The sequence below is a fragment of the Streptomyces sp. NPDC004134 genome (assembly GCF_042874195.1).
GTDB lineage: Bacteria > Actinomycetota > Actinomycetes > Streptomycetales > Streptomycetaceae > Streptomyces.
This window is the reverse complement of record NZ_JBIAMS010000021.1, coordinates 1-165,090: the sequence shown is the minus strand read 5'-3', so window position 1 is coordinate 165,090 and position 165,090 is coordinate 1. Positions and strand designations below refer to the sequence as shown.

Below are 165,090 nucleotides of genomic sequence, written 5' to 3'. Positions count from 1 at the left end.
GCTTCGTCGCCCGGGAGATCTACCACCACCTACCCCACACGACCCACACCACTAAACCGCTCCCACAAACCACTTGACGATCCATAGGAGCTTCATCGCCGGCTCACTGGACCGGGTACGGGGGTGCGGTGTCGGGGGTACGGGCTGCGCGTGGTGGCCGGGGACGGGGCGGAGGCCGGGGACGGGGCAGGGGCTGGGGCCGGGGCCGGGGACGGGGGTGCGGGGACGGGGTGGGGCGGGGGCGTGTGCGGCTGCGGCTACGTGGGGTTGGGAGCATTGGGCCCCCCGCCGTGCGCTCCCGGCCGTTCGCCTGAGCACCGGCCTACGGATTCACCGGTGATCGCCCGGGGCAATCGGCCCCCGGGCCCTCGTCGCCAGTCCGCACCCCTCGGGGTGCACGTCGCTGAGCAAAACTCGGCTCCGGTGGGTGATTTGGTCAGTTTTGGGCGGGGTGTTGCTCGGAGTTTGTGCCGATAGTGCGCACTCGTGCGGCCGGGGCGGTCTCTGGCCCGCCTGCGGGTGGGTGTCTGCGTGTGGTGGGGCGAAAGTCGGCTCTCGGGGGCCCGTTCGGGGTGAATCAGGGGGTGTTGCCGCGAGTTACGGCCCTGTTCTTCCGCTGAGCACGGCGTAGTTCGGGGTGTTGTTGCGCCCCGCCTGCCGGGCTCATTCGGCAGGCGGGGCGTCTCCCGGGGGTGGTCGTGAGTACCGTCGCCCTCGGGGCTCAGTGGGGATGCCGGCGGATGAGGACGTTCGCGTCGCTTACCGCCGACAAGTCGCCCTTCGCGCGTGCCGTCCTTCGGCTCGCCGCCAGTTCCGCGCACCGGTCGCAGCCCGGGGCCGGGGCGGCGTCCGGGGGAGGGAACGCCTCCGGCAGGTGGATCGGGGCGGACATCGTGGTGCGGTGCGCGGCGGGTGTGGCCGCCGGGACATCCCCCGCCGGGTGCCGCCGCGGTGCGTTTCCCGCGGTACGGGGCCGGTCGTCGTCCGCGTTCACAGGCGCCCCCTCCGTAACACCGCGGCGCTGATCCGCCCGTGGCCCGGCTCCAGGTCGTTCTCGCCTGCCGTGGTGACGCAGTGGCCGCCTGCCCGGTGCACCGCCAGACGCAGGACCGCCCTGTCCGCGCGGTCCCAACTGATGCGGTCCCACGTGTCCACCAGACACAGCGCCGGGCCGGCGGCCTGGCGCATGGCGTAGGTGAGCATCCCCCACTGCGCCCGCTGCCAGGCGCACAGCGCCTGGTCCCCGCGGTCCACCCACTCCCCGGCCACCACCCAGCCCCGCTCGGCCGCGTAGCGTCGGCATCGCGCTATGCGCTCGTCCAGGGCCGCCGTCGTCGGTGTGGCGTGCCGGTCGTAGATGAACGCCAGCGCGGGCCGGGGCGGGCGGGTGTCGGGTGTCTCCATCACGCTCACCTGTCGTCGGTGATCAGGTCGTCACCGAAGGTAGGTCCGGACGGAGAGGGACAGGGGCAGGAATCCTGCCCCTCGCATGCCCGTTCGCTACGCGGCCAGGAGCCCGGCCTTCGTCGCGAGTGAGGCTGCGCGCCTCCTGCGCGCAGGGCTCTTGGCCTCGGACTCCTCAAGGATGATCCGCCGGGCGTACCCGTTGTAGCGGATCGTGTCGGGAGCCGCGGCGTTGGCCTTCTCCAGCGTCGCCAGGGCGACGTCCGGCTGGCCGTCGAGCTGATAGCCGCGGGCCTCCTCGATACGGTGCCGGGCACGTCGGGGGTGGCTGGGGATGACGGCGGCGTCGGCGCGCGCCGCTTGCCGTACGGACTCGCCCCCGGCGTGCAGTTCCACGGCCACCGTGACCGCGTGCGCGCCCATGATGGCCGGCCCGAAGCTGGTGACGGCGTGGTAGTAACCGGGGGGCAGCCGTACGGCCTTGTCGTGTGCGTCGTCCCAGTGCGCCCACGCCGTGCCGGATGCGCCCCGGCGGGCGGCGGTGTAGCCGAGCTCGAAGTCGAGCGCGCCGGCGATGGCCAGCACGCGGTCGTCGGCGTCGGGCAGCAGCGGGCGGAGGTAGTCGACGGCCGCGCGGTTGACTTCGTCGGCGGCGTCGAAGTCCCGCGGACCGGCGTCGCGGTGGGCCTGGGTGAGCAGCCAGGCGGCGGTGCCGATGGCGTGCGGGTCCTCGCTCTCCTGGGCGGCGACCATGCCGCGGTCGGCGACGCGCCAGAGCAGCGAGCTGTCGGGCTGGTAGGCGAGGAAGAACTGCGACAGCGCGTACGTCTCGGCGAGCAGCGACTGCGCGCGACGGCGCTGCTCGGAGGTCTGGGCCTGCCTCGTGGCCAGATGCGCGTCCAGAATCAGGTCGGGCAGCAGTGCGCCGATGACCTCGCGGTGGTTGGGGGCGGAATGCCGGGCCTGCCACGCACGGTCAAGGCGGGCCCGCAGGTGCGGGAGGCTCGGGGCCTCGCGGTCGCCGGGCAGCGGGAAGCGGTTGATGGCGTCGCGGACCGCGGGGAGCTTGGCGTGTCCTGGGCCGATGAACATGGCGACGCTCATGGACTGGTCGCCGGTGAGCTCGGCGAGATCGCGTACGCGCAGCACCTCGGCGATCCGCAGGATCATGGGCAGCTTCGGCAACTGGAGCTTCCCGGTCTCCACTTGCTTCACCCACGACGGCGACTTGCCGAGCAGCCCGCCCAGGACGGGCCGGCTGATGCCGCGGCGCTCGCGCAGGATCTGCATCCGCTGGCCGAACGCGAGTGGTTCCGTGAGCGGGTCGGGAGCAGCGTCCGATGACGTCACGGCCTTACCTCTTCTCTGCGGCTCGACACTGCCAGGGTAGGAGGCGGGGCCGGTTCTGTGTGCGGTCGGCCGCAAACAGTGTGTTACGGAGCGCGTGCGGAAACTCCGGCCGCGACGCGTCTGCCGCCCCTCCTCGGAACTCCTCAGGAAGCCGGGGCCGTGACGAAGTCGATCAGCTCCTCCACGCGGCCCAGCAGTGCCGGTTCCAGGTCGCGGTACGTCCTCACCGACTCCAGGATGCGGCGCCACGCCGCGCCCGTGTCCGGGGGCCAGCCCAGTTCGCGGCAGATGCCCGTCTTCCAGTCCTCGCCCCGCGGGATCCTCGGCCAGGCCGCGATGCCCACCGACGCGGGCTTGACCGCCTCCCAGATGTCCACGTACGGGTGACCGACCACCAGCGCGTGGGTGCTCGTCACCGACTCCGCGATGCGCCACTCCTTCGTGCCCGGGACCAGGTGGTCCACCAGCACCCCCAGGCGCGCGTCCGGGCCGGGGGCGAAGGCGGAGACCACCGACGGGAGGTCGTCCACGCCCTCCAGGTACTCGACCACCACGCCCTCGACCCGCAGGTCGTGGCCCCAGACGCGCTCCACCAGCTCCGCGTCGTGGCGGCCCTCCACGTAGATGCGGCCCGCGCGGGCCACGCGCGCGGTGTGGTCCCGTACGGCGATCGAGCCCGAGGCCGAGAGGAGGGGGCCCGCGGGGCGGGTACGGCCCGGGCGTACCAGCGTGACCACCTTGCCGTCGATCATGAAGCCCCGCGGCGTCAGCGGGAACACCCGGTGCTTGCCGAAGCGGTCCTCCAGGGTGACCGTCGGGCCCTCCGCGGTCTTCTCCGTGCGGATGACCGCGCCGCAGAAGCCCGTCGCCACCTCCTCCACCACCAGATCGGGCTCGGCCTCCACCTCGGGGGCCGGCTGCTGCGGCTTCTTCCAGGGGGGCGTGAGATCGGTGTCGTAACGGCGCACGGGAGTGAGGTTACGACAAGCGCCCCGCCAGCTCGTCGCGTTGGGCCCGTACGAAGTCCGCCCCCACCGCCGCCCCGTGGCCCGGGACGTACACCGCCCCGGAACCGCCCAGCTCCAGCAGCCGGTCCAGCGCCGCGGGCCACCGCGAGGGGTCCGCGTCCCGGCCCACCGACGGCGGCCCCGACTCCTCGACCAGGTCGCCGCAGAAGACGACGGCCGGGCGGCCCGGGACGTACACCGCCATGTCGTGCGGCGAGTGCGCGGCGCCCAGCTCGACCAGCAGCACTTCCCGGCCGCCCCCGAGGTCCAGCGGGTACGTGCCGGAGACCGCGTGCCGCGGGGCGACCAGGACGTCGGCGGCCTCCGCCGCCTCGTCGCGGTTCAGCCCGTGGCGTACGGCGTCCGCGCGCAGCTCGTCCGCGCCGGGGCCGCGCAGGTGCGCGGCCATGCCCGCCGGGCCGTAGACCTCGGCACCGGCGAAGGCCGCGGTGCCGAGCACGTGGTCGAAGTGCGGATGCGTGAGCGCGATACGGGTCACGGGGCGGCCGAAGCGGTCGCGTACGGCCCGGCGCAGCTCCGCGCCCTCCCGCAGCGACGCGCCCGTGTCCACGAGCAGCACGCCTTCCGCGGATCCCACCGCGCCCGCCGTGGCGTCCCAGCGGGGCAGCCGGCACCGCAGGACGTCCGGGGCCAGCTCTTCCCAACCGCCACCCATACCCCGACGCTATAACGTGACCGGCCGCCTTGCCCGGGCTCCCCTACCCGGCCGTACACTGGCCCCGAACCCTGGCACTCCCCGCCGTCGAGTGCCAGCGGCGGGACGACCGGACGGGACCCGAGTGTGGAGGTGGGCAGCATGCTCAGCGAGCGCCGGCTCGAAGTGCTGCGCGCCATCGTCCAGGACTACGTGGGCACGGAGGAGCCGGTCGGCTCCAAGGCGCTCACCGAGCGGCATCACCTGGGTGTCTCCCCGGCGACGGTGCGTAACGACATGGCCGCCCTGGAGGACGAGGGGTACATCGCCCAGCCGCACACCAGCGCCGGCCGCATCCCCACCGACAAGGGCTACCGGCTGTTCGTCGACAAGCTCGCCGACGTCAAGCCGCTGAGCTCGCCCGAGCGGCGGGCGATCCAGAACTTCCTGTCCGGCGCCGTCGACCTCGACGACGTCGTGGGACGCACGGTGCGGCTGCTGGCGCAGTTGACCCGGCAGGTGGCGGTGGTGCAGTACCCGTCGCTGACCCGTTCGACCGTGCGCCACGTCGAGCTGCTCCAACTCGCCCCCGCGCGCGTGATGCTCGTGCTCATCACCGACACCGGCCGGGTCGAGCAGCGCGTGATCGACTGCCCGGCGCCGTTCAGCGAGGACTCCCTCGCCGATCTGCGCGCCCGGCTCAACAGCCGCGTCGTCGGCCGCCGGTTCGCCGACGTGCCGCGGCTGGTGGCCGATCTGGCGGAGCCCTTCCCCGCGGACGACCGGGGCACGGTGCAGACCGTGCTGTCGGTGCTGCTGGAGACGCTGGTGGAGGAGACGGAGGAGCGGCTGATGATCGGCGGCACCGCCAACCTCACCCGCTTCGACCACGACTTCCCGCTCACCATCCGGCCGGTGCTGGAGGCGCTGGAGGAGCAGGTGGTGCTCCTGCGGCTGCTCGGCGAGGCGAAGGAACCGGGCGTGATGGTGCGCATCGGCCATGAAAACGACCACGAGGGGCTCACCTCCACCTCGGTCGTCTCCGTCGGATACGGTTCAGGCGGCGACACCGGCGAAGCCGTCGCCAAGCTCGGCGTGGTCGGACCTACCCGCATGGACTACCCCGGAACGATGGGAGCGGTACGCGCAGTGGCACGGTACGTCGGACAGATCCTGGCGGAGTCATAAGTGGCCACGGACTACTACGCGGTCCTCGGCGTCGGACGTGACGCGTCGCAGGAGGAGATCAAGAAGGCGTTCCGCAGACTCGCCCGCGAGCTGCATCCGGACGTGAACCCGGATCCGAAGACCCAGGAGCGGTTCAAGGAGATCAACGCCGCCTACGAGGTGCTGTCGGATCCGCAGAAGAAGCAGATCTACGACCTCGGCGGCGACCCGCTGTCGCAGAACGGCGCCGCGGCCGGCGGCTTCGGCGCCGGCGGCTTCGGCAACCTCTCCGACATCATGGACGCCTTCTTCGGCCAGGCGGGCCAGCGCGGCCCGCGCTCGCGCACGCGGCGCGGCCAGGACGCCATGATCCGGCTCGAAATCGAGCTGGAGGAGGCGGCGTTCGGCGCCACCAAGGAGATCCAGGTCGACACCGCGGTGGTCTGCGGCACCTGCAACGGCGAGGGCGCGGCGCCCGGCACGTCGGCGCAGACGTGCGACATGTGCCGCGGCCGCGGCGAGGTCTCGCAGGTCACCCGCTCCTTCCTGGGCCAGGTCATGACCTCCAGGCCCTGCCCCCAGTGCCAGGGCTTCGGCACGGTCGTGCCCACGCCGTGCCCCGAGTGCGCGGGCGACGGCCGGGTGCGCTCACGGCGTACGCTCACGGTGAAGATCCCCGCGGGCGTCGACACCGGCACCCGCATCCAGCACGCCGGCGAGGGCGAGGTCGGCCCGGGCGGCGGCCCCGCGGGCGACCTGTACGTGGAGATCCGCGAGCTGCCGCACCCGATCTTCCAGCGCCGCGGCGACGACCTGCACTGCACGGTGACGATCCCGATGACGGCGGCCTCACTGGGCACGAAGGTCAATCTGGAGACCCTCGACGGCCTGGAAGAGGTCGACATCCGCCCCGGTACGCAGTCGGGGCAGTCGATTCCGCTGCACCAGCGCGGTGTCACGCATCTGCGCGGCGGCGGCCGGGGCGACCTGGTCGTGCACGTGGAGGTCGAGACGCCGCAGAAGCTGGACCCGGACCAGGAGCGGCTCCTTCGCCAACTCGCCCAGTTGCGCGGCGAGGAGCGCCCCCAGGGCCACTTCAAACCGGGCCAGCAGGGGCTGTTCTCGCGGCTGAAGGACGCCTGGAGCGGCCGCTAGCTCCCCGGCCGGGGGGCTCGCCGGGCCGCCGCCGTGCGGCCCGTGCGACGGGTGTTGCGGGTGGGACGCCAGTCGTCCCCAGGTGCGTGAAGACGTGCGGATTCCAAGATCCGGCGCGGGCCGCCGGCGTCCGACCTGCATGACAGGATTGAGCCATGCCCACCGAGCTGAACGATCTGTTCACCTTCCCGATCGTGCAGGCGCCCATGGCCGGTGGCGCATCCTGCCCGCAGCTCGCCGCCGGGGTGCTGGAGGGCGGCGGCCTGGGGTTCCTCGCCGCCGGGTACAAGACGCCCGAGGCGATGTACGAGGAGATCCGCCAACTGCGGGCCGTCACCGACCGGCCCTTCGGCGTCAACCTGTTCATGCCCCAGCCCCCCTCGCCGCCCGACCCCGCCCAGATCGAGGCGTACGCCGAGCAGTTGGCCGGCGAGGTCGAGTGGTACGGCACGGCGCTGGGCGACGCCGAGGCGGGCACGGACGACGCCTTCGACGCCAAGGTGGCGATACTCCTGGACGAGCCGGTGGCGCTGGTGTCGTTCACCTTCGGCTGCCCCAAGGCGGCCGTGCTCGACGCCTTCGCCCGCGCCGGGACGTACACCGTCGTCACCGTCACCAACGTCGTCGAGGCGCGCCGCGCGCAGGCCGCCGGGGCGGACGCCGTGTGCGTGCAGGGCGTCGAGGCCGGCGGCCACCAGGGCGGCTTCCGCAACGACCCGCGGGACGACGACGTGGGCCGCGGGCTGCTCACGCTGCTCGCCGAGGTGCTGGAGGCCGTCGACGTGCCCGTGATCGCCGCCGGCGGGCTGATGCGCGGCGGGCAGATCGCCGCGGTGCTCTCCGCGGGCGCCGCCGCCGCGCAGCTCGGCACCGCGTTCCTGGTCTGCCCCGAGTCGGGCGCCAACGCGCTGCACAAGCGGGCCGTCACCGGCGGGGTGTTCACGCGTACGGAGCTGACCCGCGCCTTCTCCGGCCGCCCCGCCCGCGGGCTGGTCAACCGCTTCGTACGCGAGCACGGCCCGTACGCCCCCGCCGCCTACCCCCAGATCCACCACCTGACCTCCCCGCTGCGCGCCGCCGCCGCCCGCGTCGGCGACCCGCAGGGCATGGCGCTGTGGGCCGGCCAGGGCTACCGGCTGGCGCGGGAACTGCCCGCCGCGGAGCTGGTGGAGGTGCTGGCCCGGGAGCTGGCCGACGCGCTCAGCGGGACGACGAAGCCCGCCGGCGACGTCTCGGGCGGCCTGCTGTGACCGCCCCCGTGTTCGTCGCAGGACCCGACGTGCTGGACGCCGCCCGCCCCGGCGCGGTGCTGGCGCTGACCGGACCCGAGGGGCGGCACGCGGTGTCCGTACGGCGGCTGCGGGCCGGCGAGGACGTCGTGCTCACCGACGGCGCGGGGCGCGGCGCGTACGGCACCGTGGCCGGCGCGGAGGGCCCCGACCGGCTGCTGGTGACCTGCGCCGAGGTGCGCGAGGAGCCGGCGCCGCGCCCGCGGCTGACCGTCGTGCAGGCGCTGCCGAAGGGCGACCGCGGCGAGCTGGCCGTCGAGACCATGACCGAGACCGGCGTGGACGCGGTGGTGCCGTGGACGGCGGCCCGCTGCGTGACCCAGTGGCGCGCGGAGCGCGGGAGGAAGTCCCTGGCCAAGTGGCGCGCCACCGCCCGCGAGGCGGGCAAGCAGGCCCGCCGGCTGCGCTTCCCCGAGGTCGCGGAACCGCACTCGACGAAGGAGCTGCTGCCGCTGCTCGCGGGCGCGGCGTTCACGGCCGTGCTGCACGAGGAGGGCGCCGCGCCGCTGGCCGCCGCCGCGCTGCCGGCGGAGGGCGAGATCGTGCTGGTGGTCGGCCCGGAGGGCGGGATCGCGCCGGAGGAGCTGGCCGCGTTCGAGGGCGCGGGCGCGCGGGCGTACCGGCTGGGGCCGAGCGTGCTGCGTACGTCCACGGCGGGCACGGCGGCGGGCGCGGTGGTGCTGGCCGCGACCGGGCGGTGGTCCTGAGCGGGCGGAATGAGGCATTCCGTACGCGGGTTCCGTACCCCCGTCCGCACGCCCGTTCCCCGCGCTCCGTCCGTACGCCCGGATCCCGACGTTCCGTACGCCGGAACCCGGGGGTTTCCCGCGGTGTTCAGAGTTACGTCCCGATTCGTTCCAGCCCCCGACGGGGCGGGTACAGGACGAAGGTCACACCGCACCGCAAAGCGGTGGTCAGTACCGCCTCCGCATGATGGGATGATCGACGTGACTCAGCCTGCTTACCTGCGATTCCCGCACCTGCACGGCGACTTGATCACCTTCACGGCGGAGGACGACGTCTGGGCCGCGCCCCTCGACGGCGGCCGGGCCTGGCGGGTGAGCGCCGACAACATGCCGGTGGACCATCCGCGCATAGCCCCCGACGGCACGCGCGTCGCCTGGACCTCCACCCGTGACGGCGCCCCCGAGGTCCTCACCGCGCCCGTCGACGGCGGCGCGCCCGTCCGCCTGACGTACTGGGGCAGCGGCAAGACCTCGGTACGCGGCTGGACGCCCGACGGCGACGTGCTGGCGCTGACCACCCACGGCCAGTACTCGCTGCGCCGCACCTGGGCGCGCGCCGTGCCGCCCGGCGGCGGCCCCGCGCACACGCTGCCGTTCGGACCCGTCGGCAACGTCGCGTACGGGCCCGAGGGCCGCGTCGCGCTGCTCACCGCGGGCATGGGCCGGGAGGCCGCGTACTGGAAGCGCTACCGCGGCGGCACCGCGGGCCGGCTGTGGCTGCGCACCGCGGCCGACGCGGAGTTCATCCGCCCCGCCGAACTGGACGCCGTCCTCGGCAACGCCGAGTACCCGCTGTGGGCCGGCGGGCGGCTGGCGTTCCTCTCCGACCACGAGGGCACCGGCGCGCTGTACTCCGCCGACACCGACGCCCCCGACGCGTACGCCGTGCTGCGCCGCCACACCCCCCTCGGCGGCTTCTACGCCCGCCACGCCGCCACCGACGGCACCCGCGTCGTCTACGCCGCCGCCGGCGAACTCTGGCTCCTCGACGGGCTCGACGAGGGCACCGAGCCCCGCCGCCTCGACATCCGCCTCGGCGGCCAGCGCACCGACCTGCGCCCCCGCCCGCTGCGCGCCCGCCACAACCTCGGCACCGCCCGCCCCGACCACACCGGCCGCGGCAGCGCCGTCGAGATCCGCGGCACCCTGCACTGGGTGACCCACCGCGAGGGCCCCGCCCGCGCGCTGGCCGCGGAGCCGGGCGTACGGGCCCGGATGCCGCGGGTCTTCCGCGCCGAGGGCGCCGAGCACGTCGTGTTCGTCACCGACGCCGAGGGCGAGGACGCGCTGGAGTTCGCCCCCGCCGCCGGCCGCGACGCCGGCGCCACGCCCCGCCGCGTCGCCGCGGGGCGCCTGGGCCGGGTCACCGGGCTGGCCGTCGCGCCGGACGGCAGCCGCGTCGCCGTCGCCTCGCACGACGGCCGGGTGCTGCTCGTCGAGCGCGCCTCCGGCGACGTACGCGAGGTCGACACCAGTGCGTACGGCGACGCCGGCGGGCTGGTGTTCTCGCCCGACTCCGCCTGGCTGGCCTGGTCCCACCCCGGCCCCGGCGAGCTGCGGCAGTTGCGGCTCGCGACCACCGACGGGCTCGCCGTCGCCGAGGCCACGCCGCTGCGCTTCCGCGACTACTCCCCGGCGTTCACCGCGGACGGCAAGCACCTGGCGTTCCTCTCCGAGCGGGCCTTCGACCCGGTCTACGACAGCCACGTCTTCGACCTGTCGTTCCCGTACGCCTGCCGCCCCCACCTGATCACGCTGGCCGCCGAGACCCCCTCGCCGTTCGGCCCGCAGCGGCACGGCAGGCCCCCCGAGCGCGGCACCTCCGACGACGGCGACGACGCCGGCTCGGGCTCCGGCGACACCCCGCCGGTCACCCGCATCGACCTCGACGGCCTCGCGGACCGCATCCTGCCCTTCCCCGTCGAGGCCGCCCGCTACTCGGCGCTGCGCGCCGCGGAGGGCGGCCTGCTCTGGCTCGTCCACCCGCTGCGCGGCGTGCTGGGCACCGACGCCGCGGGCCCCGAGGACGACGGGCCCACCACCCGGCTGGAGCGCTACGACCTCGGCAAGCAGCGCGTCGAGGAACTCGCCGACGACGCCGAGGGCTTCACCGTCACCGGCGACGGCACCCGGATCCTGCTGCGCACCGAGGGCAAGCTGAAGGTCGTCCCCGCCGACCGCAAGGCCAGCCACGTCGACGACGGCGACGGTGACAACGTCACCGTCGACCTCACGCGCGTACGGCAGTTGCTCGACCCGGCCGCGGAGTGGCGGCAGATGTACGCGGAGGCCGGCCGGCTGATGCGCGACCACTTCTGGCGCGCCGACCTCGGCGGGGTCGACTGGGACGGCGTGCTGGAGCGCTACCGGCCGGTGCTGGAGCGCGTCGCCACCCACGACGACCTGGTCGACCTGCTGTGGGAGGTGCAGGGCGAGCTGGGCACGTCCCACGCGTACGTCATCCCCCCGGGCGGCGGCGCGCCCGCGGGCGCCCCGGAGCGGCGGCAGGGGCTCCTCGGCGCCGACATCACCCGCGGGGACGACGGCAGTTGGCGCGTCGAGCGGATCCTGCCGTCCGAGACCTCCGACCCGCACGCCCGCTCCCCGCTGGCCGCACCCGGCGCCGCGGTCCGCCCCGGCGACGCGATCGTGGCCGTCGACGGCCGGCCCGTCGACCCGCAGGCCGGGCCCGCGCCGCTGCTGGTGGGCGCGGCCGGCAAGCCGGTCGAGCTGAGCGTGCTGCCCGCCGACGGCGGCGACGTGCGCTACGCGGTGATCGTCCCCACCGGCGACGAGGAACCGCTGCGCTATCACGCCTGGGTCGCGGGACGGCGCGCGTACGTGCGCGAAGCCTCCGGCGGCCGCCTCGGCTACCTCCACGTACCCGACATGCAGGGCCCCGGCTGGGCGCAGCTCCACCGCGACCTGCGGGTCGAAGTCGCCCGCGAGGGCCTGGTGGTCGACGTGCGCGACAACCGCGGCGGGCACACCTCGCAGCTCGTCGTGGAGAAGCTGGCGCGGCGCGTCGTCGGCTGGGACGCGGGCCGCGGCATCCGGCCCGTCAGCTATCCGATGGACGCGCCGCGCGGTCCCGTGGTCGCGGTGGCCAACGAGTTCTCCGGCTCGGACGGCGACATCGTCAGCGCCGCGATCAGGGCGCTGGGCATCGGGCCGCTCGTCGGGCGGCGCACCTGGGGCGGGGTCGTCGGCATCGACAGCCGCTACCGGCTGGTCGACGGCACGCTGGTGACGCAGCCGAAGTACGCCATCTGGCTGGAAGGGCCCGGCTGGGGCGTGGAGAACCACGGCGTGGAGCCGGACGTGGACGTCCAGCTCACGCCGGAGGACTGGGCGCAGGGGCGCGACCCGCAGTTGGAGACGGCGGTGCGGCTGGCGCTCGAGGAGCTGGAGCGCAGCCCGGCGGCGGTGCCGCCGGAGGTGCCGGGTGCGGTACGGGACGCGCCGGAGGCGGCGTCCGCCGACCCGGCGTCCGCGGAGTCCCCGGCGGGGGAGTAGCGGCAGGGCACGGGTACGGGCCGCGGGGTACCATGCGGCCCGTACCGCCCGACTCGTACGAAGGAGGCCGGGAACATGGCCGGGGAGCCGCAGGCAGACTGCCTGTTCTGCAAGATCACCGCGGGCGAGGTGCCCGCGACCGTCGTCCGCGAGACCGCGACGACGATCGCCTTCCGCGACATCAACCCGCAGGCGCCCACGCACGTCCTCGTCATCCCCAAGGCCCACTACCCGGACGCCGCCGCCCTCGCCGCCGCGGACCCGCGGCTCCTCGCCGACGTGCTGCGCGAGACCGCCGAGGTCGCCGCCGAGGACAAGATCGACGCCACCGGCTACCGCGTCGTGTTCAACACCGGCGCGGGCGCCGGCCAGACCGTCTTCCACGCGCACGCCCACGTGCTCGGGGGCCGCGGCCTGAACTGGCCGCCCGGGTAGCGCGGGCCGCCCGCACGTGGCCGCCCGCGAACTCGTCGTCCTCGGCACCGCCAGCCAGGTCCCCACCCGCCAGCGCAACCACAACGGCTACGTGCTGCGCTGGGACGGCGACGCCCTCCTCTTCGACCCCGGCGAGGGCACCCAGCGCCAGATGCTGCGCGCCGGCGTGGCCGCGTACGGGCTGACCCGCGTCTGCGTCACCCACTTCCACGGCGACCACTGCCTGGGCCTGCCCGGCGTCATCCAGCGCATCAACCTGGACCGCGTCCCGCACCCCGTGACGGTGCACTTCCCGGCGAGCGGGGGGCACTTCTTCGAGCGGCTGCGGTACGCGAGCGCGTACCGGGAGACCGCGCGGATCGAGGCGGGGCCCGTCGAGGGCGACGGCGTGATCGCCACCACGCCCGCGTACACGCTTCAGGCACGCCGGCTGCACCACCCCGTGGACGCGTACGGCTACCGCCTCGTCGAGCCGGACGGCCGCAGGATGCTCCCCGAGCTGCTCGCGCGGGCCGGGATCGCGGGGCCCGACATCTCGCGGCTGCAGCGCGAGGGCGTGCTGCGGGGCGTCCGGCTGGAGGAGGTCTCGGCGCCGCGCCGGGGGCAGCGGGTCGCGTTCATCATGGACACCGGTCTGTGCGAGGGGGTGTACGCGCTGGCGGAGGAGGCGGACCTGCTGGTCATCGAGTCGACGTTCCTGGGCGCGGAGACCGCGCTGGCCATCGAGTACGGGCATCTGACGGCGGCCCAGGCGGCGGGGGTGGCGATCGCGGCGGGCGTACGGCACCTGGTGCTGACGCACTTCTCGCAGCGCTATCCGGACCCGGCGGACTTCGCGCGGGAGGCGCGCGAGGCAGGGTACGCGGGGCCGCTGACGGTGGCGACGGACCTGGGCAGGGTGGCGGTGCCGGCGCGGCGCTGAGGGCGGCGGTACGGGCGCGGAGGGCCGTTGTCAGTGGGCTGAGGCAGACTGAAAACAGTCGGACAAGTGTTCCGTTCTCGGTGCGGAGGCCCGGTGTGGAAGGAGGCGCTCACGTGACCACCCATCCGTCCGCTTCAGCCGACTCTGCCGTCTCTGCCGTTTCTGCCGTTTCAGCCGGGGCGGCCGGTTCGGCTCTGCCGGTCGTGGACCCGCTCGAGCATGTGCGCGGCCCCGGCGACCCGGCCGTCGACGTCTACCTGACGGGGACGGTCTTCCTCGACATCGTGTTCACCGGCCTGGACAGCGCCCCCGTCCGTGGCACGGAGTCCTGGGCCCGCGGCATGGGCTCCAGCCCCGGCGGGGTGGCGAACATGGCGACGGCCCTGGCCCGCCTCGGCCTGCGCACGTCGCTGTCGGCCGCCTTCGGCGACGACGTGTACGGGGACCACTGCCAGGAGGCCCTGGCGGGCGAGGGCGTCGACGTGTCCCTGTCCCGCACCTGCCGCGGCTGGCACTCGCCGGTCACCGTCTCCATGGCGTACGACGGCGAGCGCACCATGGTCTCCCACGGCCACGAGGCGCCGCCGCCCGACGAGCCCCCGCGCTGCCCGCCGCCGAGCCGCGCCTGCGTCGCCTCCCTCGACCCCGGCCGCCGGCAGCCGTGGATCGAGCAGGCCGCGCTGCACGGCAGCCGCGTCTTCGCCGACGTCGGCTGGGACGACACCGGGCGCTGGAACCTGGCGGAGATACCGGAGCTGGCCCACTGCGAGGCGTTCCTGCCGAACGCGGTGGAGGCCATGCGCTACACCGGCACGGACTCGCCGCGCGCGGCGGCCCACGCGCTCGCGGAGCACGTGCCGCTGGTCGTCGTCACGATGGGCGCCGAGGGGGCGTACGCGGTCGACGGGCGTACGGGCGAGAGCGCCGAGGTGCCGGCGATATCGGTGGCGGCCCTGGACACCACCGGCGCCGGGGACGTCTTCGTCGCCGGCTTCGTCACCACGTCGCTCGCGGGCTACCCGCTGCCCGACCGGCTGGCGCTCGCCGGGCTGACGGCGGCGCTGTCGGTGCAGGAGTTCGGCGGCTCCCAGTCGGCCCCGGGCTGGACCGAGGTGGCGGCCTGGTGGGAGCAGATACGCACGGTCGACGAGCAGGACCCCCAGGCCCTCGCCCGCTACGCGTTCCTGGACGGCATCACGCCGTGCGCCCCCCGGCACTGGCCGCTGCGCCGGGCGGTCCCGACGATCGGCTTCCGCCCGGAGCCGAAGGACGTCTAGCGGACGGCGGCCGTACGGCCCGGGGAGCGCGGGCGGACGTGCCGTCCGCACGGCCCGGGGGAGTGCGGGTGGACGTACCGGCGGTGCGGCCCCGGTGAGTTGACGGACGTGCCGGCCGTACGGGGCCCGCCCGCGGGCCGGTGCGGTCCGTGCCGGTCAGGCCCGGGTCGTGCCGCGCAGTTCCCCGTCCGGGGCGGCCAGCAGCAGCGGGGTGCCCGGGCCGCCGAGGTCGCGTACGGCCGCGAGGTCCGCGTCCGCGGGGGCCGCCGCCTCGGTGACGACCGCAGCCGCCTCCAGCGAGGTGGCGCCGCTGGCGACGGCCATCGCCACCGCGGTCTGCAGCGCGGTCAGCCGCAGCGAGTCCAGCGCCACGGTGCCCGCGACGTAGGTGCGGCCGGTCTCGTCCCGTACGGCCGCGCCCTCCGGCACGGCGTTGCGCGCACGCGTGCTCCGGGCCAGCGTGATGATCTTGCGGTCCTCGGGATCCAGCGCGCTGCTCTCACTCATACCCCGGAGCATACGAACCCCCCGCGACCGCCGCCCAGGCGACCACCCCCGCGGCGCGGCCCGCGGCCGTCAGCCCGCGACCCGCCGCGGGGCCTCCTCGCGGCCCTCCGGGCCGGTCAGCCGGCGGAGCTTCGCCGCCGTCTCCGTCCCCTCCGCCGCGTTGTGCAGGACGATCGTCAGGTCCGGGCGGGCCGGCAACTGCAGATGCGTGCTCTCCAGGAACAGCGGGCCCACCAGGGGATGGTCGACCTCCTTCGCCGTCTGCCCGGCCGCCGCCACGTCCACGTGCCGCCACAGCTCGCGGAACTCCTCGCTCCGCTCCGCCAGTTCGTCGACGACCAGCCGGAAGCCCTCGTCGTCCGGCCGCTCCGCCATCGCCGCCCGGTACTCCGCGACCACGATCGGCGCCGTCTGCTCCCAGCGCACCGAACGGGACCGGTACACAGGGTCGGTGAAGAAGTTGACCAGGCAGTTCTCGGACGCCTCCGGGTGCATCCCGAAGACCATGGCCGCCGCGCCGTTGTGCGCGATCACGTTCCAGTACACGTCCATGATGTGCCCCGGCAGCGGCATCCAACTGTCGATGACCCGCCGCAGCCCGTCGCACAGGTAGTCCGTGTCGTACGCCGACGTCCGCACCGGCGGGTTCAGCCCCGCCAGCATGTACAGGTGCCGCCGCTCCACGTCGCTCAGCCGCAGCACCCGCGCCACCGCGTCCAGCACCTGCGGCGAGACCGTGATGTCCCGCCCCTGCTCCAGCCACTGGTACCAGGAAGCGCCCACCCCGGCCAGCACCGCGACCTCCTCGCGCCGCAGCCCCGGCGTCCGGCGCCGCGCGCCGCCGTCCGGCAGCCCCGCCTCTGCGGGGCTCACCCGCGCCCTGCGGGACCTCAGGAACGCGCGCAGCTCCCGGTGCCTGCCCGACCTCATGCCGCCCGCGGACGGCGTCGCGGTCGCAGCCATCCATCCCCTCCGCCCGTACGTGGTGGTGCGGCCACCAGGATAAACAGCCGCTCCCCAGCCAACCGCGGCCCGCCGGACGCTGTTCCCATGCCCACCGACAACCCGCCCCCGACCCCGGCCGCCGACGACCGGACGGCCCCTTCCGGCGCGGCCGGTCCGGCCCCGGCCGCCGACGGCAAGACGGCCGCCCCCGCCGCGCGCCGCCGCGCACCAGGCACCACCGGCAGCAACACCGGCGCCACCCCCGTCCGGTTCACCGGCCGGGCCCGGCTGGTGCTCCTCGTCCTGTGCGCCTCGCAGTTCATGGTCGCGCTCGACTTCTCCATCCTCAACGTCGCCCTCCCCGAACTCGGCGCCGACCTCGGCCTCGGCCAGGCGATCCTGCAGTGGGCCGTCACCGCCTTCGCCCTGCCCACCGGCGGCTTCCTGCTGCTCTTCGGCCGCATCGGCGACCTCTTCGGCCGCCGCCGGCTCTTCCTCACCGGCCTCGTCGTCTTCACCGTCTCGTCCGTCCTGGCCACGTTCGCCTGGGACGCCGCGTCGTTCCTCGCCGGCCGGGCCCTCCAGGGCCTCGGTGCCGCCGCCCTCGTCCCCACCGGCATGGCCCTGCTCACCACCGGCTTCCCCGAGGGCCCGCAGCGCTCCCGGGCGCTGAGCATCATGGGCAGCATCATGGCGCTCGGCTTCACCGCCGGAATGCTGCTGGGCGGCGTCCTCACCGAGGCGTTCGGCTGGCGCTCCACCATGGCCGTGCTCTCCGTCGCCGGTGCCGCCGTGCTGGCCGTGGCGCCCGGCGTGCTCACCGAGAGCCGCCCCGACCGCCGTCCCCGCCTGGACGTACCCGGCGCGGTCACCGTCACCGGCGGCCTCCTCGCGGTGATCTACGCCCTGTCCACCGCCGCGGAACACGGCTTCGGCCGCCCGGACGTGCCCCTCACCCTCGTCGCCGGCGCCACGCTGCTCGCCGCGTTCGGCGTGATCGAGTCCAGGACCGCGGAGCCGCTGGTCTCCCTGCCGCTGCTGCGCCGTCCGACGGTGGCCTGGGGCGCGCTCGGCGGCTTCGCGACGTACTCGATGATGAGTTCCTTCATCTTCCTCGGCACCCTCTACCTCCAGCAGATCCGCGGCGTCAGCGCCCTCGGCACCGGGCTCGTCTTCGGTCTCCTGGGCCTGACCGCCGCCCTCGGCGGCACCGTCGCGCCCCGGCTGGTCGCCCGCTGGGGCGCCCACCGCACGCTCCAGGCGGGGCTGCTCGTGCAGGGCCTGACCACCGCGCCGGTGGTGTTCGTCGGCGAATCGCCGGCGGGCGTATGGCTGGTCACCGTCTGCGGTGCGGTCGCGGGCTTCTGCCACCTCTGCGCGGTCGTCGCGTACGGCCTGACGGTGACCTCAGGCGTGCCCGACGAGCAGCAGGGCCTGGCCACCGGCATCGTCACCAGCGCCCAGCAGATCGCCATGACCACGGGCATCCCGCTACTCAGCGCGCTGGCGGCCAGCCGCGGCGGGCTGCTCGACGGCCTGCGGCTCGGCCTGGCGGCGGACGCGGCGGTGCTGGTCGCGGTGGCGCTGCTGACGACGGCGGGCCTGCGGGGCGGCACCCGGAGGGCGGCCTGACGGTGCCCCGCCCACGCCCCCTCGTCCTGCGCCCCGCTGTCCTACGCCCCCTTGCCCTGCGCCCCCTCGTCCTGCTCCACCGGCACCTCCCGCACCGGTTCCACCAGCACCGTCACGATCTTGTTCCGCCGCCCGGCGGGAGACTCCGCCGTCAGCCGCAGCGCCCGCAGCCCCGGGTCGGAACCGTCGTGCGTCACGTCGACCTCCGCCGTCGCCCCCGCGATCGGCACCCGGCCCAACTGCTTGGCCAGCAGCCCGCCGACGGTCTCCACGTCCTCGTCGTCCAGCTCCAGGTCGTACAGCTCGCCCAGGTCGCCGATGTCCAGCCGGGCCGTGACGCGGAAGCGGCCCTCGCCCAGCTCCGCCGCAGGCGGCAGCTCCCGGTCGTACTCGTCGGTGATCTCGCCGACGATCTCCTCCAGGATGTCCTCGATCGTCACGATCCCGGCCGTCGACCCGTACTCGTCGATGACGACCGCCACGTGGATCCGCTGCTGCTGCATCTCCCGCAGCATGTCCGCGGCCTTCTTCGTGTCCGGTACGAACGCCGCCGGCCGCATCGCCGTCGACACCAGCTCCGACTCGGCCTCCCGGCTGATGTGCACCTTGCGCGCCAGATCCTTCAGGTACACCACGCCGACGACGTCGTCCTCGCTCTCACCGGTCACCGGGATCCGCGAGAAACCGGAGCGCAGCGCGAGCGTCAGCGCCTGCCGGAGCGTCTTGTACCGCTCGATGGTCACCACGTCGGTCCGCGGCACCATCACCTCGCGCACCAGGGTGTCGCCGAGTTCGAAGACGGAGTGGACCATGCGCCGCTCCTCGTCCTCGATCAGCGACTCCTTCTCCGCCAGGTCCACCATCGCGCGCAGCTCCGCCTCCGAGGCGAACGGCCCCTGGCGGAAACCCCTGCCCGGCGTCAGCGCGTTGCCGAGCAGGATCAGCAGCCGCGGCACCGGGCCCATGATCCGGGCCAGCGGCAGCAGCACGTACGCGGAGGCCGTCGCGGTCGCCACCGGGTGCTGGCGCCCGATGGTGCGCGGCGAGACGCCGATCGCGACGTACGAGACGAGGACCATCGCGGCGATCGCGACCGTCAACGCCTCCCAGGTGCGGTCGAAATGCCGCAGCGAGGCGTACGTGACGAGCGCGCCCGCGGCCATCTCGCAGCCGACCCGCACCAGCAGCGCCACGTTCAGATAGCGCACCGGGTCGGACGTCACCGCCAGCAGCTTCGCGGAGCCGCGCCGCCCGGCCCGTACCGCGTCCTCGGCGGCGATCCGCGTCGTCCGCGCCAGCGCCGTCTCGGCGCACGACGCGAGCCAGCCGACCCCCACGAGCAGGACCGCCGCGGCGATCAGCCGGGCGGTCATCGCTCGGTGGGCGCCGGCGAAGGACCGGTCACGCCGCGCTCGGCGCGCCAGCCGTCGACGATCGCCTTCTGCAGACCGAACATCTCGGCCTTCTCCGCGGGCTCCTCGTGCTCGTAGCCGAGGAGGTGCAGCACCCCGTGCACCGTGAGCAACTGCAGCTCCTCGTCCATGGAATGCCCGGTCGGCGCCGCGGCACCCTGCGTGCGGGCGACCTCGGGACAGAGCACGATGTCGCCGAGGAGGCCCTGCACGGGCTCTTCGTCGTCCTTGGCGGGCGGACGCAGCTCGTCCATGGGGAACGACATCACGTCCGTCGGCCCCGGCTCGTCCATCCACTGCACGTGCAACTGCTCCATCGCGGCGGGGTCGACGAGGATGACCGACAGCTCGGACAGCGGGTGGATCCGCATCCGCGCCAGCGCGTAGCGCGCGGCCCCGAGCACGGCCTCCTCGTCGGCCTCGACCCCGGATTCGTTGTTGACCTCGACGGACACGGGTCTAGGCCCTGCCGTTCCTGTCGTCGCCGTTCCTGACGTCGTACTTGTCGTACGCCTCGACGATCCGGCTCACCAGCTTGTGCCGTACGACGTCCTTGCTGGTCAGCGTCGAGAAGTGCACGTCCTGAACCTCGCCCAGGATCCCCTGCACCTGCCGCAGCCCGCTCTTCGTCCCGCCCGGCAGGTCGACCTGGGTGACGTCACCGGTGACGACGATCTTGGAGTTGAACCCCAGCCGGGTCAGGAACATCTTCATCTGCTCGGGATTCGTGTTCTGCGCCTCGTCGAGGATGATGAAAGCGTCATTCAGGCTGCGGCCGCGCATGTAGGCGAGCGGGGCCACCTCGATCGTGCCCGCGGCCATCAGGCGCGGGATCGAGTCCGGGTCCAGCATGTCGTGCAGCGCGTCGTACAGCGGGCGCAGGTACGGGTCGATCTTCTCGTACAGCGTGCCCGGCAGGAAGCCGAGGCGCTCGCCTGCCTCGACCGCGGGGCGGGTCAGGATGATGCGGTTGACCTGCTTGGACTGCAGGGCCTGGACCGCCTTGGCCATGGCGAGGTACGTCTTGCCGGTGCCCGCGGGGCCGATGCCGAAGACGATGGTGTGCTTGTCGATGGCGTCGACGTAGCGCTTCTGGTTCAGCGTCTTCGGGCGGATCGTCTTGCCGCGGTTCGACAGGATGTTCTGCGTCAGGACCTCGGAGGGGGCGGCGTGGCCGCCGGCCTCGTCGTCGCGGTCGGATTTGAGCATGGCGATCGTCCGCTCCACCGCGTCCTCCGTCATGGGGGCTCCGGTGCGCAGGACGAGCAGCATCTCGTCGAAGAGGCGCTGCACGAGGGTGACTTCCTCGGACGCGCCTACAGCGCTGACCTCGTTGCCCCGCACGTGGATGTCGGTGCTGGGGAACGCCTTCTCGATGACCCGCAGGAGGGAGTCTCCGGAGCCCAGCACGGTCACCATGGGGTGCTTCGCGGGGATGGTGATGTGGGCGCGGGCCTGCCCCTCTTCGGGGGTGCGGCTTACGGGTGTCTGTGTCATGGGCCGGCCCTCGGGCCTGAATCTCATCCCACTTCTTCGCTCGCGGAACTGTGAGGAGGGCCCGCCGGACGGACCACGCCCGGGGCCCCGACGCCTGCTCCACACGCAGGCCCTGACGCCATCGTAACGGGGGGAGGTGCGGCTGTGGCCAGTGAGTTTCGAGGACGGTACGCCAGACGTGTGGGAGAGGTGCGGGTGCCTGCTCACGGGCTACCGCGGTACCGCGGTAGCCCGTGAGCGGCGGGGCGCCGTTACGCCGGCAGCGGAGCCCCCGGCGGCTCGGGCGGGACGTCGGGGGCGGGGCGGGCGGCGTCGGCCTGCGGTTCCGGGGGAGCGGGGTGGGGGGTGTCGTCGGGTACGGGGCCGGGTACGGGGCCGGGGCCGGGGGCCGGGTCGTGGCCGGTGGAGAGGCGGTCCCGGGGCTCGGGTTCGGGCGGCTGGTCGGCGGGCTGATCGGTGGGTCGGTCGCCGGTTCGGTCGGCGGGTCGGTCTGCGGGCGGGGGCGGGAGGGTCTGGGCGCGCACGTACGCTTCGAGCGCGCGCGAGAGGTCGATCGGCATGGCGAACTCCGGCTTGCCGCTGGCGTGCTGACGTGGGGGGTACGGGCAGCGGGGCAGGCGTGCGTCCGTACGCGAACGGGCCCGCCGCGCGGGCCCTGTCAGCAGCGCAGTACGGCGTACCGCCCCCGGGCGGCGGCGAGCACCGCGGCCTCCGGGGCGTACGGGCACCACGGGGGGCCGGTCTTCCCGGCGTCCTGTGCGATCCGGGGTGCGGGCCAGGCGGCGGCCGCGACGCGGCCGGCGTGGTCGGTGCGCCCGGCCTTCGCCGGCCGGGGCCCGCGCCTGGCGAGGGCGGGCGCGGGGCCGGTGTCCTCGCCGGGGGCCGCTTCGCCCGCGGCTCCGGCGGCCCCGGCCGCCCCGGGGGCGGCGGAGGACGTGGAGTAGCCGTCCGCGGCGCTCGCGCGCTCGACCGCTCCGCCGGGCACCAGGAGCACCCCGAGGAGCAGCGCGAGCAGGGCGCGCAGGGCGAGCCCGCGGACGAGCGCGGCACGGACGATCACGACTTCAGGTAACCACGGTGCTACGTTCCGTACAGTCCATCCTGAGGGTGATGTTCCGCGCGCCGCCGCGCCCTCCGTCCGGCGCCCGCGCCGCCCGCCAAGACCCCACACGCGCGGCGCACGCCCGCGCCCCGGACCAGCGCGCCCGCACCCCCGCGCCCCGGCCACACACGTGCCTCACGCTCACGCCGGCCGCGACGTCTGCGACGTCCAGGTGTGCTCCCTCGTGCCCTCCCGGGCCCTGCCGCCCTGCCGGACCGGTCCCGGTACCGGTCCGCCGCCCGCGGCGACCGGTGCCTCCCGGAACGCCGCCGCGAACTCCGCGACCTCCCGGCGCCCGTCGGCCGTCCGCCACAGCAGCGCGAGCTCGCACGGCGCCAGCCCCCGCACCGGCACCGACACCACGTCCGGGCGCGGGTACAGCCGGGCGTTGCCCTCCGCCAGCAGCACCACGCCCAGGCCCGCGCCCACCGCCTCGAACACCTCCTCCGGCGACGACGCCTCCAGCGCCACCACCGGCTCCCGCCCGCCCCGCTCCGCCGTGCCCAGCCAGAAGTCGCGCAGCACGCCCGCCGACCGCGGCAGCGCCACGAACGGCTCGTCGAGCAGCTCGGCGAAGTCCACCGACGCCCGGTCCGCGAACCGGTGTCCCAGCGGCAGCGCCACCCAGCGCTCCTCCCGGGCGAGGACCTTCGCCGTCAGCTCCCTGCCCACCCCCGGCACCGGCAGCCAGCAGAACGCCGCGTCCGCGCCCCCGCCCGCCAGCCCCGCGGTGGGGTCCTCCCAGTTGACCAGCCGCAGCGAGATCCGCCAGCCCCGCTCCCGGAACCGGCCCAGCACCTCACGCTGCAGGTCACGCCCCACCGCCGTCTGCATGCCCACCGCCAGCGACTCCGCGGGCCCGGCCGTGCGCGCGGCCCGTACCGCCTCCGCCCAGCCCGCCGTCAGCTCCCGCACCGCCGGCAGCAGCGCCGCGCCCTGCGGGGTGAGCGCGATCGTCCGCGCTCCCCGCTCGAAGAGGGGGAAGCCGAGCTGCCGCTCCAGCGCCCGGATCTGCTTGGAGAGCGCGGGCTGCGAGACGTACAGCCGCTCGGCGGCGCGGGTGAAGCTCAGCTCTTCCGCGACCGCCGCGAAGTAGCGCAGATCGCGTACGTGGACGTCCATAGCCACCGGTTATAGCCATAGGTCTTGGACGCCGCCACGCAATTCCGCGGAGGCTGCGGGCATGACCACTGCTTCACACACCGTCCCCACCCGCACTCTCGGCACCCTGGAGTCCCCCGCCATCGGCTACGGCGCGATGGTGCTCTCGCCCGGCGTCTACGGCGAGACCGACGACGACCGCGGCGTCGCCGCGCTGCACGCCGCCCTCGACGCGGGCGCCACGCACGTCGACAGCTCCGACGGCTACGGCCCCGACGGCCACAACGAGCGCCTGATCGGCCGGGCCCTCGCCGGCCGGCGCGACGAGGTGGTGGTGGCGACGAAGTTCGGGCTGAGCCTGCCCGAGGGCGTCGAGGGCCGCGCGCACCCCGTCAGCTACGCCTTCGGCAACCTCACCGTCAACGCCGAGCCGCGGTACGTGCGCGGCTACGCCGAGCGTTCGCTGCGCAACCTGGACACCGACCGCATCGACCTCTACTACGTGCACTTCCCCGACCCGGCGGTGCCGATCGAGGACACGGCGGGCGCGATGGCCGAGCTGGTCGCCGAGGGCAAGGTGCGCCACCTGGGCCTGTCCAACGTCACCGCGGACCAGTTGCGCCGCGCGCACGCCGTGCACCCGGTCGCGGCGGTGCAGGCGCAGTGGTCGATGTGGACGCCGGTCGACCCGGAGCTGCACGCGGCGGCGCGGGAGCTGGGCGTGGGCGTCGTCGCCTGGGGGCCGCTGGGTACGGGCTTCCTCACCGGCTCCGTGACGGACGTCGCGGAGAGCGACTTCCGCCGCAACATCGGCGCCTTCGACGCGGCGAACCTCAAGGCCAACCACGACCGCTTCGCGCCGCTGCGCGCCGTGGCCGCCGACGTGGGGCTGACCCCGGGGCAGCTCGCGCTGGCGTGGCTGCTGCACCAGGACGACCACGTCGTGCCCATCCCCGGCAGCCGGACCCCGGCGCACATCGAGGAGAACGTGGCGGCCGCGCACGTCGAACTGCACCCCGACACCCTGGCGCGGATCGACAAGGTCCTCGCCGGGCTGGCCCCGGAGGGCGGGGCGCGGCTGCTGGGCGCGTGACCCCCGCCGCGGCCCGCGGCCGGCGCGTGACCCCCGCCGCGGCCCGCGGCCGGCGCGTGGCGCCCGCGCGGGCCGCGGCGGCCCGGGTCGGCCCGCCGCCGCTCCGGTCCCGCCACTCCGGCCCGCGGCCGCCGGGACCGGAGCGGCGGCGGACGCCGGGCGGCGGTCGGGGAGAATACTCCCCATGACCACCCCTGACACCGGGCACCGCTCCGGCTTCGCCTGCTTCGTCGGCCGGCCCAACGCCGGCAAGTCGACCCTCACCAACGCGCTGGTCGGCCAGAAGGTGGCCATCACCTCCAGCCGGCCGCAGACGACCCGGCACACCGTGCGCGGCATCGTGCACCGCCCCGACGCGCAGCTCGTGCTCGTCGACACCCCCGGCTACCACAAGCCGCGCACGCTGCTGGGCCAGCGGCTCAACGACGCGGTGCGCGCCACCTGGGCCGAGGTCGACGTGATCGGCTTCTGCGCGCCCGCGGACGAGAAGATCGGCCCGGGCGACCGGTACATCGCCGGCGAGCTGGCCGCCCTGCGGCGTACCCCCAAGGTCGCCGTCGTCACCAAGACCGACCTGGCCGACTCCGACACGGTCGCCGCGCAGCTCGTGGCGGTGGACCGGATGGCGAAGGACCTGGGCTTCGAGTGGGCCGAGGTGGTGCCGGTCTCGGCGGTCGAGGGCAAGCAGGTCGGCCTGCTCGCGGACCTGCTGGTGCCGCTGCTGCCGGAGGGCCCGGAGCTGTACCCGGACGGGGAGCTGACCGACGAGCCGGAGCAGGTGATGGTCGCCGAGCTGATCCGGGAGGCGGCCCTGGAGGGCGTACGGGACGAGCTGCCGCACTCGATCGCGGTGGTGGTCGACGAGATGGAGCCGCGCGAGGACCGCCCGGCGGACCGGCCGCTGCTGGACATCCACGCCAACCTGTTCATCGAGCGGGACAGCCAGAAGGGGATCGTCATCGGGCCGAAGGGCAAGCGGCTGAAGGAGATCGGCACCAAGGCCCGCGGCCACATCGAGGCGCTGCTGGGCACGCCGGTGTATCTCGACATCCACGTGAAGGTCGCCAAGGACTGGCAGCGGGACCCGAAGAAGCTGCGCCGGCTGGGCTTCTGAGCCGGGGGAGTGCGGACGGAGGGCGGGCGGCGGTACGCGGGGGCGCGTAGAGGCGCACGGGTCCCGCGCGCCCCTTACGACGGCGTACGCGCCGACGTCAGCAGCCGCTCGACGTCCGAGGCCGGCAGCAGCAGCGCGTCGCCGACGACGACGAGCGTCTCCCACTCCGGCGGCGTGTACGCCCCGTCCGCGAGCGCGATGCGCGCGCCGCTCAGCAGGATCGACTCCCTTCCGGCGGACACCAGGTGGGGCGCCAGCGGCGCCAGCGTCTCGCGCAGCTCCGCCTCGAAGTTCCGCTGCTCCGGCGGCAGGTCGGCGCACAGGTCGGGCATCCGGCCCGAGTCGGCCTCGATGGCCGCCAGCAGCGTCAGCAACTGCTCCTCGGTGCAGTCGTCGTAGCCCGCGGTGCGCACGGCGGTGACCGCGGTGCAGCGGACGGCGGAGGAGGAGGTGCCGCCGGCGTGCAGGACGGCGAGCGCGACGGCGTGGGTGGCGTCGCGCAGCAGCAGCGCGAAGCGCGTCGAGGTGGGCTCGGCCAGGGACGTGAGGCCGAAGTGGCCGCCGCAGCCGGCGCATTCGACGACGGGTCCCGCGGTGCCGCGCGGCAGCACGGGCACGCCGAGGACGGTGAACCGCCGTCTGCCGCTGCGCCGGCGGTAGTTGCGGTCGCCGCCGCAGCCGGGGCAGAAGAACTCACCGTCCGACTCGGTGTGCCAGGACGTCCGCACGCCGGCGAACCGGCGGAGGATATGCGTCACGTCGACCTCCATCACGCTTCGGCAACGCTGCCGCGCTGACGTGATGCTAACCACACCGGCCGACATCGTCAGCCCTCGTGCACGTCAAGGCGGTGCGAACGAGCCGCGCCCCGCGCCCCGTCCGCGGTCGGACGGCGCGCGGGGCGCTCGGTGCTCCGGGGTGCCGCGGCGGTCAGCGGGCGGCGCGGTTGACCGCGGAGACGACGGCCTTCAGCGACGCGCGGGTGGTGTTGGCGTCGATGCCGATGCCCCACAGCACCTTGCCGTCGACGGCGACCTCGATGTACGAGGCGGCCTGCGCGCTGGCGCCCTCGCTCATCGTGTGCTCCTGGTAGTCCAGGAGCCGCGCGTCGATGCCGACGCCCTGGAGGGCGTGGAAGAACGCGGAGATGGGACCGTTGCCGGTGCCGACGAGGGTGGTCTCCGCGCCGTCGACGTCGGCCTGGACGGTGAGGGTGTCGACGCCGTCGCGGTCGGTGGTGGTCTGCCCGCCGCGGAGCTGGATGCGGCCCCAGGCGTTGCCGGGGTTGGGCAGGTACTCGTCGCGGAAGACGTCCCAGATCTGCGCGGGGGTGACCTCGCCGCCCTCGGCGTCGGTCTTGGTCTGGATGATGCGGGAGAACTCCACCTGCATGCGCCGCGGCAGGTCGAGGCTGTGGTCGTGCTGGAGCACGTACGCCACGCCGCCCTTGCCGGACTGGGAGTTGACGCGGATGACGGCCTCGTAGGAGCGGCCGACGTCCTTGGGGTCGATGGGCAGGTACGGCACCGCCCAGGCCATCTCCCCGACGGGCTTGCCGGCCTGCGCGGCCTTGGCGTCCATCGCCTCGAAGCCCTTCTTGATGGCGTCCTGGTGGGAGCCGGAGAAGGCGGTGTAGACGAGGTCGCCGACGTAGGGGTGGCGGGGGTGGACGCCCATCTGGTTGCAGTACTCGTAGGTGCGCCGGATCTCGTCGATCCCGGAGAAGTCGATCATCGGGTCGACGCCCTGGGAGAAGAGGTTCATGCCCAGGGTGACCAGGTCGACGTTGCCGGTCCGCTCGCCCTGCCCGAACAGGCAGCCCTCGACGCGGTCGGCGCCCGCCATGAGCGCCAGCTCGGCGGCGGCGACGGCGGTGCCGCGGTCGTTGTGCGGGTGGACGGACAGGCAGACGTGCTCGCGGCGGGACAGGTTCCGCGACATCCACTCGAAGCGGTCGGCGTGCGTGGAGGGCGTGGAGCGCTCGACGGTGGCCGGCAGGTTGAGGATGATCTCGCGGCCGTCCTCGGGCTGCCAGACGTCCATGACGCCCTCGCAGACCTCCAGCGCGAAGTCCAGTTCGGTGTCGGTGAAGATCTCCGGGCTGTACTGGTAGCCGAAGGCGGTGCGGTCGTCGAGCATCTTCTCGGCGTACTCCACGACCAGCCGGGTGCCGTCGACGGCGATCTGCCTCACCGCGTCGCGCGAGCCGCGGAAGACGACCTCGCGCCAGACGGGCGCGGTGGCGTTGTACAGGTGGACGGTGGCGCGGTGGGCGCCCTTCAGCGACGCCACGGTGCGCTCGATCAGCTCTTCGCGGGCCTGGGTCAGGACGGAGATCGTCACGTCCTCGGGGATGGCGCCGTCCTCGATGATGGAGCGGACGAAGTCGAAGTCCGTCTGCCCGGAGGAGGGGAAGCCGACCTCGATCTCCTTGTAGCCCATGCGTACCAGGAGGTCGAACATGGCGCGTTTCCGCGCCGGCGACATGGGGTCGATCAGGGCCTGGTTGCCGTCGCGCAGGTCGGTGGAGAGCCACCGGGGCGCGCGGGTGACGCGGTTGCCCGGCCAGGTGCGGTCGGGGATGTCGACGGCGTCGTACGGGCGGTAGCGGTGCACGGGCATGCCGGAGGGCTGCTGGCGCACGGTGGCGGCGGTGACGGGCGTGCCGCGGCCGACGGCGTTACCGGGGTGGGACATGGTGGCGTGGGCTCCTTCGCGCGAGCTGGTCGTCGACCGACGGGTGGCAGCACCGGACTCCGCGGGGAGGGGGTCGGTCTACGACAGCAGACCCTCGCCGCGGCGGCTAAGAAGAAGCAGCCCGTATCGCACGATGCCGACCAATGTAGCCCAGCCGCGGCGGCGCCGGGCGATCAGTATCACGATGCGAGACCCCGCGCCGAGCCCGCGGCGGCCCCCGCCACCCGAAATCGCGAAGAACCCGCTGCGGGGAGTGACAAGCCGGTTACCCAGTGACACATTGCGGGTATGGACGCATCCTCACGCACCCCCGTGTTCTGCACGATCGTGCCGCCCCACATGCTGGACAAGCTGGCCCGTACGGACAACCCGGCGGTGTCGGCGCGCGCCCGCCGCACCCTGGAGCGCGACGCGCTGCAGCGCACCCGCCGCCGCATCACCACCGTGCGCGGCGCCGCCGCCCCGACGGCCGCCCGCCGGGCGCAGGACGACGCGAAGCCGAAGCGGACGGTCTACGACGCCGGGCAGACCCAGGACCTGCCGGGCACGGAAGTCCGCAAGGAGGGCGGGGCGGCGGTCGACGACGCCACCGTCAACCGCGCCTACGACGGCCTCGGCGCCACCTTCGACCTGTTCCTCAGCGGCTTCGCCCGCGACTCCATCGACGGCGCCGGACTGCCGCTGAACGCGAGCGTCCACTACGGCGAGGACTACGGCAACGCCTTCTGGGACGGCGAGCAGATGGTCTTCGGCGACGGCGACGGCGAGGTGTTCCTCGACTTCACCCTCGCCGTCGACGTCATCGGCCACGAGCTGACGCACGGCGTCACCCAGTACACGGCGAACCTGGAGTACTTCGGCCAGTCCGGGGCGCTCAACGAGTCGGTCTCCGACGTCTTCGGCTCCCTCATCAAGCAGTACGTCCTGGGCCAGGGCGCCGCCGACGCCGACTGGCTCATCGGCGCCGAGCTGCTGGCCCCCGGGGTGACCGGGGAGGCGCTGCGCTCGATGAAGGCCCCCGGCACCGCCTACGACGACGACGTCCTCGGCAAGGACCCGCAGCCGGCGACGATGGCCGACTACGTCGACACCTCCACCGACAACGGAGGCGTCCACATCAACTCCGGCATCCCCAACCACGCCTTCTACCTGCTGGCCACCGACCTCGGCGGCAACGCCTGGGAGCGCGCGGGCCGCATCTGGTACGACGTGCTGACCGGCGGCGGCCTCACCACCACCGCCGACTTCGCCGCGTTCGCCGCCGCCACCGTCGCCGCCGCCGAGGCCCGCTACGGCGACGGCGCGGAGCGCACCGCGGTGCTCTCGGCGTGGTCGCAGGTCGGGGTGGACACCGACGCGGAGGCCACGGTGCCGCGGCAGACCCCGGCGCGGGAGGGTGCGGCGCCGCAGGCGGGGTAGGCGTGGGGGCATGCGCATCACCGTCACCCGCACCGGGGGCTTCGCGGGCCTGACCCGCGAGGCGACCCTGGACACGGCCGGCCGCGCGGACGCGGCCGGCCTGGAGGCGCTGGCAGGACGGGTGCTCGCGGAGGCCGGTGCGGCCCCGCCGGCGGGCGTACCGGACGGCTTCGCGTACCGCGTCACGGCCGGCGGCCGCACCGTGCACTTCGCCGACCCGAAGCTGACCGAGGCGCAACGGGCGCTGGTGCGGACGGTGCTGAAGGAGGGTGCGTAGTACTCCCCGGGGAGCAACGGCGGCCGAAGGCCACCCCGTGCAGTAGGCGAGGTTTGGCACCCGGGAGCGAAGCCCGTGCCGGATCGCCGGGGGAAGCTGGGCGCAGTCCAGTTGCTTCCCGGAGGGAGAGCCCGCCATGGGCGCCGTATCCGCACCACCAGAAGCGCCGCCAGGCCCCGCGACGAGACGGGGGCGCCGCTGGCTGCCCTGGGCCGTGCTCGGCCTGTGGGTCGCGATCCTCGCCCTGGCCATGCCGTTCGGCAGCAAGCTCGGCGACGTCAGCCGCGACCGCGCCGTCGACTACCTGCCCGGCAGCGCCGACTCCACCCAGGTGTCGCAGATAGCCGAGGACATGCCCGGCGGCGACACCCTCGACGGCATCCTCGTCTACCAGCGCGACGGCGGCATCACCGCCGCCGACCGCGAACTGGCCGCCGGGCACGCCGGCGCCGTCGCCGACCGGTTCGAGCTGGCGAAGGACGGCACGCCGCAGGCCGTGCCCGCCGAGGACGGCAGCACGCTGATGCTGCCGTTCTCCGTCGTCGGACTGCCCGACGAGGATGCCCAAACGGCGGCCGTCGAGGAGATCCGCGAGGAGGTCGTCGCGGATCCCCCCGAGGGCCTGTCCGTCGAACTCGGCGGCCCCGCCGGCATCCAGACCGACTCCGAGGCGGTCTACGAAGAGGTCGACGGCACCCTGATGTACGCCACGGCGGGCATCGTGACGATCCTGCTGATCCTCACCTACCGCAGCCCGTTCCTGTGGCTGCTGCCGCTGGTCTGCGTGGGCGTCGCGTCGATGAGCGCGATGGCCGTCGTCTACGGCCTCATCCAGGCGTTCGACCTGACGGTCAACTCGATGAGCTCCGCGGTGATGACGGTGCTCATCTTCGGCGCGGGCACCGACTACGCGCTGCTGCTCGTGGCCCGGTACCGCGAGGAGCTGCGCCGCACCACCGACCCGCAGGAAGCGATGCTGACGGCCGTACGCAACTGCGGCCCGGCGATCCTCGCCTCCTCCGGCACGGTCGCGGCGGGCCTGATCTGCCTGCTGGCCGCGGACCTCAACTCCAGCGCGGGCCTCGGCCCGGTCGGCGCGGTCGGCGTGGTGTGCGCGCTCGCGGTCATGACGACGCTGCTGCCGGCGCTGATGGTCCTCTTCGGCCGCCGCATCTTCTGGCCGCTTGTCCCCGCCTACGGCAGCGAGCCCAAGCGGCGCGGCTTCTTCGACCGGATGGGCTCCTCGGTGGGCCGCCGCCCGGCGGCGATCCTCGTGGGCGGCGTGGTGCTGCTGGGCGCGCTGGCGCTCGGCGCGTTCAACCTGCCGGGCAACCTCAAGCAGGAGGACGCCTTCACCGACAAGCCCGAGTCGATCACCGCGATGGAGAAGCTGAAGGACGCCTATCCCGAGCAGAGCGCCCAGGCGATCGTCGTCGTCGCCAAGGACGCGGGCGCGGACGCGGCGCTGTCGGCGGCCGAGGGCGTCGAGGGCGTCGCCTCCGCGGAGCTGGCGCGCTCCGGCAACGGGTTCAGCGAGATCACCGTCTACGCCGCCGACCCGCCGCAGTCCGCGGGGGAGGACCGTACGATCGCGGACCTGCGCTCCGAACTGGGCGCCGTCGACGGCGCCGATGCCCTGGTGGGCGGGCCCAGCGCCGAGGCGCTGGACCTGGCGGAGGCCAACGCCGGCGACCGCAAGCTCGTCATCCCGCTCACCCTGGCGGCCGTCCTGGTCATCCTCGTCGTGCTGCTGCGCAGCCTGGTGGCGCCGCTGGTGCTGACCGTCGCCGTGGTGGCGTCGTGGGGCGCGGCGATGGGCATCGGCGGCCTGATCTTCGAGCCGGTCATGGGCTATCCGGGCATCGGCGGCGAACTGGCGCTGCTGACCTTCGTCTTCGGGGTGGCGCTGGGTGTCGATTACGGCATCTTCCTGCTGCACCGGATGCGCGAGGAGGCCATGAACGGCGCCGACACCCGCACCGCGGCGCTCACGGCGCTGCGCCGCACCGGCGGCGTGATCGCCTCGGCGGGGCTGGTGCTGGCGGCGACGTTCGCGGCGCTGGCGACGATGCCGATGGTGATGATGTTCGAGCTGGGTTTCGTCGTCGCGGTCGGCGTGCTGCTGGACACGTTCCTGGTGCGCACCTACCTGGTGACGTCCGCGAGCTGGCTGCTGGGCAAGAAGATCTGGTGGCCGGGACCGCTGTCGAAGCGCGAGGAGGCCCCGCCGCCCGATCCCGGCGAGGTGCAGGAGCCGGAACCGGCGGGCGCGGGCGCGGCGCGCTAGCACCAGCCGGCCAGGGCCGTACGCACCGTACGGCCCCCCGCCCCGGCCGGGCGGCGGTCCCGCGGGATCGCCGCCCGGCCGGGCCCGGCCGTTTCCGCGCCCGGCGGGTGCGCGGGAACGGCCCGCCCGTACCGAGGAGTTTCGCCTGAGGAGACGTAGGCGAGGATGGTGGTCATGCAGTCAGCGAGGACCCGGCTGAGCGGGCTGAAGAAGCCGACGCGCCGGGACGTTCTGTTCACCGCGCTCGTCGGCGTCGTCGTCGCGTGCCTGGCGCTGTTCGGCGGCGTCGAGGAATCCGCGCACCGGCCGGACGCCTTCGGCTGGGTGCTGCTGCTCGTCATGGTGGCGGTGCTGGCCTGGCGCCGCCACTACCCGATGGCCGTCTTCCTCGTCTGCGTCCTCCCCGAGGCGCCGTACCACATCCTCGACAACGTCCACAGCGCGCCGACGCCGACGATGATGGTCGCCGTCTACTCCCTGGCCGTCGCCGGACCCCGGCTGCGGACGCTGCTGATCACCTGCGGGCTCGTCGTCCTGGCCGTCACCATGCTGACGCTGCGCAACGCCGACCAGGGCGCGGAACTGCTGCGCACCTCCGGCTGGGTCATGTCGGTGGCGCTGCTCGGCGAGGCGGTGCGGGTGCACCGCAACTACGTCGGCGCCATCGTCGAGCGCGCGGAACGCGCCGAGCGCACCCGGGAGGAGACCGCCGCCCGCCGGGTCGCCGAGGAGCGGCTGCGCATCGCCCAGGACCTGCACGACCTGCTGGCGCACAGCATCACCCTCATCGGCGTGCAGACGTCGGTGGCCGCGCACCTGCTGGTCGCCGACCCCGGCCGGCTGGACCGGGCGGCGCTGGCCGACGCCCTCGACGGCATCGCCGGCACCTGCCGCGACTCGCGTGCGGAACTGCGCACCACGCTGCAGGTGCTGCGCGGCGGCGACGCCGTGGACGGCACCCGGCCGCCGCCGGGCCTGGCAGGTCTTGACGACCTGGCGGCGGCGGCGCGCTCCGGCGGCGCCGAGGTGCGCCTGGACGTCGCCGACGCGGCCCGCGACGTGCCGCGGGGGGTGGGGGCGGCGGCGTACCGGATCGTGCAGCAGTCGCTGACCAACGCCGTGCAGCACGCCGGGTCCGCGGTGCACGTGCGGGTCGCCGTCACGTACGACGAGGGGGCGGGCGAGTTGCGTATCGCCGTCGTCGACGACGGGCCCGCCCATCCGGCGAAGGCGCCCGCCGCGCCGCCCGCGGCCGCGGGCGCGGGGCCCGGTGCGCGTCCCGGCTACGGCATCGTCGGCATGCGCGAGCGGGCCCGCAGCGTCGGCGGCACCCTTCAGGCGGCCCGCCGCACGGACGCCGCGGGCTTCGCGGTCACCGCCGTGCTGCCGTGCGCACCGGCGGGACCCGAGGGCGTCGAGACCGTGGAAGCGGACCCCCCGGCAGCGGCGGCACCCGCGGATCCCGCAGCACCCGCCGCATCCGCCGCGCCCGCGGACCAGGCGGCCCCCGCCGACCGGCCCGGGGCCCGTACCGCCTTCACCGACAGGAGCCGCACCGCATGACCGCGCAGCCCATCCGCGTCCTGCTCGCCGACGACCAGACCCTGGTGCGCAAGGCGTTCGCCATGCTCGTCGACTCCGCCGCCGACATGGAGGTCGTCGGCGAGGCGGGCAACGGCCGCGAGGCCGTGGCGCTGACCCGCAGCGAGCGCGTCGACCTGGTGGTGATGGACCTGCGGATGCCGGAGCTCGACGGCATCGAGGCGACCCGGCTCATCGCCGCGGACGAGGACCTGGCGGGCGTCCGGGTCCTGGTCCTCACCACCTACGACACCGACGAGCACATCATGGCCGCGCTGCGCGCCGGCGCCTCCGGCTTCCTCGTCAAGGACACCCAGCCGGCGGCGCTGCTGGAGGCCATCCGCACGGTCGCCGCCGGCGACGCGCTGCTCTCGCCCGGCCCCACGGCCCGCCTCATCGAGCGCCTGGTGCGGCTGCCGGAGGCGCCGCAGCCGGCGGCGACGCAGCACGGCGGGGCGGCGCTCGGCGCCCTGTCGGAGCGCGAGCGGCAGGTGCTGGTGCTGGTGGCGCGCGGGCTGAACAACACCGAGATCGCCGAGTCGCTGGCGCTGTCGCCGCTGACGGCCAAGACCCATGTGAGCCGGATCATGGGCAAGGTCGGCGCCCGCGACCGGGCGCAGTTGGTGGTCATCGGCTACGAATCGGGGCTCATCACTCCGGGATCTTCCTCATCTTCCGGATGAACCTCCCGTATCACACGTAGGATGTCCCTCCTTGTGCGTACGATACCGCCATGCCCCAGGAGCTGAAGCACCCCCAGCCGCGTTCGGACCGCAGGAAGCGCATGGGCGGCCAGATCCAGCGCGAGATCATGCAGCTCATCCTCGACCGGAAGCTGCGCCCCGGCGCGGTACTGCCCACCGAGACCGAGCTGATGGACGACCTGGGGGTGAGCCGCAACTCGGTGCGCGAGGCGCTCAAGGCGCTGCAGGCCCTCGACATCGTCGAGATCCGCCACGGCTACGGAACCTACGTCGGCGAGGCGTCGCTCACGCCGCTCGCCGACGGGCTGACCTTCCGCACTCTGGTGCAGCTCGGCGGTGACGACGCGCACGCCCTCACCGAGATCCTCCAGGTCCGCGAAATACTCGAAGAGGGCCTGATCAGCCGGGTGGTGGAGAACATCCCCGAGGCCGACCTCGACGCGCTGGACACCATCGTCGCGCGCATGGAGACCCGCGCCGGGCAGGGCGAGGTCTTCCCCGAGGAGGACCGCGAGTTCCACGAGGTCCTCTACCGCTCGATAGGCAACACCCTGGTCCCGCAGCTCCTCGGCGCGTTCTGGAACGTCTTCCACCGCGTCGCCGGCGCCCGCGGCTGGGCCGACGACCCCTCGCCGCTGGGCACCGCCCGCCGCCACAAGGAGATCGTCGCCGCGCTGCGGGCCCGCGACCGCGAGCAGGTACGGGCCGCGATGACCACCCACTTCCGCGGCATCGAGGCGCGCGCCGGGAAGGCGATGCGCGGCGTCGGGTGAGCGGCGCAGGCATGAGCAGAAGGTGAACTGCGGGTAGCTGCGGACGGACCCTTGACCGTACGGGGGGCTGCCTTTACGTTACGCCGGTGGACATCCCACGTCCTACGTAGGACATGGGGCATCCACCGCTGTCGGCGTTCACCCCGACCTGCCCGACGTGCCTCCACGTGCCCGACGTACCCCGACGAAAGCGAGACGCACCATGCAGCCACGCCTCGCACCTGCCGCAGACCGCGCCCGCCGAAGAAGCCCCCGCCGCGCCACCGCCCTCGCGGCGTGCGCCGCGGTCCTCGGCGCCGGCCTGACCGCACTCGCCCCCCACGCCAGCGCACAAGACCCCGCAAAGACGGCAGCAGCATCCGAGTTCAGCCAGGAAGTGCTCTTCCAGGGCGGCACCGGCGGCTACTTCTGCTACCGCATCCCCGCCGTCGTCGAAGCCGCCGACGGCACCCTCCTCGCCTTCGCCGAAGGCCGCGTCGCCAGTTGCGCCGACAAAGGCGACATAGACATCGTCCTGCGCCGCTCCACCGACGGCGGCGCCACCTGGACCGCCCCCCAGGTCGTCCTCGCCGGCGACGGCGACACCCGCGGCAACCCCGCCCCCGTCGTCGACCGCGAAACCGGCCGCATCTCCCTCCTCAGCACCCACAACCCCGGCGCCGACGACACCGTCCGCACCCCCTACCTCCAGCACTCCACCGACAACGGCCGCACCTGGAGCGCCGCCCGCAACATGGCCGCCGAACTCTCCAGACCCGCATGGGACCGCTGGTACGCCACCGGACCCGGCCACGGCCTCCAGCTCACCACCGGCGACCACGCCGGACGCCTCCTCGTCGGCGGCAACCACCAGGGCCTCGACGGCCGCCAGGGCGCCCACCTCCTCTACAGCGACGACGGCGGCACCACCTGGCAACTCGGCGCCGACGACACCCGCGCCGTCCAGCCACCCGACGTCAAACCCCAGGAACTCAGCCTCTTCGAACGCCGCGACGGCTCCGTCTACGCCGCCGCCCGCGACGAACGCGGCACCGACCCCGGCAACCGCGCCGCCGCCGTCAGCAGCGACGGCGGCACCACCTTCGACGCCCCCTTCACCACCACCCCCGACCTCGTCAGCCCCGTCGTCCAGGGCGCCACCCTCCGCCACGGCGACCAGATCCTCGCCTCCCTGCCCGCCCACCCCGCCGACCGCAAGGTCATGTCCGTACGCGCCTCCCGCGACGACGGCGCCACCTGGGAACCCTGGCAGCAGGGCCGCGTCATCCACTGGGGCCCCACCGCCTACTCCGACATGGTCGGACTCGGCGGCGACCGCGTCGGCCTCCTCTACGAAGCCGGCGCCGCAAGCCCGTACGAGACGATCCGCTGGGCCCGCTTCAACGACGCCTTCCTCGACCAGCCCAACGACGACCCGCCGCAGCCCCCCGCCCCCGCCCCCGGCGCGACCACCCCCGACGTCTCCGGCAGCGGCAACACCGCCTACGTCCGCGGCAGCTCCCACCTGCGCCCCGGACAGTTCGGCCAGTCCCTCTACCTCGACAACGCCGCCCCCCACGTCGACGCCCGCGTCGAAGTCCCCTGGAACGACTCCCTCGACGTCGGCGACGGCGACTTCACCTGGACCGGCTGGTTCAAGTACGGCCGCACCAACGGCGCCCACGCGATCATGTGGGCCTACGGAGTCGGCGGCAACGCCCCCTCCATCTGGCTGCGCGCGGAACCCGAACAGAACCGCATCATCGCCCGCATGCAGATGGAACAGGCCGCCGTCAGCGTCCAGACCACCGGCGCGTACAACGACAACGCCTTCCACTTCGTCACCCTGCAGCGCGCCGGCGGAAAACTCACCCTCAGCGTCGACGGCACCTCCTACGCCGCCGACGCCCCGCCCGGCTCACCCACCGCAGGCAGCGAATTCGGCATCGGCGGCATCGACATCGGCCAGCGCCTCGACGGCGCCAACCGCTTCCACGGCTACCTCGACGACATGCGCGTCTACGACCGCGCCCTCAACCGCGGCGAGCTGACCGCCATCCGCAAGGACAACGCCCCCGCCCCCCGAGGCCAGCAGCTCCGCCTCCCCCTCGACACCGTCAACCCGCAGTAACACCGCGGCCACGCCGGCCCGGGCAGCCACAGCCCGGGCCGGCCCCCCGCCGCCACCCCCCGCCCGCACCGCGCCGGGCACGAACCCCGCCACGTAGGCAAGAATGGGGCCCATGACCCTGTTCCGCGACGACGGCATCGTGCTGCGCACCCAGAAACTGGGGGAAGCGGACCGGATCATCTCCCTCCTCACCCGCGGCCACGGCCGCGTCCGCGCCGTCGCCCGCGGCGTCAGGCGCACCAAGTCGAAATTCGGCGCCCGCCTCGAACCCTTCAGCCACGTCGACGTCCAGTTCTTCGCCCGCGGCGGCGACCTCGTCGGCCGCGGCCTGCCCATGTGCACCCAGACCGAGACCATCGCCCCCTACGGCGCCCCCATAGCCGCCGACTACGGCCGCTACACCGCCGGCACCGCCATGCTGGAGACCGCGGAACGCTTCACCGACCAGGAAGGCGAACCTGCCACCCAGCAGTACCTGCTCCTCGTCGGCGCCCTGCGCACCCTCGCCGGCGGCACCCACGCCCCCCAGCTCGTCCTCGACGCCTACCTGCTGCGCTCCCTCGCCGTCAACGGCTACGCCCCCAGCTTCGGCGACTGCGCCCGCTGCGGCCTCGACGGCCCCAACAGGTTCTTCTCCGTCAACGCGGGGGGAGTGCTGTGCGGCGATTGCCGCGTGCCCGGTAGCGTCGTACCGTCACCCGAGGTACTTGCGCTGCTCGGCGCACTCCTGACCGGCGACTGGCACACCGCCGACCGCTGTGGAGCACATCACGTCAAAGAAGGCAGCGGCCTCGTCGCGGCCTATCTGCACTGGCACCTGGAGCGGGGCCTGCGCTCGCTGCGCCACGTCGAAAGGTAGCCGGGCGGAACCGCCCGCCATGAGACGGGCCCCGGGCGGGCAGAAGCCGGGCAGCACAGAGAAAACGGACGGGAACGACACCGCCCACGCCGAGGAACGGGAGAGCACGGCACATGGCACGACGAGGGATCCGCGGCACGTCCCTGACGCGGCACCGCCGCTCCTACCAGCCCCCCGAGCCGCACCCCTCCGGCGCCCGCGCGCCGAAGCTGCCCGGCGAGCTGGTCCCCGGCCACGTCGCGATCGTCATGGACGGCAACGGCCGCTGGGCCAAGGAACGCGGCCTGCCCCGCACCGAAGGCCACAAAGTCGGCGAAGCCGTCGTCCTCGACGTCGTCAAAGGCTGCCTCGAACTCGGAGTGAAGAACCTCTCCGTCTACGCCTTCTCCACCGAGAACTGGAAGCGCTCACCCGACGAAGTGCGCTTCCTCATGAACTTCAACCGCGACGTCATCCACCGCCGCCGCAGCGAACTCGACGCCATGGGCGTACGCATCCGCTGGGCCGGCCGCATGCCCAAACTGTGGAAGAGCGTCGTCCAGGAACTCCAGGTCGCCGAAGAACAGACCACCGACAACGACGCCATGACCCTCTACATGTGCGTCAACTACGGCGGCCGCGCCGAAATCGCCGACGCCGCCGCCGGCATCGCCCGCGACGTCGCCGCCGGCCGCCTCGACCCCAAGAAGGTCAGCGAACGCACCTTCGCGAAATACCTCTACCACCCCGACATGCCCGACGTGGACCTGTTCATCCGGCCCTCCGGCGAGCGGCGCACCTCCAACTACCTGATCTGGCAGAGCGTCTACGCCGAAATGGTCTTCCAGGACATCCTGTGGCCCGACTTCGACCGCCGCGACCTGTGGCGCGCCTGCGTCGAGTACGCCTCCCGCGACCGCCGCTTCGGCGGCGCCATCCCCAACGACACCGGCAACGGCTTCGACACCGGCTTCGACACCGGCTTCGACACCGGCTCCGACACCGGCTCCGACACCGGCAACGAGGCACACAGCCGCTGACACCCCCGCCAGGCGCCCGGCAGGCCGGGCCCGCACCACAGGCCCTACGGACCCGGGCGGTGCGCCCGCCCCGCGGGCCACCGCGCGCACGGCGCGCGGCACGCCCGCAGCGCCCCCGTCAGCCCCGCGCCTGCGCCGCGCACTCCGCGCACGTACCGAAGACCTCCACGGTGTGCGCCACGTCCACGAACCCGTGCTCCGACGCGATCGACTCCGCCCAGCGCTCCACCGCGGGACCGTCGACCTCCACCGCCTTCCCGCACACCCGGCACACCAGATGGTGATGGTGCTCACCGGTGCTGCACCGGCGGTACACCGCCTCACCCTCCGTCGTCCGCAGCACGTCCACATCGCCGGCATCCGCCAGCGACTGCAGCGTCCGGTACACCGTCGTCAGCCCCACCGACTCGCCGCGATGCCGCAGCATGTCGTGCAGCTCCTGGGCGCTGCGGAACTCGTCGACCTCCGCCAGCGCCGCGGCCACCGCCGCCCGCTGACGCGTCGACCGGCCGCGTACCGGGGGACCTGCGGTCGTCACCCTTGCCTCCTGCTGCTCGCTCGAAGCCCTGTCCGCCCCACGAGCCGCCATTGTGCCAGCAGCACCCCCGGAAACGGACACAGCCGCCGCAGCCGCCGTCATCGCGCCCCACCTCCTACCCGCTCACCAGCCCCCTCGCCGCTCCCGTCACCCGGCCCCGCCGCGACCGGCATCCCCGCCTTGGCCGCCGCCGCACCACCCGACCGCGACCGCCACCGCGCCAACGGCACCGCCAACGCCGTGACCAGCAAAAACAGCCCGAGCGCAAACAGTACGATCGTCGCCCCCGGCGGCACGTCCACGTAGTACGAGAACACCGTCCCCGACAGCGTCGTCACCACCCCCATCGCCACCGCCAGCGCCAGCGTCGCCGCGAACGCGCGCGTCGCCTGCTGCGCCGCCGCCACCGGAATCACCATCAGCGCACTCACCAGCAGCAGCCCCACGACCCGCATCGCCACCGTCACCGTCACCGCCGCCGTCACCGCCAGCAGCAGGTTCAGCGACCGCACCGGCAGCCCCGTGACCTTCGCGAACTCCTCGTCCTGGCAGATCGCGAAGAACTGCCTGCGCAACCCCAGCGTCACCAGCAGCACGAACACCGACAGCCACAGGATCGCCGTCACATCGGAATCCGACACCGTCGTCACCGAACCGAACAGATACGTCGTCAGGTTCGCCGTCGACCCGTTCGGCGCCAGATTGATCAGCAGCACACCGCCCGCCATGCCCCCGTAGAAGAGCATCGCCAGCGCCAGATCACCGCGCGTGTGCCCGTACGAGCGGATCAGCTCCATCGCCACCGCGCCCGCCGCCGCCACCAGCACCGCCGTCCACACCGGGCTCGTGTTCAGCAAAAAACCCAGCGCCACCCCCGTCAGCGCCACATGCCCGATACCGTCACCCATGATCGCCTGCCGGCGCTGCACCAGATAGATGCCCACCGCCGGCGCCGCGATCCCCACCAGCAGCGCCGCCAGCAGCGCCCGCTGCATGAACGGCGGCTCCAGGAACTCCAGCATCATGTCAGCAGCCCCGTCCTGTCCGCCGCGGCCGGCTCACCCGCACCGCCCGGGTGCGGATGGCACGCCAGATCGTGCACCTGCGCCGCCGCGTCCGCCTCCCCGCGCCCGTACTCCCGCACCACCAGACCGTCACCCAGCACGACCGTACGGTCGATCAGCGGCTGCAGCGGCCCCAGCTCGTGCAGCACCAGCAACACCGACGCACCACCCGCCACCTGGCCGGCCAGCGCCTCCGCCAGAATCCGCTGGCTCGGCAGATCCACCCCGCCCAGCGGCTCGTCCATGATCAGCAACTCCGGCTCCGCCGCCAGCGCCCGCGCGATCAGCACCCGCTGGTGCTGCCCGCCGGACAAACGATTCACCGACTCCTTCGCCCGGTCCGCGAGACCCACCACCTCGAGCGCCCCGTCCACCGCCGCCCGGTCCGCCCGCCCCAGCGGCCGCAGCCGCGACCGCGAAAGCCGCCCCGACGACACCACCTCCCGCACCGACGCCGGCACCCCCGAGGCCGCCGTCGAACGCTGCGGCACATACCCGATCCGCCGCCACGCACGGAACCGCCCCAGCGGCGTCCCGAACAACTCCAGCTCACCCGACGTCAGCGGCACCCGGCCCACCACGGCCCGCACCGTCGTCGACTTCCCCGAACCGTTCGCCCCCAGCAGCGCCACCACCTCGCCGCGGCCCACCGCCAGATCCACCCCGCCCAGCACCGCGCGCCCGCCCAGCGACGCGTGCCCACCGCGCAGACTCACCACCGGCTCCACGCCCGCTCCCTCCGCCGAGACCCCGCTCACTTCGCCCCCAGCGCCTTCTGCAGCGCCCCGAGGTTCGCCTCCATGATCTCGAAGTAGCCGTCACCCCTGGACTTGTCCGTCACGCCCTCGATCGGGTCGAGCACATCCGTCTCCAGACCCAGGTCACCCGCGAGAGTGCGCGCCGTCTCGTCGCTGACCAGCGTCTCGAAGAACACCGTCGTCACCCCGTCGTCCGCCGCGATGTCCTGCAACTGCTGCATCCGCGCCGCGCTCGGCTCCGACTCCGGGCTCAGCCCCTTGATCGACTCCTGCACCAGGCCGTAGCGGTCGGCGAGGTAGCCGAACGCGGCGTGCGTCGTGACGAACGTGTCCGTACGCCGGCCCTCCAGCCCCGCGGCGAACTTCCCGTCCAACCGCCGCAGCCGGTCCGCCAGCTCCGCGGCGTTCTTCTCGTACGCCTTCGCGTGGTCCGGGTCCGCCTCCGCCATCGCCTCGCCGACGCCCTCCGCGACCTCCGCGTACCGCACCGGATCCAGCCAGATGTGCGGATCGGCGCCGTCCTCGCCGCCGTGGTCGTGCCCCTCGTGGCCGCCGTCGGCCCCCTCCTCCGCGTGGCCCCCGTCCTCCTCCGCGTGGCCGTCGCCCTCTTCCCCGCCGTGCTTCTCCAGCGACGTGAACTCCGACGCCTCCACGACATGCTCCGCGCCCGACTGCTCGATGGCCTCGTCCACCGCCGGCTGCATGTCCTTCAGATAGACGATCAGCCCCGCGTCCGCCAGATCCCCCGTCTGCCGCGGGCTCAGCTCCAGATCGTGCGGCTCCGTCCCCGGCTTCGTCAGCGTCGAGACCTCCGCGTTCCCGCCGCCTATCTCCTCGGCCAGGAACTGCATCGGATAGAACGACGCCGTCACCCGCAGCCTGCCGTCCTCCGTCGTGGTGCCCGAAGCCCCGTCGCCGCAGGCGGACAGGGCCAGCAGCGCGGCCGCGGACAGCGCCGCGGCGGCGGCGGGGGTGAGACCGGATATGGACCGGCGGGAAGCTCTCATGACACTCATTTTCATCAAAGATGGAAACGATTGTCAAAAATATTTACGGGCGGTACCCTCCGGCCCACCCCGAGCCCCGCCCCCGGCCCCCCGGCAGCCACCCCGCAGCCACCCCGCAATGGCCTGCGACCACCCGCACCCCCGCCCCGCCCGCCCCCCGATTTGAAACCAAGGGCACCGCCGCCGGTAACCTGGAGCACCGCTTCGTCGTCGTAATGAAGAGAGCACCGTGGCCGCCGACAAGATCGACACCATCGTCAGCCTGAGCAAGCGCCGTGGCTTCGTCTACCCGTGCAGCGAGATCTACGGCGGCCAGCGCGCCGCCTGGGACTACGGCCCCCTCGGCGTAGAGCTCAAGGAGAACATCAAGCGCCAGTGGTGGCGCTCCATGGTCACCTCCCGCGACGACGTCGTCGGCCTCGACTCCTCCGTCATCCTCGCCCGCGAGGTCTGGGAAGCATCCGGCCACGTCGCCACCTTCACCGACCCCCTCACCGAATGCACCTCCTGCCACAAGCGCTACCGCGCCGACCACCTCGAAGAGACCTACGAAGCCAAGCACGGCCACCCCCCCACCGGCGGCCTCGCCGACATCAACTGCCCCCACTGCGGCAACAAGGGCGGCTTCACCGAACCCAAGCAGTTCTCCGGCCTCCTCTCCACCCACCTCGGCCCCACCCAGGACGCCGGCTCCGAGACCTTCCTGCGCCCCGAAACCGCCCAGGGCATCTTCACCAACTTCATGCAGGTCCAGACCTCCTCCCGGAAGAAGCCCCCCTTCGGCATCGCCCAGACGGGGAAGTCCTTCCGCAACGAGATCACCCCGGGCAACTTCATCTTCCGCACCCGCGAGTTCGAGCAGATGGAGATGGAATTCTTCGTCAAGCCCGGCGAAGACGAGACCTGGCACGAGTACTGGATGCAGCAGCGCTGGAACTGGTACACCGGCCTCGGCATGCAGGAAGCCAACCTCCGCTGGTTCGAGCACCCCAAGGACAAGCTCTCCCACTACTCCAAGCGCACCGTCGACATCGAATACCGCTTCGACTTCGCCGGCAGCCAGTGGGGCGAACTCGAAGGCATCGCCAACCGCACCGACTTCGACCTCAAGGCCCACTCCGCCGCCTCCGGCCAGGACCTCTCCTTCTTCGACCAGGAAGCCGGCGAACGCTGGACCCCCTTCGTCATCGAACCCGCCGCTGGCGTCGGCCGCACCATGCTCGCCTTCATGCTCGACGCCTACGTCGAAGACGAAGCCCCCAACGCCAAGGGCAAGATGGAAAAGCGCACCGTCATGCGCCTCGACCCCCGCCTCGCCCCCGTCAAGGCCGCAGTCCTCCCCCTCTCCCGCAACCCCGAACTCTCCCCCAAGGCCAAGGGCCTCGCCGCCGACCTCCGCGGCCACTGGAACATCGAGTTCGACGACGCCGGCGCCATCGGCCGCCGCTACCGCCGCCAGGACGAAATCGGCACCCCCTACTGCATCACCGTCGACTTCGACACCCTCGACGACAACGCCGTCACCGTCCGCGAACGCGACACCATGAAGCAGGAACGCGTCTCCCTCGACCAGGTCGGCACCTACCTCGGCGGCCGCCTCCTCGGCTGCTGACCCACCCGCCACACCACGACGGCGCCCCCCGGCCGGGGGGCGCCGTCGCCGTATACGCGAACCGCACGGAAAACCCCCGGCAAGCTGCGGCACGCGAGCCCCTTGCTGCACACTGAGCCCCACCGCCAGGCCAGAAGGAGCCACGCACAGCACGAACAAGCAGCAGCAGGAGGCGCGCCATGCACGCGAGGGCCACCAGCCGGGTCACCGCCACCGACCCCGACGGCCACGAACACACCGTCCACGTCACCGGCGCCGGCGCCCGGCGCACACTCCGCTGCGAAAGCTGCGACTGGACCAGAGCCGCCCAGTTCCTGCCCTGGCTCAAAGCAGAAGAACACCTCGCCGAAGCACACGAAGCCGCCGCCGGAACCGGAACCGGAACCGGAACCAACGACGGCACGGCGCCCGCCTCAGAGACGTAGCCCCCGCCCAGAGACGGCAGTTCCCGCCTCAGGGACGCAGGCCCCGCACCACCACATCCACCACCAGCGCGAACTCCGCCGCCACCCCCGGCTCCTCCCAGTCCGGCGCGAACGCCGGATCATGGAACCGGCGCGTCGCATCGAACACCGCCCGCGCCACCCCCTCCACCGAACGCCGCGCCGCCTGCGCCACCGCCGCCGACTCCGCATCCCCCGCCGCCACGGCCGGCGGCACCGACAACACCCCCTGACGCACCCCGTCCTCCAGGATCAGCGTCAACTGCCCCGTCAGCTCCGCGATATGCCGCGTCACCACACCCGCCACCGTCGCCGAACCCGCCGAACCCGCCGCGGCACCCGCCGAACCCGCCGAACCCGCCGCGGCACCCGCCGCCGGACCCGTACGAGCCACAGAGCCGCTGTCGCCGATCAGCGCCATATACGTCGCGAACATCTCCGGATCGTCATGCGCCTTGTGCCGCTTCGCGTCGAACAACTCCGCCAGCCACCGCCGCAACCGCACATCCGCGGGACCCTCCGCCGCCGCGACCTTCTCCAGCGCCGCCGACGTCCGGTCCAGCCACCGCGCCGCCACCGCCGCATGCAGCGCCGCCTTGCTCGGAAAATGCCGGTACACCGAGCCGTGACTCACCCCCAGCACCCGCGCCACGTCCACCACCGTCGCCTTCGCCGGGCCATAGCGGCGCAGCACCTCCTCCGTGGCTTCGAGGATGTGCTCGGGGGTCAGGGTCTCGGACGGCATCGGCGCTCTCCGGCTCTCGGGCTCTCCCGACTGGCGTCGGCTCTGCTACCAGCTTCGCAGCCACCGCCGACAACGACACACCCGCCGCCGGGAGCCGCCCCGCCCGGCGGCGGCCGCACGCGCCGGGGCGGGGGGGCGGGGACCCGGGGCAGGCGCGGCGGCACCCCGCTACGCGCCGCCCGTACCGCTCGCCCGCTCGCTGTCCAGCATCGCCATCTGCTCCGGCGCGTACCGCTCGCCCGCCGCCGCGCCCACCGGCACCGCCTCCTCGATCGCGGCCAGATCCGCCGCGTCCAGCACCACGTCCAGCGCGCCGAGGGACTCCGCGAGCCGGTCGCGGCGCCGGGCCCCGACGAGCGGCACGATGTCATCGCCGCGGCCCAGCACCCAGGCGATGGCGATCTGCGCGACCGTCACCCCCTTGCCGTCCGCGACCCGCCGCAGCGCGTCGACGAGCGCCAGGTTCCGGCCGACGTTCTCCTCGGCGAACCGCGGGGAGTGCGCCCGGAAGTCCTGCGCGCCCAGGCCGCGCACGCTCTCGCGCGTCATGTGCCCGCTGATCAGGCCGCGGGAGAGCACGCCGTACGCGGTGACGGAGACCCCCAGCTCGCGGCAGACCGGCAGGATCTCATCCTCGATGCCGCGGGAGATCAGCGAGTACTCGATCTGGAGATCGGCGACCGGCGCGGTGGCGGCGGCCCGGCGCACGGTCTCCGCGCCGACCTCGGAGAGCCCGACGTGCCGCACGTGGCCGGCGTCGATCAGCTCCTGCACGGCGCCGACGGTCTCCTCGACGGGCATGTCGGGGTCGAGGCGGGCGAGCCGGTAGACGTCGATGTGGTCGGTGCCGAGGCGCTGCAGCGAGTACGCGGCGAAGTTCTTCACCGCGGCGGGCCGGCCGTCGTAGCCGAGGAAGCCGCCGGAGGGGTCGCGCAGGGCGCCGAACTTGACGCTGACGACGGCCTGGTCACGGCTGCCGGGGCGGGCGGCGAAGGCGTCGCGGATCAGCAGCTCGTTGTGGCCCATGCCGTAGAAGTCGCCGGTGTCGAGGAGGGTTACGCCGGCGTCGAGGGCGGCGTGGATGGTGGCGATGGACTCCTTGCGGTCGACGGGCCCGTAGAGCGCGGACATGCCCATGCAGCCGAGGCCGAGGGCGGAGACGCGGGGGCCGGTGGTGCCGAGGGGGCGAGTCGGGATCGAAGTCATGCCGACAAGTATGGAATGACAGATGACAGATGTCAAAATCTGTCAGCGCTATATTCTCACGTGAGCCGGAACACCGCCGTCCCCGCCGCCGTTGACCCCACAGTCCGAGACCAAGGAGTAGCCCATGCGTCGAGTTCGCCCCGCGTCGTTCGGCGCCGAGCCGGCTGGTGCCCGGCTGGCGCGGATTCTCAACTCGCCGAACTACGACCCGGAGGCCGGCGCCTTCCGCAACCCCGTCCCGGCCGGCATCGGCCCGCAGCCCGGCACCGGTTCCCGCGGCGAGATGTTCCGCGCCCTGCTCCGCCGCGACGGCCGCAAGCCCGCGGGCCTCATCCCCGTGCAGCGTCCCGACCTGTCCGCCCCGCCCGCCGGCGGGCTGCGCCTGACCTGGCTCGGCCACGCCACCGTCCTCGCCGAGATCGACGGCCGCCGCGTCCTCTTCGACCCGGTCTTCGGCGAGCGCTGTTCGCCGTTCTCCTTCGCCGGCCCGCGCCGCTTCCACCGCGTGCCGCTGCCGCTCGGCGAACTCGGCCCGCTCGACGCGGTCGTCATCTCCCACGACCACTACGACCACCTCGACATGTCGACCGTCCGCGAACTCCGCAAGGCCGTCGCCCCCGACGTGCTCTTCGCCGTTCCCCTCGGCGTCGGCGCGCACCTGGAGCGCTGGGGCGTGCCGCAGGACCGCATCGCGGAACTGGACTGGAACGAGTCCACCGAGGCCGCGGGCCTGACCCTCACCGCGACGCCCGCCCGCCACTTCTGCGGCCGCGGCATCCGCAACAAGCAGCGCACGCTGTGGGCTTCCTGGTCCGTCCGCGGCCCGGAGCACCGGGTGTTCCACAGCGGCGACACCGGCTACTTCCCGGGCTTCGCCGCCATCGGCGCGGAACACGGCCCGTTCGACGCGGCGATGGTGCAGATCGGCGCGTACAGCGAGTACTGGCCGGACATCCACATGACCCCGGAGGAGGGCGTGCGGGCCCATCTCGACCTGCGCGGCGGGGTGCTGCTGCCGATCCACTGGGGCACCTTCAACCTCGCCCCGCACCGCTGGGAGGAGCCCGCGGAGCGCACCGCCGCCGCGGCGGCGGCAGCGGACGTCCGCGCGGCGATCCCCCGCCCGGGCGAGCCCTTCGAGCCGTCGGCGCCGGTGCTGCCGACGGCCCCGTGGTGGCAGGAGATCGCCGCCCCGGAGCGCACCCCGCAGCCGGGCGGCGGCCGTCAGGCCCCGGCGAAGCCGAGCCCGGCGACGGAGCGGTAGGGGGGAGCGGGCGCGGGGTGGCGGGGTGCCGGACCCGTGCGGCTAGGGCCCGGTTGTGGGCGGGGGCTGGTGGGTTGCCGGGTGGGCGGTCAGGGGCATCTTCTGGCCCTCTTCGTGGGCCTCGGCGAAGGCTTTGCGGCCCAGGGCTGTCGTGGCGCGGGCCGTGATGCGGTCGACGTCGCCCCGTTCCGCCGTGGGCAGGGGGGCGCCGGCCGCCGTGCGGAGGGCGGCGGCGGTGCCGAGGAGGCGGGCGGCGGGCAGGTGGTTGCCGGTGAGCGTCTCGACTCCCGCCAGCCCTTCCAGCGCCAGCGCCGCGGCCCGCGGGTCCTCCGATTCGAGCGCGGCGGCCAGCCCTTCGCGCTGGAGGGCGCGCGCCTCTTCGGCGTCGCCGCGCTCCTCGGCGATGAAGCCCAGCTCCGCCGCGATCAGCGCCACCGCGCGCGGTGCCGCCGAGCAGTCGAGTCCGCGCCACCACGTCAGCCAGGGGCGCAGGTGCCCCTCGGCGGCCTCGGGCCGGCCGGCTCTGCGGGCGACCATGCCGAGGCCGATCTCGGCGAACTCCTCGCCGACCGGGTCGAAGTGCGCGACGGCCAGCGCCATGGCCCGCTCGTGCAGCCGCCGTGACCCGGCCAGGTCGCCGGTGAGCATCGTGATCCGCGCGAGTCCGGTGAGCCGGTACGACTGCTGGGCCCACAGGCCGAGTTCCTCCGCGCGGCGGGCGTCGTCGCGGTGCAGGCGCGCGGCGCGCGCGTAGTCGCCGGTGATCTCGGCGTGTTCGGCCATGGCCTCGCCGGCTTCGAGCCGGCCCCAGTCCTCGCCGAGTGCGTCGAAGATGCGGGCGGCGGTCGCGGAGTGCCGTGCGAGCGCGGTCAGTTCGCCGCGGAAGAGGGCGACGGTCGCCTGTACGACGAGCGCGGCGGCTTCGCCCCAGCGGTCCCCGCGGGTACGGGACTCGCCCAGCGCCCGGTCGGCCAACACCGCGGCGCGGGGGATGGTCCCGTAGTTGGCCTCGGCGAAGGCGAGGAACCACACCGCGCGGGTGTCGGCGTCGCCCGCCGGGGACGCCGGTGCGGTGGGCGCGGGCACGTCCGGGTCCGGGGTGAGGGGTCCCCCGGGGCGGGCCGCGAGTCCGGTTCCGGTTGCGGTGGGTGGTGCGTACGGGCTGCCGGTGCCCGGGGGTTCATGTGCCCACTGCGGCAGGCTGCCGCCGGTGGCGCCGGGGCGCGTGGGGAGGGGGGCGGTGTGGTCGCCGGTGGTGGCCGGCTGCGGGGCGGGGGCGCCGCCGTCGTGCGTTTCCCCCGGTGCGTGCTCCCCGGTGATCCGGGTCCCGCCGCTGCGCGGGGGGCGGGCCGTGGCGTCGTGGAGGGCGAAGCCGGCGTGCCAGGCGGCGGCGGTGGCGAGCGGCGCGGCGGCGCGCGCCGCCCCGCCGCCCTGGGTGTCGCCGCCGCCGGGTGCGTTCCCCGTCGTCCCGCCGTCCGCCGCCGTCGTCCTTGCCGCCTCCAGTGCGCGTGTCAGCGCTCTCGTGCCTTCGCGGTGGCGGCCGCGCAGGAACCAGTACCAGGCCAGGGCGTTCGCCAGGCGCAGCGCCAGGGCCGTGGCGCCCGTCGTGGTGGCGGTGTCGAGGGCGCGGCGCAGGTTGGCCGCTTCGGCGTCGAGGACGGTGAGCCAGCGGGCCTGGGTGCGGGTGTGGAGGTGGGGTGCGGCGCGTTCGGCGAGGTCGGTGTAGTGGGTGGCGTGGTGGCGTAGCGCGCGGGGGTGTTCGCCCGCGGCGGTCAGTTCTTCCAGGGCGTAGGCGGCGACCGATTCCAGCAGCCCGTAGCGGGGGCCTTCGGGCGCGGGGGTGGTGACGACGAGGGAGCGGTCGACGAGGCGGGCGAGGAGGTCGGCGACGTCGGCGGGGTCGATGTCCGTGCCGGCGCAGACGGCTTCGGCGGCGGGCAGGGTGGTGCCGGCGGCGAAGACGGAGAGCCGGCGCAGGACGGCCTGTTCCGCGGGGGTGAGGAGTTCCCAGCTCCAGGCGATCGTCGCGCGGAGGGTGCGCTGCCGTTCGGGCGCGTCCCTGCGGGTGCCGGCGGCGGCGAGGACGCGGAACCTGTCGTCGAGGCGTTCGGCGAGGTGGTGGACGCCGAGGGCGCGGACGCGGGTGGCGGCGAGTTCGAGGGCGAGGGGGATGCCGTCGAGGCGGCGGCAGATGGCGGCGACGGCGGCGGCGTTGCCGGGGTCGAGCCGGAATCCGGGGGCCGCGGCGGCGGCGCGGGCGAGGAAGAGCCGTACGGCGCTGGATTCGTGCAGGCACTCGGCGGCGGGGGCGGCGCTGGGGGTGGGGGTGCCGGCGGCGGTGGTGTGTGCGGGCGGGGTGCCGGGGTGGGGCAGGTCGAGCGGCGGTACGGCGTAGAGGGTTTCGCCGGCGATGGCCAACTGCTCCTGGCTGGTGGCGAGGATCCGCAGGCCGGGCGCGGCGCGCAGGAGGCGGGCGGCGAGGGGGGCGACGGCCTCGACGAGGTGTTCGCAGTTGTCGAGGACGAGGAGGAGGCGTTTGGCGCGTACGGCGTCGGCGAGGACGTCGTGGGTGGGGCGGCCTTCGGTGTCGTGGACGCCGAGGGCCTGGGCGATGACGTCGGCGGGGTCGTCGTGGCAGCGGCGGCCGGCGAGTTCGGCGAGCCACACGCCGTCGGGGAAGTCGCCGGGGAGTCCTGCGGGGGCGTCGGTGAGGGCCTGGGCGGCGGCTTCGAGGGCGAGCCGGGTCTTGCCGACGCCGCCGGGGCCGGTGAGGGTGACGAGGCGTTCGGTGTGGAGGAGTTTGCGTACGTCGGTGAGTTCGCGGCTGCGGCCGATGAGTTCGGTGACGGGCGCGGGGAGGTTGGACGGCGGCGGGCCGGGGTCGGGGAGTGGGAGGCTGCCGGGGGCGGTGTTCGCGGTACCGGGTGCCGGGGCTGCTGCGCCGGCTGCCGCATCCGGGCTTGCCTTGCCCGCATCCGCCGTGCCCGGCGGCTGCGTGTCTGTGCCTGCTGTCCTCGTGTCCGCCGCCGCCGTGCCGTGCCGCGCCGTCCGCTCGCCCCGCCCGCGCGGCCCCGTCAGCAGCGCGGGGTCCTGCGCGAGGATCGCGCGTTGCAGTGCGGCCACTTCCGGGCCGGGTTCCAGACCCAGTTCGCGGGCCAGGTGCCGGCGCAGGTCGCCGTATGCGGCGAGGGCTTCGCTCTGCCTGCCCGCCCGGTACAGCGCCGTCATGTGTGCGGCGCGGAGCCGTTCGCGTAGCGGATGGCGGTCCACGAGGTCGGCGAGTTCGGCGGCGAGCGGGCCGTGCTCGCCGAGGGCGAGCCGGGCGTGGGCCAGTTCCTCGACGGCGGTGAGCCGGGTCTCTTCCAGCCGGGCGGCTTCGGCGCGGGCGAAGTCCTGGTCGGCGACGTCCTCGTAGGCGCCGCCGCGCCACAGCGCGAGGGCTTCGCGCAGTCCCGCCGCCCGTGTCCGGGGGTCTTCGGTCGTACGGGCCCGGGCGAGGAGGGCCGCGAAGCGGCCGGCGTCGACGGATTCGGGGGGTGCGGCGAGGCGGTAGCCGCCGTGTTCGCGGACGACCAGGTCGCGGCCGCCGGGTTCGGCGGCGGCGAGGGCGCGGCGCAACTGCCAGACGCGGGTCTGGAGCGTCGCGGCCGGGTTCGCGGGGCGGCTGCCGGGCGGCCAGAGGTCCTCGGCGAGGCGGCCGGCGGAGACGGTGCGGCCCTCGTGCAGCAGCAGGTCGGCGAGGAGCGCGCGGACCTTGCGCTCGGCGACCTTGACCGGTTCGCCGGCGTCCGTCCACACCGCCAGTGGACCGAGGACCCCGTATCGCATGCCTCAACGGTACGCAGCGGCTCTGACATCCGGCGTGGCCGTGCCGGGGCCGTCACCCGGTGTGCGAGGCGGGCCGCTCCCGGGGCGCCGGGCGCCGGCCGAGAGCGGATCTGGAGTGGACCGAGAGTGGCGGGTCGCACAGTCGGGTCCGTAGCACCGAGGGACGTGTCCGATCGGTTCGGACCGGCGGCTTCGTCTCGCACCGACTGCGCCGCCCGGATCGTGCCGACCGCATCGGCCGCGTCCTCCGGACGAGCCCCCCGACCACCTCGAAGGGATTCCCGTGAACACCGACCTCACCCCCGGCACCGACGCCGCCGGCGCCCCGGATCCAGGCGGTACGGGCCCCACCGGCTCCGGCGGGCGCGCGGGGCCGCGCGCGTGGGCCGGGCTCGCGGTGCTGGCCCTGCCCACCCTCCTGCTGGCCCTGGACGTCTCCGTGCTGCACTTGGCGGTGCCGCATCTGGCGGCGGATCTGCGGCCCGGCAACACGCAGATGCTGTGGATCATCGACATCTACGGCTTCATGATCGCCGGTTTCCTGGTGACCATGGGCACCCTGGGCGACCGTGTCGGCCGCCGCCGGCTGCTGCTGATCGGTGCCGCCGCTTTCGGTGCCGCGTCCGTCGCCGCCGCGTACGCGCCGAGTGCGGAGGCGCTGATCGCCGCCCGGCTGCTGCTGGGCGTGGCAGGTGCCACGCTGATGCCGTCGACGCTCTCCCTGATCAGCAATCTCTTCCCCGATCCGCGGCAGCGGGGTCTGGCGTTCGCGATCTGGGCGGCGATGTTCTCCCTGGGCGTCGCGCTGGGGCCGGTGCTGGGCGGCGCGATGCTGGAGTACTTCTGGTGGGGTTCGGCGTTCCTGCTGGGCATCCCGGTGATGGTGCTGCTGCTGGTGGCGGGGCCGGTGCTGCTGCCGGAGTCGCGGGATCCGGACGCGGGCCGGGTGGATGCGGCGAGTGTGGTGCTGTCGCTGGTGACGATGCTGCCGCTGACGTACGCGATCAAGGAGCTGGCGCACGGTCTCGCGGTGCTGCCGCTGCTGGCCGCGGCCGTGGGGGCGGCGGCGGGGGCGCTGTTCGTGCGCAGGCAGCGGGGGTTGGCCGACCCGCTGCTGGATCTGGGGCTGTTCGCCGACCGGTCGTTCCGCAGCGCGCTGCTGATCATTCTGGTGGCGACGGTCGCGGTCAGCGGCACGTACCTGTTCGTGACGCAGTACTTGCAGATGGTGGAGGGCCAGTCGGCGCTGCGGGCGGGGTTGTGGCTGCTGCCGCCGGCGGGGGTGCTGATCGCGGCTTCCGTGACGGCACCGGTGTTCGCGCGGCGGTTCGGTCCCGGGGCCGTGATGGGCGCGGGGCTGGTGTCGTCGGCGGTGGGGTTCCTGCTGCTGTCGCGGGTCGGGCCGGGTGACGCGGGGTCGATCGCGCTGATCGTCGTGGCGTACGGGCTGGTGAACTCCGGTATCGGTCCTGTGCTGGCGCTGGGCACCGAGTTGGTGGTGGGTTCCGCGCCGCCGGAGAAGGCGGGGGCGGCGTCGGCGATCAGCGAGACGAGTTCGGAGCTGGGGGTGGCGCTGGGCGTCGCGGTGCTGGGGAGCGTGGGCACGGCGGTGTACCGGTCGGATGCCGGCGGCGGGGTGCCGGAGGGCACGCCGGAGGCGGCGGCGGAGACGGCGCGGGACACCCTGGCGGGCGCGGTGGCGGTGGCGGAGGAGCTGCCGGGGCAGCGGGGCGCGGAGTTGCTGGGCGCGGCGCGGGAGGCGTTCGCGGGCGGTCTCGCGGCGGTGGGCGTGATCAGCGGGCTGCTTGCGCTGTCGGTGGCGGTGCTGGCGTTCACGGCGCTACGGGGCGCGGGGCCCGCCGGAGGCGCGGACGGGGTGGGAGGCGAGGGCGCCGCCGGAGACGCAGACAGGGCCGGAGGCGCGGACGGGGCCGGAGGCGAAGGCGGGGTCCGGGGCGTAGGCGGGTCCGGTGCCGGGGACTTGGCCCGCGCCGAGGTCGCGGCGGGAGCCGGGGACGGGGGCGCGGGGAAGTGAGCCGGGGGCGTACGGGGGCGTACCCCGCCCCCGTACCGCCGCGTACTCCACGCCCCGGCCGGCGCATCCGACTCCGTTGTCACCCGGGCCCGTTAGGCTGCCTTCCGAAGCATGGACACAGTGCGCGCATCGGACACGGTGCGCGCACCGAGCGGCAGAGGGCGGCTGTGGGGGAGAGCGAAGCGGGGTCCGGCCGGCGGCTCGCCGGGCGGTATCGCGTGGTGGGGCAGCTCGGCCGGGGCGGCATGGGCACGGTGTGGCGTGCCGTGGACGAGGTCCTGGGCCGCGAGGTCGCGGTGAAGGAACTGCGGGCGTTCGGCGAGGGAGCGGCGCATGACGCGGGCGAGCTGCGGTTAAGGATGCAGCGGGAGGCGCGGGCCGCGGCCCGTGTCGACCATCCGGGCGTGATCGCCGTGCACGACGTCACGGAGCACGAGGGCCGGCCGCTGATCGTCATGGAGCTGGTCGAAGGACCGTCCCTGGACGACGTCATCCGCGAACGGGGCGTGCTCGACCCCGCGGAGGCCGCCGGTATCGGCGCGAAGGTCGTCGACGCGCTGGCCGCCGCCCACCGGGCCGGCGTCCTGCACCGCGACGTCAAGCCGGCGAACATCCTGCTGGCCCGCAGCGGCCGCGTCGTCCTCACCGACTTCGGCATCGCCGCGATGGACGACCCGGGCGACGACGGCTCGACGCGGCTGACCGCCCCCGGCGAGATGGTCGGCTCCATCGACTACCTGTCGCCGGAGCGCGCCCGCGGCGACCTGCCGGGGCCGCCGTCGGACGTCTGGTCCCTGGGCGCGACGCTGTACGCGGCGGTGGAGGGCATGTCGCCGTTCCGCCGCTCCTCCACGTGGTCGACGATCAGCGCGATCGTCGTGGACCCGCTGCCGGAGCCGCAGCGTGCGGGCCCGCTGACCGGTGCGCTGCGGGAGTTGATGGACAAGGACCCGGACCGCCGCGCGGACGCGCTCCGCGCGGGCCGGCTGCTGGCGGCGGTGGCGGCGGGGGAGCCGCTGCCGGACCCGGCGGAGACGATGCGCCTGGGCGGCCCGATCACCGCGGGCGGCGGCGGCACGGGCGGCTCCGGCGGCGGTGCGGGCGGCTCCGGCGGCGGTGCCGGGGCGGGCGGGTTCGGGCCCGCGCCGGAGTCTCACACCCCGTCGATGCCGCCGGAGGCCCTGAACGCCGCGGCGGCGGGCTTCGCGGCGTCAGCCCCGTACGGCCAGGGCGGCGGGCAGGGGCAGTTCACCCCGTACGGGCAGACCCCTCCCGGCTCGGCGGAGACCTCCCCCGGGCGGCAACGGCCGCGGCGCCGCAGCCCCTTGGTGCTGGCCGGCGCGGCGGTCGCGGTGGCGGCCGTGGCGGCAGCGGCGTTCACGGTGCCGGGGTGGCTGGGCTCCGACGACGGCGACGATACGAACGCCGCGGGCGGGGACCGTAGTTCGAGCGCCCCGGCCGAGGACGGCAAGCAGCGGGGCGACATGAAGCCGGCCGAGGAGAAGGAGGACGGCAAGGAGTCCACCTCCCCGTCCCCGAGCCCCTCCGTGGCCGGTACCTCGCACTCGACCGAAACCCCCGGCAAGACCACCGACCCCACGCCCAAGCCGTCGCGCCCCGACGCGACGTCGGCGAAGCCGACGAGCGGACCGACGACCTCGGCACCGCCCGCGGACCCGTGGAACTCCTGCACGTACTACTCGGGCACCGCCCTCACGCAGAACGGCGACTCCGGCGAACGCGTGGTACAGGTCCAGTGCATCCTCCACGCCCGCGGCTACGACCTCGGCCCGGACGGCGTCGACGGGGTGTTCGGCCCGAAGACGGAGGCGGCGGTGAAGAAGTTCCAGGGCGACGAGGGCTTGTCGGTCGACGGCCAGGTGGGCCCCGACACGTGGGGTGCGCTGCGGGGGTGAGCTCGGGCTAGAACTCGTCGTCCTTCACGGCGGCGAGGAACGCGGTCCAACCTGCGGTGCTGAAGAGGAGCTTGGGCCCTTCGGGGTCCTTGCTGTCACGGACGGGGACGGTGTCCACGACACCGTCCCCGACCTCGATGCATTCGCCGCCTTCGCCGTTGCTGTACGACGACTTGCGCCAGGTGATCATCGTCTCCCGTAGTCCTCCGCCACCGATTCCAGCATCTCCAGGGACGCCATCGGTGACAGAGCAGCGGCCCTGATCAGATCGTAGGACGCCTGGTACTGGGCGACCAAGGCCGGATCGTCGATCAGGTTGCCCCTGTGCGCGCCTTCCTCATAGACCATCGGCGGACCTTCGGCGAACTTCATGATTCGCGCCATGCCGTTCATGAAGCCCTGTGCCGCCTCCGTGAAGGGGAGAACTTGAACCACGATGCGACGAGTACGGATCAGCCGGGCGATGTGGCGAAGCTGCTGCGCCGTGACCTCGGGTCCTCCGAACGCTGTGCGGAGCACTGGCTCGTGGAGAATCGTCCAGAGCTTCGGCAGCTCCGGGTTCTGCAATAGGCGCTGGCGTTCCAGGCGGGCCTGTACGTGCTTCTCGATCACGTCATCGGGCATGAAGGGCGCAGTTGCCAGGCTCAGGGCCCGGGCGTAGTCCCGCGTCTGAAGCAGGCCCGGGACCAGTAGTGGGGCGTGGTCGTACAGGTGCGTCGCGACCGTCTCCAGGTCTGCCGCGTCCGTGAAGTAGTCCGGATACGAACTCCGCCGCGCCAACAGGCAGAGCCGTTGCAGGTGTTCCCCCGTCCCGAAGAGGTCGTCCAGCAGCTTGGAGATCTCCTCCTGCGGCAGTCGCACGCAGCTCTCGAAGTGCGCGATGTACGCCGGTGAGCAGAACACCCGCTCGCTGAGCCGTTCTTGTGAGAATCCGGCATCTTCGCGCAGTCGGCGCAACTCCGCTCCGTAGAACGTGCGTGGAGAGTCGTAGGGATCCGGCCGTCGTGTCTGTCTCATGTGACTGAAGGTAGTGGCTCATGTGCCGTACGAAGTCGATACATGCGCGGTTGTAGGACCGCCGGTACCCTGCCGCCAGCGACGTAAGACCTCAGGGGGACGAACATGGGCGATCTGTGCGTGGACTACGAGCGCCTTCAGGTGATCGAGCGTGATCTCGGCATCGTGAAGCGGGAGTTCGAGAGCTGCGAGGATCATCAGGATCAATTGCGCGGAATATGGGGATCCGGCACGGTCGCGGATGCGATGGAGGATTTCACCACCAACTGGGACCGGCACCGCAAAGAGGTGCTGCAGTCCGTGAAGTCCGTCGGCGAGATGGCGAGCAGCGTCCATCAGTCGTTCTTGAAGACGGACAAGAAGCTCGAGCAGGAATGCAAGGGTGAGTGACGGACATGGCCCGCCCCACCGACTGGCAGCCGCTCGCCGACTCCGATCCCGTACCGGGGAACGTCGAGGACATCCGGGATGAGGCTGCCCGGCTGAAGAAGATCGGCGAGACGATCGAGTCGCAGGTCGGCAAACTGCGCGACATCGGCAAGGACGGCGCCCTGAAGGGCAAGTACGCCGACAAGCTGCGCAGTGCCGCCACCGATCTGGCCGGGAAGATGGAGAAGACCTCCGGGCGGTACAAGGAGGTCGCCGGGCATCTGTCCTCATGGGCGGGTGATCTGGACGAGGCGCAGAAAGCGGCCGAGCGGGCGCTGACGAAGGCGCAGAGTGCCGCCGGGACGATGTCGCAGAACAAGCCGCCGGACCAGGCGTCCTCGCCGGACGCGCCGAAGCCCACCGACGACGAGAAGGAAGCGGAGAAGCGGCGGGAGAAGGCGTACGGCGCGGCCGAGGGGGAGTTGGAAGAGGCGCGCCGGATGCTGGGGCGGGCGACGTCAGCGCGGGACAGCGACGCCGATACCGCGGCCGGGCGGATCAAGAAGTCCATCGACGACGATGTCAAGGACAGTTGGTGGGACAACGTCAAGGACTTCGTCGACAAGTACGCGGACATCATCAAAATCATCATCGACGTCATCAGTTGGATCGCCACCGCGGTGGCGATCATCTCGCTGTTCATCCCGGGCCTGAACGTGGTGGCGTTCCTGCTGATCGCGGGGTTGCTGGTGGTCGGGGGCAGAGCCCTGCTCGCGGCCACGGGCAACGCGAGCTGGATGGACGTGCTGGTCGACTCCATCGGGCTGCTGACCATGGGGCTGGGCCGCGCCGGCATGGCCGCCCTGAAGGGCACCAACGCGCTGGCGAAGACGGCGGCGACCGGGGCCCGTTCGCAGCAGGTGGCGCAGAACCTCGCCAGGTCGTCCTCGCAGCGGCAGGCGCTGGGCCGGGTGCTCAGCAGCCGTACGGCGAGTCCCGCGGCGAAGCGCGCGGCCCGCGCGCAGATCGACGCGCTGAAGGCGCAGGCGCGGCGGCAGGCGACGAGCGTGCCGCAGAACCTGCCCTCTGTGGGGCGCCTGGGCAAGATCCTCAACATGGGCGACAGCGAGGGCCTGTCCATGATGCGCAACATCGGGCGGATCTCGGACCGCTTCCCCGGCCTGGTCAGCGGCGGTACGGCGGCGAAGGCGGGGGCAGCTTACTCGGCCTCTCTGGGCGCTGCCTGGGGCGGTACGATCGTCGACCTCGGCGACAAGGCGTTCGGCAGCAGCGACATGCTGCCCTTCAAGCCGTTCAACGACTCGTACAACGACTGGAAGGGCGACACCTGGAAGGCGCCGATCGGCTCGACGTGGTGAGGCAGCCGGCGCCGTAACGCCCGGAGGCCGGGCACCCGACGTGAAGAGGAGCCATGGTCTTCCTGCCCCGCCGCACCACCCCGTCCGCGCGGGGGCGCGCCGACGGGCCGCTGCTGGTGGCCGCGCGCGCCGCGGTGCTGGTGCCGTTGGCGGCGGGGGCGGTGCTCGTCGCGCTGGCGGCCCTCTTCGACGGCACGGCCGGCGTGCTGGCCTGGGTCGAGCGGGGGCTGCTGGGCGCGGCGGTCGCGGTGCTGGTGTGGTCGGTGGTCACGGCGGCGGTACGGAACGTGGGCGACGGCGAGCTGGAGGTCACCGCCGTCTTCGGGTCGGTGCTGCTGATGATCGCCGCGTACTTCACGGGGCCGGTGGCGCTGGTCGCGGTGCCGGGGGTGGCGCTGGTGACGGGGGTGGTGTCCGCGGTGCGTACGGACCGGGCGGAGCGGCGGCGCAGGCGGGAGCGGCGGGAGCGGGACGCGCGGGTGCGGGCGCACCATGCGGAGAAGAAGCGGCGTAAGAGGGAGAGCGGGGGAGCAGGCGGTGGCTGAGCAGGCGGGACGGATCGACTACGTCAAACGGCCGGGGCGGCCGGAGCGGCCGGAGCCCGCGGACCGGCCGGAGCCCGCGGACCGGCCGGAGCCCGCGGAGCGGGCCGAGGGGCCGGCGCGTACGGAGCGGGCGGAGGGCGCCGGGCGTACGGAACGGCCTGTGCCCCCGGAGGTTGCGGACCGGCCCGGGCGCGCCGCGCGTGCGGACCGTACGGACACGTCCGTAGCGGACCGGGACGAGGGCGCCGCCGTCGGCTACACCCTGGTGCTGCCGCCCAACTGGTCCCGCATACCCCTGCGCCACGGCACGGACGAGGCGATCATGGGGATCGTCGACGATGCCGTCGCCGACCTCCCCGACGACATGCCGCGCGACCGGATACCCGAGGTGCGCATGGAGCTGGTACGGCGGCTGCGCAAGGCCGCCGCCGACGCCCGCAAGAGCGGCGGCCTCGACCTCTACCTCCCCGTACAGCAGATGCACGGGGTGACGATCGCCGCCTCGTTCGTCGTCTCCGAGATCACCCTCGCCACGGGCGCCGACCCGTCGCTGATCCTCGCCCGGCTGCTCGCCGACGCGGAGAAGTCGCAGCCCACGGCCGTCGACGGGTCCGTCGGCTACCGCAACGAGCGGGTCGCGCGCGGCTCCGGCGACGAGGGCGGCGAGTACGCTTCGCGGCGCGTCGACTACGTGCTGGCGGTCCCCGAGGACGACACCCGGTGGGTGACGGTGGGGTTCAGCACGCTCGCGGACGGCGACCCGAAGGGGCAGTTCGCGGACGTGCTGGTGGAGCTGTTCGACGCCGTGATGACCACCTTCCGCTGGACGAGGAGCAGCCGGTGAGCTGGATCGAGGTCGACTACGACGACGCCAAGTGGCTGTGGGTGCCGCAGCAGTGGGAGGGCATGCCGTGGCCCGGGCCCGCGGAGTGGGCGGAGGCGTTCGCCGAGGCGTGGTGGATCCTCGCGGACGTCGAGCCGGGCGACGAGGAGGAGGTGGCGCGGCTGCGGGACGCGCTGCTGGAGTTCGCGACCCGCGCGGGCACGGCCTTCCCCGGCCAGGATCTGTACCTGTATATGCCGGACCCGCGGCAGGCGCCGGTGCCGCTGGCGGTGTGGGGGCTGGCGACGGCGGGGGATCGCAACGACCGGCTGCGGGAGCTGATGCGGTCGATGGACGCGGAGGCGGTGGAGGCGCCGATCGTGGAGCTGTTCCGCCACCCGCACCTGGGCAACGGGCTGCGGGCCATGCGCTACTTCACCGACCCGGCGGACGGCACGCTCGGCTGCTCGCTGAATTACGCGTTCCGCTCCGAGCCGCACGGCGTGGACGTCCTGGTCCGGGCGCTCGGCTCCGACGTGGGGCGGCTCGCGGCGGCGGCGCAGGACATGGACGAGCTGGCGCTGGCGGTACGGGTCAGGCGGGACGAGGACCGCTGACGGGACCCGCTGACGGGACCCGCTGAGGGGACGCGCTGAGGGGACCCGCTGAGGACCCGCTGAGGACCCGCTGAGGACCCGCTGGGGGACCGCTGAGGGACCGCTGACGCGCCGCTGCTCAGGGGGCGCGGCCACGGTCGTACGCGGCCCCGCCCGCGGTGAGGGACAATAGAGGGTCCGTCCCCGTCCCCGTACGCAACGAGGTAGCCCGCCCCATGTCCGAGCTGCAGATCGGCCCGCACACCGTCTCCCCGCCCGTGGTGCTCGCACCCATGGCGGGGATCACGAACGCGCCGTTCCGCACGCTGTGCCGGGAGTTCTCCGGCGGCCGCGGCCTGTTCGTCAGCGAGATGATCACGACGCGGGCGCTGGTGGAGCGGGACGCCAAGACGATGCGGCTCGTCCACTTCGACGGCACGGAGAAGCCGCGGTCGATCCAGCTCTACGGGGTGGACCCGGTGTACACCGGGCGCGCCGCCCGCATGATCGCCGACGAGGACCTCGCCGACCACGTCGACCTCAACTTCGGCTGCCCCGTACCGAAGGTGACCCGCAAGGGCGGCGGCTCGGCGCTCCCGTACAAGCGGAACCTGCTGCGGGCGATCGTCCGCGAGGCGGTGGCCGGCGCGGGGGACCTGCCGGTGACGATGAAGATGCGCAAGGGCATCGACGACGACCACCTGACGTACCTGGACGCGGGCCGGATCGCCGTCGAGGAGGGCGTGACGGCGATCGCCCTGCACGGCCGCACTGCCGCGCAGCACTACGGCGGCACCGCGGACTGGGACGCGATCGCCCGGCTGAAGGAGCACGTGCCGGAGATCCCGGTGCTGGGCAACGGGGACATCTGGTCGGCGGCCGACGCGCTGCGGATGGTGCGCGAGACGGGGTGCGACGGGGTGGTGGTCGGGCGCGGCTGCCTGGGGCGGCCGTGGCTCTTCGGCGACCTGGTGGCGGCGTTCGACGGGTCGTCCGCCGGGTACGCGCGGCCGGCGCTGAAGGAGGTCGCGGGGGTGATGCTGCGGCACGCGGAGTTGCTGGGGCAGTGGCTCGGCGACGAGCGGCGGGGCGTGATCGACTTCCGCAAGCACGTGCCGTGGTACACGAAGGGCTTCGCGGTCGGCAAGGAGCTGCGCCACCGGATGGCGATGGCGGGCACGCTGGCGGAGCTGGACGACCTGCTGGGCACCCTGGACCTGGACCAGCCGTGGCCGGAGGGCGCGGAGGGCCCGCGGGGGCGCACGGCGGGGCGGAACAAGGTGGTGCTGCCGGAGGGCTGGCTGGCGGACCCGTACGAGTGCGCGCAGATCGACGCGGCGGCGGAACTGGACACGTCGGGCGGCTGACGCGGGGGGCGTCCCCGCTCCCGCCCCTTCCCGAACCCGGTGGGCTCCGCCCCGGGCCCCGGCGCCCGGCGGCGTTGTCGTGCGCGAGTCGTACGCGACGAAAGCGGACCACCGCGGACCGGGACATGACGGGGCGGCGCTCCGGCTCCCGGCCCATGCGCGTCTCCCGCGCGACGTGGGCGGCCTGGCGGCCGCCCGGCGCCCGGTCCGGCACCCGCCGGGTGCGATGCGCCCCCGGCGCTCCACGCCCGCGCCCCCCGTCGCTAGCCTCGGAGCGGTGGATACGACCCATCGGCCCGCCGCGCGGGTCATCTGCCTCGACGCCGCCCGGCGCATACTGCTGCTGCGCTGGCGCGATCCCTTCGACGGTGCCCTGATCTGGGAGCCGCCCGGCGGCGGCATCGAGCCGGACGAGACGCCGCTGGCCGCCGCGCGGCGCGAACTCGCCGAGGAGACCGGCCTCGACCCCGCCGCGGTCGAGGACCGCGGCGTGCCCGTCGCGCGCGACTTCCACTGGAAGGGCACGCACTTCGTGGGCACCGAGCACTTCTTCCTCGCCCGCTACGCCGACGACCGGCCCCCGCTGCGCCGCACCGGCCTCCTCCCCGACGAGCAGGTCACCCTCGCCGGCCACGCCTGGATCGCCTGGTCCGACGTCCCCGCCCTCCCGGACCCGCTCGAACCTCCGCACCTGGGGGCCGTCCTCGCCGACCTCGCCCCGGACGGCCCCTGGCACGGCGCCGCGGGCGGCTAGCCCGTTTCCTCCGGATCGCAGGACGAGTCCAGGGGTTGTCCCGGTCAAGTCATACGTATAACGTGAGGCTCGCCAGTCTTCGGCTGGTCTTCCTGACATGCCACCGTACGGAGAGGGGGTCCCGATGAACGCACCCCACGGACCCGTCAGCGGTGCGCGACGCCGGACTGCGCGTCACGGCCCATGCCGGCGAAGCCGCGGGGCCGGACAGCGTGCGCGCCGCCCTCGACGCGCTGCACCCCGACCGCATCGGCCACGGCGTCCGCGCCGCCGAGGACCCGCGGCTCATGGAGCGGCTGGCCGACGCAGGCGTCACCCTCGAAGTGGCCCTCACCAGCAACGTCCAGACCCGGGCCGCCGCCAGCCTGCGCGAGCACCCCGTCAGGCGGCTCATCGGGGCCGGGGTCGCCGTGTCGCTGAACACGGACAACCCGACTCCCAGCGCCACCGGCGTAGCGGCCGAATACCGGCGGGCGGCGACCGAGGTCGGGTTGTCGGCGGCGGAGTTGCGGCGCATCGCCCGCGACTCCGCGGCGGCGGCGTTCACCGAGGCCGGCCGGCAGACGGCCGCAGCCACCGGCGGGTGAACCCCCCCGGGGGCGGCGCGACGGTCCGTCGCCGGAGGGGGGAAGTCCTCAACCGCTGACCGGGCCACGGCCCCGAACCCGGATGGCCCCTGTCCTGACGTGGGTCCCGCTGGTGAACGAGGCCCCGGGTCCGCGACCCGGGGCCTCGCCCTGAAGGGCTGCGGGGCCGACGCCGGGCGGCCCCGTCGATGTCCCGTAAGACCTGGTCAAGCAGGCAGGCAACCCGATCGAGCCCCGGGGTCGCAGATCCTCTTCACCACGGGCCCTAGCGGCGTACGCGGTGGTGGAGGTAGACGACGCCGGAGTCGAAGGTGCGGGTCTCCAGCAGTTCGAGGTCCACCTGGCGCTCGATCCGGGCGAAGAACGGGGTGCCGCCGCCGAGCAGCACCGGGTTCACCCTGATCCGGTACTCGTCGATCAGCCCCAACTCCGCCGCCTCCGCGGCGAGCGTCGCGCCGCCGATGGCGATGTCCCCCTCACCCGGCTCCTCCCGCAGCCGCGCGATCTCCTCGGCCAGCCCCCCGGACGCCAGCCGCGCGTTGCCCTCGACCTCAGTCAGCGTGTGGGAGAACACGACCTTGGGCAGCGGGTTCCACAACGTGGTCCACTTCCGCTCGTCCTCGCCGAGGGAGGGGTCCTGCGCGGCGGTCTCCCAGTACAGCATCGTCTCGTAGAGCCGCCGGCCCATGAGATGGACGCCGACGTCCTGGATCTCCTCGATGGAGAAGCGGAAGACCTCCTGACTGGGCGCCCCCCAGTCGATGCCGCCGTCGGGTCCGGTGACGAAGCCGTCGAGAGACACAGCCATCGAGTACGTCACGCTGCGCATCGCACATCCTCCTCGGTAAGGGATTCGACGGTAAGACCGGAACACCCCCCGGAACTCATCGCGACGCGCGGGAGGGCCGCGGCAGGCTCGAAGCCCCTTGCTGAGATCCCGGTGCCGTGTACGGGGACCGGTCCCCGCCCGGTTCTGACAGCGTGGCCCGGATTCCGGAGCCCGGGCGGGTCATCCCTTCAACCACAGTGAGGCCCTGTGAGACGAATACATCGTGCGCTACTGGTGGGGCTGTTAGCCCTCGGAGTCTCGGCTACGTACCAGCCGGTCGCGTCGGCCGAGGCGGGACCCCGATTGGCGGTGACGGGAGTCGTGGCCGGCACCGACGACGGCAACGTCGCCGCCAACACCCTCGACGACGATCTGAGCACCCGCTGGTCCGCCGAGGGCGAGGGGGTGTGGATCCGCTACGACCTCGGCTCGGCGCAGACGATCGGCTCGGCGTCGATCGCCTGGCACCAGGGCGACACCAGAAAGAGCACCTTCGACGTCGAGGTGTCCGGCGACGGATCGTCGTGGACGACGGTCCTGTCACGGAAGACCAGCAGCGGGACCACGCTCCAGCCGCAGAGCTACGACTTCGCCGACACCTCCGCGCGGTATCTGCGCATCGTCGGCCACGGCAACACCACCAACGACTGGACCAGCATCACCGAGACGGCCCTCTACGGAGCCGACGGCGGCGGCGATTCCTGTGACTACCCGGCCGACGTGCTGGACCTGACGAACTGGTACATCGGGCTGCCGGTCGGCGAGGAAGAGTCGCCGACCAACGTCTACCAGCCGGAACTCGCCACGTACGCGAACGACCCCTGGTTCACCGCCACCCCGGACTGCGACGCCGTCCGGTTCCGCGCCGCCGTCAACGGGGTCACCACCAGCGGCTCCAGCTACCCCCGCTCGGAGCTGCGCGAGATGACGGACTCGGGGGAGACCAAGGCGAGCTGGTCGTCGACCTCCGGCACGCACACGATGGTGATCGACCAGGCCATCACGGACCTTCCCGAGGACAAGCCGCACGTCGTGGCCGGGCAGATCCACGACGCCGACGACGACGTCTCGGTCTTCCGCCTGGAAGGCAGCAAGCTCTACGTCACCTCTCCCGAGGACAGCAATCACAAGCTGGTGACCGATGACTACGAACTGGGCACGCCGTTCGAGGCGAAGTTCGTGGTCAGTGACGGCGAGATCAAGGCGTACTACAACGGCGTCCTGCAGACCACGCTCTCCGAGGACTTCGACGGCGCCTACTTCAAGGCGGGCGCGTACACCCAGGCCAACTGCGAACGCTCCTCGCCGTGCAGCGACGACAACTACGGCCAGGTCGAGATCTACGGGCTGAGCGTCACCCACGACGACGGTCAGGAAACCGAGGACCCGACACAGGCGGCCGAGCGCTACGGCTGGGGTGAACCGCTGCCGGTCTCCGACGAGTTCGACTACACGGGACCGGTCGACCCGCAGAAGTGGGACGTACCGTCGGGCACCGTCGGCGGCACCGCCCAGTGCTGGGAAGGGCACGCCGGGAACGGCCGCCGGTGCGGGAAGAACAGCACCGTCGCCGACGGAATACTCAGCATGCGCGGTGAGGCGAACGGCGACACGGGATGGATCAGGCAGAACCGCGACATGCAGTACGGCCGCTGGGAGATCCGCTCACGCTCGCGGAACACCGGCTCCTCCGGCGGGCTCTACCATCCCCTGCACCTGATCTGGCCCACCGCCGGCGACCGCCTCAAGAACGGCGAGTACGACTGGGTCGAGTACTCGAACCCCGACGCGCAGTGTCTCTCGGCGTTCCTGCACTATCCGGAGAGCCCGTCGGACGAGAAGGAATACCGCGAGCTCTGCCCCGTGGACATGACGGAGTGGCACAATTTCGCGTTCGAGTGGACGCCGGACGAGCTGGTCGGCTATGTCGACGGTGCCGAATGGTTCCGGCTGGCGGACGGCGCGAACTCCGACCGCGGGGACATCCAGAAGATGCCGCTGGGGAACCTCACCATTCAGCTCGACAACTTCACCGGCGACAGCGGTCTGCGCCCGGCGGTGTTCGAGGTCGACTGGGTAAGGACGTATCCCCTCACGCCGCAGGGGGGCTCGCCGGGTGCCCCGGTGACGGTCACGGGAGTCTCGGCGAGCACCGACGACGGCAACGTGCCCGCCAACACCCTCGACGACGATCTGACCACCCGCTGGTCCGCCCAGGGCGACGGGGTGTGGATCCGCTACGACCTCGGCTCATCGCAGACCGTCGGCTCGGCGTCGATCGCCTGGCACCAGGGCAACACGAGGAAGAACACCTTCGACGTCGAGGTGTCCGACGACGGATCGACGTGGAGACCGGTACTGACAGGGGAAACCAGCAGCGGGACCACACTCCAGCCGCAGAACCACGACTTCGCCGGCACCACCGCCCGGTATCTGCGCATCGTCGGCCACGGCAACACCACCAACGACTGGACCAGCATCACCGAGACGACCGTCCACGGGGCCGACGGCGGCGATCCCGGTGATCCCGGTCCCGGCCGTACCGTCGAGGTCGCCGACTCGGACCAGTTGCGGGAAGCGATGGGGGACGCGCGGGCCGGTGACCGTATCGTCCTCGCGGACGGCCAGTACACCATCGGCAAGATGAGCGGGAAGAACGGGACCGCCGACGAGCCCGTCACCGTCGTCGCGGAGAACCGCGGTCAGGCGGTGGTCGCGGACGGGCAGTTGGAGGTGGCCGACTCCTCGTACGTCACCTTCGAAGGTCTGAAGTGGACGAACAGCGACACGCTGAAGATCACCGGCTCGAACAATGTGCGTCTGACCCGCAACCACTTCCGGCCGACGGAGGAATCCTCGCTGAAGTGGGTGATCATCCAGGGTGCGAACAGCCACCACAACCGGATCGATCACAACCTCTTCGAGGAAAAGCACCAACTGGGAAACTTCATCACCATCGACGGCTCCGCGACCCAGCAGTCGCAGCACGATCTCATCGACAACAACCACTTCCGCGACATCGGCCCGCGTGCGGCGAACGAGATGGAAGCCATCCGGGTCGGCTGGAGCAAGATATCCCGGTCGAGCGGATTCACCGTCATCGAGTCGAATCTCTTCGAGGACTGCGACGGTGATCCGGAGATCGTCTCCGTGAAGAGCAACGACAACGTCGTCCGCCACAACACGTTCCGCACCTCGCAGGGCGTGCTGTCCCAGCGGCACGGGAACCGCGGCTCCTTCCACGGCAACTTCTTCCTCGGGGAGGGGAAGGCGGGAACCGGGGGAATCCGGCTCTACGGCCAGGACCACAAGATCTACAACAACTACTTCGAGGGCCTGACCGGCACCGGCCACGACGCCGCGCTCCAGATCGACGGCGGCGACGTCGACACCTCGGGCGCGCTGAACGCGCACTGGCGCGTCTACCGGGCGAGCGTCGTGAACAACACCTTCGTGAACAACGTGTCGAACATCGAGGTCGGCGCCAACTACCGGCTCGCGCCGGTCGACTCGGTCGTCGCCGACAACGTGGTCACGGGAGGCAGCGGCAAGCTGTTCAACGAACTCAAGGCGCCGGTGGACATGACCTACGCCGGCAACATCGCGTGGCCGACCGGATCGGCGACCATCGGCGTCACCGTGCCCTCCGGCGCCGTCAGGGCGGTCGATCCGCTGCTGGCCCCCGACGGGCCGGTGCACCGGATCGGCGCCGGAAGCCCGGCGATCGACGCCGGCACCGGCGGCCACGCGTTCGTGACCGACGACATGGACGGTCAGGCCCGCACCGGCGCCGTCGACGCCGGAGCCGACGAGCGGTCGTCGTCCGCCGTCACGCGGGCCCCCCTCACCGCGGCCGACGTCGGCCCGAGCGCCGCGTAGGACGCGCACCACGACCGGTGGCGGCCGAGTCGCCACCGGTCGTTCCCGCGTCCCGGACGATCCGCTCCGGCACGGCCGCCGCTCCCCTCCCGACTCCAAGGAGACGCACGTGAACGACGACCTGAACGCCCCGATGCCTCCCCCGGGCCCACGCCCGTCCCCCCGGGCGCGTACCGCACCAGGGAAAGGCGCACGGGGGAGACGCCTGCCGACCGCCGCGCTGTGCGCGTGCACCCTGCTCGGCCCGCTCACGCTGCTCGCCCCGGCGGCATCGGCGGCATCGGCGTCCCCGGGGTCCCCGGCGGCCCCGGCGGCGACGCTGCCCGTCACCGCGGCGACGGCCAGTGCCCACGACGGCAACGGGCCGGCCAACGCGATCGACGGCGACCTCTCCACCCGGTGGTCCGGTGCCGGTGACGGGGTCTGGATCCGTTTCGACCTCGGCTCGGTCACCACGGTCGACTCGGTAGCGCTGGCCTGGTACGTCGGGGACAGCCGGAGGACGACCTTCGACGTCCAGCTCTCCGAGGACGGCTCGGCATGGTCGACCGTGCTGTCCCGGGAGACCAGCAGCGGCACCACACGCAGCCTGGAGACGTACGACTTCGCCGACGGGTCCGCCCGCTACGTACGGATCGTCGGGCACGGCAACGACTCCTCCGACTCGGCCAAGTGGACGAGCATCACGGAGGCGGCCGTGTCCGGGGAGCCCGGCGGTGATCCGCAGCCCCCCGGCCAGTCCCTCGGCGTCGGCGGGGTGGCGACTCCGCCCGGGGCGATCCTCGTTCCGGGCCGGGATTCCAGGCTGGAGATCGACTCCGGCGGCACCTCGGCCGCGCCCAAGGTCTACGACTGCCAGGGCAACACCATCCGCGGCGGCATCCTGATCGAGGCCGACCACGTGGTCGTCCAGAACTGCCGGGTGGACGCCGAGCAGCAGTACGGCATCTACTCGGACGACAGCACCAACGTGACCATCCAGAACAACGACATCAAGGGCGTCGAGGGCCCCGGCGACCTGAACGCCATCACCTTCTTCGGCAACCGGCACAAGATCCTCTACAACACCGCCGTCGACTTCGTGACCGGCGACCCGGGTGACAGCCACACCGACTTCATCCAGACCTGGGTGTCGAGCTCGCACCCCATCGCGAGCGACGACGTGCAGATACGCGGCAACAAGGCCGTCGGCCCGGCCAACCCGGACCGCGAGAACGGCGTGCCGAGCATCCACCAGTGGCTGATGGCCGAGGACTACGGCCGCGGCGGGAACTCCGGCGGCAACACCGACGGCATGAGGAACTGGATCGTCGCGGACAACGAGATGGGCGACAGTTGGAACCAGGCCGTCAAGCTGGACGGCCCGGACGACGTGTCGATCACCCGCAACGAGTTCGCGGGCTCCTCGACCCGGGTCATGGAGGTCACCTCGGCCTCGACCGGCGTGAAGTTCTACGGCGACAACCACGTCGGCCCGGACTACGGTTCCGTCGGCATGACGATCACCCCGGGCGAAGGACCCGCCTGACGATCACGGCCCTCACGACGGCGAACCCCCCGTCGGGTTCTCCGCCGTCGTGAGGGCGCTGAGCAGGGCCAGGGGAGTGGCCGCCGCCCAGGACTGCGGGGAGCAGGCGTGCGGGAACGGGACCGGGGTGGGCTGGGTGGCGCGGGGGTAGCCGGCGGTGGCCTCCGGAAGGCGGCCCGCGGTGCGGGCCGCCAGGTCGGTGAGCGCCCTCGCCACGGTGCGGGCCTCCTCGTGGAGGCCGTAGCGGGCCAGGCCCAGGGCCAGGATCGCGTTGTCGTGCGGCCAGACGCTGCCGCGGTGGTACGCCATCGGGTGGTACGCCCCCTGCCCCGCGGCCACGGTCCGTACCCCCCAGCCCGAGAAGAAGTCCGGCTCCAGCAGCCGCCGCCCCACCCGCCCCGCCCGGTCGGTATCCAGCAGCCCGGACCACAGCAGGTGCCCCGCGTCGGAGGCCAGGGCGTCGGCGGGGCGGCCCGCGCCGTCGAGGGCCAGGGCGGGGAAGTCCTGCGCGGAGAGCCAGAAGTCGGTGAGGAAGCGGGCGCGGAGGTCTGCCGCGGCGGCGGTGAGGCGGTCGGCGAGCCGCTGGTCGGCCCAGGCGGTGGTGGCGAGGCGGGCGGTGTGGACGAGGGCGGCGTAGGCGTAGCCCTGGGGGGCGGCGGGCGCGAGGGCGCCGGTGATACGGGTGCCGTCGGCGGTGCACAGGGCGCCAGGGGAGTCGCGCCAGCTCTGGTTCGCCGGGGCGGTGCCCGGGCCGGCGTCGTCGGTACGGTGGCGCAGGTAGCCGGAGTCGCCGAGGCCGCCGTCGCGGAACATCCACTCCACCGCTGCGCGGGCCTGCGGCTCCAGGCGGCGGGCCGGCTTGTCGTCGCCGGTGTGCTCGGTGAGCGCGCCGAGGAGGACGAGGAACAGCGGGGTGGTGTCGACGGCCCCGTAGTAGCGCCCGTACGGCACCTGCCCGAAGTGGGCCAGCTCGCCGTGGCGCACCTCGTGCACGATCTTCCCCGGCTCGCCGTCCGCCTCCCCGGCCTGGGTCGCGGCGAGCGCGAGCAGCGTGGCGCGGGCGAGCGCGGGGCGGTGGCGGAGCGCGAACAGCGACGTCACGAGCGCGTGCCTGCCGACGAGCGCCAGGTACCACGGCACTCCGGCCGCCGGCACCCGCACCTCCTCGCCGCCGGGTCCCGCGGCGGGGATGAGAAGCCCGTCGAGGTCGGCGAGGCCCTGCTCGGCGGCCCGGGCGAGGCCGGGCCAGGGGGCGGCTTCCGCGGGGGGCGGGGCCGCGCCGACTGCCGTCTCCGCGGCCCTGGTTCGCTCGGTTCCCGCGGTTTCCTCGGTGCCCGCAGCGCCCTCGGTGCCCGCGGCGCCGGCACCGGCGCCCGCCGCCGGTCCCGGGCCCGCTCCGGGCCAGGCTGCGGCACGGAGTGTCAGCTCCATGGTCTCGTGCGGCTCCAGTTTCAGGTGCCACACCAGGCGTCGTGCGCCACTCCCGGTCTCCTCCACCGCATCCGGCGGCGGCTCCGCCGTGACCGTGGTCCCGGCCTGCCAGCCGCCGCGGCGGTAGCGGAACTCCACGCCCGCCGGCAGCACCTCCCGGGTCCGTACCGCGTGCGGCTTGCCGTAGACGCGGTGGTCGGCTCGTAACTCGAACTGGTCGGCGAAGTCCGCGTCCACCGTCAGCGCGAGCCACAGCTTCTCCGGCTCCGCGCGGTTGCAGGTGACGCGCAGGACGTCGACCAGCGCGCCGCCCTCGACGCGCTGCTCGCGGAAGACCGTGTGCGGGGGCGGCTCGTCGCGGCCCGTGGGCGGGACGAGGACCGCCGCGTCCTGCTCCGCGACCAGCAGCGTCGGGACCGCGCCGTCCACCGTCAACTGCCAGCGGCTCAGATGCCGGGTGTCCCCGAGGAAGAAGCCGTCCGGCTGCGTGCCGCGGGCGCCGGTGACGTCCCCGGCGCGGGTCACCGCGGCGAACGCCCCGCCGTGGAAGAGAAGACGGTGTTCCGGGCCGCTCATGCGAGCGCCTCCCTCGGCGAGGTGTCATCGCGTCATCGCGCTGTTAAGTCTGGTTGGCACGCAAAACTAGCGCGCGGCTGTCGGGTCGACAAGCAGAACCGGGGGCGCACGTACGCACGTTGCGGGAGCATGGCCCGCCCGCCTCCGGCTCCGGCCGGGCCGGCCCGCGTTTCGCGCACCCCGCTGTCCACATCGTGAGATTCCACGCGCTCGATCGCGTGATTCTCCCCACGCTTGATACATCTTGCGCTCAAACGAGCGCTCAAATGTGGGCGTCATCTCTCGTATGCGCGGCACTGAGTGCCACCCGCATTCCTTCACCCCTCGAATCCACCAACGCGTTCCGTAACGCGGATGACCCGCCCCGGCTTGCCGATGCGCGCCCGTCCGGGATCGTCGTTAAGAGAAGTGAAGAAGGGGCGCTGCTCCCGGTCGCCAACAGGATCCCAGGTGTGAGGGCCGAACCCCCTCGTGATCGTCTACGCCTCATCCCCGGGAGCCTTCGATCTGGGTATGTTCCTCGCCGTCAGGGCAGCTCCCCGCCAGGGGTCCCACACGAGGAGTCGATCCCGTGCCGGAAACGAAGCCGGATAAGAAGAAGGCAGCGAAGAAGTCCCCGGGGAAACGGGCCGTCTCCGCCGCCTCCGCCAAGGCCGCCGCGGTCAAGTTCGTCTACGACTTCCACGAGGGCAACAAGGACCTCAAGGACCTCCTCGGCGGCAAGGGCGCCAACCTCGCCGAGATGACGAACCTCGGCCTGCCCGTCCCGCCGGGCTTCACCATCACCACCGACGCCTGCAAGGTCTACCTCGCCAGCGGCGCCGAGCCCCCCGCCCTGCGCGACGAGGTCAGCGCCCACCTCGACGCCCTCGAACGGCGCATGGGCAAGAAGCTCGGCCAGGCCGACGACCCGCTGCTGGTCTCCGTACGCTCCGGCGCCAAGTTCTCCATGCCCGGAATGATGGACACCGTCCTCAACATCGGCCTCTCCGACGCCTGCCTGCCGGGACTCGCCGCCCAGGCCGGCGACGAGCGGTTCGCCTGGGACTCGTACCGCCGCCTCATCCAGATGTTCGGCAACACCGTGCAGGGCATCGACGGCGAGCTGTTCGAGACCGCCATCGAGGACGCCAGGCGCGCCAAGGGCGTCGCCACCGACGTGGAGCTGGACGCCGCCGACCTCGAAGCCCTCGTCGGCACCTTCAAGGACATCGTCGCCCGGGAGACCGGCCGGCCCTTCCCGCAGGACCCGCGCGAGCAGATGGACCTCGCCGTACGGGCCGTCTTCGAGAGCTGGAACGGCGAGCGCGCCAAGCTCTACCGCCGCCAGGAGCGCATCGCGGGCGACCTCGGCACCGCCGTCAACATCTGCTCCATGGTCTTCGGCAACCTCGGCCCCGACTCCGGCACCGGCGTCGCCTTCACCCGCGACCCCGCCAGCGGCCAGCAGGGCGTCTACGGCGACTACCTGCAGAACGCGCAGGGCGAGGACGTCGTGGCCGGCATCCGCAACACCGTGCCGCTCGCCAAGCTCCAGGACCTCGACGAGAAGTCCTACGACGAGCTGATGCGGATCATGGAGACGCTGGAGACGCACTACCGCGACCTGTGCGACATCGAGTTCACCATCGAGCGCGGCAAGCTGTGGATGCTCCAGACGCGGGTCGGCAAGCGCACCGCGGCGGCGGCGTTCCGCATCGCCGTGCAGCTCGTGGACCAGGGGCTGATCACCGAGGCCGAGGCGCTGCAGCGTGTCAACGGGGCGCAGTTGGCGCAGCTCATGTTCCCGAGGTTCGACAACGGCCACAAGGGCGACCTGCTCGCCCGCGGCATCGCCGCCTCGCCGGGCGCCGCCGTCGGCAAGGCGGTCTTCGACTCGTACACGGCCGTGAAGTGGTCGCGCTCCGGCGAGAAGGTCATCCTCATCCGCCGCGAGACCAACCCCGACGACCTCGACGGCATGATCGCCGCCGAGGGCATCCTCACCTCCCGCGGCGGCAAGACCTCGCACGCGGCCGTCGTCGCCCGCGGCATGGGCAAGACGTGCGTGTGCGGCGCGGAGGAGCTGGAGGTCGACACCAAGCGGCGGCAACTGACCGCGCCCGGCGGCGAGGTCATCGACGAGGGCGACGTCGTGTCCATCGACGGCTCCAGCGGCAAGGTCTACCGCGGCCGGGTGCCGGTCGTGCCGTCGCCGGTCGTGGAGTACTTCGAGGGCCGCATGCACGCGGGCGCCGAGGACGCCGACGAACTCGTCGTCGCCGTGCACCGCCTCATGTCGTACGCCGACCGCATCCGCCGGCTGCGCGTCCGGGCCAACGCCGACAACTTCGACGACGCCGCCCGTGCCCGCCGCTTCGGCGCACAGGGCATCGGGCTGTGCCGCACCGAGCACATGTTCCTCGGCGAGCGGCGCGAGCTGGTCGAGCGGCTGATCCTCGCCGACACCGAGGAGGAGCGCGACGCGGCGCTGAAGGAGCTGCTGCCGCACCAGCAGCGGGACTTCGTGCAGCTCTTCGAGGTGATGGACGGGCTGCCGGTGACGGTGCGGCTGCTCGACCCGCCGCTGCACGAGTTCCTGCCGGACATCACGGAGCTGTCGGTACGGGTCGCGCTCGCCGAGTCGCGCAAGGACCACAACGAGAACGACCTGCGCCTCCTCCAGGCCGTCCACCGGCTGCACGAGCAGAACCCGATGCTGGGCCTGCGCGGCGTGCGTCTCGGGCTGGTGATCCCGGGGCTGTTCACGATGCAGGTGCGGGCCATCGCGGAGGCGGCGGCGCAGCGCCTGGAGGCGAAGGGCGACCCGCGGGCGGAGATCATGATCCCGCTGGTGGGCACGGTGCAGGAGCTGGAGCTGGTACGCGACGAGGCCGAAACCGTCATCGCCGAGGTGGAGGCCGCCCGGGGCATGGAGCTGAAGCTGTCGCTGGGCACGATGATCGAGCTGCCGCGGGCCGCGCTGACGGCGGGCCAGATCGCGGAGTCGGCGGACTTCTTCTCCTTCGGCACCAACGACCTGACGCAGACCGTGTGGGGCTTCTCGCGGGACGACGTGGAGGCGAGCTTCTTCACCGCGTACCTGGAGAAGGGCATCTTCGGCGTCTCCCCGTTCGAGACGATCGACAAGGACGGCGTGGGCGCGCTGGTCCGCGACGCGGCGAAGGCGGGGCGGGCGACGCGCCCCGACCTGAAGCTGGGCGTGTGCGGCGAGCACGGCGGCGACCCGGAGTCGGTGCACTTCTTCCACGACGTGGGTCTCGACTACGTCTCGTGCAGCCCCTTCCGTATCCCGGTGGCCCGGCTGGAGGCGGCGCGGGCGGCGGCGCACGCGGCGGCGACCGGGACGCAGAACCGGGCCGCGCAGAACCGGGCCGCGCAGAACGGGACTTCCCCGAACGGCGGGACGCCGGCCGGCACGAAGCCCGGCGGGAAGCCGCAACCGGCCGCCTGAACCCCCGGCCACCGTCGGCGTTGCCCTGACCCTCACCCGACGGCAGACCGGTCCCCAGAGGGGCGGCGCCCGTGCGGGGGCGCCGCCCCTCGATCCTGGTTCAGGCGAGCCATTCCCGGTAGTGGGTGGGGGCGATGCGGGCTTCGGGTGGGGGGAGGAGGGCTTCGCCGGGGGCTGCGGCGAACATGCCGGCGGTGTCGTCGGTGACGACCGCGCGGCCGTCGGGGCGGGCGGTCAGGGTGATCCGGCCGAGTTCGTCCAGGGGGAAGACGTCCGGGCCCGCGATGTCGCGGATGCCGTTCAGCGGCGTGCCCGCGGCGACCTCGGCGACCGCGTCGGAGACGTCCTGGGCGGCGATCGGCTGGACCGGGGTGGAGGGGAGGCGGACGGTGTCGCCCTCGGTGGTCATGGCCAGGGTCGGCGCCATGAACTCCATGAACTGGGTGGCCCGGACGATGGAGTACGGGATCGGGCCGGCCCTGAGGATGTCCTCCTGCAAGGACTTGGCCCGGTAGTAGTCCAGGCCGGGCACCAGGTCGACGCCGACGATCGACAGGATCACGGCGTGCCCCACCCCGGCGTCCCGGCACGCGGCCAGGATGTTGTCCATCGACGTCCGGAAGAACGCCGGGGAGGCGTCGTCGAACGTCGGGGAGTTCGTCAGGTTGACGACGACGTCGGCACCGGCCACCGCCTCCGCCAGGCCCTCGCCGGTGATCACGTCCACCCCCGTGGACGGCGAGAGCGGCACGGCCTCGTGGCCGGCCGCGGTCAGCTTCTTCACGACCTGCGACCCGATCAGGCCGGTTCCGCCGATGACTGCGATCTTCATGGGTCACCTTCCGTCGAGCAGGCGGCAGTCGGGCCGCCGCGCGCCGCTCCCGGCGGTCGCGCTGCCGGCCGTGCCGCCTGCGGTACGCACACCCCTCGGCCACCGTAAAGGCGCCGGATGCCGCGCGCCCGCCGAGAACGCGTCACTTCGTACGGCAGGGGAGACCGCCCGCTCACCGCGCGGACCGCCGTCCGACGGGGGTTCGTTACGCTGTCCGTCGCTCAACCGGGCCGCGGGTGGCGGTTCGGGCCAGGCGAGGCGGTCGGCAGACCGCCGGGGGGTGAGGGGGATCATGTCCCGACCGGACGAATCGGCCGTGCCGCACGGCCGTACGGGGGACGCGGGGTGGTCCACGGTCGCGCCGCCGCACCTGCCGCTGGGGGCCGCCGACCCGACGGTGGCCGGCCCCTACCGGCTGGAGGCGGTGCTCGGCGCGGGCGGCATGGGCCGGGTCTATCTGGGGCGTACGCCGGCGGGCAGCGCGGTGGCGGTCAAGCTCGTGCACCGCGAGTACGCGGGCGACGCGGCGTTCCGGAAACGCTTCGCGCAGGAGGTCGCCGCCGCCCGGCGGGTGCAGGGCCTCTACACCGTGCCCGTCGTCGACGCCGACCTCCGGGCCGACGAGCCCTGGCTCGCCACCGCCTACGTGCCCGGGCCCTCCCTCCAGCACGCGGTCGCCGAGAGCGGGCCGCTGCCCGCCGACGCGGCGCTCGCGCTCATCGCCAGGGTCGCCGAGGCGCTGCAGTCCATCCACGCCGCCGACGTCATCCACCGCGACCTCAAGCCCTCCAACATCCTGCTGACCGCCGACGGGCCCAAGGTCATCGACTTCGGCATCGCGCGGGCCGCGGACCTCACCGCCGTGACCGCCACCGGCGTACGCACCGGCACGCCCGCCTACATGGCGCCGGAGTACATCCGGGGCCAGACCGTCACCGAGGCCGGCGACATCTTCGCCCTCGGCGGCGTCGCCCACTTCGCCGCGGCCGGCGGGCACGCCTTCGGCGGCGGCACCGACCACGGCGTGGTCTACCGGATCCTGGAGCAGGAGCCCGACCTCGACGGCAGCCCCGAGCCGGTACGGGCCGTCGCCGCGGCCTGTCTGGCGAAGGACCCGGAGCGCCGGCCGACGCCCGCCGAGGTCATCGAGATGTGCCGCCGGGCCGCGGGGGACGGGGACAGGGACGGGGACGGGGGTGGCGGCGGAGGCGGGGCCGGGTATCCGGCGACCGCCGTCGACGTGCCGCCGCCCCGCACGGTGGCGGACCCCGCGGCGGCCGCCGCCCCCGACGCGGGCACCCCCGACGCGGCCGCCCGCGACGCGGCCGCCCGCGACGCGGCCGCCCCCGACCCGTACGCCCTGACCCGGACCGCCGCCCCGCCCGCGCCGCCCTCTCCCCCCGGGCCCGGCCCCGAGACCGCGACCGGCAGCACCCTCGGGCCCGTGGTCCTGCTGCTCGGCGGGGTCGCCGCCGTCGTGCTCGTCATCGTCCTGGTGGCCGTCCTCCTGCCCTCGTCCGGCTCCGACCGGCAGCAGCAGCCGAGTTCGCCCTACCACTCGTACGAGCCCACCGGCAGCCTCGCCTTCCCCGCCCGCGCCCCCGGCCCCGCCGGCATCGACTTCAGCCCCGACGGCAAGACGCTGGTCACCGGCGGCGAGGACGGCGAGATCCGGTTCTGGGACGTCGCCGACCGCAAGCAGAAGGACACCGTCACCCAGAAGAACACCGTCAGCAACTACGTGCCCGGGGTGCTCAACGTCGCGTTCAGCCCCGACGGCAAGCTGCTCGCCACCGGCACGGGCAACGGCGGTACCGGCCTGTACGACGTGGCGGGGCGGCGGTGGCTCAACTTCCTGCACAGGGGCGGCGAGAGCGTGGAGTTCTCCCCGGACGGCAAGCTGCTCGCGATCGGCAGCAGGACGGGCTCGGTGTTCCTCTTCGATCCCGCCGAGCGCGGCGACGACGTCGCCGCGTACTTCGACCACGAGCACGACGTCACGGCCATCGCCTTCAGCCCGGACGGCAAGACGCTGGCCTCCGCGGGCGACGACTCCGAGAGCACTTCCGGCCGCAGCGACACGACCCAGCTCTGGGACGTCGCCGGCCGCGACCCGGAGCCGTACGGCCAGGGCGACCCCGCCAGGGTCCTCAAGCAGGCGCGGGAGGCGACGGCCGTCGCGTTCGCACCGGACGGCAAGACCCTCGCGGTCGGTTACCCCGACGGCGAGGTGTGGCTGTGGGACGTGACCACCGGCCGGAAGAAGGCCACCCTGCGCGACGACTACCTCACCGTCGTCGCCGACCTGGAGTTCAGCCCCGACGGGAAGACGCTCGCCACCACCTCGGAAAGCGGCGGCGGCGTGCTGCTGTGGAACGTGGCCCGCGGCAAGCCGACCGCGCGGCTGGTATCCGGCGACGAGGACGGGATGGGCAAGGGCCTGGTCGAGGAGGTGACGTTCAGCCCGGACGGGAAGCTGATCGCGAGCGCCGACCGCAAGGACCGCGCGGTCTGGCTGTGGCGGAACCCCCTGTGACGGGGGCGGGCGGGCTCAGGTGCGGAACGGGCCCGTTATCTCGTACGTGATGCCGCCCGAGGAACTGCCCGTGGTGCCGCGCTGGCTGGAGAAGTACAGCCGGGTGCCGTCCGGGGTGAAGGCCGGGCCGGTGATCTCCGAGCCGCCCTGGCCGTCGACGCGCAGGAACGGGGCGACGACGTCGTCCGGGGTGATGAGGCAGATCTCCATGTTGCCGCCGTCCTCGGCGACGTAGAGGTCGCCGGAGCGGCTGCCGGTGACGTTGTCGACGCCGGTGAGCGGGGCGGTGCCGGGTATCAGGGAGTCGTCGTACGCCAGCTCCAGGGTCTGCGCCGCCGCGTCGTACTGCCAGACGCGGTTGTCGCCCTTCGTCGTGAACCAGCAGAGGCCGCTGTCGCTCGCGTAGTGGCAGCCCTCGCCGCCGTCGAACCGCTTCGCGCCCGCGACCTGGTTGCGCGTCGCCGTCGACGCGCCGCTCGGGTCCGGCACCTGCGCCCACGTCACCGGGCCCGAGGTGCCCGAGCCCATCCGCAGCACCTCCAGGGTGCCGGCGGAGAGCGAGCCCCAGGTGGCGGGCCGGAAGCGGTAGAAGCAGCCGTCCGGGACGTCCTCGGTCAGGTAGACGACCTCGCGCTCCGGGTCCGCGGCCGCCGCCTCGTGCTTGAAGCGGCCCATCGCGTCGCGCCGGACCGCGGCGTTCGCGCCCCAGGGGTCGGTCTCGTAGACGTAGCCGCGGTCGACCTCCTCGCAGGACAGCCAGGTGTCCCACGGGGTCGTGCCGCCCGCGCAGTTCTGCCGGGTCCCGGAGAGGATGCGGTACGCGCCCGCCACCTCGCCGGCGGCGGTGAAGCGGATCGAGCCGGCGCCGCCGGAGGGGGTGACCTCGGAGTTGGAGACGTAGATCCAGCCGTCGCCGTCCGCGAAGCAGGCGCCGCCGTCGGGCGCGGGGTGCCAGGTGTACGACGTACCGGCCACCCGCTGCCCGGAGCGGGCCACGACCCGGCTGGTGAAGCCCTGCGGCAGCCGGATCCCGTTCCCGTCCGCCTGGCCGGGCGCCCCGTAGGGACCGGCCCCCGGCTGTGCCGGATCCGCGGCGGCGGACCCTCGCCACAGACTGCCGCCGAATGCCGCCGCCGAACCGCCGACGACCGCTCCGCGCAGGAAAGAACGGCGCTCCACGACCATCCACTCCTTGAGGTGGGGGAGCCCGGGACAGCCGCCCGCGGGCCGCCTTCGCACCATAGAACTGCGAGGTTGACGGAGCGGCAACGGTCCGGTTACGCAGAGCTGTCCGCCGGCCGCCATCACCGGGTGCGAGCGGGCGGGAAGCCGGGGAGGGTCAGCCGCCGCCGTCCGTCCCGGTGCGCCACAGGCCGAGGTCTTCGGCGTTGCGCAGGCCCTCCACGGCCCGGTGGCGTTCGGCGTCGCTGAGGTCGAGGGCGGTCAGCCGGCGGCGCCATTCGCCGACGCCGTCGGTGTCCTCCAGGGCGGTGGCCAGCTCGATCAGGGTGGCCAGCGTCCGGGCCACGTCCACGGGCGGCGCACCGGGCCCGTGCTTGCGCAGGGCCGTGGTGAGGATCCGCAGGGCGGTGCGGTCCTCGTTCTTGAACTCGCTGAAGATCCGGGCGTTGTCGAGGGCCCTGGCCAGCCCCGTGAGGCTCTTCGAGCCGCCGTACTCCGGTTCCGCGGGCTCGTCCCGCCGAATGAAGATGATCGAGTTCCCGGACGGGTCGACGACGGTGAACCGGCTCGCCCCCGGCCGGAACCGGGTGATCCGCGGCCTGCCCTTGGCCAGGACCTTTCCGTAGGCGGCGCGCAGGGCCCGGGTGAACTCCGCGTGATACGGCGCGACGTCGTCGACCATGACCAGGCAGCCTCCCGTGTCCTCCCGGCTCGGGTCCGTGTTCTTCGGCGGCGTGCCGAAGTGCAGGGCGAAACCGCTCCACTCCAGCGCCAGATAGAGGTAGGGGCGGGTCTGCTCGTACGTGACCTCGAACCCGAGGGCCTGGTAGAACTCCAGCGTCTCCGCCACCGACACGCACGGCATCACCGGCACCGTGGTCTCGTTCGCCCGTACCGTCGGCTCCGTCATGCCGCCACCCCTCGACTCCCGCGCTGAAACCGGACGTCCGAGGGTGCCGCAGATGCGGACTCCGCGCCTATGGAGCTTTTATCGCGCCTTTATCGCTGCAGGCCGAGGAGGAGATCCGGGTCCGGTACGGCGCGGCTCTGGGTGCCGGTCGCGGTACCGGCCGGGGTGCCGGCCGGGGTGCGGAAGGCGGCGAGTGCTTCGTCGTAGCGGTGGAGTACGAGCCGGGCCAGCGCCGGGTGCGGGCCGAGGGGCGCGGCGACGGTCAGGCCCAGCGCGCGGGCGCCGGCGGCGGTGCGGGCGGCGAAGAGGCCGGGCGCGGTGAAGCAGCAGGCCACGCCGATACGGCGGCAGCCGCGGGCGGCGAGGGTACGGGCCGCCTCCGCGACGGTCGGCGCGGCGGCCGAGGCGTACGCGGGCAGCACGGGCACCCCGAGCCGGGCGGCGAGCAGCGCGGCGGTGGCGGCGGGGGGGGGCGCCCCCCCCGGGGGGCCCCCCCCCCCCCGCGGGGGGGCCCCCCCCCCCCCCCCCCCCCCCCCCCCCGGCCCCCGCCCGCCCCCCCCCCGGGGGGGGGGGCCGGGGGGGCGGCGGGCCCCCCGGGGGGGGGGGGCGCGCGGGGGGGGGGGGGGGGGGGGCCCCCCCCCCGCCGGGGCGGCCCGCGACCCGGCGGCGGCGAGCACCACCCCGTCACCGCGCCACCCGGCTTCCGCCAGCCGGCCGGCGAGCGCGGCGGCAAGGAGGGGGTGGGGGCCGAGGGGGGCGGCTATCCGGGCGGCGAGGACGGGGTCCTGGCCCGGGCCCGGGCGTCCCCGCGGCGGGGCGGGGTCGGCGGGGGCGGCGGATCCGCGGATGCCGGCGGCGCGCGTGCCGGGTCCGTGGGCGGCCGGCCGGGCGGGGCCTTCCGCGTGCGTCGCGCGGCCGTGTGCCGCCGCCGCCCGCACCGCATCCGGGATGTCCCTCGTCACGTGGTGGCCCCGGGCGTAGAGCAGGGGGACCAGGACCGCTTCGCCCGTCAGCGTGCTCAACGTGTCCGGCAGCAGCGGTTCGTCGAGTTCCACGTGCCCCAGCCGCACCCGCAGCCCCGGGCGCTGCGCCCGTACCGCCGCCAGCAGCGCCCGTACCGAACGCGCCGCCGCCGGATCCCGGCTCCCGTGCGCCACCGCCACCAGCGTCGGGTGCCCCCGTCCCCTGCCAGCCGCCGCAAGACCCGTGCTCAGCTCGGCGGTGATCCTGTTCATCAGCTCTGCCGCGGTCGTCATACCCCCGAGCCTGGCCCCACACCGTTGCGGCACCGTTTCCGCGCCGCGTCGCCTTGTTGACGGCTGCTCACTCCCGTACGCACCCGTCGCTGAGGACGGCGAACCGCGCCCGTAATACCCCCGTCCACCGGGGGTGACATCCGTCCCGCACCCTCACCCCATGACCGTCGACACCCACTGCCCCTACTGCTCCCTCCAGTGCGGCATGGCGCTCGCGCCGGCCGCCGCCGGCAGCGGGCTCGACGTGCGGGAGCGCCCGGCGTTCGACGTCAACCGCGGTGCGCTGTGCGGCAAGGGCCGTACCGCGCCCGCCGTCCTCGGCTCCGCGGCCCGGCTGACGCAGCCCCTGGTACGGGCGGACCCCGCCGCACCCCTCCGCCCCGCCTCCTGGGCCGAGGCGCTCGACCGCGTCGCCGCGGGGCTCGCCGCGGCCCGCGACGGGCACGGGGCGGACGCCGTCGGGGTCTTCGGCGGCGGCGGGCTGACCAACGAGAAGGCGTACGCGCTCGGCAAGTTCGCCCGCGTCGTCCTCGGCACCTCCCAGATCGACTACAACGGCCGCTTCTGCATGTCGTCCGCCGCCGCCGCGGGCAACCGCGCCTTCGGGCTCGACCGCGGCCTGCCCTTCCCCCTCGCCGACATCCCCCGCACCGGCTGCGTGATCCTCGTCGGCGCCAACCCCGCCGAGACCATGCCGCCCGCCCTGCGCTACTTCACCGAGCTGCGCGCCAACGGCGGCACCCTCGTCGTCGTCGACCCGCGCCGCACCCGCACCGCGGAGCAGGCCGACCTGCACCTCGCCCCCCGCCCCGGCACCGACCTCGCGCTCGCCCTCGGGCTGCTGCACCTCGTGATCGCGGAAGGCCGCACCGACGACGCCTACATCGCCGAACGCACCACCGGCTGGCCCGCCGCCCGCGCCGCCGCCATGGCCCACTGGCCGGAGCTGGTCGAGCGGATCACCGGCGTGCCCGTACCGCACCTGCGCGCGGCTGCCGAGTTGTTCTGCGCGCCGGAGGCGGCCATGGTGCTCACCGCCCGCGGCCCCGAGCAGCAGGCCAAGGGCACCGACACGGTCGGCGCGTGGATCGACCTGTGCCTGGCCACCGGCCGGCCCGGCCGCCCCTTCTCCGGCTACGGCTGCCTCACCGGCCAGGGCAACGGGCAGGGCGGCCGCGAACACGGCCAGAAGGCCGACCAGCTCCCCGGCTACCGGCTGCTCACCGACCCCGCCGCCCGCGCCCACGTCGCCGCCGTCTGGGGCGTCGACCCCGGTACGCTCCCGGGCCCCGGGCGCAGCGCGTACGAACTGCTCGACGCCCTCGGCGCCCCCGGGCCCGACGGGGTGCGGGCGCTGCTGCTCATGGGCTCCAACCCGGTGGTCTCCGCGCCGCGCGCCGCCCACGTCGAACGGCGGCTGCGGTCGCTGGACTTCCTGGCCGTCGCGGACGTGGTGCTGTCGGAGACGGCGGCGCTTGCGGACGTCGTGCTGCCCGTGGCGCAGTGGGCGGAGGAGACCGGCACGCTGACGAACCTGGAGGGGCGGGTGCTGCTGCGCCGCCGCGCCGCCGACCCGCCGCCCGGCGTACGCGGCGACCTCGACGTGCTGCGCGGCCTCGCCGAGCGGCTGGCGCCGGCGCGGGCGGCGGGGTTCCCGGTGGCGGCGGAGGAGGTCTTCGCGGAGCTGCGGCGGGCGTCGGCCGGGGGGAAGGCGGACTACTCGGGGATCACGTACGCGCGCATCGAGGCGGAGGGCGGCGTGTTCTGGCCGTGCCCGGAGGGCGGCGAGCCGGTGCCGCGGATGTTCCTCGACCGGTTCGCGACGCCGGACGGGCGGGCGCGGTTCGCGGGGGTGCAGCACCGTCCCGCGGCGGAGGAGACGGACGCGGAGTACCCGGTGTGGCTGACGACGGGCCGGGTGCTGGCCCAGTACCAGTCGGGCGCCCAGACGCGCCGGGTGCCCGAGCTGACGGCGGCCGCCCCGGGCCCGTACGTGCAGATGCACCCGGACCTGGCGGCCCGGGTGGGGGCCGCGGACGGGGACCCGGTGGCGGTGCTGTCGCGGCGGGGCCGGGCGGTGGCGCCGGCCAGGATCAGCGCGGAGATCCGGGCGGACACGGTGTTCATGCCGTTCCACTGGCCGGGCGCGGGCCGGGTGAACACGGTGACGAACCCGGCGCTGGACCCGGTGTCGGGGATGCCGGAGTTCAAGGTGTGCGCGGTGCGCGTCGAGCGGGCGGAGGCGGCGGGGGAGTAGCGGGGGTGCGCCGCCTACGGGGCGTCAGGCCGTCGTCTCCCGCTCCACCCAGGCGAGGTACCCGGCGCTGCCGTGGGTCACCGGGGTGGCGATGATCTCCGGCTCGTCGTAGTCGTGCGCCTCGCGCAGATGGGCCTCCAGCTCCGCGTAGCGCGCGGTCGTCGTCTTGAGGAGCACCTGCCACTCCCTCGTCTCCTCGATCGCGCCCTGCCAGCGGTAGACCGACGTGACCGCCGCGCTCACCTGCGCGCAGGCCGCCAGCCTCGCCTCCACCGCCCCGCGGGCCAGCGCGTCGGCCTTCTCCCGGCCGTCCGTGGTCGTGAGCACTGTCAGGAAGTCCGTCATGCCCACTGATCGTAGGCGAGCTTGGCGACGAGACCGACGACCGTGACGACCAGGACGCCGCGGACGAAGCCGCTGCCCTTCTTCAGCGCCATGTGCGCGCCGAGCCAGCCGCCGCCCAGGTTGAAGACCGCGAGCAGCGCGGCCAGCGACCACAGGACCGTGCCCTGGACCGAGAACATCACCAGCGCGCCGAAGTTGGTGCAGACGTTGACGATCTTGGCGGTGGCGGACGCCCGGACCAGGTTCATCCGGAGTACGGCCGTCAGCGCGAGCACCAGGAACGTGCCCGTACCCGGGCCTATCAGCCCGTCGTAGAAGCCGATGCCCAGCCCCGCGAGCACCACCGCGGCGGCGATCCGGCGCGGCGTCACCGGGCCGGTCGCGGGGGCGTCCGCGCCGAACGACGGGCGCAGCACGACGAACGCGAGCACCGCGAGCAGCACCACCATGATCACCGGCCGCAGCACGTCGCTGCTGACGCCGGCCGCGAAGAACGCCCCGAGCGCGGAGCCGGCGAGCGCCGCCGCCCCGATGCGCACGGCGAGCCGCACGTCGACGGGGGACCTGCGGGCGTACGTCACCGCCGCGGCGGAGGTGCCGACGATGGCGACGGCCTTGTTCGTGCCGAGCAGATACGCGGGCTGCAGATGCGGATACCCCAGCAGCAGCGCCGGCAGCATCAGCAGTCCGCCGCCGCCGACCACGGCGTCGATCCAGCCGGCCGCCGCGGCGGCGACACACAGCATGACCAGGGTCAACAGGGGTATGTCGGGCATGGTCGGGCGAGCGTAACCCGGGGTGGGGAGCCGTCCGGGAGGCGGGGTGGAACCGGACCTCGGGGCGGCTTCGTTCTGGGGGTGGGGAGGGGAGTTCCGCGTGGGGATGCTGTGGGGGGACCGGGCGATACGGGCCGCGGTGGCCGTACGGGCGCGGCTGCGGGGGGCGTGGGCACGGCGGCCGCCGGAGCGGCGGGCCCGGCCGGCGGGGTCGCGGGGGCGGCCGGGCGTGACGGGGCGCGGGCCGCGCGGCGTGCCGCGGCCGCGGATGCCGCGGATACCGAAGGCAAGGGCCGGGCAGCGGCGGGCGCTGCGGGCCGCGGTGCTGGCGTGCGTCCTGGCGCTGCTGCCCCCGGCGTGGCTGTTCGTCGCCGCCGGCGACCGCGTCGTGGCCGCGGAACGGGCGCCACGCGCGCCCGTGGCGCTCGTCTTCGGCGCCGGGCTGTGGGGCGAGGACCCGTCCCCGTACCTCGCGCACCGCCTCGACACCGCCGCCGAGCTGTACGAACTCGGCAAGGTCGACGCCATCCTCGTCAGCGGCGACAACAGCACCCGCGGCTACGACGAGCCCACCGCCATGCGGCGCTACCTCGTCGGCCTCGGCGTCCCCGCCGCCGCCGTCGTCCGCGACCACGCCGGCTTCGACACCTGGGACTCCTGCGTCCGCGCCCACCGCGTCTTCGGCGTCGACCGGGCGCTGCTCGTCAGCCAGGGCTTCCACATCCGCCGCGCGCTGGCGCTGTGCCGGGCGGCGGGCATCGACGCGTACGGGGTCGGGGTGGACGAGCCGCGGCGCGGGGCCTGGTACTACGGCGGGCTGAGGGAGATCCCCGGCGCGGCGAAGGCGGCGTACGACGCGGTGTTCACACCGGACCCGCGCTACCTGGGGCCGCGGGAGCGGGGCGTGGACGAGGCGCTGGCCGGGGCGCGGTAGGCGGCGGGCCCGGGTCCCGCACCGGGGGAGCCCGGCGCTCACAGTGCCGTCCGGGGGGCGCTGAGGGCAGCGTTGCGCGGTGGAAACCGGGGGGATGCGGCGGGGTAACGGCCCCGCCGCAGGGTGGGCGTATGAGCCTGCCCGAGCCCGCAGCAGAGCGCCCCGCCAGGGGGCGCCGCGTGGTGATCCTCGGCGGCGGCATGGCCGGTACGCGGCTCGCGGCGCAGCTCGCCGGAGCCGGTGCCGGTGCCGGGGTGCGGGTGACGGTCGTCGGGGAGGAGCCGCACGCCCCGTACAACAGGGTGCTGCTCGCCGACGTCCTCGCCGGACACTACGCACCGGACGTCGTCCGCCTCCCCGACCTCCCGGCGGCTCCGGCGGTCCGCGTGCTGCGGGGCGTGCGCGCGGTGCGCGTCGACCGCGCCGCGCGCCGGGTGGAGTGCGACGACGGGCGGGCGGTGCCGTACGACGTGCTCGTGCTGGCCACGGGCGCCTGGCCGGTGCTGCCGCCGCTGCGCGGGCTGTTCGACGACGACGGCGACGACGCCGGCGGTGCCGGTGTCGCGTTGCCGGCGGGGGTGCACGCCTTCCGGACGATGGACGACTGCCTCGCGCTCGCCGCGGCGACGGCTCCGGGCGCGGCGGCGGTCGTGGTCGGCGGCGGGCTGCTCGGCGTCTCGGCCGCCCGGGCGCTGGCCCGCCGCGGCGCGCGGGTGGTGCTGGCGCAGCAGGGGGAGCGCCTGATGGAGCGCCACCTCGACCCGGCGGCGGCCGGGCTGCTGCGCACGTACCTGGAGGAGCTGGGGGTGGAGGTGCACACGGAGTGCCGGGTACGGGGGGTGCGCACCCGGCCGGCGGCGCCCGGGAACGGGAGCGACGGGGTGCGCTGGGCGGGCCGGGTCCGGGGTGTGACACCGGACCCGGTGGTGCCGGACCCGGGCCGAGCGCCGCGGCCTTCGGCGCGTCGCGCCCCCGGCGGCGGCTCCGCCGCAGGCACTCCGGGGCCCGCGGCCCGCAGCGCCTGCGGCGCCGGGTCCGGCGATGGCTCCGAGGCGCCCGTGGACACCGCCCGTGCGGCCGCCTCCCACGCCGCCGGCGCGACCACGCGCTCCGTCACCGGGGTCGAACTCGCCGACGGGTACGTCCTCGACGCGCGCCTCGTCGTTCTGGCCTGCGGTGTCCGGCCCCGCGTGGGGCTCGCCAGGGCCGCCGGGCTCGACGTGGGCGCGGGGGTCGTCGTGGACGACGAACTCCGTACCTCCGATCCCGCCGTGCACGCCATCGGCGACTGCGCCGAGCACGCCGGGGTGCTCTACGGACTCGCCGCCCCCGCCCTCGAACAGGCCGACGTCCTCGCCCGCGTCCTCACCGGCGCCGGCCCCCGGGAGCCCCGCTACGCCGGCACCCGCGCGCTGACCCGGCTCACCCTCCCCGCCGCCGAACGCCCCCTCGACCTCGCCGCCTTCGGCGAAACCGAACCCGCCCCCGGCGACGACGTCGTGCACCTCGCCGACGCCACCCGCCGCGTCTACCGCAAGGTCGTCGTCCGCGCCGACCGGCTCGTCGGCGGCATCCTCCTCGGCGACCTCGGCGCGGTCGGCACCCTCGCCCGCGCCTGGGAGGGCGACGAGCCGCTGCCCGCCGGCGCCCCGCTGCACCACCTGCTCACCGATCACCTCGGAGGCTCCTGACGATGTCGACGACCACCCGCACGCCGCCGGCCCCGCAGCCGCCGCAGGCACCCCGCACCATCGTGCTCGTCGGACACGGCATGGTCGGGCAGCGCTTCCTCGAAGCCCTCGCCGAGCACCGCGTCACCGGCACCGCCCGCGTCGTCGTCTTCTGCGAAGAGCCCCGCCCCGCCTACGACCGCATGCACCTCACCTCCTACTTCTCCGGCACCGCCCCCGAAGGGCTCTCCGTCACCCCCGGCGGGTTCATGGCGGAGCACGGCATCGAACTGCACGTCGGCGACCCCGCCGTCGCCGTCGACCGCACCGCGCGCACCGTCACCTCCGCCGCCGGCCGCACCGTCGGGTACGACGTGCTGGTCCTGGCCACCGGCTCGTATCCCTTCGTCCCGCCCGTCCCCGGCAAGGACGCCCGCGGCTGCTTCGTCTACCGCACGGTCGAGGACGTCCTGGCCATCGAGGCGTACGCGCAGGGGGCGAGTGCGGGCGTCGTCGTCGGCGGCGGGCTGCTCGGCCTCGAGGCGGCGGGCGCGCTGCGGGGGCTGGGGCTGGCGACGCACATCGTGGAGTTCGCGCCGCGGCTCATGCCCGTCCAGGTGGACGAGGGCGGCGGCGCCGCGCTCCGCCGCACCATCGGCGACCTGGGGCTCGACGTGCGCACCGGGGTCGCGGGGAAGGAGATCCGCACCGACGCCGCGGGCGCGGTGACCGCGATGGAGCTGTCGGACGGCTCGGCCGTCGCCGCGGACCTCGTCGTCTTCTCCGCGGGCGTACGCCCCCGGGACCGGCTCGCCCGCGAGGCGGGCCTGGCCGTGGGCGAACGCGGCGGCGTCGCCGTGGACGAGCGGTGCCGTACCTCCGACCCCGCGGTCTTCGCCATCGGCGAGTGCGCGCAGGCCGCCGACGGCCGGGTCTACGGGCTGGTCGCGCCCGGGTACGAGATGGCGGAGACCGCCGCCGCCGCGATCGCCGCCGCCCGGCACGCCCCCGCCGCCGCCCCCAAGACCTTCACCGGCGCCGACACCTCCACCAAGCTCAAGCTCCTCGGCGTCGGCGTCGCCTCCTTCGGCGACGCCCTCGGCAAAGCCGACGACTGCCTCGACGTCGTCTACTCCGACTCCCGCGCCGGCCTCTACAAGAAGCTCGTCGTCGCCCGCGACGGCACCCTCCTCGGCGGCGTCCTCGTCGGCGACACCGACGCGTACGGCATGCTCCGCCCGCTCACCGGCAGCGTGCCGCCGGTGCCGCCCGAGCAGTTGGTGCTCCCCCCGGGCGCCGGCGCCCCCGCCGCCCTCGGGCCGGCCGCGCTCCCCGACGACGCCGTCGTCTGCAACTGCCACAACGTCACCAAGGCCGCCATCCGCGGCGCCGTCGCCGAACACGACTGCACCACCGCGCGCGAGGTGGAGAAGTGCACCCGCGCCGGCTCCGGCTGCGGCTCCTGCGAGAAGGTCGTCACCGCGCTGGTCAACGACGAGCTGGCGGCCCGGGGCGTCGCCGTCGACAAGGGCCTGTGCCGCTGCTTCGCCCACACCAGGACCGAGCTGTACGAGATCGTCCGCGTCAAGCGCATCAGCTCGTACGTCCGCCTCCTCGACGAGCACGGCCGCGAGGAGGCGCGCAGCGGCGACGGCTGCGAGGTGTGCAAGCCCGCCGTCGCCTCGATCTTCGCCTCGCTCGCGCCGGAGATCGGCGCCGCCGGCTACGTACTCGACGGCGAACAGGGCGCCCTGCAGGACACCAACGACCACTTCCTCGCCAACCTCCAGCGCAACGGCTCGTACTCCGTCGTCCCGCGCGTGCCCGGCGGCGAGATCACCCCGGACAAGCTCATCGTGCTCGGCGAGGTGGCGCGCGACTTCGGGCTCTACACGAAGATCACCGGCGGCCAGCGCATCGACCTCTTCGGCGCCCGCGTCGACCAGCTCCCCGCCATCTGGGCCCGGCTGGTCGACGCCGGGTTCGAGTCCGGGCACGCCTACGGCAAGGCGCTGCGGACGGTCAAGTCCTGCGTGGGGTCGACCTGGTGCCGCTACGGCGTGCAGGACAGCGTCCGCATGGCCATCGACCTGGAGCTGCGCTACCGCGGGCTGCGCTCGCCGCACAAGCTGAAGGCCGCCGTCTCCGGCTGCTCGCGCGAGTGCGCCGAGGCGCAGGGCAAGGACTTCGGCGTCATCGCCACCGCGAGCGGCTGGAACCTGTACGTCTGCGGCAACGGCGGCGCCACCCCCCGGCACGCCGACCTCCTCGCCCAGGACCTCGCCGACGACGAACTCGTCCGGCTCGTCGACCGGTTCCTGATGTTCTACATCCGCACCGCCGACCGGCTGGAGCGCACCTCGGTGTGGCTGGAGCGGCTGGAGGGCGGCCTCGGCCACCTGCGGGACGTCGTCGTCGGCGACTCCCTCGGCATCGGCGCCGAGCTGGAGGAGCAGATGGCCGCGCACGTCGCGCACTACCGCGACGAGTGGGCCGCCACCCTGGCCGACCCCGAACGGCTCGCGCGCTTCGTCTCGTTCGTCAACGCACCCGGCGTGCCGGACCCCAGCGTGCGGTTCGTCCCCGAGCGCGACCAGGTCAAGCCCGACCTCACCCTGCTGTCAGGCCCCGCCATCCCGGTGCGCGGGACGCTGGAAGGAGCATCCGCATGACCACCACGGCGTACGCGCCCGCGCGGACCGTACTGCGCGTCGAGATCCGCACCGCGGGGCGCTGGCACCCGGTGTGCGGCCTCGACCTCCTCACCCGCGGCCGCGGCGTCGCGGCGCTGCTGCCGGACGGCACGCAGATCGCGCTCTTCCTCGGCCGCACCGGCGCCGCCTACGCGATCGGCAACCGCGACCCGTTCACCGGCGCGTACGTGCTGTCGCGGGGGCTGCTCGGGTCTGCGCCCCCGGCCGAGGGCGGCCGGCCGTTCGTGGCGTCGCCGCTGCTGAAGCAGCGGTTCGACCTGGCGACGGGGCGGTGCCTGGACGACGAGGAGGTGGCGGTGCCGGCGTACGAGACGCGGATCGCGGAGGTGGCGGCGTAGCGGAAGGCACGCGAGCGGGGCGCGGTCCCGGCGCGCGCCGGGGACCGGTGGGTACCGGAGGCGCCATCCCGTACGAACCGGGCGTCAGGCCCGTACCGCCCGAACCCCCGCGCACCGCCCGGGCTACCGTTCCGTCCATGGGGTACACCGACGCCGACCTCGAACGCTGGGCCCCCGAGCCCGACAAGCGCCCCGGCCGCACCGCCTTCCAGCGCGACCGCGCCCGCGTGCTGCACTCCGCCGCGCTGCGCCGGCTCGCGGGCAAGACCCAGGTCGTCACGCCGGGCGTGAGCGACGACCAGGCCGTCACCTTCGCCGACGCCACGCCCCGCACCCGGCTCACGCACTCGCTGGAGTGCGCCCAGGTCGGCCGCGAGTTGGGCGCCGCGCTCGGCTGCGACCCCGACCTCGTCGAGACCGCCTGTCTGGCGCACGACCTCGGGCACCCGCCGTTCGGGCACAACGGCGAGCAGGTGCTCGACGAGCTGGCCGGGCCCTGCGGCGGCTTCGAGGGCAACGCGCAGTCGCTGCGGCTGCTCACCCGGCTGGAGCCCAAGCGGTTCACCGACGACGGCAGGTCCGTGGGGCTGAACCTCACCCGGGCGGCCCTGGACGCCGCCACCAAATACCCCTGGCAGCGCGGCGGCCACCCGGCGGGCCCGGACGCGGTGAAGTTCGGCGTCTACCCCGACGACGTGCCGGTCTTCGACTGGCTGCGCGCGGGCGCGCCCGGCGGTCCCGCGGGCCGCACCTGCTTCGAGGCGCAGGTCATGGACTGGTCCGACGACGTGGCTTACTCGGTGCACGACGTCGAGGACGGTCTGCACGCCGGCCACTTCGACCCCGCGGTGCTGCTGGCCGGTCCCGAGCGGGCCGAGATCTTCGCCGTCGCCGCCGGGCGGTACGCGCCGGGCACGGACGCCGCCGAACTCGCCGAGGCGCTCGACCGGCTGCTGGCCCAGGAGTGGTGGCCGCACGGCTACGACGGCACCGCCGCCGCGCAGGCCCGCCTCAAGGACGCCACCAGCCAGCTCATCGGCCGGTTCTGCCTCGCGGCCGAGGGCGCCACGCGCGCCGCGTACGGCACCGGCCCGCTGTCGCGCTACGCCGCCGAGCTGATCGTGCCGCGGGCGGAGAAGCTGGAGTGCGCGGTGCTCAAGGCGGTCGCGGACCGGTTCGTGATGCAGCGCCCCGACCAGGCGCGGCTGCGGGCGGACCAGCGGGTGGTGCTGGGGGAGCTGGCCGGGGCGCTGACGGCGGGGGCACCGGCCGGGCTCGACCCGCAGTTCCGGGCGCTGTACGAGGAGGCGGCGGACGACGCGGGGCGGCTGCGGGCGGTGGTGGACCAGATCGCGGCTCTCACGGACGCGGCGGCACGGCGGCTGCACGCGCGGCTGACGGGGTAGGGCGGGGGAGGCCGGGGGAGAGGCGTACGGGAGAGGGCGGCGCAGGCCGTACGGGAACGGTGCGCGGGCGTACGGAGACGGCGGCCGCAGGCCGTACGGGAACGGCGGCGCACCCGGTACGCAGGGGGAGCCCGCCCCCCCGCGCCACGACCGCCGCCGGGGTGAACGGCGAGATCCGGCCACCGGCGCGTCGTCGGGCACGGGGGCGGACGGGGAGCCCGGAGCGCCCCCGGTCGCGCACCGGAGCCACGAACCGCCCCCGTACCCGCCCATCACCGCCCCCACCAGCCTGTTCTCCCACCACCCGCCCCTGCACCGCCGCCGCTCGCGGGCCGCCGTGCCTCCCGCCCGTCCCGTCCGCCACCCCGCCCGTCCGCCCAGCCCTGGCGCGCCTCCCCCTTCCGCCGTCACGCCTCCGTGCGGGAGGCTCGCGGTGTCGGCAACGCAGCCGAGGACACGGCAAAATGGATGGTCGGGGCCAGGGAGCTAGGAGGCGTGAAGTGGTCGACGCACATCAGACGTTCGTCATCGTCGGTGGAGGACTGGCCGGTGCGAAAGCAGCAGAGACGCTGCGATCGGAAGGGTTCACCGGCCGGGTCATCCTCATCGGCGACGAGCGCGACCACCCGTACGAGCGACCGCCGCTGTCCAAGGGCTACCTCCTCGGCAAGGAAGAGCGCGACAGCGTCTTCGCGCAGCCGTCCGGCTGGTACGCGGAGGCGGAGGTGGAGCTGCACCTCGGGCAGACCGTCACCGCGCTCGACCGCGCCGCGAAGACCGTGACCCTCGGCGACGGCACCCGGGTGCACTACGACAAGCTCCTCCTGGCCACCGGCGCCGAGCCGCGCCGCCTCGACATCCCCGGCACCGACCTCGCCGGCGTCCACCACCTGCGCCGCCTCGCGCACGCCGAGCTGCTGCGCGGCGTCCTCGCCGCCCTCGGCCGGGACAACGGCCAGCTCGTCATCGCGGGCGCCGGCTGGATCGGCATGGAGGTCGCCGCGGCGGCGCGCACCTACGGGGCGGAAGTCACGGTCGTCGAGCCGGCTCCCACGCCGCTGCACGGGGTGCTCGGTCCGGAGATCGGCCAGGTCTTCGCCGACCTGCACGGCGAGCACGGCGTGAAGTTCCACTTCGGCGCCCGGCTCACCGCGATCACGGGCAGGGACGGCATGGTGCTGGCCGCGCTCACCGACGACGGCGAGGAGCACCCGGCGCACGACGTGCTGGCCGCCATCGGCGCCGCCCCGCGCACCGCGCTCGCCGAGGCCGCCGGGCTCGACGTGGTGCCGCCCGCGGAGGGCGGCGGCATCGCCACCGACGCCTCGCTGCGCACCTCCGACCCGGACGTCTACGCCACCGGCGACGTCGCCGCGTTCACCCACCCCGCGGCCGGGGGCGGCCGGCTGCGGGTGGAGCACTGGGCGAACGCGCTCAACGGCGGCCCGGCCGCGGCCCGCGCCATGCTCGGGCAGGACGTGACGTACGACCGGGTGCCGTACTTCTTCTCCGACCAGTACGACATGGGCCTGGAGTACTCGGGGCACGCGCCGCCCGGGTCGTACGACCAGGTGGTGTGCCGCGGGGACATGGGGCGGCGGGAGTTCGTGGCCTTCTGGCTCAAGGAGGGCCGGGTGCTCGCGGGCATGAACATGAACGTGTGGGACGTCACCGAGGGCATCCAGAACCTCATCCGCTCCGGCGCGAAGGTCGACGCGGAGCGGCTGGGCGACCCGGCGGTGCCGCTGGCGGACCTGATCGCGTAGGGGAAATCGGACCGGGCCGCTGCGGGCCCGACTGCCGTCCACGTGACGGCCGCGGGCCCGCGGCGCGCACAGGGGAAGCCGCCGCCGTAAGGACAGCGCCCCCCCCCGCACGCCGGGAGTCCCGAGGGCCCGGCCTATCCTCGGCGCATGGCCATCCGCACCGCCCGGGTCGACGTCGCCGAGATCTTCGCACTGCGCCACTCCGTGCTGCTGCCCGGACGCCCGCCCGCCGAGGCGGAGTTCGCGGAGGACACCGCGCCCGGCGCCTTCCACCTCGCCGCGTACGACGAGCAGGGCGCGCTCGCGGCCTGCGTCTCCTTCTGCCCCGAACTCCTCCCCGGCGACGGCACCCCCGCCTACCGCTTCCGCGGCATGGCCAGCGCCCCCGCCGTCCGCGGGCGGGGCTACGGCGTCGCGGTCCTCGCCGCGGGCCTCGCCGAGTCGGCGGCCCGCGAGGCGCACCTGGTCTGGTGCAACGCCCGTACCTCGGCGGCCGGTTTCTACCTCAGGCACGGCTTCGAGACGCGCGGCGCCGAGTTCGACATCGCGGGCGTGGGCCCGCACGTCGTGATGGCCAGGAAGCTCACCCCCGGCGGCTGACCGGGCGGGCGCACTACTACCGGCGGGTACTCCCGCGGGAGTAGCGGTCCGCCCGGGTCGCCCGGGGCAGTAGCGCCGGTCTCGGTCGCGGGAGCGAGGACACCCGCCCGGGCTGCCGGGACGCTGGATACGTACAGCACGGGAACAGCAGTCGTCCCGAACGGGTGGGGGAGGTGTCCGGGCAGCGGCGGCTCGTCCGCCTCCCGTGCGGGCCCGCTCCCCCCGGCCGGGTCCGCGACGGGAGGCGTCCGGCGGCCGGCGCGGTGCTCAACCCACCAGCCTGCGGGCTCCGGTTCCCCCGGCCGGAACCCGCGGTCCCCGCCCCGCCGGGCGGCACCCCCAAGGGCCGCCCGGCGGGGCTTCCACCGTCGCCCGGGCCCTCCCCGCGACGACACGACCGGGTCGTCCGGGTGAGGAAGAACCGCATGCCGTCACCGATATCGGTACAGGGGCGGTTCGTGATGCCCCTCCGCAGGGACATGGCGCTCGCGGTCGCCGTGGCGGCGATGTCGGCGGGGCTCGCGACGCTGGCGGAGGTCGAGGTGGGTGCCCACCGGCCGGACGCGGTGGGCTGGATGCTGCTGATGGCGAACTGTGCCGCGCTGGCCTGGCGGCGGCCGGCGCCGATGGGGACGTTCGTGGCGGTCATCGCCTTCCAGCTCCCGTACCACGGGCTGCAGAACGTCCACCACGCGCCCGTGCCCGCCACGGTCGTCGCCGTCTACTCGCTGGCCTTCGCCGGGCCCCGGCTGCGCACCGTGCTGGTCGTCGGGGGACTGCTCGGTGGGCTGACGGGCGTGCTGACGACGGTCGACATGAGCCGGGCCATGGACATCCTGCGGGTATCCGGCTGGGTCATCGCCGTCGCCCTCTTCGGCGAGGCCGCGCGGGTGCACCGCAACTACCTCTCCGCGATCGTCGAGCGGGCCGAACGGGCCGAGCGCACCCGGGAGGAGACCGCGGCCAGACGCGTGGTCGAGGAGCGGCTGCGCATCGCCCGCGACCTGCACGACCTGCTGGCGCACAGCATCACGCTGATCGGCGTGCAGACCTCCGTCGCGGCCCACCTCCTCGTCTCCGACCCGGACCGGCTCGACCGGAAGGCCGTCGCCGAGGCGCTGGACGGGATCGCCGGCACCTGCCGGCACGCCCGCGCGGAGCTGCGCACGACGCTCCAGGTGCTGCGCACGGGCGACGGCGGCCAGGACGCCACCGGGCCGCTGCCCGGGCTCGCGGGACTCGAAGGGCTGGCCGAGGCGGCGCAGTCGGCGGGCGCGCGGGTGCGGCTGGAAGTCGTGGCCGAGCTCGAGGTGCCGCAGGCGGTGGGGGCGGCCGCGTACCGGATCGTGCAGCAGTCGCTGACCAACGCCGTGCAGCACGCGGGGCCCGGCGTGCGGGTGCTGGTCGAGGTGCGCTACGACCGGGACGCCCAGGCGCTGTCGGTCTCCGTCACCGACGAAGGACCGGCCGGCCGCGGCAGGCTGCCGCTCCCCGCGGGGGGCCCGCGGCGCGAGGGCTACGGCATCGCCGGGATGCGCGAACGCGCCCGCAGCGTCGGCGGGTTGCTCACCGCGGGCCACCGCCCCTGCGCGGCCGGCTTCGCGGTGGCCGCGGTGCTGCCGTGCGCCCGGGAGGCGGACGCCTGAGCCGCCGGCGCCGGCCGCGGCGCCGCCGCCTTCGGGCGGCCGCACGCGGCCGGCGGCCGCCCGCCGCGCGGGCACCCGCGCCCGCCTGCGGGCGCACCTGCGCGGATACGCGTGACCGGGCCTGCTCTTCCACCGATCCTTCAGCGGTTCTGGATGTGCGCAGCGCACGCTGGTCACGCGATTCGGGGAGATGAGATGCACCGGAAAGAGGCGACGTTGTTGGTGCTCTCGGGGGACCACCTGATCGACGCTGCCAAGGGGGCAATCTGGTGAGCATTCTCGTGGAACTGACCCGCTCTGCGGCGCCCGGCGAATGGGACGCCGGCCTCGCTCCCGACGGACCCCCGGGGCTCCACGACACCCTGATCGGCAGGGAGCAGGAGATCGCCGAGATCCGGGCCCGGCTGGCGGCCCCCGGCTGCCGGCTGCTGACGGTCACCGGCCTGGCGGGCGTGGGCAAGAGCGCCCTCGTACGCGCCGCGCTCGCGGACCGTGCCGGCACGGATCCCGCCGCCGCGGTGAGCGTGGACCTGGCCGCCGCCGCCGACGCGGACGGCGTCTGGACGCGGGTCGCGGCGGCCCTGAGCCGGCCGCCGGAAGGCGACGCCCGGGAGGCGGCCTGGACGGCGCTCGCCGGCCGCGCCGCCGACCGCGAGCTGCTGCTCGTCCTCGACAACGGGGACCTGGCCGCCCGCGCCGTCGCCGGCGACATCGCCGTCCTGCTGCGGCGCATCCCCAGGCTGTGCGTGGTGTTCACCAGCCGGATCGCGCTCGACATCCACGCCGAGCGGATCTTCCCACTCGGCCCGCTGGCCACCGGCGCCGCCGGGACGGCGGGACCGTCAGCGGCGTCCGACGCGGCGCGGCTGTTCGTCGCCCGCCTCCAGCCGCACTACCGCTGGGCCGTCACCTCCGCCGCGGACCGCGACGGCATCGCGGAGATCTGCGCCCTCCTGGAGGGCGTGCCGCTGGCGGTGGAAGAGGCCGCCCGCGCGGTCGGCGCCCTCAGCCCGCGCCGGATGCTCCAGCGCATACGCGACGGCGAACAGCTCTACAGCAGGCGGCTGGTGGACGTACCGTCCCGGCACGGCTCCATGAACGCCGCGCTCTCCTGGGGCGACGCGGCGCTCACCGCGGGCGAGCTGCAACTGCTGCGCCGCCTCTCGGTCTGCGAGGCCACCTTCGACCTGGCCGTGGCCCAGCAGGTCGCGGGCCTCAACTGGGCCCAGACCGTGCAGGGCCTGGACGCGCTGGTCCGCAAGAGTCTGCTGCACAGCGTCAAACGCGAGGGTGCGGAGCCCGAGTTCCGGATGTTCCGCGCCACCCGCCACCACTACCGCACGCGGCTGGCCGCGGACCCCGCGGACCTGGCGGCCACCCGGGCGCGGCACGCCGCGCACACGCTGGAGTTCGCGCTCCAGGCCCGGCAGGGGCTGCGGCTGCCCAAGGAGCGCGCGTACTGGCTGGAGCTGGTGGCCGAGCGCACGCCCGACCTGTTCGTGATCGCCCGGCTGAACCAGGAGGCCGGCGACCACCCCGCGGCGGCCCGGCTGCTGCTGGCGCTGGAGGAGGCGTGGACCGTACACGACCTCCTCGGCACCGCCGGCGCGCTGCTCGACGGCTCCCTGGCGGCGCTCACCGGCGCCGAGGGCGCCCAGGCCGCCGAGGCCGCCGCCCGCTGGGCCCTGACGGACGGCGACTGGGCGCGCGCCGAGGTGTACGTGGAACGCCTCGGCCGCGGCCTCGACGCCGCCGCCCGCGCCGCGGCGCTCCGCGCCGAACTGCTGCTGGGCCGCGGCGACGCCGTGGCCGCCCTCCAGCAGGCGGAGTTCGCGCTCGCCGGCAAGCGCGCCCCGGGCGGCGCGGTCGCGGCCGCCCGCGTGCTGCGTACGCTCGCCGCCGCGCGCGCCGCGATCGGCCGGCGGCAGCCGGAGGAACCGCTGGTGAAGGCGGCGCGCGGGCTGCTGGAGCTGGGCGAGCCGCGGCAGGCGGCGCTGACGCTGGCCGCGCTGGCGGTGGCGCAGCGCGGCCACGCCCGCGCCAGGGCCGGCGCCGGCGAGGCGGTGGAACTGCTGCTGGCGCACGCCGCGCCGGTACGGGACGTCCGTGCCGTGCTCGTCGCGGCAGCCGGGACGGTGCCGGCCGGCGGGGAGGCGTACCGGCGGCTGGGAGCACTGGCCGACCGGATACCCCCGCGGGGCGAGGACGTGCCGCCGGAGCCCGCGGCCCCCGACGGCCGCAGGGGCGTGCTCCTCGCCGCGCGCGCCGCGCTGGCGGAGGCGGCGCGCGAGGAGGCGGAAGCCGCGCCCGCGGGCGGACTCGAACGGCTGACGCACCGTCAGCTCCAGGTGGCCGAGCTGGTGGCCGAGGGGATGACGAACCGGCAGATCGCCCGCGCGCTCGAACTGTCCGAGTGGACGGTGGTCAACCACCTGCGGCAGGTCATGCAACGGCTCGACTGCCCGTCCCGGGTGCATGTGGCCCGCATCGTGCAGGGCCGCGCCACCGCCCGGCTCTCGGGCTGAAGTCCCCGTACCGCCCCCCGCCCGCGAGCGGCGGACCCGTCGGGACCGCCCGACCTCCCGTCCCGCCGCCCGGGCAGGCGGAGTCGTACGAGCACCGGCCCCCGCGCGACGGCGCGGGGGCCGGTGGTCTCCGTCCGGGTGCCGGGCACCCCGTGCGGTGCTGGTGCCCGGCACCCGGCTCAGCCCCGGCGCGCTTCCTCCGCCCGGCGGTCCCCGAGGTCGTCGCGCCCGCGGGGCGGCGCTCCCGCGGGGGCGAGGACGGCGCGGGCGATGGCGTCGGTGTCGGTGAGCGTCGCCGAGCCCACCGACGGGCGGATCGCCGCCGCGGTGACCCCGTCGGCCGACTCCGTGGGCACGCCCAGGGCGAACCGCCGCGGGTGCGGCACCCCGTCCCCGTCCACGACGTGGAACGGCCGCCCGGTGACGGCGAGTCCGCCCGCGACGTAGCCGGTCCTGCCGGGGCCCAGCTCGTACGGGCGGCACTGCCGTGTTTCGAGCAGGTGGCGCAGCAGCGGGTCGGCGGTGCGGCGCAGGTCGACGCCGGGCAGCCGGCCCTCGACGAGCACCCGGGCGGTTTCGCGCGAGCCGCTGACCGACGGCGACTCGCAGGCGAACCTGCCCGCCTCCCGGTCGGCCGCCACCTGCATCCCGGGGCCCACGATCCGCGCCACGCCCGCGCGGACGAGCGCGATCAGCTCCTCGGTCCGCCGGGCCGCGGGGCCGCCGGAGAGGTAGGTGCCGAGCGGCGCGAACCAGCCGTCGAGGTCGCGGCGGCGCGACTCGCCGCCCAGGCCCGCGTGGTCGACCGCGAGCCGGACCTCGTCGCGCAGGTCGTGCAGCACGTCGAGGGCGGCCTCGACGGGCCCGCCCGGGGCGCCCGCCCGGGCCCCGGCGCTCCGGCGGACGCCGCTGAGCACCGGGGCCCGCTCCGGCCGGTCGCGCCCGGGCAGCAGCGCGGTGTAGTACGCGGACTCCATCTCCCGGGCGATGAGCGGCCACAGGGACTCGCGGAAGTCGAGCGGCCCGTCGCGCTGTGCGCGCAGCCGGGCGGTCAGCTCCTCGGTGAACACCCGCGGCACCTGCCGCCCGCCGCCGTTGCGGTGCCCGCCCCCCGTCCCGTACGGGACCGCGCGGCGGGCGCCGCACAGGATTCGCGGCTCGCGGCCGGACGGCCGGTAGGTGACCCGGCCGTCCCGGTCGCGGTCGAAGCGGCCGCCGCGGCCGGTGGTCAGCAGCGTCACGTAGTCGAAGAAGTTCAGCCCGAGGCCGCGCAGGACGACCGGCTCACCGGGGGCGACCGCGCTCAGGTCGGCGTCCGCGGGGTGCCCGGGGGCGACGTAGACCAGGCCGAACCCGTCGGCGAAGGCGGCGTATCCGCGCTCCTGCGCGGTCGGCAGCACCGGCACCCGGCCCTGCGCGAGCACCACGGCGTCCAGGCCGGTCAGCCGCCGGCCGCCGGCGAGCAGGATCTCCTGGGTGCCGCCGGGCCCGTCGTCCAGCGCCACCGCCTGCTCCGCGTGCACCCGCAGCGCGAGGGACTCCGCGCTCGCCACGGCGACCTGCCGGAACACCCAGCGGAAGTAGCTGCCCGCGAGCGCCCGGGTCGGGTACGAGTCCGGGCCGAGCCGGCGCGCCTCGGCGGCGTCCGCGCCGCCGGCGCCGGAACGGGCCAGCGCCCGCGCCCACTCGTACAGGCTGGGCCCGCGGCGCTGCGGCGCGCCCGCCGGCCGCACGCCCTCGCCGGCGAACGCCGTCACCCGGCCCGCCACCGTGTCCAGCAGCAGGGAGCGGTCCTGCCCGGTGCGCCACTCCAGGCCGGCGCCCGGCGGCCGCGGGTCGATGAGATGGACGGTCACTTCACGCCCCGCGGCGAGCCGCCGGGCGTGCGCGGCGAGCCTTTCGACCACCGAAAGGCCGCGCGGCCCGGCGCCGACGACTCCCACCACGAGTGACTTCTCGCTCATCAAAGGATCTCCCTCTCCGGGGAGTTCACCCCCGGTGCGCGGGGTCGGAGCGTCGCTGGTCAGGCCCCAGCCATCCTGAACGCGCGGACGGGCCCGGGACAGCGGCTGATTCTTGCTAGCCCGCGGGGCCGAATGCCGGGGCCATTGCCATGTCGCCCGGCGGGCCGCGGTCGTACGCTGCCCGGCACCCGAAACCCGGGCAGGTGCGCGGCGCCACACGGAAATCACCGGCCACTCCCGTACGGATTCCACCGCCCGGCCGCTACGGCGGAAAGGGCGCGCCCTCAGTGCGCCTGCCGCCGGTGCAGCGCCAGGTGCGTCAGCACCCCGCCCAGCAGCCCCCAGAACGCCGCCCCGACGCCGAGGAGTTCGACGCCCGAGGCGGTGACGAGGAACGCGACGAGGGCGCTGTCGAGCCGGCTCGCGTCGCGCGTCGCCGCGGCCAGCGCGCCGCCGGTCGCGCCCAGCAGCGCGATGCCGGCGATGGCCGCCACCAGCGCGGCCGGGAGGACCGCGAAGAGGCCGAGGAACGCCGAGCCGAAGACCCCGACGACGACGTAGCCGACGCCGGCCGCCACCCCGGCACCGTACCGCCGCTCCGGGTCCTGATGGGCCGAAGGGCCGCTGCAGATGGCCGCGGTGATCGCGGCGAGGTTGAGCCCGTGCGCCCCGAACGGCGCCAGCACCAGCCAGGCGGCGCCGGTCGAGGTGACCAGGCGGTCCGCGTCCGGGTGGTAGCCCGCGGCGTTGAGCACGGCGAGCCCGGGGGCGTTCTGCGACGCCATGGTGACCAGGAACAGCGGCAGCGCGATGCCCACCGCGGCGTCCAGCGTGAACTCCGGTGCCGTGAACGCCGGCACGGCCACGCCCACCTCGCCCGACCAGGTGCCGAAGCCGCCGGTGGCGGCGGTCCAGGCGCAGCCGGTGAGCAGCGCGAAGGCGGTCGCCCAGGAGGCGGCGAAGCGGCGTCCGGCGAGATACGCGCCGAGCATGAGGACGACCAGCGCCAGGTCGCCGTCCGCGGTACGGAACAGCCGCAGCCCGAACTCCAGCAGGATGCCGGCGAGCGTGGCGGCCGCGACCTCCGGCGGCAGCAGCCGCATCAGCGCGCCGAAGAGCCGGCTGAGGCCGAGCAGCACGGTGAGCACCGCAGCGATCACGTACGCGCCGATCGCCTCGGCGAAGGAGTGCGTGGCCAGCGCGGTCACCAGCAGCGCCGCACCCGGCGTCGACCAGGCGGTCAGCACCGGGGCGCGGTACGCCAGGCTCAGCAGCACGCACGTCACGCCGCTGCCCAGGGACAGCGCCCAGAGCCACGACTCCAGTTGGCCGGCGGTGAGATCCCCGGCACGCGCGGCCTGGAGCACCACCGCGACCGGTCCCGTGTACGACACCACCACCACGACGACGCCGGCCACCACCGTCGAGACGGTGAGGGCCGGCCGACGCTTGGCCGCGGGTGCCGCGTCAGGGGTCAAAAGGCGCTCCGGTCAGGCGGGTGCTGCGAGCGGGACGTGGCCGGTCGGCACCGGCACGCCCCGGCGGGTCCGGGCGCGGCGGCTCGGCCACGGCCACGGTAGCCGCCCCTCAGCGCGGCTTGCGACCGTAGGTGGAGATCAGGATCTGGCTCAGCCAGCGGTTCGCCGGGTCGGCCATCTCCTCCAGCGCGGCGTCGATCCGCGCGTCGTCGAGGAGCCCGGCGCCGGTGATCCGCGGGCGCATGAACTCCAGCCAGAGCTGGTAGTGCCGCGCCTGCGCCGAGCCGCCCTGCATCATCACCGTCCGGCCCTCCGCGGACACGTCCTCCAGGCCGCACTCCAGCGCCGCCTGGAGGTCGAAGTGGCCGCCGCGGGGCTCGTGCCCTGACTCGCGCATCAGCCCGTAGCCGGCCGCGCGGATGTCCTGGAGGAAGTCCTCGGAGACCACGCTGCGGAAGAGCGGCAGCGAGTCGGTGTCCTCCAGGAACAGCCAGCCGCCGGGCTTGAGCGCGGCGACCATCTTGCGGACCGCGGCCGGGCGGTCGGGCAGGTGCTGGACGAGCATGCGGGAGTGCACCAGGTCGAACTGCCCCGCGGGCAGGTCGTCGGTGGTGATGTCGACCTGGAGCACGTCGATGCCCTTGTCCTTCAGCCGCGCCAGCCGGCCGGTCTCCAGGTCGGCCGCCGTGACCCGGCCGGTGGGGCCCACGAGTTCGGCGAGCCGCTCCGCGGTGCCGCCGTGGCCGGCGCCCACCTCCAGCACGGACCAGCCGATGGCGACGCCGAGCCGGTCGAGCCGCTCGCTCGTTCCGGGATCCCAGATCGCCTCGTTGGTCAGCAGCCGTTCGGTCTCCTGGTCCCACAGCGGGTCGAAGACATAACGCTTGGCAGCCTGTTCTGAGTTGGACACACGCGCCCCCAGAGATAATCCGGCTTTCGCGTTGGGAGCGTAGGAGCCGGAATTGCCGGGCGGCCATGGCAATTCCGTGTCCCCGGGCCGTACGGGACGGCAGATATCTGCCACCGCCCCGGCTCCGCCTCCCGCCGTAGCCTGCTGAGGTACCACGCTTTCGTACCGGACGGACGACCGTAAGGAATGCGGTGTTGCGTACATTCATCGTCGGTTTGGGACGCTCCGGCCGGGAGCTCCATCTGCCGGTGCTCTTGCGGCTGCGGCGCCGCTTCCCCGATCTCTTCTCCGCCTCGCCGCCGCTCGGGTACGACACGGGCCCGGCCGGCGACCCGGACGAAGGACAGGACATCGAGACCGTCGGCTCGCTGGCCGCGGCCCGGCTGCGGCTCGACCCGGCGGCGACCCTGGTGCACGTGTGCACCCCGCCGGGGGAGCGGGCCGGCGTGCTGGCCGCCCTCGGCGAGCTGGGATTCGTCAACGTCCTGGTGGAGAAGCCGCTCGCGGACACCGCCGAGGCGCTGGCCGAACTGGCGGCGGTCCGGGAGAAGTACGGGCTGCGGATGGCCGTGGTCGCGCCCTGGCTGCACAGCACGCTCACCGACCGGCTCGCGGACCTCGTCGAGAGCGGGCGGTTCGGGCCGCTGCGGCACATCGGGATACGGCAGCACAAGCCCCGTATCCACCGCACCCTCAACAGCGCCGGGCACCAGACGGCCTTCGACGTGGAGCCGCCGCACGCGGTCGGCGTCGCGCTGCGGCTGGCCGGCGACGCCGACGTCACCGGCGCCGCCCTCACCGACGTGGACGTCGGCGGCCGGCGGGTGCCGGGCATGGGCGGGGCCGAGCTGACGCTGCGGCACCACTCCGGGGTGGTGAGCCGGCTGGAGTGCGACCTCACCTCGCCGCGCCGGGAGCGCCGCATCGAGCTGGACTTCGCCTCCGGCCGCGTCGTCGGCCACTACCCGGTCGGCAGCGAGGACCACTACGCGCACCTGAGTGCGGGCCCCGTGGACGGTCCCCGGTCGGAGTCCGTGTTCCCGGACCTCGCCCTCGACGCCTGCCTGCTCGACACCTACCGGCACCTCGCCGGCGACGACCCCGACGACGCCGTGCTGGACGCGCAGGTGCGGCGCCAGATGCAGGTCGTCCGGCTGCTCGACGCGGCCAAGCACATGTCCGGCTCCAGGACGGAGGCACGTGATGCCGGCTGACACCCTCCCGCTCTGCGGGATCGGCGACGAGGCGGGCGCCCCGGCGGCGGTCCAGACCGGCGCCCTGAACGAACTCGGCTGGCCGCTGATCGAACTGCGGTCCGTCGACGGCGTCGCGCTCGCGGACCTCGACGACGCCGCCTTCGGCGAACTGGCCGGCGCCGTGCGCGCCGCGGGGCTCGGCGTGCACTGCGTCGACTCCCGGATCGCCAACTGGGCCCGCCCCGTCACCGGCGACTTCGACGAGGACCTGCGCGAGCTGGACGTCCTCGCCGGGCGCTGCGCCACGCTCGGCACCCGGTACGTCCGCGTCATGTCGTACCCCAACGACGGGCTGAGCCCCGGCGCCTGGCGCGCCGTCGTCCTGCGGCGCATGGCGATCCTCGCCGAGCGCGCCGAGCGCGCCGGGCTCGTGCTGCTGCACGAGAACTGCGCCGGCTGGGCCGGCGCCAGCGCCGACCGCATGCTCCAGCTCCTGCGGTACGTCGACAGCCCCGCCCTGCGCCTGGTCTTCGACACCGGCAACGGGCCCGCGTACGGCTACCGGGCCTACGACCTGCTGCCCCAGCTCACCCCCTGGATCGAGCACGTCCAGATCAAGGACGCGGTCGTCGAGGGCGACGAGATCCGCTACACCCTGCCGGGACACGGCGAGTGCCGCGTCCTGGACTGCCTGCGGCACCTGATCGACCGCGGCTACACCGGCGCGCTGTCCATCGAACCGCACGTCAAGGTGCGCCCGCACGAGTCCGCGACCGCGGGCGACGACGAGACCCGCGCGGCCTTCGTCGCCTGCGGCCGGGCGCTGGAGGAACTGCTCGCCAGGATCGGCAAGGTGACCGCATGACCACGGCGCAGACACGGCTGTCGCGGGCGGACCGCGACCTGCTGCTCGACCTGGTCGGGTTACCGACCGCCGGGCCGATGGAGACCGGCCCGGACGCGGAGCCGCCGCGGCTGCGCGACGCGCAGATGCGCTACGCCAGGGCCGCGGCCGAGCTGGGCTTCGAGGTGGCGTACCACGCCGCGCCCGGGCCCGAGTGGCTGGACCGGCCCGACGTGCCCGCGCAGGTGCGCGACATGGCGCGGCGGGTCGACGGGTTCCTCGACAGCCAGCCGAGCCTGGTACTGCGGCTCGGCGGCGCGCTGCCACGTGCGCGCACCCTGATGTTCAACGTGCACCTCGACACGGTCGCCGGCGGCAAGCCGCCGCACCTGGCCGGCGACCGCTTCCACGGCCGCGGCGCCGTCGACGCCAAGGGGCCGGCGGTCGCGCTGCTCGCCGGGCTGCGGGCCGCGATCACCCGGGTGCCGGCGCTCGGCACCGACGTGGGCGTGCTCATCCAGGCGGTGTCCGGCGAAGAGGGCGGCGCCATGGGCGTCTTCGGTACCCGGCCGCTGGTGGAGCAGGGCTGGACGGGACGTATCAACGTGTTCTGCGAGCCGACCCGCGGCCTGCTCGTGCCCCGTGCGACCGCGGCGGCCACCGCCCGGATCGCCGTCGCCGGCGCCGACTCCATCGACGACCACCCCGAGGCCGGCCACAACGCCTCCGTACTCCTCGGCTTCCTCGCCCAGCGGCTGGCGCGCACGCTGCCCGGCGCGGTGGCCGAGGGCCGGGTCTGCGTCGCCGGGCTGCACACCGGCGCCGCGCACAACAAGGTCTACGGCACCGGCGCCCTGCTGCTGAACCTGGCGTACCGCACCGCCGCGGCCGGCCGGGCGCAGGAGGAGGCGCTGGAGCGCGAACTGACCGCCGGGATCGACGAGTTCGCCGCCGTCTTCGGCGGGCTGCCGGACTTCGCCCGCACCGCGCGGGACGCCCGCCGGATCACCCGGCTGGCATGGCTCAAGCGCGGCCTGCCCGCGCTCGACAGCCGCGACGCCTGGGCGGAGCAGGTGCTGACCGGGGCCGGTCTCGAGTACGCCCCGCCGGACGCCCCCGCCTGCACCTGCGACGCCATCTGGGCCCACGCCCTGCCGCACGCGCACACGGTCGTCTACGGCCCCGGGGACCTCGACGCCAACGGCGCCCACGCCGCGGACGAGTACGTCGACGCCTCCGACCTGGAGCACTACGCCGACGGCGTCGCCTCCATGGTGGCCGCCTTCGCCTCCGCTACGAACGGATCGTCATGACCCTGCTGCCGTACCACCAGCTCACCGACTTCACCACCGAGGTCTTCCAGGCCCAGGGCGTGCCCGAGGACCGGGCGCGTACCGCCGCGGAAGCCCTCGTCTACGGCGACCTCGTGGGCATGCGCTCCCACGGTCTGGCCAACCTCACCCGCCTCTACCTGCCGCTCTTCGCCTCCGGCCGGGTCGCGCCCGCCGCCGAGCCCGAGGTGCTCGCCGACCGCGGCGCGACCGTGCTGCTCGACTCCCGCAAGGGCCTGGGGCTGTGGGCCGCCGCGGAGGCCATGGACCTCGCCGCCGAGCGGGCCGGGCAGTACGGCATCGGCATGGTGTCCGTACGCGACGCGACGCACCTCGGCTGCGCCGGCTTCCACGCCGCCCGGGCCGTCGAGAACGGCATGATCGGGCTGATCGCCTCCAACTGCGGCCGGCAGCGCATCGCCCGCCCGCCGGGCGGCCGGGTCGCCATGCTCGGCACCAACCCCCTTGCCGCCGCCGCCCCGGCGGGCCCGGGGCAGGCGCCGTTCGTGCTCGACATGAGCACCACCGTCGCCCCCACCGGCAAGGTGCGCGAGGCGGCGCGGGCCGGCCGGTCCATACCCGAGGGCTGGCTGCAGGACGCCGAGGGCCGCTGGGTGACGGACCCGCACGCGCTCGACCGCGGCGAGGGCTTCCCGCTGTTCCTCGGCGGCCACCCGGAGACCGGCGGCTACAAGGGCTACGGCCTCGCGCTGCTGGTCGAGGTGCTGGCCGCGCTGGTGCCCGGCGCCGGGCTCGGCCCCGACCCCGAGGCGTACTCCGGCACCGGAGGCCCGAGCGGCCGCGACGACGACATCGGCTTCTTCGTCCTGGCCGTCGCGCCCGGCGCGCTGCGCCCCGAGGAGGACTTCACCCGCCAGGCGGCCGGGCTCTTCGCCGCCCTCACCGGCAGCCCGACGCTGCCGGGGACCGACAAGGTCGTCTACCCCGGCTGCCGGGAGGCGGACCTGAAGGCCGCGGCGCTGGCCGACGGCGTGCCCGTGGCGGACGCGCTCCTCGGCGAACTGCGCTCCGTCGCCGACGACCTGGGCCTGAAGCTCCCGGAGGGGGACCGCAATGACCGGTGACGACACCACCCGCCCGCTGCGCATCGGGCTGATCGGCCTGGGCGTCATCTCCCGCTTCTACGCCGCCGCGCTGGAGGAGGTGCCGGGGGTCGAACTCGCCGCGGTGTGCGACCTGCGGGACGAGGCGCTGGCCCCGTACCGCGACCGCGTCCCCTGCTTCACGAGCCACGCGGACCTGCTCGCGGCCGGCGGCCTGGACGCGGCCGTCGTCAACGTGCCCAACGACGCGCACGCGGCGGTGTGCGGCGACCTGATCGCCGCCGGGCTGCCGGTGTGCGTGGAGAAGCCGCTGGCCACCAGGCTGTCGGACGGCCGCGCGCTGGTGCGGGCGGCCCGCGACGGCGGCGTCGTGCTGTTCACCGCCTTCCACCGGCGCTACAACGGCAACGCGCTCGCGCTGCTGGAGGCCATCCCGCCCGGGGTCGGCATCGAGTGGATGGTCGTGCGCTACCTGGAGAAGATCGAGGAGCACGCCGGCGCCGACGCCTGGTACCTGGACGCCGACCGCTGCGGCGGCGGCTGCGTGGCGGACAACGGGCCCAACGCCTTCGACACCGTGCGCCAGTTCCTCGGCCCGGTCGAGCTGGAGTCGGCCGAGGTGGTACGCGACGGGGCCGGCACCGACCGGCAGGCGAAGGTGTCGCTGACCGCCGCCTCCGGCGCCCGCGGCCGGGTGGAGCTGGACTGGTCGTACGAGGGCGAGCGCAAGGACGTCACGGTCCGGCTCACCGACGGCTCGCTGCACAGCGCCGACATGCTCGACGGCTACCCGGAGTTCAAGCAGTCGCTGTGGCACGAGTACCGCGGCATCGTGACCGACTTCGCCCAGGCGGTGCGCGCCGGGGAGGACCGCGCCGAGGGCGGGCTCGCGGCGCTGGAGCTGGTCGCCGAGATCTACCGCAGGGAGAGCACGGCCGGCGAGCCGACGACGACGGGAGCGGCGCGGTGAATCCGCACGAGGACGGCGACAAGCTGACGATCTCGGGCCGGCTGGTGAAGATCCTCGTCCACCGCCGCGAGGACCGCGGGATGGCCGTGGACGAGTGGGCCAGCCGCTGCGTCCGCAGGGGCGAGGTGCACGAACTCGTCACCACGGACCAGCTCGACACCACCACGGGCGCGCGGGTCGACCGGGTCGGGTTCCTCGGCTTCGTGGAGATCTCCGAGGCCGGCGTCGTCGACCGCGGCGACCCGGTGGTGATCGACGGCAAGCGGGTCGGCTCCGTACTCGGCTTCGACTCCTGCCACTTCCCCAACCACTACAACATCCTCATCGCGGTCGACGCGACCGTCACCGGCCGGGAACTCGGTCTGACGCCGGACATGAAGGTGTCCATCGGCCCGCAGCCCTGATCACGGACCGCCCCTTCCCTTCGCCGCCGGGCGGCCGCGGCCGCCCGGAAAGATCCGCTCGCTGAAGAACCGCTTGCGCGGCGCTTGGGAACCAATTGCGGCCGACTTGGCGCCGAGTTGTTGCCGGGGCCCGGCACCGCTGGTCAGCGGGCCCCGGTAACCCGGCCGCCTGTGAAACTGCTTGTGCCGAACCATGCGTTCGGTTACGCTCCCGTGAGGTCTCAGGGGGATATCACGGGGGAGTGATCATCGATCGAGCCTCCGTTTACGTGCACGAGTTATCGGAAGGGTTCGAGAGCGCGATGGAATTTTCCCTACTCGGTCCACTGCGCATGCACGAACAGGGGTGTTCCTATACTCCGACGGCGCCCAAACAACGACAACTGCTCTCGTTGCTCCTGCTCAACGCCAACCAGGTTGTCTCCACGCGCACATGCATAGAGGAACTCTGGGAGAACACTCCGCCCAACACCGCGCTCTCGACGGTCCAGTCCTACATCCTGCAGTTGCGGCGCATCCTGCGCCGGGTGCCGCGGGTGGGCAGTCTGGAGGCGGCCCGGCGGATACTGGAGACGCGTGACGGCGGCTATCTGCTCACGGTGCGCGGGGACGAGCTGGACACGAACACGTTCGCCACGCTCGTCGCCAGCGGCCGGTCCAAGCTGTACCAGGACGACGTCGCGGCCACCGAACTGCTGGGCCGGGCACTGGCGTTATGGCAGGGGTCGGTGCTGGCGGACGTCCAGGTCGGGCCGGTGGTCAGGGCGTACGCGGTCGGTCTGGAAGAGGACCGCATGAGCGTCCAGGAGCAGCGCATCGACGCCGACCTGCGGCTCGGGCGGCACCGCGAGGTGCTCGGCGAGCTGAGTTCGCTGACCACCAAGCTGCCCACCCGGGAGAGCCTGCACGCGCGGCTCATCCTGGCGATGTACCGGTCCGGCCGGCGCAGCCAGGCCCTGGAGGTCGTCCACCGGCTGCGCACGACGCTCCGCGAGGAACTGGGCCTGGAGCCCTCACCGATGATCCGGAATCTGCAACAGGCGGTGCTGACCTGCGATCCTGAATTGGACGATCTCCTGCGCGGTCCCGATCTGACGAAAACCGTCCCCGCAAGCCAATTCGACCTCGTGCCGCCCGGCCGGATGGAGCAACACGCGCTGGCGTCCGCCGCTTTCGGCAGGGGCGCATAGCGGCACCCGCATTCCTTGACTTCCGGAAAAGCACCTTCGGTGTTCGCGCCGAAGGTGCTTTTTCCATGTCCATATGAACTCCGCGGGACGTATTTCGGAACTGCGGTACACATGTCCTGAAATTCGCCCCGCGGCTCAGAGCGATTCGACATGGTCCGCGGCCGGCACCCGGTGCCGGCAGTCGAAGATATAGCCGGCCGTCGCCACGAGATGCGCGTAGTCGAAGGCGTCGTGGTCCGTGGCGACCAGCACCACGTGCGCCGCCTCGACCTCCTCGTCCGACAGCTCCACCCGCACCAGCCCCGCGACCCCCGGGTCCTCCGAGACCACCGGGTCCGCGACCCGCACCTGGGCGCCCTCCGCGAGCAGGTGCTCCGCGAGACGGACCGCGGGCGACTCCCGTACGTCGCCGGTGTTCGGCTTGTACGCAAGACCCAGCATCAGCACCCGGGCGCCGTGGAGCGTCTGGCCGCGCCTGCCGAGGCCCCGGGTGACCCGGCGGACCACGTACTCGGGCATCTGGGTGTTCAGCTCGTCGGCCAGCGCGACCATCCGGAACGGTCTGCTGAGGTCCTGCTCGACCTTCCACGACAGGTACAGCGGGTCCACCGGGAGGCAGTGGCCGCCGACCCCGGGGCCCGGGGTGAAGCGCATGAAGCCGAACGGCTTGGTGGCGGCGATGTCCAGCGCGGCCCACACGTCGACGCCGAGCGCCTCCGCGTGCATGGCCAGCTCGTTCACCAGGGCGATGTTGACGTGCCTGAAGGTGTTCTCCAGCACCTTCGCCATCTCGGCCACCCGGATCGTGGGCGCGGGCACGACCTGGTCGACGATCGAGCCGTAGAAGTCCGCCAGCCGGCGGCGGGAGCGCTCGTCGACCCCGGCGACCACCTTCGGCGTGGTGGTGAACGTCCAGCGGGTGTTGCCCGGGTCGATGCGCTCCGGGCTGTAGCCGAGGTGGAAGTCCGTGCCCGCGGCCAGCCCGGACAGCCGCTCCAGCAGCGGGGCGAGGACGTCGCCCGTGGTGCCGGGGTAGCTGGTCGACTCCAGCGAGACCGCCGCCCCCGGCCGCAGCCAGCGGGCGAGGGTGGTGCCGGCGGACTCGATGTACGACAGGTCGGGCAGGCCGTCGCGCATCGGGGTGGGCACGGTGATCACGGCGAGGTCGAAGCCCGCGAGGTCGTCCGGCTCCATCGTCGGCCGGTACGCCCCGCTGTCCAGCAGCGCCGCCAGTCGCGCCGAGTCCACGTCACCGACGTACGACTCGCCCACCGCGAGCTTCTTGACCCGGTCCTCGTCGACCTCGAAGCCGACGACCTCGTACCCGCGCTCCGCGGCGGCGACGGCCAGCGGCAGGCCCACGTAGCCCTGCCCCATGACGACGACCTTCTCGCCCATGCCCGTACTCCCTAATCGAAGAATTCGCACACTGAGTCCGCGATGAACTCCACCTGGAAGTCCGTGAGGTGGGGCCAGATCGGGATGGCCAGGTTGCGCGCGCTGACCTGCCTGGCCCGCGGCCAGTCCGCTCCCTCGGGGGCGTACTTCGCGAACGCGGGCTGGAGCGGCAGCGGCACCGGGTAGTAGATGTGCGTGCCGATCTGCTTCTCGGTGAGCCAGGCGCGCAGGTCCTCGCGCCGCTCGACGAGCAGCGAGTACACGTAGTAGCAGCGGCCGTTGCGGCCGGCGGGCGGCGCGACGAGGCCGCGGTCGGCGAGCGGGGCGAAGCGCTCGGTGTAGTAGTCGGCAATCCGGGCCCGGCGCTCCAGCCGGTCCGCGAAGCCGCCGATCCGGTGCAACTGGAAGGCGGCCAGGATCTCGTCGAAGCGGCTGTTCTGGCCGATCTCGTGGTGCAGGAACCGGGTGATGCCGTCCTGGCCGTGGTTGCGGAGCATCCGTACCCGGCGGGCCAGGTCCTCGTCGTCCGTGACGACCATGCCGCCCTCGCCGGCCGTGCCGAACGCCTTGACCTGGAAGTAGGAGAACACCCCGAGGTCGCCCCAGGCGCCGGACGGGGTGCCGTCGAGCACCGCCCCCTGGGCGACCGCGGCGTCCTCGATCACCTTCAGCCCGTGCGCCCGGCCGATCTTGTTCATGGCCGGCATGTCGGCCATGATCGAGAAGACGTGGGCGGGCATCAGGGCCCGGGTGCGCTCGGTGATCAGCTCCTCGGTGCTCGCCGGGTCCATCACCATGGTGTGCGGGTCGACGTCGGCGAAGACCGGGGTCGCGCCGAGGTTCGCCACCGAACTGGCCACCGGCTGGCAGCAGAACGCCGGCACGATCACCTCGTCGCCGGGGCCCACGCCCACCGCCTGGACGGCGAGGTTGAGCCCGCCGGTGCCGCTGGAGCAGGCGACGGCGTGCCCGACGCCCGTCGCGGCGGCGGTCTCGCGTTCGAGCTGCGCGGTGCGCCGGCCGAGGATGAACTTCTGCTCGTCGTCCGTGCCGACCTCGTAGAGCAGGTCGAGGAACGCCTGCCGGTCCTGCTCGAAGAGGTCGTCGGGGAAGAACGGGATGGTCACCGGTCGGCACCTCCGGCGTAGAAGTCGGCGACGGCCCCGCAGACGATGTCCACCTGGTCCTCGGTGAGGTCCGGGTAGAAGGGCAGGGCCAGCGTGCGCTTGCAGGTCCGCTCCGCGACCGGCAGCGAGCCCTCGGGGTGCTCGGGGCCGGCGTAGCAGGGCTGCAGGTGGAGCGGGCGGGGGTAGTACGTCTCGGTGCCGATGCCGCGGGCCGCGAGGAACTCGACCAGCTCGTCCCGCTTCTCGACCTCGATGAGGTAGACGTAGAACACCGGGTCCGCCTGGGCCGGGCGGGGCACGAGCCGGGGCAGGGAGTGGATGCCCTCCTGCCCGCGCAGCCGCTCGTCGTACGCGGCCGCCAGCTCCCGGCGCCGGGCGATGTCGGCGTCCAGCCGGGTCAGCTTGGCCAGCAGCACCGCGGCCTGGACGTCGTCCATCTTGCTGTTGGTGCCGGAGACGCCGGAGAGGTTGGAGATGCCGGCGATGTGGTCGAGCGTCTTGCCCATCCGCCCGTGGTGGCGCAGGATCGCGGCCTGCTGGGCGATGTCGTCGTCGTCCGTCAGGATCATCCCGGCGTCGCCCAGGGCGCCGAGGGTCTTGGTGGGGAAGAAGCTGAGCACGCCGCCGGCGCCGAGCAGCCCGGCGTGCACGCCGTCCCAGCGCATGCCGATGCCCTCGGCACTGTCCTCCAGCAGCTTGAGGTCGTGGCGCTGCGCCAGGTCCGTGAGCCGGTCCATCGCGGCGAGCTGGTGGAAGAGGTGCACGGGCATCACGGCCCGGGTGCGCTCGGTGACGAGCGCCTCGGCGGAGTCCGCGTCCAGCGCGTAGTCGCCGTCCGCCGTGATGTCGGCGAAGACGGGACGGGCGCCGGCCATCGTGACGGACGACGCGGTGGCGAAGAAGGTGAACGCGGGCACGATCACCTCGTCCCCGGGGCCGATGCCGGCGGCCCTGAGCAGCAGGACGAGGGCGTCGGTGCCGCTGTTCACGCCGAGTGCGTGCCGGGCGCCGGTGTACTCGGCGACGGCGCGCTCCAACTGCCCGACCTGGCGGCCGTGGGAGTACTTGCCCCGGTCGAAGACGGCGTTGACGTGGTCGCTGATCTGCGGCCACAGCTCGGTGAAACTCCGTGCCTGGGAGAAGAACGGCACAGGTGGGGCCGCAGCTTCGGAGTGGGTGAGCGCCATACGGGCCAGCGTAGGGAGCGATTCCGGGGGCGGCCACGGACAAGTTGTTGCCTGCACGCGACCCGTCCGGGGTGGCAGTCGCCGGGGTAGGAGCCGGGTCCGCGGGCGGCCGCCGGCGGATGCGTCCGCGCCGCCCCCCCCGTTCGCGGGCGGCCCTCGTCAACGCCCCCCGGACGGGCTCGTCCCGACCTCTTCCACAGCCGCCCGCGCGCAGCGCAGCGTCTCCCGGCTGGTCGTCCCGAGGGCCTTGCGGACGTGCGCGCGGGCCTCGGCGAGCGTCGCCCCCGCCCCCGGGAAGTCCGGCACCGCCTCCGGCCGCAGCACGGCGGTGTGCCGGTGCACGGCCCGTACGCCGGCGGCCGTTTCGGTGAGCGACCACTCGGTGTGGTGCGCGGCCAGCAGCGCCGGCAGCCGGAGCCGCTTGGAGACGATCCGCCCGGGGCCGGGGCGTACCCGCGCCGACTCCGTGGTGTGCGTGCTCCCGTCGGGGAGCACCGTGTCCAGCTCCAGGAGCTGCGCCCGCGGGGAGACGTCGGTGAGCGCCGCGCGGGCGACGTGCGGGACCCGCTCCGGCCAGGCGCCGGCGCGCCAGAGGAAGTCGTGGACGGCCTCGGGCGAAGCGGCGATCTCCAGTTCGTCGGCGAAGGTGAGCAGTACGTCGCCGATGCGGTCGGCCGCTTCCGCGGCCTGCTTCAGGCTCTCCAGGCCCGACTCGGCGGCCGCCCCGGCCGCCGCGCGGAGCGGGGCCAGTCGCTCCGGGCCGTCGCCGGCCGCGGCGTACGCCTGGTCGAGCGCCACCTCGCAGCCGCCGCCCGCCGGGCGGATCCGCCAGGTGCCGCTCCGGGCGGCGGCCGGGGGCCGCGGGCCGTCGTACCGGAAGCCGAGGGTCAGCGCGTCGGGGTCGGGCGTGAGGCGTACGCGCACGTCGCCGACCCCGCCGGCCGCCGTCGTCCAGAGCCGCAGCACGTCCTCGCCGGCCGCCGCCGGGTCGCGTTCCGCGTGCACGACGGAGGGGAACAGCCGCGACCACCCCGGCGCGTCGGCGAGGAGTCCGTACACGACGATCGCGGGCGCCGCGACGGTGCAGGTGTGCCTGACATGGTGGGAGTGCGCCATGGTGGATCGTCCCCTTCTCCGCCGGACGTGCCGTGGCTTCGATCGTGAAGAGGCGCGGTGAGGATTCGATCGTCTCTTGCTGGTGGCTCGACGGAGGCTGCCTCCACTCACCATCGCGGCACCAGGCCGGTGAAGGACCATCGGGGACGCGTACGTCCGTCGTCCGCAGGAGGTCACGTGCCCGAACCGCCGCAACGAGACATCGAGACCACCCGCCGCCGCCTCGCGCGCTGGCTCGCCGACCGGCTGCCGGAGGCCGAGGCACCCGAGGTCGGGGTGGAGGAGCCGCGCGGACGGGGCTTCGGTTCCGAGACCCTGTGGGCCGTCGCCGAGTGGCAGCGCGCCGGTACGCGCCGGGACTTCGCGGTACGGATGGCCTCCACGCGGTGTCAGGTGCTGCCCGAGCCCCGGCTCGTCGACGAGTACCGGGTGCTGCGCGCGCTGGCGCCCACGCCGGTGCCGGTGCCCGCCGTGCTGGGTTACGAGGCGGACCCCGCCGTGCTCGGGGCACCGTTCTACGTCACCGAGCGCGTCGACGGCTGGACGCCCGCGGAGCGGCCCCCGTACCACCGGACAGGCGCGCTCGCCGACCGCGACGAGGCGGGCCGGGCGGAGCTGTGGTGGGCGGGTCTCGGCGTGCTCCGCACGCTGCACGGCCTGGACGCGGACCGGCTCAACGTCGCCTTCCTGGAGCACGCCACCGGCGCTCCCGGCGGCCCCGGCGGCCTTGGCGGCCAGCTCGACTTCTACGAGCGGCACTTGGACCACTTCGCCGCCGACCGCTCGGGCGTCGTCCTCGCGGCGCTCGACTGGCTGCGCGAGAACCTCCCCGAGCCGGCGGGCCCGCCCCGGCTGCTCTGGGGCGACGCCCGGCTCGGCAACATCGTCTTCCGCGGCGCCCGCCCCGCGGCCGTACTCGGCTGGGAGACGGCCTTCCTCGGCCCGCCGGAGGCCGACCTCGCCTGGTTCCTGCACGTCGACCGCCACCTCGCGGGCGACCGGCCCCGGCTCGCGGGCCTGCCGGGACGGCAGGCTACGATCGAGCGCTACGAGGAGTGGCTGGGCCGGCCGATCGCCGGACAGTTGCCCTGGCACGAGGTGTTCGCAGGCTTCCGTTTCGCCCTCGTCGCCGCCCGCACCGGCCGGCTGCTGGCCGAACAGGGCCTGGCCGACGGGGCGTCGGAGATCCCCCTCACACGCGCCGCGGAGCGTCAGCTCGCGGCGACCCTCGCACCCCTCGACGCCGTCGCCGTCTGAGTCCGCGGGCCCGCGGCGGGCCCCTTCAGCAATCACGATCGGCGATACGCCGCCGGACGTGGGACAAGGTGTACGGAAACCTCCGAGTGAGGCCGTACGTGATCGTCAGCCAGCCCCGGCCTCGGGGACACGCGGGATGGAGTCCTGTTGTCGCCTCAAACCGACACGAGATCTTCGGGCCTGGAGCGAGGACCCGATCCGAGAGCCGTACGCAGCCGGGCCGCCGCCCTCGATGCCGCGCGCGCCCTGCTGGTCGAGCAGGGCTGGGCCGCCGTCACGCACGTGTCGGTGGCCGCCCGCAGCGGCGTCGGCCGCACCACCCTGTACCGCCACTGGCCCGACCCCGCGGAGATGATCCGCGACGCCATCACCGAGGGCCTGACGATCGCGCACGTCCGCCGCACCGGGGAGCTGCGGCGCGACCTGCTGGGCGAGCTGAACGTGGTCCGCCGCTGGCTGCACGACCCCACCGCGGAGCGCGCGCTGCGGGCCGTCATCGAGCGGGTCAGCGTCGACCCGGCGTACGGCAAGCTGAAGACCTCCGTCCACACCGCGGCCTCCGAGGGGCTGCGCGCCATCGTGGACACCGCCAGGGAGCGCGGCGAACTGCCCGCGGGGCTCGACACCGACCTGGCGGTCGACCAGCTCTCCGGCCCGCTGATGTTCCGCCGGCTGGTGGCCGAGCGGACCTTCGACGGCGGGTTCGTGGAGTCCGTCGTCGACTTCTTCCTCAGCGCGTACGACGACACCTCCTCCTGAGGCCGCCACTTCCCGAAGCCCCGCGGCGGCGGGGCGCCGGGCTGTCGGCGCCCGGCCGTAGACTGCACTCGTGGCAGGCAGGATCAACGACGACGACGTGCGGACGGTCAGGAACGCGGTTCCGATCGACGCCGTCGTCTCCGAGTACCTGCAGCTCCGCCCCGGCGGCGGGGGCAACCTCAAGGGGATCTGCCCCTTTCATGATGAGAAGTCCCCCTCCTTCCATGTGAGTCCGGCCAAGGGCCTGTACCACTGCTTCGGCTGCCAGGAAGGCGGGGACACGGTCGACTTCGTCATGAAGGTCGAGCACCTGTCCTTCTCCGAGACCATCGAGCGCCTCGCCGCCCAGGCCGGCATCACCCTGCGGTACGAGGAGGGGGGCTACACCCCCGGCCGCCAGCAGGGCGAGCGCACCCGGCTGCTGGAGGCGCACAAGGTCGCCGTGCAGTACTACGCCGAGCAGCTCGGCTCCGCGGAGGCGGAGATCGGGCGCGGGTTCCTCGCCGAGCGCGGCTTCGACCAGGCGGCGGCGGAGCGCTTCGGCGTGGGGTACGCGCCCGCGGGCTGGGACCACCTGACCCGCTTCCTGCGCGGCCGGGGCTTCACCGACAAGGAGCTGACGCTCTCCGGCCTCTCCCAGGACGGCCGCCGCGGGCCCATCGACCGGTTCCGGGGGCGGCTGATGTGGCCGATCCGGGACATCACCGGCGAGGTCGTCGGCTTCGGCGCCCGGCGGCTGCGGGAGGACGACAACGGGCCGAAGTACCTGAACACGCCGGAGACCCCGATCTACCGCAAGTCCCAGGTGCTGTACGGGATCGACCTGGCCAAGCGGGACATCGGCAAGCAGGGCCGGGCGGTCGTCGTCGAGGGGTACACCGACGTGATGGCCTGCCACCTGTCCGGGGTGACGACGGCCATCGCGACGTGCGGCACGGCGTTCGGCGGCGAGCACGTCAAGATTCTGCGCCGGGTGCTGACGGACAACTCCCGCTCCGAGGTGGTGTTCACCTTCGACGGCGACGCGGCGGGGCAGAAGGCGGCGCTGCGCGCGTTCGAGGACGACCAGAAGTTCGCGGCCCGTACGTCGATCGCGGTGAGCCCGGGCGGCATGGACCCCTGCGACCTGCGGCTGGCGAAGGGAGACGAGGCGGTGCGGCAGCTCATCGAGGAGCGCTCGCCGCTGTTCGAGTTCGCGATCCGCTCGTTCGTCAAGCAGCACAACCTGGATACGGCGGAGGGCCGTTCCGCGGCGCTGGAGCAGGCGGCGCCGGTGGTGGCGCGGATCAAGGACGTCTCGATCCAGCACGACTACGCGGTGCGGCTGGGGGGGATGCTGGGGATCCTGGACGAGCGGTTCGTGACCAACCGGGTACGGCAGCTCGCGCGGTACGCGGCGCAGGGCGGCGGCGGCCGCGGCCGGGGCGGCCAGGGCCAGGGCGGCCAGGGCCAGGGCGGCCAGGGTCAGGGCCGGCCGCAGGTCCGCGGCGGTGGCCCGCCGCAGGCGGGCGGCCCCGGACGCGCGGTCCCGGGACAACCGGGTCCCGCCCCCGGCACGGGCACCGCCGGCGGCCCGGCGCTGTACATGCGGACCCCCGCGCTGCACCGCGAGCGCGAGCTGCTGAAGCTGGCGCTCCAGCACCCCAAGCTGGTCGCCCCCGCCTTCGACGCCTACCTCGCCGACGAGTTCACGGCCGCCCCGTACGCGACGGTCCGCACCGCCATCGAGGCGGCCGGCGGCGTCGCCACCGCGGACGACAGCGCCGCCTACCTGGCTCGCGTCCGCGACGCCGCCCCGGACGACGGCGTCCGCTCCCTGATCACGGAGCTGGCGGTGGAACCCCCGCGCAGCCGCCGCGACCCGGACGCGATCTACGCGGGCGAACAACTCGCGGGCGTCCGCCTGGCCGCGGTCGACCGCCGCATCGACGACGTCCGCAGCACGGTCCACCGCCTGGGCGCCCAGGGCCCCCCGGACCAGTTCGAGTCCGCCCAGCGCGAGTTGTGGACGCTTCAGCAGTACCGCGAATCCCTCCGCGCCCGCGGCGCGGCCGCGCTCTGACGCGGGCGGGAGGCGCCGGGTCAGTCACCGTCGGTCGTCGTCTCCGGCGGGTTCATGCCGAGATGCTCCATCATGGCCACCTGCCCCGTCAGCAGGACGCCGAGTACCTTGCCGTGCTCCACGAGCGTCTTGGTGTGCGTCTCAAGGGTCTTGCTCTGCTCGAGCTGGGTCTGCCGCAGTGCCTGGAGAAGCTGTATGTCGGCGCGCCGCTGTTCCTGCAGCGCCGCCACGTCCCGATCCGAGTTGACCGCCAGATGCCGTGTGGCCGCCTGTTGTTCGATCACCTCGTGAACCTGTGCCTCCAACGCCTCCATACGTCGACGAAGCTCGTCGATTTCGCCCATGAGCAGCGATTCCTCTCGTGCTGAGGGCACAAGTCTGACCGGCGGACGCATGGCGGTCAAATCACCAGTGTGACCATAGGGTCACGCTGTGCGAGGAGGTGTGCTGCCCCAAGCGTGCACATTCGTCCGTTGCGTAACCGCCCGGTCACGAGCCGGACACAAAATGTGGTCGCACGACCCTACTGCCGGGCGTGTGTCGTACCCCACACTGGGGGGCGGTGCCTGAGTCCTCGGAGCGTGGCGGGGTTGCCCGGAACGGGCGACAAGCCGCCAGGGATCCGCTATCCACGATCGGGACGGAAGGCGGCGAGTCCGCCGCTGCCGTTCCGCTGCCCCACGTCCCCGAACCGGCAGTGACCACCCTGGAGGTCGCCCCCGTGCAGACCCAGACCCTCAAGACTTCCGTACGGGCAGGGCGCGAGGGCGCGCCCGACGTCCTGACCCTGCCGAACGGGGCTCCGGCGGGGCTCGACGAGCCCGGCGCCGCGCCAGCCCCGCCGCCGCCCGCGTCCGCCGTGCGGCCCGACCGCGGCGGGCCCACGTCCGACCTGTTCCGGCAGTACCTGCGTGAGATCGGCCGGATTCCGCTCCTCAGCGCCGCCGAGGAGGTGGAGCTCGCGCGCCGCGTCGAGGCCGGGCTCTTCGCCGAGGAGAAGCTGGCCAGCGAGCCGGACCTGGTCACGCAGCTCGCCCTGGACCTGGACCGGCTCGTCGTGCTGGGCCGGATGGCCAAGCGCCGGCTGATCGAGGCGAACCTGCGGCTCGTCGTCTCCGTCGCCAAGCGGTACGTGGGCCGCGGCCTGACGATGCTCGACCTGGTGCAGGAGGGAAACCTCGGGCTGATCCGGGCGGTGGAGAAGTTCGACTACGCCCGCGGCTACAAGTTCTCCACGTACGCGACCTGGTGGATCCGCCAGGCCATGTCCCGCGCCCTCGCCGACCAGGCCCGGACGATCCGCGTCCCGGTGCACGTCGTCGAGCTGATCAACCGGGTCGTGCGCGTCCAGCGCCGCATGCTCCAGGAGCGCGGCTACGAGCCGACGCCCGAGGAGGTCGGCACCCATCTCGGGCTGCCCGAGGAGCGGGTGAGCGAGGTGCTGCGGCTCGCGCAGGAGCCGGTGTCGCTGCACGCGCCGGTCGGCGAGGAGGAGGACGTCGCGCTCGGCGACCTCATCGAGGACGGCGACGCCGCCTCCCCCGTGGAGTCCGCGGCGTTCCTGCTGCTGCGCGAGCACCTGGAGGCCGTGCTGTCCACGCTCGGCGAACGGGAGCGCAAGGTCGTGCAGTTGCGGTACGGGCTGATCGACGGCCGGCCGCGGACGCTGGAGGAGATAGGCCGCATCTTCGGGGTGACCCGTGAGCGGATCCGGCAGATCGAGTCCAAGACCCTCAACAAGCTGCGCGACCACGCCTTCGCCGACCAGCTCCGCGGCTACCTGGACTGATCCGCGCGGCCCGTACGGCATCGCCGCGGGCTCCGGCCGTCGAACGCCGGAGCCCGCTTCGGCATGGGTGGAGCCGGTCCGGCCGGGCGGGCGCGTGGGGCCTGCGAAGGACCCCCGCCCGGCCGGACCGGGGTCGGGGGACGCCCGGGTGAAGTTAGCATCGCCGGGGCGGTGTTGAAAGACTTTGCAAGCGTCTTTCCGGCGGGTTGACCGTGCTCCGGTGCGCCCCCTGCCGTCGTCCGGGAAGGCGGATCCCGGATCGTTCTGCAAAGTCTTGCGATCCTCGATCCGTACACCGACGTGGCTGTGCCGCGTCAGCTCTCCGGTACGAACGCGGCTGCGCCACCAAGGCCACCGTCGCGAGCGGCCGGGTCGTGCTCGACCCGCCCGCCAGGGGCGCGGTCGCGTTCCCTCCGCAGACGAGGCCGAGAGGGGATGCGGGCCGCCCGGCGGAGCCGCTTACGCGGGCGCCGAGGCCGTCGAGCCGCGCACCACCAGCTCCGGGTGGAAGACGAACTCGGCGTGCGGCGCCGGGGTGCCGCCGATCTCCTCCAGCAGGGCCCGTACCGCGGCCTGGCCCATCGCCGTCACCGGCTGGCGGACCGTCGTCAGCGGCGGGTCGGTGAAGGCGATCAGCGGCGAGTCGTCGTAGCCGACGACCGACACCTGCCGCGGCACCGCGAGCCCCCGCTGCCGGGCCGCGCGGATCGCGCCCAGCGCCATCATGTCGCTCGCGCACACCACCGCCGTGCAGCCGCGGTCCAGCAGCGCCGCAGCCGCGGCCTGCCCGCCCTCCAGCGAGTACAGCGAGTGCTCGACGTCCGCCCGCGCGTCCGCCTCCGGCACGGACAGCACCTCGCGCATCGAGTCGAGGAACCCCTCGACCTTCCGCTGTACGGGCACGAAGCGGCCGGGTCCGAGCGCGAGCCCGATGCGGCGGTGGCCCAGGGAGGCCAGGTGGGTCACCGACAGCCGCATCGCGTCCCGGTCGTCGGGGGAGATGAACGTGCCCTGGAACTTCTCCGAGTAGCCGTTGATCATCACGAACGGCACGCCCTTGCCGCGCAGCCGCGTGTAGCGCTCCATGTCGGCGGTGGTGTCGGCGTGCAGCCCGGAGACGAAGACGATGCCGTCCACGCCGCGCTCCACCAGCATCTCGGTCAGCTCGTCCTCCGTCGAACCGCCGGGCGTCTGCGCCGCCAGCACCGGGGTGTAGCCCTGCCGGGTCAGGGCCTGGCCGATGACCTGGGCGAAGCCGGGGAAGATCGGGTTGTCCAGCTCCGGGATCAGCAGCCCGATCAGGCCCGCGCTGCGCCGGCGCAGCTTGACCGGCCGCTCGTAGCCGAGCACGTCGAGCGCGGCCAGCACGGCCTGCCGGGTGGTGTCGGCCACGCCCGGCTTGCCGTTCAGCACCCGGCTGACCGTGGCCTCGCTCACCCCGGCCTGGGCCGCGATGTCGGCGAGCCGTGCGGTCGCGGGACCTGACTGTTCCTGGCGCACGTCGTGTCCTCCCTGGTTCTCGGCTGAGACCGTAACTCCTTGCAGAAATTACTTGCAAGGTCTTTCGGTCACATGTCAATCCTGTTAGCTTCCTCGGCGTCCGGCGCCGCGCTGCGCGGTCACGGTTCCCTGCCTGAAGGAGAGTTCACTATGCGACGTGGCATAGCCGCCACCGCCCTGGCCGCCTCACTTGCGCTGACGGCGGCGGCCTGCGGTGACGACGGGGACGGCGGCGACGGCGCGAGCGCCGGCGGGAAGGTGACTCTCACCTGGTGGGACACCTCCAACGCCACCAACGAGGCGCCGACGTACAAGGCGCTGATCAAGGAGTTCGAGAAGGCGCACCCGGACATCAAGGTCGAGTACGTCAACGTCCCCTTCGACCAGGCCCAGAACAAGTTCGCCACCGCCGCGGGCACCAAGGGCGCCCCCGACGTCATCCGCACCGAGGTCGGCTGGACCGCCTCCTGGGCCAAGTCGCAGTTCCTCGCCCCGCTCGACGGCACCGCGGCGCTCGCGAAGCAGGACGACATCACGCCGTCGCTGCTGGAGCAGGCGCAGTACGAGGGCACCACCTACGGCGCCCCGATCGTCACCGACACGCTCGCGCTGATGTGGAACAAGGACCTGCTGAAGAAGGCCGGCCACGACGCGCCGCCCGCCGACTGGGACCAGCTCATGGACGTCGCCGCCGACGTCGGGGACAAGACCGGCGCCGACGGCTTCTGGCTCAACAAGGACCCGTACTACACGCTGCCGTTCCTCTTCGGCGAGGGCACCGACATGGTCGACGCCGAGGCGCAGAAGATCACCGTCAACTCGCCCGGGGCCGTCACCGGCGTCGAGAAGGCCAAGGAGATCGTCGACGCGCCGGGCACCGCGGAACTGGACGTCACCGCCGACGCGTACGCCCACATGCAGGACGCCTTCGTCAACGGCAAGGTCGCCATGATCATCCAGGGGCCGTGGGAGCTGACGAACGTGTACGCCGGATCCGCCTTCAAGGACAAGGCCAACCTCGGCATCGCGCCCGTCCCGGCCGGTTCCACCGGCAAGGCCGGCGCCCCCACGGGCGGCCACAACCTCTCCGTCTACAACGGCTCGGACGAGGCGCACCAGGAAGCCGCGATCGAGTTCGTCGGCTGGATGACCTCCGCCGACACCCAGGCGAAGATCGCCGTGAAGAACGGCACCCTGCCCACCCGCGCCGCCGCCTACACCGACGAGGTCAAGGCCGCCCCCGGCGTCGCCGACTACCAGCAGGTGCTGGCCGAGACCGCCCAGCCGCGCCCCGCGCTGCCCGAGTACAGCACCCTGCTCGGCGACGACTTCGCGCAGAACCTCGCCGCCGTCCTCAAGGGCGACACCGGCGTGAAGGACGGCCTCGACGCCACCGCCGAGAAGTTCGCCGAGCTCGTCCCGGACTTCTCCTAGCGCGGCAGCGGTCCTGAAGGGCACCGAATGATCAGCAGCCTGAAGCAGTCGTACAGCCGCCACTGGTACGCCTACGCCATGGTCGCCCCGGTCCTCGCCGTCCTCGGCGTGCTCGTGGCGTACCCGCTGGGCCGCGGCGTCTACCTGTCGCTCACCGACGCCACGAGCGACAACGTCGGCCGCACCATCGGGGTCAACGAGATCCCGGACAGCTTCTCCTTCGTCGGCTTCGACCACTACGTCGAGATCCTCACCGGCAGCGCCGCCGACACCTTCTGGAAGCAGTTCGTCTGGACGCTCTTCTGGACCGCCGCCTGCGTCGCCCTCCACTACGGCATCGGGCTCGGCCTCGCCGTGCTGCTCAACCGCAGGATGCGCGGGCGCACCCTCTACCGGCTCGCGCTGATCCTGCCGTGGGCGGTGCCGACGTTCGTCACCGTCTTCTCCTGGCGGATGATCCTCGCCGACGGGGGCGTGCTCAACTCCGCGTTCGCCTCCGTCGGCATGCCGGAACCCGCCTGGCTCAGCGAGCCGTTCTGGCAGCGGACGGCGGCGATCGTCGTCAACACCTGGTGCGGGGTGCCGTTCATGATGGTCTCGCTGCTCGGCGGGCTGCAGTCGATCCCGCAGGAGCTGTACGAGGCCGCCGAGACGGACGGCGCCACGCCCTGGCAGCGGTTCCGGTACGTGACCCTGCCCGGGCTGCGCGCGGTGAGCAGCACGGTGATCATGCTGGGCGTGATCTGGACGTTCAACCAGTTCATCGTCATCTTCCTGCTCTTCGGCAGCACCGCGCCCGACACCGAGATCCTGGTCACCTGGGCGTACCGGCTCGGCTTCGGCCAGACGCCGCGGGACTACGCCGGCTCCGCCGCGTACGGCGTGATCATCCTGTCCATGCTCGTCGTGCTGGTGTCGGTCTACCGCCGCTGGCTGAACCGCAACGAGGAGGCGGCCGTCCGATGAGCCAAGCAACCACCTCCCGCCCGACCCGCTCCGACACCTCCCCACCGCGCGGCCCCGCCGCCTCCCGCCCGCGCCGCCGCGGCGAGCGCAGCACCGCCGCGTCCGTCGCGCTGCACGGCACGCTGCTCCTGGCGAGCTTCGTCGCCCTCTTCCCGGTCGCCTGGCTCGCCTGGATCTCCCTCGGCCCCGACAAGACCGACTTCCTGCACGCCGGCGAGATAGCCGGGAAGATCAGCCTGTCGAACTACACGACCGTGCTGTCCGACACCGACTTCCTGCACTGGGCCGGCAACTCGCTGATCGTCAGCCTCGGCACCTGCCTGATCGGCGTCTTCGTCTCCGCCAGCGCCGCCTACGCCGTCTCGCGCATGCGCTTCCCCGGCCACCGGCAGCTCATGTGGACATTCCTGGTCACCCAGATGTTCCCGTTCGCGATCCTCATCGTGCCGCTGTACAACATCCTGGCCGGGCTCGACCTGCTGGACACGTACTGGGCCCTGATCGCCGTCAACCTCACCCAGGCCGTGCCGTACTGCGCCTGGCTGCTCAAGGGCTACTTCGACACCATCCCGTACGAGATCGACGAGGCCGGCCGGGTCGACGGGCTCACGCCCTTCGGCACCTTCTGGCGGCTGGTGCTGCCGCTGGCCCGGCCGGGGCTGGCGGTCGCGGCGTTCTACACCTTCATCACCGCCTGGGCGGAGTTCGCCTTCGCGTCGGTGTTCATGCTCAGCTCCGACAAGTACACGCTGCCCATCGGCCTGGCCACCTTCGTCAGCCAGCACGACCAGCAGTGGAACCTGATGGCCGCCACCGGCGTGCTCATCGGGATCCCCGCGGCGGCGTTCTTCTACCTCGTCCAGCGCCATCTGGTGACCGGCCTGACGGCCGGCGCCGCCAAGTCGTAAGCCCCGCCCGCCCCTCCGCTCCTCCCGCCAGTACGCGCCCCTCCTCCCGCAAGCCACTGGACGCGGCCCGCGCGCCGCCCGCCCACCGACGACCCGGGGATGACATGACCCAGCACCTTGCCGCCCGTACGGCCGCCGACTCCGCCGACGCCCTCGACTGGTGGCGCGACGCCGTGATCTACCAGGTCTACCCGCGCAGCTTCGCCGACGGCGACGGCGACGGCACCGGCGACCTGCCCGGCATCCGCGCCCGGCTGCCGTACCTAGCGCAGCTCGGCGTCGACGCGGTGTGGCTCAGCCCGTTCTACGCCTCCCCGCAGGCGGACGGCGGCTACGACGTCGCCGACTACCGCGCCATCGACCCCGTCTACGGCACCCTCCACGACGCCGACGCCCTCATCCGCGACGCCCACGAGCTGGGCCTGCGGATCATCGTGGACGTCGTGCCCAACCACTCCTCCGACAGCCACGAGTGGTTCCGCCGCGCCCTGCGCGAGGGCCCCGGATCCCCGCTGCGCGCCCGCTACCACTTCCGCCCGGGCAAGGGCGCGAACGGCGAACTGCCGCCCAACGACTGGGAGTCCATCTTCGGCGGCCCCGCCTGGACCCGCGTCCCGGACGGCGAGTGGTACCTGCACCTCTTCGCCCCCGAGCAGCCGGACTTCAACTGGGAGCACCCGGCGGTCGCCGACGAGTTCCGCTCCATCCTGCGCTTCTGGCTCGACATGGGCGTCGACGGCTTCCGCGTCGACGTCGCCCACGGCCTGGTCAAGGCCGCCGGGCTGCCCGACGTCGGCGGCCCTGGCCAGCTCGGGCTGCTCGGCAACGCCGCCGTGCCGTTCTTCGACCAGGACGGCGTGCACGACATCTACCGGAGCTGGCGGCGCGTCCTGGAGGAGTACCCGGGCCGGCGCATCGCCGTGGCCGAGGCGTGGACGCCGACCGTGGAGCGCACGGCCAACTACGTCCGCCCCGACGAGCTGCACCAGGCGTTCAACTTCCAGTACCTCGGCACCTACTGGGACGCGGACGAGCTGCGCTCCGTCATCGACGCCTCGCTGGCCGCCATGCGCCCCGTCGGCGCGCCCGCGACCTGGGTGCTGTCCAACCACGACGTCACCCGGCACACCACCCGCTTCGCCAACCCGGCGGGCCTGGGCACCCAGTTGCGCACCGCCGGCGACCCCGCCCGTGGGCTGCGCCGCGCCCGCGCCGCGACGCTGCTGATGCTCGCGCTGCCCGGCTCCGCGTACCTCTACCAGGGCGAGGAGCTGGGCCTGCCGGACGTCACCGACCTGCCCGACGAGGTGCGCCAGGACCCGGCGTTCGCGCGCGGGGCGGGGCAGGACGGGTTCCGCGACGGCTGCCGGGTGCCGATCCCGTGGACGGTGGCGGGGAGTTCGTACGGCTTCGGGGACGGCGGGAGCTGGCTGCCGCAGCCGGCCGGGTGGGGCGAGCTGAGCGTCGAGGCGCAGACGGGCACGCCGGGCTCGACGCTGGAGCTGTACCGCACGGCGCTGGCGGTACGCCGGGCGCACGCGCAGCTCGGCGCGGGCGACGCGGTGGAGTGGCTGCCGGCGCCGGACGGAGTGCTGCTGTTCCGGCGGGAGTCGGGCGGCGCGGCGTTCGTCTGCGCGGCGAACACCACGGGCGCGGCGGTGCGGGTCACGGTCCCGGCGGGGCGGCTGCTGCTGGCGAGCGCGGAGACGGCCGGCGGGGAGCCGGGCGGCCCGGGCGGCGGCGAGGTGGAGCTGCCGGCGGACACGACGGTGTGGTGGTCGGCCGAGGGGGTCTGAGCGGTACGGACCGGGGGTGCACCCGGCGCGTACGGAGCGGGGGACGCCCGTGCCGTACGCGCCGGGTGCACGCCCTTGGAATGGCGCGTTCCCGCTCGTCCGCCGCACCCCGGGCCGCCGGTTGCCGATAGCCTCGGTGAGCTGGACTGGGGCGAGCGCGGAGGCAGTTGATGCCGGGTCGGGAGACGGGGACGCCGGAGGCCGGGGGTGGCCGGGGCAGACGCCGCGACCTGCGGGGCCGCCCCTTCCCCGGCGTAGCGCTGGAGGAGGCGGGCGGGCAGGCCGAGATCCTGCGCGAGCTGCGCACCTGGGCCGAGTACGAGGCCGAGGACGCCATCGAGTGGTATCTCGACGACAAGCGCCTCAAGCGCCGCGGCTCCCGCGTCATCAGCGCGCTGACGATCCTCCTCGCCGTCGCCGGCACGCTGATCCCGCTGGCGAGCGTCATCTCCGGCGGCCCGCCGCAGGGCTGGGGCTACGTGCTGCTGGCGCTGGCCGCCGGCTGCAAGGGGTTCGACCACTTCTTCGGGCTGTCGTCCGGCTGGATGCGCGACATCACCGCGGCGCAGGCGTTGCGCGCGGAGCTGAACGACTTCCGGATGGCCTGGGCGGCCGAACAGCTCCGCGCGGCCGACGGCACCGCGCCCGCCGCGGGCGGCCCGCTCGATCCGGCCGCGCTGGAACGCCGGCTCGCGCTGCTGACGTCTCTGGTGGAGGCCGTACGGCGGCAGGTCGAGTCGGAGACGGCGGAGTGGCTGAGCGAGTTCCGCGCGACTGCCCAGCAGTTGCAGGACAACGCCGGGCTGCCGCCCGGCGAGCGGGGGTGACGCGGGGGTGACGACGGAGCGGATGGTGACGGTCGTCCTGCCGGGCGGCGCGGAGCGGGACGTGGTGCTGGGGGTGCCCGACACCGCGCGGGTGTCGGTGGTGGCGCAGGCGCTCGCCCACTGGTGCCGGCGGCCCCCGGGCCCGGAGCGGCTGTTCCTCGCCGACGCCACGGAACTGCTTCCCGACGCCCCCCTCGCGGAGGTCCCCGTACGCCCGGGCACCCGTCTCTGGCTCGGCGAAGCACCGGCGGATCCGCAGTTGAGCCACGTCACGCCCGAGGCCATCCATGGCCAGCTTCTCAGAAAAGGGCTTGCGGAACCCCGCGACGGCGGCACCCTCCTCGTCTCCCGCCGGCGAGGTGAGGCGGACGCCCCCGGGGCCGAGCGCAGAGGCTGGCGGCGGCTGCTGCCGGGCAGGCTGCGCCCTCCGGACCTCGGGTCGACCTCCAAGCAGCGGGTCGAGACTCCCGGCAACCTGCTCTTCGAGTGGCCCGAGCCGTGGCACCGGGCTCCGGACAGCGTGTCGTTCCTCCGACTCGTGCTGGGCTACGACATCGACTCCCCGAAGCTGAAGAACTGGGTGCCGGTCTCGGTCGACCTGCCCGACGTCGGGGTCCTCGGCATCGCCGGGGAGCAGGCGGATGGGGTCGGGGCGTGGATAGTCGCCTCCATCCTGGCCACGTACAGTCCCGCGGACGTCGACGTGCGCGTCTTGACGACCGGCCGGGACCGCGGCGTCTGGGACTTCCTCCGCCTGCTTCCCCACACCTCCTCCGGACGCAGGGTCGCCTACGACGTCGAGACGTCGGCCCGGCACATCAACGACCTCCTCGGCCGCCGCTCCGCCCCGTTCGGGAGCACCCAGCCGACCGCGGCCGTGCTCGTTCTCGACGGAGCGCGCAGGCTGCGTGCGCTGCCTGCGGTGACGGAACTGCTCCAGAGCGGACCCGAGTACGGAGTGTTCTCGATCTGCCTGGAGGAACAGCGGCGGCTGCTGCCCCCCGAGTGCCGCGCATTAGCCGAGGTCGACGAGGATGCCCGACTCCTGCAGGAGGGAAGGCCGTACACGAGGACTGGTCTCCACTCCGGGCCAGCCGTGCGCAGACCGACCGCGTCGGCCGCATCCTCGCGCCGCTGCGCGATCCCGCCTCCGAGCAGCCGGACAGCACCCGGCTGCTCGACCTGCTCGACCTGCCGCTCTTCGACATGGACGCGCAGCGCAAGCGCTGGGCGCGCCCCTCCCACGGGCTCTCCGCCCCGATCGGCGAGTCCCAGGGCGTGCCGGTCGCCATCGACCTCGTACGCGACGGGCCGCACGCCCTCGTCGCCGGCACGACCGGCTCCGGCAAGACGGAGTTCCTGCGCACCTGGATCGCCGCCATGGCCGCCACCCACCCGCCCGACGCCGTGTCGTTCGTGCTGGTGGACTACAAGGGCGGCAGCGCGTTCGCCGACTGCGCCCGGCTGCCGCACACCGTCGACGTCATCGTCGACTTCGACGCATATCTCGTCGAACGCACCCTCACCGGACTCGCCGCCGAGCTGCGCAGGCGCGAGGAACTGCTGCTGCGGACCGGGGTCAGGGACATCGGCCAGTACGCCGACCTGTTCCGCGCCGGCGACGTGCGGGCGGCGGAGCCGCTGCCGCGGATGGTGCTCGTCGTGGACGAGTTCGCGTCGCTCACCCGGGAGTTCCCCGACTTCATCAGCGGCCTCGTGGAGATCGCCCGGCGCGGCCGCTCCCTGGGCGTGCACCTCGTGCTCGCCACCCAGCGCCCCGCCGGCGTGGTGACCCCCGACATCCGGGCCAACACCAACCTCCGTATCGCGCTGCGCCTTGTCGACCAGGGTGAGAGCACGGACGTGATCGACCAGCCGGACGCGGCCTGGCTCGGCAAGTCGGAGCCGGGGGCCGCGTACGTACGCACCGGGGCGGAGACCCTCGTGCGCCTGCGCACCGCGCGCGTCGGCGTCCGGCACGCGCCCAACCCCGAGCACTGGTCGGACGTGCGGGTACGGGACGCGCACGGCGACCCGGAGGACAGCGGCTCGCTGCGCGTGGAGTCCGAGCCCACCGGCATGACGGACCTCACCAGCCTGGTCTACCAACTCGACGCCGCCGCCACCGTCCTCGGCATCCCCCGGCCCCCCGCGTTCCTGCCGCCGCCGCTCGCCGACGTGATCCAGCTCGACGCGCCGCTGGCCGAGACGGACCTGCCCGAGCGCGGCCGGGACCTCGTGCCCGTCCCCATCGGCCTCGCGGACGTGCCGGAGGACCAGTTCCGTACTGTCGCCGTGCTCGACCTCGCGGACAAGCTGCCACTGCTCGCCGCGGGCGGCCCGCGCAGCGGGCGCTCGCAGCTCCTGCGCACCGTCGCGGGATCCGTCGCCCGCCAGCACAGCAGCGCCGACGTGCACCTCTACGGCATCGACTGCGGCACCGGCGCCCTCCAGGCGCTCACCGAACTGCCGCACTGCGGCGCCGTCGTGTCCCGCAACGAACGCGACCGGCTGACCCGGCTGCTCGACCGGCTCACCACCACCGTGCGGATCCGGCAGTCGGAGCTGGCCACGGAGGCGTTCGCCGACGCCGCCGCGCAGCGGCAGGCGGTGGCGGCGCACCGGCGGCTGCCGTACCTGCTGGTGTTCGTGGACGGCTGGGAGGGCTTCGTCGACGCGATGGAAGACGTCGACTACGGCAGGCCCGTCGGGGACTTCCTGCGGCTCTGCCGGGAAGGGCCGCGGGTGGGGGTCTGCCCGGTCGTCGTGGGCGGGCCGCAGGTGCTCCACGGCCCGATCAGGGCGGCGGCGGCGGACGTGCTCGTGCTGCGGCAGGCCGACGAGACGGACTACCTGGAGGCGGGCATCCGCCCCCGGCTCGTACCCGGCCGCATGCCGCCGGGGCGCGCGCTGTACGCCGAGGGCAGGGACCGTACCGTCGTGCAGATCGCGCTCCTGCCCGGGGGCGCGGAGACCGCCCGCGGCCAGGCCGAGGCGCTGGCCAGCATCGGCGCCGCGGCGCGGCAGCGGGACGCCGGAGTGCCGTCCACGCGGCGGCCGTTCCGGGTCGACGCGCTGGACCTGGCCGCGGACCGCTTCCACGTCGGCGGCGGTACGGGCCGTCCGGTGGGCCGCGACGCGGAGCTGTACTGGCTGCGCGACCGGTACGCCACCGGCACCTCCGTCGCGCTCCTCGGCCCGCGCCGGGCGGGCAAGACGTGGGTGCTCGGCGAGCTGGAGCGGCGCCTCGTCGCGGACGGCGCCGGCCAGGTCCGCAAGCTCACCGTCCCGCACCGCGCCAGTCCCGTCGACAGCCCCGACCAGCTCGCCGCCCTCCTCGACCCCGCCGTGCGCGGCGCGACCAGCCCCGCGGAGGCGCTGCTCACCCGGGCCGCCGACCGGGCGGCGCGCGCCGACCGGGAGGCGTTCCTGCTCGACGAGGTCGGCCGGCTCGCCGAGTACCACCCCGCCGCCGTCTCCTGGCTGCGCGACCTCGGCCAGGCCGGCGCGTGGCTCGTCTACACCGGCACCGAGAAGGACTGGCAGACCGTCGTCCGCTCCGCGCTGACCGCCCCGGGATCCAGCTTCGGCAACGACGTCGACAAGCGGATCCTCGGCCCCCTCGGCGAGCCGCACGCGCTGGCGTTCCTCACCGGCACCGCCGCGAACCTCGGCGTCGACATCGCCCCCGACCGCGCCGGCGCGCGGATCCTCGCCCTGGTCGGCACCTGGCCGTTCTACCTCCAGGTGATGGGCGACGCGGTCGTACGGGCCGTGCAGGCGGACGACCGCCGCCCCCTTTCGAGTGCTCCCGCGCTCGAAGAGCTGTGCCGGCAGGAGCTGTTGATCGGGCGCAGCGAGCAGTTCCAGTCCCGCTGGGCGGAGATCGGCCCCGCGGGCCGCGCCGCGCTGCTGCACACGCCCGGCGCGCCGCCGCCGGAGCCGGCGCCCGCGCAGCGGATGGAGCTGCGCGACGTGGGGCTGCTGCGGCCGGGCGACGTGTGGCTGGCGGACCGGCCGTTCTTCGACTGGATCGCGCTGAGCCAGGTGTCGCTGCGCGACGAGTCGTTACGGGGCGGGGGACGGCGCGAGCCGCCGGGAGACGAGCAGCGGGCCGAGGGTCCCAGAACCGATGAGGAGCAAGCCACATGAGCCGCTTCCGGCCGAGCCGGGCCTACCAGCCCGAGCTGGACGTCCGGTTCCCCGGCGACCACGTGCCGGGCTGGGCGCGGCCCCTGGTCGAGGGCCAACTGCCCAACTCCGCCGCGTGGCTGGTGGAGCTGCCCCGGCGGGCGGGCAAGACGTGGCTGGCGCACGCCGTCGAACGGGCCCGGGCGGAGCGGCCGTCGCTCCGGGTCGACCTGCGCTCGACGGCCGGGGCGGTGCGGCGCAGCGGGCTCGGGTGCCTGACGGGCGGCAAGCAGGCGCCGCGGGTGGCGCCGGGGTGCGTGGTGCTCGTCGACGAACCGGCGGTGGCGCGGGGCGCGGAGCCGGGCGCCCGGGCCCGTACGCGGAACACCCCGGCCGCACCGGGCGCGCCCACCCGCCCCGTGCTGGGCGGCGTCGACCCCGCGGCGCTGGCCGCGGGGCTCGCACAGGTACGGGACGCGGGCGCCGTGCCCGTCGTCTTCGCCACCCCCGCCGAGCAGTTGCTGCTCGCCCCGCACCTCGGCGCCGACGCCCCGAAGGACGTGCTGCGCCCGCCCCGGCTCGCCGACGAGGAGTGCGCGCGCATGGCCGCCCGCGTCCCGGAGTGGGCGCCCGCGGTCGTCGGACTGCTCCGGGCGGCGGAACCGGCGTGGCTGCAGACCCCGTTCCTCCTCGAACTCGCCCTGCAGACCGCCGAGGAGCACCCCGCGCTGCGGACGGACACGGCGCGGCTGGCGACGGCCGCGTACGAGGAGGCGTGCGGCCGGCACCAGTACGTGCCGCAGTGGTTCCACGACGGCCTCGCCCCCGAGCACCGCGCGGCGCTGCGGGCGCGGCGGTGGCACGACGCGGGCGTGGAGATCGCCGTACGGGCCGCGCACACGCCGCCCGCCGACGACCCCGTGCTCGTCCGGCACCTGCCCGGCGTGCTTCGCATCCACCACGTCACCGACCTCCACCACGGCGGCGGGCTGCGCGCCAACGTGGACGCCAAGGACACCTCGCAGGCCGGGCAGCGGCTCGCCGAACTGGCGGGCGCGGGCTCGCCGCTGGACGCGTACCTGGACCACGTGCGCCAGCTCGCCGACCAGGGCCGGGCGCCGCACCTGGTCATCGCCACCGGCGACCTCGTCAACCGGCCCGTCGACGCCGACGGCGAGACGGCACTCGCCTGGCTGCGCGCGCTGGAGGACCTCCTCGCCGGCCACCCCGACCTGCGCCCCGGCGACCCGCGGGTGCTCCTCACCGGCGGCAACCACGACGTGTCCTGGGAGCTGTGCCTGGACGAGGACCCGCAGGCGCGGCACCGCTGGTTCGCCCGGGTCTTCGCCGGCTACCCGCACCCCGACCTGCACGAGCCCGACACCGCGGCCCGCCGGGTCTACGTCACGTATCCGGACGCCGGACTGCGGGTGGCGCTCCTCGGCACCGCCGAGTCCGGCGGCGAGCCGGCGCACGACCGGGACCGCGAGCGGCTGGAGCGGTTCCGCGAGACGTACGTGGCGGCGGCGGACGCGGCGGACGAGGACGCCGTACGCCGGATCGTGCTGGAATTCGAGCGCCACGACCCCGGCGTCATCGCGCGGGGCGTCCTGGACCGGCTGCAGCGCGAACCGGGCTACGTCACCCTGGCGGCCCTGCACCACCCGCTGTCGCCGGTGCCGGCGGTGGAGATCGCGCCGTACTCGGGGGTGGTCAACGCCGGGCAGGCGAAGTGGACGATGGCGGAGGCCGCCACGTCCCTGGTCCTGCACGGCCACACCCACCTGGGCTTCACCGCGGCGGAACGCCTGCTGGGCACCGCCCGCCCCTGGACCACCCGCATCGCGGGCGCCCCGGCGCTGGGCAGCCGCGAGTCGGACGAGCGCAACGGGTACAACGAGGTCTTCGTCGCCCGCGAGGGCGGCGACCACGCGCTGGCGCTCCGCACGGTCCGCTACGAGGCCGGGACCTGGGCCCCGGGCCCCACGGTGGGCTTCACCCCGGGCGCCCCGGACGAGACGCCCCTGACGCTCCTGTGCGGCGACCGCGTCTGACGGGCCCGCGCACCGGCGCGGCCCGGCCGGCTCCAGCCGTGGCGTGGCCGCGGCACGGACCGGGGCTGCCGCCCGCGGCGGCGGTGCGCTGACAGGGACGGCGCGCGAACGCCCGCACGCTGTGGTCTCCGCCGGCCCGGCCGGCCGCCCGCCTGCGGCGGGCCCGGCTCGCTGTCAGCGGTGTTCGCGGCGGCCGGCGGCGTTCGCGGCGGCCCCGGCCGGAGCCCGCCGATGCCGTACGTCCGATCCCGGCGTCCGCCGCGCCGCGCGCTTCGTTCCCGCGGCCCGGCCTCCGGCACCGGCCGGCGGGCCGGCTCAGCTCCGCGCCGCTTCCTGCCCCGCCCGCTGGTCCCGCTCCTCCTGCCCCGCACCCGCCGCCGCGTCAGCGGCACCACCCGGCGCCGCACCACCCGCCTCCGCCGCGCCCTCCGCGGGCGATGCCGTGCCGGCCGCAAGCCCCAGCGCGCCGGGGTGCACCGACTCCCGTACCGCCGCGTACTGCTGGCGCACCGCCTGGCCCAGGGCCAGGTCCTCGTCCGCCTCGAACGTCTCGTGGGGCCCCGTCTCCCACACCGGAGGCGCGTCCGCGGCGAGCCGGCCCTCCGCGACCCCCAGCGCCCACGCCGCCTGCCGGGCCGCGCCGAGGGCCGCGTAGTCCGCGGACGCCGGGACCACGACCTGCGCCTGGAAAATGGCCGGCGCCAGCGCCTGCACCGCCGGCAGACCCGCCGCGGCGCCGAGGAGGAAGACGCGGCGCACGGCGACGCCCCGGGCGCGCAGCACCTCCAGCGCGTCCGCGAGGCCGCACAGCATGCCCTCGAAGGCCGCGCGCGCCAGGTGCTCGGGGCGCATGCTCTCGCGGCGCAGGCCGTGCAGGGAGCCCGCGGTCTGCGGCAGGCTCGGGGTCCGCTCGCCGTCGAGGTACGGCAGCAGCACGAGTCCGTGGGCGCCGGGCGTGGAGGTCAGCGCCAGCTCGGAGAGCCGCTCCAGGTCGGTCGGCGCCAGCCCCAGCAGCTCCGCGGCGCCGCGGAGGGCGCGGACGGCGTTGAGGGTGTGGACGACGGGCAGGTGCATGCCGGTGGCGTCGGCGAGCGCGGTGATGGTGCCGCCGGCGTCGGGCAGCGCCGCGTCGTGGACGGCGTAGACCGCGCCGGAGGCGCCGAGGGTGACGACCGCGTCGCCGGTGCCGAGGCCGAGGCCGAAGACGGCGGCCATGGTCTCGCCGGTGCCGGCGGAGATCAGCAGTCCCTCGGGGGTGCGCCCGGCGGCATCCGCGGGGCCGAGTACCTCCGGCAGCCCGGCCTCGTGGCCGAGGGCCAGCTCGACCAGGTCGCGGCGCCACTCGCCGGCGTGCGCGGACCAGTAGCCGGTGGTGGAGGCGGAGCCGCGGTCGGTGGTGCGGCGGGCGGGCTTGCCGAGCAACTGCCAGACCAGCCAGTCGTGCGGGGTCATGAGCTGCGCGGTGCGCTTGGCGTGGTCGGGCTCGGTGGCGGCGAACCGGCGCAGCTTGGTGACGGGCAGCTTCGCGTCCGGTACGGCGCCGACGGCCTCCGCCCACGCGGCCCGGCCGCCCAGTTCGCCGGCGAGGTCGGCGGCGGCGCCCTGGGCCCGCTTGTCGTTGCCGGTGAGCGCGTGGCGTACGGGCGTGCCCGCGGCGTCCAGCGGGATGACCGCGTGCTGCTGGGCGGCGACCCCGATGGCCTGCACGCCCTCCAGCACGCCGCCGTCGGCGGCCTGGCCGAGCGAGAGGAGCCACGTCTGCGGATCGGCCTCGTATGCGGCCGCCGCCTCGTCCACGGACTCGGACACCGGGTGCGGTGCGTAGCCCTGCTTGAGTACCGCGCCGGTGTCGGCGTCGCAGACGACGATGTTGGTGCCTTCAGGCGAGCTGTCCAGACCGGCGACTATCCCCATGCCGCAGATGATGCCTTATCCGGGGGGCCGCTCGGGCACCGGCGGGGATTCGGCCGGCGGGACGGACGGGATCCGGCCCGCCGGGCGCGGCACCGGCTCGAACCGGTGCGCGCCCGGCGGGCGGGCCCGGGGTCAGGTGTTCGTCGTACCCCAGTCGTCGGACTCCTCGCGCCGGCCCCGGTTGCCGTTCGCGTGCCCGTTCCCGAGGAAGTGCACGCGCGCGGCGACGTTCTCCGGCACCACGTCCGCGAACTTCGTGGAGAGCGTGCTCGCCGCCTTCGTCACGGCGTCCCGGCTGGTCAGCGCGGCGGCCTCGGCGGCGTTGCGCACCGCGGGGGACTCGCTGAACTGCTGTGCCGCCTTCCGCAACTGCTCGTAGCGCTCGCGTCCGGCCCGACTGCCCAGGACGTACCCGACGGCGATCCCCGCAACGAAGCTCACCCGGTACCGCATGGTCTCCACCTTCCCTCGGACTTCCTCGACTGGGCTGTTCCGCCCTGCTGTCACCGGTACGGGTACCCGGAGGAGGGGAGGGGTGAATACCGATTTCGGAGCGGACCCAGCCATGCGCTAATGTATGGCGAGCAGCACAGGAGCGCCCCCCGGGAGCCGGAAGGGCCTCCGTGCGGAGCAGTCCTCCGTAGCTCAATCGGCAGAGCAGCCGGCTGTTAACCGGCAGGTTACTGGTTCGAGTCCAGTCGGGGGAGCAGGTACGCGAAGGCCCCCAACGGGGCCTTCGCCCCTTTCTGCCCGTACGACCCTGTCGGCCCACCGCCGCCCCCCGGAACCGGATGCGGTCCACCCGCGTCCTTCCGGACATGCGCAGCGGCCCGGCCCGACCCCGGCGACGGGGTCTCCGGGCGACAGATCGTATGAGCGGCTATGCTGCGGCAGACGGCGCGCACATCTGTACGTGACGCGCCGTACGGGGCGGTAGCTCAGCCGGTTAGAGCAACGGACTCATAATCCGTCGGCCGTGGGTTCGAGTCCCACCCGCCCCACCCAGAGATCCCTCAGAGGGATCGTTTCGACCTGCGGTTTCCTGCTGAGTTCTCCTCAGCGTCCGTACGCCGGGGAGTCGCAGAGATCGTGGGCCGGCCCGCTGCCGGCCCGAGTGCCACTCGATCTTGTGTTTGGCCGGCGCCGTTCGAAGACGCGTGCCTTCAGCCCAGCAGCGCGCGGCTGACAGCCGTAAGCCTGCGCAGGCAGTCGCCGAGGAGGACCACCCCGCGGCCGCGGGGAGCACCGAGCGGGACACCGCCGGAACCTGCGGGCGGCTGGCGCGGTCGACCAGGCCCTGCTCGGGGACGGCGTGACCCTTGTCGAGCGCAAGCAGTACCGGGCGTATCAGCGGTTGCGGAACTTCGCCGGCCTCATCCCGCCTCAGCAGACCAAGCCGTTGGCCACTCCGAAGGCCGACTCGAAGGATCTCGACCTTGTGCTGTGTTTCACCCGGCACGTGCCGGGCGCAGGACGGCCGGGACCGGTAGATGGGGGAGAGGGGGTTACCGGCCCCGGCCGTAGGCCCAACTGTACGTCGTGACACGCCAGTTGCGCGCCCGCGCCACCACCGACCGCCGACGTACCCCGATCGACCGGCGTCTCTGGCTGCCGGCGTCGCGGACCGACGACCGGGAACGCTGCCGGCAGACCGGCATCGGCGGAGCGATCGTCGTCGGGTGGGTGATGCGGGCCTTCGACGGCAGCGTGAACGACCTGCCTTCCGCCCTCCGCGGCCGCGGCAGCTCGGTACGCAACAACTCCGACCGCACCGCACGCGTCTACGAAAAGCGCGACTACTCCGGCCCGTGGGTGTGCGTCACCAGGAGCGGCGGATCCGTCCACGACCTGCGCAGCTACAACCTCAGCGACCAGACCCGCTCCCTGCGCATCGACAACAACGACCGCGGCTGAGCCCCTGCGCTACGACGTGGGCCTCCCACCCGGGAAACGCGGCTCGCCCCGCCGCGGCTGCCCGCCCGCGCGGCTGCGAGTGGGCTGGTGAAGGCGGCGGCGAACTCGGAGCAGGGTGGGATGGGGATGGGGATGGGGTGGCGGGCCGGTTCGGCGATGAGTTTCGCGCCCTGCGCGAGTCACGATCAGTGCAGGCAGTAGACCCCACGGAAGGACTCGCCATGACCGACGCAAGCTCCGCCCCACCTGCCGCCCACCCGGACCTCGGCCCGCAGACCAGAGTCGTCGCCCGGCTCGCCGCCGGCGTCCCTGACGACCGGCTGGAGGACCCCACGCCGTGCGAGGGCATGGCCGTACGCCACCTGCTGGGCCACCTGGCCGGCCTGACGGCCGCGTTCCGCGACGCAGGCCGCAAGGACCTCGGACCTACCACCGGCACCGACCCGAGCTCCGCACCGCGCCCAGACATCGGCCCCGGCTGGCGCGAGGAACTGGCCCGGCAACTCCCCGAACTCGCCGAGGCGTGGCACGACCCGGCGGCCTGGGAGGGCGACACACAGGCCGGCGGCGTCACGCTCCCGGCCGCGGTGGCCGGCCGGGTCGCCCTCAACGAGCTCGTCCTGCACGGCTGGGACCTCGCCCGCGCCACCGGCCGGCCGTACGAGCCGGACGGCGAAGCACTGCGCGTCTCCTACGACCTGCTGGCGGCCACGCCCGACGGGCCCGCGCGGGAGCGGATGTTCGGGCCGGTCATCACGGTGCCGGAGGACGCACCGCTGCTGGACCGGGTGGCAGGGCTCAGCGGCCGCGACCCCGGCTGGACGCCTCCCGGACTCTGACGCCCGTCCATCGAGGGCCCTCTCGCCGCAGCGCGGGCACGGACACGTGCTGATCCGGGTCGGCCACCAGGCCGGCGAGGAGGTCCGTCGTCACCCGCGGTCCGCTACCGCTGCTGGGACACTGCCGGGCGGCGAGGGTCAGCCTTCCGGGTTCTGCGGGCCAGGTGCGCAGCAGGCTCTGCGGCGATCGTGTGTCCCGGCGTGGGGGGCCGTGGCTGACGGCTATCGCAGGGGCGTACCCACGGGGCCGCCCGTGGATTCGCGGGCCATGAGGCGCGGCGTCAGGATCTCGGAGCGGACTTCCTCGCCGGCGATCCGGCGCAGCAGGAGGTTCAGGGCGCGGCGTCCCTGCTCGGCCATGGGGGAATGCACGCTCGTGAGCGGCACGGGCAGTTCCGCCACCAGGGGCGTGTCGTTGAAGCCGGCCAGCGCGACGTCCCGGCCGAGCCGCAGCCCCAGGTCCCGGGCGGCGCCCGCGGCGCCGATGGCCGCGAAGTCGTTCACGGCGAAGAGAGCGGTCGGACGGTCTTCCGGCGTGGAGAGCAGATGGTGCGCGGCGCCTCTGCCTCCCGCGGTGTCGAAGGCCGAGTGCACGATCCGCGAGGCGGGCAGCGGCAGTCCCGCCTCGCGGTAGCGTTCGGCGAATCCCTCGGCCCGATCCGCTCCGGTGCTGGCGAATGCCTCGCGCGCAGGCGGGGCGGTTCCTGGTTCGATCTGCTGACGGCCCTGTTCTTCGCCCTTCTCATCGGCGGCCTGACGACCTGGGGAGTGCTGGCATCGTGGCCGGACTTTCCGTTCCCGCTCGTCATGGGCTTGTCGATCGGCTGTCTCCTGGCCCTCGCGGCGTTGGGTATCGCCGTGGGGAAGCGCCCCGCTGTCCGGCATCCGGCGACGTGGGTGGTGGTGTGGGACGAAGGGGTGGGCTGGCTGCCGGAGGGCGGTACGCCGGTGGTCCTGGGCTGGGACGAGGTCGAGGAGGCGCGGCACACCGTGGCGTCGGTGCGGGACGGCTTCGGCAAGGAGTTCAACCGGACGCACAGGCTGATGGTCGTGCCGGCACCGAACCCGGTAGGGCGCAGACGGCTGTATCTGGAGCCGGAGTTCCCGTTCGTGGCAGAGATAGCGAACTTCGTGGCGACGCGGGCGCATGCCGCCTGAGAGGCCCCCGCATGCGCCGGCGCCGCACGTGCCGCGGGCGATGCGCCGGGGCGGATCTGCGCCGGCTGCACGGCGGGGCTGATCGCCGCACGTTCGTCCCCTGTACAGGAACGTTTCGTCCGGGCCGGGAGCTGGCTGGTTTCGGTGTGGCCTACACGTGTCGCGCGCATCCTTCGCCGGGCAGCAGGGCAGACAGGTACGTGGCACGGGGAGCCCCGGCGCGCGGTGGCCGCACGGGGGCGGCCCGGCCGGTGGTGCTCGGTGGGAGCGCGCGGGTCGAGAGGCGGGAGTCTTGCCATGTCGCACGTGGTTACGTACGCGGTGGACGCGGATACCCGGGTGGGATTCGAGATCGAGCCGACCGAGGACTGGCAGCCCGTGGGCGCCGACCAGCTCGCCGGGCGGATCCACGACGCGGTGGAGCCCGCGGTGCGGGCGGCGCGTACCGTGCTCGACCGGCTGGCCGAGCTGAGTCCCGCCGAGGTCACCGTGACCTTCGGCGTCAAGGCGAACGGAACGGCCAACTGGGTCGTGGCGAAGGCGGCGACGGAGGCCAGCTTCCAGGTCACCATGACGTGGCAGCCGAATGCCGCACCCGCCAGGGGAGAATGATGGCCCCGCCACCCCTCACAGGTCCCCGGCCGGGTTCTGACGGCTGGGCGGCCGCCGTGCACGCCACCGACCGGGACCGCACCCCCCTCGGGTCCGGGTTCCTCGTCGACGCCGGGCGCGTCCTCACGTGCGCGCATGTCGTGCTCGACCGGGACGAGTTGTGGGTGGCCCTGCCCAAGGCCGACCGGCCCGGCCGGCAGCGGATCCGGGTCAGGCGCGTGGCCATGCCGCCGCGGGAGGAGGCGGACCTCTTCGACGTGGCGCTGCTGGTCCTGGAGGACGAGGTGCCCGACGTCCCCTCCGCCCGGCTGCGGCAGCCGCCGCTGGAGGGCCTGGTGGGCAGCCCCTGGTGGTCGTTCGGGTTTCCCGACGGCATGATGGGCAACCCCGTCTTCGGGGCGATCGGTGCGGAGTTGGGGTACGGCTGGGTCCGGCTGGACGTCGAATCGCCCTACCCCGTGGCCGCGGGCTACAGCGGCGCCGCCGTCTGGTCGTCGACGTACGACGCCGTGATCGGCATGGTCGTCCAGGCCCAGCGGAGCACCGGCAACGCCCGCGCGCTCACGATCCGGGAGATCAACTCCTGCCTCCCAGGGGAGGGGCTGGACGCGCTCACCGGCTGGACCGCCGAGGCGTCGGGCGAGACCGCGCTGGCCGCCTGGGGGTGGTCGCTGAGCACCGACCCCGAGGCCACGCGGCACTGGCAGCCTCGTGGCCGCGGGGTGAGTACGGCCTCCGAGCAGGGCTTCAGGTTCCGGGGCCGTACCACCGCCCTGAACCGCATCATCTCCTGGATGACGTCCACGCCCGCGCCGCGGGAGGTGCTGGTGGTGACGGGTTCCCCGGGTGTCGGGAAGTCGGCGGTGCTCGGCCGGATCGTCACGACCGCGTCCCCCGCCGCCGAACTCCCCGCGGACGACCGGGCGCCCCGCGCGCCGCGCGGCTCGGTGAGCTGCGCCGTCCACGTGAAGGGCAAGACCGCGCTGGACGTCGCCCGGGAGATCGCCCGCGCCGCGTCCGCGCCCGTTCCCGACCAGGCGGAGGATCTCACCGCCCACCTGCGTACGACCCTCGAAGACCGGGCACCGGACCCGTTCGCGGTGATCGTCGACGCGCTGGACGAGGCGACGACGCCCGAGGAGGCGCGTCTCCTCGTCACCGGTGTGATCTTGCCCTTGGCAGAGAACTGCGCGGACCTTAACGTGCGGGTGGTGGTCGGCAGCCGCCGCCAGGACGACCTGGGTCATCTGCTCAGGCTCTTCGAGGACGGAGCGCACGTCGTGGATCTCGACGATGAGGAGTTCTTCGTCCAGGAGGATCTGATCGCCTACGCGCTGGCGAGCCTTCAGCTCCGGGGCGCCGAGCGCCCGGACAACCCGTATGCCGACGACGCCGTCGCCCTGCCCGTCGCCAGGCGCATCGCCGCCCTGGCCGAGGGCAACTTCCTCGTCGCCGGACTCGTCGCCCGCACCCACGGTTTGTACGACCGCCGGCCGGTCGACCCCGCCGCGCTGACGTCGCCGGCCAGGGTCGACGCCGTACTCCACGACCACCTGGCGCGGCTGCCCGACCTCGTGCCCGGCGTGTCCGCCGCCACGGCGCTGACGGCCCTCGCCTACGCCGAAGCGCCCGGCCTGCCGCTCGGCCTGTGGCGGGTCGCCCTCGCCGCGCTTTCCGGAGTCTCGCCGTCGGAAGAGGAGTTACGCGTCTTCGCCCACGCCTCCTCCGCCAACTTCCTGGTGGAGTCCGGCACTCCGGACGATGCCGGGGCCTCCGGCTCGTTCCGCCTCTTCCACCAGGCGCTCAACGACGCCCTGCTCCACACCCGGTCCGAGCTGGGCGCCACCACCGCCGACGAGCAGCGGCTGGCCGCCGCCTTCATCGCCCACGGGCGGGAGTCCGGCTGGGACGCCGCGCCCGCCTACCTGTTGCGTTCCCTGCCCCGCCACGCGGCCCGCGGCGGTCTCATCGACACGCTGCTCGCCGAGGACGACTACCCGCTCTACGCCGATCTGCGCCGTCTCATCCCCCTGGCCGCGACCGCCGTCACCGCGCGCGCCCGCGCCCGCCTGCTGCGCGCCACGCCGCAGGCGATCGACGCCACGCCCGCGACGCGCACCGCGCTGTTCAGCGTGACCGAGGCGCAGCAGCGGCTGGGCGACAGCTACCGCGCCAGCAGCCTGCCGACGTCGTACCGCGCCGTCTGGTCCGCGGTCGCGCCTCAGGCGGAGCACGTGCCGGTGGAGAGCCCGACCGACCGGGTGCGGACGCTGTGCGCGGTGACCGTCGACGACCGGGTGTTTCTGGCCAGCGCGGGCGACGCGCGTACGGTACGGCTCTGGGACCCCGCGACGGGCGAGCACTTCTGCAGCATGGAGGGGCACACGGACCGCATCCGCGCGCTGTGCGCGGTGGCGGCGGACGACCGCGAACTGCTCGCCAGCGCGGGCGAGGACCGTTCCGTACGGCTGTGGGATCCGGCGACCGGTGAGCACGTCCGCACCCTCGAAGGGCATACGGACCGGATCCGGGCCCTGTGCACGGTGCACGTGGACGGCCGCGAACTCCTCGCCAGCGGCGGCGAGGACAGTGCCGTACGGCTGTGGGACCCGGCGACCGGCGAGCACGTCCGCACCCTCGAAGGTCACACGGACCGCATCCGCACGCTGTGCGCCGTGGCGGCGGACGGCCGCGAACTCCTCGCCAGCGGAGCCGACGACGGGTCCGTGCGCCTGTGGGACCCGGCCACCGGCGACCGGGAGCGGGTCCTGGAGGGCCCCGCCGAGCACATCGGCGTGCTGTGCGCCGTGGAGAGCGGCGGGACCACCCTGCTCGCCGCCTGCGGGGCGGGCGGCAGCCGGGTGGTGCGGCTGTGGAACCCGGCCACCGGCGAACTCGCCGGCACCCTGGACGAGGGCCACGCGGACTGGGTCCGGGCGATGCGGGCCGTGGAGGTGGACGGCCGGACGCTGCTGGCGATCGCCGGGGACTCCCGGACCGTACGGCTGTGGGATCCGGCCACCGGCGAGCACGTCCGCACCCTCGAAGGCCACACCGACCGCATCCGGGCCCTGTGCACCGTGCCGGTCGACGGCCGGGAGGTGCTGGCCAGCGGCTCCGACGACGACTCGGTGCGGCTGTGGGAGCTGACGACCGGCGAGCAGGTGCGCAGCCTGGGCGGCCAGACGGATCGCGTACGCACCCTGTGCGCGGTCGACATGGGCGACCACACGCTCCTCGCCAGCGCCGGCTTCGACGGCATCGTGCGGCTGTGGGACCCGGAGACCGGTGCGGAAGTGCGCACCCTGGAAGGCCACACGGACCGCGTACGCGCGCTCTGCGCGGTGACGGTGGACGGCGGCACGCTGCTGGCGAGCGCGGGAGACGACGGCACCGTGCGCCTCTGGAACCTCCGCACGATGCGGCCCGCGATGGAAGTGCCGATCCGCGCTTCCGTCAACGCCCTCGCCTGGGCGGACGGTCTGCTCGTCGTCGGGTTCCAGGACAGGATGCTGGCCCTTCGGCTCTCCGACGCGATCCGCCGCGACCCCGGTCCCTGAGCGGGGATCCGGGCAGCGGACGGCGACGGGCCGCAGGGCGCCGGGAGCCGGAGCGGCGTGAGGAGACTGAGGAGGCGCGATGGCCGACGACGAAGTCGCCGGGCTGCTGGCCGGCGGCCCCCCGCGGGACCGACGCGGCGCCGCCGCCGAGGCCGGCGCCTGGCTGACCCGGCGGCTGCGCCGGGGGCCGCTGTTCACCGGGGCGACGCTGGAGCACATCGAGCGGCTTTCGGCCGAGGACCCCGCGTGGCTGGAAGCCCTGGGCATCGGCAGCGTGCCCGAGGCGGAGGAGTACCTGCGCGCGGGCCGGTACCACGACTGGCTGCGGCTGCCGCCCGGCAAGCGGCTGCTCCTGGCCAGCCTGGAGTGGCGGTCGGGCGGTACGCACACGGCCGCGCCCGGCGGCGAGGCGCCGACCCACCCCGCGTACACCCTGGGCCGCTTCCTCACGTTGCGGGACGAGGAACTGCCCGCGCCGGAGCGGGCGCGCCTGACCGCGGAGCGGAACGACCAGATCCATACCACCTTCGTACGGACCCTGGAACCCTCGCTCGCGCCGCGCCCGCCGGCGGCCCTCGCCCGCGTCGAGGCGCGCCACCGGCACAGGGACCTGCGGAGCAGGACGATCCTGCGGCGCGTCTTCCTCGTCCTCCAGTGCGGCCTCCAGGTGTACCGGAACGGTGTGCCGGGCGGCCACCGGCCGCTGCTCGACACGGATGTGGCCCGCGCGCTCGCCCACGGCGGCCGGATCAACATCCGTATCCCGCAGCGCGATCGCGCCCCGGCGCCGCACGCCCTCCTGGACTGGCTCGGGCTGACCGAGGACGGCACGGACACGGATCCGGCCGAGCGGCGCCGGGCCGGCACGCACCACATGCGGATCGGCCGGAACGAAGCCGGCGCGGGCTCGGGGACGTTCGAGGAGCTGGGCGGCCACGGCGCCTCGGCGCGGAACACCGTACGCAAGCTGTTCGGCCCCAGGAGGGTGCGGCTGTACGGCGTCGACCTCTCGGCCGGCGGCCTGGGCACCGTCGACTTCAACGGGGACGTCGTCGTCCCCGACGGCAGCCACGGCCACATGTTCCTCGGCTTCACCCCGCCGGGCCGCCACCACGACGGCGCACTCCAGATCGGCGTCGAGACCATCGCACCCGGCGCGCCCAGCCCCGTAGGCTACCGGCACGACTGGCGCTCCACCGAGGCCACCGCGAACCCGGAGTCCCGCTTCTTCGGCTTCAAGCAGGACAAGATCGGCGACGGCGGGATGCCCCTCAGTTCGCGCTACGTCGACCTCGCCGCGCTCCGCACCGCAGACGGCGGCGACTGGCCCGCGTACCTCGCCGCGGCCGAACGACGGCTGACCGAACTCGTCGATGCCGCCGACGCCGACCCGGCACGGTTGGCGGCCCTCTACGCGCAACTGACCGGCCCCCGCACGCCGTTCTTCCAGCCGCCGGGCTGACCGATACGTGACCCCGATGGGCCCGGCGGACTTCCTGAAGAACGAGCTGCCCGAATTCTTGGCCTGCGGCCTCTGCTACGCCGGGGACGTGCCGTACTGGGAGCCGGCCGCGGATGCCGGCGGCTGGGAGGTGCGTGCGGCGCCGCCGCGGGGCGGGCCGGAGTGGACGCTGCCCGAGGGGTGAGATCGGGCCGGTCAGGGGCGGCGGTCAGAGGCGGTCGTGGAGGAGGCGGGACAGCTCCACGCGGCGGGTCTTGAGGGTCGCGGTGCGGGGGAGTTCGGCGAGCGGGAGGTGGACGGGCGCGCCGAGCTGGGGGTAGTCGGCGGTGGCCGCCTGCCAGCGGGCGGGAGCCAGGGGCTTGTCGTCGCGGGTGCAGAGCACGGGGACCGGTTCCGCGTCGGGGCCCTGGACGACGACGAGTTCGACGAGTTCGTCGAGGCGGTCCAGGACGGCGTCCTCGATCTCCAGGCTGGAGCCGACGCCGGGGATGGTGTCGATCTCGCGGTCGAGCATGTGCAGGCAGCCGGCTTTGGTGCGGTAGCCGACGTCGCCGGTGCGCCACCAGCCGTCGTGGACGTTCTCGTCGTAGCGCTCCTGCTCGCCGTGGTACGTCTTGGCGATGCCGTCCCAGCGGACCTCGATGAACCCGGGGTTGGTGGCGGAGGCCCTCCGGTCGTTCCGGGGGACGACGCGGACCCGGGCGCTGCCCGGCAGCGGGAAGCCGACGCAGCGGCCGTCCATGCCGTGGGCGTCGCGGCGGAAGTAGGGGCGGCCCACGGCGGGGCCGACCTCGGACTGGCCGTAGATCTGGAAGAACTGCGGGGCGCGGCGGCGGGAGGCGTCGAGGAGGCGGCGTACGGTGCGCGGGTGGATGGCGTCGAAGGTGGAGGAGAAGTACTTCACGGACGCCAGGGGCTCGCGCGGGTCGTCGGCCAGGCCCTCCCAGGCCAGGAACGAGTTGGGCAGCGCCTCGATGAGGCCGGGCCGGTTCTTCAGGAAGAACTTCGCGACGTCCGCGGGCTCGTGGTTGTTGAGCAGCAGCGTCGGCATGCCCTTCATGAGCACCAGCGACATCGCCGCGAAGAGCCGCGAGTGCACGAACGGCACGCTGACCGCGACCGTCTCGCGGCGGCGCAGCAGCGCGAGCATGACGAGCTGCGGGCGCAGCCGGGCGCGCATGGTGCGCGGGGTGTGGACGACCAGCTTCGGTACGCCGGTGGTGCCCGAGGTGTGCGTGATCATCGCGGGCTCGTCCAGCCCCTGGTACACCGGCGGTACGGGCGGGGAGCCGGCGAGCCGGGCCAGCGAGGCCACGCCGCGGCCCGCGCCCGCCACGCCGATCACGGAGGTGGCCAGCTCGTCGAGGGGCAGGCCGGCCAGTTCGGCGAGCTTCGGGCCGTCGGTGAGCAGGTGGGGGCGGTGCGGGCCGTGCAGCCGCCTGAGGAGGGCGGCGACCGTGGGCGCGGGCAGGGCGGGGGAGAGCAGGACGGGGATCGCGCCGAGCCGGGCGGCGGCGGTGGCGAGCAGCCAGGCGTCGAAGTTGGCGCGTTTGTAGACGACGACGTGCTCCCCGGCCCGTACGCCCGCCGCCGCCAGCCGGTTCGCCAGGTCGGCCGCGAAGACCGCGACCTCGGCGACCGTCAGCCGGCGGCCGGCCTCGGGCAGGGCGTCGAGGTCGTGGTCGAGGGTCAGCAGGGTGGCGCCGTGCTTCGCCGCGGCCCGCTCCGGCACCGTACCCAGATAGAGGCCGCGCTTGTGGTTCGGAATCTGGCTCATGAGGCCCTCCACCCAGACCGGCGTCACGTTCGGTTACGCGGGGGCGGCGGGGCCGCCCGGGGTCGCGCGCCGACAGTGTGGGGCGGCCGGCTTGGCCACCAACAGGGGGCGACTTGGCGTCTACTTGAGGATTCGTCACGGGAAAGGCGACATACAAGACACGTCCGACCTCTCGGGCGCCTGAATCGGGTTGTGAGGTCCTGTTTGATTATTTGTTCGAATCGAATCTCCCGGTGCCCGCGGGCACCGGCAGCCGCTCCGGAGCCCCCGCGGCCCGGCGCGAGGTGACCCAACGTGACGGGCGCGGGGGCCGGCCGGCCGCGCTCAGGTGGGCAGGACGCAGCCGGTGGACGCCGTCGCGAACGGCTCGCCCGACGCGGTGAGCGCACCGGTGCCGGCGTCCACGGTGAACACGCCGATGGTGCGGCCCCGTTCGTTGGCCGAGTAGAGCAGTGCGCCGTCGGGCGAGAGCGTGATGTGCCGCGGCCAGTTGCCGCCGCAGGGCACGGTGTCCACGAGGCGCAGCGCGGCGCCGTCGTCCTCGACGGCGAGGCGGGCGACGCTGTCGTGGCCCCGGTTGGAGAGGTAGACGAAGCGGCCGTCCGCCGAAATGGCGATCTCCGCGGGGTAGTTGCCCGCGGGGTCCACGTCGCCGGGCAGGGTCGGCAGGCTCGCCAGCCGGGTCAGCTCGCCGGTCGCCTCGTCGTGGGCGTACGCGGTGACGGTGCTGTCCAGCTCGTTGGCCACGTACGCGTGCGTGCCCCCCGGATGGAAGACCATGTGCCGCGGCCCGGCGCCCGGCACGGCCTTCGCCTCGGAGACCGGCGAGAGCGCGCCGCTGCCGGGGTCGAGCGCGTAGGTGTGAACGGAGTCGGTGCCCAGGTCCACGGCGTAGACGAAGCCGCCGGCGGGGTCGGTGACGATCTGGTGCGCGTGCGGGCCCGCCTGGCGGTCCGGGTCGGGTCCGGAACCGGAGTGCTGGACGAAACCGGTGCGTTCGCCGACGCTGCCGTCCGCCTCGATCGCGTGCGCGGCGACGCTGCCGCTGCTGTAGTTGGCGCTGAGCAGATGCCCGCCGCCGGGGTGCACCGACAGGTGCGTGACGCCGGCGCCGCCGGTGGACTGCACGCCGCCGAGCGCGCTGAGCGCGCCGTCCGCGCCGATGGCGTACGCCCGTACGCCGCCCTCGGCGCCGCCGCCGACGGTGGAGTAGAGGACGCCGCCGGCGGGGGAGAGGGCGAGGAAGTCGGGGTTGGTGACGTCGCCGAAGCCGCCGTCGGCGGCGGCGAGGGCGCCGGTGGCGGTGTCATAGGTGCAGGCGAGGATGCCCTGGCCGTAGGTGCCGAGGTAGAGGGGGCGTCGCGCGAGGGGGCGGGCGGTCCGCGGCGGCGGGCCGGCGTGGGCGGTGCCGATGCCTGCGGCGCCGGCGGCCGCGGTGCCGAGTGCGCCTAAGCCTGCGGCGCCGAGGAGGACGGCGCGGCGTGTGGGGCGGGACGGCATGGGAGACCTCCAGTGGGGGGTGGAGTGACGTGGGGTGGCATGTCCCGGCCATGAGCATGCCGGGACCCCCGGGACGGGTCAACGGCGCCGGAACCCGTTGAGCCACGGCACGGCCCCGGGGGCGGACACCCCGCCGGGGGACGCCCGTTCCGTACCCTTCCACCCAACTCCCGGGCGCTCACCAGTCCCCGGCGCCCGCCGCCTCCGCCGCGATCGTGGTCGACTCGCCGTGCCCGGTGCGTACGACCGTCTCCGGCGGCAGCGTCAGCAGCCGCGCGCGGATCGACGCCTCGATCGTCGGGCGGTCGGAGTACGAGCGCCCGGTGGCGCCCGGGCCGCCGTGGAAGAGGGTGTCGCCGGTGAACACCGTGCCCAGCTCCGGGGCGTAGAGGCAGACGGCGCCCGGCGCGTGCCCCGGGGTGTGCAGGACCGTCAGCTCCGTGCCCGCGACCGGCAGCGTCTGGCCGTCGGCGAGGGCGGCGTCGGGGGCCCGGTCGGGGTGGGTCATGTCCCACAGCACCCGGTCGTCGGGATGGAGCAGCACGGGAGCACCGGTCTTGGCGGCGAGGGCGGGGGCGGCGTCGATGTGGTCGTCGTGCGCGTGGGTGCAGACGATCGCGGTGACGCGGCGGTCGCCGACGGCGGCGGCGATGGCGTCGGAGTCGTGGGCGGCGTCGATGACGAGGGCCTCGGTGTCGTCGCCGACGATCCACACGTTGTTGTCGACGTCCCAGGTGCCGCCGTCGAGCGAGAACGTACCGGACGTGACGAGGTGGTCGACGCGGGCGCGGCTCACGGGATCACCACCGAGCGCAGCACGTCGCCGGCCTGCATCCGGGCGAAGGCGGCCTCCACGCCGTCGAGTTCGATGGTCTCGGAGACGAAGGCGTCGAGGTCGAGGCGGCCCTGCCGGTAGAGGTCGACGAGCATGGGGAAGTCGCGGGACGGCAGGCAGTCGCCGTACCAGGAGGACTTCAGCGCGCCGCCGCGGCCGAAGACGTCGAGCAGCGGCAGCTCCAGCTTCATCTCGGGCGTGGGCACGCCGACGAGGACGACGGTCCCGGCGAGGTCGCGGGCGTAGAACGCCTGCTTGTACGTCTCCGGGCGGCCGACCGCCTCGATGACGACGTCGGCGCCGTGGCCGCCGGTGAGGTCCCGTACCGCCTCGACGGGATCGGCGGCGCGGGCGTCGACGGCGTGGGTGGCGCCGAGGCGGGTGGCGGTGGTCAGCTTCCGCTCGTCCACGTCGATCGCGATGATCTTCCCGGCGCCCGCGAGCCGCGCCCCCATGACGGCGGCCCCGCCGACGCCGCCGCAGCCGATGACGGCGACGGAGTCGCCGCGGCCGACGTTGCCGGTGTTGAGTGCGGCGCCGAGACCGGCCATCACGCCGCAGCCGAGCAGCCCGGCGGCGGCGGGGGACGCCTCGGGGTCGACCTTCGTGCACTGGCCGGCGGCGACGAGGGTCTTCTCCGCGAACGCGCCGATGCCCAGCGCGGGCGACAGCTCGGTGCCGTCCTGGAGGGTCATCTTCTGCGTGGCGTTGTGGGTGTCGAAGCAGTACCAGGGCCGCCCCCGCTCACACGCCCGGCACCGGCCGCACACGGCACGCCAGTTGAGGATCACGAAGTCGCCCGGCGCCACGTCGGTGACGCCGTCGCCGACGGACTCCACGACACCGGCGGCCTCGTGGCCGAGGAGGAAGGGGAAGTCGTCGTTGATGCCGCCCTCGCGATAGTGCAGATCGGTATGGCACACCCCGCACGCCTGCACCGCCACCACCGCCTCCCCGGGCCCGGGGTCGGGCACGACGACGGTGGCGATCTCCACCGGCTCGTCCTTCGCGCGCGCGACGACGGCTCGTACGTCCTGGGGCATGGGGCGCTCCCTTCGTGGCGGGGGCTCATACAGTACGTCGCCGACGTCCGCGGAGGGGTGAGGCGGGCGTCAGCGAGGCGAACGGAAGACGCCGCTCACCGAACAAGCCCGACGAACTCCCCCTGATCCCCGGCCAGCAGCCCACGGGCCTGCTCCAGGGGGACGAAGAAGCACCGGAAGGCCATCCCCCGGTCCTCGTCGCCGCTGACGACGGTGTGCATCCAGCCGTCCCGGGTCTCGGCGGTCTCCGCCTGGAAGTAGACGGTGATCTGCGGCTGCCCGGTGTGGGGATGCGGACTCTGCTGCACGGCCAGCGCCGTCCCCAGCGTCACCCCCGCCACCCCGGTCTCCTCGGCGATCTCCCGCAACGCAGCCTCGGCGAGCAACTCCCCGCCCTCCACACCCCCGGCGGGCACCTGAGTCCCGGCCTCGGGGAAGTCCCGGTGATCGAACACGAGCAACTCCCGCCCACCCGGGCGACCGCGGATCACGTAGGCGGCGGTCCTGACACGCGCGGTGTGCATCGGCGAACCTCCGGTCAGAGCCGGTCGCATCGACTGGGATCCCATCCGCACCACGCTACGGTTTCCTGTCCATCCCGGCAGGGTGTGTGAGCATGGGCGGATGGTGGGCGGAGTTCGTGTCGATGCGTCGATCCTCATTCCCGAGGACGACTTGCGCTGGGAGCTTCCCGCCGATCCCGCGGTCGGCCGGGCCGATCCCAGCCTGGGCGGCTTCTGCACGGTCCTCACCGTCGACACCACCGCCTGCGCCGCGCTGGACGCGCGGCAGCGGGAGCGGATCCGGCAGCGGGTACCGGGCTTTCGGCGCGGCGGGGACGTCGTCGTGGCGCACGCCGACGGCGTCATCACCGTGACCGTCGACTGGATCGTCGGCTATCCCGAGTCCGGGCGCATCGCCCGGGAGCATCTGGCCGCGGTGCTGCGCGACGCCCTCTGACCCGGCGCGGGTTCAGGTGAGGACTTCCAGCTTCAGCCCGTCGATCCGGCTCCTCTCGGCGGTGAGGCCGATGCTCGTGATCAGGCCGCCCACGATGCCGAACCTGAACACCACCAGCGGGCGGTCGTCGCGGATCCAGACGGCGCCCACCGCGCCGTCGACCAGCGCGACCTTCGCGCCGCCCGCGCGGCCGAACAGGAAGCGGCCCGCGGCCACCGCGCCGAACGCCTCCTCGGGAGCGCCGAGCCGCACCGCGGGGGTGTCCGCGCGCAGGACGACGTCGGGGTCGAGCACGCCGAGGAGGGCTTCGAAGTCGCCGCCGCGGGAGGCCAGGAGGAAGGCGGAGACGACCTCGCGGCTGCGCTTGGCGTCGGCCGCGGGCGGCGTCGCCGCGCCCTGGATGCGGCGGCGCGCGCGGCTGGCGAGCTGGCGGGCCGCCGCGGGCGAGCGCTCGATGATCCGGCCGATCTCGTCGAACGGTACGTCGAAGAGGTCGTGCAGGACGAAGGAGAGCCGCTCCGCCGGGCCGAGCGTGTCCAGGAGGACGATCAGGGCCAGTCCCACCGAGTCGGTGAGGAGCGCTTCCCGTTCGGGATCCGGTGCCTCCTGGCGGTCCCGTTCCGGTTCGTGGACCTGCTCGTCGGTGAGGTCCTCGCGCCGCGACCGACGGGCGCGCAGCATGCTGAGGCAGACCCGCGTCACCACGGTGGTCAGCCAGGCGTCGAGGTTGCGCACCTGGTCGGTGTCCGTGCGGCAGAGCCGTATCCAGGCTTCCTGGACCGCGTCCTCGGCGTCGCCGGACGAGCCGAGCATGCGGTAGGCCATCGCCTGCAGGCGCGGTCTGCGGGTCTCGAACAAGTCCGCCTGCAACTGCTGAGCGTTCACTGTCACATGTCCCTCCCGGCGGACGTCATGGTAGTGACCCGCGCACAGCCCAGCGGTATGAACAGCAACATACGGGATATTCCGAGCTTATGGGTAATTCTGCCCGTGTGTGACCGCTCTACGCTGCTGTGCATGACGCAAAGCCCTGTGGAACTGGTGATCTTCGACTGCGACGGCGTGCTCGTGGACAGCGAGCGGATATGCGTCAAGGTCGACGCGGTCGTCATGGCCGACCTGGGATGCACCTTCACGGAAGCCGAAATGGTCGAGCTGTTCGTGGGCTCGTCCATCGAGGTCTACACGGCCGTCGTCGAGGAACGGCTCGGACGGCGGCTGGAAAAGGGCTGGCACGGCAATACGACCACCTTTACCAGGCGGCGCTCGCGGAACGGCTCACCGCGGTCGACGGCATTCCGGAAGTTCTCGACGGACTCACCACCGGATTCTGCGTCGCGTCGAACGGTGACCACGCCGCCATCCGGCGCAGCCTGACGACCACCGGTCTCCTGCGTCATTTCGGGGACCGCGTATTCAGCGCGGCCGACGTCCCGCGCGGCAAGCCCGCGCCCGATCTCTTCCGGCACGCCGCCCGGGCCATGGGCGTAGCGCCCGACCGCTGCGCGGTGGTCGAGGACAGCGTCTACGGGGTGCGGGCGGCCCGGGCCGCGGGGATGCGGGCCTTCGGCTACTGCGGCGGGCTCACGCCGGCCGCGCGGCTGGCGGGGCCGGGCACGGTCGTGTTCGACGACATGCGCGACCTGCCCGCGCTGCTGGCGGGCTGACCGCGGGGGCGGAGCGGCGGCCGCCGGCCTCGTCGCGGGGCTCGATTTCCCGTACGCGCCGGGGCGTTGACCCAGGGCGGCAGGAGGCTTACGTTGACAGAGCACAGTCAGAAAGCGCTTTCTTCGCGATCTCAGGAGAACCACTGTGCCCACCCCCCACCGCCGCATCCCCCTCCGGGCCGCCCTCGTCGCCGCCCCCACCGCCGTACCCGCCCCCGCCCCCGTACCCGCCGCCACGGCCCCCACGACAGCCCCCGCCACAGCTCCCGCCGCGAAACCCGCCGCCGAACGCCTCGTCCTCTTCGACGGCACCGGCACCGAGGGCTGGAGCCAGGCCGGGCCCGGCGGGTTCACGCTCGCCGACGGTGCGCTCACCTCGTACGGCGGGCTCGGCCTCATCTGGTACTCCGGCCGGGAGTTCGGCACGAACTACCACCTGACCCTCGACTGGCGCCTGGCCGGCGACGACAACTCCGGTGTCCACCTCGGCTTTCCCGCCGGTGACGACCCCGCCATCCGCAACAGCGGCTTCGAGGTCCAGATCGACGCCACCGACTCCCCCGACCGCACCACCGGCGCGGTGTACGGGTTCCAGTCGGCCGACATCGCCGCCCGCGACGCCGCGCTCAAGCCGCCCGGCGAGTGGAACACCTACGACCTGCGCGTCGACGGCGACCGGCTCACCGTGGAGCTCAACGGCGTGCGGATCAACGACTACACCGACACCGTCCCCGAACGCCGGCTCGGGCCCGGCCACATCGGGTTGCAGAACCACGGGACCGGGGACGAGGTCTCGTTCCGGAACATCGTGATCGAGGTCTATGGCAAGTGACGCGCAGGCGGGGACCGTCGTCCCGCCGCACCGCCTCCACCGTTGGGAGCCCCATGAGCCGCACGATCAAACCCCTGTCCCTCGTCGCCGCGCTCACCGTCCTGCCCGCCTTACTGGTGGCGACGCCCTCCGCCGTGGCCGCGCCCGAGCCCACCGGCACGAGCGCACCGAACGCGGCCGGGTTCACCCGCACCGCGCTGGTCGACTCCGACCTCGCCGACCCGTTCGAGCTCGCCGTCACGCCCGACGGGCGGGTGCTCTACGCGCAGCGCACCGGTGAGCTGCAGATCGTCGACCAGGAGACGCGGGAGGTCACCACCGCGTACGACTTCGACTATCCGCTGGAGTTCACCACCCAGTCCGACGGGCTGATCGGGCTCGCGCTCGACCCCGCGTTCGCGCAGAACCACCGGCTGTACGTCATGCACTCCGACAAGGCCGAGAAGAAGGTCAACATCTCCCGGTTCACCCTCAAGGGCGACCGGCTCGACCCCGCCTCCCAGAAGGTGCTGCTGTCCGTCCCCACCTGGCGCGGCGAGGGCCGCGCCAACGTGCACATGGGCGGCTCCCTGGCCTTCGACAGCAAGGGCAACCTGTACGCCGCCACCGGCGACAACACCGACCCCTTCGAGTCGGACGGCTTCACCCCGACCGACGAGCGCGCCGGCCGGCACGCCTGGGACGCCCAGTCCACCGCCGCCAACACCAACGACCTGCGCGGCAAGGTGCTCCGTATCAAGCCCACCAAGGGCGGCACGTACACCGTGCCCAAGGGGAACCTCTTCCGTAAGGGCGAGAAGAAGACCCGCCCGGAGATCTACGCGATGGGGTTCCGCAACCCGTTCCGTATCTCGGTCGACCCCGCGTCCGACGCGCTGATGGTCGGCGACTACGGCCCCGACGCCCGTACGGCGAACGACAACCGCGGCCCGGCGGGCATCGTCGAATACAACCTGATCTCCAAGGCCGGCAACATGGGCTGGCCGTACTGCGTCGGCAACAACATCCCGTTCAACGACTACGACTTCGCCGCCGGCACCTCCGGCGGGAAGTTCGACTGCGCCGCGCCCGTGAACAATTCGCCGAACAACACGGGCAAGACGCAGTTGCCGCCGGCCACCGCCGCACAGGTCTGGTATTCGTACGCGGCCTCCGCCGAGTTCCCGCAGCTCGGCTCCGGCGGCGGCGGCCCGATGGGCGGTCCCGCGTACGACTTCGACCCGGACCTCGACAGCGCGACGAAGTTCCCCGAGACGTACGACGGCAAGTGGTTCAACTACGAGCTGACGCGTAAGTGGTTCAAGACGTTCTCGTACGCGGACGGCAAGCTGCAGTCGATCGACCCGGTGTTCGAGGGAATGAGCTGGATCCAGCCCTTCGACGCCGAGTTCGGCCCGGACGGATCGCTCTACGTCATCGACTTCGGAGCGGGCAGCGGCGTCGGCCGCGGGAGCACCAACACGGACGCCGGGATCTACCGCATCGACTACGCCGCGGGCGCCACCGAATAGGCGCAGCGGAAGACGCGTAGCCGTAGGTGCCGCCGGACGGTTCTCCCGCCCGGCGGCGCCCCCGGCGGCCCGCCCGGTGCCTGACCCGGCTACTCCAGCACCGCGATGTCCAGCTCCTCCAGCCGCCCCGGCTCGCCCACCAGGTCGATCGCCGTGATCCTGCCGTCCTCCAGGGTGAAGCCGAACGCCACGATCGTGCGCGACTTCGCCTGCCACACGGCACCCACGGCCCCGTCGACCAGTGCGAGCCGCGCCCCCTGCGCGCCGCCGGAGAAGATCCTCGCCACCCCCTGCGCCCCGTGCGTGGCCTGCGCCGCGCCGATGCTCACCGCGGTGGCGTCGGCCCGCATCGCGACGTCCGGCGCCAGCAGCGCCAGCAGCCGGTCGAACTCGCCGCTGCGGGCGGCGGTGAGGAACGCGCTCACGACCTTGTGCTGACGCCGCAGGTCGGGCAGCGGTGACGCGCCCTGGACACGGCGGCGGGCCCGGCTGGCGAGCTGCCGAGTGGCCGCCGGGCTGCGCTCGATGACCGCGGCGATGTCGGAGAACGGCACGGCGAACATGTCGTGCAGCACGAAGGCCAGCCGCTCGTCCGGCTCCAGCGTGTCCAGCACGACCAGCAGCGCCTTGCCCACCGAGTCGGCGAGCATCGCCGCCTGCTCCGGGTCGGCGGCCTCGTCGGCCGGCGCGGCGGGCGGGGGGTCGGCGTGCTGGTCGAGCAGCTCCTCGAACAGTTCCTCGCGCCGGGTACGGGCCCGCAGGATGTCCAGGCAGACGCGGCCGACGACGGTGGTGAGCCAGGCGTCGAGGTTCTCGACGGCCGTCACGTCGGCGCGCTGCAGCCTGATCCACGCCTCCTGCACCGCGTCCTCGGCCTCCTCCGCGGAACCGAGCATGCGGTGGGCCACGGCCTGGAGCCGCGGGCGCCTCTCCTCGAACCTGCCGGCCAGCAGTTCGCTCTCGTACATGGCCACCATCATCCACCTTGCCGGTGCGGCCGCGCGGCGGGCCGGTGTCACACCCTCCCGCCGGCAGACGTCGTAGCAGTGTGCGCGCCGGAATCCGGCGGCACGAAATTCCCATGAGGAGTGATATTCCATGCAACCGCGAATGCAGAATCCGGCCATGATTCTCGATGCCATGCAGCCCGTCGGGGACATTTACAAGGCCGCCTTTTCCGGCGGGGTACCGAAAACCACGCTCGACCTGGTGCACCTGCGCGCCAGCCAGATCAACGGATGCAGCTCGTGTGTCGACTCCGGCGCCCGTAACGCCCGTAAGAGCGGCGAGACCGACGAGCGGCTCGCCAGCGTCGCCGCCTGGCGGGACGCGCCGTATTTCACCGACGAGGAGCGCGCCGCGCTGGCGCTGACGGAGGCCACGACGCGGATGGCCGACCGCAGCGACCCGGTGCCCGACGCGATCTGGGACGAGGCCGCCAGGCACTACGACGAGAAGGGCCTCGCGGCCATCGTGCTGACGATCGCCGTGACCAACCTGTTCAACCGGATCAACGCGACCACCAAGCAGGTGCCGCAGGACTGGAGCTCCTGACCGGGGACGCCGGACGCCGGTCCGGTCCGCGGGCGGCGGACCGGGCCGGCTGCCGGCGTGCCGGGCCGGCTGTCCGGTGTGCCGCTGACGGCCACGGCCTTCCCGCTAGGCCGGCTGCGCGCCGATCTCGTCGTCGGCGACCCAGTTGCCGTGGAAGCCGAAGGGGACGCGCCGCGGCAGGTGTACGCGCGCCAGGGGCGCGGCCGCGACGTCGGCGGCGTCGAGTACGGCCAGCTCGCTGCGGTCGGTGCCGCCGTCGTAGACGACCGACAGGATCCACCCGTCGTCCTCCGCCACGGCCCCCGGCCGGGCCACGAACACCGGCTCCTGCGTCACCCGCCCGGCGCCGAAGTGGTGGGCCTCGGACTCGCCGGTGGCGGTGTCGAACTTGACCAGCGGCCCGGGCTCGAAGCTGCCGCCCCGGTCGCGGCCGACGTCGTCGGACAGCCGCAGGCTCTCCGGGCCGATGCCGCCGAACCAGCCGAAGCGGTGGGCCCGCCCGGTCAGTTCGCGGTTGATCCGGGGCCATTCGACGCTCCGGTCCGACATGATCTGCTCGGCGACGGCGCCTCCGTGCGCCGGGACGGTCCAGCGGGCCAGCGCGGGGAGCCCGTCGGCGGGGCCGCGGAACCGGTCGCGGAACACCGTGTCGTAGCGGACGACGTCCATGACGATCGAGCCGTCGGGGGCGTCGTACGCGTTGAGGACGTGGAAGACGTAGCAGCGCGGCGCGTCGAACCACCTGATCTCCGCCGCCGTACCGCCGCGCGGCAGCACGCCCACCCGGGACGGGTGGTCGTCGTTCCAGCGCATCGGGAGCGCGTCGCCGCTCTGCGGCGTGCCCGCGGCGAGGCGGCCCGCGGCGGCGGCCGAGAGGGTCACCGGGAGGTCGAGCACGACGACGCGGGTGGCGGTCATGGCCATGTCGTGGACCATCGGCACGCCGGGCACGGGCAGGTCGGCGGTGTGCGTGGTGGTGCCGGCGGCGTCGACGACGACGTAGCGCAGGTGCTCCGACGCGGGGTCGAGCAGGTAGGTGACGGCGTGCATCTCGCCGTTGGCCGGGTCGATCTTCGGGTGCGCGGTGAAGCCCCGGCGCAGCGCGCCGCCGGAGTCCCAGGTCCGCATCCGGTCCAGGCCGGGGGCGATCGCCACGGGCGCGCCGCCGCCCTCGACGAGGGCGAGGAGCCGGCCGCCCTGGGCGAGGACGTTGGTGTTGGGGGAGTCCTCGGGGGCATCGCCCCGTACGAACCGGTTGCGGTACCACTCGGCCCGCCCGTCGCGCAGCCGGATGCCATGCACCATGCCACGGCCGGTGAACCAGTGGTGGCCCACGCCGGTTTCGTACGCGGCGGGATTGGGTCCGATCCGCAGGAAGCGGCCGTTCAGCTCGGGCGGCAGGGTCCCGGTGACCGGGAGGCCGGTGACGCTCAGCTCGTCGGGGACGGGGGCGAAGTTGCCCTCCAGGTACGGGTTGTCGTGGGGGTCGGCGCTGCGGGTCGCGGTGGCCATCTCGGGCTCCGATCGTCATATCGAAACGTGCAGCCTGTACTGTTTCGATGCTCCGGTGCCGAAGTCCGGTGTGCAACGCCGAGGTTCAGACCGTCCAGACCGGGAGATGTCATGCCGTCGCTCTCCGCCAGCGCCTATGTCGTGCTCGGCCTCCTCGACCAGGCGGGCCCCGCCACGCCGTACGCGCTCGACCGCGAGATCCAGCAGAGCGTCGGGCACTTCTGGGACTTCCCGCGCTCGCAGATCTACGCGGAGGCCGCCCGGCTCGTACGCCGCGGGCTGGTGACGGAGGAGCGCGAGGCGACCGGGCGCAGACGGCGGACGCTGGCGCTGACCCGGAAGGGGCGGGACACGCTCGCCGCGTGGCTGACGGCCCCGCCGGAGGGCGCGACGGACGTCCGCGACGAGGGCCTGCTGCGGCTGTACTTCCAGCGGGAGAGGGGCCCCGGGGAGTCCGAGGGGGCCGAGGTGCGGGGGCTGGCGGAGGCGCAACTGGCGGCACACCGGCGGAAGCTGGCGGAGTACGAGGCGATCCTGGCCGAGGTCCCCGAGCCGTCGTCCGCCGCCGACTCGTCCGGCGCGCGGTTCGGCGTTCCGCAGGCCGCGGCGCTGGCGTTCGGGCTGCGCTTCGAGGAACTGGCGGTGGCGTTCTGGGCGGAGATCGCCGAGGGGGGCGCGGGGGTGGTGGACCCGCGGCTGCGGGGGCGTTGAGGGGGGCAGCGAAACGCGCCGCCCGGGCGGTGGGCCCGGGCGGCGCGGTGCCGGACGTTACGTCCAGGGGTTGGTGCAGCTCGACCGCCAGTGGTGCGAGCTGATCGCTTGGTTCGCGTTCGCGGTGCTGACGCCTGCGAAGTCGTCGTCCCGCAGGTCGCTGATGTAGAGCTCCTCCCAGGCCAGGCAGCCGGTGCCGCCGACGCGGCCCTTGTGCTCCCAGAACTGGATGTTGTGGATGCCCCCGGCGTAGGTGCCGGTGTTCAGCAGCGACGTCGCCCTGTCGTTGGCGTGGCTCTCGACCGGGGCCGCGCTGTCTCCCCAGTTGAAGTCGTCGGTGGCGGCCCGGTCGAGGTATTCGGTGCAGTCCACACCGTCGTAGATACGCAGGTACCCGTCGCCCTTGTACTTGTGGTACTCCCTGTCGCAGTTGGGCCCCAGAGGTGCCGCCGGGGCCGCCTCGGCCAGGCCGGTGAGCATCGTGCTCGCCGTCACGGTCATGACTGCCCCCACCAGGGCAGCATGGAATTTGCGCATGGCGTCGTTCCCTTTCTGTCTCCGTACTCGGTGAGAGATGGGGTCTTTGCGATGGGGTCTTTGCGATGGGGTCTTTACGAGGCCCGGTCGGCCCGTTCCAGGGCGGCCAGCCTCATGCTGTCGGCGGTGGCGACCTCCTCGCCGTACCGCTTGCGCACCGGGTCGCCGTACTCGCGGTCCAGGGCGGCCAGGGTGCCGGCCAGGGAGGTCTCCTGCGCGCAGGTGGCCTCCGCGACCGCGAGTCCGACCTCGACGGCGTGCGCCCGCTCGTCGCTCAGCCCGCCGGTCCGTTCCTCCGCGTCTGCGCGGGCGGCATCCGGGGTCGCGTACGCGCGCCCGGTTTCCTTCTTCATGCACGATGACCACGCGCTCACGCCGGCGGTGTAGCGCTTGTCGCGCATGAGCTGTGGCGAGTAGAGGCCGCTCAGGTTCGTGGCGATCTTGTCGGCGCGGAAGAACGCCTCCACGTCCCCGTACAGCTCCTTACGGGCGGTGAGTTCGCAACCGCCGAGCATGGTGCGGACGGTGCCTCCGGCCGGGAGCTTCACCGACCGGACCGGTGTGTCCGGGCCGCCCGACAGCGCGGTGATGTAGCGCTCGCGTGCGTCGGGGGAGAGGCTTTCGCGGTAGGCGAGGTTGCGGTCGCGCTTCTTCTCGGCGAAGAACGCCTTCTTCAGCCGGCCGCCGTAGCCGTGCTCCCGTGCCCAGGCGACGTCGTCCTGGACGAAGTCGTCGGAGAAGGCCCGTTCGGTGTCGGCGCTCACCCGCGGAAAGATCCAGTACGGGAAGTCCTGCCGTGCCATGCAGCGCTGGACGAGGCGCTGTTCGGCCTCGTCGAGGCGGGCCTGCTCGGTTCGCGTGAGTGCGCGTTCGCGGTCGCGGGCCGGGCCCGCGGCTCCCGCCGGCGTGCCGGCGGTCGACGTGCCGTCCGCCGTGCAGCCCGTCAGCAGCGTGAGTGACGCCGTTGCGGTGGCGAGCAGGCCGGCGATGGCGCTGGTGCGTCGTCGCATGAATCCCCCGTGGTTTTCCCCGTGTTGTCCCCGGCAGTTCCCCGTTGTTCTCCGTGTGCTGTCTTCAGCCTGCCCGCGGCGGGCACCGCCGGGCCACACACTGAAAAGCTGCTTTAAGCGTCGGCCGGGCGATCGGCCGGGCCGCCTGCCGGACTCTCCAGGAGCACGGCCCCGGGGTGGGTGAGGGTGTGCAGCACGTGCCTGCCGCGGCGGATGCTCAGCAGCAGGCCGGCGCGGCGGAGGACGGCGGTGTGGTAGCTCGCGGCGGCTTCGGTGACGCCGAGGCGGAGGGCGAGTTCGCCGGTCGTACGGCCGGAGGCGACGTCCTCCAGGATGGCGGCGCGGGTACGCCCGATGAGCGCGTCGAGTGCGGTGCCGGGGGCTGTGGTGTGGGCTGCGGTGTGGGGCGGGAGCCAGCCGGGGGTGTGCTGGATCGGGTAGACGAGGACCGGCCGCGCGCCGGGCGAGGCGAGCATGACGGGCGTGCGCAAGCAGAAGAAGCCGGGCTGGAGCAGCAGGCCGCGGCCGTCGAGCCGCACGTCCCGTACGACCGGGTAGTCCACCCGCAGCAGCGGCGGCTCCCAGTGGAGCGCGGGCCGGAAGCCGGCGAACAGCCCGGCCGTGCCGCCCTGGAGCACCGCCCGGGCGCGTACGGCCCGGTCGGCGTCCACCTGCGCGCGGATCCGCGGCCAGAAGGGCGCCAGCGCCCAGCCGTGGTACGCCCGCAGCGCGGCGGCCAGCCGGCGGAGCGCCGCGGGGTCGCCCGCCGCCAGGGCGCGGACCTCGGCGGGCAGCGGCCGCTGCCCGCCCCGCGGGGTCCGGCCCCACGAGCCGCTGCCCCACGCGGCGTTGGCCCGTGAGACGGCGAGGCGGGCGAGGTCGCGGCGGAGTACGGCCCGGGGCGTACCGAGAACGGCGGCGAGGGCCTGGTCGAGGTCGACGGGGCCGCCGAGTTCGGGGGTGAGGAAGTCGGGGGAGTAGCCGCGGGGTGGCAGCAGCGGCGCCAGCAGGCGGCTGCTCGCGGGCAGCAGCGGGCGGACGCGGCCGTGCCACTCGCGTAACGCTGGGGGGATCCGGCGCGCCGTGAGGAGCTGGAAACTGTTGGTGATCTCCCATAAGTGGTCGGGCGCGTGCGCGACGCGTACCCGCGCGAGATCGTCTGCGGTGAAGTGCACCTGCAACATGGGTCCCCCGTTGGTCATGCGGCCGGGCTGACTGCGGCAGACGGTTCGCCTCGGCCGGTCGTCGGTCGGTCCGCGCGCGTCGCCAGGGCGACGGCGGCGTATCAGCCTGACCGCATCCGCGGCGGGGCGCATCGCACACGGGGAGTAACCGGCGGGCGTGCGGGGGGAGTACGCGGGCGGCGGAGGGCTGCTCCGCGGGGATACTCCGCGCTAGCGGTTCGGCTCCTCGACGAGCGTGGCGGTGCGGGAGGCGGGGCGTGGCGCGGGGAGGATGCCGGCGCCGTGGAGGTGGCGGCGGGCGGCGGCGACGGCGTCGGGAGTGGCGGCGTACTCGCGGCCCTCGGCCCGTAGCAGATCCAGCGCGCCCACGGAGTCGAGCGCCCGGCGGTGCTCGGGGCGGATGCCCGAGGTCATGACGACGATGCCGCGGCGGTCCAGGGTCTCCACGGCGTCCTTGAGGACGAGCGCGCCGGTGGCGTCGATCGTCGAGACCCGGGACATCCGCAGGATCACGACGCGTGCGTCGGCGATGTCGGTCAGCTCCAGGAGGAAGCGGTGCGCGCCGGCGAAGAACAGGGGGCCTTCGAGGCGGTACTTGACGATGTGCTCGGCGAGCAGCGAGTGCTCTTCGTCGGTGTGGTCGCCGGGGAGGTGGGCCTTGAAGGAGACCTGGTCGAGCCGCGCCTGCCGGGCCACGTCGCGCAGGGCGAGGGCGCCGGCGACGAGCAGGCCGATGATCACGGCGTAGACGAGGTCGAGGGCGAGGGTGGCGCCTGCGGTCAGCACGAGCACGGCCGCGTCGGAGCGGGTGGCCCGCGCCATCGCGCGCAGCGAGGCGACCTCGACCATGCGTACGGCGGTGGCGAGGAGGACTCCGGCGAGGGCGGCGAGGGGGATCTTCGACACGAGCGGCGCGGCGGCGAAGACGATCACGGCGAGGACGGCGGCGTGGGTGAGGGAGGCGAGCCGGGAGCGGGCGCCGGTGCGGACGTTGACGGCGGTGCGGGCGATGGCGCCGGTGGCGGGTACGCCGCCGAAGAGGGGGGCGGCGATGTTGGCGAGGCCCTGGCCGAACAGCTCTTTGTCGGGGTCGTGTTGCCGGGGGAGGGGGTGTTCCTCGGGGTTCGTCTGCGCGGTGTGGCCTGTCTGCGCGGTGTGGACTGTCTGCGCGGTCTGGTCCGTCTGTACGGTCTGGCTCGTCTGCGCGGTAGCCATGCCGTCCGCGACCTGTGCCGAGAGCAGCGACTCCAGGGCGGCGAGCGCGGCGACGGCGACGGCGGGGGCGAGGAGCGTACCGAGGTCGCCCAGGTCGAGGAAGCCGAGGGAGGGAGCCGGCAGACCGGCGGGCAGCTCGCCGATCGGCTTCGCGTCCGTGAGGTGGAACGCCTGCGCGGCGAGGGTGGCGGCGATGACGGCGACGATGGAGAAGGGGATGGCCGGCCGCCAGCGGGCCCCGGCGAGCATGACGGTGACGACGGCGGCGGTGAGGGCGACGGCGGTCCAGTTGGGGGCGGCGGCGAACTCCTCCAGGGCGCGCCAGGTGACGACGAGGACGCGCTCGCCTTCGGGCTTCTCGACGCCGAGGGCGTTGGGCATCTGCTGCAGGGCGATCACGCACGCGATGCCGAGGGTGAACCCCTCGACGACGGGGGCCGGTACGTATCGCATGTAGCGCCCCGCGCGCGCCACCGCGAGCCCGACGAGCATCACCCCCGCGAGCAGCCCCACGGCGAGCACCCCGCCGGGCCCGTACTGCGCGACGATGGGCACCAGCACGACGGTCATGGCCCCGGTCGGCCCGGAGACCTGGAAGCTGGACCCCCCGAAGAACGCCGCCACCGCCCCGGCCACGACGGCGGTCGCGAGCCCGGCCTCGGCGCCGAGCCCGGAGGAGACCCCGAACCCGAGCGCGAGCGGCAGCGCGACGATCGCGACGGTCAGCCCGGCGAGCAGATCCCGCCGCGGCTCGCGCCCCATGTCCCGGAGGTCGTCGCGCGCGGGCAGCAGCGCACGAACCGGGCGCCGGACCCGGAGGAGGAGGGTCTTCACCGCGCCTCGGCCTCGGCTTCCCGCAACTCGGCGAGGAGTTCGTTCTGCCCGGCGAGCATCTCGGTGAGGATCCGCCGCGCGGCGCGCATCAACTCGGCGACGTCACCGCCGGCGAGGGCGTAGACGACGGTGGAGCCTTCGCGGGTGGCGGTGACGATGCCGGAGCGGCGGAGGACGGCGAGCTGCTGGGAGAGGGCGGGGGCCTCTATGCCGCCGATCTCGGTGAGGAGGTCGCGGACGGCCATGGGGCGGTCTTGGAGGAGCTCGAGCACGCGGATGCGGACGGGGTGGCCGAGCATGCGGAACAGGTCGGCTTTGGCTTGGTAGAGCGGGACCTGCACGTGAGTCGACTCCAAGTGATCGGGTGGCGGCTACATGATGTAGCAAATTGCAGAGTATTGCAATTTAAGAAGCTGGGGACGGGGAGGGGCGGAGGAGGGGGGCTCTGGTCTGGTCGCGCCGGAGGTGCGGGCGCGGGGGGTCGGCTTCTCGGCGGGCTGATGGGGTGCGGGGTGGCCGGTCTGTGGGGGCCGGGGCGGGGGTCGGGGGAGCGGGCGCTGGACTGACGGCCGTTCGCGGAGCGGAGCAGCGCGGGCCGTGTCCGGGTCCGGGGGCGCGGGCTGGGTGGGGGCCTGGGGATACGAGCCGTGTCCGGGTCTGGGGACGCGGGCCGTGTCCGGGTCCGGGGGCGCGGGCTGGGTTCGGGTCTGGGGGCGCGGGCTGGGGGCGCGAGCTAGGGACGTGGGCCGGGTCTGGGGACGCGGGCTGGGGGCGCGGGCTGGGTCCGGAGACGCGGGCTGAGCGGAGCGCGTGGGCGGGGTTCTGGCACGGGTCGGACCTAGGCGCGCAGACCGCGTCCGGCGACCCCGTACTCCGCGAAGCCCCCACATCCCCACATCCCCTCACACCCGCCCAAGGGTAGGCGCCTGCTCTGACAGTGAGGATTGGTGATGGCACCGCCCGGGGGTCTGGCTCTTGCTCTGACTGACGCT

The 165,090-nt window shown here is 74.0% G+C and carries 131 protein-coding genes, 2 tRNA genes and 4 pseudogenes; 81 read left to right on the top strand and 56 right to left on the bottom strand.

Going from position 1 to position 165,090, the window contains the following annotated elements; all coding sequences use genetic code 11:
* Positions 1-990: 990 nt before the first annotated feature.
* The 4 genes from ACFYVJ_RS24975 to ACFYVJ_RS24960 all read right to left on the bottom strand — a co-directional run bounded on the left by ACFYVJ_RS24975 (position 991) and on the right by ACFYVJ_RS24960 (position 4,437).
* Complete coding sequence (locus tag ACFYVJ_RS24975; protein ID WP_388895428.1) at positions 991-1,404, bottom strand: hypothetical protein; 414 nt, start codon at positions 1,402-1,404, stop codon at positions 991-993.
* 96 nt (positions 1,405-1,500) lie between these two features.
* A complete protein-coding gene (locus ACFYVJ_RS24970) occupies positions 1,501-2,754 on the bottom strand; it encodes a helix-turn-helix domain-containing protein (RefSeq protein ID WP_388895425.1) in 1,254 nt (417 codons plus the stop codon).
* Positions 2,755-2,897: 143 nt separating this feature from the next.
* The gene (locus ACFYVJ_RS24965) at positions 2,898-3,722 is read right to left on the bottom strand and encodes a DUF3097 domain-containing protein (protein WP_388895423.1); all 825 of its coding nucleotides are present in this window, start codon (positions 3,720-3,722) and stop codon (positions 2,898-2,900) included.
* A 10-nt stretch (positions 3,723-3,732) separates the two neighbouring features.
* The gene (locus tag ACFYVJ_RS24960) at positions 3,733-4,437 is read right to left on the bottom strand and encodes an MBL fold metallo-hydrolase (protein ID WP_388895420.1); all 705 of its coding nucleotides are present in this window, start codon (positions 4,435-4,437) and stop codon (positions 3,733-3,735) included.
* 141 nt (positions 4,438-4,578) lie between these two features.
* Here ACFYVJ_RS24960 and hrcA point away from each other — a divergent pair, with 141 nt between their 5' ends.
* The 8 genes from hrcA (at position 4,579) to ACFYVJ_RS24920 (ending at position 14,923) form a co-directional block, all read left to right on the top strand.
* Entirely contained in the window at positions 4,579-5,604 is a 1,026-nt protein-coding gene (gene hrcA / locus ACFYVJ_RS24955; protein ID WP_388895417.1) for a heat-inducible transcriptional repressor HrcA, read from the top strand.
* Positions 5,605-6,738, top strand: coding sequence for a molecular chaperone DnaJ (dnaJ, locus tag ACFYVJ_RS24950; protein ID WP_388895413.1), 1,134 nt, complete (start codon positions 5,605-5,607; stop codon positions 6,736-6,738).
* A 155-nt stretch (positions 6,739-6,893) separates the two neighbouring features.
* Entirely contained in the window at positions 6,894-7,988 is a 1,095-nt protein-coding gene (locus tag ACFYVJ_RS24945; protein ID WP_388895410.1) for a nitronate monooxygenase, read from the top strand.
* The gene (locus tag ACFYVJ_RS24940) at positions 7,985-8,734 is read left to right on the top strand and encodes a 16S rRNA (uracil(1498)-N(3))-methyltransferase (protein ID WP_388895407.1); all 750 of its coding nucleotides are present in this window, start codon (positions 7,985-7,987) and stop codon (positions 8,732-8,734) included. Before ACFYVJ_RS24945 ends, ACFYVJ_RS24940 begins: the two co-directional genes overlap by 4 nt.
* Positions 8,735-8,965: 231 nt before the next feature.
* Positions 8,966-12,289: a S41 family peptidase gene (locus tag ACFYVJ_RS24935; protein WP_388895404.1), complete on the top strand. Its 3,324-nt coding sequence runs from the start codon at positions 8,966-8,968 to the stop codon at positions 12,287-12,289.
* A 75-nt stretch (positions 12,290-12,364) separates the two neighbouring features.
* Entirely contained in the window at positions 12,365-12,724 is a 360-nt protein-coding gene (locus tag ACFYVJ_RS24930) for a histidine triad nucleotide-binding protein (protein WP_388895401.1), read from the top strand.
* 16 nt (positions 12,725-12,740) lie between these two features.
* On the top strand, positions 12,741-13,646 hold the full coding sequence (locus tag ACFYVJ_RS24925; protein WP_388895398.1) for a ribonuclease Z: 906 nt from the start codon (positions 12,741-12,743) through the stop codon (positions 13,644-13,646).
* Between the two features lie 194 nt (positions 13,647-13,840).
* Positions 13,841-14,923 carry a carbohydrate kinase family protein gene (locus ACFYVJ_RS24920; RefSeq protein WP_388895450.1) on the top strand — a complete coding sequence of 361 codons (1,083 nt, stop codon included), beginning with the start codon at positions 13,841-13,843 and terminating at the stop codon, positions 14,921-14,923.
* A gap of 156 nt (positions 14,924-15,079) precedes the next feature.
* Here the strand turns inward: ACFYVJ_RS24920 and ACFYVJ_RS24915 are convergent, their stop codons facing one another.
* The gene (locus ACFYVJ_RS24915; RefSeq protein WP_388895395.1) at positions 15,080-15,442 is read right to left on the bottom strand and encodes a cytidine deaminase; all 363 of its coding nucleotides are present in this window, start codon (positions 15,440-15,442) and stop codon (positions 15,080-15,082) included.
* Positions 15,443-15,499: 57 nt separating this feature from the next.
* Entirely contained in the window at positions 15,500-16,393 is an 894-nt protein-coding gene (locus ACFYVJ_RS24910; protein WP_388895393.1) for a helix-turn-helix transcriptional regulator, read from the bottom strand.
* 87 nt (positions 16,394-16,480) lie between these two features.
* Here ACFYVJ_RS24910 and ACFYVJ_RS24905 point away from each other — a divergent pair, with 87 nt between their 5' ends.
* Positions 16,481-18,007 (top strand): MFS transporter, encoded by a 1,527-nt coding sequence (locus tag ACFYVJ_RS24905; protein WP_388895391.1) that lies wholly within the window; start codon positions 16,481-16,483, stop codon positions 18,005-18,007.
* 41 nt (positions 18,008-18,048) lie between these two features.
* Here the strand turns inward: ACFYVJ_RS24905 and ACFYVJ_RS24900 are convergent, their stop codons facing one another.
* From ACFYVJ_RS24900 to ACFYVJ_RS24875, 6 genes are all read right to left on the bottom strand, one after another.
* A complete protein-coding gene (locus ACFYVJ_RS24900; protein WP_388895388.1) occupies positions 18,049-19,380 on the bottom strand; it encodes a hemolysin family protein in 1,332 nt (443 codons plus the stop codon).
* Positions 19,377-19,874, bottom strand: coding sequence for an rRNA maturation RNase YbeY (gene ybeY / locus ACFYVJ_RS24895; protein ID WP_388895385.1), 498 nt, complete (start codon positions 19,872-19,874; stop codon positions 19,377-19,379). Before ybeY ends, ACFYVJ_RS24900 begins: the two co-directional genes overlap by 4 nt.
* Before the next feature lie 4 nt (positions 19,875-19,878).
* Positions 19,879-20,916 (bottom strand): PhoH family protein, encoded by a 1,038-nt coding sequence (locus ACFYVJ_RS24890; protein WP_388895382.1) that lies wholly within the window; start codon positions 20,914-20,916, stop codon positions 19,879-19,881.
* A gap of 251 nt (positions 20,917-21,167) precedes the next feature.
* On the bottom strand, positions 21,168-21,476 hold the full coding sequence (locus ACFYVJ_RS24885) for a hypothetical protein (protein WP_388895379.1): 309 nt from the start codon (positions 21,474-21,476) through the stop codon (positions 21,168-21,170).
* Positions 21,477-21,574: 98 nt separating this feature from the next.
* Entirely contained in the window at positions 21,575-21,976 is a 402-nt protein-coding gene (locus ACFYVJ_RS24880; protein ID WP_388895377.1) for a hypothetical protein, read from the bottom strand.
* Positions 21,977-22,159: 183 nt separating this feature from the next.
* A complete protein-coding gene (locus tag ACFYVJ_RS24875; RefSeq protein WP_388895375.1) occupies positions 22,160-23,140 on the bottom strand; it encodes a LysR substrate-binding domain-containing protein in 981 nt (326 codons plus the stop codon).
* A 61-nt stretch (positions 23,141-23,201) separates the two neighbouring features.
* On the opposite strand from ACFYVJ_RS24875, the gene ACFYVJ_RS24870 reads away from it, so the two are divergent.
* Positions 23,202-24,212 carry an aldo/keto reductase gene (locus ACFYVJ_RS24870; RefSeq protein ID WP_388895371.1) on the top strand — a complete coding sequence of 337 codons (1,011 nt, stop codon included), beginning with the start codon at positions 23,202-23,204 and terminating at the stop codon, positions 24,210-24,212.
* A 184-nt stretch (positions 24,213-24,396) separates the two neighbouring features.
* On the top strand, positions 24,397-25,326 hold the full coding sequence (gene era, locus ACFYVJ_RS24865) for a GTPase Era (protein ID WP_388895368.1): 930 nt from the start codon (positions 24,397-24,399) through the stop codon (positions 25,324-25,326).
* Between the two features lie 74 nt (positions 25,327-25,400).
* On the opposite strand, the gene ACFYVJ_RS24860 is transcribed toward era, so the two are convergent.
* Together ACFYVJ_RS24860 and leuA are read right to left on the bottom strand one after the other, a co-directional pair.
* On the bottom strand, positions 25,401-26,096 hold the full coding sequence (locus tag ACFYVJ_RS24860) for a TerB family tellurite resistance protein (RefSeq protein ID WP_388895365.1): 696 nt from the start codon (positions 26,094-26,096) through the stop codon (positions 25,401-25,403).
* Positions 26,097-26,256: 160 nt separating this feature from the next.
* Entirely contained in the window at positions 26,257-28,023 is a 1,767-nt protein-coding gene (gene leuA, locus ACFYVJ_RS24855; RefSeq protein WP_388895362.1) for a 2-isopropylmalate synthase, read from the bottom strand.
* Positions 28,024-28,311: 288 nt separating this feature from the next.
* Here leuA and ACFYVJ_RS24850 point away from each other — a divergent pair, with 288 nt between their 5' ends.
* The 9 genes from ACFYVJ_RS24850 to ACFYVJ_RS24810 all read left to right on the top strand — a co-directional run bounded on the left by ACFYVJ_RS24850 (position 28,312) and on the right by ACFYVJ_RS24810 (position 39,052).
* Positions 28,312-29,442 carry a M4 family metallopeptidase gene (locus ACFYVJ_RS24850; RefSeq protein ID WP_388895359.1) on the top strand — a complete coding sequence of 377 codons (1,131 nt, stop codon included), beginning with the start codon at positions 28,312-28,314 and terminating at the stop codon, positions 29,440-29,442.
* A 10-nt stretch (positions 29,443-29,452) separates the two neighbouring features.
* Entirely contained in the window at positions 29,453-29,719 is a 267-nt protein-coding gene (locus ACFYVJ_RS24845) for a protealysin inhibitor emfourin (protein ID WP_388895356.1), read from the top strand.
* A 214-nt stretch (positions 29,720-29,933) separates the two neighbouring features.
* Positions 29,934-32,006, top strand: coding sequence for an MMPL family transporter (locus tag ACFYVJ_RS24840; protein ID WP_388895447.1), 2,073 nt, complete (start codon positions 29,934-29,936; stop codon positions 32,004-32,006).
* Positions 32,007-32,171: 165 nt separating this feature from the next.
* A complete protein-coding gene (locus tag ACFYVJ_RS24835; RefSeq protein ID WP_388895354.1) occupies positions 32,172-33,569 on the top strand; it encodes a sensor histidine kinase in 1,398 nt (465 codons plus the stop codon).
* Entirely contained in the window at positions 33,566-34,270 is a 705-nt protein-coding gene (locus ACFYVJ_RS24830) for a response regulator transcription factor (RefSeq protein WP_047015725.1), read from the top strand. The genes ACFYVJ_RS24835 and ACFYVJ_RS24830 overlap by 4 nt, the downstream gene beginning before the upstream one ends.
* A 101-nt stretch (positions 34,271-34,371) precedes the next feature.
* On the top strand, positions 34,372-35,064 hold the full coding sequence (locus ACFYVJ_RS24825) for a FadR/GntR family transcriptional regulator (protein WP_388895445.1): 693 nt from the start codon (positions 34,372-34,374) through the stop codon (positions 35,062-35,064).
* Positions 35,065-35,266: 202 nt separating this feature from the next.
* Positions 35,267-37,174, top strand: a complete 1,908-nt coding sequence (locus tag ACFYVJ_RS24820) for an exo-alpha-sialidase (RefSeq protein ID WP_388895352.1) — start codon at positions 35,267-35,269, stop codon at positions 37,172-37,174.
* A gap of 112 nt (positions 37,175-37,286) precedes the next feature.
* Positions 37,287-38,033, top strand: coding sequence for a DNA repair protein RecO (recO, locus tag ACFYVJ_RS24815; protein ID WP_388895350.1), 747 nt, complete (start codon positions 37,287-37,289; stop codon positions 38,031-38,033).
* A gap of 113 nt (positions 38,034-38,146) precedes the next feature.
* Positions 38,147-39,052, top strand: coding sequence for an isoprenyl transferase (locus ACFYVJ_RS24810; protein ID WP_388895348.1), 906 nt, complete (start codon positions 38,147-38,149; stop codon positions 39,050-39,052).
* A 118-nt stretch (positions 39,053-39,170) separates the two neighbouring features.
* Here ACFYVJ_RS24810 and ACFYVJ_RS24805 read toward each other — a convergent pair whose 3' ends face one another.
* The 4 genes from ACFYVJ_RS24805 to ACFYVJ_RS24790 form a co-directional block, all read right to left on the bottom strand.
* The gene (locus ACFYVJ_RS24805) at positions 39,171-39,590 is read right to left on the bottom strand and encodes a Fur family transcriptional regulator (protein ID WP_388895347.1); all 420 of its coding nucleotides are present in this window, start codon (positions 39,588-39,590) and stop codon (positions 39,171-39,173) included.
* Positions 39,591-39,688: 98 nt separating this feature from the next.
* A complete protein-coding gene (locus ACFYVJ_RS24800; protein ID WP_388895442.1) occupies positions 39,689-40,612 on the bottom strand; it encodes a metal ABC transporter permease in 924 nt (307 codons plus the stop codon).
* Positions 40,612-41,412 carry a metal ABC transporter ATP-binding protein gene (locus ACFYVJ_RS24795; RefSeq protein ID WP_388895345.1) on the bottom strand — a complete coding sequence of 267 codons (801 nt, stop codon included), beginning with the start codon at positions 41,410-41,412 and terminating at the stop codon, positions 40,612-40,614. Before ACFYVJ_RS24795 ends, ACFYVJ_RS24800 begins: the two co-directional genes overlap by 1 nt.
* Positions 41,409-42,428 carry a metal ABC transporter substrate-binding protein gene (locus ACFYVJ_RS24790; RefSeq protein WP_388895343.1) on the bottom strand — a complete coding sequence of 340 codons (1,020 nt, stop codon included), beginning with the start codon at positions 42,426-42,428 and terminating at the stop codon, positions 41,409-41,411. The genes ACFYVJ_RS24795 and ACFYVJ_RS24790 overlap by 4 nt, the downstream gene beginning before the upstream one ends.
* A 220-nt stretch (positions 42,429-42,648) precedes the next feature.
* Between ACFYVJ_RS24790 and ACFYVJ_RS24785 the strand changes: the two genes are divergently transcribed.
* Together ACFYVJ_RS24785 and ACFYVJ_RS24780 are read left to right on the top strand one after the other, a co-directional pair.
* On the top strand, positions 42,649-44,031 hold the full coding sequence (locus ACFYVJ_RS24785) for a glycine--tRNA ligase (protein WP_388895340.1): 1,383 nt from the start codon (positions 42,649-42,651) through the stop codon (positions 44,029-44,031).
* A 179-nt stretch (positions 44,032-44,210) separates the two neighbouring features.
* Entirely contained in the window at positions 44,211-44,456 is a 246-nt protein-coding gene (locus tag ACFYVJ_RS24780) for a hypothetical protein (protein ID WP_388895337.1), read from the top strand.
* A gap of 28 nt (positions 44,457-44,484) precedes the next feature.
* On the opposite strand, the gene ACFYVJ_RS24775 is transcribed toward ACFYVJ_RS24780, so the two are convergent.
* Both ACFYVJ_RS24775 and ACFYVJ_RS24770 read right to left on the bottom strand, forming a co-directional pair.
* Positions 44,485-45,219 carry a TetR/AcrR family transcriptional regulator gene (locus ACFYVJ_RS24775; RefSeq protein ID WP_388895335.1) on the bottom strand — a complete coding sequence of 245 codons (735 nt, stop codon included), beginning with the start codon at positions 45,217-45,219 and terminating at the stop codon, positions 44,485-44,487.
* Positions 45,220-45,387: 168 nt separating this feature from the next.
* A complete protein-coding gene (locus ACFYVJ_RS24770; protein ID WP_388895333.1) occupies positions 45,388-46,425 on the bottom strand; it encodes an aldo/keto reductase in 1,038 nt (345 codons plus the stop codon).
* 124 nt (positions 46,426-46,549) lie between these two features.
* Here ACFYVJ_RS24770 and ACFYVJ_RS24765 point away from each other — a divergent pair, with 124 nt between their 5' ends.
* Complete coding sequence (locus tag ACFYVJ_RS24765) at positions 46,550-47,689, top strand: MBL fold metallo-hydrolase (protein ID WP_388895330.1); 1,140 nt, start codon at positions 46,550-46,552, stop codon at positions 47,687-47,689.
* Positions 47,690-47,731: 42 nt separating this feature from the next.
* Here the strand turns inward: ACFYVJ_RS24765 and ACFYVJ_RS24760 are convergent, their stop codons facing one another.
* The gene (locus tag ACFYVJ_RS24760) at positions 47,732-51,517 is read right to left on the bottom strand and encodes a BTAD domain-containing putative transcriptional regulator (RefSeq protein ID WP_388895327.1); all 3,786 of its coding nucleotides are present in this window, start codon (positions 51,515-51,517) and stop codon (positions 47,732-47,734) included.
* 397 nt (positions 51,518-51,914) lie between these two features.
* Between ACFYVJ_RS24760 and ACFYVJ_RS24755 the strand changes: the two genes are divergently transcribed.
* On the top strand, positions 51,915-53,552 hold the full coding sequence (locus ACFYVJ_RS24755; protein ID WP_388895440.1) for an MFS transporter: 1,638 nt from the start codon (positions 51,915-51,917) through the stop codon (positions 53,550-53,552).
* Positions 53,553-53,797: 245 nt separating this feature from the next.
* Positions 53,798-55,468 carry a protein kinase gene (locus tag ACFYVJ_RS24750; RefSeq protein ID WP_388895437.1) on the top strand — a complete coding sequence of 557 codons (1,671 nt, stop codon included), beginning with the start codon at positions 53,798-53,800 and terminating at the stop codon, positions 55,466-55,468.
* 7 nt (positions 55,469-55,475) lie between these two features.
* Here the strand turns inward: ACFYVJ_RS24750 and ACFYVJ_RS24745 are convergent, their stop codons facing one another.
* Together ACFYVJ_RS24745 and ACFYVJ_RS24740 are read right to left on the bottom strand one after the other, a co-directional pair.
* A complete protein-coding gene (locus tag ACFYVJ_RS24745; protein WP_388895324.1) occupies positions 55,476-55,658 on the bottom strand; it encodes a DUF397 domain-containing protein in 183 nt (60 codons plus the stop codon).
* Positions 55,655-56,485 carry a Scr1 family TA system antitoxin-like transcriptional regulator gene (locus ACFYVJ_RS24740; RefSeq protein ID WP_388895321.1) on the bottom strand — a complete coding sequence of 277 codons (831 nt, stop codon included), beginning with the start codon at positions 56,483-56,485 and terminating at the stop codon, positions 55,655-55,657. Before ACFYVJ_RS24740 ends, ACFYVJ_RS24745 begins: the two co-directional genes overlap by 4 nt.
* 120 nt (positions 56,486-56,605) lie before the next feature.
* Between ACFYVJ_RS24740 and ACFYVJ_RS24735 the strand changes: the two genes are divergently transcribed.
* From ACFYVJ_RS24735 to ACFYVJ_RS24700, 8 genes are all read left to right on the top strand, one after another.
* Positions 56,606-56,875, top strand: a complete 270-nt coding sequence (locus ACFYVJ_RS24735; protein ID WP_388895318.1) for a hypothetical protein — start codon at positions 56,606-56,608, stop codon at positions 56,873-56,875.
* A 5-nt stretch (positions 56,876-56,880) separates the two neighbouring features.
* Positions 56,881-58,233, top strand: a complete 1,353-nt coding sequence (locus tag ACFYVJ_RS24730) for a putative T7SS-secreted protein (RefSeq protein ID WP_388895315.1) — start codon at positions 56,881-56,883, stop codon at positions 58,231-58,233.
* 53 nt (positions 58,234-58,286) lie between these two features.
* Positions 58,287-58,778: a hypothetical protein gene (locus ACFYVJ_RS24725; RefSeq protein ID WP_388895313.1), complete on the top strand. Its 492-nt coding sequence runs from the start codon at positions 58,287-58,289 to the stop codon at positions 58,776-58,778.
* Entirely contained in the window at positions 58,771-59,622 is an 852-nt protein-coding gene (locus ACFYVJ_RS24720) for a hypothetical protein (protein ID WP_388895310.1), read from the top strand. Before ACFYVJ_RS24725 ends, ACFYVJ_RS24720 begins: the two co-directional genes overlap by 8 nt.
* Positions 59,619-60,218 (top strand): hypothetical protein, encoded by a 600-nt coding sequence (locus ACFYVJ_RS24715; protein ID WP_388895307.1) that lies wholly within the window; start codon positions 59,619-59,621, stop codon positions 60,216-60,218. The genes ACFYVJ_RS24720 and ACFYVJ_RS24715 overlap by 4 nt, the downstream gene beginning before the upstream one ends.
* 215 nt (positions 60,219-60,433) lie before the next feature.
* Entirely contained in the window at positions 60,434-61,564 is a 1,131-nt protein-coding gene (dusB, locus tag ACFYVJ_RS24710; protein ID WP_388895304.1) for a tRNA dihydrouridine synthase DusB, read from the top strand.
* A 277-nt stretch (positions 61,565-61,841) separates the two neighbouring features.
* The gene (locus ACFYVJ_RS24705) at positions 61,842-62,318 is read left to right on the top strand and encodes an NUDIX hydrolase (RefSeq protein WP_388895301.1); all 477 of its coding nucleotides are present in this window, start codon (positions 61,842-61,844) and stop codon (positions 62,316-62,318) included.
* A 152-nt stretch (positions 62,319-62,470) separates the two neighbouring features.
* Positions 62,471-62,905: an adenosine deaminase gene (locus tag ACFYVJ_RS24700; RefSeq protein WP_388895298.1), complete on the top strand. Its 435-nt coding sequence runs from the start codon at positions 62,471-62,473 to the stop codon at positions 62,903-62,905.
* 265 nt (positions 62,906-63,170) lie between these two features.
* Here ACFYVJ_RS24700 and ACFYVJ_RS24695 read toward each other — a convergent pair whose 3' ends face one another.
* Complete coding sequence (locus ACFYVJ_RS24695; RefSeq protein ID WP_388895295.1) at positions 63,171-63,734, bottom strand: dihydrofolate reductase family protein; 564 nt, start codon at positions 63,732-63,734, stop codon at positions 63,171-63,173.
* A gap of 321 nt (positions 63,735-64,055) precedes the next feature.
* Between ACFYVJ_RS24695 and ACFYVJ_RS24690 the strand changes: the two genes are divergently transcribed.
* Together ACFYVJ_RS24690 and ACFYVJ_RS24685 are read left to right on the top strand one after the other, a co-directional pair.
* Entirely contained in the window at positions 64,056-67,613 is a 3,558-nt protein-coding gene (locus tag ACFYVJ_RS24690; RefSeq protein ID WP_388895292.1) for a chondroitinase-B domain-containing protein, read from the top strand.
* 109 nt (positions 67,614-67,722) lie between these two features.
* A complete protein-coding gene (locus ACFYVJ_RS24685) occupies positions 67,723-69,141 on the top strand; it encodes a discoidin domain-containing protein (RefSeq protein WP_388895289.1) in 1,419 nt (472 codons plus the stop codon).
* A gap of 12 nt (positions 69,142-69,153) precedes the next feature.
* On the opposite strand, the gene ACFYVJ_RS24680 is transcribed toward ACFYVJ_RS24685, so the two are convergent.
* Positions 69,154-71,148 (bottom strand): glycogen debranching N-terminal domain-containing protein, encoded by a 1,995-nt coding sequence (locus ACFYVJ_RS24680; protein ID WP_388895286.1) that lies wholly within the window; start codon positions 71,146-71,148, stop codon positions 69,154-69,156.
* 571 nt (positions 71,149-71,719) lie between these two features.
* On the opposite strand from ACFYVJ_RS24680, the gene ppdK reads away from it, so the two are divergent.
* Complete coding sequence (ppdK, locus tag ACFYVJ_RS24675; protein ID WP_388895284.1) at positions 71,720-74,602, top strand: pyruvate, phosphate dikinase; 2,883 nt, start codon at positions 71,720-71,722, stop codon at positions 74,600-74,602.
* 100 nt (positions 74,603-74,702) lie between these two features.
* Here the strand turns inward: ppdK and ACFYVJ_RS24670 are convergent, their stop codons facing one another.
* Positions 74,703-75,434 carry an SDR family oxidoreductase gene (locus tag ACFYVJ_RS24670; protein ID WP_388895282.1) on the bottom strand — a complete coding sequence of 244 codons (732 nt, stop codon included), beginning with the start codon at positions 75,432-75,434 and terminating at the stop codon, positions 74,703-74,705.
* A 292-nt stretch (positions 75,435-75,726) separates the two neighbouring features.
* On the opposite strand from ACFYVJ_RS24670, the gene ACFYVJ_RS24665 reads away from it, so the two are divergent.
* A complete protein-coding gene (locus ACFYVJ_RS24665; protein ID WP_388895279.1) occupies positions 75,727-77,970 on the top strand; it encodes a WD40 repeat domain-containing serine/threonine protein kinase in 2,244 nt (747 codons plus the stop codon).
* A 15-nt stretch (positions 77,971-77,985) separates the two neighbouring features.
* Here ACFYVJ_RS24665 and ACFYVJ_RS24660 read toward each other — a convergent pair whose 3' ends face one another.
* From ACFYVJ_RS24660 to ACFYVJ_RS24650, 3 genes are all read right to left on the bottom strand, one after another.
* On the bottom strand, positions 77,986-79,149 hold the full coding sequence (locus ACFYVJ_RS24660) for an alkaline phosphatase PhoX (RefSeq protein ID WP_388895277.1): 1,164 nt from the start codon (positions 79,147-79,149) through the stop codon (positions 77,986-77,988).
* A 160-nt stretch (positions 79,150-79,309) separates the two neighbouring features.
* Complete coding sequence (locus tag ACFYVJ_RS24655; RefSeq protein ID WP_388895274.1) at positions 79,310-80,062, bottom strand: glyoxalase; 753 nt, start codon at positions 80,060-80,062, stop codon at positions 79,310-79,312.
* Between the two features lie 89 nt (positions 80,063-80,151).
* Positions 80,152-81,318, bottom strand: coding sequence for a sirohydrochlorin chelatase (locus ACFYVJ_RS24650; RefSeq protein ID WP_388895272.1), 1,167 nt, complete (start codon positions 81,316-81,318; stop codon positions 80,152-80,154).
* 160 nt (positions 81,319-81,478) lie between these two features.
* Between ACFYVJ_RS24650 and ACFYVJ_RS24645 the strand changes: the two genes are divergently transcribed.
* Positions 81,479-83,575 carry a molybdopterin oxidoreductase family protein gene (locus tag ACFYVJ_RS24645; RefSeq protein ID WP_388895269.1) on the top strand — a complete coding sequence of 699 codons (2,097 nt, stop codon included), beginning with the start codon at positions 81,479-81,481 and terminating at the stop codon, positions 83,573-83,575.
* Positions 83,576-83,599: 24 nt separating this feature from the next.
* Here the strand turns inward: ACFYVJ_RS24645 and cutA are convergent, their stop codons facing one another.
* Positions 83,600-83,920, bottom strand: coding sequence for a divalent-cation tolerance protein CutA (gene cutA / locus ACFYVJ_RS24640; protein ID WP_388895266.1), 321 nt, complete (start codon positions 83,918-83,920; stop codon positions 83,600-83,602).
* The gene (locus ACFYVJ_RS24635) at positions 83,917-84,696 is read right to left on the bottom strand and encodes a sulfite exporter TauE/SafE family protein (protein WP_388895264.1); all 780 of its coding nucleotides are present in this window, start codon (positions 84,694-84,696) and stop codon (positions 83,917-83,919) included. The genes cutA and ACFYVJ_RS24635 overlap by 4 nt, the downstream gene beginning before the upstream one ends.
* Positions 84,697-84,964: 268 nt before the next feature.
* Here ACFYVJ_RS24635 and ACFYVJ_RS24630 point away from each other — a divergent pair, with 268 nt between their 5' ends.
* The 9 genes from ACFYVJ_RS24630 (at position 84,965) to ACFYVJ_RS24590 (ending at position 98,295) form a co-directional block, all read left to right on the top strand.
* Positions 84,965-85,630, top strand: a complete 666-nt coding sequence (locus tag ACFYVJ_RS24630; RefSeq protein ID WP_388895435.1) for a vancomycin high temperature exclusion protein — start codon at positions 84,965-84,967, stop codon at positions 85,628-85,630.
* A 131-nt stretch (positions 85,631-85,761) separates the two neighbouring features.
* The gene (locus ACFYVJ_RS24625) at positions 85,762-87,321 is read left to right on the top strand and encodes an NAD(P)/FAD-dependent oxidoreductase (protein WP_388895261.1); all 1,560 of its coding nucleotides are present in this window, start codon (positions 85,762-85,764) and stop codon (positions 87,319-87,321) included.
* 2 nt (positions 87,322-87,323) lie between these two features.
* Entirely contained in the window at positions 87,324-89,972 is a 2,649-nt protein-coding gene (nirB, locus tag ACFYVJ_RS24620) for a nitrite reductase large subunit NirB (protein WP_388895259.1), read from the top strand.
* Positions 89,969-90,352, top strand: a complete 384-nt coding sequence (gene nirD, locus ACFYVJ_RS24615; protein WP_388895256.1) for a nitrite reductase small subunit NirD — start codon at positions 89,969-89,971, stop codon at positions 90,350-90,352. The genes nirB and nirD overlap by 4 nt, the downstream gene beginning before the upstream one ends.
* Positions 90,353-90,489: 137 nt before the next feature.
* Positions 90,490-91,758 carry a deoxyguanosinetriphosphate triphosphohydrolase gene (locus tag ACFYVJ_RS24610; RefSeq protein WP_388895253.1) on the top strand — a complete coding sequence of 423 codons (1,269 nt, stop codon included), beginning with the start codon at positions 90,490-90,492 and terminating at the stop codon, positions 91,756-91,758.
* 500 nt (positions 91,759-92,258) lie between these two features.
* Entirely contained in the window at positions 92,259-93,524 is a 1,266-nt protein-coding gene (locus tag ACFYVJ_RS24605; protein WP_388895250.1) for an NAD(P)/FAD-dependent oxidoreductase, read from the top strand.
* A 147-nt stretch (positions 93,525-93,671) separates the two neighbouring features.
* Positions 93,672-94,124: a GNAT family N-acetyltransferase gene (locus tag ACFYVJ_RS24600; RefSeq protein WP_388895247.1), complete on the top strand. Its 453-nt coding sequence runs from the start codon at positions 93,672-93,674 to the stop codon at positions 94,122-94,124.
* Positions 94,125-94,549: 425 nt separating this feature from the next.
* Positions 94,550-95,770, top strand: coding sequence for a sensor histidine kinase (locus ACFYVJ_RS24595; protein ID WP_388895244.1), 1,221 nt, complete (start codon positions 94,550-94,552; stop codon positions 95,768-95,770).
* A gap of 269 nt (positions 95,771-96,039) precedes the next feature.
* On the top strand, positions 96,040-98,295 hold the full coding sequence (locus tag ACFYVJ_RS24590; RefSeq protein ID WP_388895241.1) for an ATP-binding protein: 2,256 nt from the start codon (positions 96,040-96,042) through the stop codon (positions 98,293-98,295).
* Between the two features lie 179 nt (positions 98,296-98,474).
* On the opposite strand, the gene ACFYVJ_RS24585 is transcribed toward ACFYVJ_RS24590, so the two are convergent.
* The 3 genes from ACFYVJ_RS24585 to ACFYVJ_RS24575 all read right to left on the bottom strand — a co-directional run bounded on the left by ACFYVJ_RS24585 (position 98,475) and on the right by ACFYVJ_RS24575 (position 102,647).
* On the bottom strand, positions 98,475-100,259 hold the full coding sequence (locus ACFYVJ_RS24585; RefSeq protein ID WP_388895238.1) for an FAD/NAD(P)-binding protein: 1,785 nt from the start codon (positions 100,257-100,259) through the stop codon (positions 98,475-98,477).
* A 284-nt stretch (positions 100,260-100,543) separates the two neighbouring features.
* Positions 100,544-101,737, bottom strand: coding sequence for a benzoate/H(+) symporter BenE family transporter (locus ACFYVJ_RS24580; RefSeq protein WP_388895235.1), 1,194 nt, complete (start codon positions 101,735-101,737; stop codon positions 100,544-100,546).
* A gap of 109 nt (positions 101,738-101,846) precedes the next feature.
* Positions 101,847-102,647, bottom strand: coding sequence for a class I SAM-dependent methyltransferase (locus ACFYVJ_RS24575; protein ID WP_388895232.1), 801 nt, complete (start codon positions 102,645-102,647; stop codon positions 101,847-101,849).
* A gap of 194 nt (positions 102,648-102,841) precedes the next feature.
* Here ACFYVJ_RS24575 and ACFYVJ_RS24570 point away from each other — a divergent pair, with 194 nt between their 5' ends.
* From ACFYVJ_RS24570 to ACFYVJ_RS24540, 7 genes are all read left to right on the top strand, one after another.
* Positions 102,842-103,861: a Gfo/Idh/MocA family oxidoreductase gene (locus ACFYVJ_RS24570; RefSeq protein WP_388895229.1), complete on the top strand. Its 1,020-nt coding sequence runs from the start codon at positions 102,842-102,844 to the stop codon at positions 103,859-103,861.
* Complete coding sequence (locus ACFYVJ_RS24565) at positions 103,851-104,708, top strand: sugar phosphate isomerase/epimerase family protein (protein ID WP_388895226.1); 858 nt, start codon at positions 103,851-103,853, stop codon at positions 104,706-104,708. Before ACFYVJ_RS24570 ends, ACFYVJ_RS24565 begins: the two co-directional genes overlap by 11 nt.
* Positions 104,705-106,000 (top strand): M20/M25/M40 family metallo-hydrolase, encoded by a 1,296-nt coding sequence (locus tag ACFYVJ_RS24560; protein ID WP_388895223.1) that lies wholly within the window; start codon positions 104,705-104,707, stop codon positions 105,998-106,000. The genes ACFYVJ_RS24565 and ACFYVJ_RS24560 overlap by 4 nt, the downstream gene beginning before the upstream one ends.
* Complete coding sequence (locus tag ACFYVJ_RS24555) at positions 105,997-107,103, top strand: Ldh family oxidoreductase (protein WP_388895220.1); 1,107 nt, start codon at positions 105,997-105,999, stop codon at positions 107,101-107,103. Before ACFYVJ_RS24560 ends, ACFYVJ_RS24555 begins: the two co-directional genes overlap by 4 nt.
* On the top strand, positions 107,093-108,052 hold the full coding sequence (locus ACFYVJ_RS24550; protein ID WP_388895218.1) for a Gfo/Idh/MocA family protein: 960 nt from the start codon (positions 107,093-107,095) through the stop codon (positions 108,050-108,052). The genes ACFYVJ_RS24555 and ACFYVJ_RS24550 overlap by 11 nt, the downstream gene beginning before the upstream one ends.
* Positions 108,049-108,456 carry a DUF6917 domain-containing protein gene (locus ACFYVJ_RS24545; RefSeq protein ID WP_388895215.1) on the top strand — a complete coding sequence of 136 codons (408 nt, stop codon included), beginning with the start codon at positions 108,049-108,051 and terminating at the stop codon, positions 108,454-108,456. The genes ACFYVJ_RS24550 and ACFYVJ_RS24545 overlap by 4 nt, the downstream gene beginning before the upstream one ends.
* A 302-nt stretch (positions 108,457-108,758) precedes the next feature.
* On the top strand, positions 108,759-109,646 hold the full coding sequence (locus ACFYVJ_RS24540; protein WP_388895434.1) for a BTAD domain-containing putative transcriptional regulator: 888 nt from the start codon (positions 108,759-108,761) through the stop codon (positions 109,644-109,646).
* A 135-nt stretch (positions 109,647-109,781) separates the two neighbouring features.
* Here the strand turns inward: ACFYVJ_RS24540 and ACFYVJ_RS24535 are convergent, their stop codons facing one another.
* The 4 genes from ACFYVJ_RS24535 to ACFYVJ_RS24520 form a co-directional block, all read right to left on the bottom strand.
* The gene (locus tag ACFYVJ_RS24535) at positions 109,782-111,044 is read right to left on the bottom strand and encodes a nucleotide sugar dehydrogenase (RefSeq protein ID WP_388895212.1); all 1,263 of its coding nucleotides are present in this window, start codon (positions 111,042-111,044) and stop codon (positions 109,782-109,784) included.
* A gap of 11 nt (positions 111,045-111,055) precedes the next feature.
* Positions 111,056-112,171, bottom strand: coding sequence for a DegT/DnrJ/EryC1/StrS family aminotransferase (locus ACFYVJ_RS24530; RefSeq protein WP_388895209.1), 1,116 nt, complete (start codon positions 112,169-112,171; stop codon positions 111,056-111,058).
* Positions 112,168-113,358, bottom strand: a complete 1,191-nt coding sequence (locus ACFYVJ_RS24525; protein ID WP_388895206.1) for a DegT/DnrJ/EryC1/StrS family aminotransferase — start codon at positions 113,356-113,358, stop codon at positions 112,168-112,170. Before ACFYVJ_RS24525 ends, ACFYVJ_RS24530 begins: the two co-directional genes overlap by 4 nt.
* A gap of 159 nt (positions 113,359-113,517) precedes the next feature.
* Positions 113,518-114,474 (bottom strand): SRPBCC family protein, encoded by a 957-nt coding sequence (locus tag ACFYVJ_RS24520; protein ID WP_388895203.1) that lies wholly within the window; start codon positions 114,472-114,474, stop codon positions 113,518-113,520.
* Between the two features lie 177 nt (positions 114,475-114,651).
* Here ACFYVJ_RS24520 and ACFYVJ_RS24515 point away from each other — a divergent pair, with 177 nt between their 5' ends.
* From ACFYVJ_RS24515 to dnaG, 3 genes are all read left to right on the top strand, one after another.
* Positions 114,652-115,731, top strand: coding sequence for a phosphotransferase family protein (locus tag ACFYVJ_RS24515; protein ID WP_388895201.1), 1,080 nt, complete (start codon positions 114,652-114,654; stop codon positions 115,729-115,731).
* A gap of 147 nt (positions 115,732-115,878) precedes the next feature.
* Positions 115,879-116,490 (top strand): TetR/AcrR family transcriptional regulator C-terminal ligand-binding domain-containing protein, encoded by a 612-nt coding sequence (locus ACFYVJ_RS24510; RefSeq protein ID WP_388895198.1) that lies wholly within the window; start codon positions 115,879-115,881, stop codon positions 116,488-116,490.
* 70 nt (positions 116,491-116,560) lie between these two features.
* Positions 116,561-118,552, top strand: coding sequence for a DNA primase (gene dnaG, locus ACFYVJ_RS24505; RefSeq protein ID WP_388895195.1), 1,992 nt, complete (start codon positions 116,561-116,563; stop codon positions 118,550-118,552).
* 20 nt (positions 118,553-118,572) lie between these two features.
* Here the strand turns inward: dnaG and ACFYVJ_RS24500 are convergent, their stop codons facing one another.
* Entirely contained in the window at positions 118,573-118,896 is a 324-nt protein-coding gene (locus ACFYVJ_RS24500) for a hypothetical protein (protein WP_388895192.1), read from the bottom strand.
* Positions 118,897-119,249: 353 nt separating this feature from the next.
* Between ACFYVJ_RS24500 and ACFYVJ_RS24495 the strand changes: the two genes are divergently transcribed.
* A complete protein-coding gene (locus ACFYVJ_RS24495) occupies positions 119,250-120,341 on the top strand; it encodes an RNA polymerase sigma factor (protein ID WP_388895189.1) in 1,092 nt (363 codons plus the stop codon).
* A gap of 459 nt (positions 120,342-120,800) precedes the next feature.
* On the opposite strand, the gene ACFYVJ_RS24490 is transcribed toward ACFYVJ_RS24495, so the two are convergent.
* Entirely contained in the window at positions 120,801-121,841 is a 1,041-nt protein-coding gene (locus ACFYVJ_RS24490) for a LacI family DNA-binding transcriptional regulator (protein WP_388895187.1), read from the bottom strand.
* A 150-nt stretch (positions 121,842-121,991) separates the two neighbouring features.
* Here ACFYVJ_RS24490 and ACFYVJ_RS24485 point away from each other — a divergent pair, with 150 nt between their 5' ends.
* The 7 genes from ACFYVJ_RS24485 (at position 121,992) to ACFYVJ_RS24455 (ending at position 133,957) form a co-directional block, all read left to right on the top strand.
* Positions 121,992-123,275 carry an extracellular solute-binding protein gene (locus ACFYVJ_RS24485; protein WP_388895184.1) on the top strand — a complete coding sequence of 428 codons (1,284 nt, stop codon included), beginning with the start codon at positions 121,992-121,994 and terminating at the stop codon, positions 123,273-123,275.
* A 27-nt stretch (positions 123,276-123,302) separates the two neighbouring features.
* Positions 123,303-124,241 (top strand): carbohydrate ABC transporter permease, encoded by a 939-nt coding sequence (locus ACFYVJ_RS24480; protein WP_388895181.1) that lies wholly within the window; start codon positions 123,303-123,305, stop codon positions 124,239-124,241.
* Positions 124,238-125,149, top strand: a complete 912-nt coding sequence (locus ACFYVJ_RS24475; protein ID WP_388895178.1) for a sugar ABC transporter permease — start codon at positions 124,238-124,240, stop codon at positions 125,147-125,149. The genes ACFYVJ_RS24480 and ACFYVJ_RS24475 overlap by 4 nt, the downstream gene beginning before the upstream one ends.
* A gap of 104 nt (positions 125,150-125,253) precedes the next feature.
* The gene (locus tag ACFYVJ_RS24470; protein WP_388895175.1) at positions 125,254-126,945 is read left to right on the top strand and encodes a glycoside hydrolase family 13 protein; all 1,692 of its coding nucleotides are present in this window, start codon (positions 125,254-125,256) and stop codon (positions 126,943-126,945) included.
* Positions 126,946-127,115: 170 nt separating this feature from the next.
* A complete protein-coding gene (locus tag ACFYVJ_RS24465) occupies positions 127,116-127,772 on the top strand; it encodes an SLATT domain-containing protein (RefSeq protein WP_388895172.1) in 657 nt (218 codons plus the stop codon).
* A 1,005-nt stretch (positions 127,773-128,777) separates the two neighbouring features.
* Positions 128,778-131,924, top strand: coding sequence for an FtsK/SpoIIIE domain-containing protein (locus tag ACFYVJ_RS24460; RefSeq protein ID WP_388895169.1), 3,147 nt, complete (start codon positions 128,778-128,780; stop codon positions 131,922-131,924).
* Positions 131,921-133,957 carry a metallophosphoesterase gene (locus tag ACFYVJ_RS24455; protein WP_388895166.1) on the top strand — a complete coding sequence of 679 codons (2,037 nt, stop codon included), beginning with the start codon at positions 131,921-131,923 and terminating at the stop codon, positions 133,955-133,957. Before ACFYVJ_RS24460 ends, ACFYVJ_RS24455 begins: the two co-directional genes overlap by 4 nt.
* Before the next feature lie 315 nt (positions 133,958-134,272).
* Here the strand turns inward: ACFYVJ_RS24455 and ACFYVJ_RS24450 are convergent, their stop codons facing one another.
* Together ACFYVJ_RS24450 and ACFYVJ_RS24445 are read right to left on the bottom strand one after the other, a co-directional pair.
* Positions 134,273-135,871, bottom strand: a complete 1,599-nt coding sequence (locus ACFYVJ_RS24450; protein WP_388895163.1) for an FGGY-family carbohydrate kinase — start codon at positions 135,869-135,871, stop codon at positions 134,273-134,275.
* A 132-nt stretch (positions 135,872-136,003) separates the two neighbouring features.
* Positions 136,004-136,324 (bottom strand): YtxH domain-containing protein, encoded by a 321-nt coding sequence (locus ACFYVJ_RS24445; RefSeq protein ID WP_388895160.1) that lies wholly within the window; start codon positions 136,322-136,324, stop codon positions 136,004-136,006.
* A 181-nt stretch (positions 136,325-136,505) separates the two neighbouring features.
* Here ACFYVJ_RS24445 and ACFYVJ_RS24440 point away from each other — a divergent pair.
* The 5 genes and pseudogenes from ACFYVJ_RS24440 to ACFYVJ_RS24420 all read left to right on the top strand — a co-directional run bounded on the left by ACFYVJ_RS24440 (position 136,506) and on the right by ACFYVJ_RS24420 (position 138,624).
* Positions 136,506-136,578 (top strand) — tRNA-Asn (locus tag ACFYVJ_RS24440).
* 220 nt (positions 136,579-136,798) lie between these two features.
* Positions 136,799-136,872: transfer RNA gene (locus ACFYVJ_RS24435), tRNA-Ile, on the top strand.
* Between the two features lie 275 nt (positions 136,873-137,147).
* Positions 137,148-137,363, top strand: a pseudogene (locus ACFYVJ_RS24430) (transporter); the annotation flags it as partial.
* 47 nt (positions 137,364-137,410) lie between these two features.
* Positions 137,411-137,785, top strand: coding sequence for a peptidase inhibitor family I36 protein (locus tag ACFYVJ_RS24425; RefSeq protein WP_388895157.1), 375 nt, complete (start codon positions 137,411-137,413; stop codon positions 137,783-137,785).
* 221 nt (positions 137,786-138,006) lie between these two features.
* Positions 138,007-138,624, top strand: coding sequence for a TIGR03086 family metal-binding protein (locus tag ACFYVJ_RS24420; protein ID WP_388895154.1), 618 nt, complete (start codon positions 138,007-138,009; stop codon positions 138,622-138,624).
* Between the two features lie 222 nt (positions 138,625-138,846).
* Here the strand turns inward: ACFYVJ_RS24420 and ACFYVJ_RS24415 are convergent, their stop codons facing one another.
* Positions 138,847-139,509 (bottom strand): substrate-binding domain-containing protein, encoded by a 663-nt coding sequence (locus ACFYVJ_RS24415; protein ID WP_388895151.1) that lies wholly within the window; start codon positions 139,507-139,509, stop codon positions 138,847-138,849.
* Between ACFYVJ_RS24415 and ACFYVJ_RS24410 the strand changes: the two genes are divergently transcribed.
* The 5 genes from ACFYVJ_RS24410 to ACFYVJ_RS24390 all read left to right on the top strand — a co-directional run bounded on the left by ACFYVJ_RS24410 (position 139,483) and on the right by ACFYVJ_RS24390 (position 145,600).
* Positions 139,483-139,782, top strand: coding sequence for a hypothetical protein (locus ACFYVJ_RS24410; protein WP_388895148.1), 300 nt, complete (start codon positions 139,483-139,485; stop codon positions 139,780-139,782). The genes ACFYVJ_RS24415 and ACFYVJ_RS24410 overlap by 27 nt on opposite strands.
* Before the next feature lie 297 nt (positions 139,783-140,079).
* Positions 140,080-140,394 carry a CU044_2847 family protein gene (locus ACFYVJ_RS24405; RefSeq protein WP_388895145.1) on the top strand — a complete coding sequence of 105 codons (315 nt, stop codon included), beginning with the start codon at positions 140,080-140,082 and terminating at the stop codon, positions 140,392-140,394.
* Positions 140,394-143,954: a trypsin-like peptidase domain-containing protein gene (locus tag ACFYVJ_RS24400; RefSeq protein ID WP_388895142.1), complete on the top strand. Its 3,561-nt coding sequence runs from the start codon at positions 140,394-140,396 to the stop codon at positions 143,952-143,954. The genes ACFYVJ_RS24405 and ACFYVJ_RS24400 overlap by 1 nt, the downstream gene beginning before the upstream one ends.
* A 79-nt stretch (positions 143,955-144,033) precedes the next feature.
* The gene (locus ACFYVJ_RS24395; protein ID WP_388895140.1) at positions 144,034-145,416 is read left to right on the top strand and encodes a PE-PGRS family protein; all 1,383 of its coding nucleotides are present in this window, start codon (positions 144,034-144,036) and stop codon (positions 145,414-145,416) included.
* Between the two features lie 16 nt (positions 145,417-145,432).
* On the top strand, positions 145,433-145,600 hold the full coding sequence (locus tag ACFYVJ_RS24390; protein WP_388895137.1) for a hypothetical protein: 168 nt from the start codon (positions 145,433-145,435) through the stop codon (positions 145,598-145,600).
* 24 nt (positions 145,601-145,624) lie between these two features.
* On the opposite strand, the gene ACFYVJ_RS24385 is transcribed toward ACFYVJ_RS24390, so the two are convergent.
* From ACFYVJ_RS24385 to ACFYVJ_RS24365, 5 genes are all read right to left on the bottom strand, one after another.
* The gene (locus tag ACFYVJ_RS24385; RefSeq protein ID WP_388895135.1) at positions 145,625-147,193 is read right to left on the bottom strand and encodes a class I adenylate-forming enzyme family protein; all 1,569 of its coding nucleotides are present in this window, start codon (positions 147,191-147,193) and stop codon (positions 145,625-145,627) included.
* Between the two features lie 324 nt (positions 147,194-147,517).
* A complete protein-coding gene (locus ACFYVJ_RS24380; RefSeq protein WP_388895132.1) occupies positions 147,518-148,693 on the bottom strand; it encodes a lactonase family protein in 1,176 nt (391 codons plus the stop codon).
* 178 nt (positions 148,694-148,871) lie between these two features.
* Positions 148,872-149,489 carry an MBL fold metallo-hydrolase gene (locus ACFYVJ_RS24375; protein WP_388895129.1) on the bottom strand — a complete coding sequence of 206 codons (618 nt, stop codon included), beginning with the start codon at positions 149,487-149,489 and terminating at the stop codon, positions 148,872-148,874.
* Entirely contained in the window at positions 149,486-150,571 is a 1,086-nt protein-coding gene (locus tag ACFYVJ_RS24370) for an S-(hydroxymethyl)mycothiol dehydrogenase (RefSeq protein WP_388895126.1), read from the bottom strand. Before ACFYVJ_RS24370 ends, ACFYVJ_RS24375 begins: the two co-directional genes overlap by 4 nt.
* 95 nt (positions 150,572-150,666) lie before the next feature.
* The gene (locus tag ACFYVJ_RS24365) at positions 150,667-151,095 is read right to left on the bottom strand and encodes an NUDIX domain-containing protein (RefSeq protein ID WP_388895122.1); all 429 of its coding nucleotides are present in this window, start codon (positions 151,093-151,095) and stop codon (positions 150,667-150,669) included.
* Positions 151,096-151,195: 100 nt separating this feature from the next.
* Between ACFYVJ_RS24365 and ACFYVJ_RS24360 the strand changes: the two genes are divergently transcribed.
* On the top strand, positions 151,196-151,531 hold the full coding sequence (locus ACFYVJ_RS24360; RefSeq protein ID WP_388895119.1) for a hypothetical protein: 336 nt from the start codon (positions 151,196-151,198) through the stop codon (positions 151,529-151,531).
* A gap of 12 nt (positions 151,532-151,543) precedes the next feature.
* On the opposite strand, the gene ACFYVJ_RS24355 is transcribed toward ACFYVJ_RS24360, so the two are convergent.
* Positions 151,544-152,422, bottom strand: coding sequence for a sigma-70 family RNA polymerase sigma factor (locus tag ACFYVJ_RS24355; RefSeq protein ID WP_388895117.1), 879 nt, complete (start codon positions 152,420-152,422; stop codon positions 151,544-151,546).
* Between the two features lie 126 nt (positions 152,423-152,548).
* Here ACFYVJ_RS24355 and ACFYVJ_RS24350 point away from each other — a divergent pair.
* The 3 pseudogenes from ACFYVJ_RS24350 to ACFYVJ_RS24340 all read left to right on the top strand — a co-directional run.
* Positions 152,549-153,198 (top strand): annotated as a pseudogene (locus ACFYVJ_RS24350) (HAD family hydrolase).
* Between the two features lie 295 nt (positions 153,199-153,493).
* Positions 153,494-154,030: pseudogene (locus ACFYVJ_RS24345) on the top strand (DUF1080 domain-containing protein); the annotation flags it as partial.
* Positions 154,031-154,212: 182 nt separating this feature from the next.
* A pseudogene (locus tag ACFYVJ_RS24340) lies at positions 154,213-155,520 on the top strand (PQQ-dependent sugar dehydrogenase); the annotation flags it as partial.
* 110 nt (positions 155,521-155,630) lie between these two features.
* Here the strand turns inward: ACFYVJ_RS24340 and ACFYVJ_RS24335 are convergent.
* Positions 155,631-156,518, bottom strand: coding sequence for a sigma-70 family RNA polymerase sigma factor (locus ACFYVJ_RS24335; RefSeq protein WP_388895115.1), 888 nt, complete (start codon positions 156,516-156,518; stop codon positions 155,631-155,633).
* A gap of 133 nt (positions 156,519-156,651) precedes the next feature.
* On the opposite strand from ACFYVJ_RS24335, the gene ACFYVJ_RS24330 reads away from it, so the two are divergent.
* Positions 156,652-157,095 carry a carboxymuconolactone decarboxylase family protein gene (locus ACFYVJ_RS24330; RefSeq protein ID WP_388895431.1) on the top strand — a complete coding sequence of 148 codons (444 nt, stop codon included), beginning with the start codon at positions 156,652-156,654 and terminating at the stop codon, positions 157,093-157,095.
* Positions 157,096-157,200: 105 nt separating this feature from the next.
* Here the strand turns inward: ACFYVJ_RS24330 and ACFYVJ_RS24325 are convergent, their stop codons facing one another.
* Positions 157,201-158,607: a carotenoid oxygenase family protein gene (locus ACFYVJ_RS24325; protein WP_388895112.1), complete on the bottom strand. Its 1,407-nt coding sequence runs from the start codon at positions 158,605-158,607 to the stop codon at positions 157,201-157,203.
* A gap of 111 nt (positions 158,608-158,718) precedes the next feature.
* Between ACFYVJ_RS24325 and ACFYVJ_RS24320 the strand changes: the two genes are divergently transcribed.
* Positions 158,719-159,318, top strand: a complete 600-nt coding sequence (locus ACFYVJ_RS24320; RefSeq protein ID WP_388895109.1) for a PadR family transcriptional regulator — start codon at positions 158,719-158,721, stop codon at positions 159,316-159,318.
* Positions 159,319-159,375: 57 nt separating this feature from the next.
* Here ACFYVJ_RS24320 and ACFYVJ_RS24315 read toward each other — a convergent pair whose 3' ends face one another.
* The 5 genes from ACFYVJ_RS24315 to ACFYVJ_RS24295 form a co-directional block, all read right to left on the bottom strand.
* Positions 159,376-159,855 (bottom strand): hypothetical protein, encoded by a 480-nt coding sequence (locus tag ACFYVJ_RS24315; protein WP_388895106.1) that lies wholly within the window; start codon positions 159,853-159,855, stop codon positions 159,376-159,378.
* A 74-nt stretch (positions 159,856-159,929) separates the two neighbouring features.
* Positions 159,930-160,865 (bottom strand): hypothetical protein, encoded by a 936-nt coding sequence (locus ACFYVJ_RS24310; RefSeq protein ID WP_388895103.1) that lies wholly within the window; start codon positions 160,863-160,865, stop codon positions 159,930-159,932.
* Between the two features lie 113 nt (positions 160,866-160,978).
* Positions 160,979-162,049 carry an ArsR/SmtB family transcription factor gene (locus tag ACFYVJ_RS24305; RefSeq protein ID WP_388895100.1) on the bottom strand — a complete coding sequence of 357 codons (1,071 nt, stop codon included), beginning with the start codon at positions 162,047-162,049 and terminating at the stop codon, positions 160,979-160,981.
* A gap of 210 nt (positions 162,050-162,259) precedes the next feature.
* The gene (locus ACFYVJ_RS24300; RefSeq protein ID WP_388895097.1) at positions 162,260-164,098 is read right to left on the bottom strand and encodes a SulP family inorganic anion transporter; all 1,839 of its coding nucleotides are present in this window, start codon (positions 164,096-164,098) and stop codon (positions 162,260-162,262) included.
* Entirely contained in the window at positions 164,095-164,439 is a 345-nt protein-coding gene (locus tag ACFYVJ_RS24295; RefSeq protein ID WP_388895094.1) for an ArsR/SmtB family transcription factor, read from the bottom strand. The genes ACFYVJ_RS24300 and ACFYVJ_RS24295 overlap by 4 nt, the downstream gene beginning before the upstream one ends.
* Positions 164,440-165,090: the final 651 nt, after the last annotated feature.

Coding starts and splice junctions, on each gene's coding strand:
- ACFYVJ_RS24975 (WP_388895428.1), bottom strand. CDS start 1,404: ATGGAGACACCCGACACCCGCCCGCCCCGGCCCGCGCTGGCGTTCATC.
- ACFYVJ_RS24960 (WP_388895420.1), bottom strand. CDS start 4,437: ATGGGTGGCGGTTGGGAAGAGCTGGCCCCGGACGTCCTGCGGTGCCGG.
- hrcA (WP_388895417.1), top strand. CDS start 4,579: ATGCTCAGCGAGCGCCGGCTCGAAGTGCTGCGCGCCATCGTCCAGGAC.
- ACFYVJ_RS24945 (WP_388895410.1), top strand. CDS start 6,894: ATGCCCACCGAGCTGAACGATCTGTTCACCTTCCCGATCGTGCAGGCG.
- ACFYVJ_RS24935 (WP_388895404.1), top strand. CDS start 8,966: ATGATCGACGTGACTCAGCCTGCTTACCTGCGATTCCCGCACCTGCAC.
- ACFYVJ_RS24930 (WP_388895401.1), top strand. CDS start 12,365: ATGGCCGGGGAGCCGCAGGCAGACTGCCTGTTCTGCAAGATCACCGCG.
- ACFYVJ_RS24915 (WP_388895395.1), bottom strand. CDS start 15,442: ATGCTCCGGGGTATGAGTGAGAGCAGCGCGCTGGATCCCGAGGACCGC.
- ACFYVJ_RS24910 (WP_388895393.1), bottom strand. CDS start 16,393: ATGGCTGCGACCGCGACGCCGTCCGCGGGCGGCATGAGGTCGGGCAGG.
- ACFYVJ_RS24905 (WP_388895391.1), top strand. CDS start 16,481: ATGCCCACCGACAACCCGCCCCCGACCCCGGCCGCCGACGACCGGACG.
- ACFYVJ_RS24900 (WP_388895388.1), bottom strand. CDS start 19,380: ATGACCGCCCGGCTGATCGCCGCGGCGGTCCTGCTCGTGGGGGTCGGC.
- ACFYVJ_RS24890 (WP_388895382.1), bottom strand. CDS start 20,916: ATGACACAGACACCCGTAAGCCGCACCCCCGAAGAGGGGCAGGCCCGC.
- ACFYVJ_RS24885 (WP_388895379.1), bottom strand. CDS start 21,476: ATGCCGATCGACCTCTCGCGCGCGCTCGAAGCGTACGTGCGCGCCCAG.
- ACFYVJ_RS24875 (WP_388895375.1), bottom strand. CDS start 23,140: ATGGACGTCCACGTACGCGATCTGCGCTACTTCGCGGCGGTCGCGGAA.
- ACFYVJ_RS24870 (WP_388895371.1), top strand. CDS start 23,202: ATGACCACTGCTTCACACACCGTCCCCACCCGCACTCTCGGCACCCTG.
- era (WP_388895368.1), top strand. CDS start 24,397: ATGACCACCCCTGACACCGGGCACCGCTCCGGCTTCGCCTGCTTCGTC.
- ACFYVJ_RS24860 (WP_388895365.1), bottom strand. CDS start 26,096: ATGGAGGTCGACGTGACGCATATCCTCCGCCGGTTCGCCGGCGTGCGG.
- leuA (WP_388895362.1), bottom strand. CDS start 28,023: ATGTCCCACCCCGGTAACGCCGTCGGCCGCGGCACGCCCGTCACCGCC.
- ACFYVJ_RS24850 (WP_388895359.1), top strand. CDS start 28,312: ATGGACGCATCCTCACGCACCCCCGTGTTCTGCACGATCGTGCCGCCC.
- ACFYVJ_RS24845 (WP_388895356.1), top strand. CDS start 29,453: ATGCGCATCACCGTCACCCGCACCGGGGGCTTCGCGGGCCTGACCCGC.
- ACFYVJ_RS24835 (WP_388895354.1), top strand. CDS start 32,172: ATGGTGGTCATGCAGTCAGCGAGGACCCGGCTGAGCGGGCTGAAGAAG.
- ACFYVJ_RS24830 (WP_047015725.1), top strand. CDS start 33,566: ATGACCGCGCAGCCCATCCGCGTCCTGCTCGCCGACGACCAGACCCTG.
- ACFYVJ_RS24825 (WP_388895445.1), top strand. CDS start 34,372: ATGGGCGGCCAGATCCAGCGCGAGATCATGCAGCTCATCCTCGACCGG.
- ACFYVJ_RS24820 (WP_388895352.1), top strand. CDS start 35,267: ATGCAGCCACGCCTCGCACCTGCCGCAGACCGCGCCCGCCGAAGAAGC.
- recO (WP_388895350.1), top strand. CDS start 37,287: ATGACCCTGTTCCGCGACGACGGCATCGTGCTGCGCACCCAGAAACTG.
- ACFYVJ_RS24810 (WP_388895348.1), top strand. CDS start 38,147: ATGGCACGACGAGGGATCCGCGGCACGTCCCTGACGCGGCACCGCCGC.
- ACFYVJ_RS24800 (WP_388895442.1), bottom strand. CDS start 40,612: ATGCTGGAGTTCCTGGAGCCGCCGTTCATGCAGCGGGCGCTGCTGGCG.
- ACFYVJ_RS24790 (WP_388895343.1), bottom strand. CDS start 42,428: ATGAGTGTCATGAGAGCTTCCCGCCGGTCCATATCCGGTCTCACCCCC.
- ACFYVJ_RS24780 (WP_388895337.1), top strand. CDS start 44,211: ATGCACGCGAGGGCCACCAGCCGGGTCACCGCCACCGACCCCGACGGC.
- ACFYVJ_RS24775 (WP_388895335.1), bottom strand. CDS start 45,219: ATGCCGTCCGAGACCCTGACCCCCGAGCACATCCTCGAAGCCACGGAG.
- ACFYVJ_RS24770 (WP_388895333.1), bottom strand. CDS start 46,425: ATGACTTCGATCCCGACTCGCCCCCTCGGCACCACCGGCCCCCGCGTC.
- ACFYVJ_RS24765 (WP_388895330.1), top strand. CDS start 46,550: ATGCGTCGAGTTCGCCCCGCGTCGTTCGGCGCCGAGCCGGCTGGTGCC.
- ACFYVJ_RS24760 (WP_388895327.1), bottom strand. CDS start 51,517: ATGCGATACGGGGTCCTCGGTCCACTGGCGGTGTGGACGGACGCCGGC.
- ACFYVJ_RS24750 (WP_388895437.1), top strand. CDS start 53,798: ATGGGCACGGTGTGGCGTGCCGTGGACGAGGTCCTGGGCCGCGAGGTC.
- ACFYVJ_RS24745 (WP_388895324.1), bottom strand. CDS start 55,658: ATGATCACCTGGCGCAAGTCGTCGTACAGCAACGGCGAAGGCGGCGAA.
- ACFYVJ_RS24740 (WP_388895321.1), bottom strand. CDS start 56,485: ATGAGACAGACACGACGGCCGGATCCCTACGACTCTCCACGCACGTTC.
- ACFYVJ_RS24730 (WP_388895315.1), top strand. CDS start 56,881: ATGGCCCGCCCCACCGACTGGCAGCCGCTCGCCGACTCCGATCCCGTA.
- ACFYVJ_RS24725 (WP_388895313.1), top strand. CDS start 58,287: ATGGTCTTCCTGCCCCGCCGCACCACCCCGTCCGCGCGGGGGCGCGCC.
- dusB (WP_388895304.1), top strand. CDS start 60,434: ATGTCCGAGCTGCAGATCGGCCCGCACACCGTCTCCCCGCCCGTGGTG.
- ACFYVJ_RS24695 (WP_388895295.1), bottom strand. CDS start 63,734: ATGCGCAGCGTGACGTACTCGATGGCTGTGTCTCTCGACGGCTTCGTC.
- ACFYVJ_RS24680 (WP_388895286.1), bottom strand. CDS start 71,148: ATGAGCGGCCCGGAACACCGTCTTCTCTTCCACGGCGGGGCGTTCGCC.
- ACFYVJ_RS24670 (WP_388895282.1), bottom strand. CDS start 75,434: ATGAAGATCGCAGTCATCGGCGGAACCGGCCTGATCGGGTCGCAGGTC.
- ACFYVJ_RS24665 (WP_388895279.1), top strand. CDS start 75,727: ATGTCCCGACCGGACGAATCGGCCGTGCCGCACGGCCGTACGGGGGAC.
- ACFYVJ_RS24655 (WP_388895274.1), bottom strand. CDS start 80,062: ATGACGGAGCCGACGGTACGGGCGAACGAGACCACGGTGCCGGTGATG.
- ACFYVJ_RS24650 (WP_388895272.1), bottom strand. CDS start 81,318: ATGACGACCGCGGCAGAGCTGATGAACAGGATCACCGCCGAGCTGAGC.
- ACFYVJ_RS24645 (WP_388895269.1), top strand. CDS start 81,479: ATGACCGTCGACACCCACTGCCCCTACTGCTCCCTCCAGTGCGGCATG.
- cutA (WP_388895266.1), bottom strand. CDS start 83,920: ATGACGGACTTCCTGACAGTGCTCACGACCACGGACGGCCGGGAGAAG.
- ACFYVJ_RS24635 (WP_388895264.1), bottom strand. CDS start 84,696: ATGCCCGACATACCCCTGTTGACCCTGGTCATGCTGTGTGTCGCCGCC.
- ACFYVJ_RS24630 (WP_388895435.1), top strand. CDS start 84,965: ATGCCGCGGATACCGAAGGCAAGGGCCGGGCAGCGGCGGGCGCTGCGG.
- ACFYVJ_RS24625 (WP_388895261.1), top strand. CDS start 85,762: ATGAGCCTGCCCGAGCCCGCAGCAGAGCGCCCCGCCAGGGGGCGCCGC.
- nirB (WP_388895259.1), top strand. CDS start 87,324: ATGTCGACGACCACCCGCACGCCGCCGGCCCCGCAGCCGCCGCAGGCA.
- nirD (WP_388895256.1), top strand. CDS start 89,969: ATGACCACCACGGCGTACGCGCCCGCGCGGACCGTACTGCGCGTCGAG.
- ACFYVJ_RS24610 (WP_388895253.1), top strand. CDS start 90,490: ATGGGGTACACCGACGCCGACCTCGAACGCTGGGCCCCCGAGCCCGAC.
- ACFYVJ_RS24600 (WP_388895247.1), top strand. CDS start 93,672: ATGGCCATCCGCACCGCCCGGGTCGACGTCGCCGAGATCTTCGCACTG.
- ACFYVJ_RS24595 (WP_388895244.1), top strand. CDS start 94,550: ATGCCGTCACCGATATCGGTACAGGGGCGGTTCGTGATGCCCCTCCGC.
- ACFYVJ_RS24585 (WP_388895238.1), bottom strand. CDS start 100,259: ATGAGCGAGAAGTCACTCGTGGTGGGAGTCGTCGGCGCCGGGCCGCGC.
- ACFYVJ_RS24565 (WP_388895226.1), top strand. CDS start 103,851: ATGCCGGCTGACACCCTCCCGCTCTGCGGGATCGGCGACGAGGCGGGC.
- ACFYVJ_RS24560 (WP_388895223.1), top strand. CDS start 104,705: ATGACCACGGCGCAGACACGGCTGTCGCGGGCGGACCGCGACCTGCTG.
- ACFYVJ_RS24555 (WP_388895220.1), top strand. CDS start 105,997: ATGACCCTGCTGCCGTACCACCAGCTCACCGACTTCACCACCGAGGTC.
- ACFYVJ_RS24550 (WP_388895218.1), top strand. CDS start 107,093: ATGACCGGTGACGACACCACCCGCCCGCTGCGCATCGGGCTGATCGGC.
- ACFYVJ_RS24540 (WP_388895434.1), top strand. CDS start 108,759: ATGGAATTTTCCCTACTCGGTCCACTGCGCATGCACGAACAGGGGTGT.
- ACFYVJ_RS24535 (WP_388895212.1), bottom strand. CDS start 111,044: ATGGGCGAGAAGGTCGTCGTCATGGGGCAGGGCTACGTGGGCCTGCCG.
- ACFYVJ_RS24525 (WP_388895206.1), bottom strand. CDS start 113,358: ATGGCGCTCACCCACTCCGAAGCTGCGGCCCCACCTGTGCCGTTCTTC.
- ACFYVJ_RS24520 (WP_388895203.1), bottom strand. CDS start 114,474: ATGGCGCACTCCCACCATGTCAGGCACACCTGCACCGTCGCGGCGCCC.
- ACFYVJ_RS24500 (WP_388895192.1), bottom strand. CDS start 118,896: ATGGGCGAAATCGACGAGCTTCGTCGACGTATGGAGGCGTTGGAGGCA.
- ACFYVJ_RS24485 (WP_388895184.1), top strand. CDS start 121,992: ATGCGACGTGGCATAGCCGCCACCGCCCTGGCCGCCTCACTTGCGCTG.
- ACFYVJ_RS24480 (WP_388895181.1), top strand. CDS start 123,303: ATGATCAGCAGCCTGAAGCAGTCGTACAGCCGCCACTGGTACGCCTAC.
- ACFYVJ_RS24475 (WP_388895178.1), top strand. CDS start 124,238: ATGAGCCAAGCAACCACCTCCCGCCCGACCCGCTCCGACACCTCCCCA.
- ACFYVJ_RS24470 (WP_388895175.1), top strand. CDS start 125,254: ATGACCCAGCACCTTGCCGCCCGTACGGCCGCCGACTCCGCCGACGCC.
- ACFYVJ_RS24465 (WP_388895172.1), top strand. CDS start 127,116: ATGCCGGGTCGGGAGACGGGGACGCCGGAGGCCGGGGGTGGCCGGGGC.
- ACFYVJ_RS24455 (WP_388895166.1), top strand. CDS start 131,921: ATGAGCCGCTTCCGGCCGAGCCGGGCCTACCAGCCCGAGCTGGACGTC.
- ACFYVJ_RS24450 (WP_388895163.1), bottom strand. CDS start 135,871: ATGGGGATAGTCGCCGGTCTGGACAGCTCGCCTGAAGGCACCAACATC.
- ACFYVJ_RS24445 (WP_388895160.1), bottom strand. CDS start 136,324: ATGCGGTACCGGGTGAGCTTCGTTGCGGGGATCGCCGTCGGGTACGTC.
- ACFYVJ_RS24420 (WP_388895154.1), top strand. CDS start 138,007: ATGACCGACGCAAGCTCCGCCCCACCTGCCGCCCACCCGGACCTCGGC.
- ACFYVJ_RS24415 (WP_388895151.1), bottom strand. CDS start 139,509: ATGCCGGACAGCGGGGCGCTTCCCCACGGCGATACCCAACGCCGCGAG.
- ACFYVJ_RS24405 (WP_388895145.1), top strand. CDS start 140,080: ATGTCGCACGTGGTTACGTACGCGGTGGACGCGGATACCCGGGTGGGA.
- ACFYVJ_RS24400 (WP_388895142.1), top strand. CDS start 140,394: ATGGCCCCGCCACCCCTCACAGGTCCCCGGCCGGGTTCTGACGGCTGG.
- ACFYVJ_RS24395 (WP_388895140.1), top strand. CDS start 144,034: ATGGCCGACGACGAAGTCGCCGGGCTGCTGGCCGGCGGCCCCCCGCGG.
- ACFYVJ_RS24390 (WP_388895137.1), top strand. CDS start 145,433: ATGGGCCCGGCGGACTTCCTGAAGAACGAGCTGCCCGAATTCTTGGCC.
- ACFYVJ_RS24385 (WP_388895135.1), bottom strand. CDS start 147,193: ATGAGCCAGATTCCGAACCACAAGCGCGGCCTCTATCTGGGTACGGTG.
- ACFYVJ_RS24380 (WP_388895132.1), bottom strand. CDS start 148,693: ATGCCGTCCCGCCCCACACGCCGCGCCGTCCTCCTCGGCGCCGCAGGC.
- ACFYVJ_RS24370 (WP_388895126.1), bottom strand. CDS start 150,571: ATGCCCCAGGACGTACGAGCCGTCGTCGCGCGCGCGAAGGACGAGCCG.
- ACFYVJ_RS24365 (WP_388895122.1), bottom strand. CDS start 151,095: ATGCACACCGCGCGTGTCAGGACCGCCGCCTACGTGATCCGCGGTCGC.
- ACFYVJ_RS24360 (WP_388895119.1), top strand. CDS start 151,196: ATGGTGGGCGGAGTTCGTGTCGATGCGTCGATCCTCATTCCCGAGGAC.
- ACFYVJ_RS24335 (WP_388895115.1), bottom strand. CDS start 156,518: ATGGTGGCCATGTACGAGAGCGAACTGCTGGCCGGCAGGTTCGAGGAG.
- ACFYVJ_RS24330 (WP_388895431.1), top strand. CDS start 156,652: ATGCAGAATCCGGCCATGATTCTCGATGCCATGCAGCCCGTCGGGGAC.
- ACFYVJ_RS24325 (WP_388895112.1), bottom strand. CDS start 158,607: ATGGCCACCGCGACCCGCAGCGCCGACCCCCACGACAACCCGTACCTG.
- ACFYVJ_RS24320 (WP_388895109.1), top strand. CDS start 158,719: ATGCCGTCGCTCTCCGCCAGCGCCTATGTCGTGCTCGGCCTCCTCGAC.
- ACFYVJ_RS24315 (WP_388895106.1), bottom strand. CDS start 159,855: ATGCGCAAATTCCATGCTGCCCTGGTGGGGGCAGTCATGACCGTGACG.
- ACFYVJ_RS24310 (WP_388895103.1), bottom strand. CDS start 160,865: ATGCGACGACGCACCAGCGCCATCGCCGGCCTGCTCGCCACCGCAACG.
- ACFYVJ_RS24305 (WP_388895100.1), bottom strand. CDS start 162,049: ATGTTGCAGGTGCACTTCACCGCAGACGATCTCGCGCGGGTACGCGTC.